This window comes from Phreatobacter stygius (genome assembly GCF_005144885.1).
In the GTDB taxonomy this organism is placed as follows: domain Bacteria; phylum Pseudomonadota; class Alphaproteobacteria; order Rhizobiales; family Phreatobacteraceae; genus Phreatobacter; species Phreatobacter stygius.
Genome location: NZ_CP039690.1, coordinates 2,163,599 through 2,389,532, shown reverse-complemented (window position 1 = coordinate 2,389,532; position 225,934 = coordinate 2,163,599). Strand labels below are relative to the sequence as shown.

Genomic DNA, 225,934 nt, shown 5'->3' with positions numbered 1-225,934 from the left:
TGACCGGTCACGCCGATCTTGTCCGACGGGGCGGCCGAAGGCGAGGCCACCGAACCGCCGGCCATGCCGGGGATCGGACCGTTCGGCATCGGGTCGGCGCCGCCCATGCGGGCATGAGCCGGCATCGGGCCACCAGCCTGCTGTTCGCGCCGGCCGCGCAGGAAGCGCACGACCAGGAAGATCACGCCGCCGATCAGGGCGACCTGGAACAGGAAGCCGACCATGCCCATGAGCGAGCCGAGGCCGCTCAGGAAGCCGCCGCCGGACAACAGGCCGAACAGGCCGGCGCCGAGGAAGCCCGCGGCGAGGCCCATGCCGAGACCACCCCAGCGCGACCCTTGGGCCGCTGGCTGGTTGGCCGCCGGAGGCCGCTGGCCCATGCCGGGCTGCTGGGTGCCGGGCGCCGGTGTCGGCGCGGTGGTGCGCTGCATCGGCTGCGCCGTCGAGGGCGCGGTATTGGTGGCGGGCGGGGCGGAATGGGTGTTGCTGCCGCGGCTACCCGAGGAGCGGCCGCCGCCCGGCCGGGCTTCGGCTGCGAGCGCGCCCAGCATGAGAGCCACGGAGGCCACGGCGGTCATGCGGAAAAGGCTTTTGGTCGTCATCGTTCTCCCCACTGCGCGAGAAACGGGGTCCACCCGCGCTTGACTCAACTTAGCGTGATATGGGGATCAGGTCGCTGCGAGACAATGACGCAGCGGCAATAACGAAAACCGGCGCCAGTTCCCCGGCGCCGGTTGTCAAATCTTTACAGAAGCTTAACGCCTGATCAGGCGGCGGCCGGCTCGGCAGCCTCGGCGCGCTTCTTGGCGATGGTCGCCTTCAGCTGACGGGCCTTCGGCGAGAGAACCTCGGCGCGGGCCTTGGCCAGGAATGCGTCCAGGCCGCCATTGTGATCGACCGAACGCAGAGCGTGGGTCGACACGCGCAGCGAAATGCTCTGGCCGAGCAGTTCGGACGTGAAGGAGATGTTCTGCAGGTTCGGCAGGAAGCGGTGCTTCGTCTTGATGTTCGAGTGGCTGACCCGGTGGCCAACCAGAACACCCTTACCGGTGAGTTCACAACGACGCGACATCGGTCGGATCCTAAAGACATGGCGACGGCGTGCGCCGGCCGCGGGACAAAATGGTCCTTTTCGGAGAGGCGACCGGATAGTGGCACCTGCCGATGATGTCAAGCAAAACCGGCACGGGGCTTGCTAAAACCCTCCAGCCTCAGTTGTTGAGCCTAGCACGAAGGAAGCCGCCATGCCGATCGCCCGCGTTCACCGCCTTGCTGCCAGCGGCCCCGACGACGCCTCGGGACTGGAGGCCGCGATCCAGGCCGGGGCCATCGATCCGGGCGGCATCCTGGCGATCTTCGGCAAGACCGAGGGCAATGGCTGCGTCAATGATTTCTCCCGCGGGTTTGCCACGCAGTCGCTGAGCCTGGCGCTTGCCCGCCATATCGGGCCTGAGCGCGCGGCCGAGGTCTGTTACGTCATGTCGGGGGGCACCGAAGGCGCCATGTCGCCGCATTGGACGGTGTTCGAGCGGGTCGAAGGCGATGGGCTCGCCGGCCCGGCCCTGGCGATCGGACGGGTCCATACCGCAGCCTTGCCGGCCGAAGCGCTCGGCCGGCTCGGCCAGGTCGATCAGGTTGCCGAGGCGGTACGGGCGGCGATGCGGCAGGCGGCGATCGAGGACCCCGAGGATGTTCATTTCGTCCAGATCAAGTGTCCGCTCTTGACCAACAGGCGAATCGGCGAGGCGGAGGCTCGCGGCGTCACGGTTGCGGTGCGCGACACCTTGAAATCGATGGGCCTGTCGCGCGGCGCATCGTCGCTCGGCGTGGCGGTCGCGCTCGGCGAGGTCCCGCGCTCGGCTGTGTCGGACGTGGTGATCGGCCGCGATTTCAGCCTGTGGTCGGCCAGGGCCAGCGCTTCGGCCGGGGTCGAGCTCAGCCATCACGAGGTCGTCGTGCTCGGCCGCTCGGCCGCCTGGTCCGGTCTCATCACCATCGACCACGCGGTCATGGCGGATGCCATCGACATCGAGCCGGTCAGGGCGGCGCTCGCCCGGGTCGGGCTGCCGGCCGACGGCCAGCTCGATCCGCGCCAGCGCAGCCACCTGGTGGCGCTTTTGGCCAAGGCCGAGGCGAGCCCGGACGGCGAATTGCGCGGCGAGCGCCACACCATGCTGGACGATTCCGATATTTCGTCGACCCGCCATGCCCGGGCCTATGTCGCCGGCGCGCTTGGCGGGCTGGTCGGGCGATCGATGATCTATGTCTCGGGCGGCGCCGAACATCAGGGACCGCCCGGCGGCGGGCCGGTGGCCGTCATCGTCGAGCGCTAAAGGCGGCACGATTGACCGCGCGGCCTTTCGAGACGAACCTGCCCCGGACCGGGAGCCGGGGGCGACGACAATGGCGGAGCAGTCACAAGCCGGGCAAGGCGTCTGTCTGGTCGTCGGCGCCGGGGAGGGGGTCGGCAGCGCCATTGCCCGCGCCTTTGCGCGCGATGGCCTGACCGTCTGCCTGACCCGCCGGCCACGCCATCTCGACACGCTGGAGCGGCTCGCCGCGTCGATCCGCGAGGATGGCGGCAAGGCTCATGCGTTTGGCGTCGATGCGCGCGAAGAGACCGAAATGGTCGAGCTGTTCGACCGTATCGAGGCCGAGATCGGGCCGCTCGCGGTGGTCGTCTTCAATATCGGCGCCAATGTCTGGTTCCCGATCGTCGAGACCACCACCCGGGTCTATACCAAGGTCTGGGAAATGGCGGCGCTCGCCGGCTTCCTGACCGGCCGCGAGGCGGCGCGGGTGATGACGCCGCGCGGACGCGGCACGGTGATCTTCACCGGCGCCACCGCCAGCCTGCGCGGCCGTGCCCAGTTCTCGGCCTTTGCCGGCGCCAAGCATGGCCTCAGGGCGCTGGCCCAGAGCATGGCGCGCGAGCTCGGCCCGAAGGGCCTGCATGTCGCCCATGTCGTGATCGACGGCACCATTGACGGCAGCTTCGCGCGCGGCCGGCTGCCCGATCTCGACGAGCGGCTGGCGCGCGACGAGGTGCTGAAGCCCGACGAGATCGCCCGCAATTACGTCTGGCTCCACCGGCAGGGCCGCTCGGCCTGGACCCATGAGATGGATCTCAGGCCCTGGACGGAGGCCTGGTGAGGTCATGACCGTGTCGGCCGCGAGGACCGTGGAGTTCCTGTTCGATTTCGGCAGCCCCAATGCCTATCTCGCCTGGCAGGTGCTGCCGGGCATCGCCGCGCGCAGGGCTGCGACCGTCAGGCTGGTGCCCTGCCTGCTCGGCGGCATCTTCAAGGCGACCAACAACCAGTCGCCGATGCAGGCCTTCGGCGGCATCAAGGGCAAGCTTGCCTATGAGATGCTGGAGACCCGGCGCTTTGTCGCAAGGCACGGGCTCAGCCGGTTTCGCTTCAACCCGCATTTCCCGGTCAACACCCTGTTGATCATGCGCGGCCTGGTCGCCGCCGAAATCGCCGGCGTGGCCGAGCGCTACGTCCCGGCCGTGCTCGCGGCGATGTGGGAGGCCGGCGAAAAAATGGACGATCCGGTGGTGGTGTTGCGGGTCCTGAACGAGGCCGGCCTCGATGGCGAGAGCCTGGTCGCGCGCAGCCAGGACGCGGACGTGAAGGCGATGCTCGTCGCCAATACCGAAGCCGCGGTGGCGCGCGGCGTGTTCGGCATTCCCACCTTTTTCGTCGGGACCGAGATGTTTTTCGGCAAGGACCGGCTCGGCCAGGTCGAGGAGGAGCTGGCGAAACCCGAGCCGTAGACCCTGGCCGGCCGGGGCGCCGGCAAGGCTGCCGGCTTGACAGTCCCGCGGCGGTCCTCACACTCCGGGCAAAATGCCCCCGAAGCGGGGACGGGCCGGACGAACCGGTCTTCGGGAGGATGATCATGACGGCCGAGACCGGGCGCTCCGGCGAAGTTGCGCCGCGCCGCTACCACGTCCGTGAGGCGGACGTGCCGGGTTATCATCCCGCCAATCACACCGGCACCACCAACCGCCGCCTGATCGGGCGCGAGACGGTTGGGGCCGAAAGCGTCGAAATGCTGCTCGGCACGATCGAGAAGGGCAATGGCGCGCTGCCCCATGCCCATCCCGGCATCGACCAGATCTGCTATCTGCTGGCCGGCGCCGCGCGGGCCGAGATCGACGGCCAGAGCTTCGACATGGTTCCCGGCGACAGCTGCTTTTTTCCAGCCGGCATGGAGCATGTCTTCACGGTGACCAGCGCGACGCCGGTGCGCGTGCTGGTCGTCTATACGCCGCCATACGAAGAGAACCCGAAACGGGTCATTCGCCGCTAGGGGAGGTTTCCATGCACGGATCCATGATCGACCGCCGCGCCTTGCTGGCCGGCGCGGCGGCGCTCGCCGCCGGTACGCGGTTGGCGCAGGCCGCCTTTCCCGAGCGGCCGATCACCCTGGTCGTGCCTTTCGCAGCGGGCAGCGGCACCGACACGGTGGCGCGCGTGGTTGCCGAACAGCTGTCGAGCCGGCTCGGCCAGGGCGTGGTGGTGGAAAACCGGGCGGGTGCCAACGGCTCGGTGGCGGCGACCTTCGTGGCCCGCGCCCCGGCCGATGGCTACACGCTGTTCATGACGACCAACACCACGCACTCGGCCAATCCGAGCCTGATGAAAAACCTGACCTATGATCCGGTGGCGGATTTCGCACCGGTGGCCCGGCTCGGCAACCTGCCCTTCATGCTGGTGGTCGATCCGCGGCTGCCGGTGAAATCGGTGGCCGAGCTGGTCGCCCATGCCAAGGCCAATCCGGGCAAGCTGTCTTATGCCAGCGGCAATTCCACCGGCATCGTGGCTGGTGCGACATTCATGCGCCGCGCCGGGTTCGAGGCGCTGCATGTGCCGTTCCGTTCGACGCCGCCGGCGATCACCGAAATTCTCGCCGGCCGGATTTCCATGATGTTCGTCGACATCACCGCGGCGCTGACCCAGGTCCAGGCCGGCGCGATCCGGGCGCTGGCGGTGACCACCGCCGAACGCTCCAAATTGTTGCCGAACCTGCCCTCGATGCAGGAGGCCGGCGTCGCCGAATTCGACATCACCTCATGGAACGGGGTGTTTGCGCCGGCCCGCACCGCGCCCGATGTGGTCGCCAGGCTGAACCGCGAACTGCGCGCCATCGTCGCCGATCCGGCCATCGCCACGAAACTGGCCGGTGTCGGCTTCGACGCCTTTTCCGGGCCGCCGGAGGAGCTCGGGGTGTTCGTCAAGGCACAGATCGGCAATTGGGCGCGGATGATTCGCGACGCCGGGATCCAGGCCGAATAACCCGCCGCTCCAACCGAGGATCTGCGGAGAATCCCCTACGGCTGACATTGCACCCTAGGACAAGCCCGTATCTCTCCTGATTGCCGTAAGGTGAGCGGGGTGGTCCACTCACGCCTGCGCGGCCGTCGGGGGCGTCGGATCGCTGCAGAGGATAATGCTATGCGCATCCGAGGTCTCCTTGCGGCCGCGGGGCCGCTCGTTCTTGCCGCGGCTTTTGCTTTTTCGACCCCCCATTCCGTTCTTGCCCAGGCGCCTGAACCCGAGATCGTCGATCTCGCGCAGGGTCCGGCCCAGCCCGTGCCGCGACCGCAACAGGGCCAGCCCGGCGCCCAGCCGCAGCGTCCCCCGGTCGCACAGGCGCCGGCGCTACCGGCGCTCAGGGCCTTCCAGCGCGACGACCTCAACGAACTCGCCCGCAAGTTCGAGGTCTCGATCGAAGGCAAGACCGCCACCGACACCCGGCCGATCGCCGATGTCAGGCGCGATGCCGATGCCGCCACGACACGCGGCGATTTCCGCGCCGCCGCCCGGTTCTGGGAAACCATCGCGCTGCGGTCGGCGCCGGATACCGCGCCCTGGGTGCGCTACTCGCAGGCGCTCGGCAGCGTCGTGACCAATGACTGGCGCGAGCGGCAGCAGCTGCGCGACGACGTGGTGGGCGCTGCCTATCTCGCCTATCGGCGTTCGCAGAACCGCAATGAGGAAGCCTTCGCACTGGCCCAGCTGCGCCAGGTCATGGTGGCGCGCCAGCAATGGCGCTTCGCCATCGACATCGCGCGCGCCGTGGTGGAGGCCCGCGACACGCCGGAGGCGCGCGAAGCCTATACCCGCCTGCGCGACCAGCATGGCTTCCGCCTGCGTGAAACGAAGATCGATTCCGACGGCATGCGCCCGCGCGCCTGTTTCGTCTTCTCGGAGAACCTGCGCAAGGGCCGCACCGATTTCGCCCCCTTCGTGCGCCAGACCGGCGCGACCAATCCGCCGATCACGGTGGAAGACCGGCAGATCTGCGTCGACGGCCTGCGCCATGGCGAGCGTTATTCGTTCCAGCTGCTGCAGGGCCTGCCCTCGGAGATTCCCGGCGAGACGCTGACGCGCAATGTCGAAGCGACGGTCTATGTCCGCGACCGCACGCCGTCGGTGCGCTTCACCGGGCGCGCCTATGTGCTGCCCCGCTCCGGCCAGCGCGGCCTGCCGGTGATCAGCGTCAATGTCGATTCGGTGGATGTCGAGATCGTCCGGCTCGGCGACCGTTCGATCGCCCAGACGGTGGCCGAGGATTTCCCCAAGCCGCTCGACGGCTACGAAATGCGCCAGCTCATCACCGAGCGCGGCATGTCGGCCTGGAAGGGCAAGCTGACGGTGGAGAACCGTCTCAACGCCGATGTCACCACGGCCTTTCCGGTCGACGAGGCGGTCAGGGCGCTGGAGCCGGGCGTCTATGTCATCACCGCCAAACCGACCAATGCGCAGCGGCGCTCCGACAGCGACGGCGACAGTTCGGATAGCGGCCTGGTGGCGCAGTGGTTCATCGTTTCGGATCTCGGCCTGACCGCGCTCTCGGGCGTCGACGGCGTCCACGGCTTCGTCCATTCGCTGAACTCGGCCAAGCCGCTGGCCGAGACCGAAGTGCGGCTGCTGGCCCGCAACAACGAGGTTCTGGGCGTCAAGCGCACCGATGCGAGCGGCCATGTCCGGTTCGAGCCGGGCCTGACGCGCGGCGAGGGCGCACTGACGCCGGCCCTGCTGGTGGCGACCACCGCCCAGGGCGACTATGCCTTCCTCAACCTGCGCCAGCCGGCCTTCGATCTTTCGGATCGCGGCGTTGCAGGGCGTGAACTGAGCGGGCCGCTCGATGCCTTCCTGGTGCCGGAGCGCGGCATCTACCGGCCGGGCGAGACGGTCTACCTGACGGCGCTGCTGCGCGACGCCAAGGGCGACGCGGTCACCGGCATGCCGCTGACGCTGATCGTCGAGCGGCCGGATGGCGTCGAATATCGCCGTATCGTCACCCAGGACCAGGGTGCCGGCGCGCGCGCCGTGCCGATCCCGATCGTGTCGTCGGCGCCCACCGGAACCTGGCGCGTGCGGGCCATCACCGATCCGCGCAGCCCGACCGCCGGTGAAGTCCGCTTCATGGTCGAGGACTTCGTGCCCGACCGCATCGCCTTCGACCTGACGCCGGCGAGCCAGCGGCTGACCCGTGGCAGCCCGTTCGGCGCCACCGTTGACGCCCGCTATCTGTTCGGCCTGCCGGGCGCCGATCTCGCCGTCGAAGGCGAGGTGGTGATGGAGACCACCACCGGCCTGCCGGATTTCCCTGGCTTCAATTTTGGCCTTGGCGAAGAAGAGACCAAACGCGACCGCCAGCCGCTGCCCGACGGCATCAAGACCGACGAGCGTGGCCGGGTGACGCTTGGCGCCGCGCTGCCGAGGATGGAGGACACCACGCGCCCCCTGTCGGCCCGCCTGCAGGTGCGCGTCGCCGAACCGGGCGGCCGCGCGGTCGAACGGACCGCCACCTTGCCGGTGCTGCCGGGGACGCCGCTGATCGGCGTCAAGCCGCTGTTCGAGGCCAATCGTGTCGCCGAGAACGAGACCGCGTCGTTCGAGGTCATCGGGGTTGCCAATGACGGGCGGACCCGAACCCGCGGCGCGCTGACCTGGCAGGTGCTGAAGCTCGAGACGCGCTGGACCTGGACACGCGGCGTCAGCGGCTGGGGCAGCCAGGCGATCGTCACGACACGGCGGATTGCCGATGGCCAGGTCGAGACGACGCCGGGCCAGGCCGGCCGCATTCAGGTGCCGGTGGCCTGGGGCAAATATCGCCTGGAGGTCTCGGGTGGCGATCTCGCCGGGCCGATGACAACAGTGGTGTTCGAATCCGGTTACGGCGCCGGCGGCACGGCCGACACGCCGGATGTCCTGGAAATGAGCCTGGACAAGCCGTCCTACCGGACCGGCGAGACCATGACCGTGTCGATCAATTCACGTTTCGCCGGCACCGCGACGGTGGCGGTGCTGGGTGACCGGCTGCTCGCCGAACAGACCATCGAGGTGCCGCAGGGCCAGAGCAAGGTGACCCTTCCGGTCGGCCAGAATTGGGGCGCCGGCGCCTATGCCACGGTGTTCCTGCGCCGGCCGCTGGATGCGGCAGCCTCGCGCATGCCGGGCCGGGCGATCGGCCTTGCCTGGTTCGGCGTCGATACCAATGAGCGGCGGCTGCGGGTCAGCCTCGAGGCACCGGAGAAGATCTCGCCGCGCACCACCTTGCGCGTGCCGGTCAAGGTCGACGGCCTGCAGCCGGGCGACGAGGCGCGGGTGACGGTTGCCGCCGTCGATCTCGGCATCCTGACCGTGACCAATTACCAGGCGCCGAAGCCGGACGACTATTATCTCGGCCAGCGCCGGCTGTCGGCCGAAGTGCGCGATCTCTACGGCCTGTTGATCGACGGCATGTCGGCGGCGCGCGGCTCGATCCGCTCCGGCGGCGACGGCCCGTCCAACCGCTTCACCGGCGCGCCGCCGGCGCAGCAGCCGCTGTCGCTGTTCTCTGGCATCCTGACCGTTGGCCCCGATGGCCGGGCCGAGGCGGTGTTCGACATTCCGGACTTCAACGGCACGGTCCGTCTGATGGCCATGGCCTGGACCACCACCAAGCACGGTTCGGCGTCGCGCGACGTCATTGCCCGCGATCCGGTGGTGGTGACCGCAACCTTGCCGCGGGTGCTCGGCCATGCCGACCGCGGCACGCTGAGGCTCGACCTGGTCAATGCCGAAGCGCCAGCCGGCGACTACCGCGTCACCGTGACGCCGGAGGGGCCGCTGCAGGTCGGCCAGGCGCAATCGACGGTCAGGCTGGCCGCCAATGGCGGCCGTGGCGCCGTCTCGGTGCCGCTCTCGGCCGACGGGCTCGGCATCGGCCGGCTCGGCGTCAGGCTGACCGGCCCGAACGGGCTCGATGTCACCTCGCGCTATTCGCTCGGCGTGCGCCCGGCCTTGCCCGACGTTTCGCTGCGGACCGTCATGACGATGAATCCCGGCGAGGCGGTCACGGTCTCCAGGGACCTGGTCGGCAGTTTCGTGCCGGGGTCGGCCCAGGTGGCGGTCTCGGTCAGCCCGTCGACCGCCATCGACGTGCCCGGCCTGATCATGGCGCTCGATCGCTACCCTTACGGCTGCACCGAGCAGACCACCAGCCGCGCGCTGCCGCTGCTTTATCTCGACGTGCTGTCGGCCGCCGAAGGCGGGCTCGGCATGGAGACACCGGTCGCCGAGCGCATCCGCGATTCGATCGACCGCATCCTGTCGCGGCAATCGGGCACCGGCTCGTTCGGCCTGTGGACCGCCGGCTCGAACGAGGATCCCTGGCTCGACGCCTATGTCACGGACTTCCTGATGCGCGCCCGCGAGAAGGGCTACGGCGTGCCCAATCAGGCCTTCCAGTCGGCGATCGACCGGCTGCGGACGCTGGTCGCCTCGACCAATGGCGTCGGCGACAACAAGGGCATGGACCTGGCCTACGCCCATTATGTGCTGGCACGCGCCGGCCGGGGCTCGCTGTCCGAGCTGCGCTGGCTCGCCGATACCCAGCTCGGCCAGATCAGCACGCCGGTGGCGCGCGGTCAGCTCGGTGCGGCGCTCGCCCTGATGGGCGATACCGGCCGGGCCGAGCGGGTGTTCACCTCCGCCGTGGCCTTGCTGCGCGATGGCCGCCAGACCGATCTCGGCCGTTTCGACTATGGCTCGCGCCTGCGCGATGCGGCGGCCCTGATGGCGCTCGGCTCGGAGGCGCGGCTGACCCAGCGCATCATCCTGGATGCCCAGAGAGTGGTCGAGGATCTGCGGGTCCGGACGCGTTATCTGTCGACCCAGGAAAAGGTCTGGCTGGTGCTTGCCGCCCAGGCGCTGATCGAGGACGCCAAGCGCATCTCGCTGGATGTCGGCGGCGCGGCGCATCAGGGCGCGCTCGCCCGCACCCTGCGTTCGGCCGAGGTCAATGACGGCCTGGCCTTGCGCAATACCGGACCGGAAGCGGTGCGCGCCGTGGTGACCGCCACGGGCACGCCGGCCGCCCCCGAGCCGCCGGCGTCCAACGGCTTCACCTTGCAGCGCCGCTACATGGCGCTGGACGGCCGGCCGGTGGACATCGCCCGGGTCGCCCAGGGCACCCGCCTGGTGGTCGTGCTCAATGTCACCGAGGCGGTGCCGCAGCTCGGCCAGATCATGCTGGTCGACCGGTTGCCGGCAGGCTTCGAGATCGACAATCCGAGCCTGATCGCCAGTGCCGAGACCTCGGCGCTGCGCTGGCTGCCGGCCGAACAGGTGCAGCCTGACTACAAGGCCTTCCGCGACGACCGGTTCATGGCGGCCTATAGCCGTTCCGGCGGCGCCAAGGCCAGCTGGCAGGTCGCCTATATGATCCGCGCGGTGACACCCGGCCGGTATGTCGTGCCGCCGGCGACCATCGAGGACATGTATCGGCCGGAGCGTTCGGCGCGCACCGCGGTCGGCCAGGCCGAGGTGACGGGCGGCGCGCCGTGATCCGGCGGCGCCTGCTGGTGCTCGCGGGCGGCGGGATCGTTCTCGCCAGCCTCGCGGGCGGCATCGTGCTCTGGCAAATGGGGGCCGGGCCCGATGGTTCGGCCACGCCGTTCTCGCGCGAAGTGGTCGACCGTCATGGCCGGCTGCTCAGGCCGTTCCAGACCGACGACGACATGTGGCGCTTTCCCGGCGCCGTGGCGGATGTCGATCCTTTGTTCCTGCGCATGCTCAAGGCTTATGAGGACCGGCGCTTCGACAGCCATCCCGGCGTCGATCCGATGGCGCTTGCCCGCGCCGCCGGCCAGTGGCTGACCAATGGCCGCATCGTCTCCGGCGGCTCGACGCTTGCCATGCAGGTGGCCCGGCTGATCGACAAGCGCGAGGACGGCCGGTCGATCGCCGTGAAGCTGCGCGAGATGGCGCGGGCGGTGCGCCTGCAGCGCGAGTTCGGCCAGCAGCGCATCCTCGATCTCTACCTGTCGCTGGCGCCCTATGGCGGCAATGTCGAAGGCGTGCGCGCCGCTTCGCTCGCCTATTTCGGCAAGGAGCCGCGCCGGTTGTCGCCGGGCGAAGCCGCCCTGCTGGTCGCCTTGCCGCAGGCACCGGAGACACGCCGGCCGGACCGTTTCGTCGAACGGGCCCGGCGGGCGCGTGACCGGGTGCTCGACCGCATGCTGCTCGCCGGCGTGCTGAAACCGGAACAGGTCGAGGCCGGCAAGGCCGAACGCATGCCGGTCGCCCGCCGGGCGATGCCGGCCTTCGCCTGGCATGCCGCGGCCGAGGCGGTCGCCGCCGATCCGGCCCGGCGGGTTCACCGCATGACCTTCGATCGCAACCACCAGGAGGCGCTCGAGGCGCTGCTGCGCGAGCGGGCGCGGGCGGTCGGGGCCAAGATCTCCGCCGCGCTGGTGGCGATCGACCATCGCTCCGGCGAAGTGATCGCCCGGATCGGCGCCGCCGACCCGCTGGACAACGACCGGCAGGGCTCCGTCGACATGACCCGGGCGGTCCGCTCGCCCGGCTCGGCCTTGAAGCCGTTCATCTATGCGCTGGCCTTCGAGGCCGGCCTCGCCCATCCCGAGACGCTGATCGAGGACCGGCCGTCGCGCTTCGGCAGCTATGCCCCGGTCAATTTCGATCGCGGCTACCAGGGCACCGTGTCGACCCGCACCGCCCTGCAAATGTCGCTCAACGTGCCGGCGATCGCGCTTCTCGAGGCGGTTGGCCCGCAGCGCTTCTTCTCGCGGCTGGAACAGGCCGGCGTGCGGCCGGTGCTGCCGCGCGGCGAGGTGCCGGGACTGGCGGTCGGGCTCGGCGGCGTCGGCTTGCGGCTGAACGATCTTGCCGCGCTCTATGCGGGCCTGGCGCGGCTCGGCGACATGCCGGCGCTGATCGAGCGGCGCGACGCTCCGGCGCCGGCCGCGCCGCGTCCGCTGGCCGAGGAGGCCGCCGCCTGGGCGGTCGGCGACATTCTTGCCGAGGCGCCCGCGCCGGAAGCCGCGCTTGCTGGCCGCTACGCCTTCAAGACCGGCACCTCCTACGGCTTCCGCGACGCCTGGGCGATCGGCTTCGACGGCCAGCGCACCATCGCGGTGTGGGTCGGCCGTCCCGATGGCTCGTCGGTGCCGGGCATTACCGGCCGCACGGCGGCCGCGCCGATCCTGTTCGATGCTTTCGCCCGGCTCGGGCCCTATGCACCGCTGCCGGGGCGCCCGGATTCGGTGGCGTCGATGAGCAACGGGCAATTGCCGCCGCCGCTGCGCCGTTTCGGCTCGACGCGGGAAGAGGCCAGCGACACGCGCGACCTGAAGATCGCCTTCCCGCCGGATGGCGTGCGCATCGACCTGGGGGCCGCGACCGGCACCATGGAGCCGTTGCCGGTGCGCACCACCGGCGGCCGGCCGCCCTTTACCGTGCTGGTCGACGGCCGCCCGGTGGCTCGCTTCGGCGCGCAGCGTCAGGCAAGCGTCGCGCCGGACGGGCCGGGCTTCACCACGCTGTCGGTGATCGACGCCGAGGGCCGCAGCGCCAGCGTCACCGTCAGGGTCGAATAGCCGGGCGTGGCGCCGTTGCGACCGGCAGGCCGGCGACCCAGGCGCGCACCATCAGCTTCAAACCGCGGGCAATGATCTCGTCCGGCGTCGAGCCGAGCTTTTCCTCGAGGCCGATCGAGACGATGCCATGCACCGCCGAGAACAGGGTGCGGGCCAGCGATTGCCGGATCTGGCCATCGAGATGCGGCAGAAGCGTCGCCAGCGGTTCCTCGATGTGGCGGAACAACCGGCCGACCAGGCCGAGATACCAGTCCGGCGGAACCGCTCCGTCCGGGATCTGATGGGCGAAGACGGCGCGCCAATGCCGGCTGTCGGCGCGTGAGAAGCGGTGATAGCCGAGCGCCAGGGCCTGCATGGCGGCCTCCGGATCGTCGGCCGGCAGGCCGGCGCCGAGCGTCGCATCGAGGCGCTTCAAGGTGCGGGCATTGACCTCGTAGATCAGCGCGTCGAGGTCGGGGAAGACATTATAGATGGCACCGACGGCGCAGCCGGCCGCTTCGGCCAGCGCGCGGGCCTTCAGCGCCGACAGGCCGTCGCGGCCGATGGCCTCGTCGGCGGCGTCGATCAACGCCTCACGCAATTTCGCCCGTCGTTCAGTGATGTCCATCCCGCTTTTCCCGGCCTTCAGAAAATTTATGAACATCGTTCAAAAATCTCTTGAACAACGTTCATGGCACTGCTACACCAAGCTCGTGAACAACGTTCATACCGAGGGAGAGTCAAATGTTCAAGGCAATGATGACCCTGATCCGCGGCCAGAAAGCCAGCAAGGCGCTGGCGGCCCGGCGCGCCCTGAGCCTTCTCGACCAGCAGAAGCGTGACGCCGCGATCAGCCTCGATCTGGCGCAGCGCGCCCTGGCCGCGGCGATCGCCTCCGACCAAGCCCAGGCCAAGCGCATCGTGACGATCGAGCGGCGCATCGCTGGCCTGGAAATTCGCGCCACCGCCGCGCTCCAGAGCGGCCGCGCCGCGCTGGCGAGCCAGGTGGCCGCGACCATTGCGGCGCTCGAAGCCGTCAGGATGTCCGGATGCGAGGCGCACAAGGCCTTTGCCATGGAGATCGGCAGATTGAAGCGCGATGTCGCGGCTGCCGAAGGCCGGCTTGCCGACTGGGAACGCGACCGGCGCATCGCCCGCGCCACCGAGACCGTGCGTCACCTGCGCAACGGACCGGCCGGGCCGGCGACCGACAATGCGCTCGCCGAAGCCGAGGCGACCTTGGCCAGGCTGCATGCCAGGCAGGCTGAAAGCGAGGCCGCGGCAAGTGCCCGCGATGCGCTCAACAACGCCGCCTTGTCGACCAATATCGCCGGCGTGCTCGCCGCCGCCGGTTTCGGCGCGAAGCCGCGGCCGAGCGCCGACGACGTTCTCATCCGTCTGAAGACCAAGGCCGCAGCGGTACGCATGGCGGGGTGAAGCGGCCGCGAGGGCGGCTCCGCCTTCAAGCGTGCGGAGCCGATGGCCTGTCCCGGATGATTTAGTTGACAGAAGCAAATATCCGGCGGCATCGTGCCGGCGCTCCCGGGAGCAGGACCTCGGGAGCTCCACAGACGTCGGATCGACCATGGCGCGTCACGATCCCAACAACCGGACAGTCTACTGGAACGACCGGAATATCCCGGGCCTGAGCCTGATGTGCGCGGACTTCACGACCCACTCCTATGCGCCGCATGTCCACGAAGCCTTCGTCGTCGCCGTAACCGAAACCGGCGGTGCCGAAATCAAGAGCCGGGGCCAGGTCGGCCAGGCGCACGCATCACGGCTCTTCGCATTCAATCCCGGCGAACCGCATTCCGGCTGGATGGGCGCCAGCCATAGCTGGCGTTATCGCGGCTTCTATCTGCCGCAGCCGGCGATCCGGGCGGTCGCCGAGGGCCTCGGCATCGACCGCATTCCCTATTTTCTGCGCAATGATTTCACCGACGCCGATCTTGTCGCCGGCTTTCTGCAACTGCATCGCCGCCTGCAATCGGCCGATGATACATTGGCCGAACGCGAGGCCCTGCTGGCCGCCTTCGGCATGCTGTTCGACCGCCACGGCGATGGCGGCGAGCGGCCAGCCGCGCCGCCGGGCGACCGGGCGCTGTTCGAACGGTTGCGCAAGATCATGGCCGAACGTCAGGCCGAGGCTTTGACGCTCGATGGGCTCGGCCGGGAGTTCGGACTGACCGAGTTCCAGCTGATCGGCCTGTTCAACCGCGTCATCGGCATTACTCCTTATGCCTATCTGACGCAGCTGCGGCTGAACACCGCCTGCCGGCTCTTGAAGCGCCATCACCCGATCGCCGAGGCGGCGCTGGCCGCCGGGTTCTACGACCAGAGCGCGCTGACCAAGCATTTCAAGCGCTGTTACGGCATCACGCCGCTGCAATTCGCCAAGGCGGCCGCATAAGAGGTCGCTCGGGCAATTCTCGCCAATACAAGGCCGCGTCGATCAGCAAGCTGCGGGCCTGATCATCAGGACCACCACAGACCATGTCGCGCTCCTTCTATCACGACCATCCCGAGACCTTGTCGCTCGAAACCGAGATCATCGAGGCGCAGCCCGGGCGGATCGCCCTGGCGCAGTCGCCGTTCTTTCCAGGTGGCGGCGGCCAATTGGCCGATCGGGGCACGATCCGCTGGGCGGACGGCGAGATCCAGATCCAGGGATTTGAATCATGGGCCGGGCGCCAGTGGGTTCTGCTGGCCGAACCGGTCGTGCTTGCCGGACGGGTCGACGCCATTGTCGATCCGGTGTTCCGCCAGATGATGCGCGAGTTGCACACCGATACCCATCTGCTCAATGCCCTGGTCTACCAGATGTTCGACGGCGCCTTGGTGACCGGCGTGCAGATGAACGACGACGGCACGGCGCGGATGGATTTCGACTTGCCGGATGCCGACAACGAACGGCTGCGCGAGCTCGACGCCCCGATCAACGCAGCGATCCGGCAGGATCTGGCGGTCACCGACAGCTATATGCCGCTGGATGCCGCCCTCGACGAACACGGCCTGATCCGCACCCGCTCGGCGGCGCCGCCGCCAACCGCCGACGGCAAGATCCGGATCGTCGAGATTGCCGGTCTCGACCGCCAGGCCTGCGGCGGCACCCATCTCGTCTCGACCGGGCACTCGCGGCCGATCAAGGTGTTGAAGATCGACAACAAGGGCCGGCACAACCGGCGGGTCAAGATCGGCCTGGTTGGCCTCGCGCCCGGCACCTGACGGCAAGGTCGCGCGATCACCCGGCGATCTGGCGGCTGATCACCAGGCGCTGGATATCCGACGTGCCCTCGTAGATCGTGCAGACGCGCACGTCGCGATAGATCCGTTCGACCGGAAAATCCTCGAGATAGCCGTAGCCGCCGAGCGTCTGGATGGCATCGTTGCAGATCCGTTCCGCCGCCTCGCTGGCGAACAGCTTGGCCATCGACGCTTCCTTCAGGCAGGGGGCGCCGGCGTCGCGCAGGGTGGCGGCACGCCAGGTCATCAGTTCGGCCGCATCGAGCGCGGTCGCCATGTCGGCGAGCCGGAACGCGACCGCCTGATGCTCGATGATCGGCTTGCCGAAGGTCCGGCGTTCCCTGGCGTATCGAAGGGCCGCTTCATAGGCCGCGCGCGCCATGCCGAGCGATTGGGCGGCGACACCGATGCGGCCACCTTCGAGATTGGACAAGGCGATGCGCAAGCCTTCGCCTTCCTCGCCCAGCATGTGATCGGCGGGGACCTCACAATCCTCGAAGACGATGTGGCAATGGTCGGTCGATCGCTGGCCCATGGTGTGTTCGATCCGGGCGACCTGATAGCCGGGCGTGGTGGTCGGCACGATGAAGGCGGTGAGGCCCTTCTTGCCGGCCGCCGGATCGGTGACCGCGAAGACGATGGCGGTGTCGGAGCTGCTGCCCGAGGTGATGAACTGCTTCGCACCGTTGAGCACGAAATGATTGCCGCGCCGGCGCGCCGTAGTGCGGATCGCGGCGGCATCCGAGCCCGCCTCCGGCTCGGTGAGGCAGAAGCAGCCGAGGGCTTCGCCACGCGCCAATGGCACAAGGAAACGCTCCTTCTGGGCGGTCGAGGCGTAGCGCGCGATCCCCATGCAGACGAGACCGTTATGGACCTGCATGACGGTCGAGCAGGCGCCGTCGGCTGCCGCGATCTCGGTCACGGCCTGGGCGAAAGCGACGTAATCGGCGCCGGCGCCGCCATGGGCCTCATCGATCATGATGCCCATCAGGCCGAGCCGGCCCATGGCCTTCAGCGCCGCCTCCGGGAACACCACCGCGCGGTCGCGTTCGGCGGCGCCCGGCGCGAGCTCTTTCTGGGCGAATTGCCGCGCGACATCCCGGATCTGCTTCTGTGTTTCGGTCAGCATGGCTGCTCCCTTGGTCGATGAGCCGTCGGCTCGCTCGATGGACGGTAAGGAGCGTCGCGGGAGTGCTATTGGTCGTTGTTGAAGGCGGCGTCGCGGTCGCCTCGCGCGGCTTTGGCGCGTCAGCATTCGCCAATACGCGGTCGGGCGAGCCGACGTCTGCTAGGGTGACGAGCTGCCAAGGGAGGACGCGATGGCGAGGGGTTATTGGGTCGCGCGTGTCGATATCCACGACAAGGTCGCCTACCAGAAATATGTCGCGGCCAACGGGCCTGCCTTCGCCAAATTTGGCGGCCGGTTCCTGGTGCGCGCCGGGCGCTTCCAGGTGGTCGAGGGCACGACCCGCGAGCGCAATGTGGTGATCGAGTTCCCGTCCTATGAAGCGGCGCTGGCCTGTTGGCATTCGCCCGAATATCAGGCGGTTCTGCAGCTTCGGACCGTGGCTTCCGAGGCCGATCTCGTCATCTTCGAAGGCTATGACGGCGCGCAACCGGCATGACCGGCCGGCACGTTGCCGCGACGCAACCTGATCCACCGGGACGGAGATCATCATGGACCTCGGGATAGCCGGCCGTCGCGCGCTCGTCTGCGGTGCATCGCGAGGCCTTGGTTTTGCCTGCGCCGAGGCGCTTGCCGGCGAAGGCGTTCATGTCGTTCTGGCCGCGCGCGACACGCCGCGCCTCTTGGAGGCTGCCGCCCGGATCGAAGCGGCGACAGGCGAACGGCCGGCGATTGTCGCCGCCGATCTGGCGACGGTGGATGGTCGCCTTGGCGCGCTGGCGGCCTGTCCGGAGCCGGACATTCTGGTGACCAATGGCGGCGGGCCGCCGGCCAAGGATTTTCGCGCGCTGACGCTGGAGGATTGGTCGCGCGCGCTGGATGCCAATTTCCTGGCCGCGGCCGAGCTGATCCGGATGACCGTCGACGGCATGGCCGGCCGCGGCTTCGGACGGATCGTCAATATCACCTCGATGACGGTGCGTGTGCCCGTCGAGCGGCTGGATCTGTCGACCGCTGCCAGGCTCGCCCTGACCGGTTATGCCGCGAGCGTCTGCCGCCAGGTCGCGGTGCGCAACGTGACCATCAACAACCTCCTGCCCGGTACTATCCTGACCGAGCGGATCAAGGATCTCGGCGCGATGGCGGAGCGGCTGATCGCCCGGGTTCCAGCCGGGCGCGCCGGCGATCCGCGCGAGTTCGGCGAGGCCTGCGCCTTTCTGTGCGGCGCCCGCTCAGGCTTCATCACCGGTCAGAACCTGCTCGTCGATGGCGGCCTGTGCGCCCTGACGGTCTAGCCGTTCCAGTGTCAGGCGAGGTCGGTTTCGGTGAGGACGACGTCGTGATGGCTGCAGCTCGTCTGGAAATGCGCCAGCAGCGCGCGGGCGCGGGGCGCGACATTGGCAATTTCATAATCGTCGCCGGCGAAGGCCCTGACGGCGTCGAGCGAGGCAAACCGGGTGATCGTGGTGAACTCGATTTCGCCGCCCGGCAGGGTTCGCCGGAGCACATGAACCCCGGCAAAGCCGGCGAGCCGCGCCGCCGCGGGCAGGAAACTGTCGCGCAGGAAGGCCTGGTAGGCATCGGCGGCTTCAGGCGACGCGGCAAAGCCGCGCCAGATCCGTGCGATCATGTCTCGCCTCCCGTTTCGCATGCGATGATCCACGGCCGCCGGCCGATGTATTGGCCGAAGTTGCCGGGCGGTGTATCGGCCGCGCCTTCTGTTAGGATTCCACCCATGGTTCGCCGGCCAACCACCGATGCCCTCGAACAGCGCATCGCCGCCATCCGCCGGTTCACGCGCTTCTACACACGCCAGATCGGGCTTTTGGAAGAAGGGCTGCTGGCAAGCTCGTTTTCGATGACCGAAGTCCGGATCCTGTGGGAGCTCGCCTATCGCGACGGCCTGACCGCGACCTTGCTCAGGCGCGACCTCGGGCTCGATGCCGGTTATCTCAGCCGGATTCTCAGCCGGTTCGAGGAGACCGGCCTCATCGCCAGGCAGGTGTCGCCGGAGGACGGACGGCGCAATCTCCTGTCGCTCACCAACGCCGGGCGACGGGCCTTCGCACCCCTGGACGCCCGCTCGCACGACCAGATCGCGGCGCTGCTGAGCGGACTGCCGGAAACCGATCAGGCCGAACTGGTCGAAGCGGTCGCCACCGTCGAGCGGCTGCTCGGCCGAGCCGGGCAGGAGCCGCGCTGACGACGCCCGTGGCCGCGCCTCCGCCTCAATAAACGATGACGGAACGGATCGATTTACCCTCGTGCATCAGGTCGAAGGCGGTGTTGATCTCGTCGAGCGGCATGGTGTGGGTGATCAGGCTGTCGATGTCGATCTTGCCCTCCATGTACCAGTCGACGATCTTGGGCACGTCGGTGCGGCCGCGGGCGCCACCGAAGGCCGAGCCTTTCCAGACCCGCCCGGTGACCAGTTGGAACGGCCGGGTGGAAATCTCGGTGCCCGATGGCGCGACGCCGATGATGATGCTCTCGCCCCAGCCGCGATGGCAGCATTCCAGCGCCTGGCGCATGGTATGCACGCTGCCGATGCATTCGAACGAGAAGTCGGCACCGCCGCCGGTCAGGTCGACGATCGCCTGGACCACCTTGTCGCGGCCGACCTCGTCGGGATTGACGAAATGGGTCATGCCGAACTTTTCGGCCATGGCGCGCTTGCCCGGGTTGAGGTCGACGCCAATGATCTTGTCGGCGCCGACCATGCGGGCGCCCTGGATGACATTGAGGCCAATGCCACCGAGCCCGAACACCACCACATTGGCGCCCGGCCAGACCTTGGCGGTATAGATGACCGCGCCGATGCCGGTGGTGACGCCGCAGCCGATGTAGCAGATCTTGTCGAAGGGGGCGTCCTCGCGCACCTTGGCGAGCGCGATCTCGGGCAACACGGTGAAATTGGCGAAGGTCGAGCAGCCCATGTAGTGGAACACCTCGCCGCCGTCGCAGGAGAACCGGCTGGTATTGTCCGGCATCAGGCCCTGGCCCTGGGTGGCGCGGATCGAGGTGCACAGATTGGAGCGCTGCGACAGGCAGGTTTTGCACTGCCGGCATTCCGGCGTGTAGAGCGGGATGACATGGTCGCCGACCTTCAGCGTGGTCACGCCGGCGCCGATCTCGCGCACGATGCCGGCGCCTTCATGGCCGAGGATCGCCGGGAACTTGCCCTCGGAATCAAGGCCGGACAGGGTATAGGCATCGGTGTGGCAGACACCGGTCGCCATCACCTCGACCAGCACCTCGCCCGGCTTCGGCCCCTGGATGTCGATGGTTTCGATGGTCAGGGGCTTGCCGGCTTCCCAGGCGACGGCGGCACGTGTCTTCATCGAACTGTCCTTTCAAGGCGCAAGGCTGGGCGCATGGCGAACGATAAGGCGTCCGCCCGCGCCGGGATAGCCGCTGCTATCCCATGCCGGTCTTGACGATGTCTTGACGCGCGTGCCGGCCTCAGGCCTGCGGGTGGTACTGGTAGAGCCAGGTTTCGGACGCGACCTGATCGCCGACCTTCAGGTAGCAGCGCATTTCCACGGGGTCGCTGCCTTCGACCTTGAGGTCGAACTGGGTGCGCCAATGGCCGGGCACGTCATTCGGCACGGCCTCGGTATATTTGTAGTCGCCGAAGCTGCCGCGCGAGGCCGACAGGACCGGTTCTGGAATGACGCCTTTCGGCAGGTTGGCGAGCGGGCCGCCCTTGAACTCGATCAGGAACTTGCGGACGCCCGGAGGCCGCGGCTGGCCGGGCTGGCCGCCGCGGCCGAGCCGGGTCGCGACAACGCGGGCCAGCGGGGTCGGCGTCGGTTCGTCGGCGAGCCAGTGCAGCCGGTAGCGGTATTCGCGTGACGAGCCGGCTGCGGAAGCCTCCTCCGGCACCCACATGGCGACGATATTGTCGTGAATCTCGTCATCGGTCGGCAATTCGACGATCTGAACCGCGCCGCGGCCCCAGTCGCCCAGCGGCTCGACCCAGGCCGAGGGCCGCTTCTCATATTTGACGCCGTCGAGGTAATGCAGGAATTCGCGATCGCGCTGCAGCAGGCCGAAACCGCGCGGACCATGGTCGACGAAGCTCGAGGTCATGGTGCGCGGCGGATTGTTGAGCGGCCGCCAGATGCGCTCGCCGGCGCCGGTCCAGATGGCCAGACCGTCGCTGTCATGCACTTCCGGCCGCCAGTCGGTGGTGCGCGACGTGGTCGTCTCGGAATACCAGTACATCGAGGTCAGGGGGGCGACGCCGAGCTGGGTGACGCGGGCGCGGAAATTGAGCGTCGCTTCGATATCCATGATGACACCCGACGTGCGCCGGCACTGGAACCGGTAGGCGCCGGTGAGCGAGGGGCCGTCGAGCAGGGCATAGAGGGTGACCGGATCGGTCTCCTTCTCGGCGGTCTCGACCCAGAAGGCGACGAAGTCCGGAAACTCCTCCGGTCCGGGGCCCTGGCCGGGCGACAGGGCGATGCCGCGGGCCGACAGGCCAACCTGGCCGAGCTCGCCGACGGCGCGGAAATAGGAGGCGCCGAGCCAGGTCGCCCAGGGCTCGTCCTTCTTCCAGTCGCGCGATCGCGCTTCCTGCAGCCAGAGGCCGGCAAAAGCCGAGGGTTCGGCCGGCAGCTTGGCCGCCGGATGGTCCGGCTGGATGGTGAAATAGCTGTTGTCGTAGAGGATCTCGCGCGCCTGGCCATTGGCCAGGGCGTGCATGCGTACGGTCTTGGGAAAATACTGGCCGACATGCTGGAAGGTCACGGGATAGGCGCCCGGGCCAGTGCCGAACAGCGCAAAATCCTTGTTGAAGCGCAGCTTGCCATGGTTGTCGTAGTCGATCCGCGCGACGATCTCGGGGTTCGGCCGGGGCGGGGCGACATAAGGCTTGCCGGCGCGCTCGCGCGCCATGGCTTTCAGGTCTTCGTAGGAGAAGGCGCGGGCCGGGCCGAATTGCAGGCCGGTCGCGGCACGCGCCTCGCCGGTCAGGACCGGCGCCATGCCGGCGGCGGCGGCAAGGCTCAGGAGGTTTCGGCGGGACAGCGTCTGGACCATGGGTTCACTCGGGCATTCGGCATTCGTCGGCGCGGCGACAGAACCGCAGCGTGTGATGATACGGGTTTTCCGGCGAAACTGCGGCGCCCTTTATGAAAAGCCAAGGCCCGAAGGCGTCATCCGCATTGACTTTTTATGGCGCGTGATGTTCTTCCTAACCTTCACGGCACTTCCGCCGAGGACCCTCTCCGTCAATGGCTTTCGCTGCAACCACGAAAAGCACGAAAACCACGCCGGCCGCCAAAAGCGGCACGGCAGGCTGACGCTTAGTCCTCGCTTCCGGGTGCTCCCCCGACGGGGGAGATGGGCACCACGAAACCTTGAGATAAGGTTTCGATCCCGGGGGAGAGTTGAAAACTCAAGGGCTTCAGATCATGGGTTACAAGGTCGCCGTCGTTGGTGCCACGGGCAATGTGGGCCGCGAAATGCTTGCCATCCTGGCCGAACGCGGGTTCCCGGTCGACGAGGTCGTGCCGCTCGCCTCGCGCCGGTCGATGGGCCAGGAGGTCTCCTTCGGCGACAAGACGCTGAAGGTCCGGGCGCTCGAAAATTACGACTTTTCCGATACCGATATCTGCCTGATGTCGGCGGGTGGCGCGGTGTCGAAGGAATGGTCGCCGAAGATCGGCCAGCAGGGCTGCGTGGTGATCGATAATTCCTCGGCCTTCCGCTACGATTCCGACGTGCCGCTGATCGTGCCGGAAGTGAACGCCGATGCCATTACCGGCTTTTCCAAGCGCAATATCATCGCCAATCCGAACTGCTCGACGGCGCAGCTGGTGGTCGCGTTGAAGCCGCTGCATGACCGCTTCGGCATCAAGCGGGTGGTGGTTTCGACCTATCAGTCGGTGTCGGGCGCCGGCAAGGACGGCATGGACGAGCTCGACCGCCAGACCAAGGGCCTCTACTCCCTCAAGGAGGTCGAGGTGAAGAAGTTCCCGAAGCGCATCGCCTTCAACGTGATCCCCCATATCGACGTGTTCATGGAAGACGGGTCCACCAAGGAAGAGTGGAAGATGACGGTCGAGACCAAGAAGATTCTCGACCCGAAGATCAAGCTGACCGCCACCTGCGTGCGCGTGCCGGTGTTCATTGCCCATTCGGAAGCCGTCAACATCGAGTGCGAGCAGCCGATCCGGGCCGAAGAGGCGCGTGAAATCCTGCGCGCGGCGCCGGGCATCCTGGTGATCGACAAGCAGGAGCCGGGTGGCTACGCCACGCCGCTCGATGCCGCCGGCGAGGACGCAACCTATATTTCGCGCATCCGCGAGGATTCGACGGTCGAGAACGGTCTGGCTTTCTGGTGCGTCTCGGACAATCTGCGCAAGGGCGCGGCCTTGAACGCGGTGCAGATCGCCGAAGTCTTGATCAACCGCAAGCTGATCCAGCCGAAGGCCAAAGCCGCGGCTTGATGCCGCCTGCTCATCCAGACGTCTTGTTGCCAACGGCGGGCCCCAGGCCCGCCGTTGCCGTTTCGGAGGGCGAATGGCGAATAGCGAATGGGGTTGCGCGGTTGGCACGTGCCCCGCTCGGAGCGGTCACCGCCGCTCCCCATTCGCTACTCGCTATTCGCTACCCGCTATTCGCCTTATGCCACCGCATCGCAGCTGAATGTCTTGCCGGGCCGGTCGAGCACCGGCGCGAAGATGCCGGTCGCCTCGTCGAGCACGCTCAACACACCGGTGGCGACACCGAAAAAGGCGCCGTGCAGCTTCAGCTTGCCGCGTTCTTCCAGAATGCGCACGCAGGGGAAGGTGCGCAGGTTCCTGAGCGATGTCGCGACCGAGGCATGTTCGAGCCGGGTCAGGTAGTCGGCCATGGACAAGGCGCCGCGCGGGCCGGCCTCTTCGATCGCGGGTGCGATCATGCCCATCCACTTGCCGATGAAATCGCCCGGCGACAGCGGTTCGGCATCGTCGCTGACGGCAGCCCGGATGCCGCCGCAGCGGCCGTGACCGAGCACCACGATGTCGGAAACGCGCAGCGCCATGACCGCGAATTCGAGGGCGGCGGAGGTGCCGTGATAGTTCTCGTCCGGCGCATAAGGCGGCACCAGGTTGGCGACATTGCGGACGACGAACAGTTCGCCCGGGCCGACGTCGAAGATGACCTCGGGCGAGACGCGGCTGTCGCAGCAGCCGATGACCATGGTCTTCGGGCGCTGGCCGTCTTTTTCGAGTTGCTGGTAGCGCTCGGTTTCGCGCGGGAAACGGCCGTCGAGAAAGGACGCGTAGCCGTCAATCAGGCGGGTTGGCAACATGGGGCACCTCACGGACGCAGATTAGCCCCGTTCAACGCCCTTGCGGCCGCCGGGTCAATCCGCCGTTTGGCACTGCAGCATCAGAGCCAGCCGGGCACCCGGTCGAGCGCGATGATCGCATCGACCTCGACGCGCGGCCTGACGACCGCCCAATCGGCGCCCTTGACCAGCACTTCCGGCGACAGGGCGCGGGTGTTGTAGGTGCCGGCCTGGACGGCGCCATAGGCGCCCGCCGACATGATCGCCAGGAGATCGCCGGCCTTCACCTCGGGCAGCTTGCGGCCGAGCGCCATATAGTCGCCGGTCTCGCAGACCGGCCCGACGACGTCGACCTTCGGGCGGGCCGCGCCGGCAACCGGCTCGACAATCGGCCGGATCTCGTGATGGGCCTCATAAAGGGTCGGGCGGATCAGGTCGTTCATGGCGGCGTCGACCACCACGAAAGTGCGGCCCTCGCCCTCCTTCACATAGAGAACGCGGGTGACCAGGATGCCGGCATTGCCGACGATCAGGCGGCCCGGCTCAAAGATCACCTTGGCGTCGATCGTGGCGGTGTGGCGCTTGACCACCTCGGCATAACGGGCCGGATCGGGCGGCGGCTCGTTGTCGTCCTTGTAGGGAATGCCGAGGCCGCCGCCGACATCGACATGATCGATGCGGTGGCCGTCGGCGCGCAGCGTCCGGACGAAGTCGGTGAGCAGCGCGAAGGCGTCGTCGAACGGCGCGAGATCGGTGATCTGCGACCCGATATGCATGTCGACGCCGGCGATCTTGATGCCGGGCAGCCGGGCCGATCGGGCATAGACCTCGCGCGCCGTCGAGATCGGAATGCCGAACTTGTTCTCGCTCTTGCCGGTGGAGATCTTGGCGTGGGTCCGGGCGTCGACATCCGGATTGACCCGGAACGAAATATGGGCGGTGGTGCCGAGCGAGGTCGCGACCTCGGACAGCTGGATGACCTCCGGCTCGCTTTCGACATTGATGCAGAAGACCCCGGCCTCGAGGGCGGCGCGATGCTCCTCGCGGGTCTTGCCGACGCCGGAGAACATGATCCGCTGGCCCGGCACGCCGGCGGCCAGCGCACGCTTCAATTCGCCGCCCGAGACCACGTCCATGCCGGCGCCGAGGCTCGCCAGGGTCTTGATCACCGCCTGGTTCGAATTGGCCTTCATGGCATAACAGACGAGCGAGTCGAGCCCGGCAAAGGCCTCGGTGAACACCCGGTAGTGGCGCTCCAGCGTCGCCGTCGCATAACAATAGAACGGCGTGCCCACCTCGCCGGCGAGCCGGTCGAGCGCGACATCCTCGGCGTGCATGACGCCGGCGCGGTAGGCAAAATGGTGCATGGCTTACAAGAGCGGATCGAGGATGAAGCGGCCGGACGGCACGAGCGGCCGCTGGCCGACCGGCCGGTTCGGATCATAATTCCGCGTGGCCGGGGCGGTGACCTGGCCGCCCGGCTGGCGTTGCGGCGGATTGGCCGGATCGGCGGCGGTCTCGGTGCGCGGCGGCAGGCTGGGCGGCGTCGGGCCGCCGATCGGCGAGGGCGTCGGGCCCGGCAGTTCGAGATTGCCGCGACGGCCGCAGGCGCCAAGCGCCAGGGCGCCCGAAACGACGAGGACGAGAGCGGTACGGCGGGACGGATAAGCGGTCAATGCGTGGCCTCTCGGGGACGAAGCGGGCGCACCATAACGGATCATTCCCAGGATCGCGAGAGGGGCCGTCAATGCCGGACGAGCCGGGCGGCAAAGAAGCCGTCGAGGCCGGCGAGCGAGGCATCGGCATTGGCCCAGGCCGACGGCAAGGTGCGCAGCATGCCGGCGGCGCCGATGAAAGGGCCAAGGCCCGGAAACTCGTCGGGATCGATCGGATCGAGGCCGATGCGCGGATCGCGGGCGATCAGCGCCGAAATCTGCTGCTCGCCCTCCTCCGGCTCCAGCGAGCAGGTGCAATAGATCGCCTTGCCGCCCGGCTTCAAGAGATCGGCGACCCGGTCGAGCAGGCGGGCCTGCATGCGGGCGAGGCCTTCGACATCGGCCATCGTCTTCAGGTGCATCACGTCGGGATGGCCGCGCACCGTGCCGGTCGCCGTACAGGGCGCATCCAGCAGCACGGCGTCGTAGCTGCCGGTGAGATTCATCGCATCGGCGGTCAGGACGGTGACCGTAAGGCCGAGCCGCTGCATGTTCTGGGTCAGCCGTTCCAGCCGCTTGGCCGAGCGGTCGACGGCAGTGACGACGGCACCGGCGGCGGCGAGCTGGGCGGTCTTGCCGCCGGGTGCGGCACAGAGATCGGCGACCGCAAGGCCTCTGACGTCGCCGAGCAGGCGCGCCGGCAGGGCGGCGGCGGCGTCCTGCACCCACCAGGCGCCATCGTCAAAACCGGCCAGCTCGGTCACCGGGCCGGCACCGCTCAGGCGGACCGAACCGGTCGGCGTCACCCGGCCGGCAAGCCGGGCGGCCCAGGCCTCCGGATCGGCCTTGACGGTCAGATCCAGCGGCGGTTCGATCGATTGGATTTCGGCGATGGCGCGGGTCGCGGCCTCGCCATAGGTGGCGGTCCAGCGTTGCCTCAGCCAGGGCGCGAGATCGTCCAGGGCGTCGAGCTCGGCCAGGATCAATTCCTTGTCGCGGGCAATGCCGCGCAGCACCGCATTGGTCAGGCCGACAAAACCCTTGGCCTTGCGGTCGGCTTCGACCAGGCGCACCGCAACATCGACGGCGGCATAGTCGGGCACGTCGAGAAACAGGATCTGGCAAGCGCCGGTCTGCAGCACGGTCTTGAGCCGGGGCAAGCCGTCGGGCAAACCCTTGGCGAGCCTGCCGCGCAGGATCTTGTCGATCGAACCGAGGCGGCGCAGCGCCGTGGCGGCGATCTTGCGGGCAAGGGCGCGGTCGGCGGCATCGAGGCCGGTCGGTTCGTCCAGCGCCTCGTCGAGCGGCCGGAGCCACAAGGTGACCGTTTCGACCAGCTCGCAGGCACGTCTGCGGGAGGCGAGGCCAGGTGGCGGGGCCGGTTTCCTGGCTGCTGGTCGGAACGGACGCTTGCTCATCCGGTCCGTTTAGGCGGCAAGCCCCGCTGCGGCAAGGGGCCGGCCCGCGGGCTCGCCGACCGCCGCCGGTGGTCGTTCGAACGCGAGCGTATTTCCAGGAGATACACTGCGTTGTTGTAAGATAATCCAAGGTAAAGGTTCTGTGCCGAATTGTGGCGAGGGCGAGCCGGAAACAACCGGGCGAGCCAATTTCGAGAGGCGAAATCCAGAAACTGCCTAGAGTTGAGATTCGCTATGCCATATGAAATTCGTATATAAGTATGTTTACCTATTTTTCTGACGACAAATATAAAACGAGTCTAGTGAGCGGCATTATTCCAATTTAACCATGCATTTAGGATGAATCTCTAATCAAAGCGAGATCGCCGCTGTCCCGGCGCCAAGAAGGATGCATCTCGAATGAAAGTCCCAGTGAAACTGGTGTTGATCGCGACCCTGCTGCTAATGATCGGCGTCTCGGGAATCCAGGGCTGGTCGGCAGTGTCGAAGCTTGCCGCGGTCAATAGCGACGTCAAGGAGATGGCGACGAACTGGCTGCCGAGTGTGCGTACTCTGGGCGTTTTCAAATATCAGGTGGCGCGGGTCCGCGTCGCCGAACTTCGCCTGTCGGGCATGCGCGACGGCGCGCAGGCGGCGGAACTGGAGAAATTCCGCGACCGGATGGTCAACGACATCGCGGCGACCTTCCGGCAGTATGAGACGATGCAGGCCGATGCCACCGAACGTCAGTTGTTCGAGCAGATCAAGGCGACCTGGGCCCGCTACAAGGCACATTCCGACAAGGTGGTCGACGCCGCCCGACGCGGGCAGGCCGATGAAGTCGCCAAACTCTATGGCGAGTCGGTGCAATTGTTCGACCAGGTGGTGGCCGCCGCCGACAAGTCGCTCGAATTCAACGCCACCGGCAGCGATACCCAATATGCCCAGAGCATCGCGACCTATGACAGCGCGCGCTTCCAGACGCTGTTGCTGCTGGGTTTCGGCATCGTCGTCGGCCTCGGCGCCGCGGGCTTCGTGCTGATCGGCGTCACCCGTCCGCTCGGCAAGCTGACCGGGGCGATGCAATCGGTCGCCGGCGGCAATCTCGATACCGAAATTCCCAACGCGACGACGCAGAACGAGATCGGCGACATGGCGCGGGCGCTCGAGGTGTTCCGGGACGGGCTGGCCGAGACCGAACGGCTCAGGCAGGAGCAGGTGGCGAACGAGAAGCGCGCGGCCGAACGGCTGGTGGTCGAGCGCAATGCCATTGCCGACTCGTTCCAGGCCAAGCTCGGCGCGCTGGCGGAGGGCTTCTCGCAGTCGTCGAGCGAATTGGAGGATTCCGCCAGGAACCTCGCCGCAACGGCGGAAGAGACCTCGCGCCAGGCCACCGCCGTCTCCGGCGCGGCCGAGCGCGCCTCGCTCAACGTCCAGACCGTTGCCGTCTCGACCGAAGAAATGGCCGCCTCGGTCCAGGAGATCGCGGCCAAGGTCAACCAGTCCGCCGATATCGCCAATACCGCGGCGGAGGAAGCGTCGCGCACCGAAAGCGATATCCGCGCCCTGTCGGATGCCGCGGAGAAGATCGGCCAGGTGATCGAGCTGATCAATACGATCGCCGGGCAGACCAATCTCCTGGCGCTGAACGCCACGATCGAGGCGGCGCGGGCGGGGGAAGCCGGCAAGGGTTTTGCGGTGGTGGCCAGCGAAGTGAAGCAGCTCGCGGCCCAGACGGCGCGCGCCACCAACGAGATCAGCGCGAAGATCATGGAGATCCAGCAGGCGACGGCGCGTACCGTCGGCTCGATCGAGAAGATCGTCGGCACCATTGCCTCGATCCGTTCGATCTCGACCAGCGTCGCCGGTTCGGTCGAGGAGCAGGGCGCCGCGACCCAGGAAATCGCCTCGAACACGCAGCGCGCGGCCCAGGGCACCGAGGCCGTGACCGGCAATATCAACGGTGTTGGCCGGGCAGCCGAAATGACCGGGGCCGCCTCGACACAACTGATGGGACTGTCGTCAAACCTGACCGAAAAGGCGGCCGAGCTGAAATCGGAAGTGGCGGATTTCGTCAAAAGCCTGCGCGCCGCCTGACGCGTCGCCGATCATGCGACAGATCGACCCGGCCGGCTCCTGGTCAAACCGACCGGGGGCTGGCCGGCCTCGTCTTCAACCCCAGGGGCCGGGCCGGCGCTGCGCACTGCCCCAGGGTGCCGCCTGGTTCGGCGGAACCGGCGCGGAATAATGCGCCACGCCCCACTGCGCGGCGAGCGCCTCGAGGGCGGCAATCCGGTTGCCGGTATCGGGATGGGTCGAGAACAGGTTGTCCATCCGCTGGCCGCTCAGCGGATTGATGATGAACATATGGGCGGTCTGCGGATTGCGCTCGGCGGTGACATTGACGGCGTCGTCATGGGCTCCGGCGATCTTGGCGAGCGCCGAGGCGAGTGCGATCGGATTGCCGGAAATCTCCGCGCCGATGCGGTCGGCCTCATATTCGCGCGACCGCGAAATGGCCATCTGGACGATCGACGCCGCGAGCGGCGCCAGGATCATCATGGCAATCGAGCCGATCAGGCCGACCGGGTTGCGCGTGTCGTTCGAACCGCCGGCAAAGGCCGCGAAATTGGCCAGCATCGAGACCGCGCCAGCCAAGGTCGCGGTGATCGTCATGGTCAAGGTGTCGCGGTTCTTGATATGCGCCAGTTCGTGGGCGACGACGCCGGCGACCTCGTCGCGCGTCAGCCGGTTGAGCAGTCCGGTATTGACCGCGACGGCGGCGTTTTCCGGGTTGCGGCCGGTGGCGAAGGCGTTCGGCTGGTCCTCGTGGATGATGAAGACCCGCGGCATGGGCAGGCCGGCGCGTTCGGTCAGCCCGTGGACCATCGCATAGAGGTCGGGCGCAGAGTGCTGGTCGACCTCCTGCGCACCATACATGTTGAGGACGGCGCGATCCGATCCCCAATAGCTCCAAAAGTTCATGACGGCCGCGACGGCCAGCGCGACGAACATGCCGGTGCGGCCGCCAATGAGGTAGCCGAGCCCCATGAACAGCGCGGTCATGGCGGCAAGAAGCATCGCGGTCTTGGCGTAGTTCATATAAAATCCCCAGGTGGCGGCCGTCATAAGATCGTGCTCGGGCCTCGAAACGGCAAGACTGCCGTCTTCGGAGCCGCGAGTTCACTTGCGTACGAACGTTCCGATCTGGTAATTCGCAAGTTCGCCTATCGCCGCCCGCCGGAGCCTGTCCATGACCTATGTGGTCACCGAGAATTGCATCAAGTGCAAATACATGGACTGCGTAGAAGTTTGTCCCGTCGACTGCTTCTACGAGGGGGAGAATTTTCTCGTCATCCACCCGGACGAGTGCATCGATTGCGGCGTCTGCGAACCGGAATGCCCGGCGGAAGCGATCAAGCCGGATACCGAGACGGGTCTGGAAAAGTGGCTCGGCATCAATGCCGACTTTGCGTCGAAATGGCCGAACATCACGCAGAAGCGCGAGTCGCCTGCCGATGCCAAGGATTGGGACGGCAAACCCGACAAGGAAGCCCTGTTGTCGCCGGAACCGGGTCAAGGTGACTGACCCAACTCACCGGACCCATTTACCGGCGGATCGGGGCCCGTTTCGGGGCGCTTCGCCGGGCCTATTCGCTTAAGCCTTTGATTTCGGCGTAAATTGTGATAGTGTCCGGTTACAGTCGGTCAACATAACGGTCCAGCCGGTGCGCTCCCGCTTTGTGGAGCGCCTTTTTTCGGAAAATTCCGATGAAACGACACGATGGAAGCCCGCGCAAGCGGTTTTCGCCGTGCCGCGGTGGTTGTTTTTGTCGCCGGCTACCGTCAGGGACCTAAGGCTGGATCCGTTCAGATCTCGCAAATCGTTCCTTTCGCGCGAACCACCACGAGCCCGTCGGGCGTCGTGGACCGGCTGCCGGCGGTCATTCGCCGACGGTCCGGCGTCACCAGCGGCCAGATCTAGGCCGGCGAGGAGTAAGGCGCAGAATGACCACCAAAAAGAACGCGCAGACCCGTCAGGGCTTCAAGACGAACGAATATATCGTCTATCCGTCCCACGGGGTCGGGCAAATCGTGTCCATCGAGGAGCAGGATATTGCCGGCTTCAAGCTTGAGCTGTTTGTCATCACCTTCGAAAAGGACAAGATGACGTTGCGTGTTCCGACCGCGAAAATCGCGCAGGTCGGCATGCGCAAGCTGGCTGAGCCGGATGTCATGGCCAAGGCTCTCGAGGTGCTCAAGGGCCGTGCCCGGATCAAGCGGACGATGTGGTCGCGTCGCGCGCAGGAATATGAAGCCAAGATCAACTCCGGCGATCTGATCGCGATTTCGGAAGTCGTCCGGGATCTGTTCCGCTCCGACACTCAACCCGAGCAGTCCTATTCCGAGCGCCAGCTCTATGAACAGGCTCTCGACCGCATGGCGCGTGAACTCGCCGCTGTCGAGCGGATTGTCGAGGCCGAAGCGGTCAAGCAGATCGAAGCCCAGCTTGCCAAAGGCCCGCGCCGCGGCGTTGCCAAGGCCGAGGAGCTGGTCGACGAAGCGGACGAGACCGAAGTCGAAGCCGCCTGAGCCTGACGATCCAGATCATTCAAAAGCCCGGCCTCGTGCCGGGCTTTTTCGTTGTGCGCCCAGCATGGGCGCAATCTTGGAGGTGGAAGTCCTCCCGTAAGCTGGCCACAGCGAACGAAGCGAAGCGCAACTGCGGAAGGGCGACCGACCGTGGGGAGGAAGCGTGGAGCGTAACCCGCGAGACGATGGACAAGAACCGGATAGAAGGCGGTGTCGAGCAGGGCGAGCGGGCAACGAACCGCAAAGCCCTTGTGGTCAAGGCTCGATGACGTAAATCCGGCGTTTGTGCGGGGAAGGATTGCGTTCTTACCTGGGGAGATCTCGCCTCGTGCCTGAAAGGGCGACGGTGTCGAACCGGAGCGAGAAGTCAGCCGAGGTCGTAGTAGCCGGCGGGCCACCGTCGGCGAAGGACCGAACGAGAGAGAGTGAAGTTCCCCCAAGGATGAGCAAGGCCATGCGTCAGATGCCGGGTACGCCCGGGAAGCGGGAGAGGCGAACGGGTGAAGCCCGCTCGGGCTCCTGTCTCGACGAAGCCGCGCCCCCGCCCCGGACCAGGAACGACACGGGGCCGGGACTGCTCGAAGCGGTTCTGGCGCGAGAGAACCTTCTGCGGGCCTTGAAGCAGGTGCGCGCCAACAAGGGTGCGGCAGGCGTGGATGGTCTGGATATCGACCAGACGGCCAGCATGCTGCGAACCGACTGGTCCGTGATCCGCGACAGTCTGCTGAAGGGGACGTACCAGCCGCAGCCGGTGCGTCGCGTGATGATCCCGAAGCCGGGGGGAGGCGAGCGCGAGCTCGGCATCCCGACGGTGCTGGATCGCCTGATCCAACAGGCGCTCCTGCAAGTCCTGCAGCCGATCCTTGATCCGACCTTCAGCGAGCACAGCTACGGCTTCCGCCCGGGCAGACGCGCACACGATGCCGTTTTGGCGGCGCAATCGTTCGTGCAGTCCGGGCGGCGGGTTGTGGTGGATGTCGACCTGGAGAAATTCTTCGACCGGGTGGACCACGACATCCTGATCGATCGTCTGCGCCGGAAGGTCCCGGATCCCGGCGTTATCCGTCTGGTCCGTGCCTTCCTGAACGCTGACATTGTTGATGGGGATGCGGTCATCAAGCGGACCAGGGGCACGCCGCAAGGTGGCCCGCTGTCACCGCTGCTGGCCAACGTGCGGTCATGTCCCGTAGCGTGGTGTAGCTGGCGCAAGGCCCCACGATCGCCGGCATAGGCCGGGCTGGTCAGGCTGCCACGGCTGGCAGGCCGACACTAGGATCATCGCTCAGGCCGGCCATGGTTTCCAGGGTCATGTAGCGGGCCCGCTGGACGGCCCATTCATCGTTCTGTTCGAGCAGGATCGCGCCGACGAGCCGGGCGATGGCGGCCTCGTTGGGGAAGATGCCGACCACCTCGGTCCTGCGCTTGATCTCGCCGTTGACGCGCTCCAGCGGATTGGTGCTGTGGAGCTTCGCCCGATGTTGCGTCGGGAAGGTCATATAGGCCAGCACGTCGGTCTCGGCGGTATCCATCAGAGCCGCCAGTTTCGGCACCGTTGGCCTGAGCTGGTCGGCGACCCGGCGCCATTGCTGGCTGGCGGCGGCGGCATCGTTCTGGGCGAAGGCGGTGGCGATGAAGGCTGAGACAACGCGCCGCCCGCTGCGGCCGGCATGGGCGAGCGCATTCCTCATGAAGTGCACGCGGCAGCGCTGCCAGGTCGCGGTGAGCACCTTGGAGACCGCCGCCTTGATGCCTTCGTGGCTGTCGGAGACGACGAGTTTTACGCCGCGCAGGCCGCGTCTGGCCAGTTTGCGCAAGAACGCCGTCCAGAACGTCTCTGCCTCGGAGGGGCCGATATCCATGCCCAGCACCTCGCGCCGACCGTCGCCGCTTACACCGACCGCCACGATCACCGCCACCGAGACAATCCGGCCGGCCTGGCGGACCTTCACATAGGTCGCGTCGATCCACAGATAGGGCCAGTCGCCCTCGATCGGCCGGTCGAGGAACGCATGGACGCGCTGGTCGATTTCCTCGCAGAGCCGGCTGACTTGGCTCTTCGAGATGCCGCTCATGCCCATCGCCTTGACCAGGTCATCGACCGAGCGGGTCGAGATGCCCTGGATGTAAGCCTCTTGGATCACCGCGGTCAGCGCCTTCTCGGCCAGCCGGCGCGGCTCCAGAAAGCCCGGAAAGTAGGAGCCTTTGCGTAGCCTCGGGATGCGCAGCTCGACCGTGCCGGCGCGGGTCTCCCAATCCCGCTCGCGATAGCCATTGCGCTGGGCCAGGCGGTCCGGGCTCTTCTCGCCGAAGCCGGCGCCGGCAAGGCCGCTGACCTCAAGCTCCATCAGCCGCCCGGCGGCAAAGCCGATCATCTCGCGCAGCAAATCGGCGTCGGGGCTCTTCTCCAGCAGCCCGCGCAGGTTCATCATCTCGTCGGTCATCGGTGGATCTCTCGGTTCGGGGTTGGTCGTCGCAACCCAAACCTAACCGGCAACCGCCGATGACCACCCGTCAGTTACACCACCAATCGGGACACGACCCCAACGTGCTGCTCGACGAGGTGGACAAGGAGCTTGAACGACGCGGCCATGCCTTCTGCCGCTATGCCGACGACAGCAACGTCTATGTGCGGTCCAGGCGGGCGGGCGAGCGGGTCATGGCTCTGCTGCGACGACTCTACGGCCGGCTTCATCTGACGGTGAACGAGACCAAGAGTGCCGTGGCTTCCGTCTTCGGCCGCCGCTTTCTCGGCTACGCCTTCTGGGTGGCGCCGGGTCGGGTGGTCAAACGGCGGGTCGCCGACAAGGCGATCAAGGCGTTCAAGACCCGGATCCGTGAACTGACACCCCGGGTGACCGGGCGATCGTTAACAGCGGTGACGGCGCGGTTGTGCTCCTTCGTGCTGGGGTGGAAAGCCTACTTCCGACTGGCGCAAACACCCAAGGTCTGGCGCGAGCTGGACGAGTGGATGCGTCATCGCTTGCGGGCCAGCTCAAGCACTGGAAGCGGGGCAGGACAATCCTTCGGGAGCTGATAGCGATGGGAGCCAAACCCAACGTCGCTCAGAAGGTAGCGGGAAACTCCCGCTGCTGGTGGCGCAACAGCGGGATGCTCCTCAACTCAGTCCTCACGATCAAATGGGCCGACCAACTGGGAATGCCCAGGCTCGCCTGACCTCAATCTCTCGAACCGCCCGGTGCGGACCCGCATGCCGGGTGGTGTGGCAGGGGTGCGGTCAAACGACCGCCCCCTATGCCGATTGGCGTCCGCCGTCGATGGTCCAATGGCCGGATCGATCTGCGGCAGAATGTCGCAGCATTTCCGTAACCCCTTCAACAGACTGGTGATTCTACGCAATATCGCATACGTAAATTCCCTAAGCAACATGAGAGCGGGGACAACCTGCCATGGGCTTCGACCAGGGGGAGGTCGTCATGGCGCGGGTGTCGGGGGTTCGGCGCGGGCTGCTCAAGGCCGCCATGGCTGCGCCATTTCTGGAACGGGATGAAGAGCACGCCCTGGCGGTGCGCTGGAAGGATGCCCGGGACGAAGTGGCCCTGCATCGTCTGGCGCAGGCGCATATGCGGCTGGTCATCGCGCTTGCCGCGCGCTTTCGCCACTACGGCTTGCCGATGGCCGATCTGATCCAGGAGGGCCATGTCGGGCTGCTGGAGGCAGCATCCCGCTTCGAGCCCGCGCGGGAGGTTCGGTTCTCGACCTATGCGACATGGTGGATCCGCGCTGCGCTGCAGGACTATATCCTGCGCAACTGGTCGATCGTGCGTGGCGGCACCTCGTCAAGCCAGAAGGCCCTGTTCTTCAACCTGCGCCGATTGCGCGCCCGTTTGTCGCAGACGATGGAGATCGGGGTTGCCAGAACCGCCATTCACCGGGAGATCGCGGTGGCGGTCGGTGTCTCCGAGGCCGATGTGGCGCTGATGGATGCGCGGCTCTCCAGCCCGGAAATGTCGCTCAATGCGCCGAGCCACGACAGCGACGCCGGTTCCGGCACCGAACGCATGGATTTCCTGATCGACAAGGGGCCGCTGCCGGATGAAGTGGTCGGTGAGGCGATCGACGGCGAGCGGCGGGTTCGCTGGCTTCGGGCAGCCCTCGACGTCTTGTCCGAGCGCGAGCTGAAAATCCTGCGTGAGCGCCGTCTCAACGACGAGGGCGCAACGCTGGAAAGCCTCGGCGACCGGCTGGGAATCTCCAAGGAACGGGTCCGCCAGATCGAGAGCCGGGCGCTGGAAAAGCTGCGCAAGGTGCTGATCGACCGTCACAGCCAGGCAGCCGTTGCCCTGGCCTGACCGCCCGGTCAGTCGGCCAGCGGGCGGGCCTCTTCCGGCAGCATGATCGGGATGCCGTCGCGGATCGGATAGGCGAGCCTGGCGGCGCGCGAGATCAGTTCATTGGCGGCGGCGTCATATTCCAGCGTCGCCTTGGTGACCGGGCAGACCAGCACTTCGAGCAGGCGCGGGTCGACCGTGCCGGGCCGCGTCGGCGGCACGGCCGTGCGCTGATCCGAAGTCTCTGCCGGTGTTCCGGCCGCGGAAATATCGTCGTTCATGGGTCTCTTCCGATGGGATCGCCACAGCCGCCGGCATCACGCCGCCGGCGCTGGTCAGTTCAGCGGCGCCTTGTCGTCCGGCGACTGGTCCTTGGCAAGCGCCACTTCGGTCACCGCGACCAGCAGCGCAGCGCGGGTTTTCAGATCGGGGGCCTCGAGCAGCGCCTGCTTCTCGCGGACGCCCCAAGGCGACATCATGCAGAGCGCGTTGACCAGCGCCTCGGTCGGCGCGCGCCGGATGCCGTCCCAGTCGGCTTCCATGTTGTTGGCATCGAGGAATTCCTGCAGCGCCTTCAAGAGGCCGTCGCGATCGACCGCGTCTTCGCCGACCCGCGCCTCGAAGTCGCCGGCATAAGGCTGGAAATCGACCTTGGCCTGGCGATAGGCGGTGACCGCGGCCAGTTCGCTGTCGATCCGGAACCGGGCGATGCCGGTCAGGCTCAGCATGTAGCGGCCGTCGCCGGTTTCGGCGATCTGGGTGACGCGGCCGGCACAGCCGACATCCGACAGGGTCGGGCGCTTGGCGTCCTCCTCGGCCGGGATCGGTTGCACCATGCCAATGATCCGGTGGCCGGCGGTGAAGGCATCATCGATCATCGCGAGATAGCGCGGCTCGAAAATGTTCAACGGCAACTGGCCGCGCGGCAGCAGCAGCGCGCCCGGCAGCGGAAAGACCGCGATCACGTCGGGAAGGTCGGCCGGCCCGCGATAGACGGTGTTCATCGCCATGGCTGGAGCTCCGCGAGAACGCATGGGGTACTCATCTCCATGTAGGGCCGAGGAGGCCGATTGCCAGTACGGCCATCGGCACTCCGGCGGGGCTTAGGCCATTCACCCCGATCGTGGAAGGGGCAACGACGCCCTGGCCCGCCGCCGCGCCGGCTTTCAGCGGGCGGTTGCGTGATATTCGGCGTTCGGCCGCATGTCGGTCGCCGCGGCGACCCGGTTCGACATGTTGAAGAAGCCGGCGACCGCCCCGATGTCCCAGATGTCGCGGGTGGTGAAGCCGGCGTGGCGCAGCCGGTCGCGATCCTCTTCCTCGACCATCCAGGGCGTCTCGGTCAGCTTGACCGCGAAATCGAGCATGGCGCGCTGGCGCGGCCCGAGCCGGGCGGCGCGATAGTTCATGACGATCTGCTCACCGAGCACCGGATCACCCGAGAGCTGGCGGACCGCGGCGCCGTGGGCGACCAGGCAGTAATAGCAACGGTTCACCGCCGAGACCGCCACCGCGATCATTTCCCGCTCCAGCTTGGTCAGCCCGGAGGGCGCCAGCATGAGGTCGTTGTACATGGCCACGAAGGCCTTCAGCTTGGCCAGGTCGTGAGAATAGGCGCGCAGCACGTTCGGCACATAACCGATCTTGTCGCGGCACTTCTGGAAATAGGCTTCCATCTCGCCGTCGAGCACCGATTCCGGCAGATCGAGCGCAATCGGCGCCTCCGCGGGCGTGGCTGTCACTGCGTCCATGTGTCTCTCCCGTTCGTCCTGGTTGATCCCGCGACGATCAAGTCTTGATCCGGTCACAGCCTCGTAGCATGACCGCGCCGGGCTCTGGTAGCGGACGAAATTGTCTTTACGAGGGTCCGGTCGCGTGGTCATGCTGGCCCTCGGCACCGAACAAAAGCAACTGGCGCCGCGATGGAGCACAGCATGACGAACCGGACCGAGGATGCGAGCGGAACCGCAGGCATCATCGAACAGGCGGCCATCATCCTGCGCGGCACTCTCGGCGACATTCCTGAAAGCTACGTGGCCGACCTGTTCGGCCGCACGGCGCCCGAAGACCTCATTGCCTATGACGCGCGCGACCTGGCGAGCCTCGCGGCGGCGAGCTACGTGGCGCTGTCGACCCGCGCACCGGGGCAGAGCGCCATCCGTCTCGACGACCCGGTGGCACCGTCGCCGGGTTCGCAGGTCGGCACGGTCACCGTCGTCGAGGTGGTCAACGACAACATGCCGTTCCTGGTCGATTCGGTCATGGGCGTGCTGGCCGAGCAGGGGGTCGACATCCGCCTGGTGGCGCATCCGATCGTCACCGTCGAACGAGAGCCGAATGGCGCGATTTCGGCCTATCGCGGGCTCGACCCTGCCGACGCACCGGCGCTGCGCGAGAGCATCATCCACATCCATGTGGTCAGGATCGCCGACGAGACGCGCCGGGCGTCACTGATCTCCGAGCTCGAGGCGACGCTTGCCGACGTGCGCATCTGCGTCGCCGACTGGAAGCCGATGATCACCCGCGTCGACGGCATCATCGACGATCTGAAGAACAATCCGGTCCTGCCGGTGACCGAAATGGCCGAGGGCATCCAGTTCCTGGAATGGCTGGCCGCCAATAACTTCACCTTCCTGGGCCTGCGCGACTATTCCTATGTCGGCGGCCTCGCCGAGGGTCAGATGGAGCCGGAATTCACCTCCGGTCTCGGCATCCTGCGCGACGAGAATGTCCGTATCCTGCGGCGCGGCACGGAACTCGTGACCATGACGCCGGAAATGCGCGAATTCCTGATGCAGCCGGTGCCGCTGATCATCACCAAGGCGAATGTCCGCTCGCGGGTCCACCGCCGCATCCACATGGACTATATCGGCGTCAAGCGTTTCGACCGGAGCGGCGAGCTGGTCGGTGAGGTCCGCATGGTCGGGCTGTTCACCTCGACCGTCTATACCCGCTCGGCCAAGACCATTCCCTATCTCAGGCGCAAGGTCGACAAGGTGCTGACCCGTGCCGGCTTCGATCCGGACGGGCATTCCGGCAAGGCGCTGGTCAATGTGCTGGAGAGCTATCCGCGCGACGAACTGTTCCAGATCGACGACGAGACCCTGTTCGCCCATGCCCTGGCGGTGCTGCAGCTCGACGAGCGGCCGCGCGTGCGCGTGCTGGTGCGGGCCGATCGGTTCGACCGCTTCGTCTCGATCCTGGTCTATGTGCCGCGCGACCGCTACGACACCGCCGCGCGCATGGCGATCGGCCAATATCTCGCCTCGGTCTATCGGGGTCGGATCTCGGCCTATTACCCCTATTATCCCGACGGCTCGCTGACCCGTGTGCATTTCATCATCGGCCGCGACGATGGCGCGACCCCACAGGTCGACCGGACGACGCTGGAGACGGCGGTTTCGCGCATCGTCAGGACCTGGGGCGACGGCCTCGGCCAGGCGCTGAGCCTGGTCCACGATCCGCTCAAGGCCAGCGTCCTGGTCGGCCGCTATCGCGACGCCTTCTCGGCGGCCTATCGCGAAGCCGTGCCGCCGGAGACGGCGATCGGCGATATCCGCATCCTGGAGGGCCTGTCCGACCAGCGTCCGCTGGCGATCGACTTCTACCGGTCGCAGCCGACCGACAAGGCCGAGGCGGGATTGAAGGTCTTTGCCCGCGCCAAGCCGATCCCACTGTCCGAGCGCGTGCCGATCCTCGAAGCCATGGGTTTCGCCGTCGTCGACGAGCGCACCTATGAGGTGATGCCGGCCGGCGGCAGCTCGTCGCAGATCATCTGGCTGCACGACATGTCGCTGACCCGTCCGGGCGGCGCGCCGATCGATCTCGAAGCGCTGGACGAAAAGCTCGAAGCCGCCCTGATGGCGGTGATGCGGGGCGAAGCCGAGAGCGACGGCTTCAACGCGCTGACGCTGGAGGCCGCACTCGGCTGGCGCGACGTGGCGCTGATCCGCACGCTTGCCCGCATGCTCTGGCAGATCCGCGTGCCGTTCAGCCAGGACTATCTCTGGACGACATTGCGCAAGCACGCCGGGGTCACCAAGGGCGTGGTGCTGATGTTCCACCTGCGCTTCGACCCGCGCCTGAGCCTGTCGATCGAAGAGCGTCACGCCAAGCAACTCGACATTGTCGCGCGGCTCGAGGAAGCGCTCGGCCACGTCACCGCACTCGACGAAGACCGCATCCTGCGCAGCTTCATCAATCTGGTCCAGGCGGCGATCCGCACGAATTTCTACCAGATCGGCGACGACGGAAAGGTCCGGCCGACCATCGCCATCAAGTTCGAATCGAAAAAGATCGACGGCCTGCCGGCGCCCAAGCCGCTCTACGAGATCTTCGTCTATTCGCCGCGGGTCGAGGGCATTCACCTGCGCTTCGGCAAGGTCGCGCGCGGCGGCCTGCGCTGGTCCGACCGGCCGCAGGATTTCCGCACCGAAGTGCTCGGCCTGGTCAAGGCGCAGCAGGTCAAGAACGCGGTGATCGTGCCGGTTGGCGCCAAGGGCGGCTTCGTGCCGAAGCGGCTGCCGCCGGTGACCCAGCGCGATGGCTGGCTCGCCGAGGGGACCGAGGCCTATCGCATCTTCGTGCGCTCGCTGTTGCAGCTCACCGACAATATCGAGGGCTCCGGCATCGTGCCGCCGGCCGATACCGTGCGCCATGACGGCGACGATCCCTATCTGGTGGTGGCGGCCGACAAGGGAACGGCGACCTTCTCCGATACCGCCAATGCGCTGTCGGCCGAGAAGGGTCACTGGCTGGGCGACGCCTTCGCCTCCGGCGGCAGCCAGGGCTACGACCACAAGAAGATGGCGATCACCGCGCGCGGTGCCTGGGAGGCGGTGAAACGCCACTTCCGCGAGACCGGCGTCGATATCGGGGTGACGCCGTTCACCGTCGCCGGTGTCGGCGACATGTCGGGCGACGTGTTCGGCAACGGCATGCTCTTGGAAAAGACCATCAAGCTCACCGCCGCCTTCGACCACCGCGACATCTTCCTCGATCCGGAACCGGATCCGGCCAAGGCCTGGGCCGAACGCAAGCGGCTGTTCGACCTGCCCCGCTCGTCCTGGGCCGATTACGACAAGAGCCTGATCTCGGAGGGCGGCGGCGTGTTCCCGCGCTCGGCCAAGTCGATCCAGCTTTCGGCCCATGTCCAGCTCATGCTCGGTCTGACCAAGCCGGTGGCGACGCCGCAGGAGGTGATGAACGCCATCCTGAAGATGCAGGTCGACCTCCTGTGGTTCGGCGGCATCGGCACCTATGTCCGCGGTACCAGCGAAACCGACGACCAGGCCGGCGACCGCGCCAATGACCCGATCCGCATCACCGGCATGGACATCCGCGCCAAGGTGGTGGGCGAAGGCGCCAATCTCGGCATGACCCAGAAGGGCCGCATCGAGGCTGGCCGGCGTGGGGTACGGATCAACACCGACGCCATCGACAATTCGGCTGGGGTCAACACGTCCGACCTCGAGGTCAATATCAAGATCGCGCTGGCGAAGCCCGAGACCGATGGCCGGCTGAGCCAGGACGACCGCAATCACCTGCTCGCCGAGATGACCGATGACGTCGGCCACCTGGTGCTGCGCAACAACTACCTGCAGACCTTGGCCCTGTCGTTGTCGCAGCGGCGCGGGCTCGAGGAGCTCGGCTTCCAGCAGCGCTTGATGCAGAGCCTGGAAACCGAGGGCAAGCTCGACCGGGCCGTCGAATACCTGCCCGACGAGGCCGAACTCGCCGACCGGCGCCGCCGCGGCGACCCGTTGACGCGGCCCGAGCTCGCCGTGTTGCTCGCCTATGCCAAGCTCGATCTCTACGACGATCTCCTGGCCTCCAACGTGCCGGACGATCCCTATCTCGCCCGCGAGCTGATCCGTTATTTCCCGCGGCCGATCCAGGAGCGCTTCCCGGATGCGATCGAAGCCCATCGGCTGCGCCGCGAGATCATCGCGACCGGCCTGTCCAACTCGATGATCAATCGTGGCGGGTCGACCTTCGTGGTCCGGCTGGCCGACCAGACCGGTGCCGACGTTTCGACCATCGCCTCCGCCTTCGCGGCGGTGCGCGACGCCTATGGCATGACCGCGCTGAACACCGAGCTCGACGGGCTCGACAACCGGGTCGCCGGCAGCCTGCAGCTGGAACTCTATGCGGCGATCCAGAACCTGCTGATCGATCGGGTCGTCTGGTTCATCCGCAATGTCGACCTGTCCAAGGGGCTGGCCGACGTCGTGGCCCATCATCGTTCCGGGATCGAGGCGGTCGCCGCCAGCCTCGATACGGCGCTGCCGCCCGATGCGGCGGCGGCGCGCGCCGCGCGCACCGCCGAGCTGCAGAACGCCGGCGTGCCCGACCCGCTGGCCGGGGTGCTGGCGAGCCTCGATCATCTGGCGGCGGCGCCTGACATCGTCGCGGTCGCCGATCAGACCGGCCGGCCGGTCGCGGATGTCGCGGCCACCAGCTTCGCCGCCTCCTCGGTGTTCCGGCTGGACGCGGTCAAGACCGCCGCGCGGGCGATCACCGTCACCGACTATTTCGACCGGTTGGCGCTCGATCGCGCGCTCGATGCCATCGCCAATGCCGAGCGGCGCATTTCGGCCGACATGGTCAATGGCGGCACGGCGACCGGCGAACAGGCGGTGGCGGCCTGGATGGCGGTCAACGGCGCCCGCGCCGAGCGGATTCGCTCGGCGGTGTCCGAAATCGCCAACTCGGGCCTGACCGTGTCGAAGGCGACGGTGGCCGCGAGCCTGCTCGGCGACCTCGTCCGCGGATGAGGTTTTTGGCGGAGGCCTGGTCCGGACGCATGCCGGCAGCCAGGCTGCGGGCCCTGGGTGTTGCCGTCGCACTCGTTGCGGCCGCCTTGGCGGCGGCCTTGGTCGCGCCGACGGCGCAAGCCCAGGAGACCAGGTCCGAAGGCCAGCAGGGCACGCTGCATCGCGAGCAGGTCTGGCGCATCGGCCACCCGGCCGATGAGGGCCGCTCGATCGCCGCGATCGTTTTCCGTCCGCCGGATGACGCACCGCGGCCGCTTGTCGTGATGGCGCATCACACCTCCGGCGAGGCGTCCCGCAATGGCGAACCGCGTCACGGTGTCTATCAGCATGCGGTCGACTGGTTCATCGAGCGTGGTTATGTCGTGGCCGTGGTGCATCGGCGCGGTTATGGCCTGAGCGGCGGCGAACGGGCGGAACGTTTCGCCTGCCGGCGGCCGAGCCATGTCGCCGGTGGACGGGCGGACGCCGCCGACCTCGGTGCGGCGATCGACGGGCTCACCGCCCAGGCCTTTGTCCGTCGCGACGGCGTCATTGCGGTCGGCCAGTCGACCGGCGGCTGGGCGGTGCTGGCGCTCGCCGCCGAGAACCATCCGGCGGTGGCGGGGGTGATCAATTTCAGCGGCGGGCGGCTCGGCCGTTCCGGCGAGACCGGCCAGATCTGCGCCATGGATGAGCTGGTGCGTGATGCGGCCGTGCTGGGGCGCCGGGCGCGCACGCCGGCCCTGTGGCTCTACAGCGCCAACGACCGCTCATTCCCACCGGTGCTGGCCAGCCGCCTGCACCAGGCCTTCGTCGAGGCCGGCGGCGTCGCCGAATTCGTCGCGGTCCGGGAGTTCGAGCGGGACGGCCACGCCTTGCTGCCGAACCTGCGCGGGGTTCCGCTGTGGGAAGCCGCGGTCGAGCGTTTCATTCTCAGATTTCGGTAGGGACTTCCGGCCGGGTCAGGCGGTCTTGTCGACCACCAGGCCGGTGCCCGGAGCGGGCGCTGCCCGGGCGGCGCCGGCCAGCAGGTCGACCAGTTGCTGGTCGGCCTTGACCTCCTGGCGGATCATGGCGGTCTGGATACCCATTTGGGTGCGATCCATGGCCATTCCGGCCATGGCCCCGACGATACTGTCAGTCGACATCAAGCGATCCTTCGCGATGAGGCGCCAAGGACTAGCTCAGGTCGGCTTAACGAAGCCTTGGTCCGATCCGGAAAACTCCGGCTTACCGGGTCGGAATCGGCCGCTCGCCGCGATAATCGTAGAAGCCGCGCTGGGTCTTCCGGCCGAGCCAGCCGGCCTCGACATATTTCACCAGCAGCGGGCAGGGCCGGTATTTCGAATCGGCGAGCCCCTCATAGAGCACCTGCATGACCGACAGGCAGGTGTCGAGGCCAATGAAGTCGGCGAGCTGCAGCGGGCCCATCGGGTGATTGGCGCCGAGCCGCATGCCGGTATCGATCGCTTCGACCGATCCGACGCCTTCGTAAAGCGTGTAGATCGCCTCGTTGATCATCGGCAGCAGGATGCGGTTGACGATGAAGGCGGGGAAATCCTCGGCCACCGCAATGGTCTTGCCGAGCCGGGCGACGAAGGCTCTGGAGGACTCGAACGTATCGTCCTCGGTGGCGATGCCGCGGATCAGCTCGACGAGCTGCATCACCGGCACCGGATTCATGAAATGGATGCCGATGAAACGCTCGGGCCGGTCGGTGGTCGAGGCGAGCCGGGTGATCGAGATCGACGAGGTGTTGCTGGCCAGGATGGCATCCGGCCTGAGCATCGGAATGACCGACTGGAAGATCTTGATCTTGACCTGCTCGTTTTCGGTGGCGGCCTCGATCACCATGTCGCAGTCGCCAAAGTCCTCGAGCTTCGGACCGGCGGTGATCCTGGCGAGCGCGGTGTGCCGTTCTTCCTCGGTGATGAGGTTCTTCGACAGCTGCCGGCTCATATTGCCGTTGATGGTGGCGAGCCCCGACCTGATCCGGTCTTCCGACAGATCATGCAGCACCACGTCAATGCCCGAGAGTGCCGCGACATGCGCGATCCCGTTGCCCATCTGGCCGGCGCCGATAACGCCGATCTTGCGAATGTCCATGGCTACACCCGGTGACCGACCCGTTCGTCTCACGGGTAACGGTGCGAACAAATTCTTCTCCGCGACATATCTACGACGGTCCGTCGAGCGATGCCATCGGGATCATATTAGCGAATACAGGCGGGTCCGCCAGCAAAGGCAGCCCGCCCGTAGCCGTCATGCCGGTCTCACTTGCCGATGGCGGCGAGCTCTTTCTCGAGCTCGGGCAGCAGCGTGAACAGGTCGCCGACCAGTCCGTAGTCGGCAACCTGGAAGATCGGCGCCTCCTCGTCCTTGTTGATGGCGACGATGACCTTCGAGTCCTTCATGCCGGCGAGATGCTGGATCGCACCGGAAATGCCCACCGCGATATAGAGGTCGGGCGCCACGACCTTGCCGGTCTGGCCGACCTGCCAGTCGTTCGGTGCATAACCGGCATCGACCGCGGCGCGCGATGCGCCCATGGCCGCGCCGAGCTTGTCGGCAACCGGCTCGATGACCCGGGCAAAGGCTTCTTTCGAGCCGAGCGCACGGCCACCCGAGATGATGATCTTGGCGGCGCCGAGCTCCGGACGGTCGGACTTGGACAGTTCCTCGCCGACAAAGCTGGAGAGCGCCGGATCGGCCGAGGCCGCGGCGGTCTCGACCGGCGCCGGTCCGCCCTCGCCCGCCGCCTGGAACGAGGCGGTGCGCACGGTGATGACCTTGGTGGCATCGGTCGACTGCACGGTCTGCAGCGCATTGCCGGCATAGATCGGCCGCTCGAACGTGTCGGGCGAGATCACCTTGACGATGTCGGAGATCTGCATGACGTCGAGCAGGGCGGCGACGCGCGGCAGGATGTTCTTGCCGTTCGAGGTCGAGGGCGCGACGATATTGGCATAACCCGGCGCCAGCGCGACGATCAGGGCTGCGGTCGGCTCGGCCAGCAGGTGGGCATAGACCGGGCTGTCGACGACGATCACCTTGGCGACGCCGGCGAGCTTGGCCGCGGCCTGGCCGGCGGCGGCGCAGCCGGAACCGGCGACCAGCACGGTGACGGGCGCGCCGAGCGCGATCGCGGCGGTCAGCGCCTTGGCGGTCGGATCCTTGACCGTGGTGTTGTCGTGTTCCGCGAGGAGAAGGGTCGACATCAGAGCACCCCGGCTTCGTTCTTGAGTTTGCTGACGAGCTCGGCAGCCGAGGCCACCTTGACGCCGGCCTTGCGGCCGCCCGGCTCGACGGTCTTCAGCACCTTGAGGCGCGGCGCGATATCGACGCCGTAGCTGTCAGGCGACTTCTCGTCGATCGGCTTCTTCTTGGCCTTCATGATGTTCGGCAGCGAGGCGTAACGCGGCTCGTTCAGGCGGAGATCGGTGGTGACGATCGCGGGAACGTTGAGCTTGACGGTCTGCAGGCCGCCGTCGACCTCGCGGGTGACCGAGACGCTGTCGGCCGAGAGCTCGACTTTCGAAGCAAACGAACCCTGCGGCCAGCCCAGCAGGGCGGCCAGCATCTGGCCGGTCTGGTTGGCGTCGTCGTCGATCGCCTGCTTGCCGAGGATCACCAGGCCCGGCGCCTCTTCGGCGATCACGCCCTTGAGGATCTTGGCGACCGCCAGCGGCTCGACGGTCGCGTCGGTCTTCACGTGGATGCCGCGGTCGGCGCCCATGGCGAGACCGGTACGGATCGTCTCGGCGGCGCCCTGCGGCCCGATCGACACGACGACGATCTCGGTGGCGGCGCCCTTTTCCTTCAGGCGCAGCGCCTCTTCGACGGCAATCTCGTCGAAGGGGTTCATCGACATCTTCACATTGGCAAGTTCGACGCCCGAACCATCCGGCTTCACGCGGATCTTCACGTTGTAATCGACAACCCGTTTCACGGGTACCAGGATCTTCATCATGTCCCTCCCCGAAACAGGCGCAATTGCCGTTCGGATGATCGGTTTCTAGGCCTTTCGAGCCGGGCGGGCACCGTAGAAGCGGGTCCGCGGGGTGTCAACGAAACGGCCGGTTCCGCCCCATAGGGCGTTCGGATGATGCGATGCAACAGAAACAACGTCGCAGCCGTCGAAAGATGACGTCAAAGATCGAGCGTCGCAATCACCGGCACGTGGTCGGACGGCTTGTCCCAGCCGCGGGTTTCCCGGGCAATCTGGCAGCCGCGCATGGCCGGTGCCAAGGCCGGGCTCAGCCAGACATGATCGAGCCGGCGGCCCTTGTTGGCGGCAGCCCAGTCGGCGGCGCGGTAGCTCCACCACGTGTAGAGCTTCTCCGGCTCGGGGGTGAGTTCGCGCATCATGTCGACCCAGCCGCCGGTTTTCGCCACCTCGGTCAGCCGCTGGCGCTCCAGCGGCGTGTGGGAGACGACGTTGCGCAGCTGCTTCGAGCTCCATACGTCATGCTCGAGCGGCGCGATGTTGAGGTCGCCGACCAGGATCGCCCTGGACGATCCGGCGCCGACGCGCAGTGCTTCCCAGGCCTCCATCTCGTCGAGAAAGCCGAGCTTGTGGGCGAACTTTTCGTTGATCGCCGGATCCGGCTCGTCGCCGCCGGCCGGCACGTAGAAATTATGGATGCGGGCGCCGGCCGCGGGACCGTCGGCGAGCGTCACCGCCACATGGCGGGCATCCTGCTTGCCGAAGAAACCCTTCCGGTCGATATCGGCAAGGCCGTAGCGGGAGAGCACTGCGACGCCGTGATAACCCTTCTGGCCATGGATCGCGACATGGTCGAAGCCCATCTTCTTGACGTCGGCGAGCGGAAACTGGCCGTCCATGCACTTGGTTTCCTGAAGGCACAGCACATCCGGCCGATAGGCCTCGACGAAACGGGCGACGGTGTCGATACGCAAGCGCACCGAATTGATGTTCCAGGTGGCAATCGTCAGCGGCATCAGGACCTCGAGCGGACAGGCGGCTGGACCATAGAGGCCGCCCGGGCCGGCGGGAAGCCGGCTTTGCCGGTCATGCACGACTTCCCGCGCTTTCCCGCAGTGTGCGGCGGCTTGCGGCGCACCACCATTCGTGGTCAGTCTCGAAGGCTCAGAGCGCCGCGATCGAGAGCTTAGCCGTCATGCCGACATTGATGCGTTTCTTGACCATCATGGTCGTGCTCGGCGGGCTCGTCTTCGCCAGCATGCTGGCCTTCGCCTATCTGGTCGATCCGGAGCCGCGGGACATGACGGTGACCATTCCGGCGAACCGCCTGCAGCCAAAGCGCTGACGCCATGGCGCGCGGGTCAAGCGAGATCGACCTGTTCCTCGACATGATGGCGGCCGAGCGCGGCGCGGCGATCAATACGCTCGCCGCCTATCGCCGCGACCTCGACGACTATGCCGGCTTCATCGGCACCGAGGGGGTCGGGCCGAAGGCGGCGACCACCGACATGATCCGCGCCTATCTCGCCGATTGCGCCGGCCGCGGCCTGAAGACCGCCTCGGTCGCCCGCAGGCTCTCGGCGGTGCGCCAGTTGCACCGCTTCCTTTACGGCGAGGGGCTGACGCCAGATGACCCGGCCGCCGTGCTGGAGGGGCCGAAGCGGGGCCGGCCCTTGCCCAAAGTTCTGAGCCTTGGCGAAGTCGACCGGCTCCTGGCGGTGGCCAAGGAAGGGCTCGCCGACGCCGCCCGGCCGGTCGGCGAGCGGCTGAGAACGGCGCGCATGGCCTGCCTGCTCGAGCTGCTTTATGCGAGCGGCCTGCGCATCTCCGAGCTGATCAGCCTGCCGGTCACTGCGGCGCGCCGTGACCAGCGGTTCCTGGTGGTGCGCGGCAAAGGCAACAAGGAGCGGGTCGTGCCGCTGAACCAGGCGGCCAAGGACGCCATGGCAACCTATCTGGCGCTGCGCGAGGAGGCCGGCCTCGGGCCGTCGAAATGGCTGTTCCCGTCATCGGGCGAGAGCGGCCACCTGACGCGGCAATATGTCGGGCGCGAACTGAAGCAGGTCGCCTCGGCCGCCGGCCTGCCGGTCGCCAAGGTCAGTCCGCATGTGCTGCGCCATGCCTTTGCCAGCCATCTTCTGCAGAACGGCGCCGATCTGAGATCGGTCCAGCAACTGCTCGGCCATGCCGATATAGCGACGACGCAGATCTATACCCATGTACTCGACGAGCGCCTCGCCGGCCTCGTCCGCGATCTGCATCCGCTGGCCGACGACGACTGATATTCCTGTCTTCGCTTGACTTTCGACCCCCTCAAGGGGCATTTCCTCGCCCTGCACCGGCCCTCGGGCCGCCCCCCAAAGGCCTGGCCCGATCCATACCCGATGCGTAGTTATCTCGATTTCGAAAAGCCGATCGCCGAGCTCGAATCCAAAGTCGAGGAACTGCGCGAGGTCGCCGCGCGCGACGGCGGCGTGTCGATCACCGACGAGGTCGCCAAGCTCGAGCAGAAGGCCGACCAGGCGCTGAAGGATCTCTATTCCGGGCTCACCCCCTGGCAGAAGACCCTGGTCGCCCGCCATCCGGCCCGGCCGCATACGCTCGACTATATCGCCAAGCTGATCGAGGATTTCACGCCGCTGGCCGGCGACCGGGTGTTCGGCGAGGACGAGGCGATCGTCGGTGGTTTCGGCCGGTTCCGCGGCCAGAGCATCTGCATCATGGGCCATGAGCGCGGCGACACCACCGAGACCCGCATCCGGCACAATTTCGGCATGGCCCGCCCGGAGGGTTATCGCAAGGCGGTGCGTCTGATGGAAACCGCCGAGCGCTTCGACATCCCGGTGGTCTCGCTGGTCGACACCGCCGGCGCCTATCCGGGCATCGGCGCCGAGGAGCGCGGCCAGGCCGAGGCGATCGCCCGCTCGACCGATCGCAGCCTGTCGCTCGGCGTGCCCAACATCGCTGTCATCATCGGCGAGGGCGGCTCGGGCGGAGCCATCGCGATCGCCGCGGCCAACCGGGTCATGATGCTCGAACATTCGATCTATAGCGTCATCTCGCCGGAGGGGGCGGCCTCGATCCTGTGGCGCGACACCGCCAAGGCGCAGGACGCCGCCACCAACATGAAGATCACCGCGCAGGACCTGCTGCGTTTCGGGGTGATCGACCAGATCGTCAACGAGCCGGTCGGCGGCGCGCATCGCGATCCCGACGCCGCCATCCTGCGCGTCGGCGATGCGCTGGCCCAGGGGCTCCAGCAGTTGGCCGGGCAATCGCCGGATGATATTCGTAAGCTCAGGCGTGACAAATTCCTGGCGATCGGCCGGTCGGTCTGATCGGAATGCGGCGGCTGCCGCATGTTCGCCACGATGTCCGTTTCATGTGAATTTCGTTAACCCTCCGTGGCGTTTTCGGCATCTTGCAGTAACCTCGGGTTGACGCTATCCGTCTCCACTAAGGATCCCTTAAGGATCACAGGCGTCAGACTGACACCGTAAAAGGGCGGTTTGGCCCAAGGTCGGGAGCAGAGCATTGCGTCAGACGGCTCGAGCCGCCAGGGGGGCATCGCGGATCAGAAGCCTGAGGCTGTTGGCTTCGGCCGCGTTGATCGCGCTCGCGTTGGGCGCCTGCCAGGACAACACCATGTCGCGCGGCAATCCCAACCGCGGCAACATTGCCTTGTCGCAGGCCGTGCTCGAAGAGCTCAACACCAAGGGCATGACGCGTACCTCGCCGGTGCTGATGCGCATCTTCAAGCAGGAAGCCGAGCTCGAGGTCTGGAAAAAAGACGCCAACGGCCGCTACGCGCTCTTCAAGGTCTACCCGATCTGCAATTATTCCGGTGACCTCGGCCCGAAGGTCCGCGAAGGCGATCGCCAGTCTCCCGAAGGCTTCTATGCGATCACGCCGGGCCTGATGAACCCGAACTCGTCCTATTATCTCGCCTTCAACATGGGCTTCCCGAACAATTTCGATCGGGCCCATGGCCGCAGCGGCTCGCACCTGATGGTCCATGGCGACTGCTCGTCGCGCGGCTGCTACGCGATGACCGACGAGGCGATCGCCGAGGTCTATGCGCTGGCGCGTGACGCGCTGCAGGGCGGCCAGGAATCGTTCCAGGTCCAGGCCTATCCGTTCCGCATGACGCCGCGCAATCTCGCCCGTCACCGCAACAATCCGAACATGGCGTTCTGGCGCAACCTGAAGGAAGGTTACGATCACTTCGAGGTGACCCGCCAGGAACCCCAGGTCGATGTCTGCGAGCGTCGCTACGTGTTCAACGCGGTGGCGCCGAACTCCTCGCTGGCGCAAGCCGGCGGCGGCACGCAGAACGCTTCGCTCGCGGGGGCCCCGCGCGAAATGATCGGCGCCGATCCCTGGGCCAGCACGCGCAATTCGGCCGCCGGCCGCGCCAATGTCTCGACCTCGGCGGCCGCCGCCGTTCCGGTGTCGATGAACGATGCCGCCCGGGCCAGCACGACGTCGGCCGCGCCGGCGGCGCGCGCCATCCCCGCCCGCGGCGTGCGCAGCCGCTTCACCGCGGTCAGCGACGACCCGGCCTCGCGCCCGGCGTTCCAGTCTGCGTCCGCCTGCCCGGCCTATGTCGTGCCGCCGGCGATCCGTCAGGCGGTGACCGCCAAGAATTCCCGCGACATGGCCCAGGTCGCCGCGCTGGCTGGCCAGATCGAGGCAGCACCTGCCCGGTCCGGCATTGACGGCGGCACCAATCAGCGCTTCGCCGACCGTTTCGCCCACCGGCGCATCCGGGTCGGCGCGAGCGAGCCGAGCTTCTCGTTGGCGAGCCAGGAGAGCACACCGGTGACGCTGGTCACGGCGCGTTCGCCTGTTGCCGCCGAACCGGCTCCGGTGGCTCCTGCGCCGGCGACGGCCGTTGCGGCCGCCCCTGCCGCGGTCGAAGCGGCTCAGCCGACCACTCTGGCGGCGGCTCCGGTTCCGGCCCCCTCGCCATTGCGCACGACGGTCATCGCGCAGAGCGGCGCCGCAGCGCCGGCGCAGGCCTCGGCCCTCACGGCCTTTGCCCCGGCCGAAGCGCCGGCGCCCCAGCAGTCCGGCAATTGGTTCACCCGGCTGATCGGCACGAGCCCGACGGCAGGTCCGGCGCCCGCCGTCGAGGCGACCCCGGCAGCACAGGTTCCCGCCACCGGCGCGCCGGTGCCGCTGCCGCGACCGCATGCCTCGGTGTCGACGGGCGCGCGGGTCAACTGAGCCTGAGCTGAACCGATCCTGGCTTTGGCCGATCACTTGGCGTCGACGAGGCGCGCATTTGCCGCGCCTCCGACAAGGGTCAAGATTGTCCGCTGCCCAGGCCTGTCGGGTGCCAGTGAGCCTCAGGCCGCCAGCGGATAGGTCTCTTCGACCAGATAGGGCCCGCCGCCGACCGATTCCTTGGCCGAGAACAGCACGAAGTGCGGCACCAGGAAGGTCCGGCTCATGAACAGGCCGCGCAAGGCGATCCAGTCGGCGACGTCGCGGGCCCGGGCATTGCGGCCGAGCCGGGCCAGGGTGACGTGCGGTGTGAACTTGCGGGTTTCCGGTTCCAGCCCGACCCGGCGCATGATCCGCTCGTGTTCGGCCTGCAATTCCATCAGCGGCTGGCTCGGTTTCACCGCGATATAGAGCGAACGGGGCTTGTCGCCGCCGAACGAGCCGAGCCCGGTCAGGGTCACCTCGATCGATCGCTTCCTGACCGCATAGAGCATGTCGGCAATGTCGTTGGCGGCTCTTTCGCCGACATCGCCAATGAAGCGCAATGTGATGTGAAAGTCCTCGGGGTCGATCCAGCGGGCCGAGCCCAGACCGCCTTGGAGCCTGCTCAGGTCATCAGCCATGGTCTCCGGGACTTCGAGACCAGTGAAGATGCGGGGCATGGCAACCTCCCTGCTACCAGGATCCCGAATCGCTCCGAGACCTACGAAGCATGACGCTGACCGGCTGCGATGTCACGCCAGTGACGCATCCTCCGGCTGCATGCAGTCATGCGGTTTCAATGCGGTCCAATGATCCAGAAATGCGTCGAGCCAGATGCGCACCGCCGGATCATGGGCATAACGGCCGTCGAAATGCTCCTGGCGGCTCTTGGCGTTGGGCGAGGCCATGCGCTCGTGGGCGCGGGTGGTCCAGCGGCACATCATCCAGTGGGTCACTTCCGGATGGAACTGAATGCCATAGGCGGCGCGGCCGACCCGGATCGCCTGGTTCTCGAAACAGTCGCCGGTCGCCAGCAGCTCGGCGCCGCAGGGCTTTTCGAAGCCTTCGCGATGCCACTGATAGACGTGGTCCGGCCAGGGCATCTCGGCCCTGGCGGCGGCGGTCGTGTGCAAGGGGTAATAACCGACCTCGACATGGCCTTCGGGGTGCGTCGAGACGGTGGCGCCGAGGTGTTTCGCCAGCATCTGCGCGCCGAGGCAAATGCCGAGGAAGGGCAGCTCCTCCTTCAAGGCGGTGCCGATCCAGTCGGTCTCGTGCTTGACGAAATCGTCGGGGTCATTGGCGCTCATCGGCCCGCCGAAAATGACCGCTCCGGCGAAAGGACGGGTGGTCTTGGGCAGCGGATCGCCGAAGCGTGGCCGGCGAATATCGAGCCGATAGCCGCGCTCCTGCAGCAGACGGCCGACCCGGCCGGGCGTCGAATGTTCCTGATGCAACACGATCAGCATGGTGCCCGGTCCGTGCTCGCGCGTCCCGGAGGGACCCGCAAGTTTTGGCTCGTATCGGACCGGGGGACGCGCAGACATGCTTGGAATCACCAAGGACGCAGAAGAATTTTCCTAAGCTTGATGAAAAATCAGGCGGACTGAAAGATTGGTTAACAGAATGGCAGATGCGCGTGTCGCGGGGGCAACAGTCGGGCGGCTTCAGCCGGAAATCGCCTTGGCCAGGACCGCGGCTTCGACCGGCTTCTGCAGCACGACGTCGAACAGGCCCGGCAGCATGTCGTTCGGGTCATCGCCGGAAAGCGCGACCAGGCGCGGATGCGGCCCCTGCGACTTGAGCGCGATGGCGACCGCGACGCCGTCCATGTCGGGCATGCGCCGATCGATCACCGCGACATCGAAATGGGTCAGGGCTGCGGCTTCCAGCGCGGCATGGCCGCCGTCGACGGCAATCACGCTGTGGCCGAGCGCCGTCGCGATCCGCGCGACCACGTCGCGTGAAAACGCGTGGTCATCGGCGATCAGCACGGAGAGCGACATGGCGGGCATGCGCCAAGGGTTAACGTGCAATAGACAAGAAAGTGTTTATTGCGCGGATCGTCCCGCGGAATTCGAACGCCTCATGCTCGATCTCGTCCTGCTCGTCGTGCCGGTCTTCGGCCTGGTCGCGCTCGGCTATTTCGCCGCCCTGACCGGTCTCATCGGCGAGCGCTCGAACGAGGGCATCACCGCCTTCCTGTTCGTCGTCGGCGCGCCGGCGCTGCTGTTCAAGCTGATCACCGCGGCGGTGTTTCCCGAAACCTTTCCGTGGGGGTTCTGGATCGCCTATTACGTCGGCATGGGCGTGGTGTGGCTCGCCTCGATGATGCTGGCGGCAACCCTGTTCAAGACGTCGCATGGCGACGCGGTCATTGCCGGCCTCGCCGCAGGCCAGGCCAATACCGTGCTGATCGGCATACCGATCATCCTGAAGGCTTATGGCGACCAGGCCGGCTTTCCGATCGCCATGCTGCTGGCGGTCAACCTGCCGATCACCATGACGGTGGCGACCCTCATGCTGGAAGGCACACGCTCGGCCAGTGGCGGCGCGGTGGTCCGCAAACTGGCCAGGGGTCTGACGACCCACCCCTTGCTGATCGCCATGGCGGCGGGCGTGCTGGCCCAGGTCGTCGGCTTCCGGCCGTCGGGGCCGTTCGGCGCCACGCTCGGCATGCTGGCCGATACCACCGTGCCCCTGTCGTTGTTCGCGCTCGGCCTGTCGCTGAAGGCCTATGGCGTCAAGGCCGACCTGCCGGTGGCCCTGATGATCAGCCTGCTCCGGTTGATCGTCCATCCGGCCATTGCCTATGTCGTGGCCGCTCATGTCTTCGCGCTGCCGCCGGTCTGGACCGGCACCGTGGTGCTGTTCGCCGCCATGCCGGCGGGCATCAACGCCTATCTGTTCGCCGCCCGCTACGGCCAGGGCGTCGGCATCGCCTCGACCTCGGTCGCGCTCTCCACCGTTCTGTCGGTGGCGACCACGGTTCTGTGGCTCAGGGTCCTTGGCATCGGCTGAGGCAGCCCTATTTGCCGAATCTCCCGGCTTGTTCTGTTCATCTTGGGTTCAGCGCCCAATCGGGAGAGTCGTTCACGTCTTCGTGTTCAGCATCGTGGCTCGCGGCCGTTCCAAAGCCGCCTCGTGGATCCATCGTTCATGGCCTCTCCCGCGCCCGGCGCTGCTCATGAAGGTCTCGACCGCAAGGTGGTCAGCGACTTCTTCGCCTTGGCCGCCGGCTGGTGGAGCGGGGCGACGGCGCGGCGCGCCTGGTTCCTGACCGCCGCGCTCGCCGCCCTCCTGGTGGTCAATGTCGGCATCAATTTCCTGGTCAATACCTGGAACCGGCGGTTCTTCGACGCGCTGGAAAATTCCGAAACGGCAACGGTCGCCTGGGCGGTCCTGGTGTTTTTCGGCCTGGTCTTCTGCGCCGCGGCGGTCGGTGTCGGTGTCGTCATGTCGCGCGAGACGCTGCAGGTGCGCTGGCGCGAATGGCTGATCGGCACGCTGCTCGACCGCTGGATCGGCCGGCAGCGCTATTACCGCATGGGGCTTGCCGGAACCGAACCGGCCAATCCGGAATACCGCATTGCCGACGATACCCGCATGGCCACCGAGCCGATCGTCGACTTCGCCATCGGGCTCTTGTCCTCGGTGGTGTCGGCGCTGACCTTCGTCGGCGTCCTCTGGGTGGTCGGCGGCTCGCTCACCGTTCATGTCGGCGAGGGCAGCTTCGTCATCCCGGGCTATCTGGTGCTGGCGGCGGTCGTCTACGGCGTGGTGATGTCCTGCCTGATGTTGTGGATCGGCCGATCGCTGCCGGGCGCGGTGGCGCGCCGCAACGAGGGCGAGGCGAAACTCCGCTTCGAATTGACGCGGCTGCGCGAAAACAGCGAAAGCGTCGCGCTGATCCGTGGCGAAGCCGACGAGCGGCGCGCACTCGGCGCGACCTATGCCGATCTGGTCGGGCGTTGGCTGAATGTGGTCAGCCGGCACGGCCGGATCACCTGGCTGACCAATTCGAACGGCGTGTTCATCCCGGTGCTGCCGCTGTTGCTGGCGGCGCCGAAATATCTGTCCGGCGATTTCACGCTCGGCCAGGTGACCCAGCTCGCCGGCGCCTTTCTGCAGGTGCAGCTGGCGATCGCCTGGCTGGTCGACAATTACCGGGCGATCGCCCAGTGTTACGCCTCGATGCAGCGTGTCACCGACCTGACCAATGCTATCCACGATATCGACGGCGGTTTCGACGAGAACCACACTGGCGGCGTGGTCCTGGCGCCCTCGGTTTCGGGCGTCGTCCGGCTCGACGAACTGACCATTGCCGACCGCGCGGGCCAGGTGCTGATCGACCAGATCTCGGTGCGCATCGAGCCCGGCGAAAAGGTCATGATCTCGGGCGAGAGCGGCTCCGGCAAGTCGACGCTGGTCAGGGCGCTGGCCGGGCTCTGGCCCTGGGGCTCGGGCGTCATCGCGCTGCCGGCCGGCGGCGCCGTCGCCTTCGTGCCGCAGCGGGCCTATCTGCCGGCCGGCACCTTGCGTGCGGCGCTGCTCTATCCGGCCCAGACGGCCGAAGTCGACGACGCCGTGCTGAGCGAGGCGCTGGTCCAGGTCGGCCTCGGCTATCTCGAGGCCCGGCTCGGCGAGGCCGAGCGCTGGGAGCAGATCCTGTCCAATGGCGAGCGCCAGCGCCTCGCCGTGGCGCGGCTCCTGGTCCAGAAGCCCGACCTGGTCATTCTCGACGGCGCAACCAGCGCGCTCGACGAACCGGGCGAAGCCCGGCTGATGGCGGTGCTGGCCGCGGCCCTCGACGGCTCGACCCTGATCAGCGTCGGCCTGCGCCCGGGCCTGGAGGCGCTGCACGACCGCAAGCTGGTGCTGACGCGCGGCGAGCGCGGCGCCAGGCTGACCTCCATCCCGCTCGAGACCCGATCACCCGAACCCATCCCCTGACATCCAACGCCGCTTTGGCGCGGCGCCCGAGGAGCTATCGATGACGCTGCATATCTGGGATCACTTCTGGGACCTTCGCGTGAAGGAATGTCCCTGCGACGCGCATTTCTGCGACTGGCTGGAAGAGACCGAAACCCGGGGCAAGGCGATCTTCCATTTCGGCACTGGCGGTCACCACCTGCTCGGCCTGCACAATGTCGAAAAGGGGCTGAACAATGCCATTCTCGGCATTACCGCGTCACCCGGCGAGATCCGCACCTATGAGACGATGATCACCGAGAACCCCGAGCTCGGCTGGGGCTACAAGGCCTATTTCGGCGACATCTACCAGCTCGACGCGCGGCTCCTGCCGGTGTTCGACGTGGTCACCCTGTTCCATGTCGGCGAATTCCGCACCGAGAAGAACGATGAGTATGGCGGCCTCACCGACTATCAGATGGTGAAACTGCTGGCCGGCCAGACCCGCGCCGGCGGCACCATCGCCTTCTATGAAGGCTCTTATGCCTATGACAAGGCGAAGGGTGTGCATGACCAGCTGGTGGCCGAGGGCATCCTTGCGCCCAAGGGCCAGTTCAAGACCTTGCCGCTGTTCGAGCGCACGGCCCAGCCAGCCTGACGACAGCGGTCTGAGACGGGCGATCCGGTAGCGGCCGGCCACCCGTCCGAGGCCGGCGGGTACGGCATGGCTCGCCCGATCGGACCAGCCTTTGGGCCCGCCCCGGCTTGCCAAGCTCGCGCGCGAGGCAGATCATGACTGCTTCGTGACGCGAGATGGAGCGCTGGAAGGAGCCTCATGTCCGATGCCGAGACGAGTTTGCAGGGCACTGTCGTTCCCATGAACGCCGGTGCCTCCACCTCGCGCATAGCCTTCGACCGGCGCGAACTGGACGACATCCTGAACCTCTATGGACGCATGGTGGCTGCCGGCGAATGGCGCGACTACGCGATCGATTTCCTCAAGGACAAGGCGGTGTTCTCGATTTTCCGCCGCGCCTCCGAGGTGCCGCTCTACCGGATCGTCAAGGATCCGAAGCTGGCGGCGCGCCAGGGCGCCTATTCGGTGATCGCCGCGACCGGCCTCATCCTGAAGCGCGGCCATGAGCTCAGGCGCGTGCTGGCGGCGCTCGAAAAGCCGCTGAGGGCCGTACAATAAGCTTTGCGGTCCGGAGCCAGGCCGGAGAAAGCCGGCCTGGGCTCTGATGATCCGGGGCGGGGGCAGTTGCCTGCGCCCTGCATGGGGCGTCGAAACCACGCGCCCGGCCGCGCCATATCGCCGTAACCGGCGGGTCCTATGGCCTGTCCCGACCGCCGTCTTCAAAAGGCTTGCCATGCATCACTTCAAGGCCCTGTCCTGCGTCCTCGCCGTGATCGTCCAGCCGATCGCCGTGGCCTGCGGCGACGATCTGGTGATTCCGCCCGTGACCTATCCGCAGCTGGCGAAACAGGCCGCCGCCCCGGACGGCTTCGTGCCGCCGGGCTGGCGCCTGGAGCAGAGCCGGCGCGGCGACCTCAACGGTGACGGCATCGCGGATCTGGTGCTGGTCCTGCGCCAGGACGACCCGGTCAATATCCTGACCAATTCCGGGCTCGGCGAAAAACGCTTCAACACCAATCCGCGGATCCTCGCGCTGGCGCTCGGCAAGGCCGGCGGCGGTTTCGACCTGGCCTTGCAGAACCATAACCTGATCCCGCGCCGCGATGCGCCGACCCTCGAGGATCCCCTCGGCGACAATGCCGTCACCGTCGCACGCGGCGTCGTGAAGGTCCGTCTCGGCATGTTTTCAAGCGCCGGGTCCTGGGAGCTCTCGTCGACGACCTATACGTTGCGTTACCAGGGCGGCAGCTTGCGGGTAATCGGTTACGACCGGGACACGACGATGCGCAACAGCGGCCAGACCAGCGGCATCAGCATCAACTACCTGACCGGCCGGGTACAGCGCACGACCGGCCGGATCGACACCGACACGGTCGTCAAGCGCAACAGCATGTTGCGCGACCGCAGCCCGCTCACCATCGACCGCGTCGGCGACGGCCTCGCCTTCGAACCGGCCACCTGACGGTCGCAGCAAGCGGTCCATGGCGAGCCATGCCGGCATGGTCCGGTGCGCCGTGGCGGCGGCAGCGGCGTTCTGATGTGGTTGAAATGACGACCTGGGTCGCCCTGTCCGCTCTCAGGAAATGCGGATGAAGCGCTTCACCCGCGAGCGCGGCTTGACGGTGCGGCGGGTCACGGTGACGCCGCGCGGTGCGATCTCGATGCGGCGGCCGGGGTTCGGCACGAAGAAGCGGGCGGTTTCGGCAGCACCGTCGACGCGCAGGAAATCGATGTCGATCGCGCGCATGAACGACTTCACGGATCCGTATGTCATGGGAATTCTCCGGAAGTTCGGGCGGCGGCTATGAAGAGACAAATTGGAGCGGGAGAAGGGATTCGAACCCTCGACCCCAACCTTGGCAAGGTTGTGCTCTACCCCTGAGCTACTCCCGCATCAATTTGTCTCTCGACCGCCGAAGCATCGAAGAGGGCGGTTCTATGCCAAAGGACGCCGAGGATTGCAATGGTCCCGTGACACTTTTTTCCACGACTGTGGATCTTGGCGCGGTTCGCGGCCGTTTGATGCCGGCCAGAGGTGCTTCGAACCGCCAGCCGGCGGCAAATCCGGCGCTGCCGGCCGCGGCGCAGCACCTCCATTCCACCGCGGCTCTGGCCTCCCGCGCACGCCTCGTGATCTATTGCAGCGCCCACCGATGCGCCGCCGCCGATTCAGGCTGACGCATAGCGGCAGGGCCACGCAAACAGATTGCGCGCAGGAGAATTGCATGGGTCTCGGTTTTGCCTCGCTTCCCGACAGTGGCCGCTATCGGCTCGCCAATGCGACGGTTCCGGCAGCGCTGGTCGGCGGCGCCACGCTTGATGCCAATGGCGATGGCCTGGCGCTCGCCGACATCGTCATCACCGACGGCCGGATCGAAACGATCGGCGTGCGGTCGGCGGCCGATGCCGCGACCGACCTGGCCACCGTCGATCTCGATCGGGCCATGGTGTTTCCCTGTTTCGTCGACAGCCATACCCATCTCGACAAGGGCCATATCTGGCCGCGCGCGGCCAATCCCGACGGCACCTTTCCGGGCGCGCTCGCCGCGGTCGCCGCCGATCGCCAGGCCAACTGGTCGGCGGTGGACGTCAGGACGCGGATGAATTTCGGGCTCAGGTCGGCTTTTGCCCACGGCACCGCGGCGATCCGCACCCATATCGATTCGCTGCCCGGCCAGATCGACATTTCCTGGCCCCTATTCAGTGAGCTCCGGCAGGAGTGGCTTGGCCGGATCGACCTGCAGGCCTCCTCGCTCTGCGGCATCGATGTCGTGGTCGAGGACGGCTATCTCGACAAGCTGGTGCCCGTGCTGAAGCGTTTCGGCGGCGGCCTCGGCTGCGTCACCTATATGTCGCCGAACCTGGCCGAGGGGCTCGAGCAGCTTTTTTCGACGGCGCTGGCGCAAGGTTTCAAGCTCGACTTCCATGTCGACGAGACGCTTGATGCGGGGGCCCATTCGTTGCGGCTGATCGCCGAGGCCGCGTTGCGTTTCGGCTGGGCCGAGAACGGCAATGGCCGGATCGTGGTTGGCCATTGCTGCTCGCTGTCGGCGCAGGCCGACGACGAGGTCGAGCGCACGCTGGACCTGGTCGCCAAGGCGGGCCTCGCCGTCGTCTCGCTGCCGATGTGCAACATGTATCTGCAGGACCGGAGCTTCGGGCGCACGCCACGCCGGCGCGGTGTCACCTTGCTGCACGAGATGAAGCAGCGCGGCACGCCGGTCATGGTCGCATCCGACAACACCCGCGACCCCTTTTATGCCTATGGCGACCTGGATGTGCTGGAGGTGTACCGGGCGGCGACCCGGATCCTGCATTTCGACCATCCGGTCGGCGACTGGCCGTTGACCGTGACGGGAACTCCGGCCGAGGCCTGCGGGTTCTCCGGTCGCGGCCTGATCGCGGCAGGCCTTGCCGCCGATCTCGTGCTGTTCCGCGGCCGGACCTGGACCGAACTCCTGGCCCGGCCGGAGGCCGACCGGACGGTGATCCGGGCCGGCCGGGCCATCGATACGACGCTGCCCTGCTATCGCGACCTCGACGTGCTGTGGAGTTGACGCCATGACGACCTACGACATCGCCGGGTTGAAGAGCCGCCTCGGCGGCATCAGAACGGAAGAGAACCCGGCGCTGGTGAAACAGAAGAGCCGGGACTTCTATTGGTACTCGCCGACCTTGAAGCGGCAGCTCGATCATGTCGTCGGCGACATCATCGTGTCGCCGGCGAACGAGGCGGAGGTTATACGCACCCTGGCCGCGGCCTATGAACTGGGGATCCCGGTGACGCCGCGCGGCACCGGCACCGGCAATTACGGCCAGGCCATGCCGCTGTCCGGCGGCATCGTGCTGGATCTGGCCGGCCTCAATACGGTGATCGCCGTGCAGCCCGGGCGTTTCGTCGCCGAGGCCGGCGCGGTCATCGCCGATATCGACAAGCTGGCGCGCGGCCAGGCGCAGGAAGTCCGCATGCATCCCTCGACCTATGCGACCGCGTCGGTCGGCGGCTTCATCGCCGGCGGATCCGGCGGCGTCGGCTCGATCACCTGGGGTGGCCTGCGTGACGCCGGCAATGTGATCCGGCTCAAGGTGGTGACCATGGAGGCGGAGCCGCGGGTGCTCGAGCTCACCGGCGACGACCTCCACAAGGTGGCCCATGCCTATGGCACCAACGGCATCATCACCGAGGTCGAGATGCCGCTCGGGCCGGCCTATGCCTGGGTCGACCTGATCTTCGGCTTCGACACGTTCGAGCGCGCGGCCGGCTTCGCCAATTCGCTCGGCGAGCAGGACGGCATCGCCAAGAAGAACCTGACGGTGATCGCCGCGCCGGCGCCGCACAGCTATTTCCTGCGCCACCAGGACTATCTGCAGCCCGACAGCCATGTGGTCATCGCGATGATCGCCGACTTCGCGGTCGATGCTACGCTGGCGCTCGCCAGGCGTGCCAGTGCCGAACTGTTGTTCCGCTCGGACGTCCTCGCCGACGATGACAAGAAGCGCCTGCCGCCGGGTTTCGAGTTGACCTGGAACCACACGACACTGAGGGCGCTGCGCATCGATCCGGCGATCACCTATCTGCAGACGCTCTACCCGTTCCCCGACCAGGTGGCGCTGGCGGCCAAGCTGCACGCGCATTTCGGCGACGAGGTGATCGGTCATCTCGAATTCGTCCGCTTCGACGGCAAAGTGACCTGTTTCGGCCTGCCAATGGTGCGGTTCACGACCGAGGAGCGGCTCGACGAGATCGTCAGGATCCATGAGGACATGGGCGCGCCGGTGTTCAATCCGCACCGCTACACGCTGGAAGAGGGCGGCATGAAACAGACCGACGACGTCCAGCTCGCCTTCAAGAAGGAGGCGGATCCGAAGGGGTTGCTCAATCCGGGCAAGATGATCGCCTGGGAGGATCCGAGCTACGACTACAAATCAGGCAAACATTTCCTGTTCAAGAGCCTGGCCGAGGCGGGCGTCGCCGAATGAGACGAGCCGCCGGTCGCGGCGCCGCGGCGCGACCGCGGCGATCATGACCAGGTGACGAATCGTGCCATGGATGCCCGATGAAAGTTCTCGTCCTCTATTGCCATCCGAACCCGGAAAGCTACGGCGCGGCGCTGCATCGCGCCGTGGTCGAGACGCTGGCCGCGCAGGGCCATGAGGTCGATGATTGCGATCTCTACGCCGAAGGTTTCGATCCGGTCCTGAGCCGCGCCGAGCGGGCCGGGTATCACGACCTCGCCACCAACATCCTGCCGGTCAACGGCTATGTGGACAGGCTGCGCACCGCGGAAGCCCTGGTGCTGGTGTTCCCGGTGTGGAATTTCGGCCTGCCGGCCGTGCTGAAAGGCTTTCTCGACCGGGTTTTCCTGCCCGGCGTGTCGTTCGGCATGGTCGACGGCAAGGCGCGCGGCCAGCTCACCAATGTCAAGAAGGTGGCCGTGGTGACCAGTTATGGCGCGACCTGGCTGAAGGCGCTGCTGCTCGGCAATCCGCCGCGCAAGTTCTGCACCCGTTCGCTGCGCGGGGTGACCCGCACGACGTCGCCGGTGACCTATCTCGCCCATTACGACATGAACCGGTCGACACCGCAAAGCCGCGCCGCCTTTCTCGCCAAGGTGCGCAATCGGATGGCCAGCTTGTGAGCCGGCTGGCTTGGTCACGATGTTGTCACGTTGCCGAGGGGAATATGCGGCGGTCGCGACTCCGCGGCCGTCACGCGGCCGCGCGCAGGGTTGATATCAGCCACTCGCCCGGTCACGCTTCAGGGGGATAGGCATGACCCGCGCGAAGGAGGCCGAACGGCCGGTGCGAGAACCTTATCGCAAGACCATTGGCGCCCATGTTCAACATGCCGCACGCGTTCATCGTGCGCTGGTGGCACGCAAATTGACCACGCTCGGGCTCTATCCGGGCCAGGAGCAGGTTCTGAAGATCCTGGCGGATGCCGGTGACATGACCATGGGCGACCTTGCCACGACGCTGCGGGTCAGGCCGCCGACCGCATCCAAGACCGTCGGCCGGCTGCATGTCCAGGCCCTGGTCGAGCGCAAGACCAGCGAAGGCGGCGACGGCCGGCTGGTTCGCGTCGGCCTGACCGAGGCCGGCCGCGCCAAGGCCCTGGCGCTCGACGACCTGTGGTTCGCGGCGGAAGACGAGATGCTTGCCGATCTCGACACCAAGGATGTGAAACGGCTCAGGAAATTGCTTCGCCGGATCGAGAAGACCCTGCAGCCGCATGAACACCTCGGCGGCGACGACGAGGACGACGAGGGTGAGGGCTGACGGTCAGCCCCGTCGTGATCGAGGCCTGTGCATTCAGCTTTTCGGCGCCATGGCCCGATAGGCCTCGATGACCAGCGCGTCGTCGGCCTTGCCGAGGCCCATGCCGGAGGCCGCCAGGAACAGCTGGTGGGCGGCGGCGGCCAGGAACAGCGGCGCGCGGGTGGAATGGCCGGCATCGAGCACGATGCCGAGATCCTTGACGAAGATGTCGACCGCAGAGGTGACTGGCGGATCGTCCATCAGCATGCGCGGGCCGCGATTGCTGAGCATCCAGCTGCCGGCGGCGCTCGCGCCGTAGATCTCGAGCAGCAGGCTGGTGTCGAGGCCGGCGCGCTCGCCGAGCGCCAGGGCCTCGGCCGCGGCGGCAATATGCACGCCGCAGAGCAATTGGTTGATGGTCTTGACCATGGCGCCGTCGCCAGCCTTCTGGCCGACATGGTAGAGCCTGGAGCCCATCACCCTCAGGATCGGTTCGGCGGCTTCGTACTCGGCCTGGGGGCCGGCCGCCATGATGGTGAGCGAGCCGGCCTCGGCGCCGACCACGCCGCCCGAGACCGGCGCGTCGATGAAGCGGCGCTGGCTTGCCTCGACCTTGGCGCCGATCGCCGCGGCGCGGGCCGGCGGACAGGTGGCCGAGAGAATGACCAGCGCCCGCGGGCTCAGGGCGTCGAGGGCGCCGGCCTCGAACAACACGGCCTCGGCCTGATCGGCATTGACCACCATCAGGACCAGCACGTCGGCGCCATCGGCGGCGTCGCTGGCGCTCGGGAACGGCGTGCCGCCCTGGCCCTCGAGCCAGTCGAGCGCCAGCGGATTGACGTCGAAGCCCCTGACCTGATGGCCGGATTTGATCAGGTTGGCCGCCATCGGCCGTCCCATGGCGCCAAGGCCGGCGAAGGCGATGCTGGTCAAGGCCCTACTCCTTCACGGCGCCGGTCATCGCCGACACATAATGCTCGACGAAGAAGGCATAGAGGATGACCAGCGGCAACGAGCCGACCAGCGCGCCGGCCATCAGCGAGCCCCAGCGGAACACGTCGCCGTCGACGAATTCGGAGATGATCGCCACCGGCACGGTCTTGTTGTGGTTCGACGAAATGAAGGTCAATGCGTAGACGAACTCGTTCCAGCACAGGGTGAAGGCGAAGATGAAGGCCGAGATCAGGCCGGGCACGGCGAGCGGCAGGATGATCTTGGTCAGGATCTGCCAGCGGCTGGCGCCGTCGACCAGGGCGCATTCCTCAAGCTCGTAGGGGATGGTCTTGAAATAGCCCATCAGCAGCCAGGTGCAGAACGGGATGAGGATGGTCGGATAGGTCAGGATCAGCGCGAAGGGCGTGTCGAACAGCCCATAGGCATAGATGATCGTCGACAGCGGGATGAACAGGATCGACGGCGGCACCAGATAGGCGAGGAAGATCAGCCCGCCGACCGTCTGGGCGCCCTTGTAGCGCACCCGGACGATGGCATAGGCCGCCAGGACGGAGGCGAAGATCGACAGGAAGGTGGCGCAGACCGCCACCAGCATGGTGTTCCACAGCCAGCGCGGATAGTTGGAATCGAGCAGCAGCTTCTCGACATGGCGCAGCGTCGGCTCGGTCACCCATAACGGGTTGCTGGTCTGCAGGTCGAGCAGCTGGGCGTCCGGTTTGATCGAGGTGATGACCATCCAGTAGAACGGAAACAGCAGCACGATCATGATGATGATCAGCGGCAGATAGACCGTCACCACCTTGCGCGGCAGGTTCTCGAGATAGCTCATGCCCTCGGAGGCGTCGGACGAGGCGAGGCTCGCCGCGCGGACCGGGTTGGTCTGGGGGGCCGTGGCGGTCATGGCGTTCTCCCGCTCGATCGTGGTTGGCCGAAGGCCGGCGCGCCGCCGAACATGGTGATGGTGGCCGGCGTTTCGGCCGGCAATGGCTGCATCGGGCGATCAGTCACTGTTCTCTCCCGCCTGCCATTTGCGCCGCTGCAGACCGAACCAGGACAGCATGATGGTGGCGAGCAGGAACGGGATCATGGCGGTGGCGATGGCGGCGCCTTCGCCGAGATTGCCGCCCAGGATGCCGCGCTGGTAGGACAGCGTCGCCATCAGATGGGTGGCGTTGACCGGCCCGCCGCGGGTCATTGCCCAGATCAGCTGGAAGTCGGTGAAGGTGAACAGCACCGAGAAGGTCATCACGACGGCGATGATCGGGGTCAGCAGCGGATAGGTGATGTGGCGGAAGATCTGCCATTTGGATGCGCCGTCCAGTGTCGCCGCCTCGTAGAGCGAGGGCGACACGGTCTGCAGACCGGCCAGCAGCGTGATGGCGACGAAGGGAATGCCGCGCCAGATATTGGCGAAGATCACCGAACATTGGGCGAGGAACGGGTCGCCGAGCCAGTTGATCACGCCGCCTTTCGGCAGGATGCCGACTTGCACGAGGCCCCAGGTGATGACCGAGAACTGGGTGTCGAAGATCCACCAGAACGCCACCGCCGAGAGCACGGTCGGCACGATGAAGGGAATCAGCACGATCGAGCGGATCAGTGCCTTGAACGGCAGGTTGTTGTTGAGCAGCAGGGCGAGATAGAGCCCGACCGCAAACTTGATGCCGGAGGCGATGAAGGTGAACACGATGGTGAAGATCAGCGCCCGGATGAAGTCGGTGTCGCCCATCAGCCATTCGTAGTTTTCCAGGCCGATGAAAGTGCCGGCGCGGCCGATCTTTGCATCGGTGAAACTGATCCAGATGCCCTTGCCCAGCGGATAGACCAGGAACAGCACCAGAAAGGCGATGGCCGGCATCATGAACCAGGCGCCGAGCCAATTGCGGTTGCGCTTCAGCTGGTCCCACATCGAAACGTCGCGTGGCGAGGCCTTGGCGGTCGGGTTGGCGAGAGCGGCGTCGGCCATCGGGGAACTCCGGCGTAGGGCTAGGGAGGCAGCTCAAAAAAGCGCCGCCTCCACCCGAAATCGGCAATGGGAGGCGGCGTCGCGGCCGCCTCCATGAAGCCAGCAGGACTGGGAAGCCAGCGGGACTGGCGTCAGCGATAGATGCGCCGCAACTGGCGTTCGGCGAGCGCGATGGCGCCTGCCTCGGTCTCCTTGCCGGTACAGAAATTGGCGAACAGATCGACCACGATGAAGTCGGCGGTTGCGGTCGCCGCCTTCTCGTTCAGCGGTCCACGGGCGCCGGCGACCAGGCTGCGCTTGGCCGATTCACGGAACACCCGGGTCTTCGGATCGGTGGTCCAGACCGGGTTGTTGTCATAGGCGTTGAGCATATGGGTCAGGTAGCCGCCGGCCGCCTCGAGCCACGGATTGAACTGCTCGGCTTCCAGGATGAACGCCATGAAGGCTTTGCAGGCATTCGGCGAGCGCGTGTAGTTCATGGCCAGCATCGGGAAGGCCAGCTGGATTTCAGCCGGCCTGCCGACCGGGCCGACCGGCCAGAAGGCGTGATCGGTGTCGGCGGCGATCTCGCGCTGCTTGGCATCCGGGGAAATCTTCGCCGCGGCGTAGATCGAGATGCCGTTGGCGGTCAGATGGACCTCGCCCGACAGATAGGCGCGGTTGTTGCTCGCATCGTTCCAGGCGGCGGTGCCCGGAATGAAGGTGTCGTAGAGCTGCTTGGCATAACGCAGCGCCGCGACGGTCTCCGGCGAGTTGATGGTGATCTTTTCCTTGTCGTCGACCTGGTAGGCGCCGTGCGACCAGAGCAGCCAATGGGCGAAGGCATTGCCGTCGCCGGTGGCGCGGCCGAGCGGGAAGCCGACCTGCGTGCCCTTGGCCTTCATCGCCTTGCACAGTTCGAGGAAGCCGGCATTGTCGCCGGGAACCTCGTTGAAGCCGGCGGCCTTGAGCGACGAAATGCGGTAGTTGATATAGCCGCCATTGACCGCGACCGGGATCGAGATCCACTTGTTGCCGAGCTTGCCATAGGCTTCGGCCAGCGGCACCCAGCCGCCATATTTCTTGCCGAGATAGTCGGCGACGTCGGTGACGTCGACGCAGCGCTGCGGGAACAGGTGGGGCAGCGAATAGAGGCCCCAGAAGATGTCCGGGCCGGCGCCGGTATTGGCGGCGACCGACGCCTTGGGCTGCAGGTCGTCGAAGCTCTCGCTGGTCAGCGTCACCTTGACGCCGGTCGCCTGGGTGAAGGCCGCGACCATCTTGTTGAACTGGGCGTCCTCGGCCTCGACGAAACGGCGCCAGCGCAGCACGCTGATCGAGGCATTGGCCTCCGGCTTGAACGGCGATGCCTGGGCCCAGGCCTTGGCCCATTCGGTGGCGCTCGAAGCGGTCAGCGCGCCGGCGGCGGCTGCCCCTTTGACGAGCGAACGGCGTGTGATGCTGGTCATGATGGTCGATCCTCCCTTGATGATGGCGGCAGCCCGTCTGGTGCGGGCCTTTCCGTTGTTTCGGCGGGTTCATCCCGCTTGGCGTGATCCGATGGCGAGCCTTCGAAAGTGGTGCTGCCGGCCGTCGCGGCCGAGCTTTGCCGGCGCGCGGGCCGCGTCAGTGCTGGCCGAGATTACGACCGGTCTCGGCGTCGAACAGATGGGTGACGCGCGGATCGGTGCTGAGCTTGATGATGTCGCCCGGCTTGAAGTCATGGCGTTCGCGGAACACCAGGATGACGTCCTGGCCATTGAGCTTGGCGACGACCTGGATTTCCGCACCGGTCGGCTCGACGACGATGACCTCGGCCTCGGCGCCGGCCTGGTCGTCCAAGAGGAAATGTTCGGGCCGGATGCCATAGACCGCCGGCTTGCCGTCGAAGCCGACGGGCGGCTTGCCGAGCGGCAGGCGCTGGCCGCCCTCCAGGACAAAATCCTTGCCGTCGATCTTGCCCTTCAGGAAGTTCATCGCCGGCGAACCGATGAAGCCGGCGACGAACAGGTTGCGCGGGTTGTCGTAGAGATCGAGCGGCGCGCCCATTTGCTCGACGATGCCGTCATGCATGACGACGATCTTGTCGCCCATGGTCATGGCTTCGATCTGGTCGTGGGTGACATAGACCGTGGTGGTCTTCAGCCGCTGATGCAGCTCCTTGATCTCGGTGCGCATGGCGACGCGCAGCTTGGCGTCGAGGTTCGACAAAGGCTCGTCGAACAGGAACACCTGAGGATCGCGGACGATGGCGCGGCCCATGGCGACGCGCTGGCGCTGGCCGCCGGACAGTTGCCGCGGATAGCGCTCGAGCAGCGCGCCGAGATTGAGGATCTCGGCGGCGCGCTTCACCTTGACGTCGATTTCCGATTTGGCGGCGTTCCGGAGCTTCAGCGAGAAGCCCATGTTGTCGGCCACCGTCATATGCGGATAGAGCGCGTAGTTCTGGAACACCATGGCGATGTCGCGTTCCTTCGGCGGAACGTTGTTGACCACCCGGTCGCCAATGGCGATCTCGCCGCCGGTGATGTTTTCCAGCCCCGCGATCATTCGCAGAAGAGTCGATTTGCCGCAGCCGGACGGACCCACCAGCACGACGAACTCGCCGTCGGAAATCGGCACCGAAACGCCATGGATGATCGGTGTCGAGCCGAAAGCCTTCCGCACGTCGCGGATGTCGACGGATGCCATCTATGATCCTCCCTGGGCGGTCAGCCGTACCCCGCGCTTCGGCCCCTTGACCTGGGCTCTCTGATCCGGTCCCGTGTGGCCGGACGCAGCGGGGTGTCTTTTCGTCGGGGCCAGTGTGGCACGCTGGAATTTCTGAAATCAAGTGTGATCACAGAAACACCTTGGAACCTTCAATCGTTTGAAATGTGATGTCGCATGGGACAGTTCGCGCGACCGCAGCAGGGAGTAGAACCATGAGCAGGCCCGATCTTCTGATGACCGGACCGATGATGCCGCTGGTCCAGGAGGGCCTGGCGCAACGCTTCACCGTGCACAAGCTGTGGGAGGCGGCCGACAAGGAGGCGATGCTGAACGAGGTGGCGCCGACCGTCATGGCGATCGCCACCGGCAACCATTCGCCGACCGATGCCGCCCTGATGAGCCGCCTGCCCAATCTCAAGATCGTCGGCAGTTTCGGCGTCGGCTACGATGCGGTCGATGCGGCCTGGGCCGGTCAGCACGGCATCGTGGTGACCAATACGCCCGACGTGCTGAACGAGGAGGTCGCCGACACGGCGCTCGGCCTTCTGTTGTCGACGGTGCGCGAGTTCCCGCAGAACGACCGCTATCTGCGCGCCGGCAAATGGCTGCAGAAACCTTATCCGCTGACCGGCACGCTGCGCGACCGCAAGGTCGGCATTCTCGGCCTTGGCCGCATCGGCAAGGCGATCGCCCGGCGCCTCGATGCCTTCGGCGTGCCAGTGGTCTATCATGGCCGCAGCGAGCAGAAGGACGTCGCCTACGGCTATTATCCAACCCTTGTCGGCATGGCCAGGGACGTCAATGTCCTGTTGATCGTGGCGCCGGGAGGGGATGCGACCAACAAGATCGTCAATGCCGAGGTGCTGGCAGCCCTCGGTCCCGATGGCGTCCTGATCAATGTCGGGCGCGGCTCGGTGGTCGACGAGCAGGCGCTGATCGCGGCGCTGCAGGCGAAGACGATCAAGTCGGCCGGTCTCGACGTGTTCGAGGACGAGCCGCGGGTGCCGGCGGAACTGATCGCCATGGACCACATCGTGCTGTTCCCGCATGTCGGCTCGGGCTCGGTCCATACCCGGCGGGCGATGGCGCAACTGGTGGTCGACAATCTCGTGTCCTTTGCCGACGGCAAAGGTCCGCTGACCCCGGTCCCGGAGACGCCCTGGCCGCCGAAGGCCTGAAGGACCGGCACTTTCGGGGAACGGGCGCGGCCGGTTCCCCGGCATCGTCGAACCCGACCGCTAGGGCGTGCAGCCTTTATGAGTGCACGCCCTAGGCCGGTTCGACCACCAGCGTGGTGCCGTCGATGCGCTTGACCCGGACGCGCGTCCCGGACGCACAATCCGGGCCGGTGACGGCCCAGACCGTGTCGGCGATGCGGACGCGCCCTCGTCCGGCCTGGATCGGCTCATCGATGACGAATTCCTGGCCGACGATGGTTCCGGAGCGCTCGTTCAGGTGCGGCTGATCGCTGGCGTCGCTGTTGCGGCTCCAGGCGAAACGGAACCAGGCGACGACGCTGGCCAGTGCCAGCGCCGCGAAGACGCCGGCCTGGACCTGCCAGGACGCGTCGGGCAGGAGGAGGAAGATCACCCCGGTGATCGCTGCCGCCGCGCCGAGCCAGATCAGGAAATAGCCCGGCACGACGATTTCGGCGACCAGCAGGACCGCTGCGAAGGCGATCCAGCCCCAGGCGCCAAGTGAAGCAAAGCCGTTGATGATCATCTCGGGACTACCTTCAGCCGCCGGCCGGCGGCACGCTGCCGCGCGGCGCAAGCCTGGCCAGGGCCGGCGCGTCGGTTCCAAACGCCGCCTTGGCGATCTCGCCGATGCCGGCGAGCGAGCCCAGGATCTGGGTGGTCTCGACCGGCATGATCAGCACCTTCTGGTTCGGCGACTGGGCCATGGCCTCGAGCGCCTTCAGATATTTCTCGGCGATGAAATAGTTGACCGACAGGGAGTTGCCGCCGGCGATTGCGACCGACAGCACCTCGGTCGCCTTGGCTTCCGCCTGGGCCTGGCGTTCGCGCGCCTCGGCGTCGCGGAAGGCCGCTTCGCGCCGGCCTTCGGCTTCCAGGATCTGCGATTGCTTCTGACCTTCGGCGCGCAGGATCTCGGATTGGCGCTGACCCTCGGCCTCGAGGATCACCGCACGCTTCTCGCGTTCCGCCTTCATCTGCCGGCCCATGGCCGCCACCAGGTCGGCCGGCGGCACGATATCCTTGATCTCGATGCGATTGACCTTGACGCCCCAGGGCGAGGCTGCCTGGTCGACGACACGCAGCAGCCGTTCGTTGATCTCGTCGCGATGCGACAACAGCGCGTCGAGGTCCATCGAGCCCATCACCGTGCGGATATTGGTCATCGCCAGGTTGAGCAGAGCGAGGTTGAGATTGGTGATCTCGTAGCTGGTCTTGGCCGGATCGAGCGACTGGAAGAAGGCGATGCCGTCGACCGTCACCTTGGCGTTGTCCTTGGTGATGACCTCCTGGCTCGGCACGTCGAGCACCTGCTCCATGACGTTCACCTTGTGGCCGATCCGGTCGATGAACGGCACGATCAGCGACAGGCCCGGCCTGAGCGTGCGGACATAACGACCGAAGCGCTCCACCGTCCATTGATAGCCCTGCGGCACCGTCTTGACGCCGGAAAAGATGATAATGATGGCAAGCACAACAAGGGCGACAAGGGCGATGTCGCTGCCGGCAAAAGGAAACATGATGGGTCTCCGAAAGGGAATGCGAAGGTAGGGCGGCAGGCTTTGGAGCACAATCCTAGCATGTCCCCGATCGCTCCGGCGCGACGCTGGCGCGCAACGCCGTCGTCCACGGCCGCGCGCCTCGTCACGAAAACGCATCATGGCGGTTGGATCGTTTCGCGCCCATGACGCAGGTGCGCCACCGGCGTTTCGGGTGTCCGGCCGGGGCGGTTTTTGCGAATGCGTCGCAACAAACTTGACACGAGAGGCCTCGCGCCGCAATTTCCTGCGAATGACTTGCAACAACGCTTCAACCCTGGTGAACCCATGATGCCACCCGTCTCACGCCGGGTTTTTGCCGGCGCCGCTGCTGGTCTTGCGCTCGGCCTCGGTCGCGCCGCCGCGGCTCAACCGCTGTCGGTGGTGACCACGACCGCCATGCTGGGCGATGCGGTACGTATGCTCGCGGGCGATGCGGTCAAGGTCGAATCGCTGATGGGCGAAGGCGTCGATCCGCATCTTTACCGCCCGACCCGCGCCGATATCGTCAAGCTGACCGCGGCCGATCTGGTGATTGCCCATGGCCTCAACCTGGAGGCGCAGTTCCGCGAGACCTTTGCCCAGATCGGCCGGCAACGGCCGGTGGTGTTTGCCGCCGACGCGGTTCCCCGGGAGCGGCGCCTCAACGACCAGGAGGTGCCGGACAAGCCCGATCCGCATGTCTGGATGGATCCAGGGCTCTGGATCGTGGTGGTTCGTGCGGTGGCCCATGCGCTCGAGACCCATGGGCGGCCCAACCGCGATCCCGTGACGCCGCGGCTCGCATCGACGCTTGCCGAGCTTCAGGCGCTTGGCACCTATGCGAGCGGGATCCTGTCCAGCGTGCCGGCGGAACGGCGCCTCCTGGTGACCGCGCATGACGCCTTCGGCTACCTCGCCAGGGCTTTTGATTTCGAGGTGCACGGCATCCAGGGCCTGTCGACCGAGAGCGAGGCCGGGCTGAAATCCATCGAGGCCACCGTCGAGCTGATGGTGAAGCGGCGCATCCCTGCCATTTTCGTCGAGAGTTCGGTGTCCGACCGCAATGTCCGGGCGGCGATCGAGGGCGCGGCCCGGCGTGGCCACACCGTCGCCATCGGAGCGGAACTGTTCTCCGACGCCATGGGCAAGCCAGGGACCTATGAGGGCACCTATCTCGGCATGATCGACCACAATGTCACGGCGATTGCCCGGGCGCTGGGCGGCACCGCACCCGAACGCGGCATGTCCGGCCGCCTGAATGTCGCGGGCTGAGGCGTGACCATGCTGGCGCGCCCCCCCGGCCCGACACTGGACGTCCTGGCTGGCCGGCTCATGGTGGAGGACCTGTCGGTCGCCTATCGCGGCGTGCCGGCGCTCACCGACATCACCTGGGTGGCGCCGGCAACCGGGCTCGTCGCCGTGGTTGGCCCGAATGGCGCGGGCAAATCGACCTTGATCAAGGCGATCCTCGGCCTGGTGCCGTCGACCGGCAAGGTCAATGTCGGCGGCCGCACGATGGACGAGGCGCGCGGCCTGACCGCCTATGTGCCGCAGCGGGCTTCGGTCGACTGGGACTTTCCGGCGACGGCGCTCGATGTCGTGCTGCAGGGCATGGTGCGCGAGACCGGCTGGTTCAGGGCCTATGGCCGGGCCCGGCGCGGCAAGGCGCTCGACCTGCTCGACCGTGTCGGGCTCGCCGATCTGGCCAGCCGGCAGATCGGTGCCATGTCGGGTGGTCAGCAGCAGCGCGTCTTTCTCGCCCGGGGGCTTGCCCGCGACGCCCGCATCCTGTTTCTCGACGAGCCGCTGGCGGGTGTCGACGCGGCCTCGGAGAGCATTATTCTGGATGTCTTCGACGCGCTCGACCGGGACGGCCGCCTGGTGGTCTGTGTGCATCACGACCTGGGCACGGTCGCCGCCCGCTTTCGCGACGTGCTGGTGCTCAACAAGACGGTCATTGCCGCCGGACCGGTCGCCGAGGCCTTCACCCCGCAGGTGCTGGCCAGGGCCTATGGCGTGCCGCTGGCCACCTGACCGATGGATCAATTGATCACCCAGATCCTGCGTGTGGTGAGCTTGCAGGCCGGTTTCAACACGACGGTGGTCATGCTCGGATCGGCTGCGCTCGGCTGTGCCGCCGGGGCCGCCGGTGTCTTCGCCATGCTGCGACGGCGCGCGCTGGTCTCGGACGCCGTGGCACATGCGACCTTGCCCGGCATTGCCGGCGCCTTCCTGCTGGCCGCGGCGCTCGACCGGGCGCCGCGCGACGCGCTGTGGCTGATGGGCGGCGCGGGGCTCGCGGCGCTGGCCTCGCTGATCGCCATCGAATGGCTCGGCCGCCGGCCGAAGGTTGGCCCGGATACGGCGACCGCCGCGGTGCTGGCGGCCGGTTTCGGGCTGGGCCTGGCGCTCCTGTCCATCGTGCAGACCCTGTCGATCGGGCGCCAGGCGGGACTGGAACAATTGCTGTTCGGCTCGGCCGCCGGCATGCTGCCGCACGAGGCCGAGGTGATGGCGCTGTTGGCGGTCCTGGTGCTGGCAATCCTGGTCGCCGTGCTGAAGGAGCTCTGCGCGGTGGCGTTCGATGCCGACTTCGCCCGGGCGATCGGCCTGCCGGTGGCGCGGCTCGACGGGCTGGTTGCGCTTGTCTGCGCCGTCGTGGTGGTCGCAGCCCTGCCGGTGGCCGGCTTCGTCTTGTCGGTCGCCCTGGTCGTCATCCCGCCGGCGGCGGCACGGTTCTGGACCGATCGCGCCGGCCTGGTGGTGATCCTCGCGGCCGGGTTCGGCGCCGTCTCGGCTTTCTCGGGCGCCGCCGTCTCGGCGGTGGTGGCCGATACGCCGACCGGGCCGGCCATCGTGCTGGTCGCGGCTCTGCTCTTTGCCTTCAGCCTGGTGTTCGGCCGGGCCCGCGGGCTGATCGCGGGGCAAGGCTGATGGCGAATTTCTGGATGGTCGATTTCGTGCCGCTGCTGGCGGCGACGCTCGCGGCGCTGGCCTGTGCGCTGGTCGGCAATTTTCTGATTCTCACCCGTCGCGCCATGGCCGCCGATGCGCTGAGCCACGCCGTGGTGCCGGGCGTGGTGATCGCGGTGGTGGTCACGGGGTCGACCGCAAGCCCGGTCATCCTTGGCGGCGGCCTGGCCGCGGCTTTCGCGGCGAGCGGCCTCGTCGCCTTTCTCACCCGCGCCGGCCGGGTCGAGCCGGGCGCGGCGCTTGGCATCGTGTTCACCAGCTTCTTCGCCTTCGGCATCCTGCTTCTGGAATGGACCGGGCTTGCCCGTACCGCCTTCGACATCCATCACGTGGTGACCGGCCACCTGGAAGGGCTGATCTGGGTGACCGCCGATGACGCGGCCGGGGCGTCGCCGCTGGTTATGCTTGGTCAGCTGCCGAAGGTCGTCGCCGAGCTCGCCCTGGTGCTGGTGCTGGTGACGGCGATCCTGGTGGCCTTCCACAAGGAACTCGCCTTGATCGCCTTCGATCCGGTCTTCGCACGCGCCGCCGGCCTGCCGATCGGCGCGCTGGAGGCCGCGCTCTTGACCGCGACCGCGCTTGCCTGCACGGCTGCCTTCCAGTCGGTCGGCGTGGTGCTGGCGGTTGCGATGATCGTCTGCCCGGCAGCGACCGCCCGGCTGCTGACCACAAGGCTCTCCCGCCAGATCGGGCTGTCGCTCGCCATTGCCTTCGCCACCGTGCTGATCGGTTATGCCGCAGCCGTGGTCGGGCCGGCGCTGTTCGGCTCGGCGCTGGCGCTCAATGCCGCGGGCACCATCGGGGCAACCGCCGGCCTCGCCCTGGCGCTGACGGCGGCGGTCAAGGCCCGGGCCTGATCGGCCTGCGGCTGATCCGACCCGCCTGCGGCTGATCCGACCCGCCTGCGGCTGATCTGACCCGCCTGCGGCCGATCTGACCCGCCTGCGGCGCTTGGCACCTTTCAACCCTTCCAATTCCGGCGTATCACCCGCGCAACTTCGCTTGGTCGACCGCGAGCCCCTGATGCCCGAAATGAAGCTTCCCCCCGATCATGTGCCGGTGCAGGCCGGCAAGATCGGGGTGCTGATCATGAATCTCGGTACGCCCGACGGCACCGATTATTGGTCGATGCGGCGCTACCTGAAGGAATTCCTGTGGGATCGCCGGGTGATCGAGACGCCTCGCGCGGTCTGGTGGCCGATCCTCAACCTGATCATCCTGCAGACCCGCCCGCAAAAGAAGGGCCGGGATTATGCGACGATCTGGAACAAGGAGCTGGACGAGAGCTTCCTGAAGACCATCACCCGCAATCAGGCCGAAAAGCTCGGGAGCCAGCTGGCCGCGTCGAGCGACAAGGTCGTCGTCGACTGGGCCATGCGTTACGGCAATCCGGCGATCAAGCCGGCGGTGGAACGGCTGTTGAAGGCTGGCTGCGACCGGATTCTGGCCGTCTCGCTCTATCCGCAATATGCCGCGGCGACGGTTGCGACCGCCAATGACCATCTGTTCCGGGCGCTGATGGAGATGCGCTGGCAGCCGACGGTCAGGGTCGCGCCGCCCTATCACGACGAGCCGGTCTATATCGACGCCCTGGCGCAATCGATCCGCGCTCATCTCGCAGGACTGGACCACGACCCGGAGGTGATCCTCGCCTCGTTTCACGGCGTGCCGCAGAAATATGTCGAGGCCGGCGATCCCTATTATTGCCACTGCCACAAGACCTGGCGGCTGCTCGGCGAGGCGCTCGGCATGGGACCGGACCGGCTGATGATGACCTTCCAGTCGCGTTTCGGCCCGGACGAGTGGATCAAGCCCTATACCGACAAGACCGTCGAGGCGCTGGCCAGGAAAGGCGTCAAGTCCATGGCCATCCTGGCGCCGGGCTTCTCGGCCGACTGCCTGGAAACGCTGGAAGAACTGAACGGCGAGAACCGCCACATCTTCGAGGCCAATGGCGGTGAGCGGTTCAGCTATATCCCTTGCCTCAACGATTCGGATCTCGGCATGGGGGTGATCAGGACCGTGGTCGAGCGGGAGCTGATGGGCTGGCTGCCGGCGCGCATCGGTCCGTCCGCAACGCCCGAACCGGGCCGTTGAAACGATCGCGCGGATCCGGCGCGATCAAACCGACATGTCGGACCGGCATCGACACGGATGCAGGGCGACTGGCGCATGTGTTGGATTGAATATGATCAGAATTATTCTTGTGGACATACCGCGGATCCTGCTGGGGCTCCTGTTCCTGGTCAGCGGTATCGACGGCCTGCTGCTGGTCTTCACCGGCACGAATTACATCAATCCGCCAACCTCTCCGGCGGGCCTCGCCTTCGAACATGCCCTGAAGGTTTCCGGCTTCTTCTGGCCGCTGATGAAGTCGATCAACCTGATCGGCGCCGTCATGCTGCTGAGCAACCGCGCGCCGGCGCTGGGCGTGGCGCTGCTTTTGCCGATCATCACCGTGATCATCGGCTTCCACATCGCGCTCAACCCCGGCGGCATGCCGGTGGCGGTGGTCCTGGCTGTCGTGACCGGCATGCTGCTGATCGCCTATCGCGACCGTTACGCCGCATTGCTGCGCTGAGCCCCCGAGCGGTCAGCCGACCGGTCGCGTATCCTCGATCACCTTGCCGTCGTTCGGCAGGCTGCCGGGCGCGACCGGCGTCACCGCGCCCTTGAGCTTGGTCACCGCCTGGACGGTCTCGCCGACGGCCGCCAGGAATTCGGCGGACTTGGCCCGGGTCTCGACCTGCAGCGTCATGATGTCGGTTTCGCCGTTGCGCGCGACGACCAGGCGGGCCCGGGTGATTTCGGAATGGCGCTTGACCACCTCGGCGACCTGTTCGGGGCGGACGAACATGCCCTTGACCTTGGCGGTCTGATCGGCGCGGCCGAGCCAGCCCTTGATGCGCCAATTGGTCCGTCCGCAGGATGAGACACCGGGCAGCACCGCGGTCAGGTCGCCAACCGCCAGCCGGATCAGCGGGTGGTGGATGTCGAGCACGGTAACGACGATTTCGCCGACCTCGCCTTCGCGCACCGGATCACCGGTGCCGGGACGGACGATTTCCAGGATGATGTCTTCGTTCAGCACCAGGCCGTCGCGCGCCTCGGTCTCGTAGGCGATCGGGCCGCATTCGGCGATGGCGTAGGTCTGATAAGCGGCAATGCCGTGGCCGGCGATCTCCTTCTGCAGCGACGGCGGGAAGGCGGCGCCCGAAACCAGCGCCTTGGTGATCGAGGAGATGTCGCGGCCCTTGGCCTTGGCCGTGTCGATCAGGATCTTCAGGAAATCCGGTACCCCGGTATAGGCCACCGGCCGATAGGCCTCGATCAGGTCGAGCTGGTGGTCGGTATTGCCCGGGCCGGCCGGAATGACCGCGCAGCCGACGGCGCGGGCGCCGGAATCGAAAGCCCAGCCGCCCGGGGTCAGGTGATAGGAAAAGGTGTTGAGCACGATGTCGCCGCGCTTGAAGCCGCCGGCGGCGAGCACACGGCCCATGCGCCAGACGTCATGGCCGACCGGTTCGGGTTCGAAGATCGGGCCGGGCGAGACGAACAGCCGGCCGAAAGCGCTGGCCTTGCCGGGCATGAAGCCGCCAAAGGGCGGGTGCGCCTTCTGCAATGCCGGCAGGTCTGACTTGCGCTGGATCGGCAGTTCGGCGAGCGCTGCCCGGGAGGTGATGGCGCGCGGATCGATCTTGCCGAGATGGCGCTTCCAGCCGGGCGCCTTCAGCGCCGTGGCGATGGCCGCCGGCAGGCGCTTGAACAGGTCTCTCTCACGAACGTTCGGGTCGCGCGTTTCCCGCTTGTCGTAATGGCCAGCCATTTTCGTTATCTCCCTCTCAGTCGAGCCTAACCCAGAGCGGGCAACAAAAGCGAACCGTCCGAAAGTCAGGCCTTGGCAATTTCGGCCGCGGCCAGCGCGGCGACCGCAAGGTCGTCGTCCGGCGTCTCGCCATCGCCGATCAGCCAGGCCGCCGGGAGGCCGGCAAAGGCCAGAATCCAGTGCAGCAGGCGGGTCGGCTCGAGTCCCGCGGCCTTGGTTACCACGTCGAGCTGTCGCGCAAAGCGCCCGGGCGACAGCGCAACCGCCTCGTCCGGATTGCGGAACAGATTGACGAAATCGAAGGCGCGCTCGCCAAGGAGGCCCTTCGGATCGATGGCAAGCCAGCCGCGCGGTCCGAAATCCAGGATATTGCCGTGGTGAATATCGCCGTGCAGCACGACGATGTCCCGCGGGGCGGCCAGAAGTTGGCGCGCGATCGCCGCGGCCTGGGCGATCAGGCCGCCATGCCGGGCAGCGGGCCAGAGCGCGCGGAACCAGTGCTCCAGGCCAATGAGTTCCGGCCGGGATCGAGGCCGCGGCGCATGCAGCCTTGCGGCGGCGGTGCAAATGATCCGGCTTGCCTCGTCGTCATGGCCGGCCCGGACCATGGCGGCAAGCGAGGCGGCGCCGGTCGAGCGCTCCATCAGCAGCGTATCGTCGTCATGGGCGAAGACGCGGGCGGCGCCTTCGCCGTCCCACCAGACCATCAACTGGCCGCCGAAGCGCTCCTCAGCCTCGACCGCGATCTTCAGCATGGCGGGCTGGCCTGCGTACAGAACCGGCATCAGACGGCTCGAAGCGGTGGCGAAAGGCCGGCCGTCGGGTTCGAGGTTCCAGCGGGCGAGATGGGCCCTGAACATCTCGGGATCAGGGGTCATGTGCCGCTCCAGCCGCAGCCGGCGAGCGCTGCCTGCATATGCGGCGGCACCGCCGCGGCGGCCTCGACGGCCGGCTTTTTCGGGTCGAACGGCACGGTGATCGAACGCGCCATGAGATGCAGGCCGGGCCCGCCATGGCGCGGCGCGCTGCCATAGATCGGGTCGCCGAGGATCGCAAAGCCCGAGGCCTGGCAGTGCAGCCGGAGCTGGTGGGTGCGGCCGGTGACCGGTTCGAGCGCCAGCCAGGATCGTCCCTCGGCGCGGCCGAGGACGCGGAAATGGGTGATGGCCGGCTGGCCCTTCGGATCGATCTTCATCCACCAGCCACGCTTCGGGTCGCGTGGACCCATGGCAAGCGTGATGCTCCCCTCATCGGCTGGCGGGCCACCTTCGACCACCGCCCAATAGGTCTTCTTGACCTGATTGGCCTTGAACAGGTCGGCGAGCCTTGCCAGCGCCTTGCGATGCCGGCCGAGCACCAGGCAGCCGGCGGTCTCCTTGTCGAGGCGATGGGCGAGCTCCGGATCGCGCGGCAGGCCGTAGCGCAGCGCGGCCAGATGATCGGCGAGATTGGCCCCGCCGCCCGGGCCCTTGTGCACCGGCAGGCCGGCCGGCTTGTCGATGATCAGCATCATGGCGTCGCGATGGATCACTCGGGCCTGCAGCCCGAGCGGGTCGTCGACGACAGGGTGGGACGAGGTCTGAGGGTTCTGCGCTTGCATCGGCGTCACCGATCGCCCTAAGGGGTAGCTTGAGTCAACCTGCCCGGGATCCGATATGTCGAAATCCGATATGTCGAACCGGACATGTCGAGAGGCCAGCATATTGGCGCCCAGACGCTTGCCGACACAGAGATCGCCTGACCATGGTGGATGAGCCGAAGCCCAGCGAGCCGAAAAAGGCCGGTTTCCTCAAGCGGCTGTTCGGGCGTGACGAGACCGCCGAGATCGCACCGCCGTCCCATCCGACCGGCGAGGCGGCGGTTCAGCCTGCGGCCGCCCCGGCGCTGCCGCCGGCCGGTCCGATCGAGGTCGCGCCGATCGCGGTGCCGCTCGCCCCCCAGCCGCCCGCTGTTCCCCATGTGCGCGAGCCCAAGAACGAGTTCAGGAACGAGCCGAAAAGCGAGCCGAAAAAGAAGTGGTGGCAGCGGCTGAAGGACGGCCTGTCGCGAACCTCGTCCAAACTCGGCCGCGGCATCACCGACCTGTTCACCAAGCGCAAGCTCGACGGCGCGACGCTGGAGGAGTTGGAAGACCTGCTGATCCAGGCCGATCTCGGCATCGATACGGCGGCCAGGATCACCGAGGCCCTGGGCAAGGGCCGGTTCGGCAAGGACATCGCGCCGGACGAAGTGCGCGCCGTGTTGTCGGCGGAAATCGAGAAGGTGCTGGAGCCGGTGGCCCATCCCCTGGTGGTCGACGCCGCGAAAGCGCCTTTCGTGGTGCTGGTGGTCGGGGTCAATGGCTCGGGCAAGACCACGACCATCGGCAAGCTCGCGGCGAAATTCCGGGCCGAAGGCAAATCGGTCATGCTGGGCGCCGGCGATACGTTCCGCGCCGCCGCGATCGAGCAGTTGAAGATCTGGGGCGAGCGGACCGGCTCGCCGGTGATCGCGCGCGAGCAGGGGTCAGACGCTGCGGGCCTAGTCTTCGACGCGATGAAAGCCGCGCAAGATGCCGGGACCGACGTGCTGATCCTCGACACGGCCGGCCGGCTTCAGAACAAGACCGAGCTGATGGCCGAGCTCGAAAAGGTGCTGCGGGTGATCCGCAAGATCGATGCGTCGGCGCCGCATTCGGTGCTGCTCGTGCTGGACGCCACGACCGGCCAGAATGCGCTGACCCAGGTCGAGGTCTTTGGCCGGACCGCAGGGGTCACCGGCCTCGTCATGACCAAGCTCGACGGTACCGCGCGTGGCGGCATCCTGGTGGCGGTGGCGGCGAAATTCGGCCTGCCGGTTCACTTCATCGGCGTCGGCGAAGGGGTCGACGATCTGGAACCCTTCGCCGCCAAGGACTTCGCGCGCGCAATCGTCGGGCTCGACGAATAGGATCTGGCGGCCAGAGCCTCAGCGGCAGCGCCGCATCGTCCTCGGCTGGCCGTGCTGGGCGCCGGGCCGGCAGGCGCGCGCGGCCCGGACGCGGTGGTGCGGCGGGGCGGCGTAGTGGACCGGCGCCGGCTGGAAATAATAGACCTGCGGATTGACGATCGGGCGGTAGATCACCGGCTCGTCGTAAGACCGGCCGAAAAAGCCGGCCTGCGCCGGGGCTGCGAAAGCCAGGATGGCGAGTGCCGTGGCCGAGGCCAACCTGATGAACATCGAAACCTCCCGTGACCCCGGGGGATGATAACGACGAGATCATACCAATCTCTTGCCGACCGCTTTGCTGACGGGCAAGCGATCACGGCCCCTTCCGCTGGCGCCGAAATCGCCTAGAGTCGGGTTCATGGCACAGGACGATCATCGCAGCCGGGAGGACCGCGAGCGGCAGGAGGAGGCCGAGCGCATCCTGGCGCGCGCCCATCGCGATTCCGCGCCCTTGCTCGGCTCGGCGTTGCAGCGCGGCGCCGATTTTTTCGCCGCCAAGGGCGAGAGCACCGATCCCGCCGAGATCTGGGGCAAGCGGGTCGGCCGGGGGCTCGCCGTCATCGGCGCGATCGGCTGCCTGATCTACCTCTATTGGACCTATTTCCGTTGAGCGCCACACCCAACATCAACGAACCGACAGCCATGACCATCACCCATGACCAGTTGGCGGCCCTCAAGGCGCCCGATCTCGAAATCTTCGAGGCCATCGCCAACGATGCCTATTCGCGCCTGCCCGAGGACTTCCGCAAGCTCTGTGCCGGGCTGGTCATCCAGGTCGACGACTTTCCGACCGAGGAGGTGCTGAAGGAGATGGGGGCCGAGACCGATTTCGATCTGCTCGGCCTGTTCCAGGGCATCGGCCTGCCGTTCCGGTCCGAGCAGCTGGCCGCCGCCATGCCCAATATGATCTGGCTCTACCGCCGGCCGATCCTGGACTACTGGGCCGAGCACGACGAGACGCTGGGGGCGGTCATCGCCCATGTGCTTGTCCACGAGATCGGCCACCATTTCGGCCTGTCGGACGCCGATATGGAAGCGATCGAGCGGCGCGCCGAATAGCGCGCCGGCGGTCGGGCAGGAGGCCATGGCGCCAGGCCGTCAGGCCTTCTTCTTCCAGCTCCACCACTTCTTCTTCGCGTCGGTCGGCTGTTCGCCCTCGGCCGGCGGAGCGACGACCTTGCCGAAGCTCTCGAAGAACTCGCCGGCCAGCTTCTTGGCGGTGGCGTCGATCAGGCGCGAGCCGAGCTGGGCGATCTTGCCGGAAATCTGGCTCTTCACGTCATAATGCAGGACGGTGACGGTCTCGCTCTCGGATTCGAGTTTCACCGTGGCGCCGCCCTTGGCCATGCCGGCGACGCCGCCATTGCCTTCGCCCGAAATGGTGTAGCCGTTCGGCGGGTCGATATCGGACAGCGTCACCGAGCCCGAGAAGGATGCCTTGACCGGGCCGATCTTCAGCACGGCCTTGGCGTTGAAGCCGTTGTCGCCGTTGCGCTCCATGCTCTGGCAGCCGGGAATGCACTGCTTCAGCACCTCGGGATCGTTGAGCGCCTCCCAGACGACCTCGCGCGGGGCCTCGATGCGCTGCGAACCTGTCATGTCCATGGGTGTCGTCCCGATCTGTGCGGTTTGGATGTGGGGCGCGACACTAGGGCTGACACTGCGGCTCTGTCGAGCGGTTCAATCGCCGGGCTTGTCACCGGTCGGCATCTCGATCGTCTTCAGGGCATCGGCGAGCCGGGCCTTGGCCGAACCGGGTTTCAGCGGCTGCTGCTGGCTTTCATGCGGCGCCCAGCCGGACAGCGTGATGATCTGGAAGGTGGCGCGGATGCGCCCGTCCGGATCGGCGAAGCGCTGGTGGTAGATCTCGGCCATGCGCAGGAGGGTCCGGCGCTTCAAGGGGGTGGTGCGGCGGTCGACCAGCGGATTGGCCGCGCCCATGGCGCGCAGGTCGCGCATCAGCGCGAAGACGTCGCCGTAGCGCACCGTCAGCTTGTCGGTGTCGGTCACCGGCAGGGCGAAGCCGGCGCGCTGCAGGAGGCCGCCAATGTCGCGGATATCGGCGAAGGGCGCGACGCGCGGGCTGATGCCGCCCTCGACCTCGCTTTCGGCTTCGGCGAAGGCCTGGCGCAGCTCGGTCAAAGTCTCGCCGCCGAGCAGGGCGGCCAGGAACAGGCCGTCGGGTTTCAGCGCCCGGCGCACCTGGACGAAGACGCCGGGCAGGTCGTCGACCAGTTGCAGGGCGAGCCCCGAGACGACCAGGTCGAGGCTGCCGGCGGCGAAGGGCAGGGCGTCCGGCTGGCTGACCACCACCGGCCGGGCGCGCCGGGAGCCGAGCGCCGGCACCGTCTCGGTGCCGATCGCCATGGCCATGCCGCGTTCGCCAAGGGCCTGTCGGACGGCGTCGGTCGGCGAGCCGAGATCGACGATACGGCTGAATTGCCGCTGCACCAGCATCAGCCGGTCCGCCAGGTCCTCGGCGACGTGGCGGAGCAGAAAATCGGCCGGCTCGCCGCGCGCGGCGCGGCGGCGGCGCTGGCCGAGAAGGGCGGGATCGAACTGGCGCGGCGCGGTCATTGCCGGGATATGGCGGCTTGCTGGCGCCGGGTCAAACGCCGGTGCGATCGACAGGGCGCGGTGCAACCACTTGCCGAGCGCGCGCGTTTCACGCATCAGTCGGCATCAGACCAGCCATCGGGGCCTTGGGAATGATCATCAGCGCGGCGAAAATCGCCTGGGAAGCCTGTGAGCAGTTTCTCGAGGACGATGGCTGGGCAATTTCCAGCCATATTGCGCTCAATGGGCTGATGTCGCTGTTTCCGTTCCTGATCGTGGTGACGGCACTGGCCGGCCTGTTCGGCTCCAAGGCCTATGCCGATACGGTGACCGAGCTCCTGTTCGAGGCCTGGCCGGAAACCGTCGCCCGCCCGATCGCCCATGAGCTCAGCACGGTGCTGACGACCTTCCGGACCGACATCCTGACCTTCGGCGTATTGCTGTCGGTCTATTTCTCGTCGAACGGCGTCGAGGCGCTGCGGGTTGGCCTCAACCGCTCCTATGACATGCGGGAAATGCGCTGGTGGTACATGTGCCGGCTCGAATCGATCGGCTATGTGCTGGTCGGCGCCGTGGCGCTGCTGGCGGTCGCCTTCCTGGTGGTGCTCGGCCCGCTGCTCTGGGCAACCGCGGTCAGGCATGCGCCCTGGCTCGCGCCGTTCGGCTGGATCGTGCTGTTCATCCGGGTCGCCGCGGCCTCGCTGGTGCTGATCGTCGCGCTGACCATCGTGCATCTCTACCTGCCGGCCGGCCGGCGCCGCTTCATGGACGTGATGCCGGGGATCGTCGTCACGTTGGTGCTCTGGCTGATCGGCGGCACGGTGTTCGGCAGCTATATCGCCGGCTTCGCGCAGAATTATGTGAACACCTATGCCGGCCTTGCCTCGGGCATGGTCGCGCTGGTCTTCCTCTACTACCTCGCCGCCATTTTCCTGCTCGGCGGCGAACTCAACGCGGCGATCTGGCGCGCACGCGGCCGCATTCTCTGACCTGCGTGCCGCAAGCCTGTCCGGCTGTCATCCAGCTTTTCGCGATCCGTGCGATCCGCTAAGGGCTTAGTCGAGATCGCCAGCAGTCCCCGAGGAAATCCCATGGCCAAATTCGTGCCTCCCGTGTCGCCGCTCGCGCCGAAGACGGTGCCGACCCTGCCCGCCATCGACGGCGTGACGCTGGCAACCGCCGAGGCCGGCATCCGCTATAGCGGGCGCACCGACGTGCTGGCGGTTGGACTTGCCAAGGGCACCACGGTTGCCGGCGTCTTCACCAGGTCGAAATGCCCCTCCGCTCCGGTCGACTGGTGCCGCGCCAATCTCGGTGGCGGCGTGGCGCGGGCGCTGGTGGTCAATTCCGGCAATGCCAATGCCTTTACCGGCAAGAAGGGCCGCGATTCGGTCGCGCTGACCGCCAGGATCGCCGCCAAGGCCGCCGGCTGCAAGCAAAGCGAGGTGTTCCTGGCCTCGACCGGCGTGATCGGCGAACCGCTCGATGCGACCAAATATGAAGGCGTGCTCGACCAGACCTTCGCGGCCGCCAAGCCCGGCGGCTGGATGGATGCGGCCCGCGCCATCATGACCACCGACACGTTCCCCAAGGTTGCCACCGCCACGGCGAAGCTCGGTGCCGCCACGGTGACCATCAACGGCATGGCCAAGGGCGCCGGCATGATCGCGCCCGACATGGCGACCATGCTGTCGTTTGTGTTCACCGACGCACCGATCGCGGCCGAGGCCCTGCAGGCGCTGCTCGCCAAGGGCGTCAAGTCGACCTTCAACACGGTGACCGTCGACAGCGATACCTCGACCTCCGACACGCTGATGCTGTTCGCCACCGGCACTGCGGAAGCGCGCGGCGCTCCGCGTATCGCGGCGGCAGGAGACCGGCGGCTCGCCGGGTTCAAGAAGGCGCTGGATGCCGTGCTGGCCGATCTTGCCGAGCAGGTCGCCCGCGACGGCGAGGGTGCCCGCAAGCTGGTCCATGTGGTGGTCAAGGGCGCGGTCTCCAACGCCTCGGCCTTCAAGGTCGCCAAGTCGATCGCGGATTCGCCGCTGGTGAAGACGGCGATCGCCGGCGAGGACGCCAATTGGGGCCGGGTGGTGATGGCGGTCGGCAAGGCTGGCGAGCCGGCCGAACGCGACAGGCTGTCGATCTCTTTCGGCGATGTCCGCGTCGCCCACCAGGGCGAGCGCGATCCGGCCTATGACGAGGCCGCGGCGAGCCGGGTGATGCAGCACGACGTGATCGTGCTGACCGCCGATCTCGGGCTTGGCCGCGGCACCGCGAAAGTGATGACCTGCGACCTGACCAAGGACTATGTCGCGATCAACGGCGACTACCGTTCGTGACGGCGGCGGGCGCACCGGTGGCCGTCAAGCTGGTCTTCGTCGTGGCTTGCGCGCTGGTCGACCAGGACAACCGGATCCTGCTCGCCGAGCGGCCCGAGGGCAAATCGCTGGCGGGCCTGTGGGAGTTTCCGGGCGGCAAGCTGGAACCGGGCGAGCGGCCGGAGGAGACGCTGATCCGCGAGCTCCATGAAGAGCTCGGCATTACCGTCGAGGAGCCTTGCCTGGCGCCGCTGACCTTTGCCAGCCACACTTACGAAACCTTCCACCTGTTCATGCCGCTCTGGGTGTGCCGCAGGTGGCAGGGCAGCGTCCGGGGCCGCGAGGGCCAGCGGCTCGCCTGGGTGAAGCCCGGCCGGCTGCGCGATTACCCGATGCCCGCGGCCGATGAGCCGCTGATCCCCTTCCTCACCGAACTCCTGGGCGAAGCCCGCGACTGACGCGCGCCGCCGGGACACCGACAACAAGAAAGGCCGGGTTCGACCCGGCCTTTTGCATGGCGTGCGGCGAGAGGTCGGTCAGGCGAAATATTGACCGCCATTGATGGTCAGCGTCGAGCCGGTGATGAAACCGCCTTCGTCGGAGGCGAGGAAGACCACGGCGCGGGCGATTTCCGAGGGGTCGCCGAGCCGGCCGACCGGGATCTGCGGCAGGATCTTGGCCTTCAGCACTTCGGGATCGATGGCGGCGACCATTTCGGTGCCGATATAGCCCGGGCAGATGGCATTGACGGTGATGCCCTTGTTGGCGTTTTCCTGGGCCAGCGCCTTGACGAAGCCGATGTCGCCGGCCTTGGAGGCGGAGTAATTGACCTGGCCCATCTGGCCCTTCTGGCCATTGATCGAAGAGATCACGACGATGCGGCCGAAGGAGCGGGCGCGCATGCCGTCGATCACCGGCCGCGTGACATTGAACAGGCTGTCCAGATTGGTGCGGATCACCGCCGACCACTGGTCCTTGGTCATCTTGTGGAAGAAGCCGTCGCGCGTGATGCCGGCATTGTTGACGAGGATGTCGATGCCGCCGACCTCGCCCTCGACCGCGGCAACGCCGGCCGCCGAGGCGTCGAAGTCGCCGACGTCGAACTTGAACACCGGAATGCCGGTCTCGGCCTTGAATTTGGCGGCGGCCTCGTCATTGCCAGCATAATTGGCGGCGACCTTGTAGCCGGCAGCCTGCAGCGCCTTCGATATCGCGCCGCCAATGCCGCGCGTACCCCCGGTAACCAATGCGACCCGTGCCATGGTGTTTTCCCTCTTTCGGTTTTTTGGAAGGTCAGTTTCTCGATCCCAGCCTCTTGGTGCCAGGTTTTTCGCAGGGCTTCATGGAGCGATGAAGACCTTAGGGGGCGGCGGTTGCCGCCCCTTTTCATGTCATCGGTTGGTCAAGCGCGCGAAGCGCTCGGTGCTCGACGCACTCAGCGCTCGACGCACTCAGCGCTCGACGCAGAGAGCAACGCCCATGCCACCACCGATGCACAGCGTGGCGAGACCCTTCTTGGCGCCGCGCTTCTGCATTTCGTGCAGCAGGGTCACCAGGACGCGGGCGCCGGAGGCACCGATCGGGTGGCCGATGGCAATGGCGCCGCCATTGACATTGACCTTGTCGGTATCCCAGCCCATGTCCTTGTTGACCGCGATGGCCTGAGCCGCGAAGGCTTCGTTGGCCTCCACCAGGTCAAGATCCTTGACCGTCCAGCCGGCCTTTTCGAGCGCCTTGCGCGACGCCGGGATCGGGCCGGATCCCATGATCGCGGGATCGACGCCGGCGGTCGCCCAGGACTTGACGGTGGCGAGCGGCTTCAGGCCACGCCGGTCGGCCTCGGCGCGCGTCATCAGCACGACCGCGGCCGCGCCGTCATTGATGCCCGATGCATTGCCGGCGGTGACCGTGCCGTCCTTCTTGAAGGCCGGCTTCAGCTTGCCCATCGCCTCGATATTCGCGCCGTCGCGAATATATTCGTCGGTGTCGACGATCACATCGCCTTTGCGCGACGAAATGGTCACCGGCACGATCTCGTCCTTGAACTTGCCGGACTTGCGGGCGGCCTCGGCCTTGTTCTGCGACGACACCGCAAAGCGGTCCTGCTCATCCTTGGTGATCTGCCACTTCTCGGCGACGTTTTCCGCCGTGATGCCCATGTGATAGCCGTGGAAGGCGTCGATCAGGCCGTCCTTCAGCATGGAATCGGTCATTTCGAGCGCGCCCATCTTGGTGCCGTTGCGCAGATGCGCGACATGCGGCGCCATCGACATGCTCTCCTGGCCGCCGGCGACGATGATCTTGGCGTCGCCATTGGCGATCTGCTGCATGCCGATCGCCACCGTGCGCAGGCCGGAGCCGCAGAGCTGGTTCAAGGCCCAGGCGGTCTTCTCGGCGGGGATGCCGGCCTTGATCGCGGCCTGGCGGGCCGGGTTCTGGCCTTCGCCGGCGGTGAGGATCTGGCCGAACACGACCTCGTCGACCTCTTCCGGCTTCACATTGGCGCGCTCGAGCGCCGCCTTGATCGCGATCGCGCCCAATTCGTGAGCAGGAAGACTGGCGAGAGCGCCGTTGAACGAGCCGACCGGCGTGCGGGCGGCACCAACGATGACGACTTCCTCGGACATGCATTCCTCCTGTCTCACCATGCCGCCACGTCCAGCGGCGGCGTCTGTCTGAGACAGACCATGTCGGTGATACAGCGGGCCTGTCAACCGAGCCGAAATGCGGATCGGATCCTTGTCGAGCGGGCGCTGCACAAAACCGTGGCAGGTCTTGCGGAAACGTCATAACGTGATGAAACAATGGCATGCGGCGGTATCGGGGCCACCGCGCCCAGACCGAGGGGAACGATGGCCAAGAACGATCTGGTCACGATCAAAAAATACGCCAACCGGCGACTCTACAACACCGGTACCTCGACTTACGTGACGCTCGAGGATCTGGCTGTCATGGTGAAAGCCGGCAACGATTTCGTGGTTTACGACGCCAAGACCGGCGACGACATCACCCGATCGGTCCTGGCACAGATCATCTTCGAGCAGGAGAACAAGGACGGGCAGAACATGCTGCCGGTGGCGTTCCTGCGCCAGCTGATCCGTTTCTATGGCGACAGCATGCAACTTCTGGTGCCGCGCTTTCTCGAACTGTCGATCGACAGCCTGTCGAAAGAGCAGGACAAGCTGCGCCAGCAGCTCGGCACCGCTTTCGGCGCCAATCCGCTGGTCCAGCCGTTCGAGGCCCACGTGCGGCGCAACATGGAAATGTTCGAGCGCGCCTTCTCGATCTTCTCGCCCTTCGCCAAGCGCGACGAGCGGGCGGGTGGCGAGGCGGCGGCCGTCGACGAGAAGAAGCCGGGCCAGGCTGCCGCTGCGTCAGCCGAACCTCCGGCCAAGGACGGCGATATCGACGAGCTGAAACACCAACTCGCCGAGATGCAGCGCAAGCTCGAAAGCCTGTCGCGCAAGTAGTCCGGCAAGTGGTCTGGATTGCCCGGGTTCACGCCCCGGGGCCTGGCCCGGGCGTGACGTCGGTGAGCCATGGCCGCGCTTCGCTGGCGCCGCCGGTATGGACACCTTGCAGGTAGTCGCAGCCGAGCTCGGTAAGAGCCCGGGCGACGGTCTCGTTCGGCACCCATTCGGCGACCGTGCTCAGCCCCATGTGCCGGGCAAGGCCGAGGAGCGTCGCGACGAAATGCCGGTCGTCCTCGCCGCGCTCGAAATTCTCGACAAAGGCGCCGTCGATCTTGACGCAATTGACGCCGAGCCGGCGCAGATTGCGAAATGAGGTGTAGCCGGCGCCGAAATCGTCGATGGCGACGCTGAGGCCCAAGCCCTGCACCCTGGCGACGAAGTGGCGGGTGTCTTCGACATCGGCAATGGCTTCGGTTTCGGTGATCTCGACGCTCAGCCGCCGGGCGATATCGGGATGCGCCTTGACCTTGGCGGCAAGGGCATCGAGCCAGTCGTGGTCCATGGTGGTGGCCGGCGAGACATTGACCGAGAGGCGCAAGGTCGGCGCGGCCAAAAGCTCGGCGACGGCAAGCTCCAGCACCCGATGGTCGACCAGGCGGATCAGGCCGAGCTTCTCGGCCACCGGCACGATGGTGCTGGCCGGCAGCAGCGAGCCGTCGCTGCGGCGGATGCGCAGCAGGCACTCGTAAGACGAGACCTCGCGCGCGCCGCGGGCGGAAACGATCGGCTGGAAGGCCAGGCTGATGCGGCGGTCGTTGAGAGCGGTGACGATCTCGTCGGTGATCCGGCGGTTCTCGCGGCGGCTCTGCTCGCGCTCGAGATTGGGCTGATAGGCCTGGAAGGCGCCGCGCCGCCGGGCCTTGACGCCGTCGAGCGCTTCTTGCGCGCGGCCCATGACCGAGGTGAGGTCGACGGCATGGCGCGGGGCGATCACGCCCCCCATGGTGACGGTGATCGAGATCGGGCCAGCCGGCGTGGCGAAGACGTCGTCACGGACGCCGGCCAGGATGCGCTCGGCGGCGGTCGCCATTTCGTCGGGCTGGCAGTTGCGCATGATGATGCCGAACTTGTTGCCCGAAAGCCGGCCAATGAGATCGCCGCCGCGCATGCGCGAGCGGATCCGCCGGCCAACCGCGGCGATGATTTCGTCGGCCCGGTCGAAGCCATAGGCCTCGTTGATGCGTGCGAGATTGTCGATCGCCGCGATCAGGAAGCCGATCGAGCCGCGGACCTTCTGGGCATCGTCGAGGGTGGCCTGCAGGACTTCGCAGAAGCGATGCCGGGACAGCTGGCCGGTCAGCGGGTCGATCTCGCTCGCCGCCGCCAGCCTGCGGCGATGTTCGTAGCGGTCGGTGATGATCCGGACCGTGCCGTGGGCGCGCAGCGGCCGGCCGTCGGACGAGGCGAACCAGCGGCCGGAATCCTCGACCCAGTGGGTCACCCCGGGGCGTGGTGACAGCGCATATTCGATTTCATAGGCGACGCCGTCGCCATGATCGGTGCCCGGCGAGTTGACCACCGCTTCATAGCGGCCGGCGGGGGATTCGGTTGCCAGCATCTGGGCATAACCGCGGCCGGTGGCGAAACGCGCGAGGTTTTCGACGTCGAAGACGGCGGCGGCATTGGCGCTCCAGGTCAGCCGGTCCGAGGGCACGGCCCATTCATAGGTCGCGGTGCCGACGGATGACAGGATGGCATTGGTGCCGGAATCCGTTGCCGCGCGGCGATCGCGTTCGGCCACGTCCGATCTGGCGATCGTCGCATCACCGCTGTCCACAGCTTTATCCGTTCCGCCTCGACCACCAACCTTCCCATCAAACGGGAAAATGTATGAATGAAGCGTGTCGATGAGGGACGGACCGCGTCGGCCGGGGCCTTGGCCCGACCCAGCCGACCGGCCGGGTTGTCGACCGTTCCTTATCACGCTGTATCATTCCGGTACGAATCGGGCAGGCACGGCTCTTGCGCGAAACCGTCTGCCGGTGGCTGTCCGCCGGCTGCAAAACGGGAGCGACCATGGCGATCAGCGGTGTCACAGCCGATGCGGACATCCGGTGGGGTCGCCGTTGGACCGACCGGCCGCGCACCGGCGAGCGCCGCGCGCCCGACCCGGTCGCCGCGCCGCCGGTTGGCCTGGTCGTGGTGCACGAACCGGTGATGGAGCGGCGTCCGGCCTTCGGCCAGCCGCTGACCTCGGCCTTTGCCACCCAATTGCTCGCCGAGGTGATGCATGAACCGGAAACGCGGTTCGCCCGCCAGGCCCGGGTCGACGAGGCGGAGGCACGCTATCAGGCCGGCGTTTCGGACCGGCCCGGTGCGGCTCGCGGCGCCTTGCTGCGCCGCGAGGCCTGATCGGCGCGATCAGTAACCGAGCGCCGAACCATCCTTGCGTGCGTCGGATCCGCCGATCAGGAAACCCGACCGGTCGATCCGGATCATCTGGCCGCCGCCGATCGGCTTGGTGGTGATCTCGACGTCGTGGTCCATGGCGCGCAGCCTGGCGATGGTCGCCTCGGGCCAGGTCGGCTCGACCGTGGTCTTCTCGCCCTCGAAGAAAGCGCGCGGCGCATCGATCGCCGCCTGCGGGTCCATGCCGTAGTCGAACATGTTGGCCACCACATGGGCATGGCCCGATGACTGATAGCTGCCGCCCATGACGCCGAAACTGGTGGTCACCTCGCCATTTTCGACCAGCATGGCCGGAATGATCGTGTGCATCGGCCGCTTGGCCGGCCCGATGCAATTGGCGTGGCCTTCCTCGAGACGGAAGCCGGCGCCGCGGTTCTGCAGCAGGATGCCGGTGCCCGGCGTGCAGATCTTCGAGCCGAAATGGTGGAAGATCGAGTTGATGAACGAGACCGCCATGCGGTCGCGATCGACGATGGTGCAGTAGATCGTGTCGGAACCCGGCGGCGGCGGCACCAGGAGCGGCGTGCGCTTGGCCGGGTTGATCATGGCGGCCAGCCTCTTGGCGAAGGCCTTGCTGGTCAGCTGGTCGACGCTGAAGCGCATGTGGGCGGGATCGGCAATATGCTGGTCCCGGACGGCATAAGCCAGGCGGGCAGCCTCGATGCCGAGATGCAGCCGCTCCGGCGATTGCGGGTCCATGCTGCGCAGGTCGAAATTCTCGAGGATGTTGAGCAGGATCAGCGCGGTGATGCCCTGGCCGTTGGGTGGCAGCTCGACCACCTCGACGCCCTTGTAGCTCGACCGTGCCGGGGTCTCGACCGTCCCGTGGTGGCCGGCCAGGTCCTCGAGCGTCAAGAGGCCGCCCTTGGCGCGCACCGTCTTGACGATGTCCTCGGCGACGCGGCCTTCGTAGAAGCCCTTGGCGCCTTCCTTGGCAATGGTTTCGAGCGTTGCGCCGAGCGCCGCGCTCGACATCCGGTCGCCCGCCCTGGGCGCCCGGCCATTCAGGAGATAGTGGCGGCTGGCACCTTCGTCCTTGGCCAGCGCCTCGGCATCCGCCGCCCAGTCGAAGGCGACGCGCGGGGTGACCGGCCAGCCCTCCTTGGCATAACGGATCGCCGGCTGCAGCACCCGGCCGAGGTCGAATTTGCCATGGGCCTTGAGGATCGCTTCCCAGGCCTCGATCGCGCCCGGCACGGTGACGGCATGGACGGAATCGATCGGTATGGAGGTCAAGCCTTGGGCGCGCAGGACGGCCGGTTCGGCCGCCTTGGCGGCGCGGCCCGAGCCGTTATAGCCCCAGATCGGTTTGCCCGGCTTGGAGACCAGCGCGAAACAGTCGCCGCCGATGCCGGTCATATGCGGCTCGACCACCGCCATGACGCCGACCGCGGCGATCGCGGCGTCGGCCGCGGTGCCGCCGGCTCGCATCATCTCGATCGCGGCGGCGGTTGCCAGCGGGTGCGAGGTCGCGGCCATGGCTTCAGTGGCATAGACCGGTGAACGGCCCGGCTTGTGAAAATCACGCGTCTGCGCGGTCATCTGCGCGGTCATGGGCGTCCTCCGACCGGGCCTTCCGCTGAGGCCCGAAACCTGTCATGACCGGCCTCGCGGGCCGATCGATTGTCGCAGCCCTAACACAAGCGTCCCCGGCTGCGCCATGGCTCCGGTGGACCGTCATTCTGCGCCCGGCGCAAGGCTCCGAGCCTGTCCTATCACCTGTCTGGAGACGCCCATGACCAACCTCACGCTCGCCTCGGTCCGCACGATTGTCGACAAGGCGCTGGCCTATGCCCATGAAAAGAGCTTCAAACCGATCGGCGTGGTGGTGGTGGACGCGCGCGGCGCGGTCCGCATGACCGTGGTCGAGGACAATACCGCGCTGCTGCGCGCCGAGATCGCCCACGGCAAGGCCTATGGCTGCGTGGCGGTTGGTGTCGGCGGCCGGATGCTGCAGAAATTCGCGGTCGAGCGGCCGCATTTCATCACCGCCCTTGGCGGGCTGACCCACGACCGGCTCACGCCGGTGCCGGGCGGCGTGCTGATCCGCGACGGTTCGGGTGCGCTGATCGGCGCGGTCGGCATTTCCGGCGACACCTCCGACAATGACGAGCTGGCGGCTGTCGCCGGTATCGAGGCGGCCGGCTTCAAGGCCGATACCGGCGCCTGAGACCGGCGCGACAGCGATCAACAAAAAAGCCGGTCGCGAGACCGGCTTTTTTTAACGAAGCTCGAAAGCCCGCCGGATCAGTCGTTGGTGGTGGTCTTCGGCTTCAGGATCTGCTTGCCGCGATACATGCCGGTCTTCAGATCGACGTGATGCGGACGGCGCAGATTGCCCGAGTCCTTGTCCTCGACATAGGTCGGAGCCTTGATGGCGTCGTGCGAACGGCGCATGCCCTGACGCGACGGCGATGTTTTTCTTCTCGGAACGGCCATGGATGTCTCTCCAGCGGGGCCACAGGACCAAGGGCCACGCGGCACGCAAATTCATAAGTCGCGGGCCTATACACGAGTTCCGCCCGGGGTTCCAGAGGGAATCTGGCCAAACCGTCGCGGCGCCACCACGGTCAGAACGTCGGCGAGCCGCACCAGGCCAGGCCGCTCGACATAACCGACCAGGCCGCGCCGGCCGCTGGCAGCCTTGACGAAACCGAACTCGTGCGCGGCGACACCGGAGCGGGCGGCGATCGCCCGGCCCGACTGCCGGCACGGCGCATTATAGGCGGTCACCACGATGGTCGCGCCCGACGGCGCCATCAGCCGCGACATCGGCGCGAGCTGCGACAGGGCGGGCATGCCGGCAACCGTGATATTGGCGCCGATCCATTCGGCCGGCAGCGTCGGCAGGCCCATCAGAGCGGCCGTTTCGGCCAGTTCCTCGGCGCTGAGGATCGACACTTGCCGGTCGTTGCGGATCACCGTGCCGCGCGGATGCCAGGGTTCGCGCGCGCCGGTCTTGCGGGTGGCTCCGGCATGGCGGTCGCCGGCGATGCCGTCGAGGCCGAGGTCGAGCCGGTCGACCGCATGCGAGACGAAATCGCGCTCGTCGGCGGAGAACAGGCCGGTAACGGCGACGTCCAAGGTCATGTCAGCCGCGATAGGCGAATTGCAGCAGCAGGGTGCGCTGCAGGAACGAGAAATTATTGTCCGAGACCAGGGTCAGGATGGTGTCGCCATTGCCGTCGCGATGGACGGCGAGCCCTTCCATATTGTCGATCTGCGCGCTGAGATCGGCCGACATGACGATCGGGCCGTCGAGGGTCGCGCCCGGCCGGATATTGGCCGCATCGATGCGCCGGATGCGCACGCCCAAGCCCCGCCACACCGAAAACCAGCGCTCCAGGATCAACAGGTCGCCATTGGGCAGGAAGGCGAGGTCGGTGATGTCGAACTCATTGGTGCGCTTGACGAAGAATTCGCGTGGCGTCGGGGTGAACAGGAAGCCCCTGATATCGCCCTGATCGTTCAGGCCACGCTCGGAAATGCCGATCAGCGTGCCGGCGAGCGGCGAGGGGCGTGGCAGCACGCCAAGGGCTTCGATGCCGCGATTGCCGGAGAGCCGCCGGTCGCCCATCGGAACGGGCGAGGCAACGCCGCGGGCGGTCAGGCCGTCGCGGCCGAAAGTGTCGAAACGGAAGATGCGGTGGGTGCGCTCAACCGCGACATAGGCCGTGCCGCCCTCGATCCAGAGCGCCTCGGTATCCCAATTGCCGGTATCGGCGAGCGGCCGGCCATTGGGACCGAGGATCGCCGCCATGCGCGCCTGCGACAGTCCGGCGGGCTTGCGGCCTTCCATGTCGATGCGGGCGGTCAGCCATTGACCCTTGTCGGTGATCGCGGTCAGGCGCTGGCCGGTCGCATCGGTGCGGATCGACGAGATGCCGCCGAAGCCGCGATGGTCCGATTGCAGTTCGAGCCCGCCGAGATATTCGAGCCGGCCGAAGACGGTCTTGGTCGGCTGGCCGGGGGCGAAGGCATTGATCGGGAACGAGCGCACGGTGATGTCGACGGGCGCACCGGGCAGGGCCGGCCTGGCGGTGGCGGCAACCGGCAGCGCCGGCGCTGCGAGCACGGCGGCGGCCACGCCGGTCATGAGGCGGCGGCGCGACAAGGCGGCGGAGCCGCCCGGCTCACCCCCGCCGGGGCCAGCCGAGGACGGCGGACCATCCAGGCCCGGATCGGTCATCAGGCGACCTTGCGGCGGGTCGGGGTCGCGGGCTGGCTGCCGTCGGCGCCCTCGTCGAACAGTTCGGCGAGCTTTTCGGTCATGGCGCCACCCAGCTCCTCGGCATCCACGATGGTGACCGCGCGGCGATAATAGCGGGTCACGTCATGGCCAATGCCGATGGCGATGAGCTCGACCGGCGACCGGGTCTCGATCTCCTCGATCACCCAGCGCAGGTGCCGCTCGAGGTAATTGCCCGGGTTGACCGACAAGGTGGAATCGTCGACCGGCGCGCCGTCCGAAATCATCATCAGGATCTTGCGCTGCTCGGAACGCGCGAGCAGGCGCTTGTGAGCCCAATCGAGCGCTTCGCCGTCGATGTTCTCCTTGAGCAGCCCCTCGCGCATCATCAGGCCAAGGTTCTTGCGCGCCCGCCGCCAGGGAGCATCGCCCGACTTGTAGATGATGTGCCTGAGATCGTTGAGGCGGCCGGGATTGGCCGGCTTGCCGTTCTGCAGCCAGAACTCGCGCGCCTGCCCGCCCTTCCAGGCGCGGGTGGTGAAGCCGAGGATCTCGACCTTGACGCCGCAGCGCTCGAGGGTGCGGGCCAGGATATCGGCGCAGGTCGCGGCGACGGTGATCGGCCGGCCGCGCATCGAGCCGGAATTGTCGAGCAGCAGGGTCACCACCGTGTCGCGGAAATTGGTGTCGCGCTCGCGCTTGAACGACAGCGCCGCCATCGGGTCCATGATGACGCGCGGCAGGCGTGAGGGATCGAGCACGCCCTCCTCGAGGTCGAAGTCCCAGGCGCGGTTCTGCTGCGCCATCAGGCGCCGCTGCAGGCGGTTGGCGAGCCGGGCGACGACCGGGCCGAGATGGCTCAGCTGCTTGTCGAGATAGGCGCGCAGGCGATCGAGTTCCTCGGCGTCGCACAGATCCGGCGCGTCGATGATCTCGTCGAACTTCGGCGTGAACGGCTTGTAGTCGGGACCCTTGCGTTCGTTGCCTTGCGATTTCGGCCGCCACGGTTCGCTCGCCTCGTCGGCGTCGCCCATGTCGTTCTCGTCGGGCAGTTCGGCGGTCTGTGCGTCGGAGGCCTCCTGAGCGCCATCCGGCGACTCGTCGGACATCTCGTCGGCATCCTCCATCTGCATGCCTTCGGAGGATTCCTCCTGCTGGCTGTCCGGGCTTTCGCCGGATTCGGGCGAATCCTGCTCCTGGTTCTCCGAGTCGTCCTCATTGTCGTCGTCGGAACTGCCCTTCTCGTCGCCCATGTCGAGCGAGGTCAGCAGTTCCCGGACGGCCTTGCCGAAGGCGCGCTGGTCGCCTTCGAGGCCAACCAGCTTCTCCAGATTCTTGCCGGCCTTGGCCTCGATCGTCTCCTTCCAGAGATCGACGATCTTGGCGGCCTGGCTCGGCGCCTTGAGGCCGGTCAGCCGCTGCCGCACCATCAAGGCGAGCGCGTCCTCGAGCGGCGCGTCGGCCTTGTCGGTGATGTCCTCGTATTTGCCGAGCCGGTGATAGTGGTCTTCGAGCCGGGCGGTCAGGTTCTGCGCCACGCCGGCCATGCGGTTGGCGCCGATCGCCTCGATGCGGGCGCTCTCGACGGCCTCGAAGACGGCACGCGCCGCCTGACCATCGGGCACCATGGCGCGATGAACCTTGGGATTGTGCACGGCAAGGCGGAGCGCCATGGCGTCGCCATGGCCGCGGACGATGGCGGCATCATGCGCCGACATCTTGCGCGGCGGCTCCGGCAGGCGCGCCTTGTCGCCGGCAAGCCCCGGCTTGTCCGAGGCATAGGTCACCTCGAGATCCTCGCGCCGGGCGATGGCGCGCATGCAGGAGGCGACCGACCGCTTGAACGGTTCGGTCGGACTTTCCTTGGGCGATGGCTTGGCCTTGGAATTGGAACTCACGGAAGGTCCTTCTTCAACCAGATGCGGCGATGGCCGGGCGGAAACTCGGTCAGCTCCCCGAAGGTCTCGTAGCCGAGACCCTGATAAAATCCGTCGCCCTGGAAGCTGAACGTGTCGACATAGACATGCCTGGCGCCGCGTTCTGCCGCGATCGCCTCGGCCCGCTGCATCAGCTCGGTGCCGAAACCGCCGCCGCGGGCCGCTTCATCGAGCCAGAGAAGCTCGATGAAGCACCAGTTCCAGATCGTGTAGGCGACGATGCCGCCCCGGATCTCGTCCCTGTCGTCGCGGACCGACACGGCGAAGCGCTTGTATTTCGCCTTGCCGGCCTTCGCCGTGTTGTAGGCGACAAGGCCCTTGACGACGGCGCGGGCGGCTTTCGCGGGCGTCTTTTCATCGACGACGCGCACCGCCCGGGCTCCCTTTAGCTCAGCGCCACGTTGACCGCGCTCTCCGGCAATTCCTGGCCGAAGCAGCGCTGGTAGAACTCGGCGACCAGCGAGCGTTCCATCTCGTCGCATTTGTTCAGGAAGGTCAGGCGGAAGGCGAAGCCGATATCCTTGAAGATGTCGGCGTTCTCGGCCCAGGTCAGCACGGTGCGCGGCGACATGACGGTCGACAGGTCGCCGTTCATGAAGGCGTTGCGGGTGAGATCGGCGACCCGGACCATCTTGTTGACCTGGTCGCGGCCTTCGGCGGTCTTGGCGAAGGTCTTGGCCTTGGCCAGGATGATGCCGACCTCGTTGTCATGCGGCAGATAGTTCAGCGTGGTGACGATCGACCAGCGGTCCATCTGCGCCTGGTTGATCTGCTGGGTGCCGTGATAGAGGCCGGTGGTGTCGCCGAGACCGACCGTATTGGCGGTGGCGAACAGACGGAACGACGGGTGCGGCCGGATGACCCGGCTCTGGTCGAGCAGCGTCAGGCGTCCCGAGGCTTCCAGCACGCGCTGGATGACGAACATCACGTCCGGGCGGCCGGCGTCATATTCGTCGAAACAGAGCGCGACATTGTGCTGATAGGCCCAGGGCAGGATGCCGTCACGGAACTCGGTGATCTGCTTGCCGTCCTTCAGCACGATCGCGTCCTTGCCGACGAGGTCGATACGCGAGACATGGCTGTCGAGGTTGACGCGCACGCAGGGCCAGTTCAGCCGGGCGGCGACCTGCTCGATATGGGTCGACTTGCCGGTGCCGTGGAAGCCGGAAACCATGACGCGGCGGTTATGGGCAAAGCCCGCCAGAATCGCGAGCGTGGTCGGCTTATCGAAAAGATAGTCCGTATCCAGATCGGGAACATGGTCGTCGGGCTTGGAAAAGGCCGGTACGGTCATATCCGAATCGATGCCGAACACCTTCCGCACGGACACCGTGGTATCCGGGGCCCCGGTACCTTTTTCAGGCTGCACTGTCACGAAAACCTCCGATGCCGCGCACATCGCGGCGAGCCGTTTCTTTCAAATCGGGCGAACCTTAACAGATCGCGGGTCGCGCCCGGAAGGCCGCCAGGTGCGGGAATGCCATTCGCATTATTGATGCGTTCAATCAGCAGAAGCCAACCGACTTGAGATAATTATAGGCCTGGATGATCTCGCGCAGCTTGTCCTCGCGCGATCGGTCACCGCCATTGGCATCCGGATGAAGGCGTTTGGCCAGTTCCTTGAAACGGGCCTTGATCTCGGTGGCAGTCGCATGAATGTCGAGATTGAGGGCGCTCAGCGCCTTGCGCTCGGCATTGCGGATCAGGCGGCCTTCGGGTTCGGGCTGGCTTGCGCCTTGCGGGCGCCAGGTTTCGCCGTCGAACATGCCGAACGGATCGGCCGCCCCGCGCGGGCCCATATGGACATGCGGTTCCGGGCGCCGGCCCTTCTTGTTCCAGGAGTTGACGCCCATGCTCCAGGTCGGCCGGTGGCCGGTGATGGCGTCCTTCTGATAGGCGGCGACCGCCGCGTCGTTCATGCCGGCGAAATAGTTGTAGGTGGCATTATATTCGCGGACATGGTCGAGGCAGAACCAGACGAACTCGCCCTCCCGGTCGCGGCCGAGCGGCGCGCGATGGGTCGCCTCGCAGGCACAGCCTTTGAACCCGCAGACGCGCATGCCCGGACGCGCCTTGGCACGGCGGTCGTCCTCTGGCTTGACGCGGATGCTGTCGAAATAGGGTGATGCGATTTTCATGAGGTTCAGCTTCGAAGCGGACTGCCAATTATGGAGATGCTGCGTTAACGCGGCAAGACGAACCGGCGCGGGGGCGACCCGGTGACGGATTTTGACGGTTCCGGCCCAGCCGGTCTGACGCGCGGTCTGCTTGACCGGCGCCAAACCGCCTGCGCAGGTTCGACCACTCCATGAAGAGTGCCCGGGGAATTCAGCATGCCGCTCGTCCTGCGTTCATCGCCGCCGTCGCCGTTCGGGCGCAAGATCAAACTTGCGCTCGCCCATCTGGACCTGGCCGACCGGGTAACGGTCGAGTTGGCCGATACGATGGATGGCGGCGATGCGCTGCGCCTGCAGAACCCGCTGGGCAAGATCCCGGCGCTGATCCTGGAGGACGGCACGACGATCTATGACAGCCGCGTCATCCTCGAATATCTGGATATCGAAGCCGGCGGAAACAAGATCATTCCGGCCGATCCGAAGCTGCGCATCCCGGCCTTGACGCTGCAGGCGCTCGCCGACGGCATTCTCGATGCCGGCATTCTGCTGCGCTACGAGGCCATGTTCCGCTCCGAGGACCGCCGCGAACCGCGCTGGCTCGATCATCAGCACGGCAAGGTGGCGCGCGGCCTGGCCGCGCTGGAGGCGATGCCGCCGGCGCTCGATGTGACGGTCGGCACGATCGCGCTGGCCTGCGCGCTGGGCTATCAGGACATCCGCTTTCAGGGGGCCTGGCGGGCCAACCATCCGAACCTGGTCGGCTGGCTTGACGCCTTCATCCGGCAGATGCCGGAAGCCTGGGAAAGGACCAAGCCGGTCCTGTAAGGGCTTGTCAGCCGGCCTGGGCGAAGGTGCAGTCGACCACGGTATTGGTGAGCTGACGCACGCGCCGGCGGCGGTCGACATTCTCGCAGAACGGCGCGGCATTGGCGCCGCCTGCGACGGTGCCGTCACAGGACATGGAATCGGTGCCACCGTTCAGCTTCTGGAACGTGCAGGTGACCTGACAGATCATCGGCCGCGATGAATTGTTGGTGGCGGTGACGCGGATGCGGGCGCCGCGCTCGGCCGTGGCGCAAAAGGCGGTGGTTTCCGGTTGTGGCGGCGGGCTGACCACCTGTTCCGGTGCGCTGGCGCAGCCGGACAGGGCCAAGACTGCGAAAACCAAGACTGCACGTCGCATGGCGGCCTCCTGTCGGGACAGGCCGGGCGAATGTCGCGTGCGGATACGGCGATAGCAAGGCACGTACACGCAGCGCGCGCATGCAGCGCGCCGTTTCGCTTGCGAATGCCGGTCACTCCAATCCGGATTTCAGCGCCGCCGCGGCGGCCACCGGCCCGAGCACCAGGCTTGCCAGCGACAGCCCGACCAGCACCATGAAGGGCGCACCGAACGGTACCGGACCGGCGATCGCGGCGCTGGTGGCGGCAACCCCGAAGATCAGCACCGGAATGGTCAGTGGCAGGATCAGGATCGCCATCAACAGGCCGCCGCGGCGCAGGCTGACGGCAAGTGCCGCGCCGATGGTGCCGAGGCCGGTCAGCGCCGGGGTGCCGGCCAACAGGGTCAGCGCCACCGCGCCCATGGCGTCCGGCGGCACGTTCATCAAGAGCCCGAGGACGGGCGCCGCCACGACCAAGGGCAGGCCGGTGGCGAGCCAATGGGCCGCCGCCTTGGCCATGACCACCAGGGCGAGCGGCGTCTCGGCCATCATCAGGAGATCCATCGAGCCGTCATCGGCGTCGGCCTGGAACAGGCGGTCGAGACCGAGCAAGGTTGCCAGCAGGGCGCCGATCCAGAGGATCGCAGGGCCGATGCGGCCAAGCAGGATCATGTCCGGCCCGACCCCGAAGGGCACGATGGTGACCACCGCGAGGAAGAATACGACACCGATCATGGCGCCGCCGCCGACCCGGGTGGCAAGCTTCAGGTCGCGCTGGAACAGGGCTTTGAGCGGCGAGCTCATCCGGGCTCTCCGATCCTGAGTTCGCGTGCCGGGATGCCGAGCGGCCCATGGGTTGCGGCGAGGATCAGGCCGCCGCCGGCCAGATGCTCGGCCATGATCTCGGCCAGCACCTGCTGGCTCGCCTGGTCGAGCGCGGCGGTCGGCTCGTCGAGCAGCCAGATCGGCCGCCTGACGCTGATCAGGCGGGCCAGCGCCAGGCGGCGGCGCTGGCCCGCCGAAAGGTAGCTGGCGGGCAGATCGGCGAGGTGATCGAGGCCAAGGCGGCCGAGCGCCGCGCCGCTTGTATCGCCGGGCTTGCCGCTTCCCAGAAAGGCGGTCCAGAAAGCCAGGTTCTCAGCAACCGTCAGGGCGCCCTTGAAAGCGTCCTGGTGGCCGCAATAATGCGCCTGTTCACCGATCGGCGCTTCCGGGTCGCCGCCTTCGAAGCGGAGCTCGCCCGCCTCTATGCGCACCAGACCTGCAATCAGACGCAACAGGCTCGACTTGCCGGCGCCATTGCGGCCGACGACCTGGATTGCCTCTCCGGCCGGGACTTCAAAGCTCAAATCCCGGAAAACGATCCGGCCGCCGCGCTGGCAGGTGAGGGCATCGGCATTGAGACGCATCATGCTGCGTTCTTACGCGACGAAAGAGTGAGCGGCGAGAGCGCGATGATTGCTTCTAACCATATGGCGGGTTGATTGGAATCCCTCTATAACGCCCGCGATTGGTCGCCGCGCCCGCTTGGGTTCCTTGAGACTACGCCCGAAGCTTCGGACGCGATGTCGGCCTTCCTGGATGAAGGGATCCTCGCCTCATGTCGCTCGACAGCTTCAAAGCCCGCAAGACACTCAAGGTCGGCACCAAGAGCTACGCCTACTACAGTCTGAAGGATGCGGAGAAGAACGGGCTCAAGGGCATTTCAGCGCTTCCCTTCTCGATGAAGGTGCTGCTCGAGAACCTGTTGCGCGCCGAAGACGGCCGCTCGGTCACCAAGGCCGATATCGAGGCGGTCGCGGCCTGGCTGAAGGACAAGGGCAAGGCCGGCAAGGAGATCGCCTTCCGTCCGGCACGTGTGCTGATGCAGGACTTCACCGGCGTCCCGGCGGTGGTCGACCTTGCCGCCATGCGCGATGCGATGAAGTCGCTCGGCGGCGACCCGCAGAAGATCAACCCGCTGGTGCCGGTCGATCTGGTGATCGACCACTCGGTGATCGTCGACGAATTCGGCTCGGCCAAGGCATTCAAGAAGAACGTCGATCTGGAATATCAGCGCAATGGCGAGCGCTACCGCTTCCTGAAATGGGGCCAGCAGGCGTTCAAGAACTTTTCCGTCGTGCCGCCCGGCACCGGCATCTGCCACCAGGTCAACCTGGAATATCTGGCGCAGACGGTCTGGACCCGGAAAGAGAAGGTCACCAAGGTCGTGCGCGGCAAGAAGACCTCGCAGACGGTCGAGGTTGCCTATCCCGATACGCTTGTTGGCACCGACAGCCACACCACCATGGTCAATGGCCTTGCCGTGCTCGGCTGGGGCGTCGGCGGCATCGAGGCCGAGGCCGCCATGCTCGGCCAGCCGCAGTCCATGCTGTTGCCCGAGGTGATCGGCTTCAAGCTGACCGGCCGGCTGAAGGAAGGGGTCACCGCCACCGACCTGGTGCTGACCGTCACCCAGATGCTGCGCAAGAAGGGCGTGGTCGGCAAATTCGTCGAATTCTTCGGCAACGGCCTCAACAACATGACGCTGGCCGATCGCGCGACGATCGCCAACATGGCGCCGGAATATGGCGCGACCTGCGGCTTCTTCCCGGTCGATGACGAGACGCTGAACTATCTCACGACATCGGGCCGCAAGAGCCAGCGCATCGCGCTGGTCGAGAAATATGCCAAGGCCCAGGGCCTGTTCCGCACCAAGGGCATGGCGGATCCGGTATTCACCGACACGCTCGACCTCGATCTCGGCTCGGTCGTGCCGTCGATGGCCGGCCCGAAGCGTCCGGAGGGCCGGGTGGCGCTGGAAGCCGTCGGCGCCGGCTTCACCTCGGCCATGGAGACCGACTACAAGAAGGCGGCCGAGCTGTCGCGCCGCGTCAAGGTCGAGGGCCGCGATTTCACCATTGGCCATGGCGACGTGGCGATCGCCGCGATCACCTCCTGCACCAATACGTCCAACCCGGCCGTGCTGTTCGCCGCCGGCCTGCTTGCCCGCAACGCGGTCGCCAAGGGCCTGAAGACCAAGCCCTGGGTGAAGACCTCGCTGGCGCCGGGCTCGCAGGTGGTCGCCGAATATCTGTCGAATTCCGGCCTGCAGAAGGACCTGGACAAGCTCGGCTTCAACCTGGTCGGTTTCGGCTGCACCACCTGCATCGGCAATTCCGGGCCGCTGCCGCCGGAGATCTCCAAGGCCATCAACGATCAGGGCCTGATCGCCGCGGCCGTGCTCTCCGGCAACCGCAATTTCGAAGGCCGCGTGTCGCCCGACGTGCAGGCCAACTATCTCGCTTCGCCGCCGCTGGTGGTGGCCTATGCGCTGGCCGGGTCGGTGCAGCTCGACCTGACCAAGGAGCCGCTCGGCACCGACAAGAAGGGCCAGCCGGTCTTTCTGAAGGATATCTGGCCGTCGTCGAAGGAAATCCAGGCCTTCATCGCCAAGAACGTCACCAAGAAGCTGTTCAAGGAAAAATACGCCGACGTGTTCAAGGGCGACGCCAACTGGGCCAAGGTCAAGGCGCCCACCGGCCAGACCTATAGCTGGGACGATCACTCGACCTATGTGCAGAACCCGCCCTATTTCGTCGGCATGAGCATGAAGCCGGCCGATGTCAGCGACATCAAGGGCGCGCGCATTCTCGGCCTGTTCGGCGACAAGATCACCACCGACCATATTTCGCCGGCCGGTTCGATCAAGGCGGCGAGCCCGGCGGGCAAATACCTCATCGACAACAAGGTGGATGTCGCCGACTTCAACCAGTACGGCACGCGGCGCGGCAATCACGAGGTGATGATGCGCGGCACCTTCGCCAATATCCGTATCCGCAACTTCATGATGGGTCCGAACGGCAAGGAAGGTGGCTACACCATCCACTATCCGTCGAAGGAAGAAATGCCGATCTACGACGCGGCGATGAAGTACCGCCAGGAAAAGGTGCCGCTGGTGGTGTTCGCCGGCGTCGAATATGGCAATGGCTCGTCGCGCGACTGGGCCGCCAAGGGCACCAACCTGCTCGGCGTCCGCGCGGTCATCGCGCAATCGTTCGAGCGCATCCACCGGTCGAACCTGGTCGGCATGGGCATCGTGCCATTCACCCTCGAGGAGGGCACGACCTGGGCCTCCCTCGGTCTGAAGGGCGACGAGAGCGTAGCGATCAAGGGGCTCGAAACCGTCAAGCCGCGCCAGAAGATGGAAGCCGAAGTGACCTTTGCCGACGGCAAGGTGAAGAAGGTGCCGATCCTCTGCCGCATCGATACGCTCGATGAAATCGACTATTTCCGCAATGGCGGCATCCTGCAGTACGTGTTGCGCGACCTCGTCGCGTGATGTCTGCGCGGACCGATCAGACCGGGTGACCGCGGAGTAACTCCGCGGTCCTCATCTCAGCTTTCAGCGGAGTCATCATCACGCGCGCTTGTGTGGTTCTCACCCAACCGTGACTCGCCTGCACCCATGGTGCGGGTTAGGACAGGGCAGGGGCAGGGTTAAGTTTGGATCGGGGCGAAGACCGATGCATAAGGCAAAGATTTGGGGCGGGCTTTTACTTGGCCTCGTCTCACTTGGCGCAGCGCCTGCTGCCGCCGCGGACAAAGTAGGCGCGGTCATCGAGCTTTTTACCAGCCAGGGCTGCTCGTCCTGTCCGCCGGCCGATCGTCATCTTGCCGAGATTGCCGACCGCACCGACGTGATCGCGCTGACCTTTGCCGTCGATTACTGGGATTATCTTGGCTGGCGCGACACGCTGGCCGATCCGGCCAATACCAAACGCCAGAAGGCCTATGCCTATGCCCGCGGCGACCGGCAGGTCTATACGCCGCAAATGGTGATCAACGGCGTCACCCATGCCATCGGCTCGGACCGCCCGGCGGTCGAGCGGGCGATGGTCCAGTCGGCGGGCCAGAGCGGCGCACTGAGCGTGCCGGTGACGATCAGCTATTCCGGCGACACCGTCACAGTGACGCTGCCGGCCCAGCAAGGCACGCTGGTTTCCGCCGAGACGCCGGCAACCGTCCTGCTGCTCGGGGTATCGTCGCGGCAGGCGGTCGAGATCGCGCGCGGCGAGAACCGCGGCAATTCGGTGACCTATCGCAATGTCGTCAGGTCGCATGTGAAGCTTGGCGAATGGACCGGCGGGGCCCAGACCTTTACCGCGTCGCGGCTGGAGCGGCTGGCGCCGGGATGCGAGCGGGCCGTCGTGCTGATCCAGGCTGGCAGCCAGCGCAACCTCGGCGCCGTGCTCGGCGCCGCGATGGCGCGCTTCCAATAAGGCGCAATCCTAAATCCGCCATCAAGCCGGGGCGTCCTTCCGTTTCAGTGAGACGAAAGAGCGTCCCTGTTCGTTGTCTTGCTACATTCCCTCTTGGCGCATTCCGGTCCGGCCGGATCGTTGCCGTCGATCATGGGCGCCGGGCGCCGACGGCTGTCTCGCGGCTGGCGTTTGACGGCCGTGCGGCCAGCCTCGCCTCAGACCCTGGCCAGCCAGGTCATGTCGGGCGCGACGATGCCGGGTACATCTTCCTCATCGATGCGCTTGACGGTGTCGATCTTGACGCAGGCTTCGGCGCTCAACGGGTCGACGCCGCGGCGAACCAGTTCGCGCCCGACGCTCTTGCGCACGCTCGACGCCGCGGCCTCCGCCGCATCGGCTTCGACAAAACGGGTTGCGGCAAATGTACTCTCCGCGCTGGCGGCCTCGAGGCCGCGCGCTTCACAACGATACCAAGGCATGGGATGTCCTGTCCCTATTCCCAATCTGTCCCCTGCCGTCACTCAACCACCATAGGGTTGATAGAGCCTTGACAGGATCGGTTAACTTTTCACGCGCATCACTCGCGTCACCATGAGTGACACCCACACAGGAAAAGGTTCAATGGCTGAACGCGAGCTGAAGACGGCTGACAGGATTCTCGTGCGGCGTCAGATCCTGGTCGGCGGCGGGTCGCTGTTCCTGCTCTCCGCCTGCTCGGCGCCGCCGGTTCCGCGGCCGTCGGGCCAGCCGAGTTTCTATCGCAATCTCGCCGAGGCCGGCGCCCGCGTCGACGCGGCCATGGCCGCCGAGATGATCACCGGCTACCGGCGCAACAACGGTCGCGGCGCGTTGAGCGTCGACCCCGTGCTGATGCGGGTCGCCGAGGCCCAGGCCTATGCCATGGCCAATGCCGACCAGGTCGGTGTCAGGACCGGCGCTGTCGGTGCCCGCCTGTCGGCGCAGGGTTATGCCCATGGCACGGCGGTCGAGAACACCTCGGCCGGCTATATGACGCTCGCCGAGGCCTTCTCGGGCTGGCGCGATTCACCGCCGCACCGGGCCAATATGCTGAGCCCGACGGTGACCAGGCTCGGCCTTGCCACCGGTTACCGGCCGGGATCGCGCTACCGGGTGTTCTGGGCGCTGGTCCTGGCTCAGCCGACCGGCACGGCCTGAGGCCGAGCGCCCGGGCGGCGTTCGATCTCGATGCCGAGTACGGTTTCGCCGGTCGCGGCGAAGCCGTGCCGCCAATAGAGCGCTCCGACCGGGTTCTATTTCAAAGGTCGGGCAGGTCCATGGCCTGACCATAACGGGACGCCGGCCGTTCAGGTCGGATCACCCGAAGCCAGATACCAGTCCATGATCGCGTGGCCTTGCATGAAGCAGATCTCGGGCCGCCGCGCGAGTTCGGCCAGCAGATCCTCGATCATGCCGATGCGATGCGGCACGCCGGTAATATAGGGGTGGATGGCGAAGCTCAGGATCTTGGCGCCGCCGAGCGGGCCCGGGCTCCTGGCTTCGGCGATCAGCCGGTCGGCCTGGGCGAGCGTGCGTTCGAGGAATTCGCCGGTCCGGTGGTGCTGGATCATGACCAGCGGAATATCGTTCAGCTCGACCGAATAGGGCATGGTCAGCACCGGGCCGCTCGCGGTGGCGAGCCGGCAAGGCAGGTCGTCGACGACCCAGTCGGCAATGTAGCGGATGCCGGCTTCGGCCAGGTGATCGGCGGTCTCGAGCGTCTCGGTGAGGCCGGGCCCGAGCCAGCCGACGCACGGTTGGCCGGCGAATTCCGACAGGGTCTCGACGGTCCTGGCGATCATCGCCCGCTGGTCGTCGATGCGGTGGGTCGGCACCTGGTGCCAGCCATGGCCCATGAACTCCCAGCCGGCGTCGCGGGCGGCCGCCGCGATGCGTGGATAGTCCAGCGCCACCGAGCCATTGATCGACAAGGTCGGCCGGATCGCATGGCGCTCGAACGCTTCCATGAAGCGCCAGAAGCCGACGCGCATGCCGTATTCGTGCCAGGCCCAGTTGGCGATGTCGGGCTGCAGGGCGGCGCCGGTCGGCGCCGCCAGCACCTGGCGGGGCATGGGATTGTCGATCCGCCAGTTCTCGACATTGACCACCGGCCAGACCGCCACCAGCTTGCCGGGGGCAAGCGCAAGACGCGGACGATCGATGGAGGCCCGGTAGGGCAGGCGCAGTTCAGGACGCATGGGAGAAACGGGCTTCAGGCCGCCTTCTTGCCGTGGTGGCTGTGCAGCTTGGCGCCCAGCACGCGGCGGATATCGTTGAATGCCGGGCTCGACACGTCGCGTGGCCGCGCCAGTTGGAGCGCATTGTCGCTTTCGATACGGCCGGGGCCGGGCGTCATCACCACCACCCGGTTGGACAGGAAGATCGCCTCCTCGATCGAATGGGTGACGAACACCACGGTCAGTCCAGTGCGCTGCCAGATGTCGAGCAGTTCGTCCTGCAGGCGCTCGCGCGTCATGGCGTCGAGCGCACCGAAGGGCTCGTCCATCAGCACCACCTCGGCGTCGTTGGCGAGCACGCGGGCGATCGCCACGCGCTGCTTCATGCCGCCGGAGAGCTGGTGCGGATAGGCGTTGGCGAATTTGCTCAAGCCGACCAGTTCGATGAACTTGTCGACGGTCTCCCTGACCACGCTGCGCGGCAGGCCGCGCGACTGCGGACCGAAGCCGATATTGTCGCGCACGCTGAGCCAGGGAAACAAGGCGTAGTCCTGGAACACCATGCCGCGCGTCGGCTCGGGGCCGCCGATCGGCCGGCCCCACATCAGGGCTTTGCCGGCGGAGGGCGCCTCGAAGCCGGCAATGATGCGCAGCAAGGTCGACTTGCCGCAGCCCGAAGCGCCGATCAGGCAGACGAATTCGCCCTTGCGGATCGACAGGTTGGCGTCGGACAGAGCGTGGATCGTCTGGTCCTGCAGCTGGAAGACCTTGGAGACCTGGCGGATCTCGACGATCGGGGTTTTCGATTCAGCCATGATGGGTCGGGCTCCAGCGCAAGAGGTGGTTGCCGATCGTCACGACGATGCGGTCGGATATGTAGCCGGCGATGCCAATGATGATCATGCCGCAAATGACCAGTTCGGTGCGCGACAGCGTTCGGCCGTCCATGATGACCGCGCCGAGCCCCTGCGGTACGCCGGTCATCTCGCCAACCACGATGACGAACCAGGCGAGCCCCAGCCCGAGCCTCAGTCCGGTGAAGATCGACGGCAGGGCCGCCGGCAGCACCACCTTGAAGAACTGGGCATTGCCCTGGCAGCCGAGCATGGAGGCGGCCTCGAACAGTTTCGGGTCGACCGCCCGGACGCCGAACACGGTGTTGAGCAGGATCGGATAGAAGGCGCCGAGGCAGACCAGCGCAAAGGCCGAGCGCGGCCCGAGCCCGAACAGGATCATCGACAGCGGCAGCCAGGCGGTGACCGGGATCGGCCGCATCACTTGCAGGAACGGGTCGAGCAGCATGCGCGCGGTCGGCAGCCGGCCGATCATCAGGCCGATCGGCAAGGCAAACAGCGCGGCGAGCGCGAAGCCGCCATAGACCCGGCTCATCGAGGCCAGGAGATGGGTGACCAGCGTGCCGGAAAAGGCGTCGTCATAGATGCCGCCGACGGCGAAATCGACCATGTATTCGGCAACCTCGTAGGGGCTCGGGATGAGCCTGGTCCAGCGCAGCCTGGTCGCCACCTGCCAGAACAGCAGCAGCAGCGCCGGCACGATCAGCGCCAGCACGGCCGGCTTGAGCCGCGCCCAGGCCGAGCGCCCGGGGCTCGGACGCTCAACGCCGGCGACCGCTGGCAGCTGGCTCGTTTCGGCAATCGTCATGGCTTGCTGTCCTCTTCGCGGCATGGCCCGCGCCGCCCCGGGGCGGCGCGGGGTCTCGAACCTCAGGCAGACGCGATCTCGTTGGAGAATTTCGGATTGAGGAAACTGTCGAAATTCGGCAACTGACGGATCTGCTTCAGCTCCAGCATCTGCTGCGAATAGGTGCGCGCCTGGGTCAGCACGGTCTGATCGAGTTTCCAGACATATTCGACATTGTTGGCGCCGAGCGCCTGGTCGACCGCCGTGCGGTTGGCGCCGAGCTTCTGGACCGTCATGTCGGCGACGACCTGCTTGTTGGCCATCATGAACTCGACCGACTGGCGGTGCAGCTTCAGCATGGTGCGGACCAGGTCCGGGTCCTTGGCGACCGTCTCCTCATGGGTGGCGAAGATCATGTTCAGGCCGCCCATGGCGGTGCCATAGGGATATTCGACGAGCTGGCCGACGCCGGACGAGATCGACAGACCGGGGCCCGGCTCGGCGCCGACATAGGCGTCGATGTCGCCGCGCGACAACATGGCGTGCATCTCGCCGAAGGGCACACGCACGGCGGTGATGTCGCGGATCGACAGGCCCTCCATGCGCAGGCGCTCCATGATGAACACCTCCTGCGTCGAGCCTGGCCAGATGCCGACGCGCTTGCCCTTGAGGTCCTTGACCGCGCGGACATCCGAGCCGGCCTTGGAGATGACGCCCATGCCCTTGTTGGACAGCGCTCCGACCACCACGACGGGCTCGCCGACCGCGCCTCCGAGAATGCCGGCGGCGATGCCGAACGTGCCGAAATCGACCGACTTGGTGACCACCGCATTCTTGCCGTCGGTCGGGCTGTCGAAGGTGATGATCTCGACCTTCAGGCCGGCCGGAGCGAAGCGCTCGTAGAAATGCGGCGGCATGGAATGGATCAGGCGGAGCGCGCCCATCTTGACCGTGCGCGGCGTTTGCGCGCGCAGAATGGACGGGGCGCCGAGCGTGCCGACGGCAATGCCGGCTCCGACGATGAACTGACGACGACGGATCATGACGAGGCTCCGGTGCGAGGACGGTTGGGGTGGTTCATGCGGCTTTGCCGGTCAGGTGGGCGATGTAGGCGCGCCAGCCGCCGTGGCCGGTGATCTCGTCGGCGCCGGCGAGGCCTTCGGACTCGACCAGGAAACCCTTGGCCGTCGTACCGTCGCCGAGCCTCAGCGTGCCGATGCCGAGCGGCGCGGGGATGCCCGCAACGAAGGTGCCGAAGCCGGCGGCCGGCAAGGTCCAGACCTCGCAGGCGATCGGTGCGCCGGTGCCGTCGGCGACGCGGATCAGGCCGGGGCGTTTCGGCGGGCCGCCGGCCAGCGCATAGAGGCGGTAGTCTGGCGTGGTGGTGGCGACACGGTTGAACAGGCCGCCGCGCGAGGTCAGCTCATGATTGAGCGCCATGCCGGCGAGATGCGCGCCGACCACCACGATCTCGATGGGTTCGTGCAAGCTCATCTCCTTCAGGCCGCCGCTGCGCGACGGCTGCCGCCAAGGGTCTGTTCGAAGCGCATGGCGAGACCGGCGAGGCGGGCATCCGTGCCGCGCTCGCCGATCAGCGTGACGCCGGCCGGCAGGCCGTCGCTGCGGCGAGGGCCCGGCACGGCGAGCGCCGCCAGGTCCAAGAGGTTGACGAAATTGGTATAGGTGCCGAGCCGGCTGTTCGGCCCGATCGGATCGGCGGCGAGATCGGCAAGGGTCGGGAAGATCGGCGCGGTCGGCACGACCAGCGCATCGATCGCCTGCCAGACCGGTTCGGTGGCGCGCCGGAGCGCCGCCAGCTTGTAGAAGGCCTCGAAGGCGTCGGTCGCCGAGAAATTCGCGGCGCCCGCAATGATCTCACGGGTCACCGGGAAGACCGCCTCCGGCTTCTCGGCCAGGAAGGTCCTGATCGCCGCATGGCGCTCGGCGACCCAGGCGCCCTCATAGAGCAGGCGGGCGGCCGCGAAGAACGCCGTCAGGTCGACCTCGACAATCTCGTCGGCCAGCGCGGTGAGCTTGCCGCAAGCCGCCTCGAAGGCCGTCGCCATCACGTCATCACCGAAGAACAGCCGGTCCGCCGGCCGTGGCAGGCCGAGCCGGCGGACCGGCGCAGCGGTCGCCGGCGTATCGGTGACGACTGCGCGCGAATAGGCGTCGCCGGCGTCGAAGCCGCGCATGACCTGATAGACCGTGAAGGCGTCGGTCGCGTCATGGGCAAAGACCGAGACGCAGTCGAGCGTGCGACAGGCCGGCACCACGCCGCGCGTCGAGACGGCGCCGAGCGAGGGTTTCAGGCCGGTGATGTCGTTGAGCATGGCCGGCACGCGGCCCGAGCCGGCGGTATCGGTGCCGAGCGCGAAGGCGACGATGCCCTGCGCGACGGCCACCGCGGAACCTGAACTGGAGCCGCCGGGCACGCGCGCCGGGTCGACCGCATTGCGCGGCGCCGGATAGGGCGTGCGGATGCCGACGAGACCGGTGGCGAACTGGTCGAGATTGGTCTTGCCGATGACGATGGCGCCGGCCGCCACGAGTTTCTCGACCGCGATGGCCGAATGTGCGGGGACATAAGCGAAGGCCGGGCAGGCTGCGGTGGTCGGCAGGCCGGCCACGTCGAGATTGTCCTTGACCGCGAAAGGCACGCCCCAGAGCGGGTAGCGGGCGGCATCGAAGGGCGGCAGCCTGGTGGCTGCCGCAAGCGCCGCGGCTTCGGGGACAAGATGGATGAAGATGCCGGGGTCGGCGACGGCGGCAAGGCGCGCATAAGCCGCAGCGACGACCGAGACCGGAGCCAGGCCCTCGGAATAGCTCTTCATCAAAGTGCTGATGGTGGGTCGAAAAGACTGCGGCATGGCCTCGGCGCGAAACAAGGAACAGGCCTTGTCCCGCAACCGCCGTGCCAGAACGGCTGATGCCGCGGCCGGACCATGGGCCGTTTGACGCCGGAGCCGCGCGAGGTTCGATCTAAGCGATTGTGAATGAGGGTATTTTCGACTTGAGGCGGTCGGCGGCGTTAGCCGGTATCGCGCTGAGCTGGCGTGTCTCGCCGCTGATCAGCGTCACATGTTGTATGCAATGATTCTGTAATTTGGCTTTTGTGCCTAAAATGAAGGCAAATCAAACGATGCTAGAATCTGGGACGCGCCTCATTCGACAGCACTTCCCAGGCACGTGCCGCCAAACCGATATGGTTGCGCATGGCGCTGCCGGCTCTCTCGCTGTCGCCGCGCTGGATCGCCTGCACCACCGCATCATGTTCGTGATGCGACTTGGCGAGCCGGTCGCGCCCCTCGAACTGAGCCCGGCGGAACGGCGCGAGCCGCCGGCGGGTCGCCGAGGCGAGTTCGGCGAGATAGCTATTGTGCGAGCCGCGATAGATCGCGACGTGGAATTCGACATTGGCGACGCTGTAGGCGCCAAGATCGCCCTGGTGGACGAGGCCGGCCATGGAGCGGTGCAGCGTGTCGAGCGCCATCCGCTCGGACGGCGTCATGGCCACGGCCGAAAGCGCGGCGCACAGCGCTTCGAGCTCGGCCATCACGACAAACATGTCGTGGAGCTGGCCCATGTCGGGCTTGGCCACCACCGCGCCGCGATGCGGCCTGATCTCGACCAGGCCGGACGAGGAGAGCTGACGCAGCGCCTCGCGCACCGGGGTCCGGGAGACGGCATATTCGGTGGCGATCTGAACCTCGTCGAGGGCGGACCCGGGGGCAAGCCGCCCGGTGACGATCGCCTCGGCGAGCCGCATCTGCAATGCCTCCGAGCGTGTCGCCTTGGCCGGATGGCGGCGGCGAGGGCTCGGCGGTATCGGCTGGCCGTCGTTCATCGTGATCGGCTCAAGGCAGGAGCGAGGGAAGGCCAATGCGGATCGGGCCGACCTGCAGCCGGCCTTCGCTCGCGCGCAAATTGATCAACCGGCCAGGCTTGCCTTCGACATCGGTCGCCCGGCTGGTGAAATTGAGCCCGGCAACCACCGCGCCGAGCGTGCCGCCGAGGCCGTTGGCCTGCACCGCACTTTCCAGATTGGCGACACGCAATTCGATCTGGCCGTCCGGCTTGCCGTCATTGGTCAGCCGGAGATTGCCCTTGGCGATGCCGACCGCGTCGCCCTGGGCGACCCGAAACATCACCAGGTCGACCGAGCCGCCGGCGGCTTGCCACTGGCGCGGTGGCAGCGGCTGCGGCCGGTTCGGGCTGCGCAGCAGCTTGCGGGCGGTCAGCTGGATCTCGGCATCGACAGGCGCCCGGACCGCGTCGCCGAGCGTTGCGCCCTGCAGACGGGTGACGACATCCAGGCTGACCGGGTCGGCCTGGTTCGGGCGTGTGTGCAATTCACCGCGGGCGGCGCGCAGCAGCACGGTGCCGTCGCGCGACAATTCGAAGGCGTCGATCACCGCGCTCGAATTGTCGTAACCACCAACGGCCAGTTGGGCGGAGGTCTGGGCCAGGCGCCAGTTGGCGCTGTAGACGGTTGGGTCGCCCTCGATGCTCGTCGTCATCGGGCCGGTCCATTCGGCAATGACATGGCCGGGGCTCCAGATCTGCGAGACGACCAGCAGGCGCTCCAGCCGGATGGTCCGGACCGGCCGGCTCTCGTCGCGCAATTCGACCACCGGCTTGGTGCAGTTGATCTCCAGGCGGAACGGATAGCCGCCGCGGGTGCGCTCGGCGCATTGAATCACCCGGCCGTTGGCGGCCTCGCTCGCCAGCACGCGCTCGATCAGCGCCTCGGCGCGATTCGAGCCCCAGTGCCAGACCGCCGTCCAGCCGGCGGCGGCCAGCGCGAGCGCGCCGAAGGGAAGGATGAACGTGCGCAAACGAGGCATGGTTGATGGTCCTGCAGGATGCTTGCATCGCGAAGTCGGGGTCTTTACCAGAACCCGGTCCGCTTCTCCTAATTCCGATCCGTGTTCCGATGACCAGCGAAAACGGCGATCTTTGGGTCTTCGGCTACGGTTCGCTCATGTGGCGGCCGGGATTCGACTTTGTCGAGCGGGTCCCCGGCCGGCTGATCGGGCTGCACCGCGCCCTCTGCGTCTATTCCCATGTCCACCGCGGTACGCCGGAACGGCCGGGCCTGGTGCTCGGGCTCGACCGGGGCGGCGCCTGCCGCGGCATGACCTTCCGCGTCGCCGCCAAGAACCGCGCCGCGACGATTCAATATCTGCGCGAGCGCGAGCAGGTGACCTCGGTCTATCTGGAGGTCGAGCGGGTCGTGACATTAAGCACATCGGGCGAGCCGCGGGTGCGGGCGGTGACCTACATTGCCGATCGCGGCCATAGCCAATATGCCGGCCGCCTGAGCCTCGAGCAGCAGTTGCACATCGTCCGCCAGGGCCACGGCCATTCCGGTGCCAATCGCGACTATGTCAAGAATACCGTCGCGGCGATCGAAGAGCAGGGCTTTCGCGACGCGGGCCTGCACTGGCTCGCGTCGCATCTCTAAAGCGGCCGTCAGGGCCGGCCGCGGATCGAGGCCGGCTGTCCCGGCAGCGCCAGTTTCACGCCGGTGTCGACCAGCCGGTCGCCGTTGATCCGATAGACCTGCAGGTTGCGGTCGACATAATTGCCGATGAAGACATGCCGGCTGTCCGGACTGAAGGCGATGCCTTCGGGCAATGCGCCGGCCGGCACTTCGTTGAGCGCCGTCAGCCGGCCGTTCGGTCCGATGCGGATCAGCCGGAGCGAGCCGTTGCGCGTGTAGGACCAGGCCGAATGGACCGCGGCCGAACCCTTGAGCAGGACAGCGACGGCGTGGCGGCCGTTCGGCGCGATGGCGAAACCTTCCGGCCCGTCGCCGACATTGACGTTGTCGACCACCCGCGGCGGATTGGCCCTGGCGTCGATCACGCTGATCGTGTCGGAATGGCCGTCACCGCCGATGCCGGTATTGGCGGCGAACGCATAGCGGCCGTCGGGCGTCACCTCGACATTGTAGACGCCGTAGCCGACCACGATGTCCTGGGCCTTGTCATAGGTCACCGTGGTGCCGTCGATGGTGAGCACGGCGATCTTGTGGGCGGCATTCTTGGCAACGAAGGCGCGCCGGCCGTCCGGCGTGATGGCAACCGCCGCGACTTCGTCCTCCATGGGAATTTCGGCGATCTGGCGCACGGTGGTGCCGGAAATGGACAGGACCGAGACGCTTTTGCCGTTGCGGTTGGCAACCAGGGCAAGGTCGCCCTTCCGGGAAATCGCCATGCCGGATGGCTGGCGGCCGACCGTAATGGTCTCGACCAGCCGCGGCGGGGTGGCGGTCAGGTCGATGACGTGCAGCTTGTCGTCCGGCGCGGCGCGCCAGTTGGCCCCGTCCTGGTTCATCACCACGGGATTGGCGACCAGGCCCAACCGGCCGTCGGGGGTGATCTGCAGGTTGGTCGGCGGGCCGAACACCGAATTCATCAGCGGCAGGCTGGCGACGATGCGCGGCGCCAGCGGCTGGCTGATGTCGACGATCGAGACGCTGTCCTTGCCGGGGGCGGCGTTGCGCGTACCGTTGGCTTCGAAAAATGTCTTTTCGTCATTGGCAATGATGATGAAATTGCCCTGCGCCCAGGCGCCGGTCGAAACCAGCAGCGTCAGCGCCAGGCCGATCAAGCTTCTTTTCATTGAGATTCCTCCCGCCAGCAGTCCTGGCCGGGGGGATCGTGCGGTTTCCCACGGTGATCGGAAACTAGGGAAGAGTATGTATGCGGCGTCCTGCTGCTAGAGCGCTTCGCCCTTGAGCAGGCGCGGCACGTCGCCGGTCAGGCCGGCGGCCTGGCGAATGAAGAAACGTTTCAGCGCCGGCATGCGGTCGACCAGGCCAAGCCCCAGATCGCGCACGAAACGCAGCGGATCCGAGCCGTTGGAGAACAGCCGGTTGAGGCCGTCGGTGGTCGCCCCCATCAGCACGGTGTCGAAACGGCGCCAGCGCTGGTAACGCGCCAGCATATCGGGGCCGCCTGGATCGAGGCCGAGGCGCGCGGCATCGGCAATGCATTCGGCCAGCGCCGCGACGTCGCGCAAGCCCATATTGATGCCCTGGCCGGCGATCGGGTGAATGACATGGGCGGCATCGCCGACCAGCGCCAGCCGTTCGGCCACGAAGTCGCGCGCCACCTTCAGGCCGAGCGGATAGGATTTCGGCTGGTCGACCAGGTCGATCGCACCAAGCTTCAGGCCGAAGCGGCTTTCCAGCTCGTCCTGGAACAGCACTTTCGGCAAGGCGCAAAGCCGCTCGGCACGGGCCGCCTCCTCGGTCCAGACGATGGACGAGCGCCGGCCGGTCATCGGCAGGATGGCGAACGGCCCGGCCGGCAGGAAATGTTCCTCGGCCCGGCCGCCGTGGTCATATTCGTGCGCCACCGTGCAGACGATGCCGGACTGGCCATAGTCCCAGCCGACCGTGCGGATGCCGGCCTGGTCGCGCAGCCGCGACCGGCCGCCGTCGCAGGCCGCCAGCAGCGACGCGGTGATGGTGCCGCCATTCATGAAGCCAATGGTCACGGCGCCGGGCCCGGCCCGGAAGGTCTCGACGCCGACCGCCTGGAAGACGATGCCCAGCGCCTGGGCGCGTTGCCACAAGGCGCGGGCGACCACGGCGTTCGGCGCCATATGGGCGAAGGGCTCGCCCGGGCCGACATCGCCGTCGAAAGTCAGGAAGACCGGGCGGACGACATCGAGCGTCCGGCTGTCGGTCACCACCATGTCGAGGAACGGTTGCGCTTGCGGGGCGATCTCGTCCCAGACGCCGACCACCTCGAACAGCCGGCGGGCGGCCGCGGCAAAGGCCGAGGCGCGGCCGTCATCGACAGGCGCGGCGGCCAGGGCCGGGTCGGCCATCACGACGGAGAAGTCGCGGCCGAGCGCATGTTTCAAGGCGACGCCCAGCGACAGGCCGGTGAGGCCGCCGCCGGCGATGACGATGTCGGCTCGCGAAGGCAGGGGCGTGCGATCGGTCATGAAGGCGGTTTATCGGAAAAGCCGGGCCCGCGCGAGAGCCACTCTGTCGCGGTGATCCTTGCGCGGTGATCCCTGCGCGGCGATCCCTGTGTGGTGATGCGCGTGCGGCAACGTCGGACGGCACGCTTAGCGCCAGCGTTCTGCGCGACGGGAACCCTAGGGAAGGAACCTGACGGGCAAGGGCGCGGCAAGATGGTTTCGATCCTCACGTCAAGGCGTGCGATCGCCGTCTCGCCGGCGCAGCCCCATCCTCGCCGCGCGCAGCCCCGCGCGGCGCGATTACGGGCGGTCGAAATGCCGCCTCAAGCACGAACAGCGAGATTGACCGCCTTGGGTCCCTTGCCGCGCTTGTCGGGTTCGAGCTCGTATTCCAGCTTCTGGCCTTCGGCCAGAGTGGCGAGCCCGGAGCGCTGGACGGCCGAGATGTGGACGAAGATGTCCTTGCCTCCGTCGTCCGGCTTGATGAAGCCGTAGCCCTTCTCAGTGTTGAAGAATTTGACGATCCCCGTCATCGACATGCCGGTCAGCCTTTCCGTATGCACTGCCGGTTCCGCACGATTGCGAACCTGTCAGGGCCCCGGACCAGGAATATCCGCGTTGCACCGGACGCATGGCCCGTCCGATCCGCCGCCAGGTCCTTGCCGCCCGAACCTGAGAGCCGAACCAAGCGTAACCTGGAATTTTCAGGCTGTACAACCCTGATTTTTACGGATTTACCGCCGGTTGCGCTGTGTCAAGAGCGCCATTACCCATGGCTTCAAAGAAGACGTGGCACACGGAACGTCGGTAATACGCCACGACGTCACGTTAAGATCCATCGTGCAGGTCGCCAGACGCTCGCCAGACGCGGTTTTCAGGCACACAGTTTGCCCTAGCCCCCATTCTCGTCCTTGCGCCCGGCAGGTGCAGTCCGGCAGCGCGACCGGCGGTCCGGGTGTGAAGGGGGCGCGACGTGGCGTGTCGCCGGACTGGGCCATGGCGGAGCCCGCGACCAGCGCGACGGCAAGGATTGTGAAAACCGTGCGACGCATGAGCCGAGATTAGCACCAGCGAGCCGGCTGCGAAAGCCGATCGGCTGCTGTGGAATGCCAATTCGCCGTTGCGTCAGCCGGGCCTGCGCGCCGCCACCATGTAGTTGACCTTGAGGTCGGATGTTTCTTCCCAGCGGCTGTGCAGCAGATTGTACCAGACGCCCTTGCGGTCGAAGATGGTCATGCCGCCCCTGTCGATGGCGCCCTCGAGTTCGTCCGGCGTGACGAATTTGTTCCAGTCATGGGTGCCGCGCGGCAGCCAGCCGAGCACATATTCGGCGCCGACAATGGCCAGACCGAAGCTTGCCATGGTGCGGTTGATGGTTGCCATGACCAGGAGGCCGCCGGGCTTGACCATGGCGCAGCAGGTGGTGGTGAACAGCTCGACATCGGCGACATGCTCGACCACTTCCATGGCCAGCACGACATCGAAGGCATCGCCGGCGGCGGCGAGTTCCTCGGCCGTGGTGCAGCGATAGTCGACCGGCACGCCCGACTGGGCGGCATGGATGCGGGCGGTCTCGACATTGGCGCGGGCCGGGTCGGCGCCGACCACCTGGGCGCCCATCCGGGCCAGCGGTTCCGAAATGAGGCCGCCGCCGCAGCCGATATCGAGGATCCGCAACCCCTCCAGCGCGCGCAGCGCCCGCGGGTCGCGGCCGAAGGCGGCGGCCGCGAGATCCCTGACATAACGCAGCCGCACCGGATTGAACTTGTGCAGCACGGCCATCTTGCCGTTAGGGTTCCACCATTCGGCGGCGAGTTTGGAGAACTTCTCCACTTCGGCCTGGTCGAGGGTTGCTGCCGTCATGGGTCACCCGGTGGTTTCGGCTTGTCTGCTGGTTTGGCTGTGACGCGTTGCCATAGCCCCGATCGATCGTTATGCATACGCGCCTTTTTTCAAAGAGCGCGTAGCGTCGCGCCAGAGATTGATTGCCATGTCTCGCCTCGTCATGAAGTTCGGCGGAACCTCCGTCGCCACCGTCGACCGGATCAAGAACGTCGCCCGCCACGTCAAACGGGAGGTCGAGGCCGGCTATCAGGTGGCGGTGGTGGTGTCCGCCATGTCGGGCAAGACCAATGAGCTGGTTGCCTGGTGCAAGGAGGCAGCACCCTTCCACGACCAGGCCGAATATGACGCGGTGGTCGCCTCCGGCGAACAGGTCACCGCCGGTCTGCTGGCGGTGGTGCTCAATTCCATGGGCCTGAAGGCGCGTTCCTGGCAGGGTTGGCAAATCCCGATCCTGACCGACGACGCCCATTCGGTCGCCCGCATCGCCGATATTCCCTCGGCCAATCTGGATGCGGCTTTCGCCGATGGCCAGGTGGCGGTCATTTCAGGTTTCCAGGGCGTCCATCAGGCGACCGGCCGGATCACCACGCTCGGGCGGGGCGGCTCGGACACTTCCGCCGTGGCGATCGCCGCCGCGATCCACGCCGAACGCTGCGACATCTATACCGATGTCGACGGCGTCTATACCACCGACCCGCGCGTCGTGCCGAAGGCCAAGCGCCTTGATAAGGTCGGGTTCGAGGAGATGCTGGAAATGGCGTCGCTCGGCTCGAAGGTCCTGCAGGTCCGCTCGGTCGAACTTTCAATGATTCATGGGGTGCGAACCTATGTCCGTTCGTCGTTCGACGATCCGGACAACCCGCAAACCGGCACTCTCATCTGCGACGAGGAGGAAATCGTGGAAAAGCAGGTCGTCACCGGCATCGCCTTCTCCAAGGACGAGGCGCAGGTGAGCATCCGCGCGGTCGCCGACAAGCCGGGTGTGGCGGCGGCGATCTTCGGGCCGCTGGCCGATGCCAATATCAATGTCGACATGATCGTCCAGAACGTCTCGTCCGACGGGGCGACCACCGACATCACCTTCACTTGCCCGGGCGCCGATCTGGAGCGCGCCCAGCGCGTGCTGATGGATGCCCGGCCGACGGTCGGCTTCAAGGCGCTGGAGACGGCCTCCGACGTGGTCAAGGTGTCGTGTATCGGGGTCGGCATGCGCAGCCACGCCGGCGTCGCCGCCAAGGCGTTCAAGGCGCTGGCCGAGAAGGGGATCAATATCCGCGCGATCACCACCTCGGAAATCAAATTCTCGGTGCTGATCGACGCCGCCTATACCGAATTGGCGGCGCGTACGCTGCATTCGCTCTACGGCCTCGACAAAGCCGGGTGAGGCGAGCCTGCGGGCTTGCCCGGCCCGGCCGGACCGCGCTGTGGTTTTGAGGATCGAGCCGGCAAAGGCGCGCGGGGCATGCTGAGACTGGCATCGATCGTTCGCGTGGCCGGCTTCGCGGCGATGGCCGCCCTTGCAGCCGGGCCTGACGGGGCGGCGGCATCCGGTGCCGAGACGCTCGCCGTTCCCTTCATCATCGCCAAGCCTGCCGGCGATGGGCCGTTTCCGGCGGTGGTCATCCTGCATGACTGCTCCGGCCTCGGTCCGGCCTCGTCGGGCGCGCCCTGGCGCTGGTCGAGCGAGCTGACCCGTCGGGGTTATGTGACGATCTGGCCGGACAGCTTTTCCACCCGGGGATTTCCCAACGGCACCTGCCTCGAGCCGGATCAGGCCGCGGCGGCGCCGGATGTCCGGGTCGGGGATGCCTATGCGGCTCTCGCCCATCTGCGCGGGCTCGCCTTTGTCGACGGATCGCGGATCGCGGTCATGGGCGGCTCGCATGGCGGCTCGTCGACGCTTGCCAGCATCGTTTCGACGCCGGCCAACAGCGCGCGGGCAGCGCCGGGTTTCGCTGCGGCGATCGCGCTCTATCCAGGTTGCGGCCGGCGTTATGGCGAATGGGGCGTCGCGCGCGGCCGCGAGCCGGGCAGTCCGATCACCGGCTATCGCGGCCTGTTCAGGCCGCTGGCACCGCTCTTGATCCTGACCGGCGAGCTCGACGACTGGACACCGGCCGAACCGTGCCGGCAACTGGCCGAACGGGCCAAGGCCGAGGGTCTGCCCGTCGATATCGAGATCTATCCGGGCGCCCATCATTCCTTCGACAGCGCGGCGCCGATCCGGCACAACGCCAACCGGGTGAATTTTAATGCGCCCGGTGGGCGCGGCGCGACGATCGGCGGGAATCGCGAGGCCTGGGCGGCTGCGCGCGAGCGCGTCGCGGAATTTCTCACCCGCCATCTTGGCCGCCCGAACCGCTGATTTCCGCAGCTCTGCCCGACGCCGCAGCGCAGCAATGGCCGATCACGATGTTTCGCGTTCGGCCCGCCCTTTGCAAATGGCGATGTCGCCCTTAATGGTGGGGGCGCGGCGGGGTCCCTGCCGTTCCTGTTGCCAGGATAGCGGGCATCATGCCCAGAACGTGACCATGCCGATGCGTGCCGCCTTCGGTGGTCCTCGCCTTTTGCTCCGTCGCCTGCGCGAGGTGATGGCGGAGCAGGTTTCCGCGCAGGACCGCCTCGACAAGATCGTCGTGCTGATCGCGGCCAACATGGTGGCCGAGGTCTGCTCGGTCTATGTGCTGCGCGTCGACGGTACGCTCGAGCTCTATGCAACCCAGGGCCTGAAGCGCGAGGCGGTGCACTTGACCGTCATGCGCGCCGGCGAGGGCCTGGTCGGCCTGGTCGCGCAGACCGCCGACCCGCTCAACCTGTCGGATGCCCAGGAGCATCCGCAGTTCTCCTACAAGCCGGAGACCGGCGAAGAGATTTTCCACTCCTTCCTCGGTGTGCCGATCCTGCGCGGCGGTAACACGCTCGGCGTGCTGGTCGTGCAGAACCGCGCGCATCGCAAATATGAGGAGGACGAGGTCGAGGCGCTGCAGACGACCTCGATGGTGCTGGCCGAGATGATCGCTTCGGGCGAGCTGTCGGCGCTCGCCCCGCCCGGCCAGGAGCCGGCGGCGCGCCGGCCCTTGCGCATTGCCGGCGAAGGCCTCGCCGAGGGCGTCGGCCTCGGCTACGTCGTGCTGCATGAGCCGCGCATCCTGGTGAAGCAGCTGATCGCCGACGATCCGAACAAGGAAATGTCGCGGCTGGATGAAGCGGTCGAGGCGATCCGCGCCGAGATCGACGACATGCTCGAAAACGAGGATGTCGCGCGCGGCGGCGAGCACAAGGACATTCTCGAGGCCTACCGGATGTTCGCCCATGATCGCGGCTTCATGCGGCGCATGAAGGAGGCGATCGCCACCGGTATCACCGCGGAGGCGGCGGTCGAACGCGTCCAGTCCGACAATCGCGCCCGGATGATGCGCCAGACCGATCCCTATATGCGCGAGCGCATGCACGATCTGGACGATCTGGCGATGCGCATCCTGCGCCAGCTGACCGGCGCCAAGAGCCCGACGGCGAGCGAGGATCTGCCGGAAAACGCCATCGTGGTGGCGCGCCACATGGGCCCGGCCTCGCTGCTCGACTATGACCGCACGCGGCTGCGCGGCCTGGTGCTGGAAGAGGGCGGCGCCACCAGCCACGTGGCGATCGTCGCCCGCGCGCTCGGCATTCCCACCGTCGGCCAGGCCGAGAATGCCGCCAGCCTCGCCGATCCGGGCGATGCCATCATCATCGACGGCGCGACCGGCGAGATCCATCTCAGGCCGACCAGCGATGTCGAGACCGCCTATGCCGAGAAAGTGCGCTTCCGCGCCCGCCGGCAGGCGCAATATGCGGCGATCCGCGACAAGCCGGCGGTGACCAAGGACGGTGTCGAGGTCCGGCTCCATCTCAATGCCGGCCTGATGGTCGACCTGCCGTTCCTGGAAGAGACCGGTGCTTCCGGCATTGGGCTGTTTCGCACCGAACTGCAGTTCATGGTGGCCAATTCGCTGCCGCGCATCGCCGAGCAGCTCGACCTCTATCGCAAGGTGCTGGATGCCGCCGGCGATCGGCCGGTGACGTTCCGTACCCTCGATATCGGCGGCGACAAGGTGCTGCCCTATATGGAGGTGATCCAGGAGGAGAACCCGGCGCTCGGCTGGCGGGCGATCCGGCTCGGCCTCGACCGTCCAGGCCTGCTGCGCAGCCAGGTGCGCGCCATGCTGCGCGCCGGCGCCGGCCGCGAGGTGCGCATCATGTTCCCGATGATCGCCGCGGTCGAGGAGTTCGACGAGGCCAAGGCGATCGTCGAGCGCGAGCTGACCCATTTGCGCCGGCACGACCACCGCATGCCCGAACGGGTCCAGATCGGCGCGATGGTCGAAGTGCCGGCGCTGTTGTTCCAGCTGGACGAATTGCTGCCCAGGGTCGATTTCCTGTCGGTCGGCTCGAATGATCTCGTGCAGTTCATGTTCGCCGTCGATCGCGGCAACAACCGGGTGGCCAATCGTTTCGACGTGTTGTCGCCGCCGATCCTGCGCGCCCTGCGCTCGCTCGCCCAGAAAGGCCATGAACACGGCAAGCTGGTGACGCTGTGCGGCGAGCTCGCCTCGCGCCCGCTGGAAGCCATGGTGCTGGCGGGGCTCGGCTATCGTTCGCTGTCGCTGTCGCCGGCGGCCATGGGTCCGGTCAAGTCCATGCTGCTCGAGCTCGATCTCGGCCGGCTCGAAACGCTTCTGACCCGTCTCATCGACGAACCGAAGGCAGGGGTCTCGATTCGCGAGAAACTGCGTGATTTCGTCGAGGCCGAGGGCATAACGTTCTGATGCTGCCAATCTCGAAGCTCGAAGCGCTGGTGACGCGTCACGCGGTCATCGAGGCGGAACTGTCCGGCGGTGTGGAAGGCGACCGCTACGTGGCGCTGTCGCGCGAATTCGCCGAGCTCGATCCGGTCGTCGGTGCGGTCAAGGCCTATCGCGCCGCGGTCGCCGAGGTGGCCGATCTCGACCAGCTGATGGCCGATCCGGCTGGTGATGCCGAGATGGCGGCGCTGGCGCGCGAGGAGCGTGCCGATGTCGAGGCACGGCTGGCGGCGCTGGAAGCGGACCTGCGCGTCGCGCTGCTGCCGAAGGACGCGGCGGATGCCAAGAACGTCATCCTGGAAATCCGCGCCGGTACCGGCGGCGACGAAGCATCATTGTTCGCCGGTGACCTCTACCGCATGTATGAGCGCTTCGCCGCCGTTCAGGGCTGGACCGTCGAACTGGTCTCGGCCAGCGAAGGCACCGCCGGCGGGTTCAAGGAAATCGTCGCCGAGCTGCGCGGCAGCGGTGCCTATGCCAAGCTCAAATTCGAAAGCGGCGTGCATCGCGTCCAGCGCGTGCCGGCCACCGAGTCCGGCGGCCGCATCCATACCTCGGCCGCGACGGTTGCCGTGCTGCCGGAAGCCGAGGAGGTCGATGTCGCGATCAATGACGACGACCTGCGCATCGACACCATGCGGGCCGGCGGCGCCGGCGGCCAGCATGTCAACAAGACCGAATCGGCGGTGCGCATCACCCACGTGCCGACCGGCACGGTGGTGGTGGTCCAGGACGAGCGCTCGCAGCACAAGAACAAGGCGCGCGCCATGGCGATCCTGCGCGCGCGGCTGTTCGACGAGGAGCGGCGGCGGCTGGCCGCCGGCCGCGCCGCCGACCGCCGGCTGCAGGTTGGCTCGGGCGACCGTTCCGAACGCATCCGCACCTATAATTTCCCGCAAGGCCGCGTGACCGATCATCGTATCGAGCTGACGCTCTATAAATTGCCGGAGATCATGGCCGGCACGGCGCTCGGCGAGATCATCGACGCGCTGGTGGCGCATCATCAGGCCAGCCTGCTGGCTCTGGAGAGCGCCTGATGATCCGGTCCGGCATATCGGCCAGCGAAGCGCGGCGGGTGCTGGCCAAGGCCTTTGCGGCCCAAGGGCTGGACGAAGCCGAGCTCGATGCCCGGGTGCTGGTGCGGCATGCGACCGGTATCGACCCGGCGGTGCCAGGGACTGCGTCCGATGCGCCGCTCGATGCGACGATGACGGCCTGCCTCGAGGATCTGGCGCGGCGGCGGCTCGACCACGAACCGATTGCGCGCATTCTCGGGCATCGCGAATTTCACGGCCACGACTTCGTGCTGAACCGGGCCTGCCTGGTGCCACGCCCGGACACCGAAACAGTGGTCGAGGCGGCGCTGGCGCTGATATCAGCCGACCGCCCTGCCAGGCTGCTGGATCTCGGCACCGGACCCGGCACCATCCTGCTGGCGCTGCTCGCCGAACGGCCGCGCGCGCTCGGCCTCGGCCTCGACCGCTCGGCCGAGGCGCTCGGCGCGGCGAGAGCCAATGCCGCGGCCCTGGGACTGGCGGAGCGCGCGGATTTCGCCGAGAGCGACTGGGGTTCGGCCGCGGTTGGCCTGTTCGACCTGATCGTTTCCAATCCGCCTTATATCCCATCGAAAACCTGCGACCTGCTCGCACCGGAAGTGCGCGACCACGATCCGCGCCTGGCGCTCGATGGCGGGCCCGACGGGCTCGACGCGTATCGGGCGATTCTCGGCGAGGCTCTGCGGCTGCTGGCGCCGGGCGGCCATATCGTGGTCGAACTGGGGATCGGTCAGGCGGCCGAGGTCGGCGCCATCGCCCGGCGCAGCGGGCTTGTCGTCTGCGGCCTGAAATCGGACCTGTCGGCCATTCCGCGCGCGCTGGTGCTGCGGCACGCATCCTGACGCGGGCCGGTTCAGCGCATCGGAAACATGACGGCGCGATATTCGGCTGAATCGCTGTGACCGCTGTCGGCGATGATGAGGACGACCACGGCGAGCGTCGTCGAGGCCCTGTTGCGATAGACGTCGGTGATGTGGACCGACGTCGCGCAGGTCATCGGCGGCAACATATAAGTCAGTTCGATGGTCCGTTCCCGGAAGGTCTCGGGTGACCGCCTGGCCGCCTCGGGATCCCAAGACGGCAGTTCCGGCGTCAGGGTCACGGCGAGCGGATAGGTCGCGGCGGTCTCGCGCTCCCGGCAGGCGAGATTTGGATCATCGGGCGCCGTCAGCCGCGCGACGACGGCATATTTGGTCGATAATCCGGGATGGGCGCCGATAATGTCCGGATCGGCCATGAACCGGACAGGGCCTTCCATCCTGGTCAGATCGGTCCAGGTCCGGCCGGCCAGACGGCGGCCGGGCTCGGTCAATCCCAGCCTGCGCAGCGGCCGGCGGGTCGTCGCCTGCGTCCAGCGCCGGATGGCCGGCGTCTGCATGCTGGCCTCGTCGTCCTCGTCGAAGCGGAAGCCCCGCATGGCGGCGTGGCGGGCATCGGCCGGGGTGGCCTGCCAGGACAATTGGGTGGCTCCGCGCGGAAAGCCTGTGGCGGACAGGCCGGTGGTCCGGTCGACCACATCGACGGCGAAAGCGCCGCGCTGGCTCGCGCCATCGCCGCCCTCCTGTTCGAAGCCGAAATAACGGCCGTCGGACGAGAAGCCGAGAATGCGCAGATCGGGCGCGGTGCCGAGTTCGCGGGCAGCGCCCGGCGTAGCGAGGGCAAGCAACGCCAGGGCGGCGAGAATGATCGGTCGCAAGGACATGGGGATTCCGCAGCGGCTTCGGAGAGGCTCGAACCGGACGCTTCTCTCTCGCGCAGCTTTCCAGGGCATGCCGCCTGAATTCGCTTCGCATTTCCATCGATGCTGCGGCAGCCTTGCCTTCGGCTGCTTTCGATCCGTCGTAGGCCACGGTAAAATCGAGGTAGTTTGGCGAATGCCCGGGGTTCTCGACATGATCTGGATGTTGAGCCGTCGGGAACGAGGTTTGCCATGAACGCCTGGTCGATCGTGCGGCAAAGCGGCGCCATTCTGCTGCGCGGGTCGGTCGGGACGCTAGCGCGCCTGGATCCGACGCCGCGTCGGGCGGGCCCAATTCCCCGGAAAATTTTCATGATCCCGTCGTGTTTTGGCGGAACATTAAGATGCGCCATGGCTTGTCTCCGCCGGGGATTGCAATGGGGGGTTTTGATGGTTGCGACAGCTGCGTCGGGGCTGGTGGCAGGGGTGCTCAGTCTCATCCTGTTCGGCGGTCATGTGGCGCTGACGCCGGTGACCACCGACGTGCTGTTCCTCGGCCTCGCGGTCAGCAGCCTGCATGTCGTGATGGGACTGATCGCCGCCAAGGAATGAAGGCTGCCATTCTCTGGCCCCATATGATGGGTTAGGTACCTTCCCTTGCGTCATGTGTATGGTCGACGCGACCCGAAGGAGGGAACGATGAGACGGCTGGTGGTTCTTCTGGTCTCCGCGGCGCTTGGCGCCGCTTTTGTGATGTTCTGCACCGTGCTGGTGACGCCGCCGGGGCCCGCTTCCACCGCGGGACAGATCCAGATCGTCGAACGGCGTGGTCCGTTGCAGTTCCTCGACAGCCCGGATGCACTCTGCCAACGCGCCGGCCGCCCGGTGACGCCGGAATGCCGGACTGCGGTCATCGGCGCGCTGCCGCCGGGACGCAGCTATGTCACCTTGCCCTATGTCGATTTCCTGTACCGCCAGACGCTCAGCGGCCGGAGCTGACACTGGAGGTGACGCTCTTAGCCGGCCTCGTGCGCCCGTCCTGGCGAAGGAAGGGCCGCGCGGCCGGCGCGTCGCGCGCGCCATCGGCCGGCGCATGACTGACGCGCGAGCGCATCGGTTGATTGCATGGGCGGCGGGCCGTACCCCGGATCATGCTCCTTAGAGATTTCGCCATTCTGGTCTTTGTCTGCCTGGTCTGGGCGTCGAATTTCATCATCTCGAAGGTGGCGCTGACCGAGTTGCATACGCCGCCCCTGTTCTTCTCGGCGGTCCGTTTCGGCCTGGTGCTGCTGGCGACCCTGCCATGGCTGCTGCCAATGCCGCGGCCGCGCTGGCGCATGGTCCTGGCCGGGCTCTTGATGGGCGCCGGCGGCTTCGGCCTGGTCAGCATTGGCTTGATGACGGCAAGCCCGTCGAGCGCCGCGGTGGTCACCCAGCTCGGCGTGCCGATCACCGCCCTGCTGTCGGTCTTCGTGCTCGGCGAACGGATCAGCTGGCGCCGGGGCTTTGGTATCGCGCTGGCGTTTTTCGGCGCCATCGCGGTCATGTGGAACCCGGGCGGCTTTTCGTTGTCCTTCGGCCTGCTCTTCGTGGTCGCCAGCGCCTTCGCCTCCGCCGTCGGCATCGTGCTGGTCAAGCAGATGGGCGGTGTCCAGCCGTTGCAGTTCCAGGCCTGGGTCGGTCTCGCGTCGATGGTGCCGCTGGCGGCCGCCTCCGCGCTGATCGAAACCCGCCAGATCCCGCTGGCGCTGGAGGCCGGCTGGAGCCTCGCCGCCACCGTGCTTTACGCCGCGCTGGCCGTGTCGCTGCTCGGTCACTCCCTGTTTTTCCGCCTCGTCCAGAAATACGAAGCCAATGTGATCTCGACCCTCACGCTGATGTGTCCGCTGATGGCGATCGGCATGGGCGTGGTGCTGCTCGAAGATCATTTCGACGCGCGCATGGCGGCCGGCACGGCCGTCGTCCTGGTCGGCGTGCTGCTGATCCTGGTGTCGCCGAAGCAGGGCGGGCGCCGGCCATCGACCTAGAGCGGCCGGGCGCGGCGAGCTGCGGCGGAACCGCACGGCGGTCAAGGCGTTGATTGGCCAGTGCAATCAACCGGCTGCGGTGCCCATGCCCATGAACACGATCCTGCTGATCATCATCCTGGTCATCCTGCTGGGTGGCGGCGGCTATTACGGTCATCGCGGTTATGGCAATCGTGGGCTCGTCAGTGTTCTGCTGGCGGTGCTGCTGATCGTCGTCGTGCTGCATTTGCTCGGCCTGCTGATCACCCCGATGACCCCGATCGGACCGCCGGCGACGCGGGTGATCGTGCCTTGACGGCATAGGCCTCGCGATGGAGGTTTGCCCGGGCCGGCGGCAAGCCGGCGTCGCAGCTTTCAAGACAATGAGGCCACCATGCCGAAGGGTTCCGAACTCCTCGTCGCCGCGCTCGAGAACGAAGGCGTCGACCGCATATTCGGCGTGCCGGGCGAGGAGAATCTCGATGTCGTCGAGGCCTTGCGAAGGTCGCGCATCGAGCTGGTGTTGACCCGGCACGAACAGGCGGCCGCCTTCATGGCGGCGACCCATGGCCGCCTGACCGGCCGGCCGGGCGTGTGCATCTCGACGCTCGGACCGGGCGCGCTGAATTTCTCGACCGGTGCGGCCTATGCCCATCTCGGTGCCATGCCGATGATCATGATCACCGGCCAGAAGGCGATCATGAGCGCCAAGCAGGCGCGCTTTCAGATCGTCGATGTGATCGCCTCGATGAAGCCGCTGACCAAGATGACCCGGCAGATCGTCAGTCCGGCGAGCATTCCGACCGTCGTGCGCGATGCCTTCCGCGTCGCCATGGAAGAGCGGCCGGGACCGGTCCATCTGGAGCTTCCCGAGGATGTCGCCGGCGAGCAGACCGGCGACGTGCCGATCATTCAGTTGCATCCGATCGAGCGGCCGGTCGCCCCTGCCGCGGCGCTGGAGCGGGCGGTCGAGCTGATCCTCGCCGCCGAACGGCCAATGGTCATGATCGGCGCGGCCGGCAACCGGCCACGCCTGGTCGATGCGCTGTCGGCTTTCGTTCGCCGCGTGCGCCTGCCGTTCTTCAACACCCAGATGGGCAAGGGGGCGGTCACCGGCGGCTCGAACCTCTATATGGGCACCGCTGCGCTATCCGAGCGCGACTATGTGCACGAGGCGATCGACCAGGCCGACCTGATCATCTCGATCGGCCACGATACCGTCGAGAAGCCGCCATTCCTGATGCGGCGGGACGGTGGCCCGAAGGTCGTCCACATCGGCTATGTGTCGGCGGTCGTCGAGGAGGTGTTCCATCCGGACGCCGAGGTAATCGGCGACATCGGGGCGACGGTCACCGCGCTCGCCGACCGGCTGGGCGGCAAGCTGGATCCGAACCCGAAGCTTCTGGCGCTGCGGCAGGGCATCCTGGAGCGCCTCAACGACCGTGCCGAAGAGGACCGTTTCCCGATCACCCCGCAGCGGATCGTCCACGACGTGCGCGCGGTCATGCCGGAAGACGGCATCGTCTGTCTCGACAACGGCATGTACAAGATCTGGTTCGCGCGCAATTACCGTACGCATGTCGCCAATACCCTGCTGCTCGACAATGCGCTCGCCACCATGGGCGCGGGCCTGCCGTCGGCCATGATGGCCGCGATGATCTATCCGGGACGCCGGGTGATGGCGGTGTGTGGCGACGGCGGCTTCATGATGAATTCGCAGGAGATGGAAACCGCCGTCCGCCTCGGTATCAACCTGGTCGTGGTCGTGCTCACCGACAATGCCTATGGCATGATCCGCTGGAAGCAGGCGGTCGACAAGTTCCCGGACTTCGGCCTGACCTTCGGCAATCCCGATTTCGTCCGTTACGCCGAAGCCTATGGCGCGAAGGCGTCGCGCGTGACCGCGGTCGACCAGCTGGTGCCGACGCTGGAGGCAGCCTTCGCCGGTGGCGGCGTGCATCTTGTCGACGTGCCGATCGACTATTCGGAGAATACCCGCGTGCTGGTCGAGGAACTGGGCACGCGCGGGCCGCTCGCCGAACTCAAGTGAGGCGCGCCGGGCCCCTCGGCTGCATCGTTGGCTGCCGGCCAAGACCGGTCGCCGGCAGGCTATCCAGGATGTGAGGGGAATGGTGCGCGGAAGGGAGTGATATTGGCCGCTTATCTATTTGATTTATAATATGAAAAATATTTATTTAAGGCCGTATGCCAACAATTCTGCCAACAGTTGGATCGGCGTGTTCTCCCTAGTCGTTCGGGTGGGGAAAATTCATTCGGGCACATTTTGTGTTTCCACCGACGGTATCGGTTCTTGCAAACTGGAGAGGTATCCATCGCAACCCGAAAAATATGCTCCGACACCTTCCATGACGTCGGCCAGCGCCTCAAGGTCAAGCTCCTCATAGGTAATCGGGATGAGATTTCCATTTAGGTCAACGGGATACCTGTATGAGTAGGATCTCGGGTCTACCTTCGAAAACTCTGCGACAATCGCTCCGACAACCGGGTTGGTCTGGTCGGGGTCATCGGCACCATACGCATCTAGGATCTTTAAGAATTCGGACCAAAGAAAAGCGAGATCGTGTGATTTCCAATTGGCTTCAATAGATACTGTATATCCGTAGGTTGAAATTAAGTATTTAAGCGATAATTCAATGAATTGCCGATAGTTAAATAGAATTGGAAATACAAGACAGTCTCTATCGTAATTTGATTCTCTTGATTTTTCTACCATGAGATCTGCGGCGGATTTGTATCCCGTCATCATCATGATAAGCCGACCATGGCCGCACTTGCCGATGCTAGCGTTCCGGCTCCAGTCATCGGACTTCTTGAACGGCACGTCCCCTTTTCTCGGCCAGCGCAAATCGCGGCGAAGAATTTCCTCGAATGTCTCAGACCCTGGCATCGTCCCCCCTTACCGCCCGGATACGCTGCCAATGTTACGGGACGGCTGCAATGCCTACTGGGAGAATGCCCGAACTATCAGTTGCGGCGGGAGAAGAGTGCTTTCATCTGTCCCATAAACGGGTTTCTTTTCGTGTGAGTTCGGCAAGCTGGGAGGTGCGATTTTGAACGCCGTGGGGCAGTCGTTTTTGAAGCCTGAAGTCGTCGAGGTTCATGAGTTTCTCCGCCGCCACTGCGCGCTCATCGTCCATTTTTCAGGGACGCCCGGCGGAGCCGATCCGGATAGCCCAAAGTTTCCAGATGACCTGACCACCGTTATCGGCGGTCAGGCAAAGGATGGAGTCTGCTGCTCGGTTGTCAAACCAGGAGACACGTTCGACGGTTTTGATCGGCATGCCTTCGGGACTGTCGGTGTCATACTTGATCTCAATGCGAAGGAGTCTTTGGCGACGGCCGACCCTGGGGATGGTGGCTCCTTCCGTCACCCTTTGACCGGAATTCGCCAATTCAACGAGAGAGACCTGACGACTGGTGACGCTGGAAAGGAGTCTGTCAGAGCGTCAAGGCCACAATGAATGGGGAATGCGCGACTTTGCTGTTCGCGGCATATTCGTCATTGATCCCATTGAAGTGTGGATAGAGATAGATCATCCCGATCTGGGGCGGGTCAGGGGTAGCGTTGCTCGAACTGTGGAAGACATTGCGAGAGCCTTTCCGGAACAACCGATCTTCACTTTTCGTGATGGGGGGCTTTTCCGCCTCGTTCCGCAACCCGAGGGGCCCATAGACCATTCCACGCTCTATCCCTAGGCTACCGACTCGCAGAGGTGGCAAGCCGAGGCTGTGGTCTCCGTGACCTGAGGTCGCCAGTTGGGGCGGAGCTACCGGTCCCCAATCGGCGCCGGCCACAATGTAAGTGTCTGATCTGCACCGACGGTCAGTTGCGCGCGCCACAATCCACGGTAGACGTGTGCCGCCCAAACAATATTAAATGTACGGTTGGTGGGGGGTGAGTTCATGGCCGATCAAGGCGTGCTCTTTGACGAGCGATTTCTCGGGAAATATGCCGGGGCGATCATCTCCGACACATCCGTCGCCATCGTCGAGCTCGTCGCCAATGCGTGGGATGCTTATGCGACTGAGGTAGTTATCCGTTGGCCGCAACGTGGCAACGCGACATGGTTTTCCATCACCGACAACGGCAGGGGAATGACGGCAGCCCAATTCGCCCGGCGGTGGGGCACGATGGACTATGATAAAATTGCAGATGAGGGAAATAGGGTCGATCCGCCGGAGGAGTTAGTCAACTATCCCCAACGCCAGCCGTATGGTCGAAATGGTAAGGGGCGTCATGCTGCCTTTCGATTTTCAAACCCTTACGTCGTGAGGACGTGGAGGGATGGGATTGAGGTGACCTACGAAGTCAGCCGCAGTAGCGAGCTACCCTTCGCATTCAAGCTGTTAAGCACCCGGAATGGCGTTTCCGGTCATGGAACAGAGATTTCGGCCACCAGCCAAGATGGCGTGAGCATGGCAGCCGATGAGGCTCGCGAGGTCATCGGAACGCGATTTCTTGCCGATCCAAATTTCTCGGTGTCCATCGACGGAACGCGGATAACCTTCGACGACGTCCCGACACAAAGAATACGGGAAGCGTACATCGATGTACCTGGTTTCGGAACGGCGCATCTGATTGTCATCGACACGCTGAAGGCGGACAAGACGACCCGGCAGCATGGAATCGCTTGGCGTGTCCAATCTCGGTTGGTCGGTACACCTGGATGGGTTGGCTTCTTCCACGACCGAATCCTTGACGGCCGCACAACGGAAGCGAAGCGATTTCAGTTTCTCGTTTCGGCTGATTTTCTGGCGGAGGCAGTCCACCCAGATTGGTCAGGATTTGTGGGAACAGATCAGGCGTGGCAGGCAACTCATCTGGCGGTCCACACGAAGATTAGGGAGGTTTTGTCGGAACACAGTGCGGAGAAACGCAGTGAGGCCAAGGCGGCCGTCCGTGAAAGCCTGGGGAAGACTGTGAGCCAGCTTCCGCCAATTGGGCGCGAACGCTGGAACCAGTTTGTTGACAGGGTTGTGGATACCTGCCCCACCATTAGTGCGGACGTTATTCAGCAGGTCGCTGGCGTGCTTGCCAATTTGGAGCTTTCGACGTCGCAATATGGGTTGATTACGAAGCTCCATGAGATGCCTCCTGGCGACCTGGACGAACTCCATCAGATCCTCACGGATTGGACGGTTCGGTCCGCAAAGATTGCGCTGGATGAGATCCAAACGCGGCTCAGGCTTATAGAGGAACTCGATCGCAAGCTTCGTGACGAGACCATGGACGAGGTGGGCGATCTTCAACCGCTTTTCGAGCGCTCGCTATGGGTTTTTGGGCCGGAGTTTGAAAGCCTCGATTTTACCAGTAACAAAGGCATGACCGAAGTCATCCGAAAGCTGTTTGGATCAAATGAGGCGGGAAGCAGGCTGCGGCCAGATTTCGTAATGGTGCCCGATGGGTCGTTGGGCTTCTACAGCAGGGATTCCCATGATCCAGACCATGAAGTTTCTGGCACAGCACGATTAGTGATCGCCGAGATTAAGAAGCCGGGCATCGTTATTGGCAGCGAGCAGAAGGATCAGGCTTGGAAGTACGTCAAAGAGTTGATTCGGCGGGGACATGTCACGGAGGCCACCGATGTAACCTGCTTTGTTCTCGGATCAATGGTTGATCGGACAGAGGCCGGTGACAGGAAAGAGTGGTATGATCGAGTCGTCATCCGCCCGGTATCGTACAGCGTGTTCATCAAGCGCGCGGCAGCAAGGATGCTTGGTCTCCGAGAGAAGATTAAGGATACTCCATTCCTGCGCGAGCAAGGTATCGACACCGCTGAATTCCTCGAATCAAACGAGATTTTCCAGGAAGAATTCAAGCTGATGACCCCTAACTCTCCGAACAAGCGTGACGGAGTCTCAGCGTAAGCCCTGGTTCTGCAGGGTTTTTCAAATTCTGTGCTGATGGCGCCGATCACGGGAGAGCGGCGGATAGGATACGGTAAACAGAAGCCCGGCCGATGTTCAAATCGCGTGCGATGGACGCCGGTTTCCTGCCCTCCTTGTGCAGGCAAAGCACCTCCGCGCTCTTCGCGCGCGCGGTAGCTGCTCGACCTCTGTATTTATTCTCGCTCTTTGCGCGCGCGATGCCTGCCCGCTGACGTTCCAGCATTAGCTCGCGCTCGAATGCCGCCACACCACCAAGGACGGTAAGCATAAGCGTCCCCGTTGGCGTCGAGGTGTCGAGCGCCATCGACAGGATGCGAACTTCAACGCCGCGCTCCCTGAGGCCTCCCACTATCTGGAGAAGATCTGGAACGGAGCGCGCTAGGCGATCCGGTTTGGTAACGGTGAACACGTCGCCCTCCCGGACATAGTCGAGAGCCTTCATCAACTCGGGACGAACCGCGTCGATGCCCGACCCGTGCTCCTGGAAGATCTTTTTGCACCCGGTTGCACGGAGCGCATCGACTTGGTCCTCAAGCCCCGCGACCTGATCCTTGGTTGAAGTGCGCGCGTAGCCCACAATCGCCATAGCCGTATCCATCACATGTCTCACAAGAATCATAGCTGTTGCGAGACAATCGGCAAGCGATTTTTGGACAATTCATATGAGACGCTTTTGCCCCAACGGTGGTCGTCTCATATCGGCAGGGTCTATCGGGACATCTCTAAAGCAGGACGTGGCGCTCGGCCGCCCATGACGGTCCGCGCGAGGTCCCCCGGAAGTTCGCACCAGCAAGTGCCACGGTCGGGCGTTCCTGGAATGAAGCGACTTGTCGATCGATAACAGCAAGATCGAACCGCCAGTGGCTAGGGCTTTCATCGCGGCGCGGGAGGTCAATGTCTTTCAGGACTCAGTGCCGCATCCTGTGACGGGGCACGTCGTCCGTTGATCCTATTTGTCGATGAAGCCCAGACGAAACATACAACGCATGATTTTCCGGATTTGCTCCTGGTCGAGCGTCGCAATGTTGCCGCGCAGGAAGGCGTCCCGCTGCTCCACGCTGTTCGGGTAGAGGTGGACCACCTCACCCATGCACATTTGAGCGCCGCCTGTCGGGCTCATGGTCACGTTCCGCGCCGGGTCGGGCCGGACGGCCATGGCAGCGCGCGTCACGTAGCCGTCGAGCGTATCCTGGGCCTGGACCTGCGAGGCGCTCGCAAGGCCGGCTGTGAGCACCATCGCTGACAAACTGAGGCGCGGCATTCTCGGTCTCCAAAATGATGCACGCGAAGCCAACTGTGGGGAATGTTTTGGCTGCCGTTCCCGGACAGTCGCGCGGTTTCATGAAGCAAACTTCATGTTCGACAAAATCTAATGAAACCGGCTTTGTGGTCAAGCATGCGACTCGAAGTCAGCTTCGGTTTCATGCCCGATGATTTGAAATCGACGATTGGCGCTCGCGTTCAAGCTATGCGCTCGGTTGCCGGGATGACCCAGGAAGGCTTGGCTGCGAAGATCGATCGTACCCCTGAGAGCGTATCGAACATCGAGCGGGGCAAGCAGCTGCCGGGGTTGGACACTCTGTCGGATCTGGCCACCGCGTTAAACGTGCCGTTGGTAACGCTGCTAGCGGACCTCGTGGCCCCGCGGAGCATAAGCGCCGAACGCGCCTCGATGGAAGCAAGGCTCGATCAGATTTGTCGGCAACTGACCGACGCCGATCTGAGGATTGCTCTCAGGCAAATTGAAGCGTTTCTCGGACCAAGGGGTTAAGCTATTTGTCTGTGATGCGGCCGTAGCCAGCCGGTGTCCTGTGGTCCTACTCCGCTTGATTTGGTTGTCTGCTGCCGGCCGTTGGCGCTCTGAGTGGACCGTTGCCGCAAAACTCCGCAATGATGTGCACATCAATAGGGGAGCCGTTCAATAGCCCGACGCCGCTATCTATCCCCCTGTAGCGACTTGTCATCGCAGCGAACGCCTCAGTATTCGTCTTTTCTCCGGAAGCGGCTCGGGCCGGCCCACGACTCCGGTTTTGGCCATACCTTTATCGCCTCGTAGACGAGCGCACGTTGCTCCCAAAGGTCGTCCATCTTGGCGAAATAGCGCTCCAGCTCACGTCCGAGCTCCAACCACTCCCGAGGAGGAGAATCACCGCTGCAGGGGTCATACAGGCCCTCGCGACGCCAGCGTATCTGCTCTATCTGCTGTTTGATCGCGCGGATGTAATAGTCGATCCGAAGCTCGCCCCTATCGCCGAGGCGCTGATATGCCTGCTCGGCCAAATAGCTCTTCCGCGGGTCAGGGGGCCATGGATGCGCGGTCCAAGGGTTGCCGACTTGTGCGGACTTGCGCCCGGACAAGACCTCATGGTCGGACCAACCTTTGGCGTGACGACTACGCAAGGTATCCGGCCGCTGACCGGTCACCTCGGCCCAAACCGCCAAGGGTTTGGCCTGACCATCGACCTCCAAGATTATCGTGGTCTGGCGATTGTTGGCCTGACCCTTGGCGTCGAGCCACCGGACCAGTTTGGGCGCGTAAGTCGGATTGCGCGGATCGATGCGATCGAGGGTATGGTCACGTGATGGGCGGGGACCGACAAGAGCGAGAAAGTCAGAGAAGGCTTCCAGCCGTGGATCAATAATCGCTCCGGCCTTGCGCCTCTGCTTCATGTTCCGCCAGCTGGTGTATGTGCTCGGGTATTTCTCTCTCAGCGCAGTGGCAGTCAGGCTTTTGGAGTCTTCGACGTGCGAGAGGTGGATTTCGCCGTGTTCAAGCATTTCCTTGCTGTTCGTACTTGTTGCACGATTTCCCTTACTTAGGTCCGCGGCAGTGCCTTCAGAAAATGGAGCCGAGGCAGCGAAGGCTCGGCCGAACCAAGTCTGAACCGGTCGTCGTGCTTCACTGGTGGTGCCTGGAGGCAGTGACCTCAGGGGTGCCGCTGACGCTGCGAACAAATGTTTCGGAGTTCGTGAAACGGGTTGCAATTTGGGGTGAGGAGAAGCGCCGAAGCGCGGCTGGTTCGCCTGTTTCAGGGGTCGCCGGACGCGCGCGCGGCGGGAGCAAGACGGAGGGTTCCTCCGACACGGCAGGTGAACATTCCCTCGTCCGGGAGAATGTCGCATTCGAAAATTTCGAAGCCCGTGAGCACGATCGATTTCGGCATCCACTCGCTGGCGGCCTCAGCGGTTTCAAGCGCGAGGAATGTTGCCTCCAAATTGCCGACCACCTCGGCGTCGTGGGCAATCGAGGTCGTGACGGTCACGGTACGCGCGCCTTGAAGCATGGCTTCGTCCGCGACAGTATCGAGCAGTCTGCGGGCCATGCTGGCGATGGTGATGAGACTAGCCATCCTCCTACGCCTCCTTGGTCGACACGAGTTCGTCGAGAAATGCAGTGAGATCTGCTCTCCGCACGACCGTCCGTCCGCCGATCCTAACGGCGCGAAGTTCGCCGCTGGCGATGAGTTCCCAGGCTTTGGATTTGCCGATTCCGATCAATCCGGCGGCTTCGGTGACACCGTACGCGAGCCGGTCATTCAATGTTGATTGCATATTCAGATCTCCAGACGGGACCGGTGCATTCCGGGGCCGTCTGAAGACCTTGGGGCAAATCCACCCCCCAAAAAATGGCCCCAAACTGTTTCATTTCGGGGGACGTTTTAGGGTCCGATGGTGCTCACGAATGCGGTTCTCGATTGTCTTCGGCTTTGCGGCGTGGGCTTGGGGGTGCGCTGTCGCGAGCCAGTTATGGAGATGCTCCGCTTCGTCCTTGACGCGCAGTAGCGCTGTGCGAGAAGCCACGCGCCGGGCATGCTCGGCCACAAAGATATGAAGGGAGGTGGGGCGACCTGGGCTCCCTGATCGGTCAGTGATCTCCCCGCGATCCAACTCTTTGCCGTGAACCGAAACAAACCGAGGATTATCGAAACCACATAGTCTTTCCAGGCGGATGCAGCGTGACAGCCACTGGCTTAGATCAAGGACTTCCTCGTCCTCATCGATCTCGTCTTCCGCCTCGCGCAACGCCCTGGCTTTGACAGCTCTCCAGGTGTCGGCGGCAAGGTCGCGGAACGGTTCTGTAATTTCCCCCCGTCGGGCGAACAGTTGGATTTGGCCTGAAACGACATCATCGTGAAACGCCTCAGCTGCGGCGATCCAGAACTGCCTCAGCCCTTGTGAATAGGTACCTTTCCAATCAGGCGGCCAATCGCCTTCGCTGCAATAGTGGTATTCCTCATCTGTCATGAACAGATCGGTGATCGGAAACCATCGTGTCTTGCCGTTTTCGACACCGTCGCTTGGGGGTGAAACGACCCAGGCGATTTTCGTGTCCAGGGTGTATTTACCGAGATCTGGAATACCGCTTCTCCTCGCAGCCCGCTCAAGGATTAATTCCTTGATCGGCCGCCAGTCGGGCAGGGGTCTATCATTCCAAGTCATTTTGCCGGTTCCGAATGAGGGCTGGAGCGAGAGGGGGCTGAAGCGGCCAGCGCTAGGGCTCCCGCTTGCGGCCTCATGCCGGATGCCCGCAGCAAGTCGAGGTGATCGGCCCACCATGCCATCATCGCCACCCGCTCTTCCCAGTGTTCCCCTCTGGCATAGGCGCGTCGGACGGTATCCTCGTCCATGTGGGCAAGGGCGCGTTCGATGGCATCGGGGTTCCATTTCCCGCTCTCGTTCAACAGGGTAGAAGCGCTCGCGCGAAACCCATGCGAGGTCATTTCGTCCGGCGTGTACCCCATGCGCCGCAATGCCGCGTTGAGAGTGTTCTCGCTTATTGGCCGCAGGGCTGTGCGCGTGCCTGGGAACACAAGCTTGCCTGCTCCCGTAATTGGTTGTAGCGCCCGAAGGATATCGATGGCTTGACGCGTAAGTGGGATCCGGTGCTCGCGCCGCATCTTGGTGCGGTTGCCGGGGATGACCCATACGGCGCCGTCAAAATCGAACTCGCTCCATTCCGCCATGCGGAGTTCGCCGGGGCGGGGGAATAGAAGCGGCATAAGCCGAAGCGCGGCTCGGGTCGCAGGCTGGCCATCGAAGCCATCAATCGCCCGCAGAAGCGCCCCCAGCGCCAAGGGATCCGTGATGGCAGCCCGATGCTTCACGGTCGGTGTCCTGAGAGCGCCGCGCAATGCGTAGGTCGGGTCAGTGGTCGCCCTACCGGTAGCGATTGCGTAGCGAACGACCTCGCCAATTACAGCGCGGAGACGCTTGGCACTTTCGAGCCGCTCCCTCGCCTCCACGCCGCGCAAGACAGCAAGGACTTCTGGCGGGGTGATTTCAGAGATCGGCCGGTCGCCGATGGCGGGGTTGGCGATGCCCATAAGCCAATTCAGCTTTTGGAGGGTTCGGGCTGCCTTTCCCTCTCGCGCCTTCTTGGCGAGCAGTTCATCCGCGATCGACTTGAATGTCGTTGCGTTGGTGACAGCCCTGGTGATCTTGTCGAGGCGTCGTTTGGCGCTCGGGTCGACCCCATCTCGGAGAAGCCTCCGAGCCTGTTCGGTCTTTTCGCGAGCTTCCTTCAATCCGATTTCAGGATACCCACCGATCGCAAGCTGCTTTTGCTTGCCGTCGAAGCGATAGGCCAGCCGCCACAGCTTGGACCCCTGCGGGGTGACCAGAACATGTAGGCCCTTCTCATCGCTAAGTTTTTTTGGTTTTGCACCGGGTTTCAAATTCCGGATCGCGACATCCGTCAGAGCCATCTGTTGGCATCCATATGAGCATGTTGGCATCGATGCCGACAAATATGCCAACAAGAGTCATGGATGCAAACGGATGCCATCGGGCTCGGCTGGGCCAATTCCGAGCCGCCTAACCAAGAAACGCCAGTTTGTTGAATAGCTTACCGGGTAAATCCGGATTGCCTTGGAGAGGGGAATGGTGCCGCGGAAGGGATTCGAACCCCCGACCCCCGCATTACGAATGCGATGCTCTACCAGCTGAGCTACCGCGGCAATGGCGCGCCTTGTACAGGCGGTGCCCTCGATTTGCAACATCGGCGACGGGTCGTCTGGGCAAGATTACCGAGGATTCCGTCGGCCGCCGAAATTGCCGGACCGGAACCGCCTGGCGTCGGCGCGACGCGCCGTCGCTCAAGGCCTCAGGCCCCTGCCGGACAGGGCACAAACAAAACCCCCGGCCTTGCGGCCGGGGGCGGGTCGTCTTCGCCGATGGGCGATCAGGCTTACTCGCGCGAACCGAGGATCGACATCAGGAACTGGAACATGCCGACGAAGTCCATGTAGAGCTGAAGGGCGCCGAAGATGGCGGCCTTCTGGACCAGCGAGCCGTCCTGGGCATAGGCCAGGCTGTAGATGTACTCGTTCTTGATGTTCTGGGTGTCGTAGGCGGTGAGGCCCGCGAAGACCAGAACGCCGACCACCGAGATGATCCACTGCAGCATGGTCGACGGCGTGCCGGTGAAGGCGGCAATGCCGATATTGACCAGCGATGCGATGATCAGGCCGAACAGGCCCATCATCAGGAAGGTGCCCATGCCGGACAGGTCACGCTTGGTGGTGTAGCCCCACAGCGACAGCGCGCCGAAGGACGCCGCCGTGATGAAGAACACGCGAGCGACCGAGGTATGGGCATAGACCAGCAGGATGGTCGTCATCGAGACGCCGATCAGCGCTGCATAGAGCCAGAACATCATCTGGGCCGAGGTGGCGCTCAGGCGGTCGGCACGGAACGACAGGAGCATCACGACGCCGAGCGGCGCCAGGATGACCACGAACTTGAACCAGCTGGCGAACAGGAAAGCGCCGAACGGGGTCAGGAACTGACCGGCCGACACGGCCATTGCGCCGCCGCGAGCGCCGCGAGCGGCGAGCGAGGCGTCACCGGTCACCGACAGCATGTAGATGCCGAGCGCGGCAAAGCCGGTGATGGCAAGGCCGAGCATCATGTAGTTGTAGACGCCGACCATGTACGACCGCAGGCCCTGATCGACCTGTGCCTGCTGGACGGCCGTGGCCTGGCCATAACCGTAGCCACCATAGGCCTGGGCATTGGGATCGTAATTAGACATCGAATTACCTCTGGGTTTCCCTCGGAGTGGGACGGCGCAGGAGCGCCTGCCTCGGACGCTAAAATATGGCCGACCCGCCCCCGCGCACAAGTGCTCAACGGCCAAACCCGAGAAAAACCAGCCCAAGCGCGGCCCTTTGTCGCAATTCTTAACGTCTCGCAGGCCTGCCTTGCAGGGTTATTCATGGCCTGGACGTGTAACCGTCACATATTGCGGAGTACCGGGGCAGGTTTTTCTCCGAGCGCCCGCCAGGTTCCGAAGAGACCGAAGCCGACTGTCAAGATGATGGCGAGACCAACGATGCCGAAGGCCGCCAGCGGCGAGAAGGCGAAGGGGATGGTCATCACCTCGGTGGTGACGAGATAGGCCGCAAGACTGCCGGCGGCCACGCCGAACAGCGCCGTGATGGTGCCGAGGACGGCATATTCGATCGCATAGGTGCCGATCAGCATGGCGCGGCTGGCGCCCAGCGTCTTCAGGATCACCGCGTCATAGACCCGGGCGCGATGGCCGGCGGCGAGCGCGCCGGCGAGCACCAGGATGGAGGCGATCAGCGTCACGACGCTCGCGCCGCGAATCGCCGTGGCGATCTGGGTGGCCAACTGGCCGACCGCTTCGAGCGCGTCCTTGACGCGCACCGTGGTGACCGCCGGGAAGCTGGTGGCCACGGCCTGCAGCAAGGCGATCTCCTCGGCCGCCGGCTTCTGGTCCGCGAAGGTCAGCGTGGCGAGATGGCTGTGCGGCGCGCCGCGGAACGTGTTGGGCGAGAACACGACGATGAAGTTGATGCCGAGATTGTCCCATTGGATATGCCGGAAATTCGCGATGCGCGCGGTAACGTTGCGGCCGAGCACATTGACCACCACCTCGTCGCCGAGCTTCAGGCCGAAACCCGCGCCCATCCGTTCGTCGAACGAGACCAGCGGCGGCCCGGCATAGTCGGCCGGCCACCAGTCGCCTTCGACGACCCGCGAATTCTTCGGTACGCCGGATGCATAGGTAATGCCGCGATCGCCCGACAGGGCCCAGCGGATCTCCTCGCGCGCGCGGATGTCCTCGACCGGCCGGTCGCCCAGCCGGACGAAGCGGCCGCGCAGCATGGGCACCCGGTCGAGCAGCGCGCCAGGTGCCTGCGCCGCGATGAAGGCGTCGAAACGCGAGGCTTCCGAATTGGCGATGTCGACGAAGAAGAAGGACGGCGCCCGCTCGGGCAGTGCGGTTTCAATCTGGCGGCGGAAGCTGGCATCGACCAGAGCGATCACCGACAGGAGCGTCAAGCCGAGACCGAGCGACAGCACCACGGCGGGCGTCAGGGCGCCCGGCCGGTGCAGGTTGGACAAGGCCAGGCGCAGGCCGGTATGGCGCGGCCGCGGCAGCCGGGCGGCGAGCGCCATCACGCCGAAGGCGACAAGGCGCAGAATGACGAAGGCGCCGGCGGCGCCGAGCATGAACATCAGCGCGAGCCGCTGGTTGAAGGCGGCGCCGACCGACAGGGCCACCAGGCCGCCAAGGGCGGCCATGGTCATCAGCACATATCGCTTGCGCGGCAGCCGGCCGTCGCTGTCGACAGTGTCGCGGAACAGGGCGGCCACCGGCACGTCATGGGCCCGGCCGAGCGGCCAGAGCGTGAAGGCGAGTGCCACCAGCAGGCCGTAACCGGCAGCGATCGCCAGCTCACCCGGATAGACGTCGGCGGCGACCGGGATCGGGATGAAGCCGCCGAACAGATACAGCACGGCGTAGGGCAGGGCAGAGCCAAGGGCCAGCCCGATCAGCGTGCCGATCAGCGCCAGCCCGCCGATCTGGGTCAGGGTTACGGCAAAGACCAGGCCGCCGGTGGCGCCGAGAGCCTTCAAGGTGGCGATGTCGTCACGCTTGCGGTCGACGAGGCTGGCCACCGCGTTGGCGACGCCGACGCCGCCGATCAGCAGCGCGGTCAGCCCGACGAGCGTCAGGAATTGCGAGAAGCGCTGCACCTGCGAGGCGAGCTGCGGCGAGGCATTCATCCGCGTGCGGACGTCGAAGCCGGCCTCGGGAAAGCGCTCGCGCATGTCGGCGACGACGCGCAGCACGTCGGAATCGCCGGCGAGCCGCTGCTGCAGCCGCAGCTGGTAGAGCCAGCGGATCAGCGATCCCGGCTGGATCAGGCCGGTCTGGCGGAAGGCATCGAGCGAAATCATCAGGCGCGGCCCGAAGCCGAGGCCGCCGGCGAGCCGGTCCGGCTCCTGGCGAATGATGCCGCTGACGGCGACGGTGAGGTCGCCGAGGATCAAGGGGTCGCCGACCTTCAGGTTGAGGCGGGCCAGCAAGGCCGGCTCGACCAGGACGCCGGGCCGCCCGTCCGTGGTTGCCAGGAGATCGGTGGTGGTGCCGGCCGGTTCGGTCTCGAGCGTGCCGATCAGCGGGTAATTGACGGGATCGACGGCCTTGATCTCGACCAGGGTCGAGCTGCCGGCCTCGATCCGCGCCATGGCGCGGGTGGTCGCCATGACGGCAAGCGTGCCGCGGGTGGCAAGCGCTGCAACCGCCTCCGGGGCGAGCTCCTGATGGATCACCTGGAACGAGGCGTCGGCGCCGAGAATCACCCGGCCCTCGCGATGCAGGCCTTCGACCAGGCCGCGCGAGAACGAACCGACACCGGCAATGGCGGTAACGCCGAGCGCAATGCAGGCGAGAAAAATGCCGAAGCCCCTGAGCCCGCCACGCAGCTCCCTGAGGCCGAGGCGGATTGCGGTGGGAAAGCGTGAGGGACGGGCGACGAAGCTCGTCATCACACCCGCTCCGCCATCCTGATATCCTCGACGATGGTGCCGGAGCGCAGCCGGACCACCCGGTCGCAGCGTTCGGCGAGGCCGCGATCATGGGTCACCAGCACCAGGGTGGTACCGCGTTCGGCCTGCTTGGCGAACATCAGGTCGATGACGTGGCGGCCGATGGCTTCATCGAGATTGCCGGTCGGCTCGTCAGCGAACAGGATGGCCGGCTGCACCGACAGTGCGCGCGCCAGCGCGGTGCGCTGCTGCTCGCCGCCCGACATCTGGGCCGGGTAGTGATTGAGCCTGGAGCCGAGGCCGACAGCCTCGAGCTCGTTGGCCGCCTTGTCGAAGGCATTGCTGTCGCCCGACAGCTCCAGCGGAACGGCGACGTTTTCCAGGGCCGTCATGGTCGGGATCAGGTGAAAGGACTGAAACACGATGCCGACATGGCGGCCGCGAAAGCGCGCCAGGCCGTCCTCGTCGAACCTGGTGATGTCCTCGCCGGCCACCACGACCGCGCCGGAATCCGGCCGTTCCAGGCCGGCCATGACCATCAGCAGGGTGGACTTGCCCGACCCCGAAGGCCCGACCAGCCCGACGCTCTCGCCCGGCGCGATCGACAGCGACAAATCCTTCAGGATGTGAACACGTGAGGCGCCGCGCCCGAGCGACAGGTCGACGCGGTCGAGCGCGATCGATCGGCGAAGGCTCGAGCGGCTCTCGGAAAGCGAGGCAGGGGTCACGGCATCCATGAGAACATTCGTGGTTGGAGACGATTGCGGCGATGCACAAAGATTCTTAGATGGCAGTCAAAGTCAGGTTTGAAAGGGTGTTATCATGCGAACCCTCTTCACTTCGTTGTTGATTGCCGGCGGCATTTTGTCCGGGGTGTGGCCGGTTGCGGCCCAGGCGCCGCGCGAGGTGAAGATCGTCGTACTCGGCGACAGCCTGAGCGCCGGTTACCAGTTGCCGGCCGCCGACGCCTTCCCTGCCAAGCTCCAGGCGGCGCTCAGGGCGCGCGGCCAGGCGGTCAGCATCGAGAACGCCGGCGTTTCGGGCGACACCTCGACCGGCGGGCTGGAGCGGCTCGACTGGTCGGTCGGCGACGGAACCGACGCGGTGATCCTGCAGCTCGGCGCCAATGACGCGCTGCGCGGGCTTGATCCGGCGATCACCCGGCGCAATCTCGATACGATCGTGGAAAAGCTGAAACAGCGGCAGATCGACGTCCTGCTGGCCGGCATGCTGGCGCCGCCCAATATGGGATCGGCCTATGCCGGCGCGTTCAACCCGATCTTCACCGACCTCGCCACCAAATATGGACTGATCCTCGATCCGTTCTTTCTCGATGGCGTCATGACGGTGGCGGGCTTGAGCCTGCCCGACGGCATGCACCCCAATGCCAGGGGGGTCGACGTCATGGTCCAGCGCATCCTGCCCAAGGTCGAAGAGCTGATCGCGGCGGTGCGCGCCCGCCGCGGCGGTTGACGCCGCCGGTCGCGCTACCTAATCACGGCGTTCCCCTTCAAAGACACAGAGCAGCGCTCCATGCAGACCCGTCCCCTCGGCCGCACCGGCGTGAACGTTTCCGCGGTGTGCCTCGGCACCATGACGTTCGGCGAACAGAACACCGAAGCCGAGGGACACGCGCAGATGGACTATGCCGTGTCGCGCGGCATCAACTTCTTCGATACGGCGGAAATGTATTCGGTGCCGCCGAAGCCCGCGACCTATGGCTCGACCGAGCGGATCGTCGGGTCCTGGCTGAGACAGCGCGGCAAGCGCGACGACATCGTCATCGCCACCAAGATCGCCGGATCCGGGGCGATGGACTGGCTGCGCGCCGACCGTCAGCCGACCAGGCTCAATCGGGCGCAGATGACGGAAGCGCTCGACAACAGCCTGCAGCGCCTCGGTACCGACTATATCGACCTCTATCAGCTGCATTGGCCGGAGCGCCCGGCACCGTTCGGCGCCAACCCGAGCCGTTTCGACGACAGCCTCTGGGCGCCGCGGCCCGATGAGACCAGCATCGGCGAGCAGCTCCAGGTGCTCGGCGATTTCGTCAGGGCCGGCAAGGTGCGCTTCATCGGCCTGTCCAACGAGAGCGCCTGGGGCACGATGCAGTTCCTGAGCGCGAGCGATCGGCAGGGCCTGCCGCGGGTGCAGTCGGTGCAGAATGCCTATCACCTGCTCAATCGCACCTTCGAGACGGCGCTCGCCGAAGTCGCCTTGCGCGAACAGGTGGGACTGCTGGCCTATTCCCCGCTGGCGCAGGGCTTCCTGACCGGCAAATATCTCGACGGCGCCCGCCCGGCCGGCGCCCGGGTCACCCTGTTCAACCGCCAGCAGCGTTATGAAAAGCCGGGCTCGGAACCGGCCATCAAGGACTATCTGGCGATCGCCGGCCAGGCCGGCATCGACGGCGCCACGCTCGCCATCGCTTTCGTGATGAGCCGAGGCTTCGTCACGTCGACCATTATCGGCGCAACGTCGATGGCCCAGCTGAAGATCGCCATCGATGCCGGCGGCACGGTTTTACCGCCGGATGTGCTTGCCAAGATCGATGCGGTTCACCAGCTACGGGGTAACCCGTCACCATAACCCCAAGGGCATCCGCAGAATCTACTTGGAATCGGCTGAAGGACCGGCTAGTTTGAGGTCATGGGAATCGGTGCGGCCCGGGTAAAATCCGCGCATCGACCAGAGATACCAAACAGGTCTGGTGGGGTAGAAACTTCGGACACGCGGCGCGAGGGGCGTCACGATCCGATCCCGAAAGAGGACTTCGCAAGACAGAGCGAAGCAGGCCGGGCAGGGTGCCCGTGTCCGAAACCCGCACGATCGCTGAACGCCGCAAGTGCGGCAGAACCGGGCCAAGACGGCCATCTGGTTTCTGCCGGCAGCGGCTCCAAAATCCGGGCGCGCCGCATGGGACGGGGCGGCCACTTCAGGTCGAAGAAGGACCGACATGAGAAACGGCAACAACAAGCGCATGCGCGGCCGCAACAACAACCGCGGTGGCAAGGGTCCAAACCCGCTGTCGCGAGGCTATGAATCCAACGGGCCGGACGTGAAGATCCGCGGTACCGCCCAGCATATCGCAGAAAAATACCTGCAATTGGCGCGAGATGCCCATTCGTCGGGCGATCCGGTCGCGGCGGAAAACTATCTGCAGCACGCCGAGCATTATTTCCGCATCATTGCCTCGGCGCACGACGCGCTGCGCCAGCAGAACCCCTACGGCCGCCAGGACGGCCAGCCCGGGTCCGAGGATGAGGGCGACGATGACGGCGACGACGACGAGTTCGCCAGCCCGTTCGACAAGCGGTTCGAATCGCCGGTGCCGGTCCGGCCCGAACCGCCACCGCAGCAGGTTGCCCCGCCGCGCGGCGAATATGGCGGCCAGAGCCGCGAGTTCCAGGGTCAGAATCGTGAATTCCAAGGCCAGAACCGAGAGTTCCAAGGCCAGAACCGCGATTATCAGGGCGAGCGCCGCGACGGCCAGGGCCAGAACCGGGGCGAGCGGTTCCCGGACCGCCAGCGTTTCCCGGACCGCCAGCGTTTCCAGGCTGACCCCTCCGCTGCCGAGCAGCCCGATCTTGCCGCCGGCCAGGCCGAGGGCGACGGACAGGCAGCGCCGCGCGAGGGCGTGCGCCCGGACGGGCGGCCCTATGAGAGCCGGCGCGAGCGCTTCGAACGGCGTCGCGCCGAACGGTTCGCCGATCGCGGCCGCCGCGACGGCGCGCCCGAGGGCGACGTGCCCGGCGGCCCCGAGCCGCAGGAACAGCCCGCCCAGCCGGCGCCGCGTGAGGACGATGTGAATATCGGCCTGCCGGCCTTCATTACCGGCGGTGGCGCACCGGTCGTGGCAGCGGCAGTGGAAGAGGCGCCGTTGGCGCCGAAGCCGCGCCGGCGCCGCACGCCGCGCATCAGCAGCGAAGAGAGCGCGCCCGAGACCGGAACGACCGAAAAATCCACTGCCGAGTAATCCGGCGGCAGGTTTGAGGCTGAAGGGCGCGCCCTCATGGGAGCGCCCTTTTCGTTGTGCGCCCAGCATGGGCGCAATCTTGGAGGTGGAAGTCCTCCCGTAAGCTGGCCACAGCGAACGAAGCGAAGCGCAACTGCGGAAGGGCGACCGACCGTGGGGAGGAAGCGTGGAGCGTAACCCGCGAGACGATGGACAAGAACCGGATAGAAGGCGGTGTCGAGCAGGGCGAGCGGGCAACGAACCGCAAAGCCCTTGTGGTCAAGGCTCGATGACGTAAATCCGGCGTTTGTGCGGGGAAGGATTGCGTTCTTACCTGGGGAGATCTCGCCTCGTGCCTGAAAGGGCGACGGTGTCGAACCGGAGCGAGAAGTCAGCCGAGGTCGTAGTAGCCGGCGGGCCACCGTCGGCGAAGGACCGAACGAGAGAGAGTGAAGTTCCCCCAAGGATGAGCAAGGCCATGCGTCAGATGCCGGGTACGCCCGGGAAGCGGGAGAGGCGAACGGGTGAAGCCCGCTCGGGCTCCTGTCTCGACGAAGCCGCGCCCCCGCCCCGGACCAGGAACGACACGGGGCCGGGACTGCTCGAAGCGGTTCTGGCGCGAGAGAACCTTCTGCGGGCCTTGAAGCAGGTGCGCGCCAACAAGGGTGCGGCAGGCGTGGATGGTCTGGATATCGACCAGACGGCCAGCATGCTGCGAACCGACTGGTCCGTGATCCGCGACAGTCTGCTGAAGGGGACGTACCAGCCGCAGCCGGTGCGTCGCGTGATGATCCCGAAGCCGGGGGGAGGCGAGCGCGAGCTCGGCATCCCGACGGTGCTGGATCGCCTGATCCAACAGGCGCTCCTGCAAGTCCTGCAGCCGATCCTTGATCCGACCTTCAGCGAGCACAGCTACGGCTTCCGCCCGGGCAGACGCGCACACGATGCCGTTTTGGCGGCGCAATCGTTCGTGCAGTCCGGGCGGCGGGTTGTGGTGGATGTCGACCTGGAGAAATTCTTCGACCGGGTGGACCACGACATCCTGATCGATCGTCTGCGCCGGAAGGTCCCGGATCCCGGCGTTATCCGTCTGGTCCGTGCCTTCCTGAACGCTGACATTGTTGATGGGGATGCGGTCATCAAGCGGACCAGGGGCACGCCGCAAGGTGGCCCGCTGTCACCGCTGCTGGCCAACGTGCTGCTCGACGAGGTGGACAAGGAGCTTGAACGACGCGGCCATGCCTTCTGCCGCTATGCCGACGACAGCAACGTCTATGTGCGGTCCAGGCGGGCGGGCGAGCGGGTCATGGCTCTGCTGCGACGACTCTACGGCCGGCTTCATCTGACGGTGAACGAGACCAAGAGTGCCGTGGCTTCCGTCTTCGGCCGCCGCTTTCTCGGCTACGCCTTCTGGGTGGCGCCGGGTCGGGTGGTCAAACGGCGGGTCGCCGACAAGGCGATCAAGGCGTTCAAGACCCGGATCCGTGAACTGACACCCCGGGTGACCGGGCGATCGTTAACAGCGGTGACGGCGCGGTTGTGCTCCTTCGTGCTGGGGTGGAAAGCCTACTTCCGACTGGCGCAAACACCCAAGGTCTGGCGCGAGCTGGACGAGTGGATGCGTCATCGCTTGCGGGCCATCCAGCTCAAGCACTGGAAGCGGGGCAGGACAATCCTTCGGGAGCTGATAGCGATGGGAGCCAAACCCAACGTCGCTCAGAAGGTAGCGGGAAACTCCCGCTGCTGGTGGCGCAACAGCGGGATGCTCCTCAACTCAGTCCTCACGATCAAATGGGCCGACCAACTGGGAATGCCCAGGCTCGCCTGACCTCAATCTCTCGAACCGCCCGGTGCGGACCCGCATGCCGGGTGGTGTGGCAGGGGTGCGGTCAAACGACCGCCCCCTATGCCGATTTGGCAGCTCGGCATTTTGGCATCTTGCCTCGCCTCGGTCCGGCACGCTAAAGCCCCTGCGCTGCCAACAAGGGGAAACGGCCATGGCCACGCAAAAGCTTCTCGTCCTGCCCGGCGACGGTATCGGCCCGGAGGTGATGGGCGAGGTCGAGAAGATCGTCGGCTGGTTCACCAAGCAAGGCGTGGCGAAATTCGAGGTTGAGCGCGGCCTGGTCGGCGGTGCGGCCTATGATGCCCATGGCGAGGCCATTTCGAATTCCGACATGGCCCTGGCGCAGGCCGCCGACGCGGTGCTGTTCGGCGCGGTCGGCGGACCGAAATGGGCCGACGTGCCCTATTCGAAGCGGCCGGAAGCCGGCTTGCTGCGGCTGCGCAAGGATCTCGGCCTGTTCGCCAACCTGCGTCCGGCGATCTGCTTCCCGGCGCTCGCCGCGGCGTCATCGCTGAAACAGGAAGTGGTCGAGGGTCTCGACATCCTGATCGTGCGCGAGCTCACCGGCGGCGTCTATTTCGGCGAGCCGAAAGAGATCGTCACGCTCGAGGACGGTTCGCAGCGCGGCATCGATACCCAGGTCTACACGACAGGCGAAATCGAGCGCATCACGCGGGTCGCGTTCGAACTGGCCAAGACCCGGCGCAACAAGGTGTCTTCGGCCGAAAAGCACAATGTCATGAAGACCGGCGTGCTGTGGAAACAGATCGTCACGCGGGTGCACAAGGCCGAGTTCGCCGATGTCGAACTGGAGCATGTGCTGGCCGACAATTGCGCCATGCAGCTGGTGCGCTGGCCCAAACAATATGACGTGCTGGTCACCGACAACCTGTTTGGCGACATCCTGTCCGATATCGCGGCCATGCTGACCGGCTCGCTCGGCATGTTGCCCTCGGCTTCTCTCGGCGCCGAGGATCCGGCGACCGGCAAGCGCAAGGCGCTCTACGAACCAGTCCATGGTTCGGCGCCCGACATTGCCGGCAAGGGGCTGGCCAATCCGATCGCGACGATCTCGTCGTTCTCGATGGCGCTGCGTTATTCGTTCAAGGCGAGCGAGGCGGCCGACCTGCTCGACAAGGCGATCACCAATGTGCTCGCCGCGGGCCTGCGCACCGCCGACATCAAGTCCGACAATACCCACGTGGTCGGCACCACGGCCATGGGCGATGCGATCCTGAAAGAATTGCAGCGGCTGGCCGCCTGACGGGCATCGGCCCGGCGCGGCAGGGCCGCGCCGAAGGCCCGCATGGGGAAGGCCGGCTCAGACGCTCAGGTCGACGCTGATGCCCGGCTTGGTCATTGCCTTCGGCTGTTTCGTCGTGCCGATGGTGGCGGCGAAGCCTTCGGTCCGTGAGAGATGCTGGCGCGCCGCCGGCGACAAGGTGACCGTGACGTCGGCAGTCTTGACGACCCGGCCCGGCGGTTCATTGCGCGCGATGCCGGTCGATTGATTTTGCCCTGACGAAGGGCCCGCCGGGGCGACGGTGCCGGTCGCCGGCGCACCCACCTGACCAACAGCCATGGTCGTCTCCGATCCTGTTTCGGCGCCAGGATGGGAGCTTATGGTTAACTGTTGGTAAATGCGCCGCGCGTTGGCCGTTGTTTCTAAAGCCGGCGCAGGCGCAGGCGGGCCTGGCCGTCGGTCTGGAACGGGCGCGACGCGCCAGCGGTGACGCCAGGCTGGATCGCGCCGCAGGGCTGGCGGTTCAGCTCGGCCCGGACGAAGATGCCGGCCAGCGCCTGATCGCCGGCGCCGATGGTGACCAGACGGTCGATGAAGCAGCTGGCATCAGCGCGGCTGACGATCTCCGGACCGGCATTGCAGACCCAGCCGACGACGCGCAACCGCGCCTCCGCCGAGCGCAGGGCAAAACCGAGGCATGCCTTCGGACCGGCCGGGCCGTCAATGGCGATATCGATGGTCGGCAAAGGACCAAATTTGGTGTCGAGCGCCTGATGGTTCGGCCTGAGCCGCGCCGGCAGGCCGAGATCCGCGACAAGCGCGCCGATATCCTGCTCGGCTGGAGCGCTACCGGTATCGCCGCGGTCGATCGCCATGGCGGCGTGACGCTGGTCGCCGGTTGCCTCGCCGAACAGGAAGAGCTCGCGGGTGACGCCGTCGGAGCGCCTGAGGACACTGATCTTGAGGCCGAGCGGCCGCCAGCGCGGCGCGTCCAGGTCGAAGCCGCCATGGCGGGCCGCGGAAGCGCGCCAGACCGGAGCATTGCTGCGCGGCTCGACGGTTTCGGTGGCCGGCTGGCTGCCGGCGACGGCGGCGACCGAAAGGGCGCCGATCGGGACTGAGGCAATCAGGCCGAGGCCGAGGTAACCGAGCAGGCCGAGCGGCTGGTGTCTCAGCGCCCGGAGCCGTCGCGCCGGCATGACCACGTCGGCCTCATTGCCGGCAGCAGCGTTGCCCGCCTGGCCATTTCCCGGTGCGGTCGCTTTCTCTTGATCCTGGGCCACGGCCATCCCCCGCCTCGGACGGGATCATGCCGGCAGGCCGGTGAGGTGGCGGTATAACGATATGGTTAGCGCCGGATGAACGGCAATCATGGTGAACGGACCGTCATCAAACTGACGTAGCGTTGCAGCGCCGCAACAGGCGGCGGGAACCTTTTCCGGGCAAGCAACCACTCGTTGACTCTCGGCTCCAATAATCTTCACTCAACAACACAATAGAAAGCGCGGCCCTGGTTCCTGGCGCTCGACCGCTGGGACCAAAGGAGCGGCGTGGGAGAGTGTTATGGGGACGAGAATGACGCGGTGGTTTGCCGCCGCCTGTTTTGTTGCGCCGATTTTCGGCGCATTCGGTCAAGTAGAGGCACGCGAAATTGTGCGCCTCAGCATGCAAGCCGAGCCCGGAACGATCATTATCCGGAATTCCGAGAGGCGGCTCTATCTGGTGCAAGGCGACGGCACCGCCATCCGCTATACCGTGGCGGTCGGCATGGCCAGCAAGCAATGGGAAGGCGTGACAGTCATCAACGGCCGCCATGTCCGGCCGGCCTGGGCGCCGCCGGCCGTGGTCAAGCGCGACCGGCCGAGCATTCCCGATCTCATTCCGGGCGGCGCACCGAACAATCCGATGGGTGAGGCGGCGATGACGCTGGCGGGTGGCGAATATGCCATTCACGGCACCAATGCTCCGAACTCGGTCGGGCGGGCGGCGTCTTATGGCTGCTTCCGCATGCTCAACGCCGATGTCGTCGACCTGATGAGCCGGGTCAGCGTCGGTACGCGGGTGGTGGTGACACGCTGACCGCCAAAGGCGTGCCCGCGCTTGGCGCGGGCTGCGGCTCTTTCGGCGCAGTCCCGCAGCGCAATCCCGGCAGCGCCCAGGCGGTGCCGGGGCTACTTTTTCGGAAACACGTAGATGAACGTCGCGAGATCGACTTCCGACGTGGTTTCGGGATCGCGGACATATTCCTCGACAAAGGAATCCTCGGCCTGGATCGACCGTTCGTCGAGGAAATTGGTGATCTCGTCGTAGGTCTGTTCCATCGTGTCGTAGCCGCCGAAATGGACGAACCGGTAGGTCTGCCCCGCCGGTGTCGTGCCGGGCCGGGCCGGCAGGTAACGTTCGGGCGGCTGGGTCAGGGCGACGACCGGCAGGATCGCCTCATAGTCGGCCTGATCGTCGGTTGATGACAGAAAGCGGATCATGGGCGGGCCGGCGGCGACGACGCCCTGGGCCCTCGCCAGGCCGTTCAACTGTTCGAGCGTCCGCCGGAAGGTGCCGTAGAGGTCGTCCCAGGTGGCGCGTCCGGCCAGCACCAGGGCGGGGCGGGCAGTCAAGGTCACTTCATCGCCGAAACCGGCGGATTCAACGACATCGCCCGGCCGGCCCGGCGCCTGAGCCGTGGCGGGCGGCGTTTCCGGCGCAGGTGAGCCCGGCTGCGGCGCGGGCGCCGCGACCGGCGGAGGCGCTGGCAGGGCGGGCGTTTCCGGTTGGGCCGGCGCCGCCTGGGGCGCCGGCGGCTGCGCCTGGGCGACAATCGGCGCGGCCCACGCGAACAAGCCGGCAGCGAGCATCGCAAACAGGAGTGCTGGCTTCATGGCGGCTGCCTCTCGGATGCTTTCGACGCTGGCCACGTATGTCGCAACGCGGCCGTTTTGGACAGAACGATGATAACCTATATAGAGAACGGAAACGCCTCGGCGTCACTCTTAAAAAGGCATGCTTCTTAGCGCATGACCTTCGCTGCTGGATGACGTGCTGCCCCATGAGCCCGCTCGCGAACCATCCGTTCTGGAAGATGAACGGCGCCGGAAACGAAATCGTGGTCGTTGACCTGCGCCGGTCGAGCCATGTCATTTCGGCTGCCGAGGCGCGCGCCATTGCCGGTGCGGAAGGGTCACATTTCGACCAGCTGATGGCGATGCACGCGCCGCGCACGCCGGGCACCGAGACGTTCATCCGGATCTACAATACCGACGGATCGGAAGCCGGTGCCTGCGGCAATGGCACGCGCTGCGTCGCCTGGGTGCTGACGGAAGGGACCGACCGCGACAGGCTCCTGGTCGAGACCAAGGCCGGTCTTTTGGCTTGCCGGCGGCTCGGTCCGGCGTCGTTCTCGGTCGACATGGGCGAGCCCAAGTTCGGCTGGCAGGACATTCCGCTCGCCGAGGAATTTCGCGACACGCGGGCCATCGAATTGCAGATCGGCCCGATCGATGCCCCGGTGCTGCATTCGCCCTCGGTCGTCTCCATGGGCAATCCGCATGCGGTGTTCTGGGTCGACGATCCCTATGCCCATGACCTCGCGAAGATCGGGCCGATGCTGGAAAACCATCCGATCTTTCCGGATCGGGCGAATATTTCGCTCGCCGCCGTCAAGGCGCCCGATCACATCATCTTGTGGGTGTGGGAGCGCGGCGCCGGCATCACCCGGGCTTGCGGCTCGGCTGCCTGCGCGGCGCTGGTCTCGGCGGCGCGCACCAAGCGCACCGGCCGGTCGGCAACCGTGTCCTTGCCTGGCGGCGACCTCGTGGTCGAATGGCGCGACGACAATCACGTGATCATGAGCGGCCCGACCGAACTCGAACATGCCGGTGAGTTCGATCCGGCATTGTTCCAGGCGGCCGCCTGACCCATGGCTGTCGAGGTCGTCACCTTCGGCTGTCGCCTGAACACTTCGGAATCCGAGGTGATGCAGAAGCTCGCCGCGGAGGCCGGGCTCGACCATGCCATCGTCATCAACACCTGTGCGGTGACGGCGGAAGCCACCCGTCAGGCGCGCCAGACCATCCGGCGGATGAAGCGGGAGAACCCGGCGGCGCGGATCGTGGTGACCGGCTGCGCCGCGCAGACCGAACCCGAGATGTTCGCCGCAATGGCCGAGGTCGACCGGGTCATCGGCAATGACGAGAAGATGAAGGCTGCGGCCTGGGGCGAAACCCGGCTGGCCCTGGCACGCGGCCCGGATTTCGGCGTCGCCGCGACCGAGAAGGTGGCGGTCAACGACATCATGGCGGTGCGCGAACAGGCGCTGCATCTGGTCGACGGCCTGACCGGCCGGTCGCGCGCCTTCGTCCAGGTGCAGAACGGTTGCGACCACCGCTGCACCTTCTGCATCATCCCTTATGGCCGCGGCAATTCACGCTCGGTGCCGATGGGCGAAGTGGTGGCACAGGTGCGCCGCCTCGCCGAAAACGGCTACCGCGAGGTGGTGCTGACCGGCGTCGACATCACCAGCTACGGTCAAGGTCTGCCCGGCGAGCCGAAGCTCGGCGCCCTGGTCAAGGCGATCCTGCGGCATGTGCCGGAGCTGGAGCGGCTGCGGATTTCCTCGATCGACTCGGTCGAGGCCGATGCCGACCTGTTCGACGTGATCGCCGGCGAGGCCCGGTTCATGCCGCATCTGCACCTGTCCCTGCAGGCCGGCGACGACATGGTGCTGAAGCGCATGAAGCGGCGCCACCTGCGAGCCGACGCCATCGGTTTTTGCGATCAGGTTCGCCGGCTGCGGCCGGACATGGTGTTCGGCGCCGATATCATCGCGGGATTTCCGACCGAAACCGAGGATATGTTCGCCCGCTCGCTCGACATCGTCGCGGAATGCCACCTGACCCATCTCCATGTCTTTCCATTTTCGGCGCGGCCCGGAACGCCGGCGGCGCGGATGCCGCAGGTGCCGCGCGACATCGTCAAGGAGCGGGCGCGCCGCCTGCGTGGCCGTGGCGAAGCAGCGCTCGGCGCTCATCTCGACGGCATGGTCGGACGCGTCTTCCAGGTGCTGACCGAAACCCGCGATCTCGGCCGCACCGAACATTTCACGCCGGTGCGGTTCAAGTCGGCGGTCGAACCCGGTCGGATCGTCGACCTCACCGTCGCGGCCCATGACGGGCGCGAGGCGATCGCCGCCTGAGCGGGCTGCCGCCCGGCTGACACCAAGGTGCTGCTCAGCGGGTGGCCGCCTCGACCATTGCCGCGGCGCGGACCTTTACCTCATCGACGATCCTCGGCAGCTCCGGGTCCGTCATGCGGCCGCCCGACTTCATCACGCGGCCATCGACGATGACCGTGTCGATGTCGGCGGGAGTGGCCTGCAGGACGATGCTGCCGACCGGGTCGAGCACCGGCGCGAGGCCGGTGGAGCCGCCGTTGAACAGCAAGATGTCGGCGCGTTTGCCTGGTGCGAGCGAACCAATCACCTGGTCCATGTTGACCGATCGTGCTGCACCGATGGTCAGGATTTCGAGCATGGCCCGGGCCGACCACGGCTTGACCTGCGGCGGCTTGCCGGTGTCGCGGAAGGAAGTGGCGTTGCGCAGCGCGAGGTCGGCGGCATAGGCCACGCGCATCTGTGACAGCATGCCGCCGCCGAAGGCCGAGGGGATGTCGGTGCCGAGACTGAAGCGCAAGCCGGCGTCACGGGCCCGGCCGATGGCGGGGAAGCCGTGGCCCATATGCATTTCGGCCTCGGGGGTCGAGGTCAGCGACGCCCCGTTGTCGGCGGCGATCCGATATTCGTCGAGGTCCAGGTCATTGGCATGGACGAGCTGGGTGTTGCGGTCGAGCAATCCCCGCTCGGCGAGCGTCGCCACGACGCGTTTCTTGCGGGCGGCATAGATCGGCGCGCCGCAATGGAAGGCGGTGAGCACGTCGAGTTCGCGCAGCATGGCGAGGTCGGCCAGTGCCGGGTCGAGCGGCATGAAGTCGGGACCGGGCAGACACACCCCGAGCCGGACCCGGCCGGTGTCGGAGGCGAGCTTGCCGGCGCGCAAGGCCTTGGCATGCTCCAGCATGCGGGCATGGTTGGGTGTCGAGCCGTCCCGGGGCCTGAGCGGCACGGTGTAGCAGAGCACCGTCCGGGCGCCCGAGGCGAAATGGCCCTCTACCGCCGCGTCGGCATGTTCAGGCGAAATCACCTCGCGGTTCCAGTCGACAAGGGTGGTTGTGCCGACGGCCATTTCATGCAAGCCCCCGATGCGCACGCCGAGCGCCACTTCGGCCGGTGTCATGCGGTTCGAATAGCGCAGCACGATGCTGCGGAAATAGTCGCCGAAGGAATGGTCGGCCGAAAGCCCGCGCTGCAAAGCCTGCGGCAGGTGGACATGGCCGTTGACGAAGCCAGGGCAGGCGATCTTGCCGGTCGCATCAATGATCAAGGCGTCGGCCGGTGCCGCGACGTTGGCGCCGATCGCCCGGATCGCGCCGTTCTCGATCAGGATGTCGCCGCGAACGAGGTCGCCGATGGCCGGATCCATCGATATGACGGTCGCGCCGCGAATCAGGATCGTGGTGCGATCCCGGATGTCGGGCGGCGGCGGGGCGGGTGCCGGAGCCTGGGCTCCGGCCGGTGCCGCGAGCATGCTGGCGGCGGCGGCGGCTGCTGCTGCGGCGGCCAGCAGCGCACGGCGGCCAATGGCCGCCGATATCATGTCATCATCCCGGTTCATCGGCTTCAGCCTCCGGCAGCCTGACGAACCAGCGGACCATAACGTTCGGCGTCCCTGGCGATTTCGGCGTCGAAGGCTTCCGGCGTGGTGGTCACCAGGTTGACCCCCTGCTGCTCGAAGCGGGTCTTGATGTCGGCCTCGGCAAGGCCTGCGGCAATGTCGCGGGCAATCTGCGCGACCAGCGGTTTCGGCATGCCCGCCGGCCCCATGACGCCGAACCAGGCATCATAGGTGAAATCGGCAAGGCCGGCCTGCCTGAACGTGGGCACGTCAGGCAATTGCGCCATGCGCGTCTCGCCGGTGACGGCCAGCGCCCGCAGCCGGCCGGCCTGGATCAGGTCGCCGCCGACATTGAAGAAGGTGAAGCAGAAGGCGCTGTCGCCGCGCAACACGCTGGTCTGGCTCTCCGGCATGCCGCGATAGGGCACGAGCTGCATGCGCGTGCCGGTCACCTGGCGGAACACCTCGGCCGCGATGCCGGTCGAACTGCCGAGCCCGGCGGAGCCGTAATTGAGTTGGCCCGGCCTGGCCCTGGCGGCGTCGATCAGGTCTTTCAGCGTGCGGATGTCGCCCTCGGCCGGCGCCACCATGATCGACGGCATCGAGGCGACCTTGGTGATGCCGACAAAATCCTTCACCGGATCGAAGGTGACGTCCTTGTTGACGCTGCGGATGACAGTGTGGCCGTTGGAGGTCAGCATCAGCGTCAGGCCGTCGGGCGTCGAACGGGCGACGCCGCCGGTGCCGGCAATGCCCGGGCGGTTCTCGACGATGACCTGCTGGCCCCATTTTTCGCGCAGCTTCTCGGCCAGCGAGCGGGCCAGGATATCGGTCATGCTGCCGGCGCTGAACGGCACGATCATCCGAACCATCTGGTTCGGGAAGGCTTGGTTTGACGCAGCCTGGGCCAGGGACGGCCGGCTGCCGAATGTGGGGCCAGCTGTGCCGAACAGAGCTAGGCCAAGGGCTTGCCTGCGGTCGAGACGAGACATGGGGAATTCCTCCGGATCCTATGGTCTGCCATGGAACGCTCTTTCGGCGGTTTTCTTTTCTTGGTGCGGCTTTGGCTCATGGCGCTGCCTTTGCTCAGGGTTGGGGCTTGGGCAGCGGCATGGCCAGCAGCACGACGACCGTTCGATTGGTCGGGTTCTTGAGCGCACGTTTTTCGTGCGGCGCGATGCGGCAGCTGTCCCAGACACCGAGCCTGACCGAACCGCTTTCGGTCTCGACCGTCAGGTCGCCTTCCAGGACGACATAGAACTTCTCGTCCGGCGAACTCGACAGGTCGATGCTGCCGCCGGGCAGGATCTGCGACACGCCGAGCCACATCATGTCGGCGGGACCGGCCTCGCGGCCCTGCATGCGCAGCATGTGCATGCCGTGGTGGCCGGGGGCGTCGTAAGGCTTCAGATCGGCGAAGCGGTTGACATGCATGGCTTCACCCGTTGGGCAGGAAGATGACACGATCGCGCGACGCGCTGAGCACCGCGACATAGGCTTCGCGCGCCCGGTCGAGCGGATAGATCGCCCGATCCTCGATCGGAAAAGGCTTCAGTGCACCGGCCGCGAAACCCGGCACCAGGTCGCGCAGCACGTCGGCAGTCGCGATCGAGGAGAGCGCCAGCGTGTCGATGCCGACATAGGTGTGCCGGCCCCGATAGAAGGCGAAGATGTCGAACGGCACGGTCTGCTTCAGGGCGGCGATGAAGATCTGCCGGCCGAGCACGCTGAGCGACCGGGTACCGGCCTCGTAATAGGGTTCGCCGACCGTGTTATAGACGATGTCGCAGCCCTTGCCGCCGGTCAGGTCCTTGACCCGGGCGACCACGTCTTCGCTTGCCGAATTGATCACCGTGACCGGCGCGCTGGCATGACCGGCATAGTCCTCGGGCCGGCGCACCACGCCAATGACCTTGGCGCCCTGCCAGGTGGCGATCTGGGCCGCGGCCTGGCCGACCTTGCCGTTCAAGCCGAGGATCAGCACGGTCTCACCCGGTTTCGGCATGCCGGCGCGGCGAAAACCTTCCTGGGCGGTGACAAAGGGCACGCCGATGCCTGCGGCCTCGGCGAGCGTGATGCCGGCCGGCTTGTCGACCAGCGCCGCCGCCTCCACCATGAGATGCGAGGCATGGGTGCCGTCGCGGCGGATGCCGAGATCGCCGGACGAACCGAAGACCTCCTTGCCGACCAGGTCAGCCGGTCCGTCGATCACCACGCCGGCGAAGTCGCGGCCGGGCGTGCGCGGGAAGATCGCATAAGGCATCATGCCGATCGCCGCCTTGGCGTCGGACGGGTTGACCGCCGCGGCGCGGATTTCGACCAGCACATCACCGTCGCGCGGGCGCGCAGACGGCAGTGTCTCGATCGTCGGCGCGACGGCTTCGACGCTGTCGGCCTTGGCGTTCAGCCGGAGGCTTCGCATGGCGATCGCGCCCGCCTTGCCGCCGATCTCGGTTCTCGCGTGCATGGCGTGCTCCGGATCAGGCCGCGCGCGACGGCAGGTGCAGGATGTCGCGGGCTTCGTCGGGATTGGCGATCTGCACGCCGAGCTCCTCGATGATGCGTCGGGCCTTGTCGACCATGGCGGCGTTGGAGGGCGCGAGCGTGCCGCGGTCGAGATAGACCGCGTCCTCGAGCCCGGTGCGGGCGTGGCCGCCGGCAAGCACCGACTGCGCCACCATCGGAAAGCTCGATCGGCCGGTGCCGATCACCGTGAACTCGGTGTCGGCAGGCAAGAGATCGCGGGCATAGATCACCGTCTCGGGCCCGGGTTGGAAGCCATATTTCACGCCGAGCACGAAGGAGGCGATGCACGGCCCCGAAATCGAGCCGTCCTTCAGGAGATCGTGCATCAGGGCGATATCGCCGGAATCGAACAGTTCGATCTCCGGTTTGACGCCGGCCGCTCGGATGACCTTGGCCATGCGCCGGACATTGCCGGGCGTGTTGATGACCACCTGGCCGCCGGAATTCATCGTGTTGAGGTCGAGCGTGCAAATGTCGGGCTTCAACGCGGCGATATGTTCGACGCGCTTTTCCGGGGCGAGCAGCGTGGTGCCGGGCGCGGCGACCTTCGGATCGTCCTCGGAGGGCACGAAGCGGCCCCCGGGACCGGTGGTGATGTTGAGGATCAGTTTCTGGTTCCGCGCGCGGATCCGGGCCACCACGTCCTGGTAATATTCGAGCGCCATGGACGGCTTGCCGGTGCCCGGCTCGCGGACATGGATATGGGTGACGGCGGCACCGGCTTCGGCTGCGCCGAGGCAGGCATCGGCGATCTCCTCCGGCGTGATCGGAAGATGCGGCGTCTGATCGGGCGTGGTCAGATTGCCCGTCACAGCGCAGGTGATGACGACCTTGTTCCGCATCGGGCGCATGAGTTTGTCCTTGAACGTGAGAAGCTCAGAGTGCCCGGCCGCCGTCGACGATGATCAGCGAACCGGTCGAATAGGTGAGATGGGTGGCGCAGGCGACAATGGCGCGGCCGACATCGTCGGGGGTCGCGACCCGTTTCAGCGGGATGGTCGGGGCGATCTTGGCAAGCTGTTCGGCACCGCGGCCAGGAACGAAATCGGTGTCGACCACGCCGGGTGAGACGCTCATCACGCGGATTTCCGGCGCCAGCGCCCGGGCCAGCGACTTGGTCAGCGTGTCCATGCCGGCCTTGACCGCCGCGTAAGCGAGGTTGGAACCGACGCCGTTCAAGGCGGCGATCGACGAGACATTGACGATCAGGCCGCCGCCGCCCGCCTCGAGCAGGCGACGAAAGGCACGGATCGCGGCGAACTGGCCGCGCCAGTTGACCTGGAACATCCGGTCGATGAAGGCGTCGTCCAGGGCATCCAGATCGCCCGCCGGCACCGGCTTGGTGAAGCCGGCCGAGTTGACCAGGATATCGGCGCGGCCGAGCCGTTCCTCGACATGGGCGGCGAGCGCGGTCAGCGAGGCGGTATCCTCAACCGTTGCGGCAGCGGCGAGATGGCCGGCGCCCGGCAGGCTTGCGACGATCACGTCGGCGGCGGCCTTGTCGGAGCGGTAGACGACCACCACCGTCGCGCCTTCGGCGGCAAATTGGTAAGCGGTGGCGGCGCCGATGCCGCCGGACCCGCCGAGCACGACGGCGACCTTGTCCTTCAGGGCAGTTCCCAGGGTCATGACATCCTCACTTGATCGGAGGAACCGGCAGAACCGCTTCGCCGGGCTCCATCACGAAACTATAGCGGAGGGTGTAGCCATTGCCGCCCTTTTCAATGCCGCCGACCAGCGCCTTGGTCACGCCGAACACCACATCGGTCTCCAGATATTGGTCACCCTCGACGAAGATCTGGGTGATCAGCGTCTTGAAGCCCGGTTTGTAGATCAGGAAATGAATGTGCGCCGGCCGGAACGGATGGCGGTTCTGGGCGGCCAGCAGCTTGCCGACCACACCATGGGTCGGCACCGGATAACCGGCGGGCTTGACCGAGCGGAACGAGAAGGCGCCATCCGCGTCAGTGGTGAACTTGCCGCGCAGGTTCATGTCGGCCTGGGTCTCGTCCTGGTTCTCGTACATGCCGACCGGCGAGGCCTGCCAGACGTCGACCTCGGCGCCGGCGATCGGATTGCCGGCGGCGTCGCGAACCAGGCAGGCGGCGACAAGCTCCTCGCCCGGCGTCTCCGAGCGGATGATCGAGCCGCCGTTCTCCATGTGCGGCGAGTTCATCCGCCAGAACGGCCCGAGCAGGGCGGCGGCGGCCTCGGTATTGCCGGCATTGCCATTGTTGAGCAGACAGACGAGCGTCGAAAAGCCGATCGCGTCGGATGCCAGCACGGCTTCGTTGTGGGTATCGTTGGTCAACTGGCCAAGGCCGACGACGAATTCGATGGCCTTTTCCCATTCCGGCTCGGTCAGCCTGACCTCGCGGGCGAAGGCATGCAGGTGCTTGACCAGCGCGGCCATGATCTCGGCAAGCCGAGGGTCGCTCGTCTTGGCCATTGCCGCGAGAACGGCGTCGGTCACCTGTTCCTGGCGTTCAATGATCATCGTTTCACTCCCTGAACTCTCCCTATTGCAATCGTTTGCAATCGTCAAGATCCGCCATTCCCCGGAAGGTCGCGCCGGCGCTGACCGCGATTCGACCGGAGGCGGGACGACGGCCCGGATCCGAGCCTAGACAAAGGCGTGGCGGTAGCCTGCTTCCGCCATCAGACGACCGGCGGATGCGACCAGCTGCTCGCCGAGCGCCTGGCGCCTGGCCTGGTCGAAGATGAGGCGGCCGCGCTGCTTGCGGACGATGCCATCGACGATGACCGTGTCGACATTGCCGGAATGAGCCTGCTCGACGATCGAGAAGACCGGGTCATGGACGGGAAAGAGATTGAGGTCGCCGGCGCGCAACATGACCAGATCGGCCTTGTGGCCGGGCTTGAGCGAACCGATTCTGTCGGCCATGCCGAGCGCCTGGGCGCCGCCGACGGTCGCCCAGCGGAGCGCCTCGCGCGAGCCGATCATCGCCGGGCCTTGCCCGGCCGCGGCCCGCGCGCGAATGAGCCGGTTGCGCGCGAACAGCAGCGCCATCTGCATTTCGCGCCACATGTCGCCCGACACCATGGGTTCGACATCAATGCCGATCGAGGGCAGGCCGCCATGGTCGAGCACCGTCGTCAGGGCCGAGCCGTGCGGGTAGTCGTGCAGCTCGTTCATGTTGGTCGAGGTGATCGAGCAGCCGGCATCCAGGAGCCGGCCGACCTCGTCATGCGTCAACAGGTTGCAATGGACCAGATTGTGATCGGGACCGAGCAGGCCCATGGCCGCCAGCCGGTCGTAGCCATCAGGCACGGCAGCGTCGCGATGGGCCTTGGTGACATGGGACGAGGCGATCAGCCCGAGGTCGCGGGCAAGCCTGACATTGGCGAGCGAAGCCTCCCAATCGGCCCAGTGCGGTCCGGCAATGCCGAGCGCCAGGGTTATCCGGCCATCGTGGGCGAAACGGCTCCTCTGCAGCGCCTGGACCCGGTCGCGCGGATGCAGCCGGCGCTGGGGCAGCTTGCCGGGTGCCGCCGGCTCGCGCAGGCCATCGCCATGCACGAAGACGGCGCGGATGCCGGAATCGGTCAGGCCGTCGACCGAACGCTCGGCCTGCTCCAGCGAGCGGATGTTATGGCAATAGTCGAACAGCGTGGTGACGCCGCAATCGAGCTGGTTCAGCGCGCCGAACAGCGTGCCGAGGTAATTGTCCTCCGGGCCGAACCGTGTGGCGATGTCACCGTAGAAGTGACGGAAATAGTCGGGCGCCAGCCATTCCGAGCCGATCGCGCGCAAGCCTGCCTGGAAGGTATGCAGGTGCATGTTGATCAGCCCGGGCAAGACGATCATGTCCGAGGCGTCGATGGTGGCGTCGACGGTCGCGCCGAGATCGTGGCCGATCGCTTCGATGCGGTCGCCGTCGAGCAGCATCTCGGCCCGGCGGAGATCGCCGAGCGCGTGATCCATGGTGACCAGCCAGCCGCAACGGACGAGCGTTCGGGCCATGACGGTCAGCGTCCGAACGGAACGTAGCCGGCTTCGCCCATGATCCGCTCGACCGAGCTTGCAAGCTCGGTCATGCGCTGGCGGCGCACGGCTTCGGAGAAGGTCAGCTTGCCGCCGCGCTTCTGGACGATACCGTCGATGAAGACGGTATCGACATTGCCGGCATTGGCCTGTTCGACGATCGACAGGATCGGATCATGGACCGGGAAGAGGTTCAGGTCGGTGCCGCGCAGCAGCACGATGTCGGCCTTCTTTTTCGGGGTCAGCGTGCCGATCTGGCTGCCGAGACCTAAAGCCTCGGCGCCGCCGATGGTGGCCCAGGCGAGCGCCTCGCGTGACCGGATCGGCACCACCTGGAACGGCGGCTTCTTGTCACGGGCATTCTCGCGCTGGCAGACGGAGAGGGCATAGAGCAGGGCGATCTGCATCTCGCGGAACATTTCGCCGGAGACACGCGGCTCGACATCGACACCGAGCGAGGGCATGGCGCCGAGCGCCCTGACCCGGCCGACCAGCGGATCGCCGGCATAACCGCGCAGCTCGGTCTGCACCGTGGCGCAGGCGGTGACGCCGGCATCGACCAGGCGCTTCAATTCCTCGTCGCCGAGATAATTGCCGTGAACGACGGTGTGGTCGTGGCCGATCAGGCCTTCGTCGAGGAGCGGGAAATAGCCGCGCGGATCGACCGCCAGTTCGGGGCGCTTGGTGGCATGGGTCGACGAGCGCAGGCCGAGCTCGCGGGCGAGCCGGAGATTGATCCGGGTCGGCTCCATCTCGGCCCAGTGCGGGCCTGCGACACCCAGCGCCATGGTGACCCGGCGGTCGTCGCTGGCAAGCCGGCCCTTGCGGAATTTCTCGACCCGTTCGCGCGGATTGATCCGCTTCTCGAACGGTTCGATCGCCTCGCGTTCGGGCGGCAGCTTGCCGGCGCCGAGGGTGAACACGGCGCGGATGCCGGAATCCTCCAGCGCATCGACCGAACGTTCGGCCTGGGCGGTCGAGGTGATGTTGTGGCAATAGTCGTTGAGCGTGGTGACGCCGCCGTCGATCTGGTTCAGCGCGCCGATCAGGTTGCCGAGGTAATTGTCCTCCGGACCGTAACGCGTGGCCATGCCGCCATGCAGATATTTGAAATATTCGCCATGCGCCCATTCGCAGCCAATGGCGCGCAAGCCGGTCTGCCAGGTGTGCAGATGGGCGTTCACCATGCCCGGCATGGCGATCATGTCGGAAGCGTCGACCACCTCGTCGGCGACCGCCTGGAGGTCGCGGCCGACGGCGGCAATGCGGTCATTGTCGATCAGGATCTCGCCCTGGCGCAGGTCGCCGATGGCCGGATCCATCGAGACGATCCAGCCGCATTTGATCAGTGTCTTGGTCATGGTGAATGCTCTCAGGCCGCTTTCATGGTGAACGACCCGTCGCGCATGACACGCTCGACGGAGGCCACCAGCTCGACCTTGCGCTTGGCGAGCACGTCGTCCGGGAAGACCCGGCGCCCGGCCTGTTTGCGGATGACGCCGTCGATCATGACGGTGTCGACATTGCCGGCGCTGGCCTGTTCGACGATCGACAGCAAGGGATCGTGGACCGGGAACAGGTTCAGGTCATTGGCGCGCAGCATGACGATGTCGGCCTTCTTGCCGGGGGTCAGCGAGCCGATCTGGTCTTCCAGGCCGATCGCCCGGGCATTGCCTATGGTCGCCCAGGCCAGGGCCTCGCGCGACTTGATCGGGATGGTCTTGAACGGCGGCTTGCCGGCCGCGGCATTGTCGCGCAGCGACGCCCAGCGGGCGTGCAGCAGCGCCGCCTGCATCTCGCGGAACATCTCGCCTGTCACGATCGGTTCGACATCGATGCCGATCGAGGGCATGCCGCCGAAATTGCGCACGCGAAGCGTGACCGGCTCGGCGGCATGGCCGTGCAGTTCGACCAGCACGGTGCCGGTCACCGAGGCGCCGGCCTCGACCAGGGCCTTCAGCTCGTCATCCTCGATATAATTGCCGTGGACCAGATTGTGATCCGGGCCGATCAGGCCGGCCTCGACCAGCCTCTTGTAGCCGCCCGGCGCGACCTGGTCGGGGATCTTGCGGGTGGCGTGCGAGCTCGACAGCAGGTTCAGTTCGCGGGCAAGCCTGAGGTCCTGCTCGGCCACCTCGTAAGTGCCCCAATGCGGCCCGAGGACCGCCATGGCGAGCGTCACCAGCCGGTCGTCGGAGGCGAAGCGGCCGTTGCGCAGGGCTTCGATCCGGTCGCGCGGATGCGGCACGTGGGTATAGGGCAGCTCGCCCGGTTTGGTCGGCGGCTTGGCCGTGCCATGGGCGAAGACCGCGCGAATGCCCGATTCCTCGAGACCGTCGACCGAACGCTCGGCATGGTGCAGCGAGGTCAGGTTGTGGCACCAGTCGAGAATGGTGGTGGTGCCACTATCGATCTTGCTGAGCGCGCCGATCAGGTTGCCAATGTAGTTGTCGTCGGGACCGTAGCGGGTCGCCAGATTGGCGTGGATATTGGCGTGGTAGTCGGGGCCGAGCCATTCCGAGCCGATGGCGCGAAGCCCGGTCTGCCAGGTGTGGACATGGGCATCGATCAGCCCGGGCATGACGATCTTGTCGCGGGCATCGATGACCTCGTCGGCCTCGGCCTCGATGCCCTTGCCGGCGGCAAGGATGCGGCTGCCCTCGACCAGCACGCGGGCATTGCGATGATCGCCGATGGCCTCGTCCATGGTGACCAGCCAGCCACACTCGATCAGCGTCCGTTTCATGACGTTTCTCCAGAGGCCGTTGTCCGGCCCAATCTTGATATCAGCGGGTGCGCCAGCGGTTGATCTTGCCGTCGAGATGCTGCTGGCCCTTGGTCAGCAGGATGCCGAGCACGGCGAGCAGCAGCAGGATGGCGAAGACCTGGCCGGTCTCGAGGATCTGGCCGGCAAGCTGCAGCTTGGCGCCGAGGCCGTAGCGGGCGGTCTGCATTTCCGCGGCGACCACCAGGATGATGGAGATGCCGAGCGCCAGGCGCAGGCCGCCGAAGATCGCCGGCACGGCCGCCGGCAACACCACCTTGCGCTGGATCTGCACGGCGCTGGCGCCGAGGTCGCGGGCCGCCAGGATCAGGCCTTCGTCGCATTGGCGCACGCCGATGATGGTGTTGACCAGGATCGGGAAGATGCAACCGAGCGCCGAGAGCGCGATCTGGAAGGCATTGCCGCTGCCGAGCCAGATGACCAGCAGCGGCACCAGGGCGATCTTCGGCACGGGATAGAGGGCTGCGACGAAGATGTCGCAGATGGCATAGATGCGCCGCGACATGCCCATCAAGAGGCCAAGGCCGACACCGACCACGGCGGCCAGGAAGAAGCCGGCGAAGATGCGGTAGAGCGTCAGCACGAGGTCGTAAGCGAGCCCCTTGGTGGCAAACAGCTCGTAGAGCGTGACGATGACCAGCGACGGCCTCGGCAGGAAAATCTCCGGCACGTCGAACAGGGGGATCGAGACTTCCCAGAACACCAGGAACAGCGCCATCGCCACCGGGCCGTAGAACCAGGTGTCGTCGCGCAGCCTTTCATCCTTGAAATCGGGCGCGGGTTTGGTCTCGACGATGGCTTTGGGATCGGCCAGCGCCGAGCGGTTGATATCCGACATCGTGGCAGCCCTCAGTTCAACATTGCCTTGCGGACTTCGTCGCGCAGCAGCCCATAGATCTCGGAGAAATATTCGCCGAAGCGTTTGTCGTTCTGGACATCGATGCCGCGCGGCCGCGGCAGGTCGATGTCGAGGCTGCGGGCGACACGGCCCGGGCGCGCGGTCATGACGATCACGTGGTCGGCGAGGAAGATCGCTTCCTCGATCGAGTGGGTGATCAGGATCACCGTCTTGGCGCTCGCCTCGACCAGGGTCGACAGCTGTTCCTGCAGATAGAGCCTGGTCTGGGCATCGAGCGCGCCAAAGGGTTCGTCGAGGAACAGGATATCGGGCGACTGGACGAGGCCGCGGGCGAGCCCGACGCGCTGCTTCATGCCACCGGAGAGCTGGCCCGGATAATGTTTCTCGAAGCCGGCGAGCTCGACCGCCTTGATCGCTTCCGCCGCCTTGGCTTGGCGTTCGGCGAGCGATACGCCGGCCAGTTCGAGGCCGAAGGCGACGTTGTCGATGACCGAACGCCAGGGCAGGAGATTGAACGACTGCCAGACGGTGGCCATGCGCGGGGCATCACCGGCCGTCAGCTGGCCCGAACCGTCGCCGTAGAGGAACCGCACCTTGCCGGCGCTGGCTTCCACCAGGCCGCGCAGGATCAGCAGCAAGGTCGACTTGCCGCAGCCGCTGGGGCCGACGATGGCGGTCACCTTGCCGGCCGGAAAGACGCAGGACACGTCGGTCAGCGCGGTGGTCGGCGGTCGCGTCCGGCTCAGAAACCGGTGCGACAGTCCTTCAATCGAAATCGCCTCGAATTGCATGGTCTGACAAGCGCCTCCCTGCGCTTTGCGTATCGATCCGCCCGAACCGCGATCAGATGAACGGGTTCTTCTCGGTCATCCGCTGCTTGGCTTCCTTGATGGCGCGATCGTCGAACAGCTGATTGTCCGGCACGCTGCGGGCGAGCAGGTCGGTGCGTTCGCGCCAGAATTTCTGCTGCGCGATGATCGAGGCCATGTTCGGCGTGCCGTCGATGGTCATGAAGGTCCAGCGCGGCCGGGTCTCGTCGATCACCTGGGGTGTCAGGCCGGTGCCGTCGGCGAGGATTTTCAGGACCTCCGGATTGCCGCTCTTGGCAGCCTCCATGTAATCGGCATTGCCCTGCATGATCGCCATCGAGAAGCGCACGGCCGCGGAATGCTTTTCGCGCAGGAATTTTTCGCTGGCGACCGAGCAGGCCAGGACAAAGTCCGGCGCCAGCTCGTCGCTCCAGGTGGCGACCTTGCCGATGCCCTGTTTCTGCGCGGCATAGGCGCCGGGCAGCGGCATGTTGATGATGCCGATGCGGTTCTGCTTCATCAGCGGCAGGCTGACATTGGGGCTCATGCCCCAGGACCATTCGAGGTCGTCGGCCTTCATGCCGGCCCGTTCGAGGCCCATGGTGTGCAGATAGTGCGCGACACTGCCACGCGAGGAAATACCGATGGTGGCGCCCTTGGCCTGCTTGTAGCCGTCGGGCCCGCGGAAGCCCTTCTCCCACAATTCGTTCGAGACCATGATCGAGTTCGAGCCCCAGCCGGGCGCTTCGCGCCCACGCTCGAAGAACATGCGCAAGCCGGCGCCCTTGGCCATCAGGTTGAACAGGCCGGCGCTCAAGGTGGCACCGGTGATATCCAGCTCGCCGGCAGCCAGTGCCGGCATGGACAGGCTGCCGTCGACATGGCTCGACGGCACGATCTCGATATTGAGCTTCTTGAAATAGCCCTTGGCCTCGGCGATCAGATAAGGCCCGGCCGAAATATAGGGCGCGAAGCCCATGCGGATGCGCGCCGGCTCCAGGAAGTTCGACTGGGCAAAGACCTGGGGGCTCTGCAGCAGGCTGGCTGCCGCGGCCGATCCGGCCACAAATCGACGTCGAGTCAGGTCAGTCATAGCGCCCCTCCGTTCGCGGTTCTGTCGTCGCTGTTCACCAGGCAACGCCTCTCAGGTGCCCGAATGCGCAACCGCAATCGATTGCAAGCTAGGTCGGGGTGGCTCGCCGAGTCAATCGAAGTTTGCTTGCATCGCGCGGATTGCAGGAATGCGGCTGTCTGGGGCTCAGCCGCGCGGGGCCGCCGTCGAGGCCCGAAAAACCAGATCCGGCGCCAGCACGATGCGCCGGATCGGCAAAGCCGAACCGGTCATCCGCTCGAGCAGAAGACGTGCGGCATCGCGTCCCATGTCGCGCGGGCCAATGCGGATGGTGGTCAGCGGAGGCTCGACCATGTCGACCAGCGGCATGTCGTTATGGCCAACCACCGAGACATCGGCGGGGCAGCGCAGGCCACGTGCGGCAAGCGCCTTGTAGGCGCCGAGCGCCAGCAGGTCGTTGGCCGCGGCAATGGCGGTCAGACCGGGATAGGCCTGCAACAACCTGGCCGTGGCACGCTCGCCCTCGTCGCGGTCGTAGCTTGCCGCCTCGACGATGGCTGCCGGGGGAACGGCGAGGCCATGATCCTGCATGGCCTGCTCGAAGCCGACGCGGCGAAGGTGGCCTGTCGACAAGGTCGACGGGCCGGCGAGATGGCCGATGACGCGATGGCCAAGCTGGTAGAGGTGCTCGACCGCCACCCGCATGCCGGCGACATCGTCCGACACAACGGAAGAGGCGCGATCGGAATCGTCGGCCCGGTTGACCAGCACGACATGGACACCTTCGGCCAGGCAATGTTCCAGCATCGGGTCGTCGCGGCTGACGGTCGCCAGCACCAGGCCGTCGACCCGGCGCGCGATCAATTCGTCGATCAGCGCCATGCGCGGACCAAATTCGGTGCCGGCATCGGCGACGATGGTCGAATAGCCCTCGGCGCCGAGGATTTCGGCAATGCCGGAAATGATCGGCGAGAACACCGGGTTGGTGATGTCGGGGACCAGTACGCCGACCAGGGTCGAGCGGCGGGTGCGCAGGCTCGCCGCGACCGGATTGGGGCGATAGCCCAACTGCCGGGCCGCCGTGGTGATCCTGTCGGCGACGTCGTCGGCGACCAGGTGCCGCTTGGTCGGGTCGAGCGCGCGTGAGACGGTGGACGGGTGGACACCAACCTCATCGGCGAGGCGACGCAGGTTCACCCGGGACCGTGGTTCGATGGGGGAGCTCGTCATGCGCTGCCTCTGCATTCACTTTGCAAGATCGCGCGTTGCCGGTGTGGCGATGACCGCCCGACCGAGGGTTGCACGGGTCAGCAACCGATTGCAAACAACTTCCCCAATTTACCGCATCAATCGGCGCGGCGTGGGAATTCGGTCACATCGGTCGCGACCGGTCACCGACCGCCGGTGAACATTGCCTGTCATCGCATGCCGATCCGGCTATCATGGGGCTATTCGGTCGTGGCTCATCCGGGCCCGTCCCGGTGCTGCGATCCGATTGCGGAGGCTCGGCCATGCCAGTGCGCTCATGCATGATGCGGATTGCCGGGCCGCTGATGGCCGCGACAGCGGTGGTCACGACGGTTCCGGGCGCAGCTCAGCAGCCGACGGCTGAGGCGCTCAGGGCCTGGGGCCAGATCGAGCAGGTCCTGACCTCGCCCCGCTGCATCAATTGCCATCCGGTGTCGGACCGGCCGGCACAGACCGACGACCGCCATGTCCACCGCATGAACATCGTGCGCGGCCCGGCCGATCACGGCGCGCCCGGCCTGCATTGTTCGGCCTGCCATCAGCAACGCAACAATAACGCGAGCGGCGTGCCGGGGGCGCCGCACTGGAAGCTCGCGCCGCGTTCGATGGGCTGGGTCGGACTGACCTCGGGCGCGCTCTGCCGCAGCGTGAAGGATCCCCGGGCCAATGGCGGACGATCGGTCGCCGACCTGGTGCGTCACATGACCTCCGACGCACTGGTGCTCTGGGCCTGGCAGCCCGGGCGCAACGGCCGCGGCGAGGAGCGTCGCCCGCCGCCGGTTTCGGTCGAGGCGCTCGGCCAGGCGCTCGCCGTCTGGGCGGCGGCGAACGCGCCCTGTCCGGACTGAGCGGCGGGAGACGCCCCCCGCCGATCCGTCGTGCCGGCATAGGCGCGATGCCGCTCAGGCGAGGTTGGTGACCGCCTCCAGGCCCTTGCGCTCCGGCTCGATGCCAAGCGTTGCGACCACCACGATCATGATCGCCAGCGCCGCGCCCATCAGGGTCAGCACGCCGGTGACGCCATAGGCCAGGAACAACGGGCCGACGACCAGCGGCACGATGATGCTGGCGCTGCGGCCGGCGGTGTTGCAGATGCCGACGGCGCGCAGCCTCAACTCGGTCGGGAACAGTTCGGGAATATAGATGCCGAACAGCAGCGCGACGAGAATGTAGATCGGCACGGTGAGCAGGAAGCCAAGCGCTGCCACCAGCAGCGGATCGGAGGCCAGCGGAAACAGCGCGGCGAGAATGATGGCGAGGGCCGCCGCTCCGATGATCGTCTTCTTGCGGCCGATCGGGTCGGCGGCAAAGGCCCCGATGGTCGAGCCGATGGGGCCGCCGAGGGCCATCAGCAGCGAGAAGCCGAAGCTGCGCGTGACGTCCTGGCCCTGGCTGATGAAAAAGGTCGGCAGCCAGGAAATGAAACCGTAGATCAGCGTGTTGACGACGATCAGCGAGACGCAGCCGACGACCATGCGGGCGAGGAAGGGTGACCGGGCCAGGGCGCTCAGGTCGCGCGCGCCGGCGAGCGGCGCAGGCGTCGGCTGGGGCGGCGGCAAGGGCTGGCCGTTCGATGCCTGCCGTTCGATGTCGGCGATGATCGCTTCGGCCTCCGCCTGGCGTCCGACCGATTCGAGCCAGCGCGGCGATTCCGGCAGGCCGTTGCGCAGCGCCCAGGCGATCAGCGCGCCGCAGCCGCCGATGATGAACATGACGCGCCAGCCATAAGACGGGATCAGCAGCCAGGCCATCAGCGCGGAGGCCGGCAAGCCGGCGGTGACGATGGTCGCGATCATGCCGGACCAGCGGCCGCGCACGCTCGGCGGCACGAATTCGGTGATCACCGAATAGCCGACGACGACCTCGGCGCCGAGGCCAAGGCCCATCAGGAAACGCAGGCCGATCAGCGTCTCCATGTTGGGGGCGAAGGCCGACAGGATCGCCGCCACCCCGAACACAACCAGATTCCATTGATAGGTGCGCTTGCGGCCATAACGGTCGCCGAGGAAACCGGCGAGGAAAGCGCCGAGCATCATGCCGACGAAGGTCGCCGAGATGAACAGACCATTCTGGGCGATCGTCGAGAAATTGCTCCGCAATGTCGAGCCGAGAACGCTGGCGGCCAGATAGATGTCGAATCCCTCGAAGAACATGCCGATGGCGACGAGGGTGAATATCTTGCGATGGACATTGGATACCGGCAGGCGGTCGAGCCGCGCTCCGACACTGATCGTGGACATGCTGTTCCCCATGGTTGGATGCATCATTGGCTGCGTCGCTTGGCGCGATCATTGGCACGCCGGCCGGCCGTCGGATCGGGCTTGCCGGGCATCTCGGTGGTCTTGGCCGCTGGTTCGGCAAAGTTATTTGTGCAATCGATTGCACAATTTCAAAACTTGTCAAGCGGCGTGATCGCTGCGTTCCGGCGGGGCACGGCCGGGCGGTGGCGAGAATAGCAGATCGGCCGTGGCTTTAGCGGATAGGGACGGCCGGGCGTCGTGTCCTGCCGCCCGCGGTTGACATCGTGGTTGGAGGTTCATTTTCCGGCAATCGATTGCATGAATCGAGACTGCCACTGCGGCGGCAAGCTCAGGCTTTCGTCTTGACCTGGTCCCGTTGCTCCAGGGCGCCAAGCAGTTTGGCGAGCAGGCGGATCAGTTGTTCGCGCTCGTCATCGGCAAGCGCCGAGAGGATTTCCGCCAGGCCGCCGAATTGGCGGGCAATGGCTTCGTCCGCCACCAGCCGGCCCTTCGGGGTCAGCCGGACGACCAGGCTGCGCCGGTCGCCGGCGTCCGGAACGCGTTCGACCAGCCCGAGCCTTTCCACCTTGTCGATGCGGTTGGTGACCGCGCCGGAACTCAAAAGCGAATCGCGCAGAATGTCGGTTGGCCGTAGCTCGAACGGCGGACCGGACCGCCGGAGCGTCACGATCAGGCTGAACGCCTCCCAGGTCAGGTCGAGCGGCGCGATCAAGGCCTCGGAGCTGCGCAGCAACTGCGCCGAAATGCGCTGGAGGCGACCGAAAATTTCCAGCGGCCAGGGGGCCAGATCCGGTCGCTGCCGCTCCCAGCCGTCGACCAGCGCCTGCACCGAATCCGTCGGCTTTGGGACCTTCGCCACTATTCTCGCCCGTCCTTTGAATTTATCTTGACGTCAAGATAATCGATATTAGCATACCCAACATGAAGGCAAGTGGAGCGAGGCGCAAGGCTCGGTTCCGCCGGGACGGCAACGGAAAGCCACCGCTCGCATCCAGCAGGTCCGGTCCGCCGCAACAGCGGGCCGGGCAACGACTTAGGCCATGGCACGGGGACGCACGCCGTCTCCGTTCATGCGGGATTGATCCTCAACACCTGGAACGTCCATGGGGCCTCACGCGGGGCCCGTCATGGCGCAACGCGAGGCTTTGCGATGTCGCGCATTCTGATCAAGAACGGCTATGTGGTGACGGTCAACGAGCGCCGGGATGTCCATGGCGGGGGCAGCCTGGTCATCGAGAACGGGCGGATCGCGGCGGTCGGCGCGGAGACGGCCGATGACCGCTCGGGCGGCTTCGACGAGATCATCGATGCCGGCGGCAATCTCGTCCTGCCCGGCCTGATCAATACGCACCAGCACCATTGGTACACGCTGTTCAAGGGTCTGGCCGACGGCATGCTGCTGGAAGACTGGATCACCGATCTGGTGTTCAAGCTGGTGCCGCACCTGACGCCCGAGGCGATGCGCCTTGCCAGCTATCTCTGCGGCATGGAAATGCTGGCGACCGGCACGACCACGTCGTTGAACCATTCGGTGACGGTGACCACGCCGGAGCTGGTGCGCGCGACCATCGCGCCGCAGGCCGAGCTCGGCCTGCGCCAGGTCTTCGCCAAGGAACTGCGCTGCCGGACGCCGCGCTTTGCCGCCCACCCCTTGAGCTTGGACGAATCCATTGCCGCCTTCGACGAGGAATGCCGGCGCTGGCAGGGCGCGGCCGGCGGCCTCGTCGGCATGGCCATGGTGATCGAGGCCAATGCGCATTGGACCGCCTCCGGCATGAGCACGGAAGAGCTGATCACCAATGGCCATCAACTGGCGCGCCGGCATGGGCTGAAGATCAGCTCGCATATCGCCGGGGGCACGTTCTCGTTGGAAAAAGGCTTCCTGAAACACCTGCGCGAAACCGGCCGCACCGATGTGCGCTACCTGATGAGCCTCGGGGTCCTCGACGAAAGCTGGTTGCTCATCCACGGCATTCACTGCACCGATCTCGACCTCGACCAGATGGCCCATGTCGGCGCGCACCTCGTCTATACGCCAACCAGCGAAGCCATGCGCGGCGGCGGCATCGGGCCCTTCGTCACCGCCCAGGCCAAGGGCGTCAACACGGCGCTCGGCACCGACGGACCGATGGTCGACTACACCAATGACATGGTCGAGCAGATGAAAGCCTGCACGCTGATGCAGCATGTCCGCCACCTCGATCCGACCCGCATGCCGGTGGAGCGGACCATCGAAATGGCAACGATCAATGCGGCGCGCGCGCTTGGCATGGCCGACGAGATCGGTTCGCTCGAAGCCGGCAAGCGTGCCGACCTGGTGATCTTCGATCTTCACCGGCCGCATATCGGCGTGCTGCACCGGCCGCTCTCGACCTTTGCCGCGGCGGCCAAGGGAACCGACGCGAAGCTCGTCATGATCGATGGTCGGATCGTCTATCGGGACGGCCGCTTCGCCAACGGGCCGGGCCATGGCGAGGTCATCCGCGAAGCCGGCGCCGTCTCACGTGAGATCATCGAAAAGGCTGGCCTTGCCGGCCGCCTCGCGCCGGCCTGGCGCAGCCCGGCCTGACCGGCCACGCACAGCTCATCCGGAATTGGGAGACCATCATGCAGCCACTGCCATCCGTCGATGCCTTGACCCGTCGCATCAGGACGGAATTCGCCAATCTGCTGGAGGCGGAGTTCCCGCGGTTTTCGACGGCCGAGATGACGTCCCGGCGCCAGCGCATCGCCGATCTCTGTGCCGCGCACGAACTCGACGCGGTGATCGTCGCCCAGGCGATGCGCGGCGGGACCACCACCTATTGGCTGACCGGATGGCCGGTGACGCAGGAGGCGGTGACCCTGGTCGTGCCGGGCCGCCCGCAGCGCCTGTTCATCCAGCACTACAATCATGTCCCGCTGGCCCGTCGTCTCGCGGTGGAGACCGAGGTCGAGTGGGGCGAGGCATCCGGGCTCGGCCGTGCGCTGGCTGCCCTGGACACCATGCTCCCCGGCCGGCCGCGGATCGGCCTGATCGGTTCGCTCGGCCTTGGCCAGCACGACCGGTTGCGGGCGGCCGCCTCGCGGCTCGTCGACCTCAATGCCGCCTATGGCAAGCTGCGCCTGATCAAGACCGCGGAGGAGCTCCACTGGTTCCGGCTCGGCGCGGCGCTGACCGATCTCGGCATTGCCGGGCTTGCCGAGGGTGCCAGGCCTGGCCTGAGCGAGCGCGATCTCGGGCTCCTGGTCGAAGCGCCCTACCAGCCTTTCGGTGCGATCAATTCGATCCACTATTTCCTGACGACGCCGATGGCGGCGCCCGCGGTGCCGGTGCCGATGCAATTCCCCTCCACCCGCAGGCTGCAAAAGGGCGACGTTCTGGTCACCGAAATCAGCGCGCAGTTCTGGGATCATGCCGGCCAGGTGCTGCGCACCTTCACATTGGGCGAAGAACCGAATGCGCTTTATCGCGAGCTGCACGCGGTGTCCGAGGCGGCCTTTGATGCCATCGTCAGGCTGGTCAAGCCCGGCGTCCGGGCTGGCGACCTGGTCGCCGCCTCGGCGGTCATCGAGGCGGCCGGCCACACCATCATCGACGACCTCATCCACGGTTATGGCGGCGGCTATCTGGCGCCGGTGCTCGGCACGGCAAGCCGGCCGGCGGCCGGCTGGGATCCGGATTTCAAACTCGACGCAGGCATGATGATCGTCGTGCAACCGAACGTCATCACCCGCGACAACCGCGCCGGTGTCCAGAACGGCCACCTTCTGCTGGTCACCGAGACCGGTGCCGAGCCGATGCAGCATTTCCCGGCGGGATTGCACGTCTTGCCGGTGTGAGCGCGACGCCCCGGATCCGCCGTCGGCCGATCCGGTGGCCGCCCGAATGCGGCTGCAACGGCGCGGTGTCTGTGACCGTGACGCCACATGAGCATAAAATCATGGACTGTGCGGCCGGCCTGCCGCATGTGGTTCCGCCTTCAAAAGCAAGGTGAATTCGATCCGCAACCGAGGCCGCGTGCGCTTCTTTTGAATCGCTATAAATCATTGAGTTTGCATTGGTTTTGAATTTGCGACTGATAGGGCCGAACGAGGCTGCCGGATAAGATCGGGCAGCCTTGGAGCGAAAGCTGTCGCGCCATCCGGCGCGCTCCCACCCTCCAGTTGATGCGCTGGCCATGACCACAGTCTCGACCGATGTCGTCCGCGGCACTGCCGATCTCGATGCCTTGTTCCGGACCTATCACCAGGACCTCACGCGCTTCGCCCGCGCCAGGCTGCGCGACCGGGAGGCCGCGGCCGATGTCGTCCAGGATACGTTCCTGCGTTATCTCGCCCACCAGACCACCGGCGACCACAGTCTGTCGCCGGTCAGTTCGCGTTTCTTTCTCTGGCGCATCGCAAGCAACCTGATCATCGACATGGTCAGACGGGATCGTCGGCGCGGCGCCTTCGCCTCGATCGATGGCCTGGCTCATGAGCTGGTCGATCCCGCGCCGGCGGCCGACCGGCGCCTGATGGCCCGCGAAGAATTCCGTGCGATCAAACAGGCGCTGGACGAATTGCCGCCAAAGGCCCGCGCGGCCCTGCTGCTCAGCCGGGTCGAGGGTCTCAGCCATGCCGAGATCGCCGATCGCCTCGGCGTCTCCGCCAGCATGGTGACGAAATATATCATGACGGCGCTGCGCCACTGCTTGAAGCGGATGGCGGTTCTCGACCTCTGACCCGCCGGCGGATTTTTTTTCGTCGCAGCGCCGGCGGCCGGTGTGGTTTCGCCCGTCATGTTCGTCTTCATTGACAAGAGCCCGATGCTGCCTGCTACGGCGAGGCGATGACAGTCCGGCGCGAGCCCCGCATGACACCCGACCCAGCCGATGCGCCCCTCGATCCGATGACCGAGCAAGCGCTTGCCTGGCTCGTCCGCCTGCATTCCGGCAGCCAGACGGCCGAGGACTGGTCGGACTATCAGGCCTGGAAGACGGCAAACGCCGAGCAGCGGCGCGCCGCCGTTCTCGCCGAGCGCCTCTGGGAACGGCTGGGGCCGGCGCTCAAGCCGCGGCGGCGATCGAAAGTGCGGGGCATGGCCATTGCCCTTGCGCTGACCGCGGGTCTTACTGGCATCGGTTTCTCCGGCGGGGTCTTCGGCCCGCCCGCGGCCTATTTCGCCGACCAGCGAACGTCGATCGGCGAACGCCGGACGATGACGCTCGCCGACGGCTCGACCATGGAGCTCGATGCCGGCACCAGCGTCGATATCGATTTCGGCCCGGATCGCCGGCGCCTGGTGCTGCACACCGGGCAGATCTTCGTGACCGTGGCGCCGGATCCGGCGCGGCCCTTCGTGGTCCACGCCGGCCGGGGGTCGACCCGGGCGCTGGGCACCGCCTTCGACGTGCGCAGCGAAGGCGAGGGCGCCCGGATCGTGGTCACCGAACATGCCGTGCGGGTGGCTTATCCGGGCGCCGATGCCTCCGTGACCGTCGACGTTCGGGCTGGCCAGCAGGTCGTCTATGCGCCTGGGCCCGGGCTTGGGCGCCCGGAGCCGGTCGATACCGCCATGCTGACCGCATGGCGGCGCGGCCAGGTGATTTTCGACGGCCGCCCGCTCGGCGATGTGGTCGGCGCAATGGCGCGGTATCGCCGCGGCCGGATCCTGATCACCGACAGCGCGCTGCGCGACCTGCCGGTGACCGGCATTTTCTCGACGGCCGACACCGATGCGCTGCTCGACGCGCTGCCGGCCATTCTGCCGGTGCGGGTCTGGCGGCTGCCGGGCCTCGCCGTCATCCAGCGTGATGCCGATCGGCCGGCCATGCCGTTCCAACGGGTCAACTAGGGCGGGGGCTCATGGTGGGTGACGCCACCCGCCATGAGCCCGTCCCTGGAATCGCTCCAATGTTTGAATGCGCGCTGTCGTCCCGGCGCACTCCGTCGTCTTCCCCATCAGAGGCCATCGTGGCCGCCCGCATCATCGCGGTGTCGAAAGGTTTGTCATGGGGACGGAGATGCAGGGCATTGGCGGCGTGAGCCGTAGCAGGACGGCGGCAGCTTTGCTGTGTTCCACGGCATGGCTGGCAATCCATCTGGCGGATCCGGCGCAAGCCCAGCAGCGGCCGCCTGCCGCGGGCGCGCCGGCGACCGCCAGCCGTGGGACCGCCACCTTCAATGTCCCGGCCGGGCCGGTCGGCATTGCCCTGACGCAATGGGCCGAGACCGCTCGCCTTCGGCTCCTGGCTTCGACCGACGCGTTGCGCGGATTGCGCACGTCGGGGGTGTCGGGTGTCCACACGCCCGAACAGGCGCTCAGGCAATTGCTGGCTGGCACGGGCCTCAGCTATCGCTTCACCAATGCCTCGACGGTGGCGATCAGCCGGCCGGGAGCGGCAGCCGCCGGCGGCACTGCCGAAGGCGCCATCGCGCTCGACACCATCGATGTCCAGGGCGCCGGCACCGGTGACGGCACGATCGGTTATGTCGCGACCCGCAGCAATGCGGCGACCAAGACCAATACCCCGCTCATCGAAACGCCCCAGTCGATCTCGGTGGTGTCGCGCCAGCAGCTCGAAGACCGCAATGTCCAGACGCTGTCCGAGGCGATCAGCTACACGCCGGGGGTCACGACCGGCATCAGCGGCTTCGACTCGCGTTTCGACGCCTTCACCATTCGCGGCTTCGACGTCACCTATAACGGCATCTACCGGGACGGGCTGCGCCAGCCGGCCGGCAATATGGCGATCTACAAGGAAGAGCCCTACGGCATCCAGGACATCTTCGTGGTGCGCGGCCCGAGTTCCTCGCTGTTCGGCTCGGGCTCGCCGGGCGGCCTGGTCAATCTGATCTCGAAGCGGCCGACCAGCCAGCCGCTGCGCGAGGTCGAGCTGCAGATCGGCAATTGGGACCGCTACCAGGGCAGTTTCGACATTGGCGGTCCGGCCGATCCGCAGGGCCAGTTCCTCTATCGGCTGACCGGTGTCGTCAGGGAGTCGAAGAACTGGACGCTGGGTGGGCGGGACGACCGCGTCAATCTCGCGCCGTCCTTCACCTGGCGACCGAATGACCAGACGTCGCTGACCGTGCTCGGCGAATATCAAAGCTCCACGACGCCTGCCGCGTTCCCCTATTACGCGACAACGAACGGTGCGCGGTCGCCGGCCTATTCGAGCGATCCGGCGTTCAACGCCATGGATCAGACCCAGTTCCGCATTGGCTATCTGCTCGAGCACCGGTTCGACGAGGTCTTCACCTTCCGCCAGAACTTCCGTTACGCACGGGTCGATGCCGACGTGAAATATGTCGGCATCAGCGCCATCGATCCCGTCGCCATGACCGCGTCGCGCTATACCGGCCGCGTCCGCGACGTCATGGATGCGATCAGCGCCGACAATCAGCTCCAGGCCAATTTTTCCACCGGCGCGATCCAGCACACCATGCTGTTCGGGGTCGACTACATTCAGAGCCATCTCAACAGCCGCATGGGTTTCGGCAGCGCTCCCGATCTCAATCTGGTCACGCTCAATTACGGCGCGCAGCCGATCGCGACGCCGGCGCTGACCAGTTCCACCATGCAGAGCCAGCGCCAGCTCGGCATCTATGCCCAGGACCAGCTGAAATGGGGGCGTTGGATCCTCACCCTTGGCGGCCGGCAGGACTGGGTCGACACCTCGACACGCGACGTCATCGCGGCAGCCAGCGACGGCAATTCCAACCACGCCTTCACCGGGCGGGCCGGCCTGACCTATGTCTTCGATTCCGGCATCGCGCCCTATGTCAGCTATTCGACCTCGTTTGTGCCCAATCTCGGCCGCGGCCTGTCAGGCACGGCGTTCAACCCGACAACCGGTTCCCAGGCCGAGATCGGCATCAAATACCAGCCGGCGGGCTTCAACGGCTTCCTGACGGCGGCGCTGTTCGAACTGACCCAGAATGGCGGCCTCGTCACCGACCCGACCAATCCCTCGTTCCAGATCCAGCGCGGCTCGATCCGGGCGCGCGGGCTCGAGCTGCAGGCCGTCGCGAGCCTCGGCAATGGCGTCAGCCTGACTGCCTCCTATACCCACCTCAGTCTGGTGACGATGAAGGGCACGCCGGACACGGTCGGCAGGACGCCATCGGGCATTCCCGGCGACACGGTCTCGCTCTGGGCCAATTACGCGGTGCCGCCAGGCGATGCCTGGTCCGGCTTCAGTGTCGGCGCGGGCGTGCGTTATACCGGCTTCAGCTATGGCAATGACCAGAACACCTTCCAGTCGGATGCCGTGGCGCTGGTCGATGCCGCGGTCCGCTACAATTTCGGCGCGCTCGACAAGCGGCTCTCGGGACTGACCCTCAAGATCAATGCCCAGAACCTGTTCGATCGGAACTTCACCACCTGCCAGGCCGGCTATTGCTACATGGGGGCGCGGCGCACCGTCATCGCCAGCCTGAACTACCGGTGGTGACGATGGTCGAGAGCCCAGCCCTGATTGCCGGCACCGTCCAGTTCGATCTCGCGCCTCGCGCCGGCGGTGCGGCCTATCGGATTTTCCTGCGGATCCCGTCGGGCGAGCCGCCGCCGGCCGGCTGGCCGGTGCTCTATCTCCTGGATGCCAATGCGGTGATCGGCACGGCCGTCGACGCGCTGCGCGTCCAGTCGAGCTACCCGCTCGGAACCGGCATTGCCAAGGCCGCGATCGTCGGCATCGGCTATCCCACCGACGAGGCCTATGACAGCGTGCGCCGCTCCTGGGACATGGGGCCGCCGCCGGGCAAGACCTATCCGCCGCACAGGCCCGACGGGCCGGATGTCCGAACCGGTGGCGCCGATCTCTTCCTCGCCTTCATCGAAGCCGAGCTGAAGCCGGAAATCGCTCGCCGCCTCCAGGTCGATCCGGCGCGCCAGGCGATCTTCGGCCATTCCTTCGGCGGGCTCTTCGTGCTGCATGCGCTGTTCACGCGGCCCGAAGCTTTCACCACATGGATCGCCGCGAGCCCGGCCATCTGGTGGGAAGATGCCGGCCTGCTGGCGACCGGCCGGCAGTTCGCCGCGGCGTGGCGCGGCCAGTTCAGCCCGCGCGTGCTGGTGCTCGCCGGTGAATTCGAGCAGTGCCTGGCGCCGTTCCAGGTCGGCGCCGCCGACGCCGACGAGCGCCGCCGGAACCACGCCGAGAGCCGCATCGTCGACAATGCCCGCGACATGGCCACCTGGCTTGCGGCCATTCCCGGCCTTCATTCGGCTTTTGAACTGTTCGCCGACGAAACGCACATGTCGGTCCTGCCGGCGGCCATCAACCGGGCCATTCGTTTCGCGCTCGGGCCGGAGGCGGCGGCTGCCGCTGCACCCCGTCTTGGCTGACGGCGGTTCCAGGCGCGCCTTGCTCGCCGGCGGCCTGGCCTCGATGGCGCTGGCCGGGCCGGTCACGGCGCTTGCCGCCCCGGCCCGGCGGGTCGTGTCGCTCGATTTCGGCCTGGCCGAAACGCTGCTCGAGATCGGCGTCGTGCCGGTCGGTTTGCCGGCGATCGGCGACTGGGCGGATTGGGTGGTCGAACCGCGGCTGCCGGCCGGCATCGCCGATCTCGGCACGGCGCTCGAGGTCAATCTCGAACTCTTGTCGGACCTGGCGCCGGATCTGATCGTGACGACGCCCTACCAGGCGCGCCTGGCTCAGACCTTCACGCGGATCGCGCCGGTCGTGACGCTGCCGCTCTATGATGCGGCCGGTGAACCGTTGAGGCGCGCCAGCGAAGCCGCGCTTCGGCTGGCGGCGATCACCGGGGACGAGGGCCGGGGCGAGGCGCTCGTCGCCCGCGTCGACGCGACCTTTGCCGGCCTGCGCGCGAAACTCGCCGGGGCTCGCCAGACGCCGATCTTTTTCGTCAATTTCCTGGATGCGCGCCATGTCCGGGTCTATGGCGCCAAGAGCCTGTTCCAGGATGTGCTCGATCGCCTCGGCCTTGCCAATGCCTGGACCGGTCCAACCAATGACTGGGGTTTCGCCACCGTCGGCATCGAAGCACTGGCGACCCGGTCGGATGCCCGGCTATTCTATCTCGAGCCGGCTCATGATTTCGCGCGACTGTCGCGTGGGCCGCTCTGGCGAAGCCTGCCCTTCGTCAAGCGGGCCCAAGTCGACAGGCTGCCGCCGATCCTGATGTTCGGCGCCTTGCCATCGGCCGAGCGCTTCGCCCGGATCGTCGGCGACAGGCTGGCGCCGGCGGGTCCGGACCGTGGCTGAGGCTGTTCCGTCATCCCGCTTGATCGTCCTGTCATTGGCCACCGGCGCCGTCGCGCTCGGGCTTGGCCTGGTGACGCTGAGCCGGCAATCGCCGGCGGCGCTCTGGCTGCAAGCCTTTCTGTCGCCGGACGGCCAGGATATCAGCCAATTGCTCGTCCAATTCAGCTGGCTGCCGCGCCTGGTGACCAGCCTGCTGGCCGGCGCGGCGCTGGCGCTGGCCGGCACGCTGTTCCAGCAGATCCTGCGTAATCCCCTGGCGTCGCCGACGACGCTCGGCGTCGCCGCCGGGGCCAATCTGGCGCTCGCGGCAACGACCCTGGCGGCGCCTCACCTGCTCGACCAGGGCCGCGAGGCGATCGCGCTCGCCGGCGGCCTTGCGGCGGTCGCCCTGGTCTTCGCCCTGTCCCGGCGAAGCGGCCTGTCGCCGGTCACCACCATTCTCAACGGCCTGCTCGTCAGTCTCTATGCCGGCGCCATCGGCGCCATGCTGTTCCTCTTGAAAGACCGCTATCTGGTCAGCCTGTTCATCTGGGGCAATGGCGCGCTCGAACAGCAGGACTGGAGTGCCGTGAGCCTGCTCGCGCCACGCCTCGTCCTGGCGATGGCCGCCGCCATCCTGATGATCCGGCCGCTGACCCTGCTCGGCCTTGATGACGCCAGCGCCCGGGGGCTCGGATTGACCTTGACCATGGCCCGGCTTGCCGGTCTGGTCATTGCGGTTGCGATCACCGCAAGCGTCGTCAGCACCGTCGGCGTCATCGGGTTTGTCGGGCTGGCGGCCCCGGCGATCGTCGGGCTCGCCGGTGCCAGGCGGTTCGGCCAGCGGCTGATCTGGGCGTCGGTCTTCGGCGCCCTGCTGCTCTGCGCCACCGATCAGATGGTGATCATTCTGGGTGACGAACTCGGCACGACGATCCCGACCGGCGCGGTCACCGCGCTGTTCGGGGCGCCCTTGCTGATCTGGCTGGTGCCGCGCGTGCGCCTCGCGCCGGAGCCGCCGCGGGCCGAGATCGGCGCCGGGCTCCGCCTGGCCCGGAGCGGGCCCCTGGTGCTTGGCCTCGTTGCGCTCGCGGTCATTGGCCTCGCCGTCTCGACAGGCTTCGGCCGGGGCATGGACGGCTGGAGCCTGGGGCTCGGCCGCAATGCCGATCTGATGCTGGCCTGGCGGCTGCCGCGCGCCGGAGCGGCACTCGCCGCCGGCATGATGCTGGCAGCGGCCGGCGTGCTGATCCAGCGGCTGACCGGCAATGTCATGGCCAGCCCTGAAATGCTCGGGATCAGCGCCGGCGCGGCGCTGGGTTTTGTGGTCGGGCTGTTCGGCCTGGGGCTGACCGGGCGCGGCGGCCAGTTCGCCGCCGCAGCGCTCGGCGCCGGTGTTGCGCTCGCCGTGATCCTGGCGCTCGCACGGCGGGCGCAGTTCTCGCCGGAGCGGACCTTGCTCACCGGTGTTGCGCTCGGCGGGTTGTTCGATGCGGTGGTCGCCGCCGCCGCGGCGGCGGGGGATCCGCGCGCGGCGCTGTTGGCGGTCTGGCTGAGCGGCTCGACCTATGGCATCGACGGCGCGACCGCGGGCCTGGCGCTCGGTTCCGCGATCGTGCTGATCGCTGCGGCCGCGCTGACCGCGCGCTGGCTCGCCATCCTGCCGATCGGGCCGGTCTTCGCCCAGTCGATCGGGGTCGGGATCAAGGACAGCCGCTTTGCCCTGCTGGTTTTCGCGGCCTTGCTGACATCGGCCGGGTCGATGATCGTGGGCACGCTGAGCTTCGTTGGCCTGATGGCGCCCCATCTGGCGCGCCGCCTCGGGCTCGAACGGGCGTTGCCGCATCTGATCGGATCCGCGGCGCTCGGCGGGCTGATCATGCTGAGCGCCGACTGGCTTGGCCGCGTCGCCCTGTTCCCGCGCCAGCTTCCAGCCGGCCTCGTCGCCACCTTGATCGGCGTGCCCCTGCTGTTCTGGTTCCTGAGCCGGCGCAAGGCGGTTTGACGGGCGCGGCCTTAGGCCGGTGCGGCGTCGCCGGAGGCCGGCGGCGCCGGGCTTTCGGCTGGTTGGCGGCGAGGGCTGACCTGCGCCGAGATCCAGGTGCAGAAGGCCTGGGTCAGCGGGTTGTGCAAGCCGTCTTCCGGCACCACCAGATAATAGCTGCTATCGGTCTCGAACGGTCGGTCGAAGACCACCTGAAGATCACCCGATCGCAACTCGTGCTCGATGAGATAGCGTGGCAACAGCGCGACGCCGAGCCCGGCGACGGCGGCCTCGATGATCATCGCGAACTGATCGAAACGATGACCGCGATAGGCCGCTTCGATTTCGCCACCATTGGCCTGAAACCACGCGGCCCAGAGCCCCGGGCGCGTCGCGAGATGCAGCAGCGAGGCACTGGCGAGCGCGGCCGGGGTGTCGACCGGATGGTGCGCCAGCACCTGCGGACTGGCGACGGGAACGATCCACTCGTCGCACAGGTAGCGGCAGGTCGCGCCGGCCCAGATCGGCTGGCCGTGGTGAATGGCGAGGTCGAAGGGCTCATCGTGGAAGTTGAACGGCGCGGAGCGTGAGGTGAGGTTCAGCACCGTGCCGGGATTGTCCCGCAGATAGGCCGGCAGGCGCGGCATCAGCCAGCGGCTGGCGAAGGTCGGCAGCGTCGCGATGTTGAGCGTCGATGTCGATCGCCCGGCCGCCATGGCGCGCGCCATCGTCTCCTCGGTCTGCCGGAGCAGGCGGCGTACGTCCACGAGCAAGGCCTGGCCGCTGCCTGATAGCACGACCCTCCGGCGGACCCGTTCGAACAAGGTCACGCCGAGCTGGGCCTCGAGGTCGCGGATCTGCCGGCTGACGGCGCTCTGCGTGAGGTTCAGTTCGGCCGCCGCTTGCGTGAAGCTCAAATGACGGGCCGCGCATTCGAACGCCTGCAACGTCCGGATGTCGGGGATCAGCCGTCGGTTGAGTTTCATGCCCGCCTCCCAGGAGCCGCCGCCGGAAACCAAAAGGGCCGCGGCCGCATCGGCGCGGTCGACGCTCTGCCGCAATTCCGATCCGGGTCGAAGGCTCCTGTCGAACCCATTGCCCACTCAGCCGGGATTTGTCACGCAGGCCGGCGTCAGGCGGCAAGTACAATACGGGTGCCGGCGGAAGCAAGTCGCGGGCGGCAAGTCGCGGGCGGCTAATCGAGCGCGGCCAGGATCAGCCGGGCCTGTTCGGCGGCATTGCGGGGGTGAGCGGATTCGATGGCAGTGCCGGTCAGCGCATGCAGGGCCTTCACCGTTTCGGCCGTGAACACGATCGTGCCGTCAGCCTCGATCCGTTCGATCCCGTCCCAGGGCAGCGATGCTTCGTTCGCCGCGATGGCTTCGGCTTCGGTCCAGCCGGGTGCGAGGTCGAGCCTGATATCGCCGCCTTCGACGAGCACCGGATAGCCACCGACCAGGCCGAGCACGCCGGGCAGGTGGGTGCGCATCGGTTCGGGCGAGATCAGCGCGCGCATGCCGTCGAGCGCAGCGGAGGCGGTGACACGGTTGAAATGCAGGTCGTAGGGGAACGGGAAGGGCTCGCGCAGCGCGCTATGGCCGAGCGGTGTCAGATCCTCGCCGTCGACGGTCACGCTGAGAAGATAGGGCGGCAGGTCGGCCGGCGGGCTCGGATGGAACACGCCATATTCGAAAGCGTGCTGCGCGACCAGCCGGACCGACACGCGCGCCGGCGCGATGCCCCGCTTGCGGCCGACCGAGGCCTGGATCTTGGCGATCGGCTCCCGCACATTGCCGATGCCGCAGGCCGGGCCCGGGCCCGACCGGGCGAGGCTCGGATTGATCACGTCGGGGAAGGATGCGGCGATCCACCGGGCGGCAATGCCGGCCTCAGCATAGCGCTCGCGGAACATCGCCATCGGGGCGAGCTGCAGGCTGACATAGCCGCCGAACGGCACGCTGGCGGCCAGGCTCTCCTTCACGCCGTCGAGCCCGCCGACCTGCCACCAGGGTTTCAGGGTGGGGGCTGAGAAGATCACGTCGGGCCGCAGCGCGCGGAGGGCGCCAACGCAGGCGGCATCGTTGAAGTCGAAGCCCAAGGCCTCGAAATGCGGGAAATGGCCGTCGATGCCGCAGCCGATCAGGGCGTTGTTGATCCGGCCGAGCGCCTTGTCGGCGGAACGGCTGGCCACCACGATGCGCTCGAACAGGCCGCTGCGGCCGACGGCTTCGAGGACGTTGGTGCCGAGTTCGCCGAGCGATACGATGAGAAGCGTGTCGGACATGGGAAGCGGTTTGGACATGAGTGTCTTGGCCCTGATCACGCCAGGATATCGATGATGTCGGCGACGATCGTGCCGAGTTCGGCTGAGGCGTAACCGCCCTCCTGCACGATGACCGTCGGCAGTTTCAGCGCCGCGACCCGCTCCGCCATCCGGCGGAAACCGCCGTCGCTGACGGCATGGCGGCCATGCGGGTCGTGGATCGAGGCGTCGACACCGAGCGACAGGACCAGGGCCTGCGGGGCGAAGCGGCCGATGCCATCGAGAGCCACGGCCAGCGCGTCGAGAAACGGGCCGTCGCCGGAACCGGCCGGAAACGGCACGTTCAGCGTGGCGCCGGCCCCGGCGCCGGTGCCGGTTTGATCGGGATAGCCCCAGAAGAACGGGTAATAATGGCTCGGATCGCCGTGGATCGAGGCGAAGAACACGTCGCCGCGGTCGTAGAACATGTCCTGCGTGCCGTTGCCGTGATGGACATCGACATCGAGGATGGCGACACGCGCGAATGACCGGCGCAGCTCCTCGGCGGCGATCGCCGCGTTGTTGAGATAGCAAAAGCCCATGGCCCGGTCGTGACCGGCGTGGTGCCCCGGCGGGCGGCACAGTGCGTAGGTCGTTTCGCGCCGTTCGGCGGTCCATCGTGCGGCATTGGCGGCGGCTTGGGCGGAATCATACACCGCCGTCCAGGTGTCGGCGGTGATCTCGCAGGCCATGTCGCCGGTGTACCAGCCGAGCAACCCGACCGGCCCCGCCGGGCGGCGTGCATGCGGACCGCGCGGATGCACATTGGGCATGGCGATGGCGTCGATGCCGGCAAAGCTGGTCCAGGTGGCGTGCGCCGTCTGCAGGAAGGCGACGAAGTCCGCGTCATGCGCGGCCAGGATCGGCGCCAGGCCCAGATCCTTGGGGGAGACGACCGTGTGGCCGCGCGCGCCGACCGCCTTCAGGATGAATTCCGCCCGCTCCGGCACTTCCGGACTGGGGGCGAATTGCCCGGCGCGAACGAACCGCGTGCCCGCGTGCTTCATCTGATGAGCCGACCAAACGACTTGCATGCTGCGCTCTTTCCCGGACCGCACCGCCGCTTGACAGCGGCAGGTGGCGTGTTTCTTATAGTGCACAAGTGAGCAAAATAGAGAACTGAGGTCAAGCGTCCGATCAGGACGGCCGGGCCGCCGTTCCGGTCAAGGATATCAAGAATGTTGCCTAATACGGCCTCGGGCCAGCTCTACCAGCGTGCGGTCAACGTCCTGGTCGAGGGCGTCAGTTCGGCGTCCCGCGGTCCGGCCAATTACGCCCCCTATCCGCCCTATATGCGGCGCGGCGCCGGGTCCCGCCTGTTCGATGTCGACGGCAACGAATATATCGACTGGATGATGTCGTTCGGCGCCTTGCCGCTCGGACATGCCCATCCCCGCATCGTCGAGGCCGTGCAGCGCGAGGTCGTGCACGGCACCCATTTCGCCACCGCGCTGGAGGTCGAGGTGGAGGTGGCGGAAATGCTGGTCGGCCTGTTGCCGCATGCCGACAAGATTCGCTTCGCCAATACCGGAACCGAGGCTTGCATGGCGGCCTTCCGGCTGGCCCGCGGGCTCACCGGACGCTCGAAGATCGTCAAGTTCGAAGGCCATTATCATGGCTGGTACGACGCGGTGCTGCTCAATACCAATCCGCAGCTGCCGACCACGCTCGGCCATCCGAACGACCCGATCCGGATTCCGGACAGCTCCGGCCTGACCCTCGGCTCCTGGGCCGACACCATCGTCGTGCCATGGAACGACGAGGCCGCGCTGACCCGGGTGATGGCAGCTCACGGCCGCGACGTCGCCTGCGTCGTCACCGAGGGCATCATGACCAATATGGGCGTCATCCCGGCGAAGGAGGGCTATCTCAAGTTCATCCAGGCAATCTGCAAGAGCCACGGCGCGCTGTTCTATCTCGACGAAACGGTCACGGGCTTTCGCGTCGGCGCCGGCGGCTGCGCCGAACTCTATGGGCTGAAGCCCGACATCGTCACCTATGGCAAGGCGCTCGGCCAGGGCTTTCCGATCGCCGCGATCTGCGGGCCGGATTGGGTCATGGACGGGCTCGAATGGGGCAAGGTGTTGCATTACGGCAGCCACAACGCGCCGCGCCTCGGGCTCTACGCGACCAAGACCATGCTGGAGATCATGATGGAGGGGGGCGCTGTCGGCTTTCAGCAATTGCAGGCTTGCGGCCGCAAGATGGCGAATGCGCTGCGCGAGGTGATCAACGCGCAGAAGCGGCATCCGGCCATCGTCCAGAACGTCGGGTCGGTGTTCCAGATCTACTTCACCGACCGCGACGCGATCACCGACTACCGCGACTTCTGCAGCCATGTCGACCGCAACAAGTTCCGGCTGTTCGCCAATGCCCTGCTGCAGAGCGGCATCTACATGTCGCCGGCCAATACGCTGCACAGCCTCAGCTCGCTCGCCCATAGCGATGCCGACATCCAGGCCACCGCGGAGGCGGTCGCCCGGACGCTGGAGACACTGTGAGGCGGCGGCGGCGCGGCCGGCCGCCGCACGCTCAATAATCAACAAAGACAAGACGGGAGAGGAACATGCCTCATTTCACCAAGAGAGATCTGCTCAAGGCGGGGGTTGCCGGCATGGCCGGCAGCGACCTGCTGTTCGGCCTGAGCCCGCTGTCGGTGGGTGCGATCACCGCGGTCGCCCAGACGCCCAAGCGCGGCGGCGTGGTGCGCGCCGTCGTGCATCCCGAGCCATCGAGCCTGATGCTCGGCCTGGTCCAGAACACGCCGACCCAGATGGTGTCGGGAAGCATCTACGAGAGCTTGCTGAAATATGGCCACGACCTGACGCCGCTGCCGTCCCTGGCCGAGCGCTGGGAGGTTTCGGCCGACGGCAAGGCCTATACCTTCCATCTGAAGAAGAACGTCAAATGGCACGACGGTCGCCCGTTCGGCGCCGACGACGTGGTGTTCTCGACCGACAAGTTCCTGCGTGAAACCCACCCGCGCTGGCGGCCGATCGCAACCACCCATGTCGAGCGGATCGAGAAGGTCGACGACCATACGGTGCGCTATGCCCTGAAGAACCCGTTCGGCCCGTTCATCCTGATGTTCGAACTGAGCACGACCCCGATCGTGCCGCGGCACCTCTACGAAGGCACCGATTACAAGACCAACCCGGCCAACAACACGCCGGTCGGCACCGGCCCGTTCAAGTTCTCGGAATGGCAGCGCGGCTCTTATATCAAGCTCGTTCGCAATGCCGACTATCACGTGCCGGGCCTGCCCTATCTGGACGAGGTCTATTGGCAGGTCATCCCGGATGCCGCCGCCCGGGTCGTTGCCTACGAGACCGGCCGGGTCGACATCCTGACCGGCGGCACGGTGGAAAATTTCGACGTCGCCAAGCTCGCCAAGCTGCCCAACTCGTCGGTGACCGGCAAGGGCTGGGAGATGATCGCGCCTTTGTCCTGGCTGTGGTTCAACCATCGCCAGGGCCTGATGGCCAAGAAGGCCTTCCGCCAGGCGGTCATGTACGGCATGGACCGCGAATTCGCCAAGGACGTGATCTGGAACGGCCTGGCGCGGGTGGCGACCGGCCCGATCAGCTCGAAGACGCGGTTCTACAGCGACCAGGTGACCCGCTATCCGTTCGATCCGGCCAAGGCCAAGACGCTGCTCAAGGAAGCCGGCTACAAGGGCGAGCCGATCCGCCTGCTGGCCTTGCCTTATGGTGAGGCCTGGACACGCTGGGCCGAGGCGGTGAAGCAGAACCTGACCGATATCGGCCTGAACCTGCAACTGGTGACCACCGACGTCGCGGGTTATGGCCAGCGCCTGTCCGACTGGGATTTCGACCTCGCCTTCACCTGGCTGTCGCAATTTGGCGATCCGGCGCTCGGGGTGGCGCGCAGCTATGTCTCGAGCAACATTGCCAAGGGGTCGCCCTGGAACAATGTCGCCGGCTATGTGAATCCCGACATCGACAAGCTGTTCGCCGAGGCGGCCGCCGCCAACGACGCGGCGCAGCGCCAGGCCCTCTATACCCGGGCGCAACAGATCCTGGCCGACGACCTGCCGGTGGCCTGGATGCTGGAGCTGGAATTCCCGACGATCCATCGCAGCAACGTCCAGAACCTGATCAAGACCGCAACCGGCATGAACGACGCGTTCCAGGATGCCTGGAAAGCTTAGTTCGGCCATTCCGCGGCGGCCGGCGGGCTGTGTCCCTCCCGCCGGTTCCGCCATCATCAGGAGGATGGGCTCGTGACACTTGCCGGGTTCCTGCGCCGGAAGACGATCAATGCGGTCGTCATCCTGATCGCGATCGCCGCGATGAACTTCTTTCTCATCCGCCTGGCGCCGGGCGATCCGGCGCAGGTGATGGCCGGCGAGGCCGGGGCCGGCGACGCCGTGTTCCTCCAGCAGCTGCGCGAGAAGTTCGGGCTCGACCGGCCGCTGGTCGAGCAATTCTGGCACTATATGAAGGGGATCGCGACGCTCGATCTCGGCTTCAGCTATCGCCAGCAGCGGCCGGTCCTGGATCTGATCATCGAACGCCTGCCGGCGACCCTGCTGCTGACCGGCACCGCTCTGGTCATCTCGCTCTGCGCCGGCGTGACGCTCGGCACGCTGGCTGCCCGGCGGGTCGGGCGCCTGTCGGACAGCGCCATCACCTCGGCCTCGCTGGTGTTCTACGCGATGCCGCTGTTCTGGCTCGCGCTGATCGCCCAGATCGTCTTCTCGAAGCACCTGGGTTGGCTGCCCAATGTCGGCTACGAAAGCGTTGGCGCCGGTTATACCGGCGTGCGGCGGGCGCTCGACATCGGCTGGCACCTGATCATGCCGGCAACCACGCTCGGGCTGTTCTTCACGGCCGTCTATGCCCGGATGATGCGCGCCTCGATGCTCGAGGTGGCCGGTTTCGACTACATCAAGACCGCCTATGCCAAGGGCCTGGGACCGGGCGCCATCGTCCGTCACCACATGATTCCCAACGCCATCCTGCCGGTGGTGACGCTGGCGGGCCTGCAGGCCGGGCAGCTGGTCGGCGGCTCGCTGCTGGTCGAGACCGTGTTCGCCTGGCCCGGTATCGGCCGGTTGCTGTTCGATGCCCTGATCCAGCGCGACTACCAGGTCCTGCTCGGGGTGTTCTTCACCTGCTCGGCCATGGTGATCCTGTTCAACATCCTGACCGACCTGGTCTACCGGTTCGTCGATCCGCGCATCGAGGTGGCCTCGTGACAGCATTCCTGCGCCGCTTCGCGGAGAACCGGGGCGCCCTGGTCGGCATCGCCATTCTCCTCATCATCGTCGCCGTGGCGGCGCTGGCGCCCCACATCTATCCGACCTCGCCCTGGCGCATGGTCAATCGGCCGTTCCTGGCGCCCTTCGCTTTGGAGCGCGCGCCGCTCGGCACCGACGCGCTCGGGCGCGACATCCTCGCAGGCCTCGTCCATGGCAGCCGGGTGTCGCTGCTGATCGGCCTGGTCTCGACGCTGGCCGCCCTGCTGGTCGGCGTGCCGGTCGGCGCCGCCGCCGGCTATTTCGGCGGCTGGATCGACAACGCGCTGATGCGGCTCACCGAATTCTTCCAGACCATTCCGTCCTTCGCGCTGGCGATCGTCGTCGTCTCGATCCTGCAGCCGTCGGTCGCCTCCATCGTCCTGGCGATCGCCATCGTCAGCTGGCCGCCGGTGGCGCGCATGGTGCGCGGCGAGGTGCTCAGCCTGCGCTCGCGCGAATATGTCCAGGCAGCCATCGTCACCGGCCAACCGGTCGCCAAGGTGATCTTGACCGAGGTGCTGCCCAATGTGGTTTCGCCGATCATCGTGCTCGGCTCGCTGATGACGGCGACCGCGATCCTGCTGGAAAGCTCCCTGTCGTTCCTCGGGCTCGGCGATCCGAACGTGATGAGCTGGGGCTACATGGTCGGGGCCGGCCGGACCCGGGTGCTCGAACAATGGTGGATCAGCTTCATTCCCGGCGCGGCCATCTTCGTCACCGTGCTGGCGCTCAACCTGGTCGGCGAAGGGCTCAACGATGCGCTCAACCCGACGCTCAAGAAGGGTCGACTATGACCGTGGCCGCCGTGCAAACGCCGATCCTGTCGGTCCGCGACCTGACCATCGCCCTGCCGGCCGGTGCCGACCGGCCGCATGCCGTCGAGAACATCAGCTTCGATGTCGCGGCGCGCGAGGTGTTGTGCATCGTTGGCGAATCCGGCTCCGGCAAATCGATCACCGCCCATGCCGTGATGGGCCTGCTGCCGCGCAATCTGGTCAGCCGCTCCGGCGACATCACGCTCGGCGGAGCCTCGCTCACCGGCCGTTCGGAGGATCAGATGCGGGCGGTCCGCGGCCGCCAGATCGGCATGATCTTCCAGGAGCCGATGACCTCGCTCAATCCGGTCCAGCGCATTGGCGACCAGATCACCGAGGTATTCAAGGCCCATGGCCTCCTGATGCCACTGGAACGGGCCGAACGGGCGGTGGCTCTGCTCGCCGAAGTGGGCCTGCCGGAACCGGCTCAGCTGATGCGCGCCTTTCCCCATCAATTGTCCGGCGGCCAGCGCCAACGCGTGATGATCGCCATGGCGCTGGCGCTCGAACCGCGCCTGCTGATCGCCGACGAACCGACCACCGCGCTCGACGTCACCACCCAGGGCCAGATCCTCAAGCTGATCGAGAGGCTCAGGCGCGACCGCGACATGGGCGTGCTGTTCATCACCCACGATTTCGGCGTGGTCGACGACATTGCCGACCGCGTCGCGGTGATGCGCCAGGGCCGTCTGGTCGAGACCGGCAGCGCCGCCGAGGTGCTGCGCGCGCCATCCCACGCCTATACGAAATCGCTGCTGGCGGCCGTCCCATCCTTGACGCCGCCGCCGGCCGGCCCGAGGCCGCATGCGGCGACCGCGCTCGCCGTCGAGAACCTTGAGAAGACCTATGTCACCAGCGTCGGGTTTTTCCGGCCGCCACGGGTCGTGTCGGCGGCGGCCGATGTCAGCTTCACGCTGCGGCGCGGCGAAACGCTCGGCATCGTCGGCGAATCCGGTTCCGGCAAGTCGACCGTCGGCAAATGCCTGGTCCGCCTGCTCGAACCCAATGGCGGCGCGATCCGGCTCGGCGACGTCGATCTCATGGCTCTGCGCGGCAGCCGGCTGCGGCCGCTGCGCCGGCGTATCCAGATGGTCTTCCAGGATCCCTACGCCTCGCTCAATCCGCGCAAGACCATTGGCCGGATCATTGCCGACGGGCCGATGGCGCACGGCGTTCCGGCGCGTGCCGCTCATGACAAGGCGCGCGAGCTGATCCAGCTCGTCGGCTTGAGCGTCGATGCGCTCGAGCGCTATCCGCATGAATTCTCCGGCGGCCAGCGGCAACGGATCGGCATCGCGCGAGCCCTGGCGCTGGAACCGGAGGTGGTGGTCGCCGACGAAGCGGTATCGGCGCTTGACGTCTCGGTGCAGGCGCAGATCCTGTTGCTGCTGCGCGATTTGAAGCAGAGGCTGGCGATGTCGTTGATCTTCATCACCCACGACCTGCGCGTCGCGGCTCAGATCTGCGACCGGATCGCCGTGATGCAAAGAGGCCGGATCGTCGAGATCGGCGACACCGCGGCGGTCTTCGCCGATCCGCAGCACGCCTATACCCGCGAACTGCTGGCGGCGGTGCCCGGACGCCGCCATTCGTCGCCTCACGTCCCAAACAAGGCGTAATCCGGTTCCGCAGCCCGATAGACTGCCTGGCGCGGCCGAGGCGGTCCGATTTGAGAGGTCAACACCCCCATGCCAGATGTCGTTCCTCTCGGGTCGAATGCCGCGGCGGGCGGGGCGGAACGCTCCGACCTCAGGATCGGCCAGCGGATTCGCGCCATCCGTACCGACCAGGGCCTGACCCTGGATGAAACCAGCCGGCGCAGCGGCGTCTCGAAATCCGCCCTTTCGAAGATCGAGAACGACCGGGCCTCGCCGACCTTCGAGGTGCTCGAGCGGATCGCCGCCGGCCTCGGCGTCGCGCTGGTCAACCTGTTCTCCGAGCAATCCACCGGCCATATCGGGCGGCTGACCTCGACGCCGGCGGGTGGCGGACGGCGGACCGAGGACCGGAACTATATCCATGAATTCTTGTGCACCGGCCTGAAGGACCGCCGCATGGTGCCCTTCGTCACCACGGTGAAGGCACGCAGCGCCCACCAGTTCGAAAAGCCAGCCTCGCACAAAGGCGAAGAATTTCTCTATGTCCTGTCCGGTGCCGTCGCCTTCGTCAGCGGCTCCTATGCCGAGATCAGGTTGACCGCCGGCGACAGCCTCTATTTCGACAGCCGCCTCGATCACCTCTGCTACACCACCGATGGCGCGGATGCGACGCTGCTATGGGTCTGGTGCGAAACCGGCTGACCCAAGCCGGGGCGGGCGCTCCTGCACCTAGCGCCGCCCGACCAGCACCCGGCTGCCGTGATCATAGAGGCCGGTCAGGAGGCCGAGAGCCGCGGTCATCGATCGCAGCTGGCTGTCGAGGCCGGCGATCTCCTTGGTCGGCAGCATCAGCAGCTCCTGCCTGAGCGAGACCAGGCGTGAGGTCGCGCGGGCGCCGTCCTCGGTGACGGCGTAAGCCATGTCGCGATTGGTCGCGCCTTTGACCTGGCGGACGAGCCCCGCCTTGATCAGTTTCCTGAGGCTGTACTGGACGTTGGAGACATCTTCCCGGTTGGCGAAGCGCAGGAGGTCGGCAATGCGGCTCGGCTGACCCGCCGTGACCAATTGCTGCAGGATGATGCAGTCCTGGCCGGACAGATTGTGCTCGCGCGCCTCCGGGCCGAGCAGGGCACCGGCAAAACGGACAAAGGCCTCGCCGGCGCAGATCAGCGCCTGCTCGAACTCGGTGACGACGGCCTCGTGGCCGGTGCGCGCCAGGTGCGGCGGCGCGGGCGGTCCGGGACGGACGGCAATGCCGGCCTGGTCGGTGTCGAGAATGCGTGATCGACGCGGCGCCATGCTGATTGACTCACTGAAAGTGCGACGTAGAATAAGTAATGAATAGAGCACGAGATCGGCTGAGTGACCATGGCCTTGATCCTCTACGAACTCGGCGGATTGAACGGGCGCCGCTATAGCCAGTTCTCCTGGCGCACACATATGGCGATGGCCCACAAGGGCCTGAGCGCGGAGAGCCGCGCGGTGCCGGTCAGCGACAAGCAGGCGATCGCCTTCAGCGGCCAGGACAAGGTGCCGATCCTGGTCGACGGCGACCAGGTCATTGCCGATTCCTGGGCGATCGCCGAACATTTGGAACGGCGCTACGCCGACCGGCCGAGCCTGTTCGGCGGCGCCATCGGCCAGGCGCTTTGCCGTTTCGTCAACGCTTATGTCGATCGCACGCTGATTCCCAAACTGGTGCCGCTGTTGATGATCGATGTCGTCGCATGCGTCGGCGACGAGGACGCGCATCATCTGCGCCAGCAGATGGAGCAGGTTTTCCGCCGGCCGCTGGAACAGCTCGCCGCCGAGCGCGACAAGGACATTCTGGCCTTTCGCAAGCTGCTCGATCCGGCGCGGGCGACCTTGCGCAGCCAGCCGTTCCTTTGCGGCGAACAACCGGCCTATGCCGACCATATCCTGTTCAGCCTGTTCCAGTGGGCGCGCATCGTCAGCCGTTTCGAGGTGCTCGAGCCGTCCGACCGGCTCGCCGCCTGGCGCGAGGCGATGCTCGATCGCCATGATGGGCTGGCGCGCAAGGAGCCCGCGCGCTCCGACGCAACGCCCGGGCATCGAGGAGGCTGATGTGGCCGAGGTCGTGATGCCGGAAACGCTGCGCGACTGGATGGACCATCATGCCGCCGCGCGGGCCGGCCAGCCCGCCTGTATCGGGCCGCATGGCGTCATCTCCTACGCCGCGCTGCATCAGCAGGCGCTGGCGTTCGCCGGCGCGTTTCGCGCCCATGGGCTCGGCAAAGGCGACGTCATCGCGGTGCAATTGCCGAACGGCCTGGCGTTTCTGCAGTGCTATCTGGCGGCGGGCTCTATTGGCGCCGTGCTGCAAACCATCCACATGCCCTACAGAGCCGCCGACATCGAACCTCTGCTGCGGCATGCCAGGGCCAAGGCAGTCATCTGCCTGGCCGAGGCCAGGGATGTCAGCCCGGCCGCGCTCGTCCTGTCGCTGCGCCAAAGCCTGCCCGATCTCCGGCTTGTCGTTGCGGTCGGGCCCAATGCGCCTGATGGCGCGATGGCCTTCGAAGCCTTGGCCAGCGGGCCGGGCACGCCGCCCGATGATCGCCCGCAACCCGGCGATCGGTTCGTCCTGCTCTACACCTCGGGGACCACGGCCGCGCCCAAAGGCGTGCCGGTTCCCTATGCCAGGTTCCTGGCCAATGCCCGGCTCAGCGCAGCGGAACTCGGCATTGACGGGTCCTCGGTGCTGCTGTCGGCGGCGCCGTTCAGCCATCTCTACGGCCTGTTCTCGATCAATCTGGCGCTGTCGGCGGGGGCCGCCACCGCCGTCCTGCCGGCCTTCACGCCCGTCAGCCTGGCAGCCGCGCTCGACAGCCACCGGCCGACCGGGCTGTTCGTCGCGCCGGCGCATCTGGCTGGCTGCCTGAACGAGGGTCTACTGACCCCGGACCGGCTTTCCTCGCTGCGCTTCGTGCTGATATCAGGCAGCGCCTGCCCGCCGGAGCTCGCCCGCGCCCTGCAGGACCTGATGCCGGAGGGAAAGGTTTGCCAGCTCTGGGGCATGAGCGAAATGCAGGCCGGCAGTTTCACCCGGCCCGGCGATGCCGAGCCGGTCCGCTTGACCAGCGTCGGGCGCGCCAGCCCCGGCACCGAGCTCAGGGTCGCCGACGGAACGGAGCCGTTGCCAGTCGGCACGGAAGGCGAATTGCAGGTGCGCGGCATCTCCGTGTTCGACGGCTATCTCGACAATCCGAGTGCGACGGCGGAAGCCTTCAGCGCCGACGGCTGGTTCCGCACCGGCGACCTCGCGCGCCTGGACGAACACGGCCATCTCACCATTACCGGGCGATCGAAAGAGGTGATCAACCGGGGCGGGGTGAAGTTCAATCCGGCCGATGTCGAGGCGCTGATCGCGCGGCATCCGGCGGTCGAGATCTGCGCGATCGTGCCGATGCCCGACCCGGTGCTGGGCGAGCGCGCCTGTTGTTTTGTCGTCTTGCACGCGGGCGCCGGCATTGATCTCGACAAACTCAGGGCATGGCTGGCGCGCCACGACGTCGCCAAGACCAAATGGCCGGAACGGCTCGAACTCATCGACGAGATGCCGATGACCCCGACCCGCAAGATCAAGAAGGCCGAGCTGGCGAAACGAGTCGCGGGTTCAGGCTGACTGCGCAGAGGCGCAAATCCCGGCATGTCGCCGGCAGGCTCAGTGGCACGCCGGGCCGTCTATGATCCATCACAGCGCCTCCGTCATGCGCTGGATGAGAAGACTTGCCAGCCGGCGCCGCCCTAGTTTGCGCCGTCTGACGGTCCCAGTCCGTCGGCGCGGGGGCTAGCAGGGGTTGGGCATGGAAGGCAGGAACAGGCCGGCGATGAGCCGGCGGGGTGCATGGACGCGGGTGCATGTGCTGCTGGCGGCGACGGCATTGACGGCAGCCGCGGCTCCAGCCGTCGCGCAGGACGCGACGTGGCTGGCCAATCCCGGCTCAAACGTCCTGTCCACCGCCAACAACTGGTCCGGCGGGGCCGTGCCGACCGGGACCGCGACTTTTGGCGCCTCGTCGACGACCTCGCTGATCGTCAGCGCCGACCAGAGCTTAGGCGGCCTATACTTTGCTGCCGGCGCGCCGGCCTATTCGTTCAGCCGCCAGGACCCGTCCGACCTCATGCAGAGGATCCGTCTCACGGGTGTCGGCCTGCAGGCGGCCGCGGGGGCCGATTACACGCTGAACCTCGACCGCGCCGGCCTTAATTTCTACAATTCCGCCTCGACCGGATCGGTGACGATCAACGCCGTCAATAGCCTGCTGTACTTCTACGACAACAGCACCGCTGCGGCGTCTCGCATTCTCGTCAGCGGCGGAACAGCCTATTTTTACGGTAATTCCTCCGCGGGCAGCGTGGCGCTGACACTCGACAACGGCGCGGTGCAGTTCGAGGACTCCTCGACAGCCGCCAACGCCATCATCACCACACAGAACAGCACTGCCATCTGGTTCTTCGACAGCTCTTCGGCCGGATCGGCGAAGATCACGACGGCAGGACAGCTCAGGGTTGGGAACACCGCGACACTGAGCAATGCGACGCTCGACCTCGCCGGGAACACCACCTTCGGCGGTCAATCATCCGCCGGGGCGGCGACGATCACGAACCGACGCGCCGGATGGGTCGACTTCAACAACGACAGCACCGCTGGCCAGGCGAGCATCCTCAATCTCGGCGCCATCCTCTTCTCCGACCAGTCATCGACCGGGACCGCGACAATCGACAATCGCAATTACCTGTCCATGAGGACGACCAATGCCGGAGCAGGGCTCATCCTCAATAGCGGAACCTTGCTCGTCTCGGGCTATTTCGGCACGGGCGGTCTGGGACAGACGACGGTCGTAAACACCGGCAGCATGACGCTCATCTCGGCTGCCAGCGGCCAAGGCGCCACGATCGACAACCGTGGTCAGGGCACGCTCCGATTCAGCTTCGGGACGACAGCAGGCTCGGCCATCATAAATAACGCGGGCACCACCACCTTTGTCGACAATGCCACTGCAGGTTCAGCGACCATCAACAATACGGGCCGGCTGCGCTTCCAGGACGATGCCTCCACCGGCACCGCGACGATCACATCGGCCAGCCGGATCGAGATGGCGACCACCGACACGAAGGGGGCCGCGACGATCACGCTGCGGTCGGGCGGGGCGCTTTCCGGCCATGGCGCGGTGGGCAACACCACGGTCCAGTCCGGCGCGACCTTCGCGCCATCGGGTGGCACGCTTGTCGTCAATGGCAACCTGACGCTTTATGCCGGCGGAACCTACGCCTTTGCTCCCGGCGGCCTCACGACGGCCACCGGCACGGCGACGCTTGGCGGCGGCAACCTGTCGTTCAAGGCGGTGAGCTTTGCGGACCAGAGCCATACGGTGCTGACCGCGGCTGGTGGCGTTGCGGGCACCTTCACACTGCTGGGCGACGGTGCGGTCGGTTCAATCGTCTATAATCCGAACGATGTGCAGCTGACGGTGAAAGGCTATCGTGCCGGCACGGCGCTCGCCGGGCAGGGCGGGCGGAACCTCGCCCATGTCGCCGCCGTCATCGACCGGGTGATCGATGCGACCGGCACGCAGCCGGGCTTCATCCCGACCTCGCTGATCGGCGTCACCGGCGCCACTCTGGCGACCCAGCTCAGCCGGCTCACCGGCGAGGCGGGCACCGGTGCCGTATCGACGGGCCTGACCGGGGCCTCGACCTTTCTCGGCATCATGCTCGACCCGATGGCCGGCGCGCGCGGTGCTACCGCCAATGCGCCCGGCTCCTCGCTGATCGAGATGGCCGATATCGCTTCAGTGCGCACGCCTGCCGCGCGGGTCGAAGCGGCCTGGTCGATCTGGACCAAGGCTTACGGTCAGGCCGGCCGCACGGCCTCGGATACCGGCCTCGGCGCGGCCGGCTCCGCCTCGTCGCTTTATGGGGTTGCGGCCGGCGCCGACCGGCTGGTCGCGCCGGGCCTCGTCGTCGGTTTCGCGGTCGCCGGCGGCGGCAGCTCCTTCGGCCTCGGCACGCGCGGCTCCGGCAGCGGCGACTTCGCGCAGATCGGCGCCTATGGCTCCATGCGGCTCGGGCCCGGTCATGTCTCGGCGGCGCTCGCTTATGGCTGGAACCGCTTCGACGTGACGCGCGATGTCTCAGGGTTCGGCCTGACCGAGACCTATCGCTCGGGACCGGTCGGCCATACCTTCGGCGGCCGTCTCGAGGCCGGCCGGCGCTTCGGGCTCGGACAGTTCGGGCTCACTCCCTATGCCGCCGCGGAGGCCATCGCCTATGTCGCGCCGGGCTATCGCGAGAGCTGGGACATGCCCGCCACCGGCGCCTTCGCGCTCGCTTATGCCGGCCGCACCACCGGCACCCTGCGGGCCGAGCTCGGCGCCAGGGCCGATGCCCTCGTCGCTTCGGCCGAGACCGGCGACCTCCTGGCCTTCTCGCGCCTCGCCTATGCGGTGCAGTCCAACACCCAGCGCGGCGCGGAGGCGCAGTTCCAGACGCTTGCCGGCTCGACCTTCGCCGTGTTCGGCGCGCGCGCCTCGACCCATACCGCGCTCGCCACGCTTGGCGTGGAAGCCCGCTTCCGCCAGGGCTTCGCCGCCTCGCTCGCCCTCGACGGCGAGGTCGGCGACCGCCACCGCGCGCTCAGGGGCAGCGTTGCGCTCAGGCAGAGTTGGTAGGTTCCTAGGTAGCCGAGCCGCGCGACGCCTGAAGCCAGTCAATGGGCGCTGTACCACCAAAAGCACCACCTAATTTTTGACCTGCCGTTGCGAAGTCGCCTAGCTGAATGTCTGCTGAAGCATTTTGTCACGACCATACGGTCGTCGCTAACGCGGCGAGCAAGGCCGATAAAATCAGTCGCTTAGTTGCCTTTCCAAGCCCGCTCGCGCCAGCGCGAGGTCGTCTGGCAGTTCGGTGAGTATCAAGTTGCTCCGATGCGGTGATGTTCCTCGGGGATCTGCATATTGTGTTCTTTCATATGCAAAAGCAGCAGATCCCAGTTGGAATGGCGAATATGGAGCCGGTTCAAGGGGTCTGACGTGCTGCGGATGACTAGCCAATCCTGACCGTCCCGAAATAGGGCGTACCTGCTATCATCTAGCGACCACGAAGCTCTCTTGTCCGATGGCTCCGCCTGTTCGGGCGGATGAAAATTCCGCATGTGAGGCAAAGCGAAACGTTGTCGGGATTCTGGAGTGAGAAGGTCCGCGAGCTGCGACAGAAGGATCGGTCTGCGTCGGTCGGCGGCCCTTATGATTTCCGAGTTGGTCTCACCCGGAGGATACCACAGCGTGACGAACATCCCTTCCTGAACGAGGGCATCGACTAGGGGCTTGAAATCCTGGTCGCCGGTGAGAAGCGTCGCTTTTTGGCCTGCTGCCGGTTTCACGGACACCGAGTTTGGGTGTCAACTGTGAAGCCGGAGGTGGCCTATGCAACGACGAAAGTTCAGCCGGGAGTTCAAGCTCGAGGCTGTGAAGCTGATCAAGGAGCGCGGGGTTGCGGTCGCGCAAGCGGCGCGCGACCTGGATGTGCATGAGAACGTGCTGCGCAAATGGGCCAAGGATTTTGTGGCCGATCCGCAGCAGGCGTTCCCCGGCCAGGGCCAGATGAAGCCCGAGCAGTTGGAGATCGAGCGGCTGAGACGCGAGGTTGCCAAGCTCAAGGCCGAACGAGATATCCTAAAAAAAGCCGCGGCCTACTTCGCGAAGGACTCGATATGAAATTCGGGTTCGTCGCGAAACATCGGGGGATCTGGCCGACGGCATGGTTGTGTGAGGCGCTCGGGGTCTCGCGTTCTGGCTTCTACGCCTGGCTCACAAGGTCCCCGAGCCAGCGGGCCAAGGACGATGAGGCGATCGGCGCGAAGGTGCGAGCGAGCTTCGTTGCCAGCGACAGAACCTATGGTGCTCGCCGGGTCTGGCATGACGTTCTCGCCGATGGCGTTTCCTGCGGGCTCCACCGGATCGAACGTCTGATGCACGGTCAAGCTCTTCGCGCTCGGCCGCGGCGCCGTGGCCTTCCCCCTGATACGGGGGAGCGGGTCAGCGTCGGCATCGCGTCAAACCTGCTCGATCGCCAGTTCCAGGCATCGGCGCCGAACCAGAAGTGGGTGGCAGACTTCACCTATGTCTGGACGGCCGAAGGCTGGCTCTACGTGGCCGCGGTTGTCGACCTCTTCTCGCGGCGGGTGGTTGGCTGGTCCATGAACGCGTCGATGATGGCACAACTCGTCACCGATGCGCTCATGATGGCGATCTGGCGCCGGGGCAAGCCCGACGCCCTGCTGCATCACTCCGACCGGGGCAGCCAAGGCGGATTCAAACGGTCGTCGCAACACCGATTGTGTTCACTCATGGCAGTAACGCGTCAAGCGCCTCTGCCGGCGTTTTCCAGCCCAGCGTCTTTCTCGGTCGGGCATTGAGGACCGCTGCCACGGCGGCAATCTCATCGGCGCTGTGGATGCTCAGGTCGGTGCCTTTCGGGAAGTACTGACGCAGCAGCCCATTGGTGTTCTCGTTGGTGCCGCGCTGCCATGGGCTTTGCGGATCGCAGAAGTAGACCTGGACACCCGCATCGATTTTGAGACGATCGTGCTGGGCCATTTCGGCTCCCTGATCCCACGTCAGCGAGCGACGCAGTTCTTCGGGCAAGGTGATGATGGTGCGCGCGATCGCATCGCGCACGGCCTCAGCTCCGTGTCCCGCGAGCGCTGGCCCGTTCTTCGTGCGAGGAGCTTCGCCGTGCCCCGCGAGGCGGGGCAGATGCAGCAGCATCGTGAAGCGCGTTGTGCGCTCGACCAGCGTGCCGATCGCCGAGCTGCCAAGACCGAGGATGAGGTCTCCCTCCCAGTGGCCAGGCACCGCTCGATCGGCTGCTTCGACGGGGCGTTGACTGATCATGATCTCGGGCGAGACAAAGCCCTTGCCTCGCCTGCGGACGCGCGCCCTTGGCACCCGCAACACGCGTCCTGTTCGCAAGCAGGCCGTCAGTTCGCGGCGCAGCACCCCCCGGCCCTGAACGAAGAGGGCCTGATAGATGGCTTCGTGGCTGATACGCATCGTCTTGTCGTCCGGGAAGTCGATCGGCAAGCGCCGGGCAATCTGCTCCGGACTCCAGGCCCTTGCCCATCGCCGATCCTTTCGCGGGCCATGCCGGCGGCCCTTCCACGGAACGGCAGGACCTGGAACGGAAACGCCGCTCGGAGCCACGACGACGCCGGCAAGTCTCTCCTCCACATAGGTGCGCAAGGTTGTGTTGAGCGCAAGCTTGGTCGGTTTGGGCCGACGGGCCGATCGATCCGCATGCCACTGGGCAGTCGTCGCCCGATACTCCAACCCGCCGCTGCGCGTGGCTGCGTTGCGCCGCAGTTCACGGGAGATTGTCGAGGCGGCTCGCCTCAGGCGGCGCCCGATCTCCTGCATGGAATGGCCCTGCACCCTAAGAAGTGCGACCTCTTCACGCTCCACCAATGACAGGTAACGACCAGGCGGCTTTGCCGAGGATCTGAACATTGCTGGTGGCATACCGCCCGCCTTTCGGAACCATCTGGTTCCTACAGGCTGCGACACTCCGGCTTCGAGAGCAGCATCTTCGCTGCTCAGCCCCGCGGCGATCGCCCGCCAGAATCGAATCTGTTCATCGCGCCCCGCCAAAGGCGGCCGTCCTGGTGAAGGTAATGGCGCTCGTCCAGACCGTGCCGATCGCCGCTTTCGGATGCTCATCGCAACCTCCAACTTCAGAGTGTTGCGACGACCGTTTGAATCCGCCCAATACACCAGCGCGCCGTTCCAGCGTCTGATGGCCGATAATGGCGTCATCTGTTCGATGAGCCGCTCCGGAAACGTCTGGGATAACGCCGCAATGGAGAGCTTCTTCTCCTCGCTCAAGACCGAGCGTACGGCTCGCAAGGTCTACCGCACGCGCGATCAGGCCAAGGCTGACGTGTTCGATTACATCGAACGCTTCTACAATCCACGCCGGCGTCATTCGACGCTCGGCTATCTCAGTCCGATGGAGTTCGAAAACCAAGCGAATTTAGCTTAGGAACGTGTCCACGGAACCGGCAGCAGGCCAGTTGGGCTTTTCAAGAAGCAAAAAGACGTCCTGTTTTCGTCTGCCCTGCAGTGTCTTCTTCGCACGCTCAACCAATTGAGGTAGGTGGACGTGAGGAGCGCCTGTGGCTGGCCGAATGTTCTCGACTGCGTGCTTAATTGCGCACTCAACAGCGTAGCCAATTAAGTACCCAGCTCCGTCGAGATGGCCTGCGGCAGCTAGATGCGCCGCATCGTCGAAATGCCTTAGGGCAGAATCATCGTATGTCTCTGGCAAGCGATTCGCCCCCCTCGTGATAGGGCCATTCATATCACGCGATGGCTTTTCTTTGGGAGCGGCTAGCCACGGGCCGCTACCTCTTCAAATCCCGGCGCTTGCCGATACGGAGGAGAGAAGCAACAATCCGCCTGGTTGGGCGTACTCTGCTTGCCGCAAGGCAACCCAAATGCGATGTGCGGTGCCTTGATCTCCGAATTGTAACTCGGCTCGAAGCCACAGGCGATACGTAGGGGCTTCTCGGGCGTTTGCGGACTATCGCGGACGCACGCAGGTGAGTTGATGGTGCCCCTAGCCGGAATCGAACCAGCACTCCTTGCGGAACTCGATTTTGAGTCGAGCGCGTCTACCAATTCCGCCATAGGGGCAACGCGGGGCGGACTATAGCCGGCCGCGCTCGCGGGTCAACGCCGACGGCTTGACTTTGTTGGGGCAGGGGCGTTTCTCAAGCGTCGATGAACGACAAGCTGGCCTTTTCGACCGCGGTGGCGGTCGCCCAACCCTCGACGCTGAGCCCGCCCGCGCCGGCCAAGGTGCTGAGCGAAGCGGCCAAACGTGCCCTGGCGGAGGCCGCCGAGCGGCGCGCGGCGCTGGAGGCCAAGGCTGCCGAACTCGCCAAAAACCCCGAGCTGCACGGGCGCGGCGGCGCCGACCCGGTGCGTTACGACGACTGGGAGGTCGGCGGCATCGCGGTCGACTTCTGAGCCGACCGCTGCTGACGGTCTGGTTTCAGTGCTTTTTGCTTCAGGCTTTGTTCTTGCGTTCGCGCAGCTCGGTGAACACCGCCAGCGGCGTCGCCCCGGCCATGCCGAGATGGGCTGCGATGTCAGGATCGGCGGCGCGCAGGAACGGGTTGGTCTCACGCTCCCGGCCAATGGTCGTCGGCAAGGTCGGCTGGTTTGCGGAGCGCAGACGCGCCACCTCGTCGGCGCGCGCCTTGAGTGCCGCATTGCCCGGGTCGACGGTGAGCGAGAAGCGGGCATTGGAGGCGGTATATTCGTGGCCGCAATAGACCCTGGTGTCGGCCGGCAGCTGGCTCAGGTCCTGGAGCGAGGCCCACATCTGCGCCGGCGTGCCCTCGAACAGCCGGCCGCAGCCGAGCGAGAACAGGGTGTCGCCGGAGAACAGCACCTTTTCGGAGCCGAAATGATAGGCGACATGGCCAACCGTATGGCCTGGAGTGTCGATGACATCGGCCACGAAGGAGCCGAAGCGGGCGATGCCGCCCGGCAGCACGGTTTCGTCGACGAGCGGAATGCGGTGGGCGTCCGCCGCATTGGCGATCACCCGGGCCTTGGTCGCGTCCTTGACCATGGGGATGCCCTGGACGTGGTCGGGATGGTGGTGGGTGACCAGGATGTGGCTGATGGTCCAGCCCTTGGCGGCGGCGGCGGCCAGAACCGGCTCGGCCTCGGGCACGTCGATCGCAGCGGTGGCGCCGGTTTCGGGGTCGTGCATCAGCACGCCGAAATTGTCGTCGAGGCAGGTGAAGAGATGGATCTCGGCGGCCATGATATTCTCCCGGCGTTCATCCTCGCGGGGTTATGTCATTGCCCGCGGGCTTCTGCCAATTCATTCTCGGCAGGGCTGAACCGAAAGTTCTGAGAACAAGTGTCCGACGTCGTCGATCTGCGTGCCTTCTATTCCTCCTCGCTCGGCATGGTCGCCCGGCGCATGGTCAATCACGCCATCCAGACCCATTGGCCGAGCGCCCGCGGCATGACCATGGTGGGCTTGGGTTATTGCACGCCCTATCTCGGCCTGTTCCGCGAGGATGCCGAGCGGTCGCTGGCCTTCATGCCGGCCCGCCAGGGGGTCATCCATTGGCCGACGGCCCGGCCGAGCAAGGCGGCGCTGGTCGAGGACGACAGGCTGCCGCTGGCCGATGCGGCGGTCGACCGGGTGCTGATCGTCCACGGCCTGGAGGTCTCCAACGACGTGCAGGCGCTGCTCGGCGAGGTCTGGCGTGTGCTCGCCGCCGGCGGCCGGGTGCTGGCGGTGGTGCCGAACCGGCGCGGCCTGTGGGCCCAGCGCGACACCACGCCATTCGGCCAGGGGCGGCCCTATTCGTCGAGCCAGCTGACCGAACTGATGCGGGAGAGCTCATTCACGCCGGTGGCCTGGAGCCAGGCCTTGTGGGTACCGCCGGTCGGCAAATCGCTGATTCTCGGCTCGGCGGGGGCCTGGGAGCGGCTCGGCTCGGCGCTATCGCTGCCATTCGCCGGCGTACACCTGGTGGAGGCGACCAAGCAGGTCTACAAACCTGCGCCGATCCGGCGCGAACGCGCGATCCAGATCTTCAAGCCGGCGCTGCGGCCGAGCCCGGCGGTGCGCCAGGCGCATCGGGACGGGGACGGCTAGCGTCCCGGCAGCTTGGATTTCAGCACGAACAGCAGTTCGGCGATCTCTTCATCGGCCAACAGACCAATGCGGCGGGCGAGCAGATTGGCGAGCTCGGTCGCCTGTGGTGACAGGCCCGAGGTGTCGATGACGATGCGCGGATGGGAAATTTCCGCCAGCTTGGCGAGTTCTTCGGCCTCGTCCCAGATGATGCCGAAATAGGCAATGATGCGCTGGACGAGATACCAGCTCGGCCGGCCGCGCTTGCCATGTTCGAGCGCCGAGAGATAGGCGGCGGAAACGCCGATCGTTTCGGCCATGGCGGTCAGCGTCGCGCCCTTGGCCTCGCGCAACTGGCGGACACGGGCGCCGAACGGGGTCATCGGCGCCTGGCCTCGACAACCGCAAGGGCGGCGGCGAAGGCTTCCTCGATACCGAGCGCCGTCGTGTCGATGGTCACCGCGTCGGCGGCGACCAGCAGCGGGGCCGCGGCCCGGCCGGAATCGCGGGCATCACGCTTCAGGATGTCGGCGAGGACATCGGCAAAACCCGCCGGCGTGTCGGTGATTTCGCCGCGCCCGACCAGTTCCCTGAAGCGGCGGCGGGCCCGTTCCTCGGCGCTCGCGGTGATGAACAGCTTGGCTTCGGCATCGGGTGCGATCACCGTGCCGATGTCGCGGCCATCGAGCACGGCGCCGCCGGCCTGGGTCGCAAAGGCGCGCTGCAGGTCGATGAGCGCCTTGCGCACCGGTCCGTGGGCGGCAACCACGGAAGCCGCCTCGCCGGCATCCTTGGTGCGCAGCCGTTCCGGATCGAGATCGGCGAGATCGAGGTTCTCGGCAATCGTCGTGGCGATCTCGACATTGTCGAGCGGGAAGCCGCGATCGACCATGATGCGGCCGACGCCGCGATAGATCAGGCCGGTGTCGAGATGTGGCAGGCCGTAATGGGCGGCCAGCCGCTTCGCCAATGTGCCCTTGCCCGAGGCTGCCGGTCCGTCGATCGCCACGATCATGCGAAATCGGCCCCCAGCCGGCGCATCAGCGGGATGAAATCCGGGAAACTGGTGACGATGAAGCCGGTGTCGTCGACGCTCATCGGCTGATCGGTGGCGAGGCCCATGACCAGGAAGCTCATGGCGATGCGGTGGTCCATATGGGTCGCCACGGTGCCACCGCCGGGAGCCCGGCCGGTGCCCTCGACGATCAGGTCGTCGCCGTCGATCGCATAGTCGACGCCGGCCGCCGCCAGGCCGTCGGCAACCGCTGCGAGCCGATCGGATTCCTTGACCCGCAATTCGTGCAGGCCACGCATGCGGGTGGTGCCATGGGCGAAGGCGGCGGCCACCGCCAGTATCGGATATTCGTCGATCATCGAGGGTGCGCGATGGGCGGGCACGTCGACACCGGTGAGCCTCGAGCCGCGCACCCGGAGATCCGCGATGTCCTCGCCCGATTCGATCCGTGGGTTGAGCTGTTCGATCGCGGCGCCCATCTCGATCAGCGTGGTGATCAGGCCGGTGCGCAGCGTGTTCATCATCACGCCGGTAATGGTCACATCCGAGCCCGGAACGATGGCGGCCGCGACCAGCGGAAAGGCGGCGGAAGACGGATCGGCCGGCACCACCACCGGGGCCGGCTTCAGCTCGGGCTGGCCGACAAGGTCGATGCGCCGGCCATGGGCGCCATGAGGCGTCACGGTCACGCTGGCGCCGAAATGGCTCAGCATGCGCTCGGTATGGTCGCGGGTGGCTTCCTTCTCGATCACGCTGGTGACACCAGGCGCGTTGAGGCCAGCCAGCAGCACCGCCGATTTGACCTGCGCTGAAGCGACCGGTGATTCGTAGACGACCGGCACGGCGTCTCTCGGGCCTTCGATGGTGATCGGCAGACGGCCGCCTTCGCCCTGCGCGACCACACGAACGCCGAACAATTCCAGGGGATCGAGCGCCCGGCGCATCGGGCGCTTCCTCAGCGAAGCATCGCCGTCGAACGTGGCGCGGATCGGATGGCAGCCGACCACGCCCATCATCAGGCGGCAACCGGTGCCGGAATTGCCGAAATCAAGCGCTTCCGCCGACTGGACCAGGCCGCCGACACCAACGCCGTGCACGGTCCAGGCGCCAGGGCCGGTGCGTTCGATCCTTGCGCCCAGCGCCCGGCAGGCCTTGGCCGTGTTGATCACGTCCTCGCCCTCGAGCAGGCCGGTGATGCGGGTTTCGCCGACGGTCAGAAGCCCGAACATCAAGGCGCGATGCGAAATCGACTTGTCGCCGGGCACGGTCACGGTGCCGGCAAGGGCCTTGCCTCGGCTCGAGGTCATCGGCATCTTGGTTTCGGTTGCGCTCACAATAGGCTTCCCACGCTGACAAAACGGGCGGATGCGCTCTATCCCGCGCTTCATCCCTCTTGACAAGCGGTGTTCGTGGGCCCAACTGACCGCCCTTCAAGAGAAGCCCTGGATTGTGTAAGGAGCCCGCTTTGGCGAGACCGGAACTCGGCGTGAAGCGCATCTGCCCGACCACGGGCAAGAAGTTCTATGATTTGAACCGCGACCCCATCATTTCGCCCTATACCGGCGAAGTGCTGCAGCGCGTGATATTCGAGCCGACCACCCGTCGTGGTGCCGCAGCAGCGGCCGCGGCCGCCGCCAAGCCGGCGCCGGCCGAGGACGACGATGCCGAGCTCGAAAATACCGACGTCGAGCTGGTCAGCCTGGAAGAGGCTGACGATGAAGCCACGGCGCCGGGCAAGGCCGTGCCTGTCGAGGACGACGAACTGGACGTCGAGGTCGAGGATGACGGCGCCGATGACGATACCTTCCTCGAAGAAGACGAGGATGAGGGCGACGATGTCGCCGATCTGATCGGCGAAGGCATCGAGACCGACGACGAGCAGTGACGCTGTCCAAGGGGGCGCGTCTCGCGCCTCTTGCGAAAGTGGCTGATCGGGCGTATGTGAAAGGCCGACTTAGGTCATCTCATAACGTCCCCTGGACGCGATCGTGAGAGTGGGTTCCCCCGGGGACCCGCTCTTTTTGTTTCTGAAGTCTCCTGTTCGTTGGAGTTGCTATTGTCGGCGGATGACCCGCGCCTGATCGTCGAGACCGGAGTGGCCGCACGCGTGGCGGCCATCGTCGAGCCTGTCCTGGAAGGTTTGGGCTTCCGGCTGGTGCGCGTGCGCGTGTCCGGCGCCAGTGGCGGCGGTTCGACCCTGCAGATCATGGCCGAGCGTCCGGACGGCACTTTCACCATTGACGATTGCGAGGCGGCCAGCCGCGCGCTGTCGCCGGTGCTCGATGTGGAAGATCCGATCATCGAGGCCTATAATCTGGAAATGTCGTCGCCGGGGATCGATCGGCCGCTGGTTCGCGCTGGCGATTTCGATCGCTGGGCCGGCTACGAGGCGCGCATCGAAATGGCGGTGGCGCAGGATGGCCGCAAGCGTTTCAGGGGCATTGTCGAGGGTTCGGCCGGCACCGGCGCGCGCCTGAAGCGGACCGACGTCAAGGGCGACGAGGCCCCCGACGTGGTCCTGCCGATCGAAGAGATCGGCGAAGCGCGGCTGATCCTGAACGATGACCTTATCCGCGAGGCGCTGCGCCGCGCCAAGGCGGCCGGCCGGTCGATCGAGGACGACGAAGACTTCGACGAGGACGACGAGGACGACGGCGAGGACAGTTTCGCGCTGCCCGAGCCGGACAATGAAAACGATCCGTCGGACGCCTTCATCGTGGTCCGTCCGACAACCCCGCGTCCCGTCAAGGCGACGCCGGTTCCGAAGAAATCGAAGCCCGGCTGGAACACCGGCGGGCCCAAAGGTCCGAAGCCGAAAGGCCCGGGCCGTCACGCCAAACCAAAGCCGACCCGCTAAAGGGGAGACAGACATGGCCGTCTCAGCCAACCGCCTCGAATTGCTTCAGATCGCCGACGCCGTCGCTCGTGAAAAACAGATCGACCGGCAGATCGTGCTCGAAGCGATGGAGGATGCGATCCAGAAGGCGGCGCGTTCGCGCTATGGCCAGGAGACCGAGGTGCGCGCCGAGATCAACGGCAAGACCGGCGAAATCCGGTTGTCGCGCCTGCTCCTGGTCGTCGACCAGGTCGAGAACCTGGCCACGCAGATCGCCACCGAAGAGGCCCGCCGGCGCAATCCGGCGGCTCAGCCGGGCGACTGGATCGCCGAGACCCTGCCGCCCTTCGATTTCGGCCGCATCGCCGCCCAGTCGGCCAAGCAGGTCATCGTGCAGAAAGTGCGCGAGGCCGAGCGTGACCGGCAGTTCGACGAGTACAAGGATCGTGTCGGTGAGATCGTCAACGGCCTGGTCCGCCGGGTCGAATATGGCAATGTGGTCGTCGATCTCGGCCGCGGCGAAGGCATCATCCGCCGCGACGAGCTGATCCCGCGCGAAATGTTCCGCAACGGCGATCGCGTGCGCGCCTATCTGTTCGACGTCCGCCGCGAGCAGCGCGGCCCGCAGATCTTCCTGTCGCGCACCCATCCGCAGTTCATGGCCAAGCTGTTCGGCCAGGAAGTGCCCGAAATCTATGACGGCATCGTCGAAATCAAGGCGGTCGCCCGCGACCCGGGCTCCCGCGCCAAGATCGCGGTGGTGTCACGCGACAGCTCCATCGATCCGGTCGGCGCCTGCGTCGGCATGCGCGGCTCGCGCGTCCAGGCGGTGGTCGCCGAGCTTCAGGGCGAAAAGGTCGACATCATCCCGTGGAATCCGGACATTGCCACTTTCGTGGTCAATGCCCTGGCGCCTGCGGAAGTCGCCAAGGTCGTGCTCGACGAGGATCGCGAGCGCATCGAGGTGGTGGTGCCGGATCCGCAGCTGTCGCTGGCCATTGGCCGTCGCGGCCAGAACGTGCGGCTTGCCTCGCAGCTGACCGGCTGGGATATCGATATCCTGACCGAGCAGGAAGAGAGCGAGCGGCGCCAGGCCGAGTTCGAAGCCCGCACCAAGCTGTTCATGGCCTCGCTCGACGTCGACGAAGTCGTCGGCCAGTTGCTCACCTCGGAAGGATTCCGTACGGTCGAGGAGGTCGCCTATGTCGATCTCGCCGATCTCGCCGGCATCGAGGGCTTCGACGAAGAGACCGCAACGGAATTGCAGCGCCGCGCGCTCGACTACATCGCCAAGATCGAGGCCGAGCACGATGCCAAGCGCAAGGCGCTGGGCGTGGCCGACGATCTGCGCGAGGTCGATGGCGTGACCACGGCCATGATGGTCAAGCTCGGCGAGAATGACGTCAAGTCGCTCGAGGATTTCGCCGGTTGCGTTCCCGACGACCTGGTCGGCTGGTCCGAACGCAAGGACGGCCAGACCACCAAACATGCCGGCTTCCTCGACGGTTTCGAACTGTCGAAGGACGAGGCCGAAAGCATGATCATGTCGGCCCGCGTCAAGGCCGGCTGGATCGAAGCGCCGGCGGAAGAGCCGGCGCATGAGGAAGCCGAGGCCTGAGGCTGGGATCAAGACGAGCCATGATGACGGCGAATGACGATACGCATGAGCTCTCCCTCGACGGCGGACCTTTGGTCCGCCGCGGCGAGGCCGAGCGCACCTGCATCGTCAACCGGCAGGCGGCGACGCCGGACCGGTTGATGCGTTTCGTCGTTGGTCCGGATGAAGCCGTGGTGCCGGACCTGAAGGCTCGCCTGCCGGGACGCGGGGCCTGGCTGACGCCGACCCGGGTGGCCTTGGCCGAGGCGATCAAACGCAAGCTGTTTGCCCGTGCCTTCAAGCGCGACGTGACGGTTTCGGCCGAGCTGCCCGATCTGATCGATCGCCTGCTCGAGAACCAGGCCCTGGAGGCGCTGTCGCTTGCCAACAAGGCCGGCGCCGTGGTGACCGGCTTCGCCAAGGTAGACGCGGCGATCGCCAAGGGGCATCTTGCCGGCCTCGTCCACGCCACCGATGCCGGCGACGACGGGGTGCGAAAGATGGCCCAGGCCATTTATCGCAACCGGGATGACGAGGACGACGCACTGCCGCGCGTCGCCTTGTTCACCTCGACGCAATTGGATTTGGCATTGGGGCGCATGAATGTGGTACATGCAGCGCTGCTCGCCGGCGGGCCGAGCTCAAATTTTCTCGCGCGCTGCACGGCCCTCGAGGTTTTCCGCACCGGTGACCTGACCGGCGGAGCATCTCCGGCTTCCGTCAACGAGCCGAAACACTGAATTTTCCAGGACCAGCCGCTAGGCGCAGGACCAGAACCGAATGACCGATGAGAAGACCCCGGGCGAGAAGACGATCAGCCTGACCGGTAAAACGCTCAGCCTGAAAAAACCCGCCGGACCCGAACACAGCATGGTTCGTCAGAGCTTCAGCCATGGCCGCAGCAAAGCTGTGGTCGTGGAGAAGGTCTCGGCGAAGCCGCGCAGCTTTGCGCCGCCGTCGCGGCCAGCCCAACCCGCAGCACCCGTCGCGCCGCCCGCCGCCGAGGCGCCGCCGCGTCCGGCCGCGCCGCCGGTCCAGGCCGCCAAGCCGCCGGCTGCCGGCATGATCCTCAGGACCCTGTCGGACGAGGAACGCGATGCGCGTGACCGCGCACTCGCGGATGCCCGTTCGCGCGAGGCCGACGAGCGCCAAGGCGCCGAAGAGGAAGCCCGTCGCCGCGCCGAGGAAGAAGCCCGCCGCAATGCCGAGCGCTCCGAGCAGGACCGCCGTCAGCGCGAGGAAGACGAGCGTCATCGCCGCGAGGAAGACGCGCGTCGTCGTGCCGAATTCGAAGCCCGCCGTCGTTTCGGCGGCGACAACCGGCCGCAGCGGCTCGACGATCTCGGCCGCACGCCGCGCCCCGAGGCGCCGGCGACCGAACAACCCGAGCAGGCCGAGGCGCGGACGCCGGCCGGTGGCGCAGGCGAGCGCCCGCCGGGCGACCGCCCGCAGCGCAGCGATCGCCCGTTCGGCGACCGTCCGCCGCGTGAAGGCGGCTTCGGCGGCCCGCGTCCTGATCGCCCGCCGGGGGATCGCCCGCCGCCGCGCGGCGATCGTCCGTTCGGTGACCGTCCGCCGCGTGAAGGCGGCTTCGGCGGCCCGCGTCCGGATCGTCCGCCAGGCGACCGGCCGTTTGGCGACCGCCCGCCGCGTAGCGACCGCCCGTTCGGCGATCGTCCGGCCGGGGGCTTTAGCGGCCCGCGCCCGGATCGGCCGCCGGGTGACCGTCCGTTCGGCGATCGTCCGCCGCGTCTTGACGGGCGTCCGCCGCGTCTCGACGGCCCGCGCCCGCCGCGTGCCTTCGGCGCCGGCGCAGCTGCGCCGGCAAGTGCCATTCCCACCCGTCCCGAAGGTGCCGGTCCGATGCGGTCCGGACCGCCCTCGGCCGGGCGTCCGCGCCCCGGCGCCGGCGACGAGGATGACGCACCGCGCGGCGCCCCGCGCCGCAGCGGCATGCCCGGCAAGGCGGCAGCGCCGCCGCCGCGTCCGACCGCGACCCCGGATGCGCCGAGCCGTACGCGCCTGACGCTGACCAATGCGCTCGTCGACGCCTCCGACCGGATGCGTTCGGAGGCCTCGTTCCGTCGCCGCGTCCAGCGCATGACGGGCCGTCGGGTGACCGAGCAAAAAGAAAAGATCATGCGCGAAGTCACGATCCCCGAGACGATCACCATCGCGGATCTCGCCAACCGCATGTCCGAGCGCGCGGTCGACATCATCCGCATGCTGATGAAGCAGGGCCAGATGCATAAGATCACCGATGTGATCGATGCGGACACCGCCCAGCTGATCGCCGAGGAACTCGGCCATGCGGTGCGGCGTGTCGCCGAGTCCGACGTAGAAGAGGGTCTGTTCGATATTCCGGATGCGGACGAGCTGCTGCAGCCGCGCGCGCCGGTGGTGACCATCATGGGTCACGTCGACCACGGCAAGACCTCGCTGCTCGACGCGTTGCGCAAGACCAATGTGGTCTCGGGCGAAGCGGGTGGCATCACCCAGCATATCGGTGCCTACCAGGTCGTCTCGCCGCTCGGCGGCAAGATCACCTTCATCGATACGCCGGGCCACGCCGCCTTCACGGCGATGCGTGCCCGTGGCGCCAAGGTCACCGACCTTGTCGTGCTGGTGGTGGCTGCCAACGATTCGGTGATGCCGCAGACGATCGAGGCGATCAATCACGCCAAGGCCGCCAAGGTTCCGATGATCGTGGCGATCAACAAGATCGATCTGCCGGACGCTCGCCCGGAAAAGGTCAAGACCGACCTTCTGCAATATGAAGTTCAGGTCGAAAGCCTGGGCGGCGACGTGCTGGAGATCGAACTTTCGGCCAAGACCGGCCAGAACCTCGACAAGCTCCTGGAGCTGATCCAGTTGCAGTCGGAGCTGCTCGATCTGAAGGCCAATCCGGACCGCCTCGCCGAAGGCACCGTGATCGAAGCCAAGCTCGATCGCGGCCGTGGCCCGGTTGCCACCGTGCTGATCCAGCGCGGCACCCTGCATACCGGCGACATCGTCGTCGCCGGTTCCGAATGGGGCCGGGTGCGCGCGCTCTTGTCGGACAAGGGCACCCAGCTCGCCGATGCCGGTCCTTCGACCCCGGTCGAAGTGCTCGGTTTCAACGGCACGCCGGAAGCCGGTGACCGTGTCGCGGTCGTCGAGAACGAAGCGCGGGCTCGCGAGATCACCGACTACCGCTCGCATCAGAAGCGCGAGAAGCAGGCGGCGCGCGTCGGCGCCGGCCGTGGCTCGCTGGCCGACATGATGACGCAGCTCAAGGCGGGGGCGGGCAAGAAGGAGTTCCCGCTGATCGTCAAGGGCGACGTGCAGGGTTCGGTGGAAGCCATCATTGGCGCGCTGGCCAAGCTCGGCAATGACGAGGTGTCGGCGCGGGTGATCCTGTCGGGTGTCGGCGGCATCACCGAGAGCGACGTCACGCTGGCGGAAACCTCCGGCGCGGCGGTTCTCGGCTTCAACGCCCGTGCGCATAAGGAAGCGCGCGAAGCAGCGGCCCGGTCCGGTATCGAGATCCGCTACTACAACATCATCTACGATCTGGTGGACGACATCAAAGCCGCCATGTCCGGCATGCTCGCGCCGGAACTGCGCGAAACCATGCTCGGCAATGCCCAGATCCTCGAGGTGTTCAACATCACCAAGGTCGGCAAGGTGGCGGGTTGCCGCGTGACCGAGGGCCGCGTCGAGCGCGGTGCTCATGTCCGTCTGATCCGCGACAACATCGTCGTCCACGAAGGCAAGCTGTCGACGCTCAAGCGCTTCAAGGACGAGGTCAAGGAAGTTCAGGTCGGCCAGGAATGCGGCATGGCCTTCGAGAGCTACCAGGACATGCGTGCCGGCGACGTGATCGAGTGCTATCGCGTCGAGGAGATCAAGCGGTCGCTGTAAGGCAATCGCCTGGCGGTTCCGACTGTCGCAACGAAGAACGGCCCGCTGGTGATCAGCGGGCCGTTTTTTTTGTGCGAGACGGCACGCCCGCATGCGATCTGCCGGCGTCGGCGACCCGCATGGACGGGCCGCCGTTCTGCTTCTCCTCTACCGGGACGTTCGCCGACGACCGCGCGCGGGTCCGGCGCAAGGCGCCGAAACCGCCGGTCAGACGACCTTGAGGCTGATCTCGCCGAGGCCGTCGACCGCCGCCAGCATGGTCTGACCGCGGGTGACCGCACCGACGCCATCGGGCGTACCGGAGAAGATGATGTCGCCGGGGAACACCTCGAAATAGGTCGAGAGATAGGAGATCTGTTCGGCCACCGACCAGATCATGTCGGAAAGATCGGCCTTCTGCTTCACCACGCCGTCGACCGAGAGCGAGATCGGGCCCTTGAGCTTGTGGCCGATGGTCGCGGCCGGATAGAGCGGGCCGACCGGGCCGGACAGGTCGGAGGCCTTGCCCGGCTCCCACGGGCGGCGCAGCTGCTTGGCCTCGTCCTGCAGGTCGCGACGGGTCATGTCGAGCCCGACGGCATAACCGAAGACGCAATCCAGCGCCTTGTCGAGCGGGATGTCGCGACCGCCCTTGGCCAGCGCCACCACCATTTCGAGCTCGAAATGATAGTTCGCGGTCTTGCTCGGGTAGGGATGCTCGACGGTCTTGCCATGCGGCACGGGCTGCAGCGCGTCGGCCGGCTTCTGGAAGAAGAACGGCGGCTCGCGGGTCGGATCGCCGCCCATTTCGCGGGCATGGGCGGCATAGTTGCGGCCGACACAATAGACGCGCCTGACCGGGAACAGCTTGTCGGTGCCCACGATCGGCAAGGCGGGACGGGCGACGGGCTCGAAAACGAAGGGCAATTGAAACTCCGGGGATGATGGTCAGGCGAGTGCGCACAAGCTAGTCTCAGCCCACCATTTGTCCATGACGAAGCCGATGATGACACATACAGAAAAGCGTGAGCTGCCCCCCCTTTTGAAACTCGCGCTCGAAATGGGGCCGCTGGTGATCTTTTTCCTGATGAATGCTTATGGCGACAAGTGGTTCGCGGTCGATCAGACCCAGCGGCTGTTCCTGGCGACCGGCGTGTTCATCGTGGCCGTGCTGGCTTCCCTTGCCATCACCTATTCGCTGATCGGCAAGCTGCCGATCATGCCGCTGGTCTCGGCGGTCGTGGTGACGGTCTTTGGCGGCCTCACGCTCATTCTGCATGACGAGATCTTCATCAAGCTGAAGCCGACCGTGGTGAATGTGCTGTTCGGCTCGATCCTGCTGTGGGCGGCGGTCACCGGGCGCAATCTCCTGAAGATCGTGCTCGATTCCGTATTCGACCTGACCGATGAGGGCTGGCGCCTGCTGACCTGGCGCTGGGCGGCGTTCTTCTTCGTGCTCGCGATCGTCAACGAAGTCGTCTGGCGCACCCAGTCGACCGATTTCTGGGTCGCCTTCAAGGTCTGGGGCATCATGCCGCTGACCATGGCCTTCGCGCTTGCCCAGATGCCGCTGATCCTGCGGCATGATGCCAATGCCGGTTCCGGCGAGGCGCGATGAGGCTTTCTGGATCCAGGCCGCTGGGATAGAAGGCGGTGGCATCCGCCCGCCTGCTGCTCTCCGGAACAAACGCTTGTATCGCAAGGCTCTCTTCGTCGTCGTCCTCGCGCTTTCGGTGGCGAGCCTCGTGCTCGCCGTATTTCCGCAACTCGATCTGGCGGTCTCCAGGCTGTTCTGGACCGCCGATGGCGGCTTCTGGATGTCGCGCTACCCGGTGCTGAACGGGCTCAGGCAGGTCAGCATGATCCCGACGATCGGGCTCGGCGTGGTGTCGCTCATCGCTCTGGTCGTCAAGATCGCCTGGCCGGGATCGAAGCCGATCCTGCCGGCGCGCATGGCGGTGTTCTTCGTGGCATCGATGCTCGCTTCCACCATCGTCCTGGTCAATGTCGTGCTGAAGGAGCATTGGGCCCGTGCCCGCCCGGTGCATGTCACCGAATTCGGCGGCCGCTGGACCTTCCAGCCCTGGTGGCAGCCCGGCGACGGCACCGGCTGCCGGACCAATTGCTCGTTCATCTCGGGCGAAGCTTCGGGCGCTGCCTGGCTGGTCGCGCCGGCCCTGGTGGCGCCGCCGGCGGTCCGTCCGGCGGCGCTCGTGGCCGTCGGCGTCTACACGGTGGCGATCAGCGCGCTGCGCATGGCCTATGGCGGGCACTTCCTGTCCGACGTGCTCATTGCCATCCTGGCGACGCTGCTCATCGTCATCGGCTTCCATTACTGGATCTATCAGCGCTGGGGTTGGCCCGATGACGACGTGGTGGCCGACCGGCTGGGGGCGATCGGACGATCGATCCGCGGCCTGTTTTCGCGCAAGAGCTAACCCCGCCGCAGCAAGCCCGCTTGCGCCAGCGGGCCAGCTTCTTTAAGTCGGCGCATACATTTCCTCGTGCGGATTGAAGCCATGGCCTCGAAGAAAGCCGTCAAGAAGGTCGTCCTCGCCTATTCGGGCGGCCTCGATACCTCGATCATCCTGAAGTGGCTGCAGACCACCTATGGCTGCGAGGTCGTCACCTTCACCGCCGACCTCGGCCAGGGCGAGGAACTGGGGCCGGCGCGCGACAAGGCGCTGCTGCTCGGCATCAAGCCCGAGAACATCTTCATGGACGACCTGCGCGAGACCTTCGTGAAGGACTACGTGTTCCCGATGTTTCGCGCCAATGCGATGTATGAGGGGCTCTACCTGCTCGGCACCTCGATCGCCCGGCCGCTGATCGCCAAGCGCCAGATCGAAATCGCCGAACAGGTCGGCGCGGATGCCGTCTCCCATGGCGCCACCGGCAAGGGCAATGACCAGGTCCGTTTCGAGCTGACCTATTACGCGCTGAAGCCCGACGTCACGGTGATCGCGCCCTGGCGCGAATGGGACCTGGCCAGCCGCGAACAGCTGCTCAAATTCGCCGAGCAGCACCAGATTCCGATCGCCAAGGACAAGCGCGGCGAAGCGCCGTTCTCGGTCGACGCCAACCTGCTGCATGCCTCCTCGGAGGGCAAGGTGCTGGAGGACCCGAGCCAGGAAGTGCCCGATTACGTCTATTCGCGCACCGACGGCCCGGAGAACGCCCCGGACAAGGCCACCTATATCACCATCGATTTCAAGGAGGGCGATGCGGTTGGCATCGACGGCCAGGCCCTGTCGCCGGCGACCATCCTGACCCGGCTGAACGAACTCGGCAAAGTCAACGGCATCGGCCGGCTCGACCTGGTCGAGAACCGCTTCGTCGGCATGAAGTCGCGCGGCATGTACGAGACGCCCGGCGGCACCATTCTCTACGTCGCCCATCGGGCGATCGAAAGCATCACGCTCGACCGCGGCGCGGCGCATCTCAAGGACGAGATCATGCCGAAATATGCCGAGCTGATCTATAATGGCTTCTGGTTCGCGCCCGAGCGCGAGATGTTGCAGGCGCTGATCGACAAGAGCCAGGAATTCGTCACCGGCACGGTCCGGCTGAAGCTCTACAAGGGCAATGTCATCGTGGTCGGCCGCGAGAGCGTCTATTCGCTCTACGACCAGGACCTGGTGACCTTCGAGGAAGGCGCGGTCGCCTACGACCACCGCGACGCCGCCGGCTTCATCAAGCTGAACGCGCTGCGCCTGCGCACGCTCGGCCAGCGGAAGAAGAAGCTCGGCTTGTAGGATTGCGCGTGCGCGACCACCTGGGTTTGATTGGCGTTAATGCCTGTGAGCCGATATTGTGTTGGTGGGAGACGAACAAATGTCCGACGCGTTGAAAATCTTGATCGAAACGGCGCGTGGAACGCAGATGTCGTCGGGTGAGCGCGAAACCCAGCGTCGCAGTTTCGCGTATGGAAACACTCACTTTGAGAACCCTCGGATCACGAAGGAGATGGTCGACCGTGAGGCCGAGCGTCTGAACAACGCCGAGAAGAAGTGAGCTTGCATGTCGAGCGACGAGGATCGACGTCATAGCGAGGCCGAAGAACCGTCACTGATTTCCGATCCTCAAGCGAAGGCGGAAGCGGAGGCCAGAAATGGCCTGCGTCAGTTCGATCTGGGTGTTCAGATCATCGAAGACGGCATTGCGAAAGGTGCCGGTTTTCGTCTTCGCCCGTCGGTCATTCTGGCGCTGCACCGCGCGGCGCTTGAGGGGCTGAGCCAGTACGCTGGAAATTGGCGTCCCGCTTCCGTCGGGATTCATGGCAGCAAGCACGAGCCAATAGGAGCACACCTCGTCGCCGAAGCGATTGAGGAAATGTGCGACTACATCAACGACAATTGGCGCGACCAAACAGCGTTACACTTGGCGTCATATGTCATGTGGCGTCTGAACTGGATTCATCCGTTCAGCGACGGCAATGGCAGAACATCCCGGATTACCTCCTATGTCGTTCTGTCTGTGAAGCTTGGGCTCGTATTACCCGGCGCGAAGACAATTCCAGAGCAGATCGTTGATAAGAGAGGTCCATATTTCGCAGCTCTGGAAGCTGCGGATCAGGCCTTCAAGGCCGGCGAGATCGATCTCTCCGTGATGGAAGCGCTACTCGAACAACTGCTGGCCGTACAGCTCGGAAAGGTGCTGGATTCGGCGTCAGGTAAGAATCGCTTCTGACAGATCCTGATAGCTGATCTTACTGGCCCTGCATCGAGCCCGATTTCGGGCCGGGCGTGCCGACGAAGCCGTTGAAGCGGTTGGCCGGGCGGGCCAGCCGGTGCTCGTTGCGGCCGCCATGCTCATGGGCGTCGGTCCCGGTCGCCTGGGCGATCGTGACCGAGGCGCGATGGCCGGAGGAGGCGATCGAGGCTTGAGCCGAGGCGGCGAGGCCAGCTGCGGTCGACAAGACTGCGGCAGCAAGCAAGGTGAGAGCCGACTTTCGGATGTCGATGAGAGCAAACATGGTCGCCTCCCCGGTTCAAGCCCCGCCGCGATATGCGGCGGAGTGACCATGGGTGGCGTGATCAGGCGATAAGGTTCAAAGCCCGGAGCCGGTCGGGGCGATTTTTCTCAATCCGCCAGCTTCTTCAGCCAGCGACGTGCCTGTGCCCGCACATTTTTCGGCGCGGTGCCGCCATAGCTGACCCGGCTCGCGACCGACCGGCCGACCGACAGGACCGAGAACACGTCCTCGGTGATGCGCTTGTCGACCGATTGCAGGTCGGTGAGATCGAGCTTGTGCAGCGGCACACCCTTGGCCGAGGCGATGCCGACACATTTCGCCGCAATGTGGTGGCTGTCGCGGAACGGGATGTCGAGCACGCGGACGCACCAGTCGGCGAGGTCGGTGGCGGTCGAATAGCCCTGGCCGGCCGCCTTCTTCATCACCGCGGCATTGGCGGTCATGTCGCGCACCATGCCGGCGGCAGCTGCGATCGCCAGCGACAGCGAGGCGAGCGCATCCATGGTCGGCTCTTTGTCCTCCTGCATGTCCTTCTGATAGGTCAGCGGCAGGCCTTTCAGCACCACGACAATGGCGGTGAAGCCGCCGAGCACCCGGCCGACCTTGGCGCGCACCAGCTCGGCCGCGTCCGGATTGCGCTTTTGCGGCATGATCGACGAGCCGGTGGAAAAGGCATCGGACAGCCGGACGAAGGAAAACGGCGACGAGCACCAGATGACGATCTCTTCGGCGAGACGCGACAGATGCACGGCGGCGATGGTGGCGGCGGCGAGCGTTTCCATCACGAAGTCGCGATCGGCGACCGAATCGAGCGAGTTCGCCGTCGGCCGGTCGAAGCCGAGCGCCTCGGCGGTTGCCTGGCGG

Annotated in this window: 214 protein-coding genes, 3 tRNA genes and 3 pseudogenes (2 of these 220 cut by a window edge); 109 read left to right on the top strand and 111 right to left on the bottom strand. The window is 66.3% G+C overall.

The genetic code is table 11. From position 1 onward, the window contains the following. Positions 1-602 carry the 5' portion of a Tim44 domain-containing protein gene (locus E8M01_RS10965; protein ID WP_246088680.1) on the bottom strand. The gene continues 385 nt to the left of window position 1, outside the view, so 602 of the gene's 987 nt are visible here — the first part of the coding sequence; its start codon is at positions 600-602; its stop codon lies beyond the left edge, outside the window. Between the two features lie 164 nt (positions 603-766). Next, positions 767-1,072: a 50S ribosomal protein L28 gene (gene rpmB / locus E8M01_RS10960; protein WP_136960147.1), complete on the bottom strand. Its 306-nt coding sequence runs from the start codon at positions 1,070-1,072 to the stop codon at positions 767-769. 172 nt (positions 1,073-1,244) lie between these two features. On the opposite strand from rpmB, the gene atzD reads away from it, so the two are divergent. From atzD to pbpC, 7 genes are all read left to right on the top strand, one after another. Continuing rightward, complete coding sequence (atzD, locus tag E8M01_RS10955) at positions 1,245-2,333, top strand: cyanuric acid amidohydrolase (protein WP_136960146.1); 1,089 nt, start codon at positions 1,245-1,247, stop codon at positions 2,331-2,333. Positions 2,334-2,403: 70 nt separating this feature from the next. Further along, a complete protein-coding gene (locus tag E8M01_RS10950; protein WP_136960145.1) occupies positions 2,404-3,153 on the top strand; it encodes an SDR family oxidoreductase in 750 nt (249 codons plus the stop codon). 4 nt (positions 3,154-3,157) lie between these two features. Then, positions 3,158-3,781, top strand: a complete 624-nt coding sequence (locus tag E8M01_RS10945) for a 2-hydroxychromene-2-carboxylate isomerase (protein ID WP_136960144.1) — start codon at positions 3,158-3,160, stop codon at positions 3,779-3,781. 125 nt (positions 3,782-3,906) lie between these two features. Further along, a complete protein-coding gene (locus tag E8M01_RS10940) occupies positions 3,907-4,320 on the top strand; it encodes a cupin domain-containing protein (protein WP_136960143.1) in 414 nt (137 codons plus the stop codon). 11 nt (positions 4,321-4,331) lie between these two features. Then, on the top strand, positions 4,332-5,306 hold the full coding sequence (locus tag E8M01_RS10935; protein WP_136960142.1) for a Bug family tripartite tricarboxylate transporter substrate binding protein: 975 nt from the start codon (positions 4,332-4,334) through the stop codon (positions 5,304-5,306). 159 nt (positions 5,307-5,465) lie between these two features. Then, the gene (locus E8M01_RS10930; protein ID WP_136960141.1) at positions 5,466-10,850 is read left to right on the top strand and encodes an alpha-2-macroglobulin family protein; all 5,385 of its coding nucleotides are present in this window, start codon (positions 5,466-5,468) and stop codon (positions 10,848-10,850) included. After that, positions 10,847-12,904: a penicillin-binding protein 1C gene (pbpC, locus tag E8M01_RS10925; protein ID WP_246088679.1), complete on the top strand. Its 2,058-nt coding sequence runs from the start codon at positions 10,847-10,849 to the stop codon at positions 12,902-12,904. The genes E8M01_RS10930 and pbpC overlap by 4 nt, the downstream gene beginning before the upstream one ends. On the opposite strand, the gene E8M01_RS10920 is transcribed toward pbpC, so the two are convergent. Then, a complete protein-coding gene (locus E8M01_RS10920) occupies positions 12,891-13,511 on the bottom strand; it encodes a TetR/AcrR family transcriptional regulator (protein ID WP_136960140.1) in 621 nt (206 codons plus the stop codon). The two genes, pbpC and E8M01_RS10920, sit on opposite strands and share 14 nt — an antisense overlap. Before the next feature lie 116 nt (positions 13,512-13,627). On the opposite strand from E8M01_RS10920, the gene E8M01_RS10915 reads away from it, so the two are divergent. The 3 genes from E8M01_RS10915 to E8M01_RS10905 all read left to right on the top strand — a co-directional run bounded on the left by E8M01_RS10915 (position 13,628) and on the right by E8M01_RS10905 (position 16,111). Continuing rightward, positions 13,628-14,320, top strand: coding sequence for a PspA/IM30 family protein (locus E8M01_RS10915; protein ID WP_136960139.1), 693 nt, complete (start codon positions 13,628-13,630; stop codon positions 14,318-14,320). A gap of 148 nt (positions 14,321-14,468) precedes the next feature. After that, positions 14,469-15,296, top strand: a complete 828-nt coding sequence (locus tag E8M01_RS10910) for a helix-turn-helix transcriptional regulator (RefSeq protein ID WP_215908875.1) — start codon at positions 14,469-14,471, stop codon at positions 15,294-15,296. An 83-nt stretch (positions 15,297-15,379) separates the two neighbouring features. Next, positions 15,380-16,111: an alanyl-tRNA editing protein gene (locus E8M01_RS10905; protein ID WP_136960138.1), complete on the top strand. Its 732-nt coding sequence runs from the start codon at positions 15,380-15,382 to the stop codon at positions 16,109-16,111. 16 nt (positions 16,112-16,127) lie between these two features. Here E8M01_RS10905 and E8M01_RS10900 read toward each other — a convergent pair whose 3' ends face one another. Further along, positions 16,128-17,258, bottom strand: a complete 1,131-nt coding sequence (locus E8M01_RS10900) for an acyl-CoA dehydrogenase family protein (protein ID WP_136960137.1) — start codon at positions 17,256-17,258, stop codon at positions 16,128-16,130. Positions 17,259-17,448: 190 nt separating this feature from the next. Here E8M01_RS10900 and E8M01_RS10895 point away from each other — a divergent pair, with 190 nt between their 5' ends. Continuing rightward, entirely contained in the window at positions 17,449-17,754 is a 306-nt protein-coding gene (locus E8M01_RS10895) for a DUF1330 domain-containing protein (protein WP_136960136.1), read from the top strand. A gap of 52 nt (positions 17,755-17,806) precedes the next feature. After that, a complete protein-coding gene (locus E8M01_RS10890; protein ID WP_136960135.1) occupies positions 17,807-18,550 on the top strand; it encodes an SDR family oxidoreductase in 744 nt (247 codons plus the stop codon). 11 nt (positions 18,551-18,561) lie between these two features. Here E8M01_RS10890 and E8M01_RS10885 read toward each other — a convergent pair whose 3' ends face one another. Further along, complete coding sequence (locus E8M01_RS10885) at positions 18,562-18,885, bottom strand: putative antibiotic biosynthesis monooxygenase (protein WP_136960134.1); 324 nt, start codon at positions 18,883-18,885, stop codon at positions 18,562-18,564. Positions 18,886-18,990: 105 nt separating this feature from the next. Here E8M01_RS10885 and E8M01_RS10880 point away from each other — a divergent pair, with 105 nt between their 5' ends. After that, entirely contained in the window at positions 18,991-19,458 is a 468-nt protein-coding gene (locus E8M01_RS10880) for a MarR family winged helix-turn-helix transcriptional regulator (RefSeq protein ID WP_136960133.1), read from the top strand. Between the two features lie 25 nt (positions 19,459-19,483). Here the strand turns inward: E8M01_RS10880 and E8M01_RS10875 are convergent, their stop codons facing one another. Both E8M01_RS10875 and E8M01_RS10870 read right to left on the bottom strand, forming a co-directional pair. Beyond that, positions 19,484-20,596 carry an S-(hydroxymethyl)glutathione dehydrogenase/class III alcohol dehydrogenase gene (locus E8M01_RS10875; protein WP_136960132.1) on the bottom strand — a complete coding sequence of 371 codons (1,113 nt, stop codon included), beginning with the start codon at positions 20,594-20,596 and terminating at the stop codon, positions 19,484-19,486. Positions 20,597-20,717: 121 nt separating this feature from the next. After that, the gene (locus tag E8M01_RS10870) at positions 20,718-22,301 is read right to left on the bottom strand and encodes an OpgD/OpgG family glucan biosynthesis protein (RefSeq protein ID WP_136960131.1); all 1,584 of its coding nucleotides are present in this window, start codon (positions 22,299-22,301) and stop codon (positions 20,718-20,720) included. 374 nt (positions 22,302-22,675) lie between these two features. Here E8M01_RS10870 and E8M01_RS10865 point away from each other — a divergent pair, with 374 nt between their 5' ends. Continuing rightward, positions 22,676-23,713: an aspartate-semialdehyde dehydrogenase gene (locus tag E8M01_RS10865; protein WP_136960130.1), complete on the top strand. Its 1,038-nt coding sequence runs from the start codon at positions 22,676-22,678 to the stop codon at positions 23,711-23,713. A 176-nt stretch (positions 23,714-23,889) separates the two neighbouring features. On the opposite strand, the gene E8M01_RS10860 is transcribed toward E8M01_RS10865, so the two are convergent. The 4 genes from E8M01_RS10860 to E8M01_RS10845 form a co-directional block, all read right to left on the bottom strand. Then, complete coding sequence (locus E8M01_RS10860; protein ID WP_136960129.1) at positions 23,890-24,561, bottom strand: carbonic anhydrase; 672 nt, start codon at positions 24,559-24,561, stop codon at positions 23,890-23,892. A gap of 80 nt (positions 24,562-24,641) precedes the next feature. Beyond that, on the bottom strand, positions 24,642-25,907 hold the full coding sequence (lysA, locus tag E8M01_RS10855) for a diaminopimelate decarboxylase (protein ID WP_136960128.1): 1,266 nt from the start codon (positions 25,905-25,907) through the stop codon (positions 24,642-24,644). Positions 25,908-25,910: 3 nt separating this feature from the next. Continuing rightward, positions 25,911-26,216, bottom strand: a complete 306-nt coding sequence (gene lptM, locus E8M01_RS10850) for an LPS translocon maturation chaperone LptM (RefSeq protein WP_136960127.1) — start codon at positions 26,214-26,216, stop codon at positions 25,911-25,913. A 68-nt stretch (positions 26,217-26,284) separates the two neighbouring features. Further along, complete coding sequence (locus tag E8M01_RS10845; protein ID WP_136960126.1) at positions 26,285-27,613, bottom strand: RsmB/NOP family class I SAM-dependent RNA methyltransferase; 1,329 nt, start codon at positions 27,611-27,613, stop codon at positions 26,285-26,287. Between the two features lie 399 nt (positions 27,614-28,012). Between E8M01_RS10845 and E8M01_RS10840 the strand changes: the two genes are divergently transcribed. After that, complete coding sequence (locus E8M01_RS10840; RefSeq protein ID WP_136960125.1) at positions 28,013-29,689, top strand: methyl-accepting chemotaxis protein; 1,677 nt, start codon at positions 28,013-28,015, stop codon at positions 29,687-29,689. A gap of 75 nt (positions 29,690-29,764) precedes the next feature. On the opposite strand, the gene htpX is transcribed toward E8M01_RS10840, so the two are convergent. Beyond that, complete coding sequence (gene htpX, locus E8M01_RS10835; RefSeq protein ID WP_136960124.1) at positions 29,765-30,694, bottom strand: zinc metalloprotease HtpX; 930 nt, start codon at positions 30,692-30,694, stop codon at positions 29,765-29,767. Between the two features lie 151 nt (positions 30,695-30,845). Between htpX and fdxA the strand changes: the two genes are divergently transcribed. From fdxA to E8M01_RS10815, 3 genes are all read left to right on the top strand, one after another. Further along, entirely contained in the window at positions 30,846-31,181 is a 336-nt protein-coding gene (gene fdxA, locus E8M01_RS10830; protein WP_136960123.1) for a ferredoxin FdxA, read from the top strand. Positions 31,182-31,456: 275 nt separating this feature from the next. Continuing rightward, positions 31,457-32,185 carry a CarD family transcriptional regulator gene (locus tag E8M01_RS10825; protein WP_425467734.1) on the top strand — a complete coding sequence of 243 codons (729 nt, stop codon included), beginning with the start codon at positions 31,457-31,459 and terminating at the stop codon, positions 32,183-32,185. 454 nt (positions 32,186-32,639) lie between these two features. Beyond that, positions 32,640-33,416: a reverse transcriptase domain-containing protein gene (locus tag E8M01_RS10815; RefSeq protein WP_246088678.1), complete on the top strand. Its 777-nt coding sequence runs from the start codon at positions 32,640-32,642 to the stop codon at positions 33,414-33,416. Between the two features lie 10 nt (positions 33,417-33,426). Here E8M01_RS10815 and E8M01_RS10810 read toward each other — a convergent pair whose 3' ends face one another. Beyond that, the gene (locus tag E8M01_RS10810; protein ID WP_136958310.1) at positions 33,427-34,626 is read right to left on the bottom strand and encodes an IS256 family transposase; all 1,200 of its coding nucleotides are present in this window, start codon (positions 34,624-34,626) and stop codon (positions 33,427-33,429) included. A 59-nt stretch (positions 34,627-34,685) separates the two neighbouring features. Between E8M01_RS10810 and E8M01_RS10805 the strand changes: the two genes are divergently transcribed. Both E8M01_RS10805 and E8M01_RS10800 read left to right on the top strand, forming a co-directional pair. Then, the gene (locus E8M01_RS10805) at positions 34,686-35,219 is read left to right on the top strand and encodes a group II intron maturase-specific domain-containing protein (protein ID WP_246088677.1); all 534 of its coding nucleotides are present in this window, start codon (positions 34,686-34,688) and stop codon (positions 35,217-35,219) included. Between the two features lie 400 nt (positions 35,220-35,619). Beyond that, positions 35,620-36,495: an RNA polymerase factor sigma-32 gene (locus E8M01_RS10800; protein ID WP_136964561.1), complete on the top strand. Its 876-nt coding sequence runs from the start codon at positions 35,620-35,622 to the stop codon at positions 36,493-36,495. Between the two features lie 8 nt (positions 36,496-36,503). Here E8M01_RS10800 and E8M01_RS10795 read toward each other — a convergent pair whose 3' ends face one another. The 3 genes from E8M01_RS10795 to E8M01_RS10785 all read right to left on the bottom strand — a co-directional run bounded on the left by E8M01_RS10795 (position 36,504) and on the right by E8M01_RS10785 (position 38,225). Then, complete coding sequence (locus tag E8M01_RS10795) at positions 36,504-36,755, bottom strand: Trm112 family protein (protein ID WP_136960120.1); 252 nt, start codon at positions 36,753-36,755, stop codon at positions 36,504-36,506. A 54-nt stretch (positions 36,756-36,809) separates the two neighbouring features. Further along, positions 36,810-37,484 (bottom strand): LON peptidase substrate-binding domain-containing protein, encoded by a 675-nt coding sequence (locus E8M01_RS10790; RefSeq protein ID WP_136960119.1) that lies wholly within the window; start codon positions 37,482-37,484, stop codon positions 36,810-36,812. Positions 37,485-37,640: 156 nt separating this feature from the next. Further along, on the bottom strand, positions 37,641-38,225 hold the full coding sequence (locus E8M01_RS10785; RefSeq protein ID WP_136960118.1) for a peroxidase-related enzyme: 585 nt from the start codon (positions 38,223-38,225) through the stop codon (positions 37,641-37,643). 171 nt (positions 38,226-38,396) lie between these two features. On the opposite strand from E8M01_RS10785, the gene E8M01_RS10780 reads away from it, so the two are divergent. Continuing rightward, positions 38,397-43,250: an NAD-glutamate dehydrogenase gene (locus E8M01_RS10780; RefSeq protein ID WP_425467716.1), complete on the top strand. Its 4,854-nt coding sequence runs from the start codon at positions 38,397-38,399 to the stop codon at positions 43,248-43,250. Positions 43,251-43,279: 29 nt separating this feature from the next. Continuing rightward, positions 43,280-44,176, top strand: a complete 897-nt coding sequence (locus E8M01_RS10775) for an alpha/beta hydrolase family protein (protein WP_170181856.1) — start codon at positions 43,280-43,282, stop codon at positions 44,174-44,176. Positions 44,177-44,191: 15 nt separating this feature from the next. Here the strand turns inward: E8M01_RS10775 and E8M01_RS10770 are convergent, their stop codons facing one another. From E8M01_RS10770 to xth, 5 genes are all read right to left on the bottom strand, one after another. Further along, on the bottom strand, positions 44,192-44,377 hold the full coding sequence (locus E8M01_RS10770) for a hypothetical protein (RefSeq protein WP_136960115.1): 186 nt from the start codon (positions 44,375-44,377) through the stop codon (positions 44,192-44,194). A gap of 82 nt (positions 44,378-44,459) precedes the next feature. After that, positions 44,460-45,335 (bottom strand): 3-hydroxybutyryl-CoA dehydrogenase, encoded by an 876-nt coding sequence (locus tag E8M01_RS10765; RefSeq protein WP_136960114.1) that lies wholly within the window; start codon positions 45,333-45,335, stop codon positions 44,460-44,462. 167 nt (positions 45,336-45,502) lie between these two features. Continuing rightward, positions 45,503-46,447, bottom strand: a complete 945-nt coding sequence (locus E8M01_RS10760) for an electron transfer flavoprotein subunit alpha/FixB family protein (RefSeq protein WP_136960113.1) — start codon at positions 46,445-46,447, stop codon at positions 45,503-45,505. Then, on the bottom strand, positions 46,447-47,196 hold the full coding sequence (locus E8M01_RS10755; RefSeq protein WP_136964560.1) for an electron transfer flavoprotein subunit beta/FixA family protein: 750 nt from the start codon (positions 47,194-47,196) through the stop codon (positions 46,447-46,449). Before E8M01_RS10755 ends, E8M01_RS10760 begins: the two co-directional genes overlap by 1 nt. 182 nt (positions 47,197-47,378) lie before the next feature. Then, on the bottom strand, positions 47,379-48,191 hold the full coding sequence (gene xth, locus E8M01_RS10750) for an exodeoxyribonuclease III (RefSeq protein ID WP_136960112.1): 813 nt from the start codon (positions 48,189-48,191) through the stop codon (positions 47,379-47,381). Positions 48,192-48,370: 179 nt separating this feature from the next. Between xth and E8M01_RS10745 the strand changes: the two genes are divergently transcribed. The 4 genes from E8M01_RS10745 to E8M01_RS35265 all read left to right on the top strand — a co-directional run bounded on the left by E8M01_RS10745 (position 48,371) and on the right by E8M01_RS35265 (position 52,404). Next, positions 48,371-48,520: a histidine kinase gene (locus tag E8M01_RS10745; protein ID WP_136960111.1), complete on the top strand. Its 150-nt coding sequence runs from the start codon at positions 48,371-48,373 to the stop codon at positions 48,518-48,520. 4 nt (positions 48,521-48,524) lie between these two features. Further along, positions 48,525-49,457 carry a site-specific tyrosine recombinase XerD gene (locus E8M01_RS10740; protein ID WP_136960110.1) on the top strand — a complete coding sequence of 311 codons (933 nt, stop codon included), beginning with the start codon at positions 48,525-48,527 and terminating at the stop codon, positions 49,455-49,457. A gap of 102 nt (positions 49,458-49,559) precedes the next feature. Further along, positions 49,560-50,513, top strand: coding sequence for an acetyl-CoA carboxylase carboxyltransferase subunit alpha (locus E8M01_RS10735; protein ID WP_136964559.1), 954 nt, complete (start codon positions 49,560-49,562; stop codon positions 50,511-50,513). Positions 50,514-50,820: 307 nt separating this feature from the next. Next, positions 50,821-52,404, top strand: coding sequence for a L,D-transpeptidase family protein (locus E8M01_RS35265; protein ID WP_211596710.1), 1,584 nt, complete (start codon positions 50,821-50,823; stop codon positions 52,402-52,404). Positions 52,405-52,526: 122 nt separating this feature from the next. Here E8M01_RS35265 and thpR read toward each other — a convergent pair whose 3' ends face one another. From thpR to E8M01_RS10715, 3 genes are all read right to left on the bottom strand, one after another. Then, positions 52,527-53,066 (bottom strand): RNA 2',3'-cyclic phosphodiesterase, encoded by a 540-nt coding sequence (thpR, locus tag E8M01_RS10725; protein WP_136960109.1) that lies wholly within the window; start codon positions 53,064-53,066, stop codon positions 52,527-52,529. 72 nt (positions 53,067-53,138) lie between these two features. Continuing rightward, complete coding sequence (locus tag E8M01_RS10720; RefSeq protein ID WP_246088676.1) at positions 53,139-53,855, bottom strand: glutamine amidotransferase; 717 nt, start codon at positions 53,853-53,855, stop codon at positions 53,139-53,141. 198 nt (positions 53,856-54,053) lie between these two features. Further along, the gene (locus E8M01_RS10715; RefSeq protein ID WP_170181855.1) at positions 54,054-54,392 is read right to left on the bottom strand and encodes a response regulator; all 339 of its coding nucleotides are present in this window, start codon (positions 54,390-54,392) and stop codon (positions 54,054-54,056) included. Positions 54,393-54,474: 82 nt separating this feature from the next. Here E8M01_RS10715 and E8M01_RS10710 point away from each other — a divergent pair, with 82 nt between their 5' ends. From E8M01_RS10710 to E8M01_RS10690, 5 genes are all read left to right on the top strand, one after another. Then, entirely contained in the window at positions 54,475-55,407 is a 933-nt protein-coding gene (locus tag E8M01_RS10710; protein ID WP_170181854.1) for an AEC family transporter, read from the top strand. A 138-nt stretch (positions 55,408-55,545) separates the two neighbouring features. Further along, a complete protein-coding gene (locus E8M01_RS10705; RefSeq protein WP_136960105.1) occupies positions 55,546-57,339 on the top strand; it encodes an ABC transporter ATP-binding protein/permease in 1,794 nt (597 codons plus the stop codon). 40 nt (positions 57,340-57,379) lie between these two features. After that, positions 57,380-57,955 (top strand): hypothetical protein, encoded by a 576-nt coding sequence (locus tag E8M01_RS10700; RefSeq protein ID WP_136960104.1) that lies wholly within the window; start codon positions 57,380-57,382, stop codon positions 57,953-57,955. Positions 57,956-58,174: 219 nt separating this feature from the next. Next, complete coding sequence (locus tag E8M01_RS10695) at positions 58,175-58,492, top strand: DUF2794 domain-containing protein (protein ID WP_136964558.1); 318 nt, start codon at positions 58,175-58,177, stop codon at positions 58,490-58,492. Between the two features lie 175 nt (positions 58,493-58,667). Next, positions 58,668-59,396, top strand: a complete 729-nt coding sequence (locus E8M01_RS10690; RefSeq protein ID WP_136960103.1) for a hypothetical protein — start codon at positions 58,668-58,670, stop codon at positions 59,394-59,396. A gap of 114 nt (positions 59,397-59,510) precedes the next feature. Here E8M01_RS10690 and E8M01_RS10685 read toward each other — a convergent pair whose 3' ends face one another. Next, positions 59,511-59,708, bottom strand: a complete 198-nt coding sequence (locus tag E8M01_RS10685) for a hypothetical protein (RefSeq protein ID WP_136960102.1) — start codon at positions 59,706-59,708, stop codon at positions 59,511-59,513. 44 nt (positions 59,709-59,752) lie between these two features. Continuing rightward, a tRNA-Gly gene (locus E8M01_RS10680) sits at positions 59,753-59,827 on the bottom strand. Between the two features lie 332 nt (positions 59,828-60,159). Between E8M01_RS10680 and E8M01_RS10675 the strand changes: the two genes are divergently transcribed. From E8M01_RS10675 to E8M01_RS10660, 4 genes are all read left to right on the top strand, one after another. Then, a complete protein-coding gene (locus tag E8M01_RS10675; RefSeq protein WP_136960101.1) occupies positions 60,160-61,491 on the top strand; it encodes a cytosine deaminase in 1,332 nt (443 codons plus the stop codon). Positions 61,492-61,495: 4 nt separating this feature from the next. Further along, positions 61,496-62,914, top strand: coding sequence for an FAD-binding oxidoreductase (locus tag E8M01_RS10670; RefSeq protein ID WP_136960100.1), 1,419 nt, complete (start codon positions 61,496-61,498; stop codon positions 62,912-62,914). Positions 62,915-62,991: 77 nt separating this feature from the next. Next, complete coding sequence (locus E8M01_RS10665; protein ID WP_136960099.1) at positions 62,992-63,573, top strand: NAD(P)H-dependent oxidoreductase; 582 nt, start codon at positions 62,992-62,994, stop codon at positions 63,571-63,573. Positions 63,574-63,706: 133 nt separating this feature from the next. Continuing rightward, complete coding sequence (locus E8M01_RS10660; protein WP_246088675.1) at positions 63,707-64,213, top strand: MarR family winged helix-turn-helix transcriptional regulator; 507 nt, start codon at positions 63,707-63,709, stop codon at positions 64,211-64,213. 33 nt (positions 64,214-64,246) lie between these two features. Here the strand turns inward: E8M01_RS10660 and E8M01_RS10655 are convergent, their stop codons facing one another. From E8M01_RS10655 to E8M01_RS10635, 5 genes are all read right to left on the bottom strand, one after another. Beyond that, positions 64,247-65,125 (bottom strand): NAD(P)-dependent oxidoreductase, encoded by an 879-nt coding sequence (locus E8M01_RS10655; RefSeq protein WP_136960098.1) that lies wholly within the window; start codon positions 65,123-65,125, stop codon positions 64,247-64,249. Positions 65,126-65,129: 4 nt separating this feature from the next. Beyond that, positions 65,130-66,047, bottom strand: a complete 918-nt coding sequence (locus E8M01_RS10650) for a carbohydrate ABC transporter permease (RefSeq protein ID WP_136960097.1) — start codon at positions 66,045-66,047, stop codon at positions 65,130-65,132. A gap of 99 nt (positions 66,048-66,146) precedes the next feature. Beyond that, positions 66,147-67,112, bottom strand: coding sequence for a carbohydrate ABC transporter permease (locus E8M01_RS10645; RefSeq protein WP_136960096.1), 966 nt, complete (start codon positions 67,110-67,112; stop codon positions 66,147-66,149). Between the two features lie 131 nt (positions 67,113-67,243). Next, complete coding sequence (locus tag E8M01_RS10640) at positions 67,244-68,560, bottom strand: ABC transporter substrate-binding protein (protein WP_136960095.1); 1,317 nt, start codon at positions 68,558-68,560, stop codon at positions 67,244-67,246. 157 nt (positions 68,561-68,717) lie between these two features. Beyond that, positions 68,718-69,782 (bottom strand): ABC transporter ATP-binding protein, encoded by a 1,065-nt coding sequence (locus tag E8M01_RS10635; RefSeq protein ID WP_136960094.1) that lies wholly within the window; start codon positions 69,780-69,782, stop codon positions 68,718-68,720. A 233-nt stretch (positions 69,783-70,015) separates the two neighbouring features. Here E8M01_RS10635 and E8M01_RS10630 point away from each other — a divergent pair, with 233 nt between their 5' ends. After that, positions 70,016-70,981 carry a 2-hydroxyacid dehydrogenase gene (locus tag E8M01_RS10630; protein WP_136960093.1) on the top strand — a complete coding sequence of 322 codons (966 nt, stop codon included), beginning with the start codon at positions 70,016-70,018 and terminating at the stop codon, positions 70,979-70,981. Positions 70,982-71,072: 91 nt separating this feature from the next. Here the strand turns inward: E8M01_RS10630 and E8M01_RS10625 are convergent, their stop codons facing one another. Continuing rightward, a complete protein-coding gene (locus E8M01_RS10625) occupies positions 71,073-71,525 on the bottom strand; it encodes an NfeD family protein (protein ID WP_136960092.1) in 453 nt (150 codons plus the stop codon). Between the two features lie 13 nt (positions 71,526-71,538). Continuing rightward, entirely contained in the window at positions 71,539-72,519 is a 981-nt protein-coding gene (locus E8M01_RS10620) for an SPFH domain-containing protein (RefSeq protein ID WP_136960091.1), read from the bottom strand. A 306-nt stretch (positions 72,520-72,825) separates the two neighbouring features. Here E8M01_RS10620 and E8M01_RS10615 point away from each other — a divergent pair, with 306 nt between their 5' ends. The 6 genes from E8M01_RS10615 (at position 72,826) to E8M01_RS10590 (ending at position 78,073) form a co-directional block, all read left to right on the top strand. After that, positions 72,826-73,791, top strand: coding sequence for a metal ABC transporter solute-binding protein, Zn/Mn family (locus E8M01_RS10615; RefSeq protein WP_136960090.1), 966 nt, complete (start codon positions 72,826-72,828; stop codon positions 73,789-73,791). 9 nt (positions 73,792-73,800) lie between these two features. Continuing rightward, complete coding sequence (locus E8M01_RS10610; RefSeq protein WP_136960089.1) at positions 73,801-74,553, top strand: metal ABC transporter ATP-binding protein; 753 nt, start codon at positions 73,801-73,803, stop codon at positions 74,551-74,553. 3 nt (positions 74,554-74,556) lie between these two features. Continuing rightward, the gene (locus E8M01_RS10605; protein ID WP_136960088.1) at positions 74,557-75,453 is read left to right on the top strand and encodes a metal ABC transporter permease; all 897 of its coding nucleotides are present in this window, start codon (positions 74,557-74,559) and stop codon (positions 75,451-75,453) included. After that, positions 75,453-76,349: a metal ABC transporter permease gene (locus tag E8M01_RS10600; RefSeq protein ID WP_136960087.1), complete on the top strand. Its 897-nt coding sequence runs from the start codon at positions 75,453-75,455 to the stop codon at positions 76,347-76,349. Before E8M01_RS10605 ends, E8M01_RS10600 begins: the two co-directional genes overlap by 1 nt. Positions 76,350-76,515: 166 nt before the next feature. After that, positions 76,516-77,589: a ferrochelatase gene (gene hemH, locus E8M01_RS10595; protein WP_136960086.1), complete on the top strand. Its 1,074-nt coding sequence runs from the start codon at positions 76,516-76,518 to the stop codon at positions 77,587-77,589. A 109-nt stretch (positions 77,590-77,698) separates the two neighbouring features. Further along, positions 77,699-78,073 (top strand): hypothetical protein, encoded by a 375-nt coding sequence (locus E8M01_RS10590; RefSeq protein WP_136960085.1) that lies wholly within the window; start codon positions 77,699-77,701, stop codon positions 78,071-78,073. A 12-nt stretch (positions 78,074-78,085) separates the two neighbouring features. Here E8M01_RS10590 and E8M01_RS10585 read toward each other — a convergent pair whose 3' ends face one another. The 3 genes from E8M01_RS10585 to E8M01_RS10575 all read right to left on the bottom strand — a co-directional run bounded on the left by E8M01_RS10585 (position 78,086) and on the right by E8M01_RS10575 (position 80,918). Beyond that, positions 78,086-79,318 carry a phenylacetate--CoA ligase family protein gene (locus E8M01_RS10585; RefSeq protein WP_136960084.1) on the bottom strand — a complete coding sequence of 411 codons (1,233 nt, stop codon included), beginning with the start codon at positions 79,316-79,318 and terminating at the stop codon, positions 78,086-78,088. A 65-nt stretch (positions 79,319-79,383) separates the two neighbouring features. Beyond that, complete coding sequence (locus tag E8M01_RS10580; protein ID WP_136964556.1) at positions 79,384-80,178, bottom strand: aminoglycoside phosphotransferase family protein; 795 nt, start codon at positions 80,176-80,178, stop codon at positions 79,384-79,386. A gap of 14 nt (positions 80,179-80,192) precedes the next feature. Beyond that, complete coding sequence (locus E8M01_RS10575) at positions 80,193-80,918, bottom strand: RluA family pseudouridine synthase (protein ID WP_136960083.1); 726 nt, start codon at positions 80,916-80,918, stop codon at positions 80,193-80,195. A gap of 143 nt (positions 80,919-81,061) precedes the next feature. On the opposite strand from E8M01_RS10575, the gene ftsY reads away from it, so the two are divergent. Then, positions 81,062-82,246, top strand: coding sequence for a signal recognition particle-docking protein FtsY (gene ftsY / locus E8M01_RS10570; RefSeq protein ID WP_136960082.1), 1,185 nt, complete (start codon positions 81,062-81,064; stop codon positions 82,244-82,246). Between the two features lie 18 nt (positions 82,247-82,264). Here ftsY and E8M01_RS10565 read toward each other — a convergent pair whose 3' ends face one another. After that, positions 82,265-82,516, bottom strand: a complete 252-nt coding sequence (locus tag E8M01_RS10565; protein ID WP_136960081.1) for a hypothetical protein — start codon at positions 82,514-82,516, stop codon at positions 82,265-82,267. A 127-nt stretch (positions 82,517-82,643) separates the two neighbouring features. Here E8M01_RS10565 and E8M01_RS10560 point away from each other — a divergent pair, with 127 nt between their 5' ends. Beyond that, positions 82,644-82,895, top strand: coding sequence for a hypothetical protein (locus tag E8M01_RS10560; RefSeq protein WP_136960080.1), 252 nt, complete (start codon positions 82,644-82,646; stop codon positions 82,893-82,895). Between the two features lie 32 nt (positions 82,896-82,927). Next, positions 82,928-83,344 (top strand): metallopeptidase family protein, encoded by a 417-nt coding sequence (locus E8M01_RS10555; protein WP_136960079.1) that lies wholly within the window; start codon positions 82,928-82,930, stop codon positions 83,342-83,344. A 39-nt stretch (positions 83,345-83,383) separates the two neighbouring features. Here the strand turns inward: E8M01_RS10555 and E8M01_RS10550 are convergent, their stop codons facing one another. Both E8M01_RS10550 and E8M01_RS10545 read right to left on the bottom strand, forming a co-directional pair. Further along, positions 83,384-83,890, bottom strand: a complete 507-nt coding sequence (locus tag E8M01_RS10550; RefSeq protein WP_136960078.1) for an SRPBCC family protein — start codon at positions 83,888-83,890, stop codon at positions 83,384-83,386. 75 nt (positions 83,891-83,965) lie between these two features. Next, complete coding sequence (locus tag E8M01_RS10545; protein ID WP_136964555.1) at positions 83,966-84,862, bottom strand: methyltransferase domain-containing protein; 897 nt, start codon at positions 84,860-84,862, stop codon at positions 83,966-83,968. A 131-nt stretch (positions 84,863-84,993) separates the two neighbouring features. On the opposite strand from E8M01_RS10545, the gene E8M01_RS10540 reads away from it, so the two are divergent. The 3 genes from E8M01_RS10540 to E8M01_RS10530 all read left to right on the top strand — a co-directional run bounded on the left by E8M01_RS10540 (position 84,994) and on the right by E8M01_RS10530 (position 87,620). After that, entirely contained in the window at positions 84,994-85,830 is an 837-nt protein-coding gene (locus E8M01_RS10540) for a YihY/virulence factor BrkB family protein (protein ID WP_136960077.1), read from the top strand. A gap of 102 nt (positions 85,831-85,932) precedes the next feature. After that, positions 85,933-87,183, top strand: coding sequence for a bifunctional glutamate N-acetyltransferase/amino-acid acetyltransferase ArgJ (gene argJ, locus E8M01_RS10535; protein WP_136960076.1), 1,251 nt, complete (start codon positions 85,933-85,935; stop codon positions 87,181-87,183). Between the two features lie 17 nt (positions 87,184-87,200). After that, entirely contained in the window at positions 87,201-87,620 is a 420-nt protein-coding gene (locus E8M01_RS10530) for a (deoxy)nucleoside triphosphate pyrophosphohydrolase (RefSeq protein WP_136960075.1), read from the top strand. 78 nt (positions 87,621-87,698) lie between these two features. On the opposite strand, the gene phbB is transcribed toward E8M01_RS10530, so the two are convergent. Both phbB and E8M01_RS10520 read right to left on the bottom strand, forming a co-directional pair. After that, positions 87,699-88,424, bottom strand: coding sequence for an acetoacetyl-CoA reductase (gene phbB, locus E8M01_RS10525; protein WP_136960074.1), 726 nt, complete (start codon positions 88,422-88,424; stop codon positions 87,699-87,701). Between the two features lie 189 nt (positions 88,425-88,613). Further along, a complete protein-coding gene (locus E8M01_RS10520) occupies positions 88,614-89,789 on the bottom strand; it encodes an acetyl-CoA C-acetyltransferase (RefSeq protein ID WP_136960073.1) in 1,176 nt (391 codons plus the stop codon). Positions 89,790-90,014: 225 nt separating this feature from the next. On the opposite strand from E8M01_RS10520, the gene phaR reads away from it, so the two are divergent. Beyond that, positions 90,015-90,632 carry a polyhydroxyalkanoate synthesis repressor PhaR gene (gene phaR / locus E8M01_RS10515; protein WP_136960072.1) on the top strand — a complete coding sequence of 206 codons (618 nt, stop codon included), beginning with the start codon at positions 90,015-90,017 and terminating at the stop codon, positions 90,630-90,632. Between the two features lie 28 nt (positions 90,633-90,660). Here the strand turns inward: phaR and E8M01_RS10510 are convergent, their stop codons facing one another. Beyond that, the gene (locus E8M01_RS10510) at positions 90,661-92,412 is read right to left on the bottom strand and encodes a GGDEF domain-containing phosphodiesterase (RefSeq protein WP_246088674.1); all 1,752 of its coding nucleotides are present in this window, start codon (positions 92,410-92,412) and stop codon (positions 90,661-90,663) included. Positions 92,413-92,651: 239 nt separating this feature from the next. Here E8M01_RS10510 and E8M01_RS10505 point away from each other — a divergent pair, with 239 nt between their 5' ends. After that, entirely contained in the window at positions 92,652-92,987 is a 336-nt protein-coding gene (locus E8M01_RS10505; protein ID WP_136960071.1) for a hypothetical protein, read from the top strand. A gap of 9 nt (positions 92,988-92,996) precedes the next feature. Here E8M01_RS10505 and ggt read toward each other — a convergent pair whose 3' ends face one another. Next, entirely contained in the window at positions 92,997-94,598 is a 1,602-nt protein-coding gene (gene ggt, locus E8M01_RS10500; RefSeq protein WP_246088673.1) for a gamma-glutamyltransferase, read from the bottom strand. A gap of 181 nt (positions 94,599-94,779) precedes the next feature. Here ggt and E8M01_RS10495 point away from each other — a divergent pair, with 181 nt between their 5' ends. Continuing rightward, positions 94,780-95,214, top strand: coding sequence for a GlcG/HbpS family heme-binding protein (locus E8M01_RS10495; RefSeq protein ID WP_136960070.1), 435 nt, complete (start codon positions 94,780-94,782; stop codon positions 95,212-95,214). Between the two features lie 77 nt (positions 95,215-95,291). Here E8M01_RS10495 and rpmF read toward each other — a convergent pair whose 3' ends face one another. The 7 genes from rpmF to E8M01_RS10460 form a co-directional block, all read right to left on the bottom strand. Continuing rightward, positions 95,292-95,483, bottom strand: a complete 192-nt coding sequence (gene rpmF / locus E8M01_RS10490) for a 50S ribosomal protein L32 (protein WP_136960069.1) — start codon at positions 95,481-95,483, stop codon at positions 95,292-95,294. Positions 95,484-95,549: 66 nt separating this feature from the next. Then, the gene (locus tag E8M01_RS10485) at positions 95,550-96,134 is read right to left on the bottom strand and encodes an MOSC domain-containing protein (RefSeq protein WP_211596708.1); all 585 of its coding nucleotides are present in this window, start codon (positions 96,132-96,134) and stop codon (positions 95,550-95,552) included. Position 96,135: 1 nt separating this feature from the next. Further along, positions 96,136-97,233, bottom strand: coding sequence for an esterase-like activity of phytase family protein (locus E8M01_RS10480; RefSeq protein ID WP_136960068.1), 1,098 nt, complete (start codon positions 97,231-97,233; stop codon positions 96,136-96,138). Further along, positions 97,233-99,131, bottom strand: coding sequence for a cobaltochelatase subunit CobT (gene cobT, locus E8M01_RS10475; protein ID WP_136960067.1), 1,899 nt, complete (start codon positions 99,129-99,131; stop codon positions 97,233-97,235). The genes E8M01_RS10480 and cobT overlap by 1 nt, the downstream gene beginning before the upstream one ends. Then, a complete protein-coding gene (locus E8M01_RS10470; RefSeq protein ID WP_170181853.1) occupies positions 99,128-99,541 on the bottom strand; it encodes a GNAT family N-acetyltransferase in 414 nt (137 codons plus the stop codon). Before E8M01_RS10470 ends, cobT begins: the two co-directional genes overlap by 4 nt. Before the next feature lie 14 nt (positions 99,542-99,555). Beyond that, positions 99,556-100,569 (bottom strand): cobaltochelatase subunit CobS, encoded by a 1,014-nt coding sequence (gene cobS / locus E8M01_RS10465; protein ID WP_136960065.1) that lies wholly within the window; start codon positions 100,567-100,569, stop codon positions 99,556-99,558. A gap of 106 nt (positions 100,570-100,675) precedes the next feature. Further along, positions 100,676-101,308 (bottom strand): J domain-containing protein, encoded by a 633-nt coding sequence (locus E8M01_RS10460; protein ID WP_136960064.1) that lies wholly within the window; start codon positions 101,306-101,308, stop codon positions 100,676-100,678. A 195-nt stretch (positions 101,309-101,503) separates the two neighbouring features. Here E8M01_RS10460 and E8M01_RS10455 point away from each other — a divergent pair, with 195 nt between their 5' ends. Continuing rightward, positions 101,504-102,112 (top strand): glutathione S-transferase family protein, encoded by a 609-nt coding sequence (locus E8M01_RS10455; RefSeq protein WP_136960063.1) that lies wholly within the window; start codon positions 101,504-101,506, stop codon positions 102,110-102,112. 7 nt (positions 102,113-102,119) lie between these two features. Here the strand turns inward: E8M01_RS10455 and E8M01_RS10450 are convergent, their stop codons facing one another. The 3 genes from E8M01_RS10450 to ccmA all read right to left on the bottom strand — a co-directional run bounded on the left by E8M01_RS10450 (position 102,120) and on the right by ccmA (position 103,859). Next, on the bottom strand, positions 102,120-102,470 hold the full coding sequence (locus tag E8M01_RS10450) for a hypothetical protein (RefSeq protein WP_136960062.1): 351 nt from the start codon (positions 102,468-102,470) through the stop codon (positions 102,120-102,122). A 112-nt stretch (positions 102,471-102,582) separates the two neighbouring features. Then, positions 102,583-103,254 carry a heme exporter protein CcmB gene (ccmB, locus tag E8M01_RS10445; protein ID WP_136960061.1) on the bottom strand — a complete coding sequence of 224 codons (672 nt, stop codon included), beginning with the start codon at positions 103,252-103,254 and terminating at the stop codon, positions 102,583-102,585. Next, entirely contained in the window at positions 103,251-103,859 is a 609-nt protein-coding gene (gene ccmA / locus E8M01_RS10440; RefSeq protein WP_136964552.1) for a heme ABC exporter ATP-binding protein CcmA, read from the bottom strand. Before ccmA ends, ccmB begins: the two co-directional genes overlap by 4 nt. A 191-nt stretch (positions 103,860-104,050) precedes the next feature. Between ccmA and acnA the strand changes: the two genes are divergently transcribed. Next, a complete protein-coding gene (gene acnA, locus E8M01_RS10435; protein ID WP_136960060.1) occupies positions 104,051-106,771 on the top strand; it encodes an aconitate hydratase AcnA in 2,721 nt (906 codons plus the stop codon). Between the two features lie 184 nt (positions 106,772-106,955). Further along, the gene (locus E8M01_RS10430) at positions 106,956-107,711 is read left to right on the top strand and encodes a DUF1223 domain-containing protein (protein WP_136960059.1); all 756 of its coding nucleotides are present in this window, start codon (positions 106,956-106,958) and stop codon (positions 107,709-107,711) included. 197 nt (positions 107,712-107,908) lie between these two features. Here the strand turns inward: E8M01_RS10430 and E8M01_RS10425 are convergent, their stop codons facing one another. Beyond that, positions 107,909-108,172: a hypothetical protein gene (locus E8M01_RS10425; RefSeq protein WP_136960058.1), complete on the bottom strand. Its 264-nt coding sequence runs from the start codon at positions 108,170-108,172 to the stop codon at positions 107,909-107,911. 142 nt (positions 108,173-108,314) lie between these two features. Here E8M01_RS10425 and E8M01_RS10420 point away from each other — a divergent pair, with 142 nt between their 5' ends. Next, entirely contained in the window at positions 108,315-108,869 is a 555-nt protein-coding gene (locus E8M01_RS10420; protein WP_136960057.1) for a CAP domain-containing protein, read from the top strand. 149 nt (positions 108,870-109,018) lie between these two features. On the opposite strand, the gene E8M01_RS10415 is transcribed toward E8M01_RS10420, so the two are convergent. The 7 genes and pseudogenes from E8M01_RS10415 to E8M01_RS10385 all read right to left on the bottom strand — a co-directional run bounded on the left by E8M01_RS10415 (position 109,019) and on the right by E8M01_RS10385 (position 116,376). Beyond that, complete coding sequence (locus E8M01_RS10415; RefSeq protein WP_136960056.1) at positions 109,019-109,909, bottom strand: polysaccharide deacetylase family protein; 891 nt, start codon at positions 109,907-109,909, stop codon at positions 109,019-109,021. A 14-nt stretch (positions 109,910-109,923) separates the two neighbouring features. After that, entirely contained in the window at positions 109,924-110,703 is a 780-nt protein-coding gene (locus E8M01_RS10410) for an ABC transporter ATP-binding protein (RefSeq protein WP_136960055.1), read from the bottom strand. Then, positions 110,696-111,550, bottom strand: a complete 855-nt coding sequence (locus E8M01_RS10405) for an ABC transporter permease (RefSeq protein ID WP_136960054.1) — start codon at positions 111,548-111,550, stop codon at positions 110,696-110,698. Before E8M01_RS10405 ends, E8M01_RS10410 begins: the two co-directional genes overlap by 8 nt. Positions 111,551-111,612: 62 nt before the next feature. Next, a complete protein-coding gene (locus tag E8M01_RS10400) occupies positions 111,613-112,572 on the bottom strand; it encodes an ABC transporter substrate-binding protein (RefSeq protein WP_136960053.1) in 960 nt (319 codons plus the stop codon). 34 nt (positions 112,573-112,606) lie between these two features. Then, a pseudogene (atzF, locus tag E8M01_RS10395) lies at positions 112,607-114,399 on the bottom strand (allophanate hydrolase). Between the two features lie 275 nt (positions 114,400-114,674). Beyond that, positions 114,675-115,376, bottom strand: a complete 702-nt coding sequence (locus tag E8M01_RS10390; protein WP_246088672.1) for a GntR family transcriptional regulator — start codon at positions 115,374-115,376, stop codon at positions 114,675-114,677. Between the two features lie 10 nt (positions 115,377-115,386). Next, the gene (locus E8M01_RS10385) at positions 115,387-116,376 is read right to left on the bottom strand and encodes a DUF2125 domain-containing protein (protein ID WP_136960052.1); all 990 of its coding nucleotides are present in this window, start codon (positions 116,374-116,376) and stop codon (positions 115,387-115,389) included. An 89-nt stretch (positions 116,377-116,465) separates the two neighbouring features. Here E8M01_RS10385 and E8M01_RS10380 point away from each other — a divergent pair, with 89 nt between their 5' ends. Beyond that, a complete protein-coding gene (locus E8M01_RS10380) occupies positions 116,466-116,996 on the top strand; it encodes a gamma-glutamylcyclotransferase (protein ID WP_136960051.1) in 531 nt (176 codons plus the stop codon). 8 nt (positions 116,997-117,004) lie between these two features. Here E8M01_RS10380 and E8M01_RS10375 read toward each other — a convergent pair whose 3' ends face one another. The 4 genes from E8M01_RS10375 to ubiG all read right to left on the bottom strand — a co-directional run bounded on the left by E8M01_RS10375 (position 117,005) and on the right by ubiG (position 121,336). After that, on the bottom strand, positions 117,005-118,159 hold the full coding sequence (locus tag E8M01_RS10375; protein WP_136960050.1) for a lactonase family protein: 1,155 nt from the start codon (positions 118,157-118,159) through the stop codon (positions 117,005-117,007). A gap of 96 nt (positions 118,160-118,255) precedes the next feature. Continuing rightward, a complete protein-coding gene (locus E8M01_RS10370; RefSeq protein WP_136964550.1) occupies positions 118,256-119,476 on the bottom strand; it encodes a ubiquinone biosynthesis hydroxylase in 1,221 nt (406 codons plus the stop codon). A 320-nt stretch (positions 119,477-119,796) separates the two neighbouring features. Then, a complete protein-coding gene (locus E8M01_RS10365) occupies positions 119,797-120,012 on the bottom strand; it encodes a cold-shock protein (protein WP_136960049.1) in 216 nt (71 codons plus the stop codon). Between the two features lie 586 nt (positions 120,013-120,598). Beyond that, a complete protein-coding gene (ubiG, locus tag E8M01_RS10360) occupies positions 120,599-121,336 on the bottom strand; it encodes a bifunctional 2-polyprenyl-6-hydroxyphenol methylase/3-demethylubiquinol 3-O-methyltransferase UbiG (RefSeq protein WP_136960048.1) in 738 nt (245 codons plus the stop codon). A gap of 127 nt (positions 121,337-121,463) precedes the next feature. Between ubiG and E8M01_RS10355 the strand changes: the two genes are divergently transcribed. The 5 genes from E8M01_RS10355 to prmC all read left to right on the top strand — a co-directional run bounded on the left by E8M01_RS10355 (position 121,464) and on the right by prmC (position 128,056). Beyond that, a complete protein-coding gene (locus tag E8M01_RS10355) occupies positions 121,464-122,702 on the top strand; it encodes an aspartate kinase (protein WP_136960047.1) in 1,239 nt (412 codons plus the stop codon). A gap of 78 nt (positions 122,703-122,780) precedes the next feature. Beyond that, entirely contained in the window at positions 122,781-123,683 is a 903-nt protein-coding gene (locus E8M01_RS10350) for a dienelactone hydrolase family protein (protein WP_136960046.1), read from the top strand. Positions 123,684-123,855: 172 nt separating this feature from the next. Further along, positions 123,856-126,123 (top strand): phosphoenolpyruvate--protein phosphotransferase, encoded by a 2,268-nt coding sequence (gene ptsP / locus E8M01_RS10345; protein ID WP_136964549.1) that lies wholly within the window; start codon positions 123,856-123,858, stop codon positions 126,121-126,123. Then, positions 126,123-127,196, top strand: coding sequence for a peptide chain release factor 1 (gene prfA / locus E8M01_RS10340; protein ID WP_136960045.1), 1,074 nt, complete (start codon positions 126,123-126,125; stop codon positions 127,194-127,196). Before ptsP ends, prfA begins: the two co-directional genes overlap by 1 nt. Next, positions 127,196-128,056, top strand: a complete 861-nt coding sequence (gene prmC / locus E8M01_RS10335; RefSeq protein WP_136960044.1) for a peptide chain release factor N(5)-glutamine methyltransferase — start codon at positions 127,196-127,198, stop codon at positions 128,054-128,056. The genes prfA and prmC overlap by 1 nt, the downstream gene beginning before the upstream one ends. 11 nt (positions 128,057-128,067) lie before the next feature. On the opposite strand, the gene E8M01_RS10330 is transcribed toward prmC, so the two are convergent. Beyond that, positions 128,068-128,916 (bottom strand): hypothetical protein, encoded by an 849-nt coding sequence (locus E8M01_RS10330; protein WP_136960043.1) that lies wholly within the window; start codon positions 128,914-128,916, stop codon positions 128,068-128,070. A 228-nt stretch (positions 128,917-129,144) separates the two neighbouring features. Here E8M01_RS10330 and E8M01_RS10325 point away from each other — a divergent pair, with 228 nt between their 5' ends. From E8M01_RS10325 to E8M01_RS10305, 5 genes are all read left to right on the top strand, one after another. Beyond that, on the top strand, positions 129,145-129,504 hold the full coding sequence (locus E8M01_RS10325) for a hypothetical protein (RefSeq protein WP_136960042.1): 360 nt from the start codon (positions 129,145-129,147) through the stop codon (positions 129,502-129,504). Positions 129,505-129,591: 87 nt separating this feature from the next. Beyond that, positions 129,592-129,891, top strand: a complete 300-nt coding sequence (locus E8M01_RS10320; protein ID WP_136960041.1) for a hypothetical protein — start codon at positions 129,592-129,594, stop codon at positions 129,889-129,891. Between the two features lie 152 nt (positions 129,892-130,043). Beyond that, positions 130,044-130,919 carry a DMT family transporter gene (locus tag E8M01_RS10315; protein ID WP_136960040.1) on the top strand — a complete coding sequence of 292 codons (876 nt, stop codon included), beginning with the start codon at positions 130,044-130,046 and terminating at the stop codon, positions 130,917-130,919. A gap of 91 nt (positions 130,920-131,010) precedes the next feature. Next, positions 131,011-131,214 carry a DUF3309 family protein gene (locus E8M01_RS10310; RefSeq protein WP_136960039.1) on the top strand — a complete coding sequence of 68 codons (204 nt, stop codon included), beginning with the start codon at positions 131,011-131,013 and terminating at the stop codon, positions 131,212-131,214. Between the two features lie 78 nt (positions 131,215-131,292). Then, the gene (locus E8M01_RS10305) at positions 131,293-132,948 is read left to right on the top strand and encodes an acetolactate synthase large subunit (RefSeq protein ID WP_136960038.1); all 1,656 of its coding nucleotides are present in this window, start codon (positions 131,293-131,295) and stop codon (positions 132,946-132,948) included. Positions 132,949-133,167: 219 nt separating this feature from the next. Here E8M01_RS10305 and E8M01_RS10300 read toward each other — a convergent pair whose 3' ends face one another. Further along, positions 133,168-133,740: a hypothetical protein gene (locus tag E8M01_RS10300; RefSeq protein WP_246088671.1), complete on the bottom strand. Its 573-nt coding sequence runs from the start codon at positions 133,738-133,740 to the stop codon at positions 133,168-133,170. 229 nt (positions 133,741-133,969) lie between these two features. On the opposite strand from E8M01_RS10300, the gene E8M01_RS10295 reads away from it, so the two are divergent. Both E8M01_RS10295 and E8M01_RS10290 read left to right on the top strand, forming a co-directional pair. Next, a complete protein-coding gene (locus E8M01_RS10295) occupies positions 133,970-134,380 on the top strand; it encodes a hypothetical protein (RefSeq protein ID WP_136960036.1) in 411 nt (136 codons plus the stop codon). Positions 134,381-134,822: 442 nt separating this feature from the next. Next, complete coding sequence (locus E8M01_RS10290) at positions 134,823-136,787, top strand: ATP-binding protein (protein ID WP_136960035.1); 1,965 nt, start codon at positions 134,823-134,825, stop codon at positions 136,785-136,787. A gap of 46 nt (positions 136,788-136,833) precedes the next feature. Here the strand turns inward: E8M01_RS10290 and E8M01_RS10285 are convergent, their stop codons facing one another. Both E8M01_RS10285 and E8M01_RS10280 read right to left on the bottom strand, forming a co-directional pair. Next, complete coding sequence (locus tag E8M01_RS10285) at positions 136,834-137,394, bottom strand: recombinase family protein (protein WP_136960034.1); 561 nt, start codon at positions 137,392-137,394, stop codon at positions 136,834-136,836. A 363-nt stretch (positions 137,395-137,757) separates the two neighbouring features. Continuing rightward, entirely contained in the window at positions 137,758-138,069 is a 312-nt protein-coding gene (locus E8M01_RS10280) for a hypothetical protein (RefSeq protein WP_136960033.1), read from the bottom strand. 135 nt (positions 138,070-138,204) lie between these two features. Here E8M01_RS10280 and E8M01_RS10275 point away from each other — a divergent pair, with 135 nt between their 5' ends. Then, positions 138,205-138,579: a helix-turn-helix domain-containing protein gene (locus E8M01_RS10275; RefSeq protein ID WP_215908873.1), complete on the top strand. Its 375-nt coding sequence runs from the start codon at positions 138,205-138,207 to the stop codon at positions 138,577-138,579. Between the two features lie 206 nt (positions 138,580-138,785). Here E8M01_RS10275 and E8M01_RS10270 read toward each other — a convergent pair whose 3' ends face one another. The 9 genes from E8M01_RS10270 to E8M01_RS10230 all read right to left on the bottom strand — a co-directional run bounded on the left by E8M01_RS10270 (position 138,786) and on the right by E8M01_RS10230 (position 147,349). Next, positions 138,786-139,586 (bottom strand): hypothetical protein, encoded by an 801-nt coding sequence (locus E8M01_RS10270; protein WP_136960032.1) that lies wholly within the window; start codon positions 139,584-139,586, stop codon positions 138,786-138,788. 251 nt (positions 139,587-139,837) lie between these two features. Further along, complete coding sequence (locus tag E8M01_RS10265; protein WP_136960031.1) at positions 139,838-140,158, bottom strand: hypothetical protein; 321 nt, start codon at positions 140,156-140,158, stop codon at positions 139,838-139,840. A 4-nt stretch (positions 140,159-140,162) separates the two neighbouring features. After that, positions 140,163-140,360, bottom strand: a complete 198-nt coding sequence (locus E8M01_RS10260; protein ID WP_136960030.1) for a helix-turn-helix domain-containing protein — start codon at positions 140,358-140,360, stop codon at positions 140,163-140,165. 90 nt (positions 140,361-140,450) lie between these two features. Continuing rightward, complete coding sequence (locus E8M01_RS10255) at positions 140,451-141,248, bottom strand: hypothetical protein (protein ID WP_136960029.1); 798 nt, start codon at positions 141,246-141,248, stop codon at positions 140,451-140,453. Beyond that, on the bottom strand, positions 141,245-142,513 hold the full coding sequence (locus E8M01_RS10250; protein ID WP_136960028.1) for a tyrosine-type recombinase/integrase: 1,269 nt from the start codon (positions 142,511-142,513) through the stop codon (positions 141,245-141,247). Before E8M01_RS10250 ends, E8M01_RS10255 begins: the two co-directional genes overlap by 4 nt. Positions 142,514-142,689: 176 nt before the next feature. Beyond that, positions 142,690-142,765: transfer RNA gene (locus E8M01_RS10245), tRNA-Thr, on the bottom strand. A 230-nt stretch (positions 142,766-142,995) separates the two neighbouring features. After that, a complete protein-coding gene (locus E8M01_RS10240; protein WP_136960027.1) occupies positions 142,996-143,841 on the bottom strand; it encodes a Bax inhibitor-1/YccA family protein in 846 nt (281 codons plus the stop codon). A gap of 203 nt (positions 143,842-144,044) precedes the next feature. Then, the gene (locus E8M01_RS10235; protein ID WP_136960026.1) at positions 144,045-146,612 is read right to left on the bottom strand and encodes an ABC transporter permease; all 2,568 of its coding nucleotides are present in this window, start codon (positions 146,610-146,612) and stop codon (positions 144,045-144,047) included. Then, positions 146,612-147,349, bottom strand: coding sequence for an ABC transporter ATP-binding protein (locus E8M01_RS10230; protein ID WP_136960025.1), 738 nt, complete (start codon positions 147,347-147,349; stop codon positions 146,612-146,614). The genes E8M01_RS10235 and E8M01_RS10230 overlap by 1 nt, the downstream gene beginning before the upstream one ends. A gap of 85 nt (positions 147,350-147,434) precedes the next feature. Here E8M01_RS10230 and E8M01_RS10225 point away from each other — a divergent pair, with 85 nt between their 5' ends. From E8M01_RS10225 to leuB, 5 genes are all read left to right on the top strand, one after another. Next, positions 147,435-148,085, top strand: coding sequence for an arylesterase (locus E8M01_RS10225; RefSeq protein WP_136960024.1), 651 nt, complete (start codon positions 147,435-147,437; stop codon positions 148,083-148,085). Between the two features lie 60 nt (positions 148,086-148,145). Next, positions 148,146-149,201 (top strand): aldo/keto reductase, encoded by a 1,056-nt coding sequence (locus tag E8M01_RS10220; RefSeq protein WP_136960023.1) that lies wholly within the window; start codon positions 148,146-148,148, stop codon positions 149,199-149,201. Between the two features lie 367 nt (positions 149,202-149,568). Further along, positions 149,569-150,588: a DUF4167 domain-containing protein gene (locus tag E8M01_RS35520; RefSeq protein ID WP_246088670.1), complete on the top strand. Its 1,020-nt coding sequence runs from the start codon at positions 149,569-149,571 to the stop codon at positions 150,586-150,588. 457 nt (positions 150,589-151,045) lie between these two features. Beyond that, the gene (ltrA, locus tag E8M01_RS10205) at positions 151,046-152,395 is read left to right on the top strand and encodes a group II intron reverse transcriptase/maturase (protein ID WP_246088531.1); all 1,350 of its coding nucleotides are present in this window, start codon (positions 151,046-151,048) and stop codon (positions 152,393-152,395) included. Between the two features lie 169 nt (positions 152,396-152,564). Then, positions 152,565-153,677 carry a 3-isopropylmalate dehydrogenase gene (gene leuB, locus E8M01_RS10200; RefSeq protein WP_136960022.1) on the top strand — a complete coding sequence of 371 codons (1,113 nt, stop codon included), beginning with the start codon at positions 152,565-152,567 and terminating at the stop codon, positions 153,675-153,677. 57 nt (positions 153,678-153,734) lie between these two features. Here leuB and E8M01_RS10195 read toward each other — a convergent pair whose 3' ends face one another. Both E8M01_RS10195 and E8M01_RS10190 read right to left on the bottom strand, forming a co-directional pair. Next, a complete protein-coding gene (locus tag E8M01_RS10195; protein WP_136960021.1) occupies positions 153,735-153,995 on the bottom strand; it encodes a hypothetical protein in 261 nt (86 codons plus the stop codon). 83 nt (positions 153,996-154,078) lie between these two features. Continuing rightward, a complete protein-coding gene (locus E8M01_RS10190) occupies positions 154,079-154,939 on the bottom strand; it encodes a hypothetical protein (protein WP_136960020.1) in 861 nt (286 codons plus the stop codon). 292 nt (positions 154,940-155,231) lie between these two features. Between E8M01_RS10190 and E8M01_RS10185 the strand changes: the two genes are divergently transcribed. After that, the gene (locus E8M01_RS10185) at positions 155,232-155,735 is read left to right on the top strand and encodes a L,D-transpeptidase (RefSeq protein ID WP_136960019.1); all 504 of its coding nucleotides are present in this window, start codon (positions 155,232-155,234) and stop codon (positions 155,733-155,735) included. 92 nt (positions 155,736-155,827) lie between these two features. On the opposite strand, the gene E8M01_RS35035 is transcribed toward E8M01_RS10185, so the two are convergent. After that, positions 155,828-156,271, bottom strand: a complete 444-nt coding sequence (locus tag E8M01_RS35035; RefSeq protein ID WP_170181852.1) for a GyrI-like domain-containing protein — start codon at positions 156,269-156,271, stop codon at positions 155,828-155,830. A gap of 428 nt (positions 156,272-156,699) precedes the next feature. Between E8M01_RS35035 and dapF the strand changes: the two genes are divergently transcribed. Both dapF and mtaB read left to right on the top strand, forming a co-directional pair. Then, positions 156,700-157,566 (top strand): diaminopimelate epimerase, encoded by an 867-nt coding sequence (dapF, locus tag E8M01_RS10175; RefSeq protein ID WP_136964547.1) that lies wholly within the window; start codon positions 156,700-156,702, stop codon positions 157,564-157,566. A gap of 3 nt (positions 157,567-157,569) precedes the next feature. Then, entirely contained in the window at positions 157,570-158,844 is a 1,275-nt protein-coding gene (gene mtaB / locus E8M01_RS10170; RefSeq protein ID WP_136960017.1) for a tRNA (N(6)-L-threonylcarbamoyladenosine(37)-C(2))-methylthiotransferase MtaB, read from the top strand. Positions 158,845-158,878: 34 nt separating this feature from the next. On the opposite strand, the gene E8M01_RS10165 is transcribed toward mtaB, so the two are convergent. The 14 genes from E8M01_RS10165 to E8M01_RS10100 form a co-directional block, all read right to left on the bottom strand. Further along, positions 158,879-160,378, bottom strand: a complete 1,500-nt coding sequence (locus E8M01_RS10165; RefSeq protein WP_136960016.1) for an amidohydrolase family protein — start codon at positions 160,376-160,378, stop codon at positions 158,879-158,881. A 5-nt stretch (positions 160,379-160,383) separates the two neighbouring features. Continuing rightward, the gene (locus tag E8M01_RS10160) at positions 160,384-161,241 is read right to left on the bottom strand and encodes a tripartite tricarboxylate transporter substrate-binding protein (RefSeq protein WP_170181851.1); all 858 of its coding nucleotides are present in this window, start codon (positions 161,239-161,241) and stop codon (positions 160,384-160,386) included. Between the two features lie 223 nt (positions 161,242-161,464). Continuing rightward, on the bottom strand, positions 161,465-161,812 hold the full coding sequence (locus tag E8M01_RS10155) for a cupin domain-containing protein (protein ID WP_136960014.1): 348 nt from the start codon (positions 161,810-161,812) through the stop codon (positions 161,465-161,467). Between the two features lie 4 nt (positions 161,813-161,816). After that, positions 161,817-162,845, bottom strand: coding sequence for a quinone oxidoreductase family protein (locus tag E8M01_RS10150; RefSeq protein WP_136960013.1), 1,029 nt, complete (start codon positions 162,843-162,845; stop codon positions 161,817-161,819). A 13-nt stretch (positions 162,846-162,858) separates the two neighbouring features. Then, entirely contained in the window at positions 162,859-163,746 is an 888-nt protein-coding gene (locus E8M01_RS10145; RefSeq protein WP_136964546.1) for a beta-keto acid cleavage family enzyme, read from the bottom strand. Between the two features lie 34 nt (positions 163,747-163,780). Further along, positions 163,781-164,533 (bottom strand): SDR family NAD(P)-dependent oxidoreductase, encoded by a 753-nt coding sequence (locus E8M01_RS10140; RefSeq protein ID WP_136960012.1) that lies wholly within the window; start codon positions 164,531-164,533, stop codon positions 163,781-163,783. A gap of 7 nt (positions 164,534-164,540) precedes the next feature. Continuing rightward, positions 164,541-165,401 carry a dioxygenase family protein gene (locus tag E8M01_RS10135; RefSeq protein ID WP_136960011.1) on the bottom strand — a complete coding sequence of 287 codons (861 nt, stop codon included), beginning with the start codon at positions 165,399-165,401 and terminating at the stop codon, positions 164,541-164,543. Positions 165,402-165,527: 126 nt separating this feature from the next. Then, the gene (locus E8M01_RS10130) at positions 165,528-166,889 is read right to left on the bottom strand and encodes an amidohydrolase family protein (RefSeq protein ID WP_136960010.1); all 1,362 of its coding nucleotides are present in this window, start codon (positions 166,887-166,889) and stop codon (positions 165,528-165,530) included. Between the two features lie 5 nt (positions 166,890-166,894). Continuing rightward, positions 166,895-168,271, bottom strand: coding sequence for an amidohydrolase family protein (locus E8M01_RS10125; protein WP_136960009.1), 1,377 nt, complete (start codon positions 168,269-168,271; stop codon positions 166,895-166,897). Between the two features lie 11 nt (positions 168,272-168,282). Further along, positions 168,283-169,656, bottom strand: a complete 1,374-nt coding sequence (locus E8M01_RS10120) for an amidohydrolase family protein (RefSeq protein WP_136960008.1) — start codon at positions 169,654-169,656, stop codon at positions 168,283-168,285. A gap of 40 nt (positions 169,657-169,696) precedes the next feature. Further along, positions 169,697-170,533 (bottom strand): ABC transporter permease, encoded by an 837-nt coding sequence (locus E8M01_RS10115; RefSeq protein ID WP_136960007.1) that lies wholly within the window; start codon positions 170,531-170,533, stop codon positions 169,697-169,699. An 11-nt stretch (positions 170,534-170,544) separates the two neighbouring features. Beyond that, positions 170,545-171,345 (bottom strand): ABC transporter ATP-binding protein, encoded by an 801-nt coding sequence (locus E8M01_RS10110; RefSeq protein WP_136960006.1) that lies wholly within the window; start codon positions 171,343-171,345, stop codon positions 170,545-170,547. Positions 171,346-171,397: 52 nt separating this feature from the next. After that, a complete protein-coding gene (locus E8M01_RS10105; protein ID WP_136960005.1) occupies positions 171,398-172,456 on the bottom strand; it encodes an ABC transporter substrate-binding protein in 1,059 nt (352 codons plus the stop codon). A gap of 165 nt (positions 172,457-172,621) precedes the next feature. Then, a complete protein-coding gene (locus tag E8M01_RS10100) occupies positions 172,622-173,665 on the bottom strand; it encodes a LacI family DNA-binding transcriptional regulator (RefSeq protein ID WP_246088669.1) in 1,044 nt (347 codons plus the stop codon). 281 nt (positions 173,666-173,946) lie between these two features. Here E8M01_RS10100 and E8M01_RS10095 point away from each other — a divergent pair, with 281 nt between their 5' ends. Continuing rightward, positions 173,947-174,531 carry a hypothetical protein gene (locus E8M01_RS10095; RefSeq protein WP_136960003.1) on the top strand — a complete coding sequence of 195 codons (585 nt, stop codon included), beginning with the start codon at positions 173,947-173,949 and terminating at the stop codon, positions 174,529-174,531. 54 nt (positions 174,532-174,585) lie between these two features. Here the strand turns inward: E8M01_RS10095 and E8M01_RS10090 are convergent, their stop codons facing one another. Both E8M01_RS10090 and E8M01_RS10085 read right to left on the bottom strand, forming a co-directional pair. Then, positions 174,586-175,923, bottom strand: coding sequence for an MFS transporter (locus E8M01_RS10090; protein ID WP_136960002.1), 1,338 nt, complete (start codon positions 175,921-175,923; stop codon positions 174,586-174,588). Between the two features lie 349 nt (positions 175,924-176,272). Continuing rightward, positions 176,273-176,803, bottom strand: a complete 531-nt coding sequence (locus E8M01_RS10085) for a MarR family winged helix-turn-helix transcriptional regulator (protein WP_170181850.1) — start codon at positions 176,801-176,803, stop codon at positions 176,273-176,275. A 291-nt stretch (positions 176,804-177,094) separates the two neighbouring features. On the opposite strand from E8M01_RS10085, the gene E8M01_RS10080 reads away from it, so the two are divergent. The 8 genes from E8M01_RS10080 (at position 177,095) to fhuB (ending at position 188,121) form a co-directional block, all read left to right on the top strand. Further along, a complete protein-coding gene (locus tag E8M01_RS10080; RefSeq protein ID WP_136960000.1) occupies positions 177,095-178,513 on the top strand; it encodes an amidohydrolase family protein in 1,419 nt (472 codons plus the stop codon). Positions 178,514-178,551: 38 nt separating this feature from the next. Next, complete coding sequence (locus E8M01_RS10075) at positions 178,552-179,766, top strand: M24 family metallopeptidase (RefSeq protein WP_136959999.1); 1,215 nt, start codon at positions 178,552-178,554, stop codon at positions 179,764-179,766. A gap of 338 nt (positions 179,767-180,104) precedes the next feature. After that, on the top strand, positions 180,105-180,650 hold the full coding sequence (locus tag E8M01_RS10070) for an RNA polymerase sigma factor (protein WP_136959998.1): 546 nt from the start codon (positions 180,105-180,107) through the stop codon (positions 180,648-180,650). Positions 180,651-180,781: 131 nt separating this feature from the next. Further along, entirely contained in the window at positions 180,782-181,762 is a 981-nt protein-coding gene (locus tag E8M01_RS10065) for a FecR family protein (protein ID WP_136959997.1), read from the top strand. A 214-nt stretch (positions 181,763-181,976) separates the two neighbouring features. After that, a complete protein-coding gene (locus E8M01_RS10060; protein WP_246088668.1) occupies positions 181,977-184,364 on the top strand; it encodes a TonB-dependent siderophore receptor in 2,388 nt (795 codons plus the stop codon). 2 nt (positions 184,365-184,366) lie between these two features. Further along, positions 184,367-185,257, top strand: a complete 891-nt coding sequence (locus tag E8M01_RS10055; RefSeq protein ID WP_136959996.1) for an alpha/beta hydrolase — start codon at positions 184,367-184,369, stop codon at positions 185,255-185,257. After that, positions 185,250-186,137: an ABC transporter substrate-binding protein gene (locus E8M01_RS10050; RefSeq protein ID WP_246088667.1), complete on the top strand. Its 888-nt coding sequence runs from the start codon at positions 185,250-185,252 to the stop codon at positions 186,135-186,137. The genes E8M01_RS10055 and E8M01_RS10050 overlap by 8 nt, the downstream gene beginning before the upstream one ends. Continuing rightward, a complete protein-coding gene (gene fhuB, locus E8M01_RS10045; protein WP_136959995.1) occupies positions 186,130-188,121 on the top strand; it encodes a Fe(3+)-hydroxamate ABC transporter permease FhuB in 1,992 nt (663 codons plus the stop codon). The genes E8M01_RS10050 and fhuB overlap by 8 nt, the downstream gene beginning before the upstream one ends. Before the next feature lie 11 nt (positions 188,122-188,132). On the opposite strand, the gene E8M01_RS10040 is transcribed toward fhuB, so the two are convergent. From E8M01_RS10040 to E8M01_RS10030, 3 genes are all read right to left on the bottom strand, one after another. Then, positions 188,133-189,086 carry a LysR family transcriptional regulator gene (locus E8M01_RS10040; RefSeq protein WP_136959994.1) on the bottom strand — a complete coding sequence of 318 codons (954 nt, stop codon included), beginning with the start codon at positions 189,084-189,086 and terminating at the stop codon, positions 188,133-188,135. A gap of 209 nt (positions 189,087-189,295) precedes the next feature. Further along, a complete protein-coding gene (locus tag E8M01_RS10035) occupies positions 189,296-190,402 on the bottom strand; it encodes a hypothetical protein (protein ID WP_136959993.1) in 1,107 nt (368 codons plus the stop codon). Between the two features lie 17 nt (positions 190,403-190,419). Beyond that, complete coding sequence (locus E8M01_RS10030) at positions 190,420-191,436, bottom strand: histone deacetylase family protein (protein ID WP_136959992.1); 1,017 nt, start codon at positions 191,434-191,436, stop codon at positions 190,420-190,422. A 144-nt stretch (positions 191,437-191,580) separates the two neighbouring features. Between E8M01_RS10030 and E8M01_RS10025 the strand changes: the two genes are divergently transcribed. From E8M01_RS10025 to E8M01_RS10000, 6 genes are all read left to right on the top strand, one after another. After that, the gene (locus E8M01_RS10025; protein ID WP_136959991.1) at positions 191,581-192,903 is read left to right on the top strand and encodes an aspartate aminotransferase family protein; all 1,323 of its coding nucleotides are present in this window, start codon (positions 191,581-191,583) and stop codon (positions 192,901-192,903) included. A 113-nt stretch (positions 192,904-193,016) separates the two neighbouring features. Continuing rightward, positions 193,017-194,573, top strand: coding sequence for an ABC transporter substrate-binding protein (locus tag E8M01_RS10020; RefSeq protein ID WP_136964543.1), 1,557 nt, complete (start codon positions 193,017-193,019; stop codon positions 194,571-194,573). Between the two features lie 72 nt (positions 194,574-194,645). After that, positions 194,646-195,623, top strand: coding sequence for an ABC transporter permease (locus E8M01_RS10015; RefSeq protein WP_246088666.1), 978 nt, complete (start codon positions 194,646-194,648; stop codon positions 195,621-195,623). Then, positions 195,620-196,459: an ABC transporter permease gene (locus E8M01_RS10010; protein ID WP_136959990.1), complete on the top strand. Its 840-nt coding sequence runs from the start codon at positions 195,620-195,622 to the stop codon at positions 196,457-196,459. Before E8M01_RS10015 ends, E8M01_RS10010 begins: the two co-directional genes overlap by 4 nt. Continuing rightward, positions 196,456-198,099, top strand: coding sequence for an ABC transporter ATP-binding protein (locus tag E8M01_RS10005; protein WP_246088665.1), 1,644 nt, complete (start codon positions 196,456-196,458; stop codon positions 198,097-198,099). Before E8M01_RS10010 ends, E8M01_RS10005 begins: the two co-directional genes overlap by 4 nt. A 69-nt stretch (positions 198,100-198,168) precedes the next feature. Next, positions 198,169-198,780, top strand: a complete 612-nt coding sequence (locus E8M01_RS10000; RefSeq protein WP_136959988.1) for a helix-turn-helix domain-containing protein — start codon at positions 198,169-198,171, stop codon at positions 198,778-198,780. A gap of 27 nt (positions 198,781-198,807) precedes the next feature. On the opposite strand, the gene E8M01_RS09995 is transcribed toward E8M01_RS10000, so the two are convergent. Further along, positions 198,808-199,377 (bottom strand): winged helix DNA-binding protein, encoded by a 570-nt coding sequence (locus tag E8M01_RS09995; protein WP_170181848.1) that lies wholly within the window; start codon positions 199,375-199,377, stop codon positions 198,808-198,810. Positions 199,378-199,446: 69 nt separating this feature from the next. Between E8M01_RS09995 and E8M01_RS09990 the strand changes: the two genes are divergently transcribed. The 3 genes from E8M01_RS09990 (at position 199,447) to E8M01_RS09980 (ending at position 204,773) form a co-directional block, all read left to right on the top strand. Beyond that, positions 199,447-200,163: a glutathione S-transferase N-terminal domain-containing protein gene (locus tag E8M01_RS09990; RefSeq protein WP_246088788.1), complete on the top strand. Its 717-nt coding sequence runs from the start codon at positions 199,447-199,449 to the stop codon at positions 200,161-200,163. 1 nt (position 200,164) lies between these two features. Then, entirely contained in the window at positions 200,165-201,724 is a 1,560-nt protein-coding gene (locus tag E8M01_RS09985) for a class I adenylate-forming enzyme family protein (protein ID WP_170181847.1), read from the top strand. A 205-nt stretch (positions 201,725-201,929) separates the two neighbouring features. Then, a complete protein-coding gene (locus E8M01_RS09980) occupies positions 201,930-204,773 on the top strand; it encodes an autotransporter outer membrane beta-barrel domain-containing protein (protein WP_170181846.1) in 2,844 nt (947 codons plus the stop codon). Positions 204,774-205,015: 242 nt separating this feature from the next. Here the strand turns inward: E8M01_RS09980 and E8M01_RS09975 are convergent, their stop codons facing one another. Continuing rightward, positions 205,016-205,489 carry an NYN domain-containing protein gene (locus E8M01_RS09975; protein WP_136959984.1) on the bottom strand — a complete coding sequence of 158 codons (474 nt, stop codon included), beginning with the start codon at positions 205,487-205,489 and terminating at the stop codon, positions 205,016-205,018. Between the two features lie 37 nt (positions 205,490-205,526). On the opposite strand from E8M01_RS09975, the pseudogene E8M01_RS09970 reads away from it, so the two are divergent. Then, positions 205,527-206,407 (top strand): annotated as a pseudogene (locus E8M01_RS09970) (IS3 family transposase); the annotation flags it as partial. Positions 206,408-206,447: 40 nt separating this feature from the next. Here the strand turns inward: E8M01_RS09970 and E8M01_RS09965 are convergent. Continuing rightward, complete coding sequence (locus E8M01_RS09965) at positions 206,448-207,818, bottom strand: IS30 family transposase (protein WP_211596664.1); 1,371 nt, start codon at positions 207,816-207,818, stop codon at positions 206,448-206,450. A gap of 43 nt (positions 207,819-207,861) precedes the next feature. Between E8M01_RS09965 and E8M01_RS09960 the strand changes: the two are divergent. Beyond that, positions 207,862-208,140: pseudogene (locus tag E8M01_RS09960) on the top strand (IS3 family transposase); the annotation flags it as partial. Positions 208,141-208,708: 568 nt separating this feature from the next. Here the strand turns inward: E8M01_RS09960 and E8M01_RS09955 are convergent. Beyond that, positions 208,709-208,793 (bottom strand) — tRNA-Leu (locus E8M01_RS09955). Between the two features lie 87 nt (positions 208,794-208,880). Here E8M01_RS09955 and E8M01_RS09950 point away from each other — a divergent pair. Beyond that, positions 208,881-209,129 carry a DUF1674 domain-containing protein gene (locus E8M01_RS09950; RefSeq protein WP_136959983.1) on the top strand — a complete coding sequence of 83 codons (249 nt, stop codon included), beginning with the start codon at positions 208,881-208,883 and terminating at the stop codon, positions 209,127-209,129. A 40-nt stretch (positions 209,130-209,169) separates the two neighbouring features. Here the strand turns inward: E8M01_RS09950 and gloB are convergent, their stop codons facing one another. Next, complete coding sequence (gene gloB / locus E8M01_RS09945) at positions 209,170-209,937, bottom strand: hydroxyacylglutathione hydrolase (RefSeq protein ID WP_136959982.1); 768 nt, start codon at positions 209,935-209,937, stop codon at positions 209,170-209,172. A 147-nt stretch (positions 209,938-210,084) separates the two neighbouring features. On the opposite strand from gloB, the gene E8M01_RS09940 reads away from it, so the two are divergent. Next, positions 210,085-210,786 (top strand): class I SAM-dependent methyltransferase, encoded by a 702-nt coding sequence (locus tag E8M01_RS09940; protein ID WP_136964540.1) that lies wholly within the window; start codon positions 210,085-210,087, stop codon positions 210,784-210,786. On the opposite strand, the gene E8M01_RS09935 is transcribed toward E8M01_RS09940, so the two are convergent. From E8M01_RS09935 to aroA, 3 genes are read right to left on the bottom strand one after another with little or no spacing between them, the layout of a single operon-like run. Continuing rightward, positions 210,783-211,148 (bottom strand): helix-turn-helix domain-containing protein, encoded by a 366-nt coding sequence (locus tag E8M01_RS09935; RefSeq protein WP_136959981.1) that lies wholly within the window; start codon positions 211,146-211,148, stop codon positions 210,783-210,785. The genes E8M01_RS09940 and E8M01_RS09935 overlap by 4 nt on opposite strands. Further along, positions 211,145-211,780 (bottom strand): (d)CMP kinase, encoded by a 636-nt coding sequence (gene cmk / locus E8M01_RS09930; protein WP_136959980.1) that lies wholly within the window; start codon positions 211,778-211,780, stop codon positions 211,145-211,147. The genes E8M01_RS09935 and cmk overlap by 4 nt, the downstream gene beginning before the upstream one ends. Next, complete coding sequence (gene aroA / locus E8M01_RS09925) at positions 211,777-213,114, bottom strand: 3-phosphoshikimate 1-carboxyvinyltransferase (RefSeq protein ID WP_425467714.1); 1,338 nt, start codon at positions 213,112-213,114, stop codon at positions 211,777-211,779. The genes cmk and aroA overlap by 4 nt, the downstream gene beginning before the upstream one ends. A gap of 131 nt (positions 213,115-213,245) precedes the next feature. On the opposite strand from aroA, the gene E8M01_RS09920 reads away from it, so the two are divergent. The 5 genes from E8M01_RS09920 (at position 213,246) to infB (ending at position 220,116) form a co-directional block, all read left to right on the top strand. Beyond that, complete coding sequence (locus tag E8M01_RS09920; RefSeq protein WP_136959979.1) at positions 213,246-213,665, top strand: TIGR02300 family protein; 420 nt, start codon at positions 213,246-213,248, stop codon at positions 213,663-213,665. A 171-nt stretch (positions 213,666-213,836) separates the two neighbouring features. Then, positions 213,837-214,637, top strand: coding sequence for a ribosome maturation factor RimP (gene rimP, locus E8M01_RS09915; protein WP_136959978.1), 801 nt, complete (start codon positions 213,837-213,839; stop codon positions 214,635-214,637). 13 nt (positions 214,638-214,650) lie between these two features. After that, a complete protein-coding gene (gene nusA / locus E8M01_RS09910; RefSeq protein ID WP_136959977.1) occupies positions 214,651-216,234 on the top strand; it encodes a transcription termination factor NusA in 1,584 nt (527 codons plus the stop codon). A 23-nt stretch (positions 216,235-216,257) separates the two neighbouring features. Continuing rightward, positions 216,258-216,953 (top strand): RNA-binding protein, encoded by a 696-nt coding sequence (locus E8M01_RS09905; RefSeq protein ID WP_136959976.1) that lies wholly within the window; start codon positions 216,258-216,260, stop codon positions 216,951-216,953. A 40-nt stretch (positions 216,954-216,993) separates the two neighbouring features. Continuing rightward, positions 216,994-220,116 (top strand): translation initiation factor IF-2, encoded by a 3,123-nt coding sequence (gene infB / locus E8M01_RS09900; protein WP_136959975.1) that lies wholly within the window; start codon positions 216,994-216,996, stop codon positions 220,114-220,116. Between the two features lie 207 nt (positions 220,117-220,323). On the opposite strand, the gene E8M01_RS09895 is transcribed toward infB, so the two are convergent. Further along, complete coding sequence (locus E8M01_RS09895; RefSeq protein WP_136959974.1) at positions 220,324-221,022, bottom strand: fumarylacetoacetate hydrolase family protein; 699 nt, start codon at positions 221,020-221,022, stop codon at positions 220,324-220,326. Between the two features lie 79 nt (positions 221,023-221,101). On the opposite strand from E8M01_RS09895, the gene E8M01_RS09890 reads away from it, so the two are divergent. The 5 genes from E8M01_RS09890 (at position 221,102) to E8M01_RS09870 (ending at position 224,784) form a co-directional block, all read left to right on the top strand. Then, positions 221,102-221,713: a septation protein A gene (locus E8M01_RS09890; protein ID WP_246088664.1), complete on the top strand. Its 612-nt coding sequence runs from the start codon at positions 221,102-221,104 to the stop codon at positions 221,711-221,713. A 73-nt stretch (positions 221,714-221,786) separates the two neighbouring features. Beyond that, positions 221,787-222,533, top strand: coding sequence for a phosphatase PAP2 family protein (locus E8M01_RS09885; protein ID WP_170181845.1), 747 nt, complete (start codon positions 221,787-221,789; stop codon positions 222,531-222,533). An 81-nt stretch (positions 222,534-222,614) separates the two neighbouring features. Further along, positions 222,615-223,850 carry an argininosuccinate synthase gene (locus E8M01_RS09880; RefSeq protein ID WP_136959971.1) on the top strand — a complete coding sequence of 412 codons (1,236 nt, stop codon included), beginning with the start codon at positions 222,615-222,617 and terminating at the stop codon, positions 223,848-223,850. A gap of 79 nt (positions 223,851-223,929) precedes the next feature. Continuing rightward, entirely contained in the window at positions 223,930-224,109 is a 180-nt protein-coding gene (locus E8M01_RS09875) for a hypothetical protein (RefSeq protein WP_136959970.1), read from the top strand. Between the two features lie 6 nt (positions 224,110-224,115). After that, positions 224,116-224,784, top strand: a complete 669-nt coding sequence (locus E8M01_RS09870; RefSeq protein WP_136959969.1) for a Fic family protein — start codon at positions 224,116-224,118, stop codon at positions 224,782-224,784. 19 nt (positions 224,785-224,803) lie between these two features. Here the strand turns inward: E8M01_RS09870 and E8M01_RS09865 are convergent, their stop codons facing one another. Further along, positions 224,804-225,070, bottom strand: a complete 267-nt coding sequence (locus E8M01_RS09865; RefSeq protein WP_136959968.1) for a hypothetical protein — start codon at positions 225,068-225,070, stop codon at positions 224,804-224,806. Positions 225,071-225,177: 107 nt separating this feature from the next. Beyond that, a protein-coding gene (gene argH / locus E8M01_RS09860; RefSeq protein WP_136959967.1) for an argininosuccinate lyase crosses the window boundary here: on the bottom strand, positions 225,178-225,934 show its 3' portion. It continues 626 nt past the right edge of the window; only the last 757 of its 1,383 coding nucleotides appear in the window; its start codon lies beyond the right edge, outside the window — the gene reads right to left on this strand; it ends in the stop codon at positions 225,178-225,180.

Excerpts from the sequence above, each read along its gene's own strand:
- rpmB (WP_136960147.1), bottom strand. The coding sequence starts at position 1,072 with ATGTCGCGTCGTTGTGAACTCACCGGTAAGGGTGTTCTGGTTGGCCAC.
- atzD (WP_136960146.1), top strand. The coding sequence starts at position 1,245 with ATGCCGATCGCCCGCGTTCACCGCCTTGCTGCCAGCGGCCCCGACGAC.
- E8M01_RS10950 (WP_136960145.1), top strand. The coding sequence starts at position 2,404 with ATGGCGGAGCAGTCACAAGCCGGGCAAGGCGTCTGTCTGGTCGTCGGC.
- E8M01_RS10945 (WP_136960144.1), top strand. The coding sequence starts at position 3,158 with ATGACCGTGTCGGCCGCGAGGACCGTGGAGTTCCTGTTCGATTTCGGC.
- E8M01_RS10940 (WP_136960143.1), top strand. The coding sequence starts at position 3,907 with ATGACGGCCGAGACCGGGCGCTCCGGCGAAGTTGCGCCGCGCCGCTAC.
- E8M01_RS10935 (WP_136960142.1), top strand. The coding sequence starts at position 4,332 with ATGCACGGATCCATGATCGACCGCCGCGCCTTGCTGGCCGGCGCGGCG.
- E8M01_RS10930 (WP_136960141.1), top strand. The coding sequence starts at position 5,466 with ATGCGCATCCGAGGTCTCCTTGCGGCCGCGGGGCCGCTCGTTCTTGCC.
- E8M01_RS10920 (WP_136960140.1), bottom strand. The coding sequence starts at position 13,511 with ATGGACATCACTGAACGACGGGCGAAATTGCGTGAGGCGTTGATCGAC.
- E8M01_RS10915 (WP_136960139.1), top strand. The coding sequence starts at position 13,628 with ATGTTCAAGGCAATGATGACCCTGATCCGCGGCCAGAAAGCCAGCAAG.
- E8M01_RS10910 (WP_215908875.1), top strand. The coding sequence starts at position 14,469 with ATGGCGCGTCACGATCCCAACAACCGGACAGTCTACTGGAACGACCGG.
- E8M01_RS10905 (WP_136960138.1), top strand. The coding sequence starts at position 15,380 with ATGTCGCGCTCCTTCTATCACGACCATCCCGAGACCTTGTCGCTCGAA.
- E8M01_RS10900 (WP_136960137.1), bottom strand. The coding sequence starts at position 17,258 with ATGCTGACCGAAACACAGAAGCAGATCCGGGATGTCGCGCGGCAATTC.
- E8M01_RS10895 (WP_136960136.1), top strand. The coding sequence starts at position 17,449 with ATGGCGAGGGGTTATTGGGTCGCGCGTGTCGATATCCACGACAAGGTC.
- E8M01_RS10890 (WP_136960135.1), top strand. The coding sequence starts at position 17,807 with ATGGACCTCGGGATAGCCGGCCGTCGCGCGCTCGTCTGCGGTGCATCG.
- E8M01_RS10885 (WP_136960134.1), bottom strand. The coding sequence starts at position 18,885 with ATGATCGCACGGATCTGGCGCGGCTTTGCCGCGTCGCCTGAAGCCGCC.
- E8M01_RS10880 (WP_136960133.1), top strand. The coding sequence starts at position 18,991 with ATGGTTCGCCGGCCAACCACCGATGCCCTCGAACAGCGCATCGCCGCC.
- E8M01_RS10875 (WP_136960132.1), bottom strand. The coding sequence starts at position 20,596 with ATGAAGACACGTGCCGCCGTCGCCTGGGAAGCCGGCAAGCCCCTGACC.
- E8M01_RS10870 (WP_136960131.1), bottom strand. The coding sequence starts at position 22,301 with ATGGTCCAGACGCTGTCCCGCCGAAACCTCCTGAGCCTTGCCGCCGCC.
- E8M01_RS10865 (WP_136960130.1), top strand. The coding sequence starts at position 22,676 with ATGGGTTACAAGGTCGCCGTCGTTGGTGCCACGGGCAATGTGGGCCGC.
- E8M01_RS10860 (WP_136960129.1), bottom strand. The coding sequence starts at position 24,561 with ATGTTGCCAACCCGCCTGATTGACGGCTACGCGTCCTTTCTCGACGGC.
- lysA (WP_136960128.1), bottom strand. The coding sequence starts at position 25,907 with ATGCACCATTTTGCCTACCGCGCCGGCGTCATGCACGCCGAGGATGTC.
- E8M01_RS10845 (WP_136960126.1), bottom strand. The coding sequence starts at position 27,613 with ATGAGCAAGCGTCCGTTCCGACCAGCAGCCAGGAAACCGGCCCCGCCA.
- E8M01_RS10840 (WP_136960125.1), top strand. The coding sequence starts at position 28,013 with ATGAAAGTCCCAGTGAAACTGGTGTTGATCGCGACCCTGCTGCTAATG.
- htpX (WP_136960124.1), bottom strand. The coding sequence starts at position 30,694 with ATGAACTACGCCAAGACCGCGATGCTTCTTGCCGCCATGACCGCGCTG.
- fdxA (WP_136960123.1), top strand. The coding sequence starts at position 30,846 with ATGACCTATGTGGTCACCGAGAATTGCATCAAGTGCAAATACATGGAC.
- E8M01_RS10815 (WP_246088678.1), top strand. The coding sequence starts at position 32,640 with ATGCGTCAGATGCCGGGTACGCCCGGGAAGCGGGAGAGGCGAACGGGT.
- E8M01_RS10810 (WP_136958310.1), bottom strand. The coding sequence starts at position 34,626 with ATGACCGACGAGATGATGAACCTGCGCGGGCTGCTGGAGAAGAGCCCC.
- E8M01_RS10805 (WP_246088677.1), top strand. The coding sequence starts at position 34,686 with ATGACCACCCGTCAGTTACACCACCAATCGGGACACGACCCCAACGTG.
- E8M01_RS10800 (WP_136964561.1), top strand. The coding sequence starts at position 35,620 with ATGGCGCGGGTGTCGGGGGTTCGGCGCGGGCTGCTCAAGGCCGCCATG.
- E8M01_RS10795 (WP_136960120.1), bottom strand. The coding sequence starts at position 36,755 with ATGAACGACGATATTTCCGCGGCCGGAACACCGGCAGAGACTTCGGAT.
- E8M01_RS10790 (WP_136960119.1), bottom strand. The coding sequence starts at position 37,484 with ATGGCGATGAACACCGTCTATCGCGGGCCGGCCGACCTTCCCGACGTG.
- E8M01_RS10785 (WP_136960118.1), bottom strand. The coding sequence starts at position 38,225 with ATGGACGCAGTGACAGCCACGCCCGCGGAGGCGCCGATTGCGCTCGAT.
- E8M01_RS10780 (WP_425467716.1), top strand. The coding sequence starts at position 38,397 with ATGGAGCACAGCATGACGAACCGGACCGAGGATGCGAGCGGAACCGCA.
- E8M01_RS10775 (WP_170181856.1), top strand. The coding sequence starts at position 43,280 with ATGCCGGCAGCCAGGCTGCGGGCCCTGGGTGTTGCCGTCGCACTCGTT.
- E8M01_RS10770 (WP_136960115.1), bottom strand. The coding sequence starts at position 44,377 with ATGTCGACTGACAGTATCGTCGGGGCCATGGCCGGAATGGCCATGGAT.
- E8M01_RS10765 (WP_136960114.1), bottom strand. The coding sequence starts at position 45,335 with ATGGACATTCGCAAGATCGGCGTTATCGGCGCCGGCCAGATGGGCAAC.
- E8M01_RS10760 (WP_136960113.1), bottom strand. The coding sequence starts at position 46,447 with ATGTCGACCCTTCTCCTCGCGGAACACGACAACACCACGGTCAAGGAT.
- E8M01_RS10755 (WP_136964560.1), bottom strand. The coding sequence starts at position 47,196 with ATGAAGATCCTGGTACCCGTGAAACGGGTTGTCGATTACAACGTGAAG.
- xth (WP_136960112.1), bottom strand. The coding sequence starts at position 48,191 with ATGCCGCTGACGATTGCCACCTGGAACATCAATTCGGTGCGCTTGCGT.
- E8M01_RS10745 (WP_136960111.1), top strand. The coding sequence starts at position 48,371 with ATGCCGACATTGATGCGTTTCTTGACCATCATGGTCGTGCTCGGCGGG.
- E8M01_RS10740 (WP_136960110.1), top strand. The coding sequence starts at position 48,525 with ATGGCGCGCGGGTCAAGCGAGATCGACCTGTTCCTCGACATGATGGCG.
- E8M01_RS10735 (WP_136964559.1), top strand. The coding sequence starts at position 49,560 with ATGCGTAGTTATCTCGATTTCGAAAAGCCGATCGCCGAGCTCGAATCC.
- E8M01_RS35265 (WP_211596710.1), top strand. The coding sequence starts at position 50,821 with ATGTCGCGCGGCAATCCCAACCGCGGCAACATTGCCTTGTCGCAGGCC.
- thpR (WP_136960109.1), bottom strand. The coding sequence starts at position 53,066 with ATGCCCCGCATCTTCACTGGTCTCGAAGTCCCGGAGACCATGGCTGAT.
- E8M01_RS10720 (WP_246088676.1), bottom strand. The coding sequence starts at position 53,855 with ATGCTGATCGTGTTGCATCAGGAACATTCGACGCCCGGCCGGGTCGGC.
- E8M01_RS10715 (WP_170181855.1), bottom strand. The coding sequence starts at position 54,392 with ATGTCGCTCTCCGTGCTGATCGCCGATGACCACGCGTTTTCACGCGAC.
- E8M01_RS10710 (WP_170181854.1), top strand. The coding sequence starts at position 54,475 with ATGCTCGATCTCGTCCTGCTCGTCGTGCCGGTCTTCGGCCTGGTCGCG.
- E8M01_RS10705 (WP_136960105.1), top strand. The coding sequence starts at position 55,546 with ATGGCCTCTCCCGCGCCCGGCGCTGCTCATGAAGGTCTCGACCGCAAG.
- E8M01_RS10700 (WP_136960104.1), top strand. The coding sequence starts at position 57,380 with ATGACGCTGCATATCTGGGATCACTTCTGGGACCTTCGCGTGAAGGAA.
- E8M01_RS10695 (WP_136964558.1), top strand. The coding sequence starts at position 58,175 with ATGAACGCCGGTGCCTCCACCTCGCGCATAGCCTTCGACCGGCGCGAA.
- E8M01_RS10690 (WP_136960103.1), top strand. The coding sequence starts at position 58,668 with ATGCATCACTTCAAGGCCCTGTCCTGCGTCCTCGCCGTGATCGTCCAG.
- E8M01_RS10685 (WP_136960102.1), bottom strand. The coding sequence starts at position 59,708 with ATGACATACGGATCCGTGAAGTCGTTCATGCGCGCGATCGACATCGAT.
- E8M01_RS10675 (WP_136960101.1), top strand. The coding sequence starts at position 60,160 with ATGGGTCTCGGTTTTGCCTCGCTTCCCGACAGTGGCCGCTATCGGCTC.
- E8M01_RS10670 (WP_136960100.1), top strand. The coding sequence starts at position 61,496 with ATGACGACCTACGACATCGCCGGGTTGAAGAGCCGCCTCGGCGGCATC.
- E8M01_RS10665 (WP_136960099.1), top strand. The coding sequence starts at position 62,992 with ATGAAAGTTCTCGTCCTCTATTGCCATCCGAACCCGGAAAGCTACGGC.
- E8M01_RS10660 (WP_246088675.1), top strand. The coding sequence starts at position 63,707 with ATGACCCGCGCGAAGGAGGCCGAACGGCCGGTGCGAGAACCTTATCGC.
- E8M01_RS10650 (WP_136960097.1), bottom strand. The coding sequence starts at position 66,047 with ATGACCGCCACGGCCCCCCAGACCAACCCGGTCCGCGCGGCGAGCCTC.
- E8M01_RS10645 (WP_136960096.1), bottom strand. The coding sequence starts at position 67,112 with ATGGCCGACGCCGCTCTCGCCAACCCGACCGCCAAGGCCTCGCCACGC.
- E8M01_RS10640 (WP_136960095.1), bottom strand. The coding sequence starts at position 68,560 with ATGACCAGCATCACACGCCGTTCGCTCGTCAAAGGGGCAGCCGCCGCC.
- E8M01_RS10635 (WP_136960094.1), bottom strand. The coding sequence starts at position 69,782 with ATGGCATCCGTCGACATCCGCGACGTGCGGAAGGCTTTCGGCTCGACA.
- E8M01_RS10630 (WP_136960093.1), top strand. The coding sequence starts at position 70,016 with ATGAGCAGGCCCGATCTTCTGATGACCGGACCGATGATGCCGCTGGTC.
- E8M01_RS10625 (WP_136960092.1), bottom strand. The coding sequence starts at position 71,525 with ATGATCATCAACGGCTTTGCTTCACTTGGCGCCTGGGGCTGGATCGCC.
- E8M01_RS10620 (WP_136960091.1), bottom strand. The coding sequence starts at position 72,519 with ATGTTTCCTTTTGCCGGCAGCGACATCGCCCTTGTCGCCCTTGTTGTG.
- E8M01_RS10615 (WP_136960090.1), top strand. The coding sequence starts at position 72,826 with ATGATGCCACCCGTCTCACGCCGGGTTTTTGCCGGCGCCGCTGCTGGT.
- E8M01_RS10610 (WP_136960089.1), top strand. The coding sequence starts at position 73,801 with ATGCTGGCGCGCCCCCCCGGCCCGACACTGGACGTCCTGGCTGGCCGG.
- E8M01_RS10605 (WP_136960088.1), top strand. The coding sequence starts at position 74,557 with ATGGATCAATTGATCACCCAGATCCTGCGTGTGGTGAGCTTGCAGGCC.
- E8M01_RS10600 (WP_136960087.1), top strand. The coding sequence starts at position 75,453 with ATGGCGAATTTCTGGATGGTCGATTTCGTGCCGCTGCTGGCGGCGACG.
- hemH (WP_136960086.1), top strand. The coding sequence starts at position 76,516 with ATGCCCGAAATGAAGCTTCCCCCCGATCATGTGCCGGTGCAGGCCGGC.
- E8M01_RS10585 (WP_136960084.1), bottom strand. The coding sequence starts at position 79,318 with ATGGCTGGCCATTACGACAAGCGGGAAACGCGCGACCCGAACGTTCGT.
- E8M01_RS10580 (WP_136964556.1), bottom strand. The coding sequence starts at position 80,178 with ATGTTCAGGGCCCATCTCGCCCGCTGGAACCTCGAACCCGACGGCCGG.
- E8M01_RS10575 (WP_136960083.1), bottom strand. The coding sequence starts at position 80,918 with ATGCAAGCGCAGAACCCTCAGACCTCGTCCCACCCTGTCGTCGACGAC.
- ftsY (WP_136960082.1), top strand. The coding sequence starts at position 81,062 with ATGGTGGATGAGCCGAAGCCCAGCGAGCCGAAAAAGGCCGGTTTCCTC.
- E8M01_RS10565 (WP_136960081.1), bottom strand. The coding sequence starts at position 82,516 with ATGTTCATCAGGTTGGCCTCGGCCACGGCACTCGCCATCCTGGCTTTC.
- E8M01_RS10560 (WP_136960080.1), top strand. The coding sequence starts at position 82,644 with ATGGCACAGGACGATCATCGCAGCCGGGAGGACCGCGAGCGGCAGGAG.
- E8M01_RS10555 (WP_136960079.1), top strand. The coding sequence starts at position 82,928 with ATGACCATCACCCATGACCAGTTGGCGGCCCTCAAGGCGCCCGATCTC.
- E8M01_RS10550 (WP_136960078.1), bottom strand. The coding sequence starts at position 83,890 with ATGGACATGACAGGTTCGCAGCGCATCGAGGCCCCGCGCGAGGTCGTC.
- E8M01_RS10545 (WP_136964555.1), bottom strand. The coding sequence starts at position 84,862 with ATGACCGCGCCGCGCCAGTTCGATCCCGCCCTTCTCGGCCAGCGCCGC.
- E8M01_RS10540 (WP_136960077.1), top strand. The coding sequence starts at position 84,994 with ATGATCATCAGCGCGGCGAAAATCGCCTGGGAAGCCTGTGAGCAGTTT.
- argJ (WP_136960076.1), top strand. The coding sequence starts at position 85,933 with ATGGCCAAATTCGTGCCTCCCGTGTCGCCGCTCGCGCCGAAGACGGTG.
- phbB (WP_136960074.1), bottom strand. The coding sequence starts at position 88,424 with ATGGCACGGGTCGCATTGGTTACCGGGGGTACGCGCGGCATTGGCGGC.
- E8M01_RS10520 (WP_136960073.1), bottom strand. The coding sequence starts at position 89,789 with ATGTCCGAGGAAGTCGTCATCGTTGGTGCCGCCCGCACGCCGGTCGGC.
- phaR (WP_136960072.1), top strand. The coding sequence starts at position 90,015 with ATGGCCAAGAACGATCTGGTCACGATCAAAAAATACGCCAACCGGCGA.
- E8M01_RS10505 (WP_136960071.1), top strand. The coding sequence starts at position 92,652 with ATGGCGATCAGCGGTGTCACAGCCGATGCGGACATCCGGTGGGGTCGC.
- ggt (WP_246088673.1), bottom strand. The coding sequence starts at position 94,598 with ATGACCGCGCAGATGACCGCGCAGACGCGTGATTTTCACAAGCCGGGC.
- E8M01_RS10495 (WP_136960070.1), top strand. The coding sequence starts at position 94,780 with ATGACCAACCTCACGCTCGCCTCGGTCCGCACGATTGTCGACAAGGCG.
- rpmF (WP_136960069.1), bottom strand. The coding sequence starts at position 95,483 with ATGGCCGTTCCGAGAAGAAAAACATCGCCGTCGCGTCAGGGCATGCGC.
- E8M01_RS10485 (WP_211596708.1), bottom strand. The coding sequence starts at position 96,134 with ATGACCTTGGACGTCGCCGTTACCGGCCTGTTCTCCGCCGACGAGCGC.
- E8M01_RS10480 (WP_136960068.1), bottom strand. The coding sequence starts at position 97,233 with ATGACCGATCCGGGCCTGGATGGTCCGCCGTCCTCGGCTGGCCCCGGC.
- cobS (WP_136960065.1), bottom strand. The coding sequence starts at position 100,569 with ATGTGCGCGGCATCGGAGGTTTTCGTGACAGTGCAGCCTGAAAAAGGT.
- E8M01_RS10460 (WP_136960064.1), bottom strand. The coding sequence starts at position 101,308 with ATGAAAATCGCATCACCCTATTTCGACAGCATCCGCGTCAAGCCAGAG.
- E8M01_RS10455 (WP_136960063.1), top strand. The coding sequence starts at position 101,504 with ATGCCGCTCGTCCTGCGTTCATCGCCGCCGTCGCCGTTCGGGCGCAAG.
- E8M01_RS10450 (WP_136960062.1), bottom strand. The coding sequence starts at position 102,470 with ATGCGACGTGCAGTCTTGGTTTTCGCAGTCTTGGCCCTGTCCGGCTGC.
- ccmB (WP_136960061.1), bottom strand. The coding sequence starts at position 103,254 with ATGAGCTCGCCGCTCAAAGCCCTGTTCCAGCGCGACCTGAAGCTTGCC.
- ccmA (WP_136964552.1), bottom strand. The coding sequence starts at position 103,859 with ATGCGTCTCAATGCCGATGCCCTCACCTGCCAGCGCGGCGGCCGGATC.
- acnA (WP_136960060.1), top strand. The coding sequence starts at position 104,051 with ATGTCGCTCGACAGCTTCAAAGCCCGCAAGACACTCAAGGTCGGCACC.
- E8M01_RS10430 (WP_136960059.1), top strand. The coding sequence starts at position 106,956 with ATGCATAAGGCAAAGATTTGGGGCGGGCTTTTACTTGGCCTCGTCTCA.
- E8M01_RS10425 (WP_136960058.1), bottom strand. The coding sequence starts at position 108,172 with ATGCCTTGGTATCGTTGTGAAGCGCGCGGCCTCGAGGCCGCCAGCGCG.
- E8M01_RS10420 (WP_136960057.1), top strand. The coding sequence starts at position 108,315 with ATGGCTGAACGCGAGCTGAAGACGGCTGACAGGATTCTCGTGCGGCGT.
- E8M01_RS10415 (WP_136960056.1), bottom strand. The coding sequence starts at position 109,909 with ATGCGTCCTGAACTGCGCCTGCCCTACCGGGCCTCCATCGATCGTCCG.
- E8M01_RS10410 (WP_136960055.1), bottom strand. The coding sequence starts at position 110,703 with ATGGCTGAATCGAAAACCCCGATCGTCGAGATCCGCCAGGTCTCCAAG.
- E8M01_RS10405 (WP_136960054.1), bottom strand. The coding sequence starts at position 111,550 with ATGACGATTGCCGAAACGAGCCAGCTGCCAGCGGTCGCCGGCGTTGAG.
- E8M01_RS10400 (WP_136960053.1), bottom strand. The coding sequence starts at position 112,572 with ATGATCCGTCGTCGTCAGTTCATCGTCGGAGCCGGCATTGCCGTCGGC.
- E8M01_RS10390 (WP_246088672.1), bottom strand. The coding sequence starts at position 115,376 with ATGAACGACGGCCAGCCGATACCGCCGAGCCCTCGCCGCCGCCATCCG.
- E8M01_RS10385 (WP_136960052.1), bottom strand. The coding sequence starts at position 116,376 with ATGCCTCGTTTGCGCACGTTCATCCTTCCCTTCGGCGCGCTCGCGCTG.
- E8M01_RS10380 (WP_136960051.1), top strand. The coding sequence starts at position 116,466 with ATGACCAGCGAAAACGGCGATCTTTGGGTCTTCGGCTACGGTTCGCTC.
- E8M01_RS10375 (WP_136960050.1), bottom strand. The coding sequence starts at position 118,159 with ATGAAAAGAAGCTTGATCGGCCTGGCGCTGACGCTGCTGGTTTCGACC.
- E8M01_RS10365 (WP_136960049.1), bottom strand. The coding sequence starts at position 120,012 with ATGTCGATGACGGGGATCGTCAAATTCTTCAACACTGAGAAGGGCTAC.
- ubiG (WP_136960048.1), bottom strand. The coding sequence starts at position 121,336 with ATGACGGCAGCAACCCTCGACCAGGCCGAAGTGGAGAAGTTCTCCAAA.
- E8M01_RS10355 (WP_136960047.1), top strand. The coding sequence starts at position 121,464 with ATGTCTCGCCTCGTCATGAAGTTCGGCGGAACCTCCGTCGCCACCGTC.
- E8M01_RS10350 (WP_136960046.1), top strand. The coding sequence starts at position 122,781 with ATGCTGAGACTGGCATCGATCGTTCGCGTGGCCGGCTTCGCGGCGATG.
- ptsP (WP_136964549.1), top strand. The coding sequence starts at position 123,856 with ATGCGTGCCGCCTTCGGTGGTCCTCGCCTTTTGCTCCGTCGCCTGCGC.
- prfA (WP_136960045.1), top strand. The coding sequence starts at position 126,123 with ATGCTGCCAATCTCGAAGCTCGAAGCGCTGGTGACGCGTCACGCGGTC.
- prmC (WP_136960044.1), top strand. The coding sequence starts at position 127,196 with ATGATCCGGTCCGGCATATCGGCCAGCGAAGCGCGGCGGGTGCTGGCC.
- E8M01_RS10330 (WP_136960043.1), bottom strand. The coding sequence starts at position 128,916 with ATGTCCTTGCGACCGATCATTCTCGCCGCCCTGGCGTTGCTTGCCCTC.
- E8M01_RS10325 (WP_136960042.1), top strand. The coding sequence starts at position 129,145 with ATGAACGCCTGGTCGATCGTGCGGCAAAGCGGCGCCATTCTGCTGCGC.
- E8M01_RS10320 (WP_136960041.1), top strand. The coding sequence starts at position 129,592 with ATGAGACGGCTGGTGGTTCTTCTGGTCTCCGCGGCGCTTGGCGCCGCT.
- E8M01_RS10315 (WP_136960040.1), top strand. The coding sequence starts at position 130,044 with ATGCTCCTTAGAGATTTCGCCATTCTGGTCTTTGTCTGCCTGGTCTGG.
- E8M01_RS10310 (WP_136960039.1), top strand. The coding sequence starts at position 131,011 with ATGAACACGATCCTGCTGATCATCATCCTGGTCATCCTGCTGGGTGGC.
- E8M01_RS10305 (WP_136960038.1), top strand. The coding sequence starts at position 131,293 with ATGCCGAAGGGTTCCGAACTCCTCGTCGCCGCGCTCGAGAACGAAGGC.
- E8M01_RS10290 (WP_136960035.1), top strand. The coding sequence starts at position 134,823 with ATGGCCGATCAAGGCGTGCTCTTTGACGAGCGATTTCTCGGGAAATAT.
- E8M01_RS10285 (WP_136960034.1), bottom strand. The coding sequence starts at position 137,394 with ATGGCGATTGTGGGCTACGCGCGCACTTCAACCAAGGATCAGGTCGCG.
- E8M01_RS10280 (WP_136960033.1), bottom strand. The coding sequence starts at position 138,069 with ATGCCGCGCCTCAGTTTGTCAGCGATGGTGCTCACAGCCGGCCTTGCG.
- E8M01_RS10275 (WP_215908873.1), top strand. The coding sequence starts at position 138,205 with ATGCGACTCGAAGTCAGCTTCGGTTTCATGCCCGATGATTTGAAATCG.
- E8M01_RS10270 (WP_136960032.1), bottom strand. The coding sequence starts at position 139,586 with ATGCTTGAACACGGCGAAATCCACCTCTCGCACGTCGAAGACTCCAAA.
- E8M01_RS10265 (WP_136960031.1), bottom strand. The coding sequence starts at position 140,158 with ATGGCTAGTCTCATCACCATCGCCAGCATGGCCCGCAGACTGCTCGAT.
- E8M01_RS10260 (WP_136960030.1), bottom strand. The coding sequence starts at position 140,360 with ATGCAATCAACATTGAATGACCGGCTCGCGTACGGTGTCACCGAAGCC.
- E8M01_RS10255 (WP_136960029.1), bottom strand. The coding sequence starts at position 141,248 with ATGACTTGGAATGATAGACCCCTGCCCGACTGGCGGCCGATCAAGGAA.
- E8M01_RS10250 (WP_136960028.1), bottom strand. The coding sequence starts at position 142,513 with ATGGCTCTGACGGATGTCGCGATCCGGAATTTGAAACCCGGTGCAAAA.
- E8M01_RS10240 (WP_136960027.1), bottom strand. The coding sequence starts at position 143,841 with ATGTCTAATTACGATCCCAATGCCCAGGCCTATGGTGGCTACGGTTAT.
- E8M01_RS10235 (WP_136960026.1), bottom strand. The coding sequence starts at position 146,612 with ATGACGAGCTTCGTCGCCCGTCCCTCACGCTTTCCCACCGCAATCCGC.
- E8M01_RS10230 (WP_136960025.1), bottom strand. The coding sequence starts at position 147,349 with ATGGATGCCGTGACCCCTGCCTCGCTTTCCGAGAGCCGCTCGAGCCTT.
- E8M01_RS10225 (WP_136960024.1), top strand. The coding sequence starts at position 147,435 with ATGCGAACCCTCTTCACTTCGTTGTTGATTGCCGGCGGCATTTTGTCC.
- E8M01_RS10220 (WP_136960023.1), top strand. The coding sequence starts at position 148,146 with ATGCAGACCCGTCCCCTCGGCCGCACCGGCGTGAACGTTTCCGCGGTG.
- E8M01_RS35520 (WP_246088670.1), top strand. The coding sequence starts at position 149,569 with ATGAGAAACGGCAACAACAAGCGCATGCGCGGCCGCAACAACAACCGC.
- ltrA (WP_246088531.1), top strand. The coding sequence starts at position 151,046 with ATGCGTCAGATGCCGGGTACGCCCGGGAAGCGGGAGAGGCGAACGGGT.
- leuB (WP_136960022.1), top strand. The coding sequence starts at position 152,565 with ATGGCCACGCAAAAGCTTCTCGTCCTGCCCGGCGACGGTATCGGCCCG.
- E8M01_RS10195 (WP_136960021.1), bottom strand. The coding sequence starts at position 153,995 with ATGGCTGTTGGTCAGGTGGGTGCGCCGGCGACCGGCACCGTCGCCCCG.
- E8M01_RS10185 (WP_136960019.1), top strand. The coding sequence starts at position 155,232 with ATGACGCGGTGGTTTGCCGCCGCCTGTTTTGTTGCGCCGATTTTCGGC.
- dapF (WP_136964547.1), top strand. The coding sequence starts at position 156,700 with ATGAGCCCGCTCGCGAACCATCCGTTCTGGAAGATGAACGGCGCCGGA.
- mtaB (WP_136960017.1), top strand. The coding sequence starts at position 157,570 with ATGGCTGTCGAGGTCGTCACCTTCGGCTGTCGCCTGAACACTTCGGAA.
- E8M01_RS10165 (WP_136960016.1), bottom strand. The coding sequence starts at position 160,378 with ATGAACCGGGATGATGACATGATATCGGCGGCCATTGGCCGCCGTGCG.
- E8M01_RS10160 (WP_170181851.1), bottom strand. The coding sequence starts at position 161,241 with ATGATCGTGCCGTTCAGCGCCGGCAGCATGACCGATATCCTGGCCCGC.
- E8M01_RS10155 (WP_136960014.1), bottom strand. The coding sequence starts at position 161,812 with ATGCATGTCAACCGCTTCGCCGATCTGAAGCCTTACGACGCCCCCGGC.
- E8M01_RS10150 (WP_136960013.1), bottom strand. The coding sequence starts at position 162,845 with ATGCACGCGAGAACCGAGATCGGCGGCAAGGCGGGCGCGATCGCCATG.
- E8M01_RS10145 (WP_136964546.1), bottom strand. The coding sequence starts at position 163,746 with ATGCGGAACAAGGTCGTCATCACCTGCGCTGTGACGGGCAATCTGACC.
- E8M01_RS10140 (WP_136960012.1), bottom strand. The coding sequence starts at position 164,533 with ATGACCCTGGGAACTGCCCTGAAGGACAAGGTCGCCGTCGTGCTCGGC.
- E8M01_RS10135 (WP_136960011.1), bottom strand. The coding sequence starts at position 165,401 with ATGATCATTGAACGCCAGGAACAGGTGACCGACGCCGTTCTCGCGGCA.
- E8M01_RS10130 (WP_136960010.1), bottom strand. The coding sequence starts at position 166,889 with ATGGCCCGAACGCTCGTCCGTTGCGGCTGGCTGGTCACCATGGATCAC.
- E8M01_RS10125 (WP_136960009.1), bottom strand. The coding sequence starts at position 168,271 with ATGACCAAGACACTGATCAAATGCGGCTGGATCGTCTCGATGGATCCG.
- E8M01_RS10120 (WP_136960008.1), bottom strand. The coding sequence starts at position 169,656 with ATGAAACGGACGCTGATCGAGTGTGGCTGGCTGGTCACCATGGACGAG.
- E8M01_RS10115 (WP_136960007.1), bottom strand. The coding sequence starts at position 170,533 with ATGTCGGATATCAACCGCTCGGCGCTGGCCGATCCCAAAGCCATCGTC.
- E8M01_RS10110 (WP_136960006.1), bottom strand. The coding sequence starts at position 171,345 with ATGCAATTCGAGGCGATTTCGATTGAAGGACTGTCGCACCGGTTTCTG.
- E8M01_RS10105 (WP_136960005.1), bottom strand. The coding sequence starts at position 172,456 with ATGACTGACCTGACTCGACGTCGATTTGTGGCCGGATCGGCCGCGGCA.
- E8M01_RS10100 (WP_246088669.1), bottom strand. The coding sequence starts at position 173,665 with ATGACGAGCTCCCCCATCGAACCACGGTCCCGGGTGAACCTGCGTCGC.
- E8M01_RS10095 (WP_136960003.1), top strand. The coding sequence starts at position 173,947 with ATGCCAGTGCGCTCATGCATGATGCGGATTGCCGGGCCGCTGATGGCC.
- E8M01_RS10090 (WP_136960002.1), bottom strand. The coding sequence starts at position 175,923 with ATGTCCACGATCAGTGTCGGAGCGCGGCTCGACCGCCTGCCGGTATCC.
- E8M01_RS10080 (WP_136960000.1), top strand. The coding sequence starts at position 177,095 with ATGTCGCGCATTCTGATCAAGAACGGCTATGTGGTGACGGTCAACGAG.
- E8M01_RS10075 (WP_136959999.1), top strand. The coding sequence starts at position 178,552 with ATGCAGCCACTGCCATCCGTCGATGCCTTGACCCGTCGCATCAGGACG.
- E8M01_RS10070 (WP_136959998.1), top strand. The coding sequence starts at position 180,105 with ATGACCACAGTCTCGACCGATGTCGTCCGCGGCACTGCCGATCTCGAT.
- E8M01_RS10065 (WP_136959997.1), top strand. The coding sequence starts at position 180,782 with ATGACACCCGACCCAGCCGATGCGCCCCTCGATCCGATGACCGAGCAA.
- E8M01_RS10055 (WP_136959996.1), top strand. The coding sequence starts at position 184,367 with ATGGTCGAGAGCCCAGCCCTGATTGCCGGCACCGTCCAGTTCGATCTC.
- E8M01_RS10040 (WP_136959994.1), bottom strand. The coding sequence starts at position 189,086 with ATGAAACTCAACCGACGGCTGATCCCCGACATCCGGACGTTGCAGGCG.
- E8M01_RS10035 (WP_136959993.1), bottom strand. The coding sequence starts at position 190,402 with ATGTCCAAACCGCTTCCCATGTCCGACACGCTTCTCATCGTATCGCTC.
- E8M01_RS10030 (WP_136959992.1), bottom strand. The coding sequence starts at position 191,436 with ATGCAAGTCGTTTGGTCGGCTCATCAGATGAAGCACGCGGGCACGCGG.
- E8M01_RS10025 (WP_136959991.1), top strand. The coding sequence starts at position 191,581 with ATGTTGCCTAATACGGCCTCGGGCCAGCTCTACCAGCGTGCGGTCAAC.
- E8M01_RS10020 (WP_136964543.1), top strand. The coding sequence starts at position 193,017 with ATGGCCGGCAGCGACCTGCTGTTCGGCCTGAGCCCGCTGTCGGTGGGT.
- E8M01_RS10005 (WP_246088665.1), top strand. The coding sequence starts at position 196,456 with ATGACCGTGGCCGCCGTGCAAACGCCGATCCTGTCGGTCCGCGACCTG.
- E8M01_RS10000 (WP_136959988.1), top strand. The coding sequence starts at position 198,169 with ATGCCAGATGTCGTTCCTCTCGGGTCGAATGCCGCGGCGGGCGGGGCG.
- E8M01_RS09995 (WP_170181848.1), bottom strand. The coding sequence starts at position 199,377 with ATGGCGCCGCGTCGATCACGCATTCTCGACACCGACCAGGCCGGCATT.
- E8M01_RS09990 (WP_246088788.1), top strand. The coding sequence starts at position 199,447 with ATGGCCTTGATCCTCTACGAACTCGGCGGATTGAACGGGCGCCGCTAT.
- E8M01_RS09980 (WP_170181846.1), top strand. The coding sequence starts at position 201,930 with ATGAGCCGGCGGGGTGCATGGACGCGGGTGCATGTGCTGCTGGCGGCG.
- E8M01_RS09965 (WP_211596664.1), bottom strand. The coding sequence starts at position 207,818 with ATGAGCATCCGAAAGCGGCGATCGGCACGGTCTGGACGAGCGCCATTA.
- E8M01_RS09950 (WP_136959983.1), top strand. The coding sequence starts at position 208,881 with ATGAACGACAAGCTGGCCTTTTCGACCGCGGTGGCGGTCGCCCAACCC.
- gloB (WP_136959982.1), bottom strand. The coding sequence starts at position 209,937 with ATGGCCGCCGAGATCCATCTCTTCACCTGCCTCGACGACAATTTCGGC.
- E8M01_RS09940 (WP_136964540.1), top strand. The coding sequence starts at position 210,085 with ATGGTCGCCCGGCGCATGGTCAATCACGCCATCCAGACCCATTGGCCG.
- E8M01_RS09935 (WP_136959981.1), bottom strand. The coding sequence starts at position 211,148 with ATGACCCCGTTCGGCGCCCGTGTCCGCCAGTTGCGCGAGGCCAAGGGC.
- cmk (WP_136959980.1), bottom strand. The coding sequence starts at position 211,780 with ATGATCGTGGCGATCGACGGACCGGCAGCCTCGGGCAAGGGCACATTG.
- nusA (WP_136959977.1), top strand. The coding sequence starts at position 214,651 with ATGGCCGTCTCAGCCAACCGCCTCGAATTGCTTCAGATCGCCGACGCC.
- E8M01_RS09905 (WP_136959976.1), top strand. The coding sequence starts at position 216,258 with ATGACGGCGAATGACGATACGCATGAGCTCTCCCTCGACGGCGGACCT.
- infB (WP_136959975.1), top strand. The coding sequence starts at position 216,994 with ATGACCGATGAGAAGACCCCGGGCGAGAAGACGATCAGCCTGACCGGT.
- E8M01_RS09890 (WP_246088664.1), top strand. The coding sequence starts at position 221,102 with ATGACACATACAGAAAAGCGTGAGCTGCCCCCCCTTTTGAAACTCGCG.
- E8M01_RS09880 (WP_136959971.1), top strand. The coding sequence starts at position 222,615 with ATGGCCTCGAAGAAAGCCGTCAAGAAGGTCGTCCTCGCCTATTCGGGC.
- E8M01_RS09875 (WP_136959970.1), top strand. The coding sequence starts at position 223,930 with ATGTCCGACGCGTTGAAAATCTTGATCGAAACGGCGCGTGGAACGCAG.
- E8M01_RS09870 (WP_136959969.1), top strand. The coding sequence starts at position 224,116 with ATGTCGAGCGACGAGGATCGACGTCATAGCGAGGCCGAAGAACCGTCA.
- E8M01_RS09865 (WP_136959968.1), bottom strand. The coding sequence starts at position 225,070 with ATGTTTGCTCTCATCGACATCCGAAAGTCGGCTCTCACCTTGCTTGCT.